We start from the raw sequence: 228,822 nt of genomic DNA, 5'->3' as shown, positions 1-228,822 counted from the left end.
TAGTTTTTTTAACAGATTTGAAAAAAAACTTTTTTTCTTCTCATTCTGACCATAAGCATAACCATATCCATATCCATACCCATAACCATACCCATAACCATATTCTTTAGAATTACGATAGTCAACTCCATTAAAAATAATATTTAAAGATTTGAATTTATTTCTTTCTTTAAAGTCTTTTAAAACTCTCAAATAAGATTTAGGAGTATGTTCATATCTCATTAAATAGAATACAGCATCAGCATATTCGGATAGTATAGTAGAATCTGTAACAAGACCTACTGGTGGTGTATCTAATACAACATAATCAAATTGTTTACGAAGCTCCTCTATTAAAATCCCCATTTTACCATTTGATAATAATTCAGATGGATTAGGAGGAATAGGTCCTGAAGGTAATACATACATATTGGGATTTAATGTACTTTGTTTAATGATATCTCCAAGCTTAGCCTGACCAATTAAATAGTTAGATATTCCTATTTCACGTGATACTCCTAAGTACTCCGATACTTTAGGTTTACGTAAATCTAATTCTAATACTACAACTTTTTTATCCAAAAGCGCAATACTTGCAGTTAAATTAATGCTAACAAAAGATTTACCTTCACCGCCTATCGAAGAAGTTAACAAGATAGCTTTACCCCTTCCATCTACATTAACTCCTCCAGCAGCGTATTGCAAATTGGTTCTTAATGTTCTAAATTGTTCAGCTAAAAAGCTAGTACTCTTCATATCAACAATATTATCCTTCATTTCTTTAGGCTTTTTACCAATCTCGCCAAATACAGAAATACCAGTAACATCCTCAATTTCTTTTCTAGACTGGATTTTATCGTTCAATAAATCTTTAAGATTAACTGTTACTGCTGGTAACACAAAACCTAAAATTAAAGCCATTATATATATAATACCTCCTTTGGGTTTTATAGGTTTAGGATCACTATACGGTTCATCTACTAAGCGGCTATCTGTGACTGTTGAAGCATAGGAAATAGCTGTTTCTTCTTTTTTCTGTAATAACATCAAGAATAAACTTTCTTTGATACCTTGCTGACGTTTAATATTAACAAATTCTCTTTCTTTTTTAGGAATCGTACGAATTGAAGATTCAAAACGATTATTTAAGCCTTTTAAACTATTTCGGGTAACCTGAAGACCTTGCTTTTGATTAGTAATACTTTCACGGATTGCAGCTTTTGTATTAGCAATTTGAGTATTGATTGTTCCTAACAGTGGGTTAGCTGCTTCTGTCGTTCTTGCATATTTTTCTCTTTGTATTTCTAATTCATTAAGCTTAGATAGTAAACTTATTAAAACAGGATCATTTACCATTAAAGTAGCAGGAGCAACACCGCTTTGACTACTTCTTAAATAGCTCTCGACTCCATCAAGAACTTTTAATTGGATATCAACCTCATTTAGTTTAGTATCATTTTCTTTAACTTTTTCTAAAAATAAATTAGCCTCAACACTTAAATCAGTAATCCCTTGAGAACTTTTATAGGTTTCTACATCTTTTTCTACATCTCCTAATTCTCCTGTTATTAGTCTAAGACGCTGGTCAATAAATTGCAATGTGGCTGTAGCCTCCATATTTTTATCAGCAAGAGCAGAGAAAGTGTAACTCTCTAACAATTTTGATAAAATAGCTTTACCTTTTATTGGTAAAGCATCTTCCAAAGTAAGTTTTAATACTGTACTTTTTAAATTTAAAAGTTCAACCTTAATATTTTTTTGATAATTTTCAATTACAGATTCTTTTTCGAAAAACTTAACCCGAATCAAATCATTATCATTTCGATAAAGAGAATCATTCAAAAAAACTCTAAAGGCACCTAATTTACTTCTAATATTTTGGCTATACGCAAACGTACCCATTATATCACCATTTTCACTTAATAACTCATATTTCTGTTTATTAATTAACTTAATAAAAATCGGTTCCTTGTAAGCCATATCATTAAGATCACCATGTTGAACCCAAATAGGAGATGTTCTGAAAATTTGGTCGTATGGTCTAATTTCACCTTTTTGATAATACGAAACTGTTAAGTTTAAATCATCAACAACTTTCTCAATTAAGCTTCTTGATTTTAAAACTTCCATTTCATTTTCTACAATTTTATTCCCCGAAAACATTTCGAGTTCTTTTAGCATATCATTTCCTCCGATACCTTTTTTCTCGTCTTTAATTAAAAGAACAGCGCTTACATTGTAGATTGGAGTTGTGTAACGAAGATATAAATTTGCACCAGTAACTGTAATACCAATTGATAGAACAAACCAATACCAATATCTAATATAAGAAAGAAAAATCTTTCTTATGTCAAAATTTTCTTCAGTATTATCAAGGAAATCAAATGAATTATCTGCCATAATTTAAAGTTATTTACTATATGTAATTTTTACTTTTAATTTTATTTAAATAAAAGATTTAGTAATAATACCAAAGAGGTGGTAACTCCTGTAGCAATAGGTATTAACTGTAATGTTCTATCTGAAGATGTAATTTTACCTTTAGTAGGCTCTACATAAATTACATCCCCATTTCTAATGTAATAATATGGTGTTTCAAAGACTTCTCTAGTATTAATATTTAATTTAACGATTTCTTTTTTACCATCAGTAGTTCGAATTAGCATTATATTATCTCTTCTACCATAAATTGTTAAATCTCCTGCAATACCTAATAATTCTGGTAAAGATGTATGATTATCAGTTAAATTATAAATACCAGGGCGATTGACTTCTCCTAAAATAGTAACTTTTTGATTAAGAAATCTGACATTAGCTGTAGGTTCTTTTAAATATTTAGCTAATTCTCTTTTTATTTTTATTTCTGCTTCCTCTAGTGTTAGATTAATAACTAAGATTTTGCCAATTAATGGTAATTCAATATTACCAGAAGGATCAACTAAGTAACCCAATGGTTGATTTCTTGCAATTCCATTACTTGATACACCTGGAAAATTGGTGGTAATTAAAGGTGTTACATTTTGAAAGTTAAAAACCTCGTTAGATTCTATGCTTAATGAACTTACAGTTACTGCTAAAATATCATCCGGTTGAATTTTAGGAATAAGTGGCGTTACAGTTTTTAATATTGAATATCGTACTGTATCTAAAGGGTCTGAACCCTGAAAATAAGTTACATTTTTTGTTGAAACACAAGATGTGAAAAAAGATAATGATAAAGCCATCATTAGCAATAGCTTTATATCTTTTGAAATACTTTTTTTACTAAATAAATTCTTCATACAATTTGATTTGAAGATGATTTTTGAGATTTACTTTATTATTATGAATTAAAAACTGTAATTAATTGCCATAGAAATATTTCTATTATTCTTGCTTACTCCTTTATTTTCTTCTTGATTATTTTGATAGCTTATTTTAAAAAATAAATCGTGAATAAATTCATACTGCAAAAGGGTCTGAAAATAGCTATACTTTTTTAAATCTCCCCATAAAAATGGATATTTATCTTTAAAGTCAGCTTGCTGTACTCCCGTACCTACAGTTCCTTTTCTTATGTAGTTATAAATTAGCTTAATGTCTAAACCTCTTAACACTCTATAATGTAACTGAGCAAATAGTTGGTCAGCATTTGGTCCAATCCAGTGACCTAAGTTGAAATTATTACTTTGAAAAGTCTGTACAGGAATAAAATGTACATAATTAAACGGCTGAATTTTAGAATATTCTAAAGTCAAGTGTAAATTGTTTATTGGAAAATCAGCAATACTTGCTCCAATTTGATAAGCCGTATGGTTTCTAGCATTTCTTTCATTGGCACTTCCACCTGTTAACGAAAACTCTAATTCGTCAATAAATAAACTAGCATATAAGTGTGTTTTAGGAATATGATTTCTGGAACTTAGTTGTAAAAATATTTGTGAGTTTGCTATTGTATTAGTTGCATTCTGGCTTGTACTTGCTTCACCTAAATAATGATTCAAGCCTGAAAACAATGCAATAGGAATCATATAGGCTATTTTAAGATTATCATTATAGATTACTGACTCCCCTACTGAAAAACTAAATCCTTTAAATGGCTTAAGAGTAAGAGCATGAAAAGCTAAATATTTCTCTCTGTAAGAAAATTGGTTTCTTCCAGGAACCGATGTGCTGTAGATGGATGTTGAATCAATAATATTAGAGTTAAGCCAGGCATGAGCGTAAGTAAACGATAGCCACTTTACTGGGTTAATATCTAAACGAACTTGAGGAAACCCTGGAGCTTTATCCGATAGAATAATCTTCCCACCAGCACCATAACCAAATGGAAAAGAGTTCTTCCCAAAAGTAGCATGACCCCATTTCCATTGAGCAGTAATTGTTGCATTAATCAAGCTGTAGTCAAACCTTTTTCCACTTAATAATAAATCTCCTATTCTCCCTTGATTTGGACTAAAATTTTGTTTGTAATCATAGTTCAGGTAAAGATTATTGAGTTGACTATTTCTAAAATCTACGCTGTAACCAATATTTTTACCTAAATAACCATAAATCCAAGCACCAATCCAACGTTGATTTATTGTCGCATTTTCACTGTTCTCTAACTGGTAACCAATAATTGGTTGAACATTAATAGCAAATTGCTTATCTTGATAAGCTGCAAATCTAACTCTATCATTAGGTTTGGCTTGTAAAATACTTTGGAATGGCTTTTCTGACGTTAGATCTTTTGCTAGGTTTTTCTCAATTGTATAATCTTTAAGATAAAAAGCTAGTTCTTCTTTTTCAAGAGACGTTAATAATTGAGTATGATTATTTAAAGTATCTAATTTTGATAGAATATAATTTCTTGATAATGGTAGCGTTACATCATTTAAATCAATAACACCTTTTTGTGCTAATCTGGATAAGTATGAATAAACTGTCTTATAGCTAGGCTCATAAACTACTTGCGCTTTTACTTGAAAAACGAGTAAGCTTAATGATGATAACACAAAGAAAGTTAATAGTTTAGTAAATTTTCTCATCAAATCAGATTGTTTAATAGAATTAAAAATCAAGATTAAAGATAGTGTAGCCTTACAAATAAACGATATTTTTCGTGACTTAAAGTAACAATATTTTCAATTCCCTACTTTCAATACCTCACTTACAATAATCTTTATTTTCTATATAAAAACGATAATTAACATTGCTAACAAGTGTATCTCTTTTATAAAATAACCATCCCTGTGCAGGATTAGGAGAAGCTCTAATTGAATAAGTACCTCCTACTTTTAATTTATAAGTACTCCCAGAGCGCTGAGTCCTTGTTAACTGCATCAAATCTCTCCAATCATTGGCTGCAGCACCTTTTGGTTGAAATTGAATATCAACTTTTGCTGGTACAGCTTGTTCATTAACAGTTTGTCCTTTAGCACACTCAATGATTAGTTCTACATTAACAGGTTGTGGTGAGGGCGCTACAATATTAATTGGTATATTTTTTTCATCACACAAGTCAAAAGTTTCACTCTGAAAAATTGGCTTTGATAAGTCTCCACCATACTGATTATTATAATTAAATACTTGCAAATAAACTGTGTTCTTTCTTCTACCTGCTAAAGAATATCTTGCCCCATTATTCAAACTCAAATATACATCTCCAACATTCTTTCCAGACGATTTTTCAATTAAACGACTGTAATGATAAATATCCAATCCTTTATATGCACTATTTACAATGAGTATTGGACCTTTCTCACAAACAGGAAACATTTCTCCTAAAGCATAATAACTAAGCGATGAAATACTTGTTGTAATTGACAATTTACCATTTGCATTTCTTTTTAAAACAGGGTTAGCTAACATTTTCCAAGTATTGTTAGCATATACCCAAAATGGAATACTATCTCCTTCTTTTAATTTTGTGCCATTCGTATGGTAACTTTCTTCATTAATTTCTATACTTACGGAACATGGTTTGGAAAGGTTGCTAGCTTCTTCAAATTTCTCATCTATTATTTTAAATGAAAAAAAGCCGTAAGATTGAAACTCAAAGGGTGGCAAAACTTTATTATCTAATCCAATTGCCTGATATACTGTATAATTTGAAGGAACGAATTCTCTTGCTTTATTTTCAAAATGACTCAAAAGTAATTCAAATTTTCCTGATAAGACAGTACCTGACTTGTCTATAACATTTGTACCAGTATTTGTAACCAAGCTAGCTTTTTCTTTCTGACCATTTGTAGTTAAACTTACTGTTTGCTCTACTATATCATTAGCATTTATTTTCTTTAAATCAACACTCATGCCAGACGGTAGATTGTTGATTTTAAACATTCTTATTGTTCTATTGATATTAGTTTTAGCTTGTATTGTCACAAGATTAATATCTGTCAAGTATCCTTCTAACTGTGCTACTACTTTAATGTTAGCTGGTCTTTTTGTGTAATCTGGAGCAATCGCAATTCCAAGTAATCCTTCTCTACTAATATTAATCTTTTTATTTCCAACTGAACTTACTATTCCTTCTGCATCTTCCCCTAAAAAAGTAAATTTAATATTTTTAGGAGTCATTGTTGTATCACTTGATACTGCATTTTTATAAGTTAGATTAATTGCCGATTCTGTAAGAGCATCCTTTATTTTAATAGAAACATTTTCTAAAGGATTGTTACAAGCATCAAATAAGCTTACAAAAAAAATCAATAATATGGAGTAACCAAGGTATTTCATTTTTTTTACTGATTGGACTAAAGTAAAAATTAGAGAAAACTTAACAATAGAAAATTAATCATTACGCATCACTCACCTCGCATTTAATATTAATTTCCAATTCTATATCTAACTTTAAAATTAATGAAAGGTAAATATGAGTAATCTTTGATATTTCTTTCAATAATCGGAATTAGTTCATCTGCATTCGTAGTGTCTAAAATACCAAAATATTCACTTATAATTTTAGGACTACCCATATAATAGCAACCAATCTCTCCGTTAAAACTTAGTCTTCTTTTAGGTATGACTCTACCAAATCCAAATCCAACAAAAGGAACAAATTTATTCCAATCAACTTTCACACTAATTTCTCCAAAATCCTCAGCGTTTACTTCTACTCCTTCAAAGCTTATTCCAGTATTTGTGTCAACAAATGCGGAAACATTGAAATTATATAAATAACTAACTCCACCTATTAAGTGAAAAGATACTTTCTTGAAAGGGTAAAATTGAGTCGCTAAAAAAATCTGGTTGAATTTTAAATCAGATTCAATATTGATGGTTGACTTAGTATTTAGATTGACATCAAACAATCTATGATACTGAAGGTAGGTAGTTCCTACTCGCCAAAATATTTTTTTGTAAGGGGATGTTTTAGCTAATTCTAAGCCTAATCCATTTGTTCCCAAAGAGACACCGATTGATACATTATGTTTATGAACGTTTGTTGAGTCGGCTGTCGCACAAACATCATTATTAGGGCATAAGTAAAATGCCATAATAAATAGTATGAAAGTTAGATAGCGTTTAGACTGCATAAAGAATTAAAATTTCAAGTACTATGATAAAACTTAGAATTTTTGCATTCTTCTAAGTCAAAAGTAAGAACAATTTTCGATTTTCAAATAAAAAAATTATTAAACGGTATATTTTATCTGAAATTTGTTATTCTTTATCAAAATAGTAATATTGCTTTATCCTTAGATTGGTTAAAAAACAATATTCGAAATAATATTTGCTAATTATAGGACAAAACAAAATTTATAATCCATCATTAAACATAAAACATTAATTTTAACTATCTATAAGTCTCTAAACAGTTCTTTTAATTCTGTACACAATTAAACTTTTCTTAGTACCATCGAAATTAACTTAACGATTATTCCCATTCATATTAACTCTTGAAAAGTAAGTACTAAAGCTATACTATTTTAAAATTGTATTTATTAAAGAATTATGAAGAAATCAAAAATTATTGAAATAATGGATTAATTGAAGAATTGAAAGTTAACATTTCATTAAATGCTATCTTAATTCAACCAAAATAATACAGAGAATATGCAATTATTCAAAGGTTAAGTTGGGTTGAAAGGAGGCTTAAAGTAGTCTAAAAGGGGTCTAATAGTGGGTTGATACAGGTGTTACTCATATCAGTAGCAAAAAAACAGGGATTAAAAAGGTCTTATCTTTTTAATCCCTGTTTACATTAAATCTTATCCCCATTCCTCCACTGCTCTACGGTTGGGAACCAAATGGATTGATATTCTGCATAGCGTTGAAGTTCGTAATGATCGTCAGCAAATTGATTAGCTCTTCTGGTAAAAGTAAAGTTTACTTCTGAATACTGGCTATTTCGGGTGTAAGTCCAAACTTCTTTATCTTTTGTTCTGGTGATTCTCGTCGGGTCACCCATAACGATGTAAACCATTCCTTTGTCTGTCTTCCACCCTTCTTTATACGTTGTAAATAATCTGTTTGCTTGCTCTACTCTTTGATAATATGATTTAATCGTCCTCTTAGCTGTACCTTGATTTCCTTGCATGATATTTAACCAATAATTATCTAAGGAGCGTTTCGGGTCTTTAGAATTATACAAATCGCTTGTTTCTGCATTTGTGCTTACATAAATCAATGGTCTCACTAATTTTTCAGGGCGAGTCATTTTAGGAAATCGCTTATCTGCAACTACCATTCCTATTCCATAAGATTCTGTTGTATCTCTCGTAAAATAATAAAGTGCATCACTTTTTAATACAAAAGGCTTATTACTTGTAACTGTAAAAGAAGAATCTACAAACAAACTTTTTGAAGCTGCTCTTGGCGTAGTTGACATTGGTGAAATAGCAGCCTCAAAATCATAACGATATTTGAAAACTTTAAACGTTTGTTGTTTATCAGAAAGACTTTTGAGAACAACAGTATCTTGAACCGTAAAATAGTTTCTAGCTAATGGTGTTTTTCCTGTTTTATCATAAAACATAAAGTAATCACCTACTTTTCCGGATTGAAATCTTAGAAAACAATCATTAAAAATTTTATTACCCGTTCTTAAATCTTTAATTTCTGTTAGTGCCAAACCTGTTAACAAATCTTTGGGTTTGGGAATATCAAACCAAACAGTTAATAATCCTCCTTCCTGGCTAGCATTTTCTGAATTAATACTAACATTACCTTGGCTCAAACTATTTTGCTTGGCATTATAATCAGGATAAAGATTATAGGCAATCACAAAATCTTTACTTGCTTCGGCTAAAGTAAAGGTTCTATCAATATCAATACTTAAAAAAACTCTTACGGAAGAACCATTATCTAAGAATCGACTTTTACTCAGAAATCTTTGTAAAAGCACTTTACTTTCGCCTTGTTCTTTGGCTTTTTTAGGTGAAGTTGAGCTACAACTTGCCAAAAACAAAATGATTGGAACGAATAGAAGTATTTTTTTCATCAGTTGAAAGAATAGCTGTAAGCCTCAAGCTCTAAGCGTTTATATTAGAAAATTAACAAATATAAATATGTCAATTATTGCAAATTCGACAAGATAATTTGAGATGATAACGAATTCAATTTAATAAGTATTTTCCTGATGTCAAGCAAATGCCCTAAATTTGGGATAAAATTAAAAATTATTTCCTTTTTTACCTGATATCATGTACAAAACAACCGAGATTGCTTCCTCAGAAATCATTTCAGATAATCCTGTTCATCAAAGATTACTATTCCCATATATTGAAGCTGCTAAAATCGTTTCTGGAAACTTGCTCGAAATTGGCTGTGGTACTGGGCGTGGTGTAGCCGTTTTAGCTCCTTCGGTTGCTAATTATACTGGTGTCGATAAAAATGAGCCTTTAATGACGCAACTAAGCGCACAATATCCTTCTTTCAAATTCATTGATATGTTTTTGCCACCTTTAAAAGGCTTGGCAGATAATACTTTTGATTGTATCGTTACTTTCCAAGTAATAGAACACATTGAAGATGATAATGAGTTTATTAAAGAAGCGCACAGAGTATTAAAACCTGGAGGAAAACTAATTTTAACAACTGTCAACAAGAAATATTCTCTTTCAAGAAACCCTTGGCATGTAAGAGAATATTTAGCAACAGAACTTAAAAATCTCATCTTAAAGCATTTTTCTTCAATCCAAACGCAAGGAGTTCATGGGAATGAAAAGGTGATGAATTACTATGAAGAAAATAAACGTTCGGTTGAAAAAATCACTCGTTTCGATATTTTTAATTTGCAATATCGTTTGCCAAGATGGATGTTACAAATTCCTTATGATATCGCAAACAGAATGAGCAGAAACATTATTCAACGTTCAGACAACAAATTGGTCACTGGAATTACTTATCAAGACTACTTCCTTTCAGACGATGCTGAAGAATGTTTTGATTTTTTTTACATTGCAAATAAGTAATAATTGTAAAAAAAATTATATATTGCAATGTGCTTAACCTATAAAAAGTTAAGCACATTCTTTTTTGTTAAGATTAACAAAAGGTTTCATCTTATCCGCCGCTGAGTTAAAATCAAAATCTAACAAAACATCACTAATGATAAAAACAGTATTTAATAACCAAGTAATAAGTATCTTATTGCTGGGTTTGGTATTTTTTGCATTTTCATCACAAAAACTTAACCGCTTTACTTTTAATGTTGAATATGCTGCTAAAGCGCAAGTAGGCGATGAAGTAAAATTTGTCTTTCACGTTGGTGATAATGTTCATAGAGTAAAAGTCTATTCTGACAATAGAAGTTTAGGTACTGCTTTCGTAGCATCTAACAAAGCTATTTTTCCTTTTCTGTTTAGCTATTCTGGTGTAAAACAATTAAAATTTATTGGTATTTCTTCCAACAACGATACTGTCAATGTATCTTATGGAGAAATAGTTATTACTGGAAAAATTTTTCAGAATGATGTCATTACTTATGAGCGAAAAAACGCTCAAAAATATAATAACGTAATGGCATATAATGATGGAAACTTGCCCAAAGATGCTCTTGGTGAGTATTTATTCCCCAACAGAGTCAATACTTCGCTTAGATTCCCTCCTACTCCCAACGAAGACCCTTTTGGAAAAAACCAAAATGTCTATGCTACAGCAATTGGTCATCCTACAGCCGATGAAGCTAAAGGTTTTATTGCAGACATTAGTCAAGATGCTCAGTTTTTGTCAAGAAAATATCAAATTCCAGCAAGTATTGTTATTGCAATGGCAGCCTTAGAAAGTGGCTATGGTTTTAGTAGAAATGCAGTTTATGCGAACAACTTTTTAGGAATTAAACAATGGAAAGGCAACAATTCAAATGCTTATCAACTAAAAGGTCAACCTGATGAACATGAAGGGAAAGTACAAATTCTGAAAATTACAGACGAAGGTCAATATATTTACGATGAAGATAACCGACCAGATAATTGGTACAAGCGTTTTAATTCTCGTGCAGATTGCATGACTTTTTTGGTAGAAGAAATTTTTTTACACAAAACAGGTTTGTGGAAACGTGATTACAGCGATATTCCAAGATTTTATCAAGGACAAATAGCTGAAGGAGTGGATAAATATTCTGCCGCTTATACATTTGTATATGCAATTGGAGAAAAAGGCTATTCACACAAAGGAGGCAAATATTATGCTGATAGAATTATGAAATTAGTAGATAAGTACAATCTGATTCAATATGATTAGTTCTAATGAGTAATGAGTAATGAGTAATGAGTAATGAGTAATGAGTAATGAGTAATGAGTAATGGAAAGTGATATTTCATGTGAATCAGTTCCCTAAAACTGATTTAATTTTGCCTTTTTATTCAATGAAATTATCTTGAAAATTGCTAATTCAACTTCATAGTTTATGTTTTATAAATCAGCGATATAAGCTTTTCCTCCTAATCCTCTCATTTGTCTCATGATGAAATTTGTTCTTTTTTGAACATATTTAGATGGATTGGCAATTGAAAATCTATTGGGACTTGGTAAAACGGCAGCAATTCTAGCAGCTTCTGCTCTGTTGATTAATTTGGCACTGTGTCCGTAATAACGCAAAGCGGCAGCTTCTACACCAAAGGTCATTTTCCCCATTTCTGCTACATTCAAATATACTTCTAGGATTCTTTCTTTACCCCAAATTACTTCAATCAAAAAAGTAAAATATACTTCTAATACTTTCCTAACATAGCTTCTTCCTTGCCAAAGAAATACGTTTTTGGCTACTTGCTGAGAAATAGTACTTGCTCCTTTTATTTTTTTTCCTTTTAAATTATGACGAAAAGCTCCCCACATGGCATTAAAATCAAAGCCCAAATGCTGAGGGAAAAGTTGGTCTTCTGAAGCAACAACTGCCAAAGCTGCCTCTTTTGAAATATTTTCGTAAGGTTCCCAATCAGAGTGAATTTCAGAATCTCTACCTTCAAAAATGGCTGTAACTTTACGGTCAATCATTGTTGGAGTAACCCAAATCGGTACAAATTTCAAAACCAATACCCAAGCTAATGAAATGGAAAAGAAGTAAATTAAAAACTTAATACAATAAGAAATAACAAGTTGTACTATTGGATGGCGTTTGTTGGATACGTCAATATCATCATTCAATGAAGATTGAACAGTACGCTTCTTGTTAGTTTTCTCTTCTTGTGGAGGAGTTCTGAATGTATTTTTAGCCATGTATAAGATGGTTATTGGTTAACATAAATACAAAAAAACGAAGAATTCACTGAAAAGAAAAGCACCTTTGAAATTCATAAATACATTTCAAGGCTAAAAAAACAAATCTGAGGCGATTCTATCTACAAATAATTTTCCTTTTTCGGTAATCAATAAAGTATCATTTTCAATCCATAAAAAACCTTCTGAAAACTGATTTTTCAAAATATCTTGGTTGAATTCAAGGAAATCATTTTCTAATAATTGATTGAGTTTTTTTAGCTCACAGCCCCATTTAGTTCTTAATCCAGTCAATAAGTACTCGTTTATTCTATCTTCTTTCGTCAGAATTTCTGTCGTTGCTGGAATTTGCTCCGTTGATAAAGCTTTTAAATACTGAGCATTATTAGCAACATTATATTGTCGGCTTAAATGGTTGAAACTATGCGCTGAAGGTCCGATACCTAAATACTCTTCTTGTTTCCAATAACTGGTATTGTGCCTAGCATATTGGTTGTTGCGAGCAAAATTCGAAATTTCATATTGTTCAAAACCATTTGAAGCTAAATGATTAACTAGCATTTCAAATTGTTGACTGGCAAATTCGTCATTAATTACTTCTATTTTACCTTGTTTCAGCCATTTCCCAAAAACAGTTTTGGGCTCAATCGTCAAACAATAGGCTGAAATATGATTCAAGTTTAAAGCGGTTGCTTTTGCCAAATCATTTTCAAAAATCGCATGACTATCCGACGGAATGGCGTAAATCAAATCAATCGTCAAATTATGAATTCCTACGTCTTGCGACAGTTTCACACAAGTTTCAGCCTCTTGAGCAGTATGAATTCTATTGATTTTTTTTAAATGATTCTCGTTAAAAGACTGAATTCCAATACTTAAACGATTGATTCCAAAACGTTTAAAAGAACGCAATTTTTCTAAATTCAAATCATCCGGATTAGCTTCTAAAGTAATTTCAGCGCCATCTATTACTTGATAATGCCGATGAATAGTTTCAAAAATCAGTGCTAAATCTTTTTCTTCTAATAAAGATGGTGTTCCTCCTCCAAAGTAAATGGTACTTAGGTTTTTATCTTGAAGATATTTTTTTTGAAGCTTAATTTCTTGGCAAATAGCATTTACCATTTCATCCTTTACTTTCAGAGAAGTACTAAAATGAAAATCGCAATAATGGCAAGCCTGTCGGCAAAAGGGAATGTGGATGTATAAATGCAAGTGAAAATAATTTGAAAATTTGAAAATAAGCTGATTTGAAAATGATATTAATTATTCCCAAGCTTTCATTTTCAAATTTTCAAATCGGTTTAAATTTTCAAATTAAAATTACTCTGGTAGGAATGTTAAATAACTTAAATCTTCTTCTTGAAACATTTCGTTGGCTAAATCTTGTAATTGTGTCGCCGAAACGTTTTTGATTTGCTCGAATAATTCATCCAAAGTATCAATTCTATCAATATCTAAAAGACTTTTCGCCATCATCAACATAAAACTCATATTACCTTCTTCCGACATCGCCATTTGTCCCATCAATTGCTCTTTGGTATTAATCAATTGCGTTTTAGTCAGCGAAATATCTCTTAGTTTTTTGAGTTCTTTTAAAATTAGCGTGTTTACTTTATTCAATCGCTTTGCTTCTGTGGCAAAATAAATTCCCCAATAACCTGTATCAATAAATGGAGTATAACCTGCATCAATGGCATAAACCAAGCCATTGCGTTCACGCACAGCAAGGTTTAATCTTGAATTCATCCCAAAACCGCCTAACAAATTAACCAACATAAAAAAAGGCAAACGTTTTTCATCAGCCAAAGCATAAGCATTTCTCCCAATAGCCACATGCGCTTGGGTAATACTTCTAGTAATGCTAATATTCTGGGGTTTGTAATCTACAGGTGCTACACGCACCAAATTAGAAGATTTAGCAGGAATATCTTTTAAAAATTTCTCTACATAATGAATTACTTTTTTGAAAGGAATATTACCAATGGATGAAAAAATTACTCTTCCTGTATCTAAATTTTCAGCGATAAAATCTAATAAATCTTGTCTGCTAAATCGAGAAACACTTTCTTGATTACCTAATGTGTTTTTCCCTAATTGATGATTTGCAAAAACGATTTCATCAAAATCATCTTGAATAGCATCTTCTGGCGAATCGTAGTACATCGCCATTTCCTCCAAAATCACACCTCTTTCACGCTCTACTTGCTTATCTGGAAAATTAGAATTGAAAGTAATATCAGCCAACAATTCCAAAGCACGTTCGTAATGTGGCGTAAGAACAGAAGCATGAAAACAGATTTTTTCTTTGGTAGTATAGGCGTTTAATTCTCCTCCAACAATTTCTAAACGATTGATAATCTGTAATGAAGTACGCTTTTTAGTTCCTTTAAAGGCCATGTGCTCCCAAAAATGAGCTAAACCTTGCTGGTGCGCTTTTTCATCACGACTACCCATATCTAACATGATTCCGATATGTGAAATAGCAGTATGTGTTACTTGACGATGCACTACTCTGATTCCATTCGGCAATCTATATTCTTGTATATCTAACATGCGGTATTAATTTGTATTCAATGCTGAAATTGATGAATTGAATACTTTATAAAAATTTAATCTAATTAAATACAAAGTTATTACTTTAAGGCTAGTATGCCATAAAACAAAAGAGTAATCACATTGAATCGCCTGCAAAAACAGGAAATCATTCTCTGAATTAACATTTATCATCAGGAAAGAAGGCTTACTCGTTTTTATTTAACCCAATTCAGGGTAATTTTGTGCAGTAATATTTGAAATTAATTTTCATATTACTGAAATCACCCATTATTTCACTCATTAATCAATAAAAATGAAAATCGGTTTTGACGCCAAAAGAGCTTTTAATAACAATACAGGCTTGGGAAATTATAGTCGGTTTATCATTGACGCATTGTTAAAGTACGCTCCAGAAAACAATTATTTTGCCTACACGCCAAAAATCAATAAAGCTCCTTTCACTGAAAAATACATAAACGAAGCCTTAGTCAACTTCAAGATTAAACTGCCTAAATCGAAAAAATTAAAATCTTTTTGGAGAAGTTTTTTAATCGGTAAGGATTTAAAAAGAGATGAAATTCAAATTTTTCATGGATTAAGTAATGAATTGCCCATTGGCTTGAAAAGAAAAAAAATCAAATCAATCGTCACCATTCATGATTTGATTTTTGAGCGTTATCCCAATTTATATCCAGCTTTCGACCGCTTCATTTATCAAATTAAATTTAAAAAAGCTTGTCAACATGCCGATGTAATTGTAGCCATTAGCGAACAAACCAAAAGAGATATTGTAAATTTCTATCAGATAAATCCCGAAAAAATTGAAGTTATTTATCAAGATTCAGATGATATTTTCAAAACAAAACTTGAGGAAGAACAAATAGATTCGATAAAAGTAAAGTACGATATTCATAAAAAATACTTGCTTTGTGTCGCCACCATCGCCGAACGAAAAAACCAATTAATGTTGGTAAAAGCCTTTCATAAATTACATTTGGCAGATTATGAATTGATATTAGTTGGTGGAAAATCCGATTATCAAAAACAAATTGAAAGTTATATTCAGGAACACTCACTTAGCAATATCAAAATATTCAACAAAGTGCCTTTTGCAGATTTACCAGCTTTGTATCAAGGTAGTTCTTTATTTGTGTATCCTTCATTTTTTGAAGGTTTTGGCATTCCTATTTTAGAAGCTTTGCATTCAGGTATTCCAGTGATTGCGGCTACAGGTTCATGTTTGGAAGAAGCTGGAGGAAAAGGCGCATTATACGCTAATCCTGACGATTTGAATGATTTATCAAGTAAAATCCTACAAGTTTTGTCGAATAAATCTTTACGAAAACAAATGGTTTTAGATGGTAAACAACATATCACACAATTTTCAGCCGAAAATATTGCCAAACAATTGGTCAATATTTATCAGAATACTTTAGCATCATCTCATTAAAATCTCAATATCAAAAATGGACTTTTTACCTCAAAATATCAACGATTATTCTGAAAACCATACTTCTCCAGAAAGTGATTTATTAGCAAAACTCAACAGAGAAACTCATGCTAAGATTTTACAATCAAGAATGCTTTCAGGACATTTGCAAGGAAGAGTATTGGCGATGTTCTCTCACATGATGCAGGCTAAAAGTATTTTGGAAATTGGTACTTATACAGGTTATTCTGCTTTATGTTTGGCAGAAGGATTGGTAGAAGGAGGAAAAATTATTACGATTGATGTCAACGAAGAATTAGAAAGTTTTACCAAACAATTCTTTGATGATTCTGAATATGCCGATAAAATTGATTATAAAATTGGCGATGCAGCCGAAATAATTCCGACTTTGGATGAAGTATTCGACATCGTTTTTATTGATGCAGATAAAATGAGTTATGCAAAATACTATGATTTAGTTTTTGATAAAGTAAGAAAAGGTGGTTACATTATTTCTGACAATGTACTTTGGAGTGGAAAAGTAGCCAATATTGAGCAAGGCAAAAAAATAGACAAAGACACACAAAACCTACTGAATTTCAATAAGATGTGTCACGAAGACCCAAGAACCGAAAATATTCTAATGCCTTTGAGAGATGGCTTGATGATTAGTAGAAAACTTTAGGAATAAGAGGTGAGAAGCAAGATTCAAGACACAAGACTTAAGATGAGATGCAGTACACAAGTAGCAAAATACATTAGTAAAATTCTTTCATCTTGTATCTTGAATCTTGCCTCTCACATCTTGAGTCTTGCTTCTCACTTCTTAATCAACAACTTTTGTCCAACACTTACTGAAAAATTCTTCAGATTATTCCATTTCACCACTTGGTCAACGGTAACACCATGAATTTTGGATACTCTGAAAACAGTTTCTCCAGCTTTTACAACATGATATACATTGTTGTCATTCGTTTGAACAGTTTCTTTAATTACTTTCGGAGCAACTTTTTCTGAATCTGGTTCTTCTACTAATTTCACTGAAGGCATAATTGTACTGTTCGATACCAGTAATTCTTGATCAATTTCTACAATATTGCTATTTAGTTTGTTCCATTTTCTGATTTCAGCCACTGTAATTCCATACATTTTTGAAATACTATAAAGCGTTTCTTTGGCTTTAACGGTATGCGTATTTTTTAAACTAGGTTTCGCTGTTTCTTCTTTGGCTATTACTTTAGACGCTTCTGGCTTAGGAATATCTTTCTCCTCTTTTGTGAATATTTTACTTGTACTAGGATTGCCTACAGATGGTTTTTCAACAGCATCTTTTATTTCTTTTGTCGAAACATTGGTTTTAGTACTCGGTTTTACTTCTGGAATTACCTTTACAACCTGCTCAGGTTTAGTGGTAATATTTTTATCTTTCGTTTTGCTTTCAACAATCTTTACTTCTGGAGTTTTTTCGCTTTCTCTCGCTCCAGAAACTAATGAAGTAGCTGGTTTATAGACCTTAATTACTTGACCGATTTGCAATTTTTCATCAAGCTTAATATTATTTAAACTCAATACTTCGCCTACTTTCATATCGTAAAGTTGGGCAATGCCAAAATAAGTATCTTTGGCAGAAACAACATGGGCTTTAGTTTCTCTGATTAATACTTTGTCTTCAACTTTAGGGATATTTGTGGGTTCAGGTGAAGCCGCTACCGTTACTGTTTTTATTTTATCGGCTGTAGGAATTGTTTCTTTAGGCTCTACCACAACAGGAATTACTGGCTTCAATTCCTTGGTGTCTATTTCAGCTTTCTTTTCCTCTTTTGGTTTTTCTGTAATAATAGCAGGTTTAGATTCTACTTCTTTTGGAACATTGGTAACAATCACTGTTTTTTCAATAGTACTACTTACTTTAGGAGTATCCTTTTTTGAATCTACAAATTGAATTGGCGTATCTGGTCTTGTTTCAATCAACCACAAAAGTCTTCCTTTCTGTAAACGTTGCATTTGAGGAATTCTATTTTTAGCCATTAAATCCTCTAAATGAATCCCATACATTTGAGAGATTGACCAAAGTGTTTCATTGCTTTCTACGGTATGATAAGCCACCACCGCACGGTGGTCTTTTTTCCTTAAATAATAAACTTCATTAGGAATGATTCTACTATCAGCATCCAAATCATTAAATTTCAAGAATTTACTCAGGCTAATATCGCCACGATTGGCAATGCTTGCAGGAGTATCGCCATCAATTGAAAGGATTCCTCTTTTTCCGTTTATTTCATAAAAAATTGGCTCAGTTTTACTGTTCCCTTGTGTAAGCCTCACGAGTACTGGAAACCCTAAATCTTGCACCTGAGTACTTGGATTAACTGTTGGCTTTGAACTTAAATTATTTTGGCTGAGGTCTCTATACTTTTGGTTACTCATCGGTACGTAAACCACATAGTCTTTATCTTTAGGAACAGTAGTTCCTTTCAGCCAAGCATTATTTTGAGCAATAAATGCTGGACTAACCGCTAATTCATTGGCAATTTCATTAACACTTTTGCCTTTGCTGTTGCTGTATTCATACAAGAAATCATTATTCGAGCTGTTTTTTGCTTTGTTGTATTCGCTTTCTAAAAAAAATCTATGTGCCAAAAAACGAAGTAAATACCAATCTGTAGTATTAGTGACGGTGATTTCTTTTTTACCAACCCAATCTGTAGCAGGATGATTTTTAATAGCACCTTGCCCGATACGATAGGAAAGCAGGGTTGTCATCCAATTTTTTAAAAGTTGATTATTCCTATTTAAATATATCGCAGCAGCTTTGGTAGATGCCGCCAAGTGTTTTCTTTCATCAACAAACCCATCGACTCTCAAACCTACTTCTCTGGCTGTTTCAGTTTTAAATTGCCAATAACCAACCGCTCCTGAAATAGAAATAGCCTCTGGGTCAAATACACTTTCTTGTACACATAAATACTTTATTTCGTCTGGAACGCCCGCATCGGCTAAAATTCGTTCAATCACTGGAAAGTGAATGACCATTTTGTCCACAAGTACATCTAAATATTTACGATTATTATTTAAACTTTGTATTTCTTTTTCAATGATGTTTCGTGCATAGCTATCATATTTTACATTAACAGAACCAACCTTGATACTACGAGGTAAAGACTGAGCTTGAGAGGAAACAAAAGGAGAAAATACAATAATCAATAACAAAATGTACTTGTTCATAATTTAGAAATTCTTAGGAATTAATATGAAAAGATACTCTCTTCATCGAAAAATAGTTTATCAGTACACTCAAATAAATACCTAAAGTACAATTAAAGCTTCAATAGTTAAATATCTTTATTGCGTAATTACCAAAAACCTTGCCTGAAATTTCAAAAAGACCAAAGTCAAATTATGATGATTGCAGGTATTCGATAAAATTTTAAGTAATTTTGCTTTCTCTTCTTGCTAAAAAAGCATGCCAAGATGTAAATAAAAATAAAAATTGAATATGATTTTGATAGAAGACACCGTCATCAGCGATGATATTATTGAGAAATTCTTCGTTTGTGACCTCATAAAATGTAAAGGTGCTTGTTGTGTGGAAGGCGATTTGGGTGCTCCATTGAACGATGACGAGCTTCCTATTATGGAACAAATCTATCAAGATGTAAAACCATATCTTTCACAAGAAGGTATCAAAGCGATTGAAGAAGAAGGCATTTATGTGAAAGATTGGGAAGGCGATTTTTCTACGCCAGTCATCAAAGGCAGAGAATGTGCTTATGCTATTTATGATGATAGAAACATTCTGAAATGTGGAATTGAACAGGCTTTCTTTGATGGTAAAATATCTTGGAGAAAACCTATTTCTTGCCACCTCTATCCTATCCGAATTACCAAGTACGAACATTATGAAGCCCTCAATTATGACCGCTGGCATATTTGTTCAGATGCTTGTACGCATGGAGAACAATTGGGTGTTGAACTGTATAAATTCTTGAAAGAACCTTTGATTAGAAAATACGGAGAGGCTTGGTATCAAGAATTATTGAACGAAGCCAGAGACAGAGAGCAATTATAAAATGAAAAATTCTTTTGATGATATTTACGAAGTAGTTCGATTGATTCCTCATGGAAGAGTGAGTTCTTATGGTGCAATTGCTGGGTATTTAGGTGGAAAAGGTGGCGCTAGAATGGTCGGTTGGGCAATGAATGCCTCACACAATGATGATACGATTCCTGCACATAGAGTAGTGAATCGTAATGGAGTACTAACTGGCAAAGCCTTTTTTGGTGGAAACAGAATGCAAGAATTACTTGAAAACGAAGGAATTATTGTTAAAAACGACAAGATTCAAAACTTTAAAGAGCTTTTCTGGTCGCCCACAAAAGAATTATTATAAAATCAAAAAGCCATTTGCCTCAACGACAAATGGCTTTTAATTTAAGTAGTCTATGTAAAAACAAACGACGTTACTGAGTGAATTAAATAACTATATAAATATTTTAAATTCACAACTCATCATTCATAATTCATAACTCTTATTTAGCTTCTTGGCATCATTCGATACGTCACATTTACTTTCTGGGTATCTTCATCTACAATTCCTGCATAAAAACCTGCAAAAACTACCGCAGTCGGTATATCAATGTGATTCAAATCATGAATATCCCATTTTACTTTTTTAGCATCAATAGCAAGATGTAAGTCTAAATGGTTTTTATCGGTATTAATAATATCCCATGTTATTTCTTGACCATCCTCAAAATCCATTAGTAATTTAGTATTATCTTCTTTCAAAGTCCATGTACCGTGATGGGTTTTCCCTGCTCCATCAGTATAATCAACACGCTCTTCAGTTGTCAGTCTAAAAGACTCCTTCGAATAATCATGCAAGTTGGCTGCTACGCCACGTTCGTACAAAACATTTTTACGAGTATCAGCTTGATAATTCACTACATTAATCACCCAATTTTTGGCTAACATTTCAGTAATCAAAGCATCACTTTTGTTGGGTAGTATAGCTTGTTTAATCTCGGAAGAAAGGTTAGTTTGTTGTTGTTTAACCTTACAAGCGTAAACTACAGAACCAAGTATAAGCATGGTTGCTGTCAATTTAATCAATTTTTTCATATCCTTGATTTGGGATTTAGGTAAACCTCTTTTGGTTTACGTGAACAATAATTAAAGAATCACTCGACAAGCAAGACGAAACCTTAACAGAAAAAAAACAATGTTTGAAAATTTAGTAATTAGGATTATTCTGTGGAATTTGTTTCCTGAGATTGTTCAGGAGAATGAAATAATAAAAAGTAAGCTACTGAAAAACAGTAATTAAAGAAAGGATTATATTAATGTGAATTCAAAGAACGATTTGTACATTTCCACAGAGTACGACACAAAGATAAAACATTTTTTTTGTAAAATACAACCGTTTAATAAATAAGCGGTGCTACTTCATGCCCCTAATCACTTGTAAACACCCATTTTTTCTTAATAAAACTTAAAATAATGACTTAAAAAACCTTCTTATTTACGTAAAAAAGACACTCTTATTGCCTTTCTTCATCAAAAATTAAAAACAGAGTAAAAAGTTTCCGAACTTTACAAAAATATTGCTTTGTCAATACTTTGAAGATGAATAAAATAATCAATTAAATACAACAACAATGGAAAACCATTCTGAAGGACCAAAGAAGCCTTTCAAATATTTTAACCAAGCAAAACCAGAAAATAAAGATATAGTATTTGGTATTCAATCAGTTTTAGAAACACTTCGCTCTGGCAAAGAAATCGACAAATTACTTGTTCAAAGAGAACTTGGCAGTTTAGAAGTTTTAGAATTTGCTCGTTTGAAAGGAGTACCAGTTCAAAAAGTACCTGTTGAAAAGTTAGATAGAATTACTCGTAAAAATCACCAAGGTGTTATTGCTTTCGTTTCGGCTATCAATTATGCCAAACTTGAAAACATTGTGGCTGATGTGTATGAAAAAGGTGAAGTTCCCTTAATTTTAGTATTAGATAGAATTACCGATGTACGTAATTTTGGTGCAATTGCTCGTACTGCCGAATGTACTGGTGTTCATGCGATTGTAATTCCAACAAAAGGAGCTGCACAAATCAATGCTGATGCCATGAAAACTTCTTCTGGAGCCTTAAACTTTTTACCAGTTTGTCGTGAAGAAAACTTATTTCATACTGTGAGGTTTTTACAAAACTCAGGTATTCAAGTGGTTGCTTGTTCTGAAAAAGTTTCTAAAAATATTTACGATGTTGATTTTTCAATTCCTACAGCCATTATCATGGGTTCTGAAGAAGACGGGATTTCGGATGATTTGATGCGTTCTGTTGATGAATTAGCGACAATTCCTTTAGTTGGTCGTGTTGGTTCATTAAACGTATCAGTAGCTACTGGAGTAATCCTTTATGAAGTCGTTCGTAAACGATTAGTTTAAATTAAGAGAGAATCATCGTTAGAAAGCCCTTCGTAATGGATACGGAGGGCTTTTTTATTTACTGCCAAAAAAAAGGACATAACCAATGGCTATGTCCTTTATTATCTTACCTCTAAACCTATTTAACTATGAAAAATAACTGCACCTTTTCTATTCAAAAATTAGAAGAATAAACTCAACTCTTTAACACATCCAGATTCTCTAATTGTTTTTAAAAAGAGGCGTCTCTAAAAGAAACGCCCTTTCCCGTCTTACCTCTAAACCTATTTAACTATGAAAAATAACTATTCAATTCAAGAAACTAAGTTTTTTCAACGCAATTCCAAATTCACAAAACTTAGCTTTAATTTTTAAAAAGTGGCGTCTCCAAAAGAAACGCCCTTTCCATCTTACCTCTAAACCTATTTAACTATGAAAATTCTTAAATTATATAAACAAATCGTCGCTGGTGGATGAATCTATTCAGACCTCATAAACGATGTATAATTTTCTACTTTATTAAACGACTATCAATTAATTCCTTCATCGTTCCTCTATGACAATACTACAATTTTTATTTGAAAAAAGTTTATTTTTTTAGTTATTTTTTAAAATTAATAAAAAAATAATTCGTGGTTTTGTACAAAGATTCATTTACATGATTAACGATGCAAAGTTGTGCAATATTATATAAATATGCAAATGATTTGTGTTAAGTCTTTCCAATTTTATAGTAGTAACTACCTAAAAATCAACAGAAAAACACTTAATTACGAAACAAAAACAATTACAATCGAAATATTATTCTGCTTGCATAACAAAAACATTGCAAATGTTTTGTTATAAATTATTTTTAATAATTTTAAAATTCTTCGAATAATCCAATTATTGATTAAAAGCATTCATTGTCTTATCGACACCTTGTAAACAAAAACTCAAAATAATGTCTATGGCACGATCAAGATGTTCTGGCAATTCATCTAATTGTGCTCCTTCAAAGTTTCCTAAAACGTATTCTACTTGTCTTCCTTTACCAAAATCATCCCCTACTCCAAATCTCAAACGAGGATAAGCTGAAGAACCCAATACTTCCTCAATATTTCGTAAACCATTGTGTCCCCCATGCGAACCTTTCACTTTGGTTCTAAGCTTGCCAAAAGGGAGTGCAATATCATCCGTAATGACTAAAGTATTCTCCTTTTCGATTTTCAATTCTTTCATCCAATAATTCACCGCCTTTCCACTCAAGTTCATGTAAGTGGTTGGTTTAATTAAATGAATTTGTTTTCCTTTATGCTTAATTTCTACATGATAAGCTAAACGACTCATTGAGAACTTCACTTCGAAATTACTCGCCAGACGATCCAACACCATAAAACCAACATTATGCCTAGTAAGCAAGTATTCTGGACCAATATTTCCAAGACCAACAATCAGGTATTTCATTTTGTATTAAATATTTGAAATTAACTTTGTATTCTTTTTTTCATGAATGAGTCGTCAAAATTAAGTAATTTTGTATAGTATTTATCCACCCATGAAAAACAAAGCTACTATTAAAATCAGCCCAGCCCTACTCGCATTAACGTTGTGCTTGATGAAGGAATCAGCCTTTTCAAAAAATCAAAGCACAACAGAAGCCCAATTTAATTGGGGTAATCTTACTGACCTCAACACTGTAGAGTTCAATAGTTTCAATTCAAAAAATGATTTACTTACTTCAATAAACTATAAAAATCGTGCCGAGTCTTTTGCTTCAGTGCCTTTTTCAGAAAAAAACATTCTTGATTCCCTAAAAAATACTTCAACAAAAGCAGGCAATACAATTGCTTCAACTACAAAATCGGGAGTTCAAAATAAGATTGTCACCGTCAATTTCACTGCCATTAATAAAGCCAATAATGAAAGTGTTTTAGCCGATTTTATAATTACGTCAGAAAGAACTGGAGAGATTTTCAAAGGAAGTACTTCTTCAAAAAATACTTTTTTTTCTATTCAATTATCACAACAAGATAATTTGAAAGTATCGGTCAAAGCAGATGGCTTTTCGGATGGCAATTCAATGATTTCCATCAAAGATTTTATCAATACTAATCATCATGAATTTGCCATTCCATTGGTTTTTGAACGCTATCCTTTATCAATTAAAGTATTAGATGCCGACACGAAAGAATCTATCAAAAATGCCCAAGTAAAAGTGGTTGATTTGAATGCTTCTGAAATTAAAAATGCGTCAAAAAAACCGAATTCTGATGGTTATAGTGCGAATTTGAAACTTTCAAGTAAATATGAATTCATCATCAATGCCGAAGATTATATAGAGCTCAAAGAAAAAGTACTGAAAGCACCGCAAGGAAATTCAGTCAATTTTATGCTCTACAAAAATAGTCTTCCAGTACATTTTGAAGTAATTGATGCTGAAACAGAAAAACCAATTAAAGCTTTTATTAATGTTAAATTGGAGCACCTGAAAAGAAATATCGTTTTTAAAAATGAAGTAAAAGCTAGTGTAAGAGTGAGCAGTCAAGAGATTTTTACAGTTGAAACTGCTGCAGAACATTATATTACCAAGCAAAGTACTTTTAATATGGCAGATTTTAATCCTACCAAAAAGTACGTTTATACTATCCGTCTTGAAAGAAACCTTCATCATTTAACAATAAAAACAAAAAATAAACTCAATGGTGAACCCATTATCGCCGATAAAATTGAGCTTGTCAATCTCAGTAATAAAGCCAATCAACCCAAAATCGAAAAACAAAAAAACGGTGATATTTTGATAAGTTTAATTCCTGAAGACAAGTATCATCTTGAAATCAACACCAATGGTTTTGAAAAGTATCAGCAAGAGTTTGTAAAGCTAAAACAAGCTGAATTAGATTGTTTTTTAACTCCAAAGCAAAAAATAAAAGGTTTGGTATTATCGGCGATTGATTCAACAAGTGGTAAAATTTTACCTGCTACATTTAAAATCACTGGAAATAAAACAAAAAAAGCCTTTACAGTAAATACTTCTAATGATGTAACGGAATATCATTTGGCTTTGACAGAAAAAGACAATTATCAAATAGAATCTTTTGCAAAAGATTACGAACTAAAAGTAGAACAAGTACAATATGCGTCTTCTAAAAAAGCTGTTTTTTATACCGTTTTGCTGAAAAGAAAACCTGCTGTAAACAGTAGCAAAAGTGTAGCTACTGTAGATGTTCCTAAGACAAAAGCACCCATCGAGAGCTCTAAAGTAAAAGATTTTGTTCAGATTGAACATGGACAATCTATTACACTTGATAATGTTTATTTTGAACAAAGTAGCTTTATATTGCAATCGGTTTCATACGAAGAACTAGATAAAATGGTAGAGCTTCTGAAAAATGCCCCACAGGTCAAGATTGAAATTAGCGGACATACAGATAATATTGGAGACACAAGACTAAATTTTGCTCTTTCGGAGAATAGAGCTAGAGTTGTTTTTAATTATTTCGTCAGCAAAGGAATCAATGAAAATAGATTACATTACAAAGGCTACGGAAGTAACAAACCACTTTTGCCAAATAATTCGGAAGAGAACAAAAAGAAAAACAGAAGAGTAGAATTGACTGTTTTATAAGTTTTGGATAAGTATTTCAAATAACAAAACAATTATTTTCACTGATTCAAAATCAATCATTTCCAAAAACCATGAAAAACCAAATCGTTGTCTTCCTTTTATGTTTATTGACAAGCTTTTCGATGCAAGCCAAAGCTGATGATGCCAATAGTCGTGTATATGAATTAAGAGTTTATTACGCTAGTGATGGCAAATTTGATGTGTTGATGAACCGTTTCAAAGAACATACTCTTCATTATTTCAAGAAACATAAAATGCGTTTAGAAGGATTTTGGTTGCCTTTAGATAACAAAGACAATAAAATGGTTTATGTGTTATCGTATCCTTCTCGTGAAGCTCGTGAAAAATCTTGGAAGTCATTTTCGGAAGATAAAGGTTGGATTAAAGTAACAAAAGAAACTACAGCAAATGGTGAAATTGTGGCTAAAGTAGAAAGTACTTTCTTGAAAACGACTGATTTTTCGCCTAATAATTTGAAAAGTGTTGGCGACAGAGTTTTTGAATTGAGAACTTATATTGCTACTCCCAATAATCTTTCTGGATTGTTAGCTCGTTTCAGAGATCATACCTTGAAATTGTTTGAAAGACATGGCATGAGTAATATTATTTATTGGACACCTACTGATAAAGAACAAGGCTCAGAAAATACTTTAATCTATTTCTTAGCGCACAAAACTAAAGAAGCAGGTTTGGCTTCATTCAAAACATTCGGCGCTGACCCAGAGTGGCAAGCTGTAAGAAAAGCTTCGGAAGAAAAAGCAGGAAGTTCATTAACAGTAAAAGTAACATCAGAATATATGTATCCAGTTGAATTTTCGCCTTTGAAATAATTCAACGCCTTACTTCATTAAAATAGAAAAAAATGCCCAAATTAGCTCTTATTACTGGTGCAAGCTCTGGAATCGGAAAAGCTACTGCTGAAGCCTTTGCAGATTTAGGAATCAATTTAATTTTGTGCGGAAGACGAATCGAAAAACTTGATGCTTTAAAAGAAAGTCTTTCTAAGAAAGTAAATGTGCAAATACTTACTTTTGATGTAAGAAATAAAGAACAAGTAGAAAATGCACTGAATTCGCTTTCTGATTCAGAAAAGAATATAGACATCTTAGTCAATAATGCTGGCAATGCGCATGGTATGGGTCCCATTCAAGATGGCTCAACCGACGATTGGGATGCTATGATTGATGGCAATGTAAAAGGATTACTTTATGTTTCAAAAGTAATTATGCCTTGGATGAAAGCTAGAAAGCAAGGACACATTGTTAATCTAAGTTCAATTGCTGGCAAAAGTACCTATCCAAATGGAAATGTATATTGCGCCTCGAAAGCAGCAGTTGAAGCAATTTCTGAAGGAATGCGTTTAGACTTAAATCCATTCGGCATTAAAGTAACCAACGTAGCTCCGGGAGCTGTTGAAACCGAATTTTCATTAGTCCGTTTCAAAGGAGACGAAGAAAAGGCAGATGCAATTTATAAAGGGTTTGAACCCTTAAAGGCAGAAGACATTGCAGAAATTATCGCTTTTGCAGTTAGTCGTCCTGCTCATGTTGTCATGGCAGATATTACCTTGTTTCCAGTGGCACAAGCATCAGCAACTGTCATCAATCGAGGGGCTTGAAAACAGAATTATCATTTTGATACATTAATAAATTGTTTACAAAATTTATAAAATATCTGTATGTACATCTATTTTCAAGTTTTATCACTTAAAATGCCATTTCGTCAAAAAATAGTAAAAATTCATGGGACATTTAATGTTTAAATAACCAGAATTTAGCTTATATTTGTATTAATTTTCATAGTTAAATAGGTTTAGAGGTTAAACAGATAAGGGCGGGGGTTTCTCCTGTCCTTATTTCATTTATAAGTATTTCTTAAATTTATTTAGATTTTAGTAGAATTTGATTGAGTATATTTCTCTATAGTTTTGCTATACTAGAACGACCTTCAAAAAATAAGCCCCGGTTCAAGAACCAAGGCTTTATTTTTATATTTAGGATTTTTTTGTTAAGCTACCGTTCCACCGTTCCAAACATTTTTACTTGGTTGAACAAAAGCTAAAGAACCATCTTTATCTTCTGCCATCAAAATCATTCCTTCAGATTCCATTCCCATCATTTTTCTTGGAGCAAGATTCGCTAAGAAACTTACTTGTTGTCCAATAATATTTTCAGGTTGAAAGTGTTCGCCGATACCGCTCAAAATTGTTCTTTGTTTAATACCGTCTTCAATTTTCAATTTCAATAACTTTTTACTTTTCGCTACTTTTTCCGCTTCGATAATTGTACCGATACGAATATCCATTTTTGCAAAATCATCATATTGAATTTCTTCTTTCAAAGCTGGGACTTCTTTCCCAGCCAAAAGGTTTTGCATTTTGGCATCTTCTAATTTTTGTACTTGAGCCGCAACAGTCGCATCTTCTACTTTTTCAAATAAAAGCCCGATGTTCGTTACAGTTTGTCCTTCTACCAACAAATCTGCACGACCAGCTTCACTCCAAGCAAAAGCTTCAATATTTAAAATTCGACGAATTTTCTCCGCTGTAAATGGCAAGAATGGTTCTGCCAAAATAGAAAGATTTGCCGCAATCTGTAAACCGATATTCAAAATTGTTGCTGTGCGTTCTCTGTCAGTTTTGATTACTTTCCACGGTTCAGTTTCTGCCAAATACTTATTGCCCAAACGAGCTACGTCCATCATCAAAGCCAAAGCTTCACGGAAACGATAATTGGCAATTGACTCTCCAATTTTAGCTGGCATTTCAGCCAAAGTAGCCAATACTTGTTTATCGTAATCATTCAGTTCGCCTAATTGAGGTACTTTACTTTCAAAATTCTTTTCTGTAAGAATTACTGCACGATTGACGAAATTTCCAAAAATCCCTACCAATTCAGAATTGTTACGCACTTGGAAATCACTCCAAGTAAAATCTGAATCTTTGGTTTCTGGAGCAGAAGCCGCCAATACATAACGTAAAATATCTTGTTTACCTTCAAATTCACGCAAGTACTCGTGCAGCCAAACTGCCCAGTTTCTTGAAGTAGAGATTTTGTCGCCTTCTAAATTCATAAATTCATTCGCTGGTACGTTGTCAGCTAAAATGAATCTACCGTCTGCCATACACATCGCAGGGAAAATCAAACAGTGAAAAACGATATTGTCTTTTCCGATGAAATGTACTAACCTAGTGTCTTCATCTTTCCAATATTTCTCCCAATCTTCTGTCAATTCTTTGGTCATAGAAATATAACCGATTGGAGCGTCGAACCAAACATACATTACTTTTCCTTCGGTATCTGGCAAAGGAACTTTGATTCCCCAATCCAAATCACGAGTCATTGCACGTGGTTTTAGTCCGTCGTTTAGCCAAGACTTTACTTGTCCCATTACGTTGGTTTTCCATTCTGGGTGACTTTCAACGTATTTTTCCAAAGCTGGCTGCATCGCATCTAAAGGTAAATACCAGTTTTTGGTTTCTTTCATTACAGGTTTTTCACCACTCAAAGCCGAACGTGGGTTGATTAACTCCGTTGGCGAAAGGGTTGAACCACAACGCTCACATTGGTCGCCATAAGCTCCTTCATTGCCACATTTCGGACAAGTACCAATAATATAACGGTCAGCTAAGAAAGTCTGAGCCTTTTCGTCATAATACTGCTCAGTAGTTTCTTCTACAAATTGACCTTTATCGTAGATATTTTTAAAAATATCCTGCGACATATCGTGGTGAACTTTGTTAGAAGTTCTTGAATAAATATCAAAGGAAATCCCAAATTCTTCAAAAGAGTCTTTGATGATTCCATAATACTTATCCACTACTTCTTGAGGCGTTACTCCTTCTTTTTTGGCTTTGATGGTAATAGGTACACCGTGTTCATCTGTTCCAGAAATAAATTTTACATCTTGTCCAGTAGCACGTAAATAACGCACATAAATATCAGCTGGCAGATAACAGCCTGCGATATGTCCGATATGAATAGGACCGTTGGCATAAATCAACGCTGCCGTAACGGTGGTTCTTTTGAATGGTTTGCTCATAAAATTTGTATCGATTGAACGAAAACGTTCATTATGTTTCCTTATATCTGCTGAAACTTATATTAAATACCAACAAGTCCGCAAAGTTATAAAAATAGGTCGGATTTTGGCTATTGGATTTCAGTCTTCGGCTATCGGGTTTCGGATTTTAGGATTAATATTTATGTAATGCTGACTTATTTAGCAAGTATTCAAAATTATCAGATATAAATTACATATTTACTTTCCATCAAGTTTGGACAACTTGTAATGGTAACTCTTTCATAGCGGAAAACTGTTGCTTTACCTTCGCTTGAATCTGATAAAGTATTAGTATAGGAAACGGCAACTGCAAGAGTTGCCGCTACACGTATTTTTTGATTGATAATATGTAGTGTCTTAATAGAATTTCACAAAAAACCGACTGCCAAAAGCATAGCCATTGACAGTCGGTTATATATTTCAAATTCTTAAAATCCGACATCCGAAACCCGATGTCCGAAATCCAAAAGCTATTTCGCACTCAAAAAGCCCTTCGCATAGTTTACTTTCAAATTTCCTAAACGCTCAACATGTGTTTTCAAACGTTTTGTGAAATCAGCATAATTTCTTGTTGAAATTGGCGACCAAGCTACTTCTGCAACGGCACAAGCTCTTGGGAAAACCATGTATTCTACGTAATCGCTAGTTTGCATATATTCCGTCCAAACGTTTGCTTGAAGTCCAAGAATAAATTTCTTTTGGTCTGTTGTTAATTCTTTTGGAGCAGGTTCGTAGCTATAAACTTTTTCTAAAGTTAAAAATCCACCAATTGCTAAAGGCTCAGTTTTTGGATCAGCTTGGTAATGGTCTAAGTACAAATGCGAACCCGGCGTCATAATTACATCATGTCCTTCTTTGGCAGCAGCAATTCCACCTTCTTCGCCTCTCCACGACATTACCGTTGCATTTGGCGATAAACCACCTTCCAAGATTTCATCCCAACCAATCATTTTTCTACCTTTTGAAGTAATAAATTTATCAATTCTACGGATAAAATAACTTTGCAATTCATGCTCATCTTTCAAGCCTTCACGCTTCATTAAATCCTGACAAAAACGACTTGATTTCCATTGAGTTTTAGGACATTCATCACCACCAATATGAATATACTGACCCGGAAATAAATCCATTACTTCTGTCAACACATTTTCTAAGAAAGTAAAAGTTTCTTCTCTCGGAGCAAAAACATCATCAGAAACACCCCAAGTAGTATAAACTTCATAAATTTTATCTGGATTACAACCTAATTCTGGATAAGCCGCCAAAGCCGCTTGTGCGTGACCGGGCATTTCAATTTCTGGAACAATCGTCACAAATTTCTTTTTCGCATACGCCACTACTTCTTTTACTTCTTCTTGTGTATAGAAACCGCCATAAGGTTTTCCATCGTATTTACCAGAACCGTAATGTCCAACTAAAGTTTGTTTTCTTACCGAACCAACTTCTGTTAATTTTGGATATTTTTTGATTTCAATTCTCCAACCTTGGTCTTCTGTTAAATGCCAGTGAAAAGTATTGAATTTGTGCAAAGCAATTAAATCAATGTATTTTTTCACGAAAGAAACAGGAAAGAAATGACGACCAACGTCTAAATGCAAACCACGATAAACATAACGTGGAGCGTCTTCAATCGTACAATTTGGCACTGATAATTTCAAGCCTTCTACTTTCGCTTCACTGAATACTTGTGTTGGCAATAATTGCAACAAAGTTTGAACACCATAAAACGCACCTTTAGCCGTTTTGGCAGCGATTACTACTTGTTTAGCACTTGCTTTCAAAGTATAAGCTTCGTCTCCTAAAGATTCATTTTTTACAAATTGGATAGAAGAATTTGCTAAACCTTTTTCTTTGATACTTACTTTTTTGCTTGAGCCAGTTACTAAATTCAATTGTTCATTCAAGAAATTAGCAACATCTTTAAATTCGGAAGTTGAAACAATAACAGTGTTTTTCCCTACCACAAATTCGCCCGATTGTGGCGTAAGTTTTTGAGGCAGAGGAATAATGTTGTATTGATTTTGGGCAAAACTAGCAAATGACCCAATCAACAACGATAAACAAACAAATAGTTTTTTCATGGTTTATTTATTATGGATAATAGTAAAGTATTACAGATGGGTCAAAAGTAAAGTAAAAAAAGTCAATCATAAAATTTTCTGTAGGGTAAAATCAAAATTATTTTTATGAAAATGTAATATATTTCCGATTAACCAAATTTTTAATGGTTTTTGATAGTATTTTACAAACTAATTTTAAAACTATGCAAACGATAGTTTTTGTAAATTTGTGTATGAAAGCTATCACAACACTCCTCAACTTCAAATTTCCAGCGATTTTCTGGACCATTCTGATTTTCGTGCTTTGCACCATTCCCAGCGAACATATTCCGCAAGGCGAAAAAATGAACGACAAAGCGAACCATTTCATCGCTTTCGCAGGTTTTACTTTTTTCTGGTTATTCCATACTTCACAAGCTTGGAAAATTATTTTAATCGGAATACTTTATGGTATTGCTATAGAATTCTGGCAAGGTTTTTTACCAGAAGATTTCCACCGAAGTTTTGATTGGTACGATACAGTAGCCGATGGAATTGGCGGAATTATTGGATATTTTATTTGGCTGATTTTCAGCAAATTAATTCCAAAAAAATAATTAATTTGCAAAATATTTACTTTTTCTTGAACTTAACTAAGGGTGCGAACCCTTTTTTTTGTCTATGCTCTTAATTGAATTATTTTAATAGTTAATTATACAATTAAAATACACTTCATCAACAATCTCAAGAATTTATCATTAAAAATTATGTTAGAAAATATATCATCTCAATCAACAAATAGCTTCCCTAAAACTCAGGCATTTCAAACGCCTGAGTCTGGAAAAGTTATGGATGATGAATTCTTTATCAAACAGGCTTTCACCGAAGACCCTAAAAAGGGATTTGAATTACTTTATAATCGTTATTACAAACCTCTTTGTAGCCATGCTGTAAGATTTGTTTATGCCAAAGATGTGGCTGAAGACATTATCGGAGAGATTTTCTATAACATCTGGAAAAACCAAGTTTATTTAAACATCAATACTTCTTTCCGAGCGTATTTATTTACTTCGGTTCGAAATCGTTGCTTTTTGTATTTGCAACAAGAACAAGGCAATCATAATCAATCTTTTGAAAATACTGATTTACAATTTCCTGAATCAAATGTTTCGCCCGACCAAATGTTGTTCTATGATGATTTGCAAAGACAAATTGAACAAGCCATCGCTCAATTACCTCCGCAATGCCAGAAAGTATTTTTAATGAACCGTTTTGAAGGGAAAAAGTACAAGGAAATTGCTGACGAATTACAATTGGCAACAAAAACCATTGAAGCACACATCAACAAAGCATTAGTGCATTTAAGAGACGTTGTTCTGAATAATCCTTCCTTGTTCAGTTTGGTTTTAACCTTATTTCTTTAACGGACTCTAAACACTATTTTAAAAATTATCGACATGACAACGCTTAGTAAAAATATTTTATTTGAACACTTCGCAGGAAGAACAAGTCCTTTGCAAAAGAAAATGATTGCAGATTGGCTTCAAAATCCTGAAAATAAAGAAGTGTATTATAAATGGTTGGAAGACTACGAAAATGAGTTTCCACAAATAATGGCTGATAAAGAAAGTGCCAAAGCGTTTTTTTTTCAAAAAATACATTCGGAAACCATCCCCGACTTTGACCTAATTGTGGAAGAAGAACTAACACCTGAAAAAAGTATTTGGCAATTAACTTGGTTTAAATGGACAAGCGCCGCTATAATTTTTATGGTTTCTGGCTTGACATTGTATTTGCAGAAAGACCAATTGATTTATCAAAATTATCATACTGCTTATGGAGAAACCCAATCTATTGATTTACCAGATGGAAGTAAAGTTACCTTAAACGCTAATTCAACCTTAAAACACAAGCGTTTCAATTTTGAAAAGGAAGCTACAAGAGAAGTATTTTTAGATGGAGAAGCAGAATTCTCAGTAAAACATAAAACTGACAATCAGCGATTTATCGTTAGAACTTCACAAAAATTAGAAGTAGAAGTATTAGGAACAGAATTCAGTGTTTTTGCTAGAAATCGTGGTTCAAAAGTGGTTTTAAGCAAAGGAAAAGTAAAAGTAAATTTCTTGAATGGTACTTCAAAACGCTCAGTAATGATGAAACCAGGCGATTTGGTTTCGTTAGATAAAACAGGCAAAACAGAAATCAAGGCTGTAAAAAATGTAAAATCTTACACCGCTTGGAAAGCACATCGCTTTGTTTTTGATGATACTTCGTTGGAAGAGATTTCTTATCAAATTGCTGAAACATTTGGTGTACAGATTAAAATTAATTCAGAAGAATTGGCGAATCGTACAGTCACTGGCACTTTCAGCGCTGATAAAGCAGATGATTTAATTTCTATTTTGCAAGAATTACTTGGCTTACAATATCAAAAAAATGAAGATGGAACACTGGTTCTTTCAGAAGTTTATGAGTAAGTTTTTTTGAGACTTTCTTAGGACTGGAAGACTTTAGGACTTTAAGACTGGAAGACAAAAGAGGCAAGATGGAAGACACAAGACAAAATGACTTTAGGACTTTAGGAATTGAGGAGTTTTGGACTAAAGAAGCAAGACGGAAGGTACAAGAATTGAGGATTTGTGGGTGAAAAATCACTAAATCACAATCACTAACTCACAAATAAAAATAATCACTAATTCACAATTCACTCAATCACAATTAGAAAAAAGTAATTTCCATTAACCAACATTTTTAAAAACACATGAAAAAACGATTATTTCGATTAGTGATAATCGGAGGAATGGTAACTACATTTAGTTACCTACCCCATCCGTTATCTGCGCAAGCTTTGGCTTATGCCCAAAACAAGCCAAAAGTTGAAAGAAGTACTGAAACCTCTTCAAGCATGAAATTGCGAGATGCCATTCTTTCACTGAAAAATCAATACAATGTTGATATTCTGTTTGAAGAAAAAACCTTATCAGGCATTTCTGTTTTGCAAGAAAATGTACGCACGAGTAAAAGTTTAGAGAAATCACTTGAAGTATTATTAGCACCCAATGGCTTAACATTCAAGAAAGTTCGCAAGAACACTTACTTGATTGTTGGAAAAAAGTCAGAAGGCAGTACGCAGTCAAAAGTTACTTCAAATGAAAAAAATCTGCCTTTTAGTTCAGAAGGAAATGATTTCAAAGAAAACAATTCAATTTCAGAAGTAAACGCATCTGCTACCGCCGAACAAACCATTACAGGTAAAGTAGTGGATGATAAAGGGAGTCCGCTTCCGGGTGCTTCTGTAGCCATTAAAGGCACTACAAAAGGCGTTACAACCAATACAAATGGAGAATTCACTATTAACGTTAGTGACGACAAAGCTGTTTTGGTAGTTACTTTTATTGGTTTTCTTCCACAAGAAATAACTGTTGGCAATAAAACTTCCATCAATATTACTTTGGCAGAAGACCTAAAAACCTTGACAGAAGTAGTGGTAGTTGGTTATGGTAGCCAGAAGAAAAAAGATTTGACGGGTGCCATCACAAGTATTACTTCGGCAGACTTTGTAAAGGGAAATATTGCTACGCCAGAACAATTAATTACGGGTAAATTGGCTGGTGTACAAATTACTTCAAACGGTGGTGCGCCAGGTTCTGCTAGTCAGATTCGTATTCGTGGAGGTTCGTCATTAAGTGCAAGTAACGACCCATTGATTGTAATTGATGGAGTACCTTTAGATAATGCCGAAGTAAAAGGTTCAGCCAATCCATTGAGTTTTATTAACCCAAATGATATTGAATCGTTTAACGTATTGAAAGATGCGTCAGCTACGGCTATTTATGGTTCTCGTGCTTCAAACGGTGTAATTATTATCACGACTAAAAAAGGAACTAAGAAAGATAAATTCAATGTGAATTTCAGTTCGATGTTCTCGGCTGGAGTAAAAACTAAAAATGTTGAAGTATTAACTGGCGACCAATTCAGAGAAGTTGTAAATGCAAGAGGAACAGAATCGCAAAAAGCTTTATTAGGCACAGCTAACACCAATTGGCAAGACCAAATTTTCCGTACAGCATTAAGCAACGATAATAATTTAAGTATTACTGGAGTGTTGAAAGACATCCCATATCGTGTTTCTGTTGGTCATACCAATCAAAATGGTATTTTATTGACATCAGGCTTAGAAAGAACTTCTGGTTCATTCGGAATCAGCCCGATGCTATTCAATAACAGTTTGAAAATTGATGTTAACGTAAAAGCATCATCAACAAAAAGTAATTTCGCTGACGAAGGTGCAATTGGTACAGCCATTGGCTTTGACCCAACACAGCCTGTTTACGTAGAAAATCAGAAATATGGCGGTTATTTCAATTGGCTAGAAAGTAGTGGGAACATTGTGTCATTGGCGCCATCAAACCCATTGGCTTTATTGAATTTAAAAAGTAATAAAGCCACAGTAAATCGTATCATTGCAAACGTTCAGTTTGATTACAAATTTCCATTCTTACCAGAATTAAAAGCGAATTGGAATCTTGGTCTCGACCGTTCGAGTACTGATGGTAAAGAATCAGCTTCAAACTTGATTTCAGCTAATTTATTTACTAATAATGGTTCAAATGGTTATTATACACAAACTAGAAACAATTTTACAAATCAGTTTTATTTGAATTATGTAAAAGAGTTTTCAAACCAAACCATCAATGTAATGGCTGGTGCTGAAAACCAAGGTTTTGTAAGAGAAGAAGAAAATGGAACAACTTTCGGAAATCCTTCGGTACCAAGTACAAAATCGTATTTTAAAACAGATTATGCTTTGTTATCATACTTTGGTCGTGTGAATTATTCATTAGCCAACAAATATTTAGCAACATTTACGCTTCGTCGTGATGGCTCTTCTCGTTTTGCAGAAAATAACCGTTGGGGAACATTTCCATCAGCTGCTTTGGCTTGGAAAATCAATAATGAATTCAAAGACAGTCAGACTTTTTCTGATTTAAAACTTCGTTTAGGTTGGGGTATTACTGGTCAGCAAGATATTTCTTCTGGCGACTATCCGTACTTAAATGCTTATACGCCAAGTCAAGGAATCAAATACCAAATTGGTAATACTTTTTATACGCTACTTCGTCCGAATGCTTACGACCCTAACATCAAATGGGAACAAACAGCTTCAACCAATATTGGTTTAGACTTTGGTTTGAAAAAATCTCGTATTTCAGGAAGTATCGATTTATACAGAAAACTTACTTCTGATTTGATTAACGAAATCGACGTAGCTGCTGGAACAAACTTTAGCAATAAAGTAGTAACCAACGTAGGTTCATTAGAAACAAAAGGGGTTGAAGTAATTGTAAACTACACTCCTGTTTTAACTGAAAACTTCAATTGGGATTTAAGCGCCAACTTTACTTATAATCAACGAAAAATTACAGCTTTAACCAAAGTTGATAATCCAACTTATGTAGGTGTACAAGTAGGTGGCATTGAAGGCGGAACTGGAAATAGTATCCAAGTACATTCTACTGGCTATGTTCCAAATGCTTTTTTTGTCTATAAACAAGTATATGATGCCAACGGAAAGCCATTAGAAGGCGTTTTTGAAGATTTGAATGGCGATGGAAAAATCACAGATTTAGACCGTTACCGTTATAAAGGAGCAGCACCAGATTATTTAATCGGTTTTACTTCACAAATGACTTACAAAAAAGCAAGCTTCGGTTTTGTGTTGCGTTCGAATGTTGGCAATTATGCTTATAACAACATTTTCTCGAACAGAGGAGTTTACTCTAACTTATTCAACTCAGGCTTCAACAGTAATTTATCTACGAATGTGTTAGAAACAGGTTTCAAAACTGGAACGGTAGAAACTCGTATGTCAGATTATTATGTACAAAACGCTTCATTCTTGAGAATGGATAATATCAATTTAGGTTATAACCTGAGCGATTTAATCAAAATCAAAAATGTAAGAGCACAATTATCATTTATCGTACAAAATGTATTTGTTATCACAAATTACAAAGGATTAGATCCAGAATTAAGAGATGGAATTGGCAACCAAGTGTATCCACGTCCACGTACTTATTCTTTGGGCTTAAATGTTAATTTTTAATCAGGAAATCACAATGAAACATATATTTAAAAACGTATTAACCGCAGCAATTCTTTGTTTTTCATTGAATTCATGCAAAGATTTAGATACCGTTCCTTATGTAGGCGAAGTATCAGAATTAGTCTATAAAGACCCCGCCAACTATAAACTTATCTTAGCCAAAATGTATGCAGGTTTGGCAGCATCTGGTTTGAAAAACGGCGATAATGATGTGGATTTAAAAGGATACGACGGTGGTTCGCAAAGTTATATGCGTGCTTATTGGTACTTGCAAGAATTCACAACTGACGAATTAGTTTGTAGATGGAATGACCCAGGCGTACCAGATTTACATGCTATGAACTGGACAGCTTCCAATTCATTTACGGCAGCTTTTTATTCACGTATTTTGTTCCAAGTAGCGGTTTCAAATGAATTTTTACGTGAAACAACTGATGCAAAATTGAGCAGTCGTGGTGTTACTAATTCTCAGGATATTAAAAACTATCGTGCAGAAGCTCGTTTTCTTCGTGCATTGGCTTATGCTCATGCGATTGATTTATACGGAAATGTACCATTAATTACCGAAAACGAACAAGTAGGTGCTACTTTGCCAAAACAGGCTACTCGTGCAGAACTATTTGCTTACGTAGAATCTGAATTATTGGCTTTAGATAGCGAATTGCCTGCCCCAAAAACTAACGAATATGGCAGAGCAGACAAAGCTGTAGCTTGGATGACTTTAGCGAAACTTTATTTGAATGCTGAAGTATATATCGGACAAAAGAAATACACAGAAGCAGCCGCAACTGCCAAAAAAGTAATTGATGCCGGTTATACTTTGGCGAGCAATTACAAAACTAATTTCTTGGCAGATAATAATACTTCTAAAGAAATCATTTTCAGTATCAATTTCGATGGAAATGAAACACAAACTTATGGAGTAACAACCTTGGCAATTAATGGCTCAATTGGCGGAGCAATGAATCCTGCTGATTATGGAACAGAACAAAAATGGGCTGGTTTCCGTACAACAAAACAATTGGTAAATCTTTTCGATGACAAAGCCGATAAAAGAGCATTATTCTATACAAATGGACAGCAAATCGAAATTGATGAGTTCAGTACTTTCGAAAACGGTTATGCCGTAACGAAGTTTTCTAACTTAACAAGTGCTGGCGTAAAAGGTAAAAATGCACAATTTGCTGATACAGATTTTCCATTATATCGTTTGGCTGATGCTTATTTAACTTATGCAGAAGCTGTTACTCGTGGCGGTTCGGGCGATAATACTTTGGCTTTAAACTTGGTTAATCAACTTCGTACTCGTGCTGGCGCAGGAAATTTATCAAACCTTACTTTGAATGATTTATTGAATGAAAGAGGTCGTGAATTATTCTGGGAAGGACATCGTCGTACAGATTTAATCCGTTTTGGCAAATTTACTTCTGGTTATAATTGGGCTTGGAAAGGTGGCGTAAAAGAAGGGAAAGATGTAGAAGCTTTCCGTACTTTATTCCCATTGGCATCTGGCGACATCATCGCTAACCCAACTTTAAAGCAAAATACTGGATATTAGTCAGTTTTTAGGAAACCGTTATCTGTTAATTGTTATCAGTAATCAATTGCAGATAACGGCAAAGCTTATTAAGTTTTTCTAAAATAACGGTTTGACGGATAACGAATAACCGTTAACAAATAACATTAATCTAACGATGAAAACAATACAAAAAATATTCCTATTAAGCCTTGTTTTCGTACTGGCTTTGGGATGCAAAAAAGATGAAGAAATAGCAATGCTAGACGGCAACGCTGTTCCTGTTGTTACTTTATCATCAAGCAACCTTGTCTTGGATAAAGAAAAAGCAAATACAGAAGTGCTTACTGTATCTTGGGAAAAACCAAATTATGGTTTCGCAGCGGCTCCTTCTTACACCATTTTAATTGATAAAAAAGGCGGAGACTTTACAAAAGCAGTGAATGTAGTTACTGGAACAGAACTCAAAAAAGTATTCAAAACATCTGAATTGAATGCCATTTTATTAGGCTTTGGTTTTTTGCCTGGAACTGCAAATGATTTAGATATTAAAGTACAGTCTTCTTTAGGAGCTTCAACGGTTTTAAGTTCTACAATGACTACTCTGAAAGCAACGCCATATTCTGCAAAATTAGACCTAAGTACTACTTGGGGCGTAGTAGGAAGCGCAGCCAATAACTGGGGTGCAACACCAGATTTGCCTTTCTATAAAACAGATGTCGTAAATGTTTTGGTAGCTTATGTTACTTTGATTGATGGAGAAATTAAATTCCGCCAAAATAACGATTGGACAGTAAATCTTGGTGGAGGTGACGGTACTTTAAGTAGCGGTGGAAACAATATTGCCGTAAAAGCAGGTACTTACAAAATTACTTTCAACCCTGTTACTTTGACTTATAAAATCGAAAAATATGCTTGGGGAATTGTAGGAAGTGCCGCTAACAATTGGGGGGCAACGCCAGATTTACCTTTAAATTATGACCCAACAGTTGACCTTTGGACAGGTGTTGTTGATTTAATTGACGGTGAAATTAAAATCCGTAAAGACAACGATTGGGGTACAAATTACGGTGGTTCTGGTGGAATTTTGAAAGATGGTGGCGACAATATTGCGGTAAAAAAAGGTAAATATCTTATCACAGTAGATTTCAAAAAGCTGACATATACCATCACAAAATATGCACCTTGGGGAATTGTTGGTGCGGCTACTGCGACAGGTTGGGGCGACAAGCCAGACCAAAAATTCACGTATGATTTAAGTACTGAAACATGGGTTTTAAAAGGTGTAGTGCTTAAAGCAGACCAATTCAAATTCCGTTTGAATGATGATTGGGGAACAAATTATGGCACTACTGCCGCCGCTGCACAAGCAATTGGTACAAGTGGCGCATTAAAATTAGGGGGTGAAAACTTTATCGCTACGGCTGGTACTTATGATTTCGAACTTAATTTAAAGGATGCTGCAAACCCAACTTATAAAGCAACCAAAGTAAAATAATTCATAATAAATTTATTTCTTAAATCTGCATAGCTTTGCTCATGCAGATTTTTTTTAACTATTGAATAGACAAATACTATGAAAAAGACATTTCAACTTTTAAGCTGTCTTTTCTTGATGCAAATTTCAGTTTTTGCTCAAGAAAAAATTCAACATATCGAACCTTTAAATTGGTGGGTAGGTATGAAAAATCCTGCATTACAATTATTAGTTCATGGAAAAAACATTGCAGAATTTACTCCAAAAATAAATTACAAAGGCATTTCAATCAAAAAAGTCAATAAGGTAGAAAATCCAAATTACTTATTTATCGACCTTTTGATTACTCCAGAAACACAAGCTGGAGAAGTAAAAATCATCTTTGAAAACAGTAAAAAAGAAACATTTACTTACAATTACGATTTACTAAAAAGACAAAATAATTCTGCTGAAAGAATCGGTTTTAACAGCAGCGATGTGTTGTATATGATTACTCCAGACCGTTTTGCCAATGGAAATCCTCAAAATGACAATGTGTCTTCTTTCAAAGATACACTCAATCGTAAAGATTTAACTGGCAGACATGGAGGCGATATTGAGGGAATTATTCAACATTTAGGCTATATCCAAAATCTGGGAATGACGGCTCTTTGGATAAATCCTTTGGTGGAAAACAATCAGCCCAAAACTTCGTATCATGGTTATGCCATTACCAATTTCAGTAAAATTGATGCTAGATTTGGGACGAATGAAGACTATCTTAGATTATCGAAAGAGGCAAAAAAACACGGAATCAAATTAGTGATGGACATGGTTCTGAACCATTGTGGTTCAGAACATTGGTGGATGAAAGATTTCCCCGCAAAAGATTGGGTAAATTTTCAGGACAGTCCAAAAACGATTTACTCTACTCACCGTCGAGAAAGCCTTCACGACCCTTACGCTGCTGAATATGATATTACTTCGCACAGCGACGGCTGGTTCGATTCTACCATGCCAGATTTGAATCAGAGAAATCCATTTATGGCAAATTATCTCATTCAGAATTCTATTTGGTGGGTGGAATATGCCGATTTAGGCGGAATCAGAATGGATACTTGGCCTTATCCAGACAAGAATTTCATGAGTGTTTGGAGTAAAAGAATGGAACAAGAGTATCCAAATTTTAATATTGTAGGCGAAGAATGGTCGTTAAATCCAAGTATTGTTTCTGCTTGGCAAAAAGGGAAAGTAAACAAAAATGGCTATGTTTCGTATTTAAGAACATTGATGGATTTCCCAGTAAATGCAGCTTTGATTGAAGCCTTGAACACCGATGAAAAAGTGTGGAATCAAGGTTTTACAAAATTGTATCAAACCGTTGCAAACGATTTTGTCTATGCTAATCCAAACGATTTAATGATTTTTCCTGATAATCATGATATGAGTCGTTTCTTCACCCAACTTCATGAAGATTATGGAAAATTCAAAAATGGCATGGCGTTTTTGTTAACAACCAGAGGAATTCCACAAATTTATTATGGTACAGAAATCTTAATGACAAATCCTAAAAGTGATGCTCACGGAGAAATCAGAAGTGACATGCCCGGCGGATGGATTGGCGACAGTAAAAATGTTTTTACCGAAACAAACATGACTTCGGCTGAAATGGAAGCCAAAAACTTTGTTAGTACTTTATTGAAATGGAGAAAAAACACTTCTGCAATTCATTCAGGAAAATTGAAACATTTTGCACCAGAAAATGGATTTTACGTACAATTCAGATATAATGACAAACAAAAAATCATGGTTATTCTGAATAAAAACAAAGAACCTAAAACTTTAGAAATGGGCAAATTCAAAGAAATTTTAAAGGCAAAATTCAGTGCAAAAGATATTATTAGCAATCAAACTTTTGAAGTAAATGGTAGCCTTAGTATCGCTCCCAACAATCCACTTGTTTTAGAAATTTTCGAAAAATAAATAATCTTTCTTAATACTTCTCTGTGTTTAAATGCTATAAATTCAGAGAAGTATTTATTTATCATTCTCCTCTCCTTTCTCCTCTTTTCTGCATTCATTTAGCTTAAATACTTTCAGGAAAAATCAGGCTAAAACACATTCAAAACATCTATCCGTTTTGACTTTTTTTCGCTTATCTTTGTAAAATCACAACCGATTCTTTCATCAAGAATTTATAATTAAAATAAAATTGTGATTGAATTTTGTTGATTTTCAATAAATTACATTTACACAATTAATAGTATCTTTCGTTACATTCTCTCCATTACCGTCAGAACAATTAACAAATGGTAAATTTCATTAATTAAATTTTCAATTAAAATGAACATCTTACTTTTGTTTTGTTTTCAAGTACTGATTATTATCTAAATGCGCTTTAATAAAAAGTTTAAATATTTCATTTTTATACTCTTTTCTATTGGCTTTCAATCGAAGGCACAAGTATTGCCTTTAAGTCGCTCAGATTCGGGTAGAGTATTACAATATCAATCACAATACGAAAATTACCTGAATGCCAACAATTTCACGGAAGCATCAAGAATGATGAATGAAATTGGTTATATATATTGGAACTATAATCAATATAAAAGAGCCATTTCATTTTATGAAAAGAGTTTGAAATTGAATGGAAATATCGAAAACAGTAATGGCATTGCCATGATTCATAATAATTTGGGTATGCTCTACGCTGATGCCGAAGAATATGATAAAGCGCTCAGTCATTTTACACAAACTTTAGCTGCTCGCAGAGCTCAAAAAGAACCATTCAGTATTATTTCTTCTTTAATCAATCGTTCTGTAGTTTATAACAATATCAAAAAATATAACCTGTCAATCAATGATTTACAGGAAGCTTTGAATTTAGCTCGTGAGTTGAATGATATCAAACAAATGGCAAGTACTTATGCCATGCTGAGTGAAACCTACGAAAAAGCTGGTAATGTTGACGAATCCTTGAAGTACTTTAGTTTGTATAAATCCTTTCATGACCAATTACAGAAAAAAGAGGTAAACAAACTCGCCAGTGATTTAGAAGCCGAAAGTTTGAAAAAACAATTGGCAGAATCTGTCGCTAAAACCAAAGAATTGGAGCTTGAAAAAAACGAAATCAAGCTAAAAGAAAGTGGTCAACAACTTCAAAATGCGAAACAAAAAAACATCAATCTTTATCAGGATTTAACCAACGCTGAAATGATTGTTGGCTTACAAAAACGTGATTTAATCATCGAAAAAGCTAATGCAGAAGTAGCTGAAGCTAAAAATTTAGTATTGGAAAAAGAGAAAAACTACGTTTATATCATTGCAGGAATCATTACTTTTTTTGTATTAATGGTGGCGGCAATTGTGTATTTGAATAGCCGAAAAATTAAAGCTCAAAATCAACAGCTACATCAACAAAACCTTGCAATTGCTGCTCAAAAAGAACAATTATCGGTTTCAAATGATGTGAAAAATAAAATTTTCTCAATCATTGCGCATGATTTACGTGGACCAATTGCTTCCTTACAAAGCTTTTTTGAAATTATTGAAGAAGATTACTACGAAGACATTCCAGAAGATTTAAGAGATATTATGAGTCAGCTTAAAAACGGAAATGCCCAAATCTCAACGATTTTAGACAATCTTTTGAACTGGGCAAAAACACAAATGGCTGAGTTAACACCTAAGATTCAGGAAGTAAATATTTTTGATTTGGTCGATGAAAACATTAAGTTGCTACAGCGTTTGGCAGAAGGTAAAGAAATCACACTTGTGAATGAAATACCTACAGATTTAACGGCATCATCTGACCTTGAAATGACTAAAATTGTTTTCAGAAACCTGATACAAAATGCCATTAAATTCACTAAGAAAAAGGGAATTATTAAAGTGCAAATCAATCCAAATGAAGATGATAAAAAAGTAGAAGTAGTTGTAATAGACAGTGGTGTAGGCATGAGCGAAGAAAAAGTAAATACTTTATTTAACTTAAAAAGTAATAAATCAACTTATGGAACGAACAATGAAAAAGGCACTGGATTAGGTTTGGTACTTTGCAACGATTTCATCAGAATATGCGGAGGAAAACTTAAAGTAACCAGTGAATTAAATATAGGAACCACTATTACCGTAACCTTGAATAAAAAAAATGATGCTTAAAAACATTTTTACAACAATGATTTTAGCTGTTTTGGCTTTCGCTACCACAGCACAAACCAGCAAACCTAAACATTATACCGACACTACTTCTGGTAAATTGTATTGGAACAAAAAATTGCCAGTTTATATTTGGGTTTCTACTACCCCTGACCATGCAGAGGAATTATTGAATAAATCACCTAACCAAAAGTATTCTGTGCCATTTTATTTAGATACAGAAGGGGTGAATTACATTCGTTCAAAAAACGCCGTTGACCCTGAAACTAAAGCAATGGTTGAACCTCCGCAAGAAGTAAAACTAGAGATTTATGCCGATGGCATTGCACCCGAAACAGGTGTTACTTTATTCAATGGTTCAAAAAAATATGTGAATGCTTCAGGAAAAGTATTCTTTGGTCCTTTTGTAAATTTCAATTTGTTGGCGAGCGATAAAACCAGTGGCGTTGAAACTGTTTTTTACACAATCAATAACAGTCCTTTTGAAGTATATAAATCTGAAAAAAGATTGTCAACTCAAGGCGACTATGTGTTGAAATATTATGCTACCGATAATGTAGGCAACGCTAGTCAGATGCAACAAGAAAGTTTTACTGTTGATAATACGCCTCCTTTCACCAATTTGAATGTGAATGGAATTACTGACGATAAAGCAATTTCTTATACCAGCAAATTGTATTTCAATACAGAAGATAGCATTTCGGGATTAAAAGGCACTTTTTATAAGTTTGATGACGGTGTTTTACAACCTTATGATGGTAAAAGTATTCCTTTTGTATTTCTTCCAGAAGGAAAACATACTTTATTTTACTATTCTACAGATAATGTAAATAATCAGGAAAAAGAAAAAAGATTTGATTTCTTCCTAGATAAAAGTTCACCTTTAATGGCAACTGATATACTTGGAGATAGATATATCGCTAATAATACGATTTATTTTTCTGGAAAAACAAAACTTAAATTAACAGCTATCGACAATAAAGTTGGTGTAAAAGAAGTAAAATACTCTATTGACAATCAACCTTTTGTGAGTTATACTAATCCTTTTTACCTACCAAGTATTTCGGGAAATCATAACATCAGATATTACTCTATTGATAACTTAAACAACCAAACTACCAGTTTAGCAGGTGTTGGTTATGAAGAATTTAAACATAATGTAAGTAAAGTTTATGTTGACTTAACAGGTCCAAATCTTCAACATGAAATCATTGGCGATATCGTGACAAGAAGAGATACAATGTTACTTGGACCAAATAACTTTATCCAATTAAAAGCAACTGATCCAGAATCTGGTTTACAAAAAATCACTTATAGTTTTGATGGAAAGCTAATTGAAAATGATTATTCGAAACCAATCAAAATGACAGAAAAAGGTATTCATAAATTTGAATACTTTGGTTATGATAATGTAAATAATAGAAATATTGCTTCGTTTGTATTCGTAAGTGATATTGAAGGACCTGAACTTTTCAACTTCTTTACTGTGGGAAGTATCAATACAACCAAACAAGGGGTAGAAATTTATCCGTCAAGTGTTGGATTTACTTTAGCTGGAACAGATGTGATGGCGGGCTTAAAATCAATTACTTATAGTATTAATGGACAAGCTCCAAAAATCTATCTGAATACAATTAATGGATTCAAAGCCAATACAAAGTACCATGTGAAAATTACCGGTACGGATTACTTGGGTAATCAATCATTCAAAGAAGTAACCTTTATGACTGGTAAATAATTGTAATTTATAAACAGAAAAGCCCTTTTCAATGACTGAAAAGGGCTTTTTTATATTTCAATTTATCATTTACTCCTTTACTTCTTCCTCGGCTGAATTAAACTGAATACCTTCATAAATATCTTCCAAAGTAATAAAAGTATCAAATAAAAGAAATTCGATTTTATCATTGTGTTCGTCGATAAAATTAAATTCAAAAGTTGAAGTAGCTTCTTTTCGTCGATAAAATTCTACCAAAGCTGTGTCCTGATGAACCATTAAATAGTATTGAAGCGATGGAAGAGCAGTATATTGCCGGAATTTCTTATTTCTATCAACCTCCTCTGTACTTTCAGAAAGTACTTCAACAATTAATACAGGTTCTGTTACATGACGAATATCTTTAATCGTGTCAGAAGCTGTAATAACTAAATCTGGATAGCGATAAATTCTTCTTTCATGCACAATTGTCCGTACATCATGAGTAAAGATACGAAAACCTTTTTTCCGTAATTCTTTACGCAAGGTTGCTGAAATATTACCAGCAATTTCATTAGCATCTAAAGTTTCTCCAGGCATAGGAATTAATATCCCGTCTTCAAATTCATGACGGATTTCTGAGTGATTTTCGATTTCGAAATACTCCTCAACGCTATATATTCGTGCTGAAACTTCTACTAAATCGCTCATCGTAGGTTGAAAATAAAATGGATTGAAAACAAAAAAGTTTATGAGTATAAGGTTAACGAGATAAAACACTCTAACCTTTAAACTCATAAACTAAATTAATGATTTATGCTGAAAATAACAAGACTAACCTAATACGACTGGTCCCGCTTGATTAATACCAGAAACATAACATTCAGAACCAATTCCTACTTTAGCAAAACCATCTTGCATAGCTTTTCCAACTCTATTGGCAGTAAATAAATCTTTCGACAAAGCAAACATCGAAGGACCTGAACCAGAAATAGAACAGCCTAAAGCACCGTTTTCTAAAGCTGCATTTTTTACATCATCAAACTGAGGAATCAAAATCGAACGAATTGGTTCGATGATAACATCAACCAAACTTCTTGAAATCAAATCATAGTCGGGCAACATAAAACCTGCTACTAAACCCGCTACATTTCCCATTTGAGTAATCGTATTTTTCAAAGAGATTTCTCTTTTTAAAATATTACGAGCGTCTTTAGTATTCACTTCAATGTGTGGATGAACGATAGTCGCATAAAGCTCTTTCGGAGTACGCAACTGAATAATATCCAATGGGTCATAAGAGCGAATTACCACAAAACCACCCATCAAACTTGGACCAACATTATCAGCATGAGCAGAACCACAAGCGATAAACTCGCCTTCCATGGCAAAAGGTAGTAAATCTTTTTGAGACAATGGTTTTCCCAATAATTCATTCGCAGCGAAAACCCCAGCCACCGCCGAAGCTGCCGAAGAACCTAAACCAGAGCCAAGTGGCATCAATTTTTTAAGTTCCATCTCAAAACCTTGACCAGTTTCACCAATAGCTTCTAAGAATTTAATAATGGCAATACCAGCAGTATTTTTCTCTGCTGCTAAAGGCAAACGACCTTCGTCACCTTCAATTTTTAAAATTTTAACACCTTTTGTGTCTGATTTTCTTAATATGATTTCGTCGCCCGGATTATCAACTGCAAAACCGAAAATATCAAAACCACAAGCCACATTAGCCACCGTAGCTGGGGCAAAAACTTTTATTGAATTTGTCATATAATCAAAGACCTGCTTGTTTCAAAAGCTGATCCAATTCATTATCGTTAATATTCTCTTGTTCACTTTTATCATAAATTGTCAAGAGATAAATAGTTTCATTTACAATTTTCACGCAAGTAATTACTCTTGCACCACCTGATTTACCTTTCCCTTTAGCTGCAATTGACATTCTAATTTTGTAGCAATCCTTTCCAATCGAAGTACCCACTAAAGGATTCTCCAAAAGTTGTTCTTTCAAATTCATTAAGTCTGATTTGAAAGAAACATATTTCTTAGAAAGCTTTTTGGCTTTTCTAAAGAAATTTGAAGTAGGAATAATGTTAAAGCTCATTCATCATCTCATCAAAAGTCTGCAACTCAATCTTTCCTTGTTGATGCAAATCTACTTGAGCCAATGCCTCTTTTAAGTCTTCAACAAACTCTTTTTGCTGAGTACTAAGTCTCTTTTTACTCTTCTTAATACTGTTATCTTCCTTTACTTGGAAGTGCAAACTCTTCGCTAATTCTTGAATTAACGAAATATGTTTGGGCTGAACATTTTCTAAAATAAGGTTCATAATCGTAAGGTTTTTAACTGAATCTAAGCCAAATAACTCCCCATCGCCACAATATCTGCAAATACGCCTGATGCTGTTACTTCTGCTCCTGCTCCAGGTCCTTTGATAACCAATGGGCGGTCATGATAGCGTTTTGTCGTGAATGAAATCACGTTGTCGGCTCCGTCCATCATATAGAATGGATGCGTTTTCCCGATACTTCTTACACCAATTGTAATTTTATTGTTTTCCAAAGTAGCAATAAATCTTAATACTTCACCTTTTGCTTCTGCTTCGTTGACCATCTCTTCAAAATAGCTGTTTGATACTTCTAATTCCTTGAAGAAATCTTCTACGGTTGGTGCTTTCTCGCAATTTTCTGGCAATAATTTTAAGATTTCTACATCTTCTGGTTCAAGACGTAAACCTATTTCACGTCCTAAAATCAAAATCTTTCTGGCAACATCCATTCCACTTAAATCTTCTCGTGGATCTGGTTCGGTATAACCTTTTACTTTGGCTTCACGAACGATGTCTGCAAATTTTACACCTGCTTTAAAATTATTGAAAATATAAGATAAAGTACCTGAAAGCACTCCTTCTATTTTCTCAAATCTATCTCCCGATGAAATCAAGCCTTGTAAAGTATTAATGACTGGTAAACCTGCACCAACGTTGGTTTCATACAAGAACTTCACTCCTTTTTTCAAAGCTGTTCTGTGTAATAAAGCATAATCTTCATAGCGACCTGAATTGGCTACTTTGTTTGGCGTAACTACCGAAATATTCGCTTCAAAAAGTCCTAAGTAATAATTATGAATTTCTTTATTCGCTGTACAATCTGCAAAAATTGAATTCGGTAAATTCAAACGTTTCGCTTCTTCTACAAATGCCCAAATTTCAGCGGGTTTTCCTTTTGCATCACGCTCTTCTTCCCAGTTTTCCATCGGAATTCCTTGCGCATCAATCAGCATTTTTTTAGAATTCATTACTCCTACCAAATTAATTTTCAAGGCTTTATACTTTGAAAGATAATTTTCTTGCCCTTGTAATTGCTCTAAAAGGGCTTTTCCTATCAAACCTGTTCCTACTAAGAAAAGGTTCAACGTTTTTGCTTGCGAGAAGAAGAAAGAGTCATGAATTACATTCAGTGCTTTTGAAATGTCTTTCTTTTCAATGACTACAGAAATATTCAACTCCGACGAACCTTGGGCTGTAGCAACGATATTAATACCATTTTTCCCTAAAACAGAAAACAATTTACCACTTACACCTGTGTGATGACGCATTCCTTCACCCACAACGGCAATTACTGAAAGGTTTTCTTGAATATCAATGCCTTCTACATCGCCATCGGCAATTTCAGCTTTGAATTCTTCTTCCAATAATGCTTTTACAGATGCTGAAGCTGATGGTTCAATTGCAAAACAAATAGAGTGTTCGGATGATGCTTGAGAAATCAAAATCACCGAAATTTTATGTTTGGCTAAAACCGTAAATAGCTTCGCTGAAACCCCAGCCACACCAATCATACCCGAACCCTGTAAATTGACCAAAGCCAAATTATCAATAGAACTGATACCAGTGATAATGTATTCGGATGTTTCGGCACTTCGATTTACGACTGTTCCTACAAAATCTGTATTAAATGTATTGAGAACCCTAATCGGGATATTTTTTGTAAAAGCTGGTTGTAATGATGGCGGATAAATTACTTTCGCCCCAAAGTGTGTCAATTCCATTGCCTCCGCATAAGTAATTGTCGGAATGGTAAAGGCATTTTTCACTTTACGTGGGTCGGCTGTCATCATGCCATCTACATCTGTCCAGATTTCAATTTCTTCGGCATCAAGTGCTGCTCCGAAAATCGAACCTGTATAATCAGAACCTCCACGACCCAATGTTGTTGTTTCTCCTTTTTCTGTTGAACCAATAAAGCCTGTAATCAATTGAAGCGATTTTGTTTTAGCAAAATGCTCTTGAATCTGGCGATTAGTCACTTCAAAATTCACGGCTGCCATCCCAAAGTTAGCATCAGTTCTGATTACTTTTCTAGCATCTAAAAACTGACAATCTACGCCTTGTGCATGCAGAATTTCATGAATTAATGTCGTTGAAAGTCGTTCTCCAAAACTTACAATTAAGTCGGATGTTCGAGCTGAGATTTCACGAATCAAAGAAACTCCTTTCAGTAAATCTTCTAATTCATTAATGATGGTACGAATGTTGGCAAATACTTTCGACTGGGCTTTAACGTCAATTAATGCACGTACAACTGTGAAATGACGGTTTTCAATCTCTTTAATTAAGTCAAAGTAAGTGGTATCTCCTACCGACGCTAAATCTCCTGCTTTCAATAATTGGTTGGTTACACCACCCATTGCTGAAAAAACTGCTGCAACTTGCTCACCTTTAGCTTGTTTGCCTTTGATGATACCTAACACCGCTTGGATACTTTCAATAGTACCACAAGAAGTTCCTCCGAATTTTAATACTTTCATTTTGTTTCTGAACAGGTTTCCCCTATTCTTGCTTGGATTATCTGCTTTACAACAGCAGGTTTTATTTATGATGTTTTATTGTATTATGTGCTAAATATACCTCTGGAGGGATTATTTTTTTGATTTATCTTCTACTTCTATTAAAAACCATTTATTGTCTATCTTCTTGAATTTATGTAAAACTCTTGCATCGATGTTTTTTACATTGAGTTCAAAAGTAACATTAACGCTATCTTGCTTTACATAATCTATTTTCAAAAACTCTTTAGAGTTATTTTTGGAATCTACAATCAGATTGTAATCGCCTAACTCTTTCCAATCTTGTTTAGTAATGTAATTAGTAGTTCCATTAGTTGAAATATTCTTCAACGGAAACTTTACATTATTCATTTGCATCGTTGAATCAACATAAAACTTATTGAAAAATGTATCAAAATCATCATTTACACTCAGATTTTTACTGTAGTAATGGAATACAGTAAACATTATGAGTCCCAAAATAATAACAACCCATTTTAGAGGTGTTTGAACGAATATCTCCAAAGGAGTATCCAAACCATTCTCTTTCAAATATCTATCACTTGGAAATCTCCACATAATCAAACTATTTCGAATTATTAAATTTCCAAAAAGCAAAGATACCAATTTCATCCCCTCAACCCAAAATACTACAAACAATCCTCCTCAACAATTACAATTTTATTGGAACATGAGAATGCTCTTACTAACTTTTTGAACATAAATTCACTGGACACTCCCCATCACATCGCTCGTTTTATAAATTACATTACTCGTTTTCTTAATTACATTACTCGTTTTATAATCTACATAAAAGAAAAAGCTTCGCATTGAATGCGAAGCTTTTCTAATAAACCTTTACTTTCTACGTACTACCATTTATACGCTACAGTCAAAGAAACCATTCTTGGTGCGATAGGATTTACAGAGTTATCGTCATGAACATTGTAGCTCATTTCGTTTAAAATGTTTGATACTTTTCCTCTCAATGAATACTTTCTGAAGTTGTATCCGATACTTGCATCAATTTGCGTGTAAGCATTTACAGGAATCAATTTGAAAGCATCGTTAGCAACTGTTAATCTTGTTGAGCGACCAGCAACTCTTTCGCCAAAATACATTGCAGTTAAACCAAGATTCAAGCCTTTTAATTTTGTGTCAGAGAAAGTATAATAGATACTTGCATTCGCTGTGTGATTTGGATTATATCTCAACAAACTTCCAACAATATAAATGTTACTAGCAGTATATTTTGTTTCGTTGTAGCTATAACCAGCCATTACTGAGAAACCTAAGAAAGGTTTACTTTTTAAGTCAACTTCAACACCTTGGCTTGTTACTTCGCCTGCTAATTCTTTGATGTTTGTGTTACTGTTTGCTTTACCGTCTTTATCAACCAAAGCAGTTTGAGCTAAATTACTGTTCTTAATTTGGTAAACTGTTACGTTTGCCGAAACTAAACCATTGAATAATTCATTTTTCATACCCAATTCTACTTGGTCAATCAATGATGGTTTCAAAGCTGTTCCGTAAATATCAACACCCGTATTCAAAGTAAACGAGTTTGAGTAACTACTGAAGAAAGCCATACGCTTGTTCGGTTGATACACCAAACCTAAACGTGGAGAAAGCGCATCATCATAAGCTGACGATTCTACAGTAGCATTTGTTTTTACTGTTAATACCGAGCTTTTTGTTTCTTGATAACTATAACGTAAACCAGCTAAGAATTTGAATTTATCTGAAATACTTACTAAATCTTGTGCATAAATACCTACACGATTTACTGGTGCAGTAGTGATTGTATTCACTGCTAAGTTTGGTCTATCGCTACGTTTGTCGATAATTTCTGAGTTGAAAACATTGATTGTATCATAAACAGCCGCAGTAAATGAAGTAGTTTTAGTATCGTAGCTATCAACATCAGTACCAATCAACACATTATGTCCAATTTTTCCAGTTTTGAATTGACCAGTCAAATCAATTTGCCCCATCAAATATTTCTCATCTACTTCCGAACGTTGGATACTTCTTACTAATCTACCATCAGCAGCAATCGTTGTTGGACGAGTAGTAGCAAATAATTCACTTTGGTAAGCTCTGTAAGCAGCCGTTCCAGAAATTTTCCAGTTATTACTGATTTGGTGATTAATGGTTACATTGGCAGTTTGTTGTTTGATGTCGAAATATGACCATTTAACACCAAGGAATTTTTCACGAGGTAAGTTTGTAATTACATAATTGATAGCACCAACTCCGAAATCAGCCGTTCTGCGGTCTTTCATATAATCACCTTCCAAAATGATTTCCGTTTTATCACTCAATTTGAACAATAAAGAAGGGTTTACATAAACTCTTTCAGAATTCACATCATCACGGAAACTATTTCCTTTTTCATAAGTACCATTGATACGATACGCTACTTTTTTACTTCCAAGTACAGCACCGTACAAGTCAACCGTAGGCTTATAAAAGTTATATGAACCTAAACGCATCGAAACAGAACCGCCTGATTCAAATTTTGGCTTTTTTGTTACCAAATTCAAAATACCACCAGCAGCAACGTTACCAAATAAGATTGCAGTACTTCCTTTCATGATTTCTACTTTTTCGATAGAAGACATTTCAGGTAAAGTACCGTTAAAATATCTAGCGCCATTTTTAAAAGTATTTGAACTACCAAAAGCAAAACCACGACCCGCAATTTCTTCTTGATAACCACCCGTGCTACCCATGATATACACACCGTTTGCATTCATTAAAGCATCGCTTAAACGTAAAACTTGTTGACGTTCCAACACTGTTCTATCAATTGTGGCAACCGCTTGTGGTAAATCCATTGGCTTGATGGCAATTTTACCAATAGTTACTGTTTTTTCATTAGCAGACTGTACACCCATCACAGTTACTTCTGATAATTCGTTTGAACCTTCTTCTAAAGAAAAATTAACTTCACTTACAGCACCAGCTTTAACATTTACTTTACTTTCTAGGGTTTTCAAACTTACAAATTGCATAATAAGTGTTGCTTCGCCTGTTTTAACATTTTTAAGCAAAAACTCTCCGTCTTCGTTTGAGATTGTTCCTTGCTTTGAATTCTTGATACTAATATTTACAAATTGAATAGCATCCCCACTTTTATCAGTTACTTTACCTTTAATACTTCCAGTCTGAGCAAAAGCAACGATACTTCCACTAATCATTAAAAAAATTATTAAGCAGAAATTTTGAATAGATTTTTTCATTTTATTGTTTTATTTGGACTAATTCTAATCACTTAATCAAAAAAATATATTTATAAATGGATTATTCGTGAAAAATAGTTTAGAGGTATTAAGAAAAGACATTGTCTCATTAAATCTTCAATACTTGGTCATTGATTTATTAATGGCACAAAATTATCGCCTATTTAGACTAATTACAAACAAATACGTAATTTTATTTAGACTGGATTTAAACAACAATCAATAAACATCTAATAATCAAAAGATTACTTCATTTATTTTTTCAATTACAGTATTTTAAAGAAAGTATTTCCTATCGCTATTTTGATTTTAGCGAGATAAATTAACCCAGAATTAACCCTCTGTTAACAAGCTTCTTTTATCTCGAACATAGTTTTGCAGAAAAAAAGAAATGAAAAAAACATTACTCTCCCTTTCCCTCTTACTAACATCCCTATTGTTGAGTTGCGATAAAAACGAAGAAGAATTTTTCGTGAATGAAGATGCTGCAACATTTGCAGAAATCGGAAGTATCGATATTGGTGATGTTGGTGCAGCCGAAATTTCGGCTTATGACCCACAAACAAAACGTTTATTTGTAGTAAATAATGGAACGGTCAACAAAATTGATGTCATTGATTTTGCAGACCCAACCAATATGAAGGTAATCGGCTCAATTAGCATGACGCCTTATGGTGGAGCTGTGAATAGCGTTGCCGTTTCAAACGGTAAAGTAGCAGCGGCTATTGAAGCATCAGATAAACAAGCAAATGGTAAAGTTGCGGTTTTCAATACTTCAGATTACAAAGAAGTAAAAGTAGTTACTGTTGGAGCTTTACCAGACATGATTACTTATTCTCCAGATGGTAATTTAATTCTTACAGCTAATGAAGGAGAACCCAATGCTACTTACACAAATGACCCTATAGGTTCTATTTCTATTATTGCTGTCAATAATAATTATGCTGTAACAACAATTGATTTCGCTGGTTTTGCTAGTCAACAAACGGCTTTAATGGCAAAAGGATTAAGAATTTTCGGATTAAACGCCACTTTTGCCAAAGATATTGAACCAGAATACATTGCGGTTTCTGATGATTCAAAAACTGCTTGGGTTACTCTACAAGAAAATAACGCCATTGCAAAATTAAATCTTGAAACAAAAACGATTACTTCTATCCTACCACTTGGTTTCAAAGATTATGATGTTGATGGAAACACTGTTGATATTAGTGACAGAGATAACGCCGTCGCATTAGGCAAATGGAAAGTAAAAGGAATGTATCAACCTGATGCCATTGCTTTTATACAACATGCTGGAATTCCTTACTTATTTACTGCTAACGAAGGTGATGCTAGAGAATATGATGCTTTCGCTGAAATTAAAAGAGTAAGTGCGTTGAAATTGGATGCATCAGCTTTCCCAAATGCAACAGACCTTATTAAAGCTGAAAAAGCAGGTAGATTAAATGTAACAACTACTTTAGGTGATACTGACGGTGATGGAGATTATGATTTTCTTTATTCATTAGGTGCACGTTCTTTTAGCGTTTGGAATGGAAACGACGGAGCTTTGGTATTCGATAGCAAAAATGAATTAGATACTAAAGTGATTGCTGCAAATCTGTATGACGATACAAGAAGCGACGATAAATCTATCGAACCAGAAGGCATCACAATTGGTACTGTTGGCAATAAAAAAGTAGCCTTTGTAGGAATGGAAAGAGTAGATGCAGTAGCTGTTTATGATGTAACAATCCCAACAAATCCTGTTTTCTTACAAATTTTAAAATGTGGTGATGCACCAGAAGGTGTTTTATTTATTCCTGCTAAAAATAGTCCAACACAAAAAAGTTTGTTGGTTGTAAGTAGCGAAAACGATGGAGTAATCAAGGTTTACAAGCCAAATACCCTATAATTTTACTGAGTCTCTAAATATCTTTCTTGAAATCCATACTTTTAGTGAAAGCTAATTGTATGGATTTTTTGCTTTGTTTTGATTAATTATCGTTCAGTTTTAAACCCATTCAACAAACTTTTTGTTTTATATTTATACTATGCGAAAAAAAATCGCAAAATAATACTCATCAATCCAAAATCAAATATGCTTGGCTATCGTTTTTCAGAATATATTCCACAGGAAACCGAAGACGGCAAAAAGGCCAAATTCGACCAGCTTTTAGATATTTTTAATCAATTAGTAACCATGACAGCGGGTAATGTTTCCGAAGCATTAACATGGTTAACATCTTTAGACAAACAATATAATCTTACTGACGAATCTTACGGAATTGCTGACTTCATCGAAGACTTAAAAGCCAAAGGCTATATTAAAGAAGAAAAAAACGAAGAAGGCGAAGAAGAACAAATACTTACTTCTAAAGGCGAACAAAGTATTAGGAAACAATCTTTAGATGAGATTTTCGGTAAATTAAAGAAAACAGGTTCAAACGGAAATCATAGAACGCCTTACCAAGGAACAGGCGATGAAAACAATACAGATAGAAGAGAGTTTCAATTTGGTGATGCAATGGACCAAATTGCGATGACAGAATCTATCAGAAATGCACAAATCAATAATGGTGTTGAAAATTTTATGCTTACTGAAAACGATTTAGAAATCGTTGACAAAGAGTACAAAGCACAAACTTCAACCGTTTTGATGATTGATATTTCACATTCTATGATTTTGTATGGTGAAGACAGAATTACGCCAGCTAAAAAAGTTGCGATGGCAATGGCAGAATTAATCATGACGAAGTATCCGAAAGATACTTTAGATGTGATTGTTTTTGGAAACGATGCTTGGCAAATACAAGTAAGAGATTTACCATACTTAGAAGTTGGACCATATCATACCAACACTGTTGCTGGTTTAGAATTGGCAATGGATTTATTAAGAAGAAGAAAAAATAAAAACAAACAGATTTTTATGATAACCGACGGCAAACCTACTTGTTTGAAAGAAGGTATTCGTTATTATAAAAACTCATTTGGATTAGATAAAAAAATATTAAATAAAACGTTAACCTTGGCGGCACAGTGTCGTCGTTTAAAAATCCCAGTAACAACTTTTATGATTGCTCGTGACCAATATCTAAAAGAATTTGTTCAAGAATTCACCAAGATAAATAACGGACGAGCATATTATTCTTCATTAAAAGGACTAGGCGAGTTCATTTTTGAAGATTATGAAAAAAACAGAAAGAAAGGTGTGAGGTAAATAAGAGTTATGAATTGTGAGTGATGAATGTTGAGTTTAAGACTCTAATATCCAATACTTTAATTTATAAACCACATCTTTAAACCCCAAAAATTTCAGAAATCATGAATTTAAAACCCATTTATATAGCCGCTGAAAAGCACGAAGCCTACTTACAGTGTATTGACCACGAAGCAAAGGCAAAAATTTCACCATACAGAGCCCAAGGTGAACCATTTTCAAGAGATTTGTTTGTAGCAAAATCTTATGATGACGAAAATTATGCAGAAGCATATTCAGAAGTGCTCAGATTAAAAATGAAAGGGCAAAATATACAAAATAGAGATGTTCTTGGTTTTATTGCTAACCGAAGTTACGGTTCGGCAAGCTTGAACAAAAAGAATCTTTCACACTTAAAATAAATCTCATTTTTCATAAGATAAAATAGCATAATGTCATACAAAACTATCGATTCAAAAGCTCTTTTAAACATTCATACGCTTGGTCAATTAAAAGCATCAGGTTATCAACCAAAATCAATTAAAGATGAATTAAGAGATAATTTAATTGTAAAAATCAAAAATAAAGAGAACGTTTTTGAAGGAATTTGGGGCTATGAAGACACCGTAATTCCTGATATTGAAAGAGCGATACTTTCTCAACATCATATCAATTTATTGGGTTTACGTGGACAAGCCAAAACTCGTATTGCCCGTTTGATGGTGAATTTATTAGACGAATACATTCCTGTGGTAAAAGGTTCTGAGTTGAATGATGACCCGATGCAGCCACTTTCTCGTTTTGCAAAAGATTTAATCGAAGAACATGGTGATTTAACACCCGTTACTTGGATGCACCGAAACGAACGTTATACCGAGAAATTAGCAACGCCAGACGTTTCTGTAGCCGATTTGATTGGAGATGCCGACCCAATTAAAGCTGCGACTTTACGTTTGCCTTATTCTGATGAAAGAGTAGTACATTTTGGACTGATTCCACGCTCGCATCGTTGTATTTTTGTGATTAACGAATTACCAGATTTGCAAGCTCGTATTCAGGTTTCATTATTCAATATTTTGCAGGAAGGTGATATTCAAATTCGTGGTTTCAAGATTCGTTTGCCTTTAGATTTGCAATTTGTTTTTACTGCCAATCCAGAAGATTATACCAATCGTGGCTCAATTGTAACGCCTTTGAAAGACCGAATCGACTCACAAATTGTTACGCATTATCCGAAAACTTTGGAAATCGGGAAAAAGATTACTTTACAAGAAGCAAAACTAAAAGGCGAACAAGAAGAATTAGTAACAACCAATCATATCATGGATGATTTGATTGAGCAAATTGCGATTGAAGCTCGTTCTTCCGAATTTGTAGATGCAAAATCAGGCGTTTCAGCCCGCATGACGATTTCAGCGTATGAAAATCTAATTTCTTCGGCTGAAAGAAGAGCATTAATCAACGGCGAAGACAAAACTTATGTACGTGTTGCCGATTTAATTGGTGTTATTCCTGCGGTTTGTGGCAAAGTAGAATTGGTTTATGAAGGTGAAGTAGAAGGACCAGTAATTGTTGCTCAGAATTTGGTTGGAAAAGCTATCAGAGCACAATTCTTGAATTTCTTCCCAGATCCAGAAAAAATCAAGAAAGCTGCTAAAGATAAAGCAGGTAAAAATCCTTACAAACCAATTATTGATTGGTTTATGGATGGAAACGTCATGGATATTTTAAATGATTGTTCAGACAGCGAGTACTCTGCTCGTTTAAGAACCATTGAAGGGTTAGATGATTTAATTGAAAAAGTTTATCCAGCGATTCAAGGAAGAGAAAAATTGTTTATGATGGAATTTGTTTTGCACGGTTTATCAGAATTCTCAATCATTTCTAAAAAGAACCTTGAAAAAGGACTTCAGTTCAAAGATTTAACAGATTCTCTTTTCGATTTGGATAAGTTCAAATTCGATGATGACGAAGAAGATTATAAGTAAGTAATAAAAAAGCGCTTGACAAATTAAAATTGTCAAGCGCTTTTTTATTTATGCCTTTGGATGTGCCTGTTCGTAAATTTTCTTAATCTTTTCCATTGAATTATGTGTATAAACTTGTGTTGCTGAAAGCGAAGCATGACCAAGTAAATCCTTAATGGCATTCAAATCTGCTCCATTATTTAGCAAATGCGTAGCATAAGAATGTCGTAAAATATGAGGTGATTTTTTAGATAATGTCGTTACTAAAGACAAGTATTTTTTGGTAATTCTTTGAATCAAAACGGGATAACTTTTCTCTCCTTTATCAGTAATAATCAAATATTCGTTCCCTAAATTTTCAGCATTTTTATAGGATTGATATGCCTGAATCAAATTGACCAATTGCTGATTGATTGGAATAATTCTTTGCTTATTGCGCTTTCCTAAAACAGTAAGCGTTCTGCTGTAAAAATCAATATCACTTTCTTTCAATTCAATCATTTCAGAAAGACGCATTCCTGTACCATACAGTAATTCTAACACCAATTTATCACGTACTCCCATAAAATCTTGTGTAAATTCTACATCATCCAGCAAAGTATCTAATTCAGTTTCACGCACAAAAGAAGGAATGGTTTTCTGGGTTTTCATGGCAGAAACCTTAAACATTGGGTCTTTTTCAATGATTTTTTTCCTGAGTAAAAACTTATAGAAAGTTCTGAGTGTAGCAATTTTACGATTGATAGAACGATTCTCTACTTTCGCTTCTGCCAAAGAAACAATCCATGAACGAATCATCTGAAAATCTGCTAATTGTGGATGTTCAAATTCATAAGATTTTACCAAATACTCAGTAAACTGCTTCATATCAGAACGATAAGCCGTAACAGTATGTTCGCTACTTCGCTTTTCAAATTGAATGTATTTGATAAAAAAATCGATAATTTCTGGCATTGAGTTCTTGGGATTTTACAAAATTGAGATGCTTAACACTCATAATTTACAACAAAGCTGCTAAAAACAAAAACGTCTGAACAAACTATGTTTATTCAGACGTTTCTTATGATGCTGACGGTTATCGGCTTAATTCACGATTAAATTGATAACAAAATACTTCTGTTATTTAAAAAAAATCAATCTATGAACTATGCTTCTTCGTTACCGTACATTCTTTGTTTGTATGACGCACGAATGATTTCAGTACGACGGCCAATTGATGGTTTCTCAAATGCCGCACGTTTACGAAGTTGCTTTACAACGCCAGTTTTTTCAAATTTTTTCTTGAATCTTTTTAACGCTTTGTCGATTGACTCGTTTTCTTTAATATTGATAATCAGCATATTATTTTGTTTGTTTAAAATCTTTTTTTGTAATAGAGGTGCAAAGATAAAACTTACTTCTTTAAATGTCAAGTAATTTAAGCAATAATTGCCTGATTGATGAGAGGTTGTAGCTACATTTAGCTCTTTTTTGGTCTCATAATTATATTTATATTAGCAACATCTTACTTTATTCTTATTTTTTAACCAATAAGTATCAATTGAAGACAAGTAAAGATTTTACTAAATCTTCTTATGGCTTTGAATTAGATTTTATTGAGTAAACATAGGGCATTTCCTATAAAATCAGTCTTATGTTTATACCTTGTTCTCTTGTAAAAATAATTGACGAAAATGTCTAAGACTGATTTTATTAAAATTATTTCAAAAAAGGATAAATCATACAGTCCAAATGTTTAGGTTTATCATATTATTTATCTTATCCAATTAATACAAACTATGACGTTATTTATTATTTTATTGTGTATTGGACTTTTAGTCCTGCTTATTACTTGGGGAAAACTTAATCCCTTTATAGCTTTCCTTATCGTTTCTATTGTTGCTGGTATCACTACAGGTATTCCTTTAAGCAGTATTGGAAAATCTCTACAAAAAGGCGTTGGTGATATGTTGGGTTCATTAGTAATTGTTATTGCCTTGGGTGCTATGCTTGGTAAAATTGTTGCTGAAAGCGGTGCTGCTCAGAAAATCGCTTCAGTAATGATGAAGATTTTCGGTGAAAAATACATCCAATGGGGTTTAGTTTGTACGGGTTTTATCATTGGTATTCCACTTTTTTATAATGTGGGTTTTGTTTTAATGATTCCGCTGATATTTTCTGTAGTTAATCAATATAAATTGCCTGCTGTTTTCATCGGACTACCGATGTTGGCATCATTATCAGTTGCTCACGGATTTTTACCTCCTCACCCCTCTCCTGCGGCTTTGGTTGCTCAATTTAACGCCGATATGGGACTTACTTTGGTTTATGGTATTATTATCGCCATTCCAACAATCGTTATCGCTGGGCCTATTTTTTCTTTGACACTCAAAAATATTCCTTCAAAACCATTAGAAACGTTTCAAAGTAAAACACTTCCTGAAGAGCAATTACCAAGTACTTTAAATAGCTTTTTGACTTCGCTTTTGCCCGTTATTTTATTGGCATCAACCACACTTTTAGCAACATTTTGGAAAGAAAATGAATCGCTAAAATCATTTGGTGTATTTGTGGCTGACCCTTCGATTGTAATGTTGATTTCTGTACTTGTAGCAACATTTACTTTAGGTAGAAACATGGGAACTTCTATGAAAACCATCATGTCGATTTATACAGAAGCCGTAAAAGATGTATCAATGATTATCTTAATCATTGGTGGTGCTGGTGCTTTAAAACAAATTCTGATGGATGGTGGTGTAAGCAATGAAATTGCAGTTATCCTAAAAACTTTACCTTTAGATCCTTTGATTTTAGGTTGGTTAGTAGCGGCTATTATCCGAGTTTGTTTAGGGTCTGCAACTGTAGCTGGACTAACAACTGCGGGAATTATGGCACCATTGGTGGCTCAATCTGGAGTGAATCCAAACTTGATGGTTTTGTCTATTGGTGTAGGAAGTTTGATGTTCTCGCACGTAAATGACCCTGGTTTTTGGTTATTTAAAGAGTACTTCAACCTTAGTATCAAAAATACTATTAAGTCTTGGTCGATGATGGAAAGTATTGTAGCAGTGGTAGGATTAATTGGTGTTCTGATTCTGGATGCCGTGATTTAATTATATTGATACTGGTGTTGGTGATTGCCTTCATCAACACCAGTAATTTTATTTCGGAAGAAAAATATCGTCATTATTACTAAAACTCTAATTCTTTAATCGAATTATCCGCCATTAATTTTTTCACTAATTTATCGTGCTTAGAAGAACGCCCACGAATAGACCAACTACTCACTAACAAATTATTTTTAATTATCTGTTTTTCTCTTTTAGCTACTAAATTACATTGCTCAAAAATTGTCTCTAATTTCTTAAAACAATCAGGACTGTACTCGCAAACAATTCGATAATTATGAGTACGACCATACCTTTCCATGATTACTTCAAGTTTTACAAAAAGCCCTAAAACAATATAAACAACGCTAGTTCCAAGGAAAGAAAGTAAAATATGCCCATCGCCAATTGCCATTCCTAAAGAAGCAGTAACCCAAATAATTGTAGCTGTTGTAAGTCCTTTTATTTTATCATCCGTTCTGAAAATTACTCCAGCACCCAAAAAACCAATTCCAGTAACCACATTGGCAGCAATACGATCAGGCGAAAGAGCAATACCCATTTTTTCCGATAAAATCGTAAAAATTGTACAGCCCACTGAAATCAACGTAAAAGTTCGCAAACCAGCAGATTTACTTCGATATTCACGTTCTAAACCAATCAAAGCACCCACAACTGTAGATGCTAAGATTTTCAAGAAATCATCATTATAAAAAATGTGATTAAATAGTATTTCTAAATCACTCATTTTTTGGTTAGTGCTTTATGAATTTTTCTTTTTTGAGATGTTTTATGTACATAATTATTGGACAAAACACTAATATTTCCGTCCACTTCCAATACTGCTAAATCAACCTTTTCGATACTTTCTACACCATGTTCACGAATAGCAGCATTCAATTCTTCTAATGAAAGTCCTGATTTTTGTAAAGCTTGCTCTTTAATTTTTCCTTGATACACCAACATCAAAGGCTCGCCTTGGATAATTTTACTGATGGCTTGATTGCTAAACATTACTTTTTTCAAGATAAAGTTCATGACAAACAAACTGCCCGCAGCAGCAAAACCTCCGAAAAGAGAAGTATTATCGCCAACCATTGCGTTCTGCACTGCATTTGAAATCAAGAGAATAAAAACTAAATCAATCACAGATAATTGAGATAATTCCTTTTTGCCAAACAAACGAATAGCCGCTACGATGAACACGTAAACGGCTATTGATTTAAAAGATATAATGAGGTAATCCATTGCTTAGTTGGTCATAGCGACGAGCTTTCAATTTATTCTCTACAACTACAATTTATCGGTTGCCATAACCATACCTAAATTCAATCGAGCAACAATGTCATGGATTTTGGTCAAATCTTGTACAGTTCTATCTTTCGCAATTCTTAGAATGACAGTTTCCGAACCTTTCTTTTTAGCTTCTTCACCAAGATATACTTCTAGTTCTTCGAAAGGAACAGGGTTATCATCAACGAAGTAATTATTGTTTTCATCAACGGTTAATCTAATATTCTCTTTAGTTGCCGTTTGTTGGGCAGTTGATGATTCTGGCAATAACAACTTTATAGCATCTGGACTAGCCAAGGTTGAAATCATCAAGAAGAACATCATCAAGAAAAAGAGTATATCCGCTAATGCACCAGTCTCAACTTCCGATTGTTCACGAGTACGTTTTCTTATATTCATATTTTTTCAACAATGAAGAATGAATGCCTTATTTCAGCAATCAGCCATTAAAAATTATTTAGTTGATGCTGGTTTATGCAAAATATCTAAGAAGTCGATAGCAGTAATTTCCATTTTGTTTACAGCACGGTCAATCATCGTAGTTAAAATGGTATAGAAAAAGTAAGCAATAATACCCACCATCAAACCTGTAGCCGAAGTAACCATTTTCTCATAAATACCACTTGCAATCGTACTAATATCAATTTTATTCGCCACCGAAATATTATGAAAAGTACGAATCATCCCTGAAACAGTACCTAAGAAACCAAACATCGGAGCAATTTTTGCAATGGCAGAAAGAAAACCAAGGTTTTTTTCCATGTTATAAATCTCAACTCTTGCAGTATTTTCAATCGCTGTTTCAATATCACGAATGGGCGAACCCAAACGATTCAATCCTTTTTCTAATAATCTAGCAATCGGGAATTGTGCGTTCTTGCAATATGCCACTGCACCTTGTACATTGCCTGCATAGAGCATTTCACGGATAGAAAACAGGAAATTATTATCAAGTTTAGCTGTTTTACGGATATAAAAATATCTTTCTAAAAATAAAAACAAGGCAATAAAAAACAATACAAAAATTGGAATCATTACCCAACCTCCTTTTTCTAAGAGGTTCAAAATATTCATTTCTTGATCAGCTTTAGTTACTCCATTTGCTACAGAAGTAGCCACAGAATCAGGAGAAATAACGTTAGTTTGCAATAGGATACTTTGAAAAATCTGCATAGCTTTTTACGGATTACGAAGAGTCAAGTTTAAAATTTGGGCTTGAATCGTTTAAAAAAAATGTTGAAGATTAATTAATTTTTAACAAGTTTAACGAAAAAAAATGACTTATGTGATATGCCTTATCTGAAAATTCTTGGTAATGCAATTGCTTACAAAAACTTAAAAATCTCAGTATTAAAACATTATGTGAATGTATTTTGGGCTAAATCTTAAAAAGAAAATTTACCTTTAAAATCAATTCAACGAGAGTTGCTTACTCAGAACACCCTCCTTTAACGCAAAGTTTGATACTTTTATTTGACGAATGTCGTATCGCTTCAAAACAAAATCAATCAAACAAACACCGACTACAATCATATCAACACGAAGTTCAATCATTCCAGCTAAAGCCATTCGTTGTTCACGATTGCTGGAAACAATTTTCAAGAATGAATCATAAAATTCGGCAATGGGTAATTCAAAAGAAACCTGTTCTATAGGTGGTAATTGACCAAAAGTTTTCATAAAGTAAAGGTCAATCAAGGTTTCAAAAGAACCAGCCGAACCAATGACACAAATTGGTGCATATTGATGCACAGCGTTGGTCAAAGGCAATAATTGTTCTTCTAAATAATCTTTTAATGATTGAACAGAGCGAGGAGAAATAGGGTCAGTATTCATGAATTTATCCATCAAACGTTGTCCGCCTATTTCAAAACTTTGTTTCCAAAAAATTCTATCCTGATTACAAATGATAAATTCAACAGAACCTCCACCAATATCAATGATTAAAGAAGTATCATTTCCAATAGGTGTGCCTAATTTTACTCCTTCATAAATCAATCCAGCTTCTTCTTCTCCAGAAATTACTTTAATTAAAATGCCTGTTCGTTGAAAAATTTCCTCACAGAAACCTTCGCCATTGCTAGCATTTCTAACAGCACTTGTTGCTGTGGCAAAAATATTTTCAGAAATCACTCCTTCTTCACTTAACTTTTCTTGAAAGTATTTTAAAGCAAATACGGCTCTTTCCACTCCTTCCTGAGTAATAATTCCCGAAGAAATACCTCCCAAACCAATTTTAGCTGCATAACTATCTTCATGTATTTTTTGGTAAGTATTACCTTCTTGTGCTACAATAAGTAGCTGAAAAGTATTTGTACCTAAATCTATAAACGCTTTCTTTATCACTTTATAATTGATTCTGATGATTTGGATTTACCTTTGTCAATGCAAATGTACGTGAATGTTTCTATGTTAAAATTATTGTGATTCAAGAACCTAAAAATATCCTAATCACTGGCATTACTGGCTTGGTGGGTAGTTTTGTAGCTAAGCGTTTCTTAGAAGCTGGCTATCAAGTAATTGGCTTAAAAAGAAATACAAGCGACTTGTCGTTGGTCAAAGACATTACCAATAAAATCACTTGGAAAGAAGGTGACATTTTAGATGTAATGTTCTTGGATGAATTGATGAAAGATATTGATTTGGTCGTTCATGCGGCTGCCATTGTCTCTTTTGCGCCAAAAGACCGTGACAGCATGTTTAAAACCAACATTGAAGGCACAGCTAATATTGTGAATAGTTGCTTGACAAATGGAGTAAAGAAAATTTGCTTTGTGAGTTCTGTTGCAGCTTTAGGGCGCAAAATTCCTGTAGATTCGAAAGCTGAATCCATTATATCAATTGATGAAAAATCAACTTGGGAAGAAAGTCCGCTCAATTCAAATTATGCTAAATCGAAATATTTAGCAGAAATGGAAATTTGGAGAGGTTTTTCTGAAGGATTAGCCTCAGTCATCGTCAATCCTTCATTAATATTAGGCGAAGCCGATTGGACGAAAAGCAGTACGCAATTATTCAAATATGCCAATGAAGAACATAATTTCTATCCGCAAGGCACTTTAAATTATGTAGATGTTCAGGATGTAGCTGAAAGTATTTTTCAATTGACGACCTCCGATATTTCTGGCGAAAGGTTCATTGTAAACAGTGGGCATATTACTTTCAAAGATTTTTTCGAGAAAGTAGCACAATTACTCAATAAAAAGCCCCCAAGAAAGTTAATAAGTAAATTTTTAACAGCCATTATTTGGCGTGTAGAGGCACTTAAAAGTTACTTAACTGGTAATGCCCCTTTAATTACAAAAGAAACTGTGTTATCATCGAGTCATCATTTCTATTATCCAAACGAAAAAATAAAAAAAACTTTGGCACTGAAATTCAAGGACTTGGATGAAACATTAAATCGAATTTGTAATAATTTAGCTATAAAGTACACAAATAAGCAGTAATCCTCTTAGAAAAATGCAAAAAAGCATCTAATCTTACTTGCTGATTTTGGTAAATTAAAAGTTTTTTTATTATCTTAGCAATAAGAGAATTTGGCAAAGTATAAAATGTTACATCATTATCTAATGATAAATATTTTTCCAGCCACTGATAAACATCACCTCACCCCCTGCAATCAAAATGATGGAACAAGATTTTGAAGACCGCCAAGAAGAGACACTGCATTCAGTGAGGCGTTTTGAGTCTATGCTCAAACGTAGGGAGAATTCTTTCTTCGACCTAGATACCTACGAACAAATCGTAGAGCATTATATGGAAGAAGGCAAGATAGAAGATGCCATGCAAGCCTGTGACATTGCCCTTGAACAATACCCGTATTCATTAGAATTAATGCTCTGTAAAGCAGAGTTGCTAGCTAATCAAGGCAAACATGATGAAGCCTTAGAAATAGTAACACAGGCAGAGATTTTTAACCCTTCTGATAGCGATACCATTTACCTTAAAAGCACCATTCATAATCTGAAAGGTGATTATCAAACTGCGATTGAACTCTTAACTGAGATTCTGGACATTGCCGAAGAACGTGATGAAGTTTATTTTCATATCGGTTTGGCATATCAAAGTTGGGGTAAACATCACAATGCCGTTGCCGCTTTTAAACAAGCGATTGAAGCTAATATAAAAAATGAAAATGCACTTTATGAATTAGCCAACAGTTTAGATGAAATTGGTAAATTAGAGGAATCTCTTCCTTATTACCAACAATTTATTGATACTGACCCTTTTTCAGAAAATGCTTGGTATAATATCGGAATTGCATATTCAAAACTAGCCAAGTTTGAAGAAGCTGCTGATGCTTATGAATATGCTATTGCGATTAATGATAAATTCTCGTCAGCTTATTTCAATTTAGGGAATTCATACATGAATTTGAGTAATTGGGCTAAAGCAGAAGAAAACTATCGTTATTGCCTTGAACACGAAGATATAAGTCCAGAAGTATATTGTTGTTTAGGTGCAAGTATTGAACGCCAAGAACGCTTTTCAGAAGCAATTCATTACTATAAATATGCCATTCAACTCGACCCTGAATGGGATGATGGTTATTTTGGTGTAGGCATTTGCCTTTGCGAAATGAAAAGATGGATGGAAGCAATCCATTTTATCAAAAAAGCCCTGAGTATTGATGATAAAAATGCTTATTATTGGTTAGCAATGGCTGATGCCGAGACAAATTTGGGAAACATTGCCACTGGTATAGAGGCTTATCAAAAATCGGCTGAATTAGAACCTATCAATCCAGAGGCGTGGATTAAATGGTCTGCCATTATTCATGAACAAGGTGATTTTAATCTAGCTTCAGAACTAATGGTTTCAGCGATTGACATCATGCCAGAAGAAGCTGAACTGTATTATCGTGCTTCAATCTATTTAATTAAAGCTGGTAAATTTCAAGAAGCATTTACGTATTTAGAAACAGCTTTGGTATTAAGTTATGAAGGGCACGAATTAATGTTTGAGTACTTTAAAAGCTTAGAAACGCAAAAAACTATCTTTAGAATTATTGAGCAATACAAAAAATAAAGATTCTTTAACCCATAAAAAAAGCGACTTCTTAAATCGAAAGTCGCTTTTTTTATTTTATCATTTTTAACAGAAAAATATCAAAATTATACAGCTTGTTCAGCAGTATCGTGATTTACCATCCATTGAATACCGAATTTATCAATAAACATTCCGAAGTAAGCACCCCAAAAAGTATCTTGTAATGGCATCGTTACTTGTCCGCCAGCCGAAAGTCCGTCAAATAAAGTCGTAGCTTCTTCTTTAGATTCAGCATTGATTGAAATTGAAAAATTACTACCAAAAGTTACTAAGCCATGTGCTTCAGAAGTATCGCTTCCCATTAAAACATAACCATTGCTGATAGGTAAAGTAACGTGCATGATTTTTTCACCATCACTTTCCGACAAAGGTTCTTGTGAAGGAGCATCTTTCATGCGTCCAATGTATGGAAACTCTCCTCCAAATACAGATTTGTAAAAATTAAAAGCTTCTTCGCAGTTGCCATTGAAGACTAAATAAGGGTTAATTGCTGCCATGATTATTTGTTATTAAAGGTTATTTTTCAAGAATTACTTTTAGGTTTGCTAAGCCTTTTTCTAAATCGCCGCCAATCATCGTTTCCATGTCAAAAAACAATAACATCAAATTCATTGGATAGGGAGTATGTCCTTCAAAAGCCCATTTTACTTTAGTTTGTCCAACATCAATAGAATCTGTCGTCATGTAAGAAGGTGCTATTGATTCAAATGGTTTAATAAATCTGATTTCTGTTTCAATTCTTTCGCCATCTATAATTTTTTTGATTTCTTGTTCACCTTGTCCTACGTCTGCACTATCACTTTCCCAAGCCGATACAAAACCTACGGTGGCATCAGTACCTTTAAATTCTTTTTTCATGGCTGGGTCCATTTTTGCCCAAACGCTGTATTCATTTTGATTTTTCAAATACTTAATGTAGTCAAATACTTCTTTTTTAGGTTTATTGATAGAGATTTCTCTTTCTACAACATAATCTTTTTGAGTGAATAATGCTACAAGTAAGAGTACAGCAATGAGGATTGCTAAAGAGAGCAGGATTTTCTTTGCTATTTTCATTTTAGTTAAATTTTGAAGTTTATTATTAAGACAAATTTAAGATAATGCTTTGATTTATAATGGAAAGATTACGGCAATTTCAGGGTGAATTCCGTCAAAATAACATTCTAATAATATTAATAAGGCATTGAAATGGTTAGAATTAGGTGATTAATAAATAGACTTGCTATTTAGCCTTAACATTGATACATTTTTGTAAATTTGTCGATAAATTTTCAAGAAAAGACAAGATGACACAACAAACAGAAAAAGTTTTTTCACCTTATCAGGTTTTTATGATTGCCATTTTGGCATTTATTCAGTTTACGGTGATTCTAGACTTTATGGTATTGTCGCCACTAGGAGCCATTTTAATGCCGACCTTAAAAATAACTACCTCACAATTTGGTTTTGTAGTTTCTGCTTATGCTTTTAGCGCTGGTGCTTCAGGGCTGTTGGCAGCAGGTTTTGCCGATAAATTTGATAGAAAAAAATTCTTATTGTTTTTTTATGTTGGTTTTATCATAGGAACTGCACTTTGTGCGATGGCGTCGAATTACCACTTCTTACTATTTGCGAGAATCTTTACAGGGATTTTCGGGGGAGTAATTGGTTCTGTAGGTTTTGCCATTATTTCCGATATTTTCAAATTAGAAGTACGTGGAAGAGTAATGGGTTTTGTACAAATGGCTTTTGCGGCGAGTCAAGTATTGGGTTTGCCGATTGGACTTTTATTAGCCAATAGCTTTGATTGGCATGCACCTTTTTGGATGATTGTTGGCGTGAGTATCATTGTTGGCATCGTTATTTTTCTTAAAATGAAACCTGTAACAGAGCATTTGAAAATACAAAGTGATTCTAATGCTTTTCAACATCTTGCTAAAACGATTTCAGAACCACATTATCTAAGAGCTTTTATTGGAACGATTTTACTTTCAACAGGTGGATTTATGTTAATGCCTTTTGGAAGTGCTTATGGAACAAATAACCTAGGTTTGAAATTAGAAGAATTACCCATTATGTATGGCGTAACGGGTATATTTTCAATCATTTTTGGACCAATGATTGGTAAATTGAGCGACAAATTGGGCAAATTCAATACTTTTTTCATTGGTTCAATCATCAGTATGATTTTAGTGGGAATCTATACACAATTAGGCATTACGCCACTTTGGGTAATTATTATTCTGAATGTGATACTTTTTACAGGTATTTCTGCTCGTATGATTTCATCTTCTGCTTTGATGACAGCCATTCCTTCGATGAAAGACAGAGGTGCTTTTATGAGTATCAACTCTTCTATTCAACAGATTTCGGGTGGAGTCGCTTCTTTTGTAGCGGGTTTGATTGTCGTACAAAGACCAGATGGTATTTTAGACCATTATGATATGTTGGGATATACCGTAATAGGTTCGATGTTAGTAGCAATTGGTTTAATTTATTGGGTAGATTTATATATCAAAAAACGTGAAGCTAGTAAAAGTTTGGAAGAGTTGAAAGTATAAATTCTCTTTAAAAAGGCAATAAAAAGGATTCACTGTTGGGTGAATCCTTTTTATTATTCAAATCGTAAATGTTTCACAGATTCGCCAGAATTAGCAAGTTCTACTAGTGAATCTATACCAATTTGTAAATGCTTTTCTACGAAATTGGTGGTTACTTTTTTATCACTTTCTTCCGTTTTTACACCTTCGGGTGTCATTGGATTATCCGAAACCAAGAGTAAAGCTCCATGAGGAATTTTATTGGCAAAGCCTGCTGTAAAAATCGTAGCAGTTTCCATATCAATCGCCATTGCTCTAATATCAGTTAAATATTGTTTGAAAGCCTCATCATGTTCCCAAACTCTTCTGTTGGTTGTATAAACTAGACCTGTCCAATAATCTAGTTCATGTTTTTTAATCATAGATGAAACCGAGCGTTGTAAACGGAATGAAGGCAAAGCTGGTACTTCTTTTGGCATATATTCGTCAGAAGTTCCTTCACCACGTACAGCAGCAATTGGTAAAATCAAATCGCCTAAACCAAGGTTTTTTTTCAAACCTCCGCATTTACCTAAGAACAAAACTGCTTTAGGTTCGATAGCCGAAAGTAAATCCATGACAGTAGCCGCCATTGGCGAACCCATTCCGAAATTGATGATTGAAATATTATTAGCAGTAGCACTTTGCATTGGGCGATCTTTCCCTTTAATTTCTACTTCAAATTGTTGGGCAAACATCACGACGTAATTGCTAAAATTTGTCAATAAAATGTATTGTCCGAATTCATTCAGTTGCATTCCCGTGTATCTTGGAAGCCAGTTCTCTACAATGTCTTGTTTTGTTTTCATAATTTTGATTTTAATTTGTGATTGGAAAATGGGCGATTTATATTTTATTTGTAGCTTGATTCTTATCCGAAATTCATCAAATCAAAACTTAATCAAGAGCCTTGGAAAATCTAAATCTCCCACCTTATGACTACAAATTAAGGAAAGTTGATGAAAAAATCTATATTTATGACATCCTTAGACGTAAATATATTGTACTTACTCCCGAAGAATGGGTCAGGCAACATTTTGTACATTTCTTGATAAACCAACATCAATATCCCAAAAGTTTAATAAAATTAGAGAGTTCATTAAAGTATAATACTTTGTTAAAACGCACTGATATTCAAGTTTATGGAAGAGATGGAAAGTTAATGATGATTGTAGAATGTAAAGCGCCTTACATCAAACTTACACAAAATGTTTTTAGCCAAGCTGCGGAATATAACCAAGTACTAAAGGCAGAGTATTTGACCATTACCAATGGAATGGTTTATCATTGTTGTAAAACCAATTGGGAAAATATGCACCTCGAATTTCTAAAAGATTTACCTTTATTTGTCTAAAATTTCATGTTTCAATAATTTCATTCAACCTTTGCATCATTACCTTTGTGAAAAAAATCTTCATCATGCTTCCAAAAATTTCCTTATCCATTTTATTTTTCTTCGTTCTGACGACAGCCTTTGCTCAGAAACCTAAAACCACAACAGCTCAGACAACTTTAGCAAAACCCAAATTAGTAGTTGGTATTGTAGTTGACCAAATGCGTTATGATTATTTGTATCGCTATTACGATAAATATACTTCTGGTGGTTTTAAAAGATTAATGAATGAAGGATTCAATTGTAGAAATAATCATTACGATTATGCTCCAACGGTAACTGCTGCTGGTCACGCAGCGATTTTTACTGGTTCTGTGCCAGCAGTTGATGGTATTATTGGTAACGAATGGTTCGACCAAAAATATAATCGTTCTGTATATTGTGTAGAAGATTCTACCGTAAAAACAGTAGGAGCAAATTCTAAAGCAGGATTGATGTCGCCTAAAAACTTATTAGTTTCAACGATTACAGACCAATTGAAAATTGCAAATGCACATCAATCAAAAACAATTGGAATTGCTTTGAAAGATAGAGGTGCAATTTTACCAGCAGGACATACTGCCAATGGTGCTTATTGGTTTGATTCTAAAGATGGTTCTTGGATTACTTCGTCTTTTTACATGAATGATTTACCACAATGGGTAAAAGATTTTAATGCTAAAAAGATGCCACAAAAATACATGGTTGAAGGTTGGAAAACGCTTTTGCCCATAGAACAATACACAGAAAGCTCAATAGATAATCAGCCTTATGAAAGTAAATTGGCTGGTGAAACAAATCCAGTTTTTCCGCACGAATTAGTGGCTAGAGCAGGCGTAAATTTATTAGAAGTAATCAGAACAACTCCTTTCGGAAATACTTTGACTAAAGATTTTGCTTTGGCAGCTTTAGAAAACGAAAACTTGGGAAAAGGAAGTAAAACAGATTTTTTAACCGTAAGTTTTTCTTCAACCGATTATGTTGGCCATTCGTTTGGACCAAACTCTATTGAAGTAGAAGATACTTATTTGAGATTGGACAAAGACATTGCTGAAATGTTAGCTACTTTGGATAAAACACTTGGTAAAAATAATTATGTAGTATTTTTAAGTGCTGATCATGGTGTAGCTGACATTCCGGGTTTTTGGCAAAATAATAAATTACCAGCAGGTATTTTTGATAGATCTAAAGCTTTAACTGAAATTAAAACAGCCTTGAAATCAGCTTTTGGAGAAGGCGAATTTGTAAGAGCTGAAGATAATTCTCAAATATATTTGAATCATGCTTTGTTAAATGAAAAGAAATTGTCATTTTCACAAGTATATGAAGTAGTCAGAGAGACTTTGTTGCAACACGATGAAGTGGCTGACGTGGTAGATTTACATAATTTAGGAAATACTACTTTACCGAATTATCAATTGAACTTTATCAAAAACGGTTACAATCCTAAAAGAAGTGGTGACATTTCTGTTGTGTTAAATCCAAGTTGGTTTAGTGGCTATAAAACGGGTACAACACATGGCTCACTTTACAGATATGATACTCATGTTCCTTTGTTATTTTTTGGATGGGGGGTAAAAGCTGGAGAAACAACATCAAGAACAAATATCTCTGATATTGCACCAACCGTTGCTGATTTATTGAATATCCTTGAGCCAAATGGTAGTGTTGGAGGAGTAATTTCGGGGGTGAAAAGATAAAAAAAGTTACTATACAAAAAAATGGCACACTTTTAGTTATTTTATTTGGTACAATGTTGATAAAAATAAATTTAATTAACTTAATTTACCATTCTAAATACAAAATACAAATTTTATGAAAATAGCAGTAGTCGGTACTGGATATGTAGGCTTAGTAACAGGAACTTGTTTTGCAGAGACTGGTAATCAAGTAGTTTGCGTTGATATTGATGCAAATAAAGTTGAGAAGATGAAAAATGGTGTCATACCTATTTATGAACCAGGTCTTGATGTTTTATTCAATAGAAATACGGCAGAAGGTCGTCTGAAATTCACGACAGATTTAGCTGAGGGGATTAAAGATGCAAAAGTGATTTTCTTAGCTTTACCAACCCCTCCCGGAGAGGATGGTTCAGCCGATTTAAAATATATTTTGAAGGTTGCCAATGATTTAGGCCCTATCTTAGATCAATATGTAGTAGTAATCGACAAGAGTACAGTACCAGTAGGCACTGCAGAGAAAGTTCATGCTGCCATTGCTAAGAATGCTTCAACAGAATTATTCGATGTAGTATCCAATCCAGAGTTTTTAAGAGAAGGCGTTGCTGTAGATGACTTCATGAAACCAGACCGAGTAGTAATCGGAACAAGTTCAGAGAAAGCAAAAGGAGTAATGACGAAATTATATGCACCATTGGTACGTCAAGGCAATCCAGTTATTTTCATGGACGAACGTTCAGCAGAAATGACTAAATATGCTGCGAATGCTTTCTTGGCAACTAAGATTACTTTCATGAACGAAATTGCTAACCTTTGTGAAATGGTTGGTGCGAATGTAGATGATATTCGTAGAGGGATTGGGACAGATTCACGTATTGGCAAGCGTTTCTTATTTGCAGGAATTGGTTACGGTGGCAGTTGTTTTCCAAAAGACGTTCAAGCATTAGAGAAGACTTCAAAAGATTCTGGCTATGAGTTTCAGATATTGAAAGCAGTAATGACTGTTAATGAAGACCAAAAGACCAAATTAATTCCTCATATCAAAGCCCATTTTGGTGGAGATTTGAAAGGTAAAGTATTTGGTATGTGGGGTTTGGCTTTCAAACCATACACAGATGATATTCGTGAGGCACCAGCTTTGTATAATATCAAAGAATTGTTGGCTGAAGGAGCTATCATCAAAGCTTTTGACCCAGAGGCGATGGAGAACGTTAAGGGAGTGATTGGAGATACAATTACTTATACCAAAGGCCCTTACGAAGCGATTAAAGATGTGGATGCGGTATTGATAATGACAGAATGGCCACAATTCCGTACACCAGAGTTTGAGGTGATGGAAGTATTGTTGAAGAATAAAGTAATCTTTGATGGTCGTAATTTGTATGAATTAGAACAAATGAAGGAATTAGGATATACTTATTATTCAATTGGTAGAGAAACGGTTAAATAATTGTGAGCTTTAAGCTATGAGCTTTGAGCTTTGAGATTAGGGAAATAAATAATAAAAAAGCTGATAGCTCATAGCTTAAAGCTTGCTGCTAAAAATATGAAACGAGTATTAATAACAGGTGGAGCGGGATTTTTAGGTTCTCACCTTTGTGACAGATTTATCAAAGAAGGCTATCATGTGATAGCGATGGATAATTTGATTACTGGTGATTTGAAGAATATCGAACACCTTTTCAAGTTACCCAACTTTGAATTTTATCATCATGATGTATCGAAGTTCATCCATGTACCTGGAGAATTAGATTATATCCTTCATTTTGCATCACCAGCTTCACCAATTGATTATTTGAAGATTCCAATCCAAACCTTAAAAGTTGGTTCATTAGGTATTCATAACTGTTTGGGACTAGCGAGAGTAAAGGGAGCGAGAGTTTTGATTGCATCAACCTCAGAAGTTTATGGAGACCCAACGGTTCATCCACAACCAGAAGAGTATTGGGGAAATGTAAATCCAGTAGGTCCAAGAGGAGTTTATGATGAAGCGAAACGTTTCCAAGAAGCGATGACGATGGCATATCATACTTTCCATGGTTTAGAGACTAGAATTGTACGTATTTTTAATACTTATGGTCCAAGAATGCGACTGAATGATGGTAGAGTATTGCCTGCATTCATCGGTCAAGCTTTAAGAGGCGAAGACTTAACGATGTTTGGTGATGGTTCACAGACAAGAGCATTCTGTTATGTGGATGACTTGGTAGAAGGAATTTATCGTTTATTATTAAGTGATTATGCGCAGCCAGTTAATATTGGTAACCCAGATGAGATAACGATTAAGGAATTTGGGGAAGAGATTATCAAATTGACAGGCACAGACCAAAAGTTGATTTCATTACCCTTACCAACAGATGACCCTAAGCAACGTAAACCAGATATTACGAAGGCGAAGGCGATATTAGGTTGGGAACCGAAAGTGAGTCGTTCAGAAGGCTTGAAGATTACTTATGAATACTTCAAATCCTTATCGAAGGATGAATTATTCAAGATGGCGAATCATAGAGAGTTTGAAAAGAAATAAGGTTTATTTTAGTGTTAAAGTGATTAACAAAATACCCCTGAGATTTGATAAATCTCAGGGGTATTTTGTTAATTCTACTAAAAAATAAAACGATTATGACCGAGAAAGCCTTCAAACAACTTAGTCTATCATTTTATTATTCACTTTTACATTTTTCAAAGTAAAGCCTTTCACTACGCTTTTGTCTATCGAAGCATTTTTACTTTCAACAGTAAAGTTTTCAAAACTGAAGTTTGATAACTTATCATATTCTGAAATAGCTACATCATAGAAAATATCACATTTTACTTCAATGTTTTTAAGGCTCACGTGGTCTGAATACGAAAGTGGCACATCTGTACGTCCTTGTAAATCAAAGAATTGTTTCCAAGGTTTTACATACAATAAACTATGGGCTTGTCCTTTAATATTCTCTAAAGCAATATACTCATAAAGTTGTGGAGTATCTGGTCTCATTTTCAACCACAATATTCTAGTTGCCTCATTAACATTGCAATTACGCATAATAATATTACGATTATGAATAGCCTCGCTACCACAAGTAAGTGCAGAGTGACAAAAGCCAAACTCGCAATCTTCGATGATGATATTAGTGTTGGCACCATTATTGGGAACACGGTCAGCCCAAGGTCCCTTGCCACCTTTCAATGCAATAGCATCATCATTGACCGACATATAACAGCCTTTAATAAGTACATTACTACAAACATCTATATCAATGGCATCTGTACTAGGCGCTTTTACGGGCTTGTATGGTGAGTAAATATGAACATCCAATACTTTCACATTTTTACATTGATAATAATGGCTAGTCCAAAAACCTGAGTTGTGCAACTTTACATCTTGTACTTGTACATTGTTACATTGCCAAATAAATACCAGACGAGGACGAGAAACTTCTAAGTTGGTACAATTAGGATTTTCTTTACGCCTAGCCCAAAATGCTTCCCAATAATGTAATCCGTTGCCATCAATCGTTCCTTTTCCTGAAATCGTAAAACCATCTACTCGGTAGGCATTCACCAAAGCTGTGAAATAATCTAAACTTTGTCCTTCCATACGTGAAGGCATTTTAGGATAGTCCGCAATATTATCTGAACCTTTTAATACTGCTCCTTCAGAAACATACAAATGCGTTTTTGGTTTAAAAAACAAAGCCCCGCTCATAAACTTCCCTTTTGGAATTACGATTACGCCTCCACCCTTTTCAGCCGCTACATCAATAGTTTTTTGGATAAGCGCAGTCTGTACCAACGTGCTGTCTTGTTTAACGCCAAAGTCAGTAATCACGTATGCTTTACCAAGCTGTGCAAGACTTACTTTTTTATTAGTCGTAAACCAGCTAGTTATTGGACTACCATCTGGAAAAGTAGCTTTAGTCGTTTTTTGTGCTACCAATTGGAAACACCCCAAAAGCGAGCATACAAAAATTAGAATCAGTTTTTTCATTTTAAATATTTTGAGAATGAAGATGCAACATGAAATGATTTACTGATTCTTCCTTCCTGTTCTTTAGGGTGTATGGAGAGAAAATTAGTTATTATGAAATCAACTTCAAGAAGTGTAAAGGTTAACGGTGTCTAAAAAAAACTTTTAATAATCCTAAAACAGGTATTTATACGCTAAAAAATGCGGAATAAATTTCTCAAAATTGTTGTATAAAATATTTATTAAACCCTATTAATACTATGCTTACTACCCTTATCAAATTAGGTTCGCAACTCAGCCACAACCGTGGCGAATGGGATGATATTATTGATTATCCAGAACATAATCTATTGAATTTCAAAAATATACATTCATAATGAAGGAAATTACATTTAAGAGGACATCGAATGTATTCCTCAATACAGGAATTATAGCACTGCATGACTATTTAGAACGTTGCGCATCGGGAGAACTTTCACTGAACGGCTATACATTAGAAAATAACGATTTTATTTTAACCAAAGACTCTCTTTCAATTAAACATAATAATCTCTTTCAATTATTGGAGGATGTCTATTATTTGATGGGGAAAGAAGTGTATGATACAAGTGGTAAAAAAGCATTAGAGGTAGTTGATAAATTCTATTTTATCAAAGAACCTTTTGAAGCTATTCCTTTTGCAAAAATGAAAACGTATGGATTGGGTGAACTTATCACAAATGACCCAGCACCTGTAGCAAGTAAAAACGGTATAAAAATAAAATTTGATAAATTATTGACTCAAGATAGGCTTTTTGCTGAACAGATAGCCTTATTTCTTAACCGAAAGGGAAAGAAATTAAAATTTTATTCTGTAATAGATTCTGCAATACAAGAAAATAAAATTATTGATGGTAAAAGAGTAGAAAATTCAGGTGGGGAATCCGAAATATTCATTAATGCTGGTTATACCAAAACACCTGATATAGCTTTTCGGGAAGAGTATTTTAATAGTGGGAATGAATTTTGCTATTTGACAGGTGAAAGTTTTGAACAATTGATAGATGTTCAAAATACATCTCCATTTTTCTCTGGATTATTAAACTTTAATTCCTTTTTAAAAGGGAACGATAAAAAAATTAGCTGGAAAGCAATGTATTTGAGTCGGTTTTCTCCCAAGTATTGCCTTTATATGTATGTTAGCGGACTTGATAGTCTTATTTGTTACCTTTTTGAATCAGGTAGTTTAAAACAACTAAAACAACTACTTAGTGAAAATAGAAGTGTTTTTAAGACAACATTGGAATTATTGGAAGCTAATTATATGTCTAATTTCAAGCTTCATAACTTTAATTTCAAAAAAGATAATGAAAGTCGATTAGCTACAAAAAATGATTTCACGGAACAATCTGAGATTTCTTTTATGCTCATTTATACACTTTATCGCCAAATTTTATTTAACCAAAATATTGAAGATATTAAAGATGAAGATGATGATTTTGATCCTATGGCTGAGTCTTCATTTGAAAAAATACCAGTTTCTCTTTACTCTTTTAAAGCTGATAAATTTGCATCAACTCTTCGCCCTAATTCTTTTGAGCAATTTAACAACTTCAAATACTCTATTAGATTAATCTCTTTTTTGGAAAAGCAAGGAGTGAATTTTCAGCAAGTTCTTGGCAGTCTCAAACTTTTAAAACCATCAGAAAAAAGCTCTAAAAATAGTTACCGTCTTGAACGAAAAATCAGAAATACGGTTCTAAACAAAATATTAAATAAAAAGGCAATTATTGAAGATATTGAAAACTTATTTTACCAGTGTTTTACTCTAACCCTTTCAGGAGAAAATATAGGTTATAAAAATTACAATGCACTTCAAAAGTTAGTAGAATTATACGAACCAATTATTCATTCAAAAGGTAATGCTCAAATGAAAGAAGAAAAAGACAAAATTCAAGAAAAAGCCATCAAGTTTGGTTCGAGTATTGGTATTAGTATCATTAATTATGAAGACGCTAACACAATCTCAGAGAAGCAATCTAATGCAAAGAATGGTCGTGCCTACATTATAGGTTTGCACAAAGCCAGAACATTAGCTCAGTTTACTGAAGCAATTATTAGATTTCAAAAAAAATATGGATTAGTTTTTAGTAGCGAACTACTCAACAATATTGATGATGATAACTTTGAAACAGTTAGACAATTTGCAATTATAAGTGCCTTAAATCAAATAAATTCGATATTAAACTATAAATCTGAATAATAATGAAACCAAATAGCATCACCATTACCTATCTATCTAAAGTATCATTTGCAAGTCTTAATGGTGCTGATAAAGAAGTAGATAATATTAATCCTATTAAAAAAATAACATTAGCGAACGGAGAAGAACTTCCTTATGTTTCGTCACAAGCTTTAAGAAGAGCATTAAGAGATGGTTTGGAAAGCTTAGGTTTCCAATTATCCCCAATACAAGAAGCAAGTGCTAAAAAAGGAGCACCCAAAACAATGATAAAGCCAGTTGAATACATTGATGATGATTTATTTGGCTATATGGATGCTTCTCCATCTAAAGAAGAAAAAGGAAAAGGTACATCAGTCGTAAGAACATCTCCAATTAGAGTAGAGGCTTTGGTAGCCTTGACAGAATACAAAGGAGGATTAGATTATGCTACTAACTTTATGGGGAAAGGATTGAAAACTGAGAAAGGAGATGATATTCAACCTAACATTTTTGAAACAGAAATTCATTCAGGGATTTATAGGGGTTCAATACTAATTGAATTGGATAGAATAGGCTCAGGTCAAGGTTTTGAAAAAGGAGAAATTTCTTTAGAAGAAAAACAAAAGAGAGTTCTTGCTTTCCTTGATACTTTTCGTAACCTCTGGAGTAGTGGAAGACAAAGCCGTTTTTTAGCAGATATTTCTCCGAAATTTATTGCAGCAGCATACATGAAGGTAAAAAATCCAATATTCTTAGAAGCTGTCAATGTTGATAAAAATGGAAAGGTCAATGTTGATACTTTAGAATCCGTTATTACAGATTATGATAAGTATATTGAATCACACGTATTTGCTGGACAAAAAGCAGTTTTTACATTAGCAGATGAAACGGAAAGTTTAAAGCAAGGATTTGAAAAGATTGAATCTTGGGTAAAAGATTACTATAAAGAATCATAAAACTATGGCATATTATTGCATTGTTGAAATTCAAACACAAACGGCAACTTTAAGAAATCCTGAGTTTCAGAACTTTCATAAATCCTTTCATCTACCACCACCAACTACAATGATTGGTCTTGCAGGTGCAGCTTTAGGGCTAAGTCCTAAAGCTGCTCAAGATTTTTTTGAAACTGGCTTTTCATTTGGCGTATTTGGTACAAGTAAAGGTTATACAAAAGACTTATGGAAATACAATACTCTTGATGGTCAAGGAAGTATTATTCTAAAAGAAATTTTATTTGGGAATAGGTTTATATTGGTTTATGGGCATGAAGACATAGATAAAATCCAAAAATTGTATGAAAGCTTTTTGAATCCCCAATATGCCCTAACATTAGGTAATAATGATTCTTTAGCTAATATTATAGATGTTTGTATAGAAACAGAAACCACAAAATCGGCTGAAATAGCTCATTGTTTAGTCGAAGGGGATATTATTGAAGAGGTTTTTGAAAATGCTTCAAATGGTGTTTCTTTTTCAATATATTCTACTTCTGAACCGATTGCTTATGACCTTCCAACCAAGTTTTTATACGAAACAGACTACGGCTTTAGAAGAGTAATCAATCGAAAGACTCTTTCTTTTGTAGGTGAAAAAATGAAATTAAATATTACGAAAGAAGGCATTTTGTACAAAAATACCTTTATCCCTATTTTCAACCTGTACTAAGATGGCTATTAAAATTCTCGCTAAGTCTAAACCATTTGAAGAATCATTGATTATTCATACTGAAAATGCTTTATCTGTATGGTCTGATTTAAAGAACCGTTACCAGTCAGTTTTAGGGGAAGATGAAACTTTTTGGAAAAAATCTTTTGTATCAGTTCTTTTTCATGATTTTGGTAAAGTAACTCAGAATTTTCAATGGGTTATTCAAAAAAAAAGAAAGTATAATCAAAATGAATACATTCGACACGAATTCGTGTCGGGTGTATTTTTATACTACTCTAATGTAAAAGTATTTGAACAAGCTCCTTATTGTATTTTTGCTGTGTTTAGTCATCACCAACCTCTGACAGATACTTTATTCCAAGATGATGGTTTTGTTGACATAACAGCAAAAGAAGAGGATATGCTTTATATTTTGGAAGATTTTAATTCTAAGCTTCAAAATCAAGGGATTGAAACATTAAACCAAAAATTAATACTATACCTTACAAAGAGGTTTCAAAAAGACAACGGAATATCAAAACTCTATGGTGATTTTCAAAGGTTTCTCAAGGTCTATCTGGGAAAACAAGATTTATCTCAAAGTGTCAGAAAAGAATATATTCTTTACAAAGCCATTTTGAACATAGCAGACTGGACAGCTTCTGGACATGATAAATTACCAGACTCATTTAACTTTAGCTTAGAGTATCTCAAAAATAAAATTATTGAAAAATTAAGAGACGAAGGCAAAAAAGAAATAGCTAACAATTTTACTTTTAGAACATTTCAATTAGATAGCCTTCAACAAGGAAATGTTTTGGCTATTGCACCAACAGGAAGTGGTAAAACAGAAGCTTCATTAATTTGGGCTAGTCAAAAGCCAGAACATAGTAAAATATTATATTTATTACCTACAAGAGTTACATCAAATGCCATCTATAAAAGGCTAACCAGCTATTTTGACAAAGAAAATACGGCTGTTGTACATTCTTCTGCACTGCTATATAGGAAAGAAATAGAAGATAATTTTGAAAAAACAGAGTACTTAAAAGACAAAACCTTCTTCAAAAATATCACTGTATGTACAATTGATCAAATTCTCACACAAGGATTTAACTTAGGCTATTGGGAAATAAAAACCTTTCATTTACTAAAATCAAAAATTATAATAGATGAAATTCATCTTTATCATCCATATACATTAGGATTAATTATTTCGACTATTGAATATCTTAAAAATGAGTTTGGAGCAGAGTTCTTTATTATGACTGCGACTATGCCATATAAACTTAAACAATTATTACAAAAAACGCTTGAAATTTCAGATAGTAGCCTAATTCAAGACATTGAATTATTAAATGAGGCAAGAAATACCTTTGAGGTAAGAGATAAGTTAATAGATGATTTAGATGATGAAATCAAGAAAGCTATTAAGAAATATAAAAAAGTATTAATTGTTGTAAATACAATTGATGAAGCGATTCGTCTTTACAAGAAATATAAATCTAAAGTTGATTATCCAATATGTTTTCATTCTCGATTTATACAAAAAGATAGATTTGAAAAAGAACAAGATATATTGGAAAGGGAAAAGCAAGGAATGTCAATGTTACTTATTGCGACCCAAGTAGTTGAAGTTTCTTTAGATATTGATTTTGATATTTTGTTTACTGAAAATGCACCAATTGATGCAATTATTCAACGTGCTGGAAGGGTCAACCGCAAAAGAGATAAAGCAAAAAAGACTAAAGTAATTGTATTTAAACACCAACCAGTATCCGAAGAACATATTTATGTAACAGTGCCAGAGATTTTAGATAAAACGTTTGAACAGTTAAAAAATAACCACAAGAAAAAGCTAACAGAGAAAGAATTAAATAATCTGGTAGATATTGTGTATAAAGACTTTGATGTTGAAACACATAATAGTTACATAGAAGGGAAAAAGAAATATTTTGAAGTTCAAAAAAATCATCACTTTATCAAAGATAATCTCGAAATAGATAAAGTCTTTACTCGTGAAGGTATAGACTCAACTAATGTAATTCCTTCATGTTTTGAGGAAGAACTTTACAAAGAAAGTCCTGAGTACAAATCTAAATACGAGCTTTCAATTTCTTATAAAAAGACAAAATATATAAGAACCTACCAAGATAAAACACATAATTGGTTTAAATACATCAATACCAGTTATGATTCTGAAATAGGTTTAACTTTTGACAAAAAAAGCAGTGCCGAATTAGGGCTTTTCTAACCCATTAACCATGCAAACCATCCATCAAACCATCATCCGTTTTCCTGAAATACAATTGGCTACTCGTGATGCTCATAAATTACGGGGCTATTTTGGGAATATTTTTCAAGAGTATTCGCCTTTGTTGCATAACCATTTGGAGTCGGGCGAGTCGGCGTACCGTTATCCCTTGGTGCAGTATAAAGTCATTAATCGCATTCCTACCTTGGTTGGGCTAAACGAAGGAGCAGATTTGTTGATTAACCTCTTTTTGAAAATTAAAACCCTCCAAATTGAGGATAAAACTTACCAAATCAACCAAAAAAATATTGAATCAAAAACGCTTGAAATTGGGTTATCGAACGAACTCCACTCCTATCGTTTCCAAACACTCTGGATGGCTCTGAATCAAGAAAACCATCAAAAATACCTCCGTAATACTACTGCTGAACAGCAAAAACAGTTGAATATTTTACTCCAAAATAATATTTTGAGCTATTTCAAAGCGATGAATTATTGGGTAAATGGTCAGGTAATGGGCATGCTACAAAATGTGTATGAAAAAGAAACCAAATTTAAAGATAAATCAATGATTGCCTTTCAAGCTGATTTTGTCAGTAATGCTGTATTGCCTTCGTTTATTGGGATTGGGAAATCGGTGGCAAGGGGTTTTGGAACGTTGGAGGCTATCTAAGTAGTTAATTTTATCAAAACAGAAATAACAACTATGACTATTCAAACAATTCAAACCGAAGAAGAATACGAGTTGCTGCTGGCTTGGATTGATAAGCAGTTTGACAAATCTCCCACTCCAGATAGTCCAGAGGATGAACAGTTAAAACTGGCTTTATCTTTCGTAAAAGCTTTTGAAGATATTCATTATCCGATACCATCTATTCAATCATAAACTATGCAAGTATATCTAAATACTTTTGGAACATATCTCCATATCAAAGATGATATGTTTGAGGTGAAAATTCCTGTAAAAGATGGAGAACCTAAAAAAATACCTTTGGCAGCCCACAAAGTTAGTTCGTTTGTGCTGGCTACTTCGGCATCTTTGAGTACCGAGGCTGTGAGATTGGCTTTGTACAACAATATTGATATTATTTTTGCTCGTTCAGACGGCTATCCTTTAGGAAGAGTTTGGCATTCAAAGTTGGGAAGTACTACTAAAATCCGTAAACAACAACTGCAAGCCAGTATCAACGAAGAAGGTGTAAAGGCTACCAAAAATTGGATTTCGGAGAAAATGACGCATCAGTTAGAGTTTATCAAAGATTTGAAAAAACATCGTCCACAAATGGCTGATTATCTGGACGATAAAATTGAGCGAATCCAAAACCTTGTTATTTCAGTTGGTAAATTAGAAGGTAAAACTGTACAAGACTTTGCAGAAACCATCCGAGGTTTAGAAGGCACAGCCGGACGCTTGTATTTTGAAACCATCAATTACGTATTGCCACAGCCGTATCAGTTTAATGGCAGAAGTAGCCGACCAGCCAAAGATTCATTTAATGCTTTTCTGAATTATGCTTACGGTGTTCTTTATACGAGAATAGAAAAAGCCTTGATTCTGGCAGGCTTAGACCCTTACGTAGGCTATTTGCACCGAGACGATTATAACCAGAAATCCATGGTTTTTGATTTTATAGAGCCATTCAGAATATTTGTAGAAGTACCAGTTTTTAGATTATTTACGGCAAAAAAAGTAAATAAAGCTCATATAGATGAAATCACCAATGGTGTTACGTTGAATAAAGAAGGCAAGGAATTGTTAATAAAGGCATTGAACGATTACTTGGAAGAAGACAGCATTCGCTACAAAAATCGCAACCAGACAAGGGCAAACATCATTCAGCAAGAGGCTCACACTTATGCTAATCAGTTGATTGAAAAAACGAAAGATACATCTGAAACGATGTATTTATAAGAAAGTGTTTGGCAATGTATATTCAACAAAGCATAGAAAATGATAGCATGGGTATTATATGATATTAAAAACGATAAAGCTCGTACCAAAGTTGCCAAAATCTGTAAGCAATCGGGCTTATACAGAGTACAATTTTCTGTATTTCTGGGTACAATAGACCGCAATATGAAAGACAGTTTGCAATTACAAATTGAGGACTTGATAGACGAAAAAACAGATTCAGTCTATATCTTCCCAATGTCAAAAAACGAATTACAAGAAACCGTTTTATTGGGACAAGCCTTCGACAAGAAATTAGTTTCAGATGAAGTAATGGCATTTTTTTTATAAGAATCTATTTTCAAATTTCAATTAAATGCCTGTACGTATGTCAATTTTTTAGTATTCGGACAATAAATTCACAATTCAAAACTCACAATTCATCACCGACACAATGACTCTTACCCCCTCACACATCATAGAATATTTATATTGCCCAAGGTTTACGTATTTTGAATACGTTATCGCCATTCCACAGTATGAAGATAGACATTTCAAAGTCCAAAAAGGTCGAGAAATACATAACCAGAAATTAGAACAAAACAAAGAATACCTACGCAGACGTATAGGAGCAATAGAACGATACAACGACCAGTACTTAACCAACAAATTTCTAAGAGGACGTATCGACGAAGTATTGAAATTAGAAGACGGTACGATGACACCTTTAGACTATAAATTTGCGGCTTATGATGACAAAGTTTTTGAGACTTACAAAACCCAATTGTACTGTTATGCTTGTCTGATAGAAGAGAATTTTCATTGCAAAGTAAACAAAGGTTACTTGGTATATACACGGAGTAATAATAAATTAGTAGAAGTAGAAATAAAAGACAGCGACAAGCATTTAGTAAAAGAAGCAAGCCGAGAAATTTATCAGATTATAGAGAACAATTATTATCCCAAAGCTACAAAATCTAAAATGAGATGTGTAACTTGCACTTATAGAAATATTTGCACAAAGTAATCAATTTCCGTGTAGCAATTTATTTTCAATGGCGAAAAACAAAGCACTAAGACTCTAAAAATCAATTAGTTATGTTTACGGAAAAAATCAAAAAACAAACTAAAAAACGTACTTTGACCTACTGTTTAAAGAAGAAAAGGCAGATAGAAAACAACATACAAGTAATTATGTTACAAGGAATTAACCAATCAGACGACTTCCAGAGTAACTTCCAATAGAATAAGGATTGAAACAAAAGCATCATTTAAACCTGCTGCCATGGTAATATTCTTCTTCCAGAGTAACTTCCAATAGAATAAGGATTGAAACAGGATGCCCTGCACGACGTAGCAGCTTTCTATAACTTCTTCCAGAGTAACTTCCAATAGAATAAGGATTGAAACGTATTATCATTAGCTGTTGATGCCTACCAATTTTGGCTTCCAGAGTAACTTCCAATAGAATAAGGATTGAAACTTGAAAGCATCTACTTCAAGCTTTTTCTTAGCCTTCTCTTCCAGAGTAACTTCCAATAGAATAAGGATTGAAACGGGCATAATAGTTATATATTTTCTCCCACTTCTGAGCTTCCAGAGTAACTTCCAATAGAATAAGGATTGAAACGAGAATCAAGCGTGATATATTTTTCTTGAGTAGCTTTCAACTTCCAGAGTAACTTCCAATAGAATAAGGATTGAAACCACCCACATAATATGCGTAAATTCCCGCTTTTGATAAACTTCCAGAGTAACTTCCAATAGAATAAGGATTGAAACGTATTCGTAGCGTTAAGCAAATCTACCGTGTACGTGTCTTCCAGAGTAACTTCCAATAGAATAAGGATTGAAACGACAGTGTGTGCGAGTACTCCCCTAATACGCTATCGCTTCCAGAGTAACTTCCAATAGAATAAGGATTGAAACTAGCGAGTTAGATTTATGATTTTGAATGTTGGTTCGTCTTCCAGAGTAACTTCCAATAGAATAAGGATTGAAACATACTAAGATATTCCTTATGTTGCTTGTATTGATGAACTTCCAGAGTAACTTCCAATAGAATAAGGATTGAAACCTGATATTTCATAGATTTCGGCTATTTGTGATTTGCCCTTCCAGAGTAACTTCCAATAGAATAAGGATTGAAACCTAAGAAAATTTGTTAAAACAAACGAATTGGCAACCTTCCAGAGTAACTTCCAATAGAATAAGGATTGAAACTTGATGCAATCTCGCAACCTAAAAAAGCCGCAGCGGCTCTTCCAGAGTAACTTCCAATAGAATAAGGATTGAAACAATATTAATCGTGTAGAATACAAGGCTATTAACCTTCTTCCAGAGTAACTTCCAATAGAATAAGGATTGAAACCAAATAGAAAGTTACTTATTGATGCGTAAATATGAACTTCCAGAGTAACTTCCAATAGAATAAGGATTGAAACGCGGAGTTTATCAAGGTTTTGGCTTCTTTTTGAGTTCTTCCAGAGTAACTTCCAATAGAATAAGGATTGAAACTGAGTATTACCAGATTAATGAATTCAATGAAAATTCTGCTTCCAGAGTAACTTCCAATAGAATAAGGATTGAAACTGATTCCTTCCGGGAGCTGGTCAGTATCTTGAAGGAACTTCCAGAGTAACTTCCAATAGAATAAGGATTGAAACATACTTTGTGGAATGCCAATCGACAACGTAACCAAACTTCCAGAGTAACTTCCAATAGAATAAGGATTGAAACTCAGTTGGGCTTGTGTCTCAATTGTCCTCTCTTTTTCTTCCAGAGTAACTTCCAATAGAATAAGGATTGAAACAAATGCGGTAAAGTTGTCAAAGAAAAGTACAATAAGTCTTCCAGAGTAACTTCCAATAGAATAAGGATTGAAACCTAAATTTTTCCTTTTTAAAATACTAACACATTTTACTTCCAGAGTAACTTCCAATAGAATAAGGATTGAAACAAAAAGCTTCTAAAGATGATTTCAACCCTAACAATGTCTTCCAGAGTAACTTCCAATAGAATAAGGATTGAAACTAGAATAATTGTGCTTAGTAAGTCACAATCGTATAGAACTTCCAGAGTAACTTCCAATAGAATAAGGATTGAAACAGAGGGAATGAAGATGCAGAATGGTCATGGAAATCTCTTCCAGAGTAACTTCCAATAGAATAAGGATTGAAACATAGTTACCCATTCCTCAAAATCCAAAGTTTGCCCACTTCCAGAGTAACTTCCAATAGAATAAGGATTGAAACAGTTTTTCGATGATTTGCATGCCTTCATAAATTTTGCTTCCAGAGTAACTTCCAATAGAATAAGGATTGAAACTGTTTTCAGGGGGAACTATTCCCCTTGCTATCCAATTTGTCTTCCAGAGTAACTTCCAATAGAATAAGGATTGAAACAATTCTATTTCAGCTTCATCGTGCTTATTGGTAGCATCTTCCAGAGTAACTTCCAATAGAATAAGGATTGAAACTGGTAAACTTTGGCTTGAACCGTGGCTTTGGGCTTTCGACTTCCAGAGTAACTTCCAATAGAATAAGGATTGAAACATAGACTTGGAGAGGTAAGAGGATTTTTTTCTTTTGCTTCCAGAGTAACTTCCAATAGAATAAGGATTGAAACTGGCGGATACCCGTTCTTGAATCTACAACTGCACCGGCTTCCAGAGTAACTTCCAATAGAATAAGGATTGAAACTCGGCTCAGACGCTCTCAGTGTTGGGATTGAGCCACACTTCCAGAGTAACTTCCAATAGAATAAGGATTGAAACATGTCTATCCCTCCAAAGTGGGCGGAAGGCTTGCCCCTTCCAGAGTAACTTCCAATAGAATAAGGATTGAAACTGGTTAATAAGACCAGTTTCGCAAAAAATGAAAGGTTCTTCCAGAGTAACTTCCAATAGAATAAGGATTGAAACTTCATTTACATCTGGGCGAACAAATTCGAGCAGGGAACTTCCAGAGTAACTTCCAGTAGAATAAGGATTGAAACAAAAGAGAAACTCTAACTTCATCGAAAAACGCTTTTCTACTTCCAGAGTAACTTCCAATAGAATAAGGATTGAAACAATAATTAACAAATCGTAAAACTTAAATACATAAAACTTCCAGAGTAACTTCCAATAGAATAAGGATTGAAACACCTGATAATTTGCATGAAAAAAACATTCAGAAGGTTCTTCCAGAGTAACTTCCAATAGAATAAGGATTGAAACTATTCAACAAAAGCAAACTGAATACCAAGAAGTTCAACTTCCAGAGTAACTTCCAATAGAATAAGGATTGAAACAAGGTAGGCTTCCTGTTTCTCAGATACCATCAAACTCTTCCAGAGTAACTTCCAATAGAATAAGGATTGAAACTGACTATAGAGGAATACAAGAAAGAGTTAAAGACTAACTTCCAGAGTAACTTCCATTAGAATAAGGATTGAAACCAAAATATCCTCCTTCTAGTTTGTAGCTTTTGAAAATCTTCCAGAGTAACTTCCATTAGAATAAGGATTGAAACATCAATTAACAAAATGAATGCAGAAATAAATTCAAAACTTCCAGAGTAACTTCCATTAGAATAAGGATTGAAACTTAGAAATAATATGAATGAAAAAATAGTTGAGTGCCACTTCCAGAGTAACTTCCATTAGAATAAGGATTGAAACAATGATGACAGAGTAGTATCAGTTACTTTTGATTCAGACTTCCAGAGTAACTTCCATTAGAATAAGGATTGAAACCATATAAAGTAGTTTGACCAATGCTAAAACTTTTCGGCTTCCAGAGTAACTTCCATTAGAATAAGGATTGAAACTAAAAGCAATTTGGAGAATAATATAATTGATGTAATTCTTCCAGAGTAACTTCCATTAGAATAAGGATTGAAACAATTACTCAGAAGGTTTTGTATTGATAGTTGTTGCTCTTCCAGAGTAACTTCCAATAGAATAAGGATTGAAACCTCAATCGTAATAACGAAGTTGCGTATTGGGGAATGCTTCCAGAGTAACTTCCAATAGAATAAGGATTGAAACACACGACTTTTCAAGGCAGGGCGAAACTTGTCATTCTTCCAGAGTAACTTCCAATAGAATAAGGATTGAAACATGGTATCCCATTGAAATTCTCCAGTAGCAGCATTCTTCCAGAGTAACTTCCAGTAGAATAAGGATTGAAAACCTTTGCCCTCCCATCTATTATCTTCCAATATCCGATACAATGCCTATATTCTTCAAGTAGGTGCTTACATTCTCCGATATAATGCCTATATTCTCCGAGTAGGTACTTACATTCTCCGATACAATGCCTATATTCTCCAAGTGGGTACTTACATTCTCCGATACAATGCCTATATTCTTCGAGCTGGTACTTACATTCTCCGATACAGTGCCTATATTCTCCGAGTGGGTGCTTACATTCTCCGATACAGTGCCTATATTCTCCGAGTGGGTGCTTACATTCTCCGATACAGTGCCTATATTCTTCGAGTGGGTGCTTACATTCTCCGATACAATGACTATATTCTTCTAGTGGGTGCTAACATTCTCCGATACAATGCTCTAATACTTCTGGTTATACCCTAAAGTCTATATTCACTTGGTTAGTTCTTCGATATAGCACATAATCACAACTATAAAACACTAAGCTTTAAAACAAAAATGGTTGACAAATCTAGCTATTTGTCAACCATTTTTTATGTCAATTGATTCATTATCAGTACAATACCCACGTATCTTTAGAACCTCCACCTTGTGATGAGTTTACTACTAAAGAGCCTTTGCGTAATGCTACACGGGTTAATCCGCCCGGAATTACTTTTACGCCATCTCCATAAAGTATGTATGGACGTAAGTCAACGTGTCTGCCTTCTGAATGGTCGTCAATCAAACATGGAACTCTTGAAAGTGAAATCGTAGGTTGAGCAATATAGTTTCTTGGATTTGCTTTAATACGTGCTTTAAAAATTTCTTGTTCTGCTTTAGTTGATTTTGGACCAATCAACATACCGTATCCACCCGCTTCATTGGCTTCTTTTACTACCAATTTCTCAATATTTTCTAATACATATTTACAATCAGCTTCCTCACCACAAATAAAAGTTTCAACATTTGGAATGATAGGGTCTTCGCCTAAATAGTATTTGATGATTCTTGGTACATAAGCGTAAATTACTTTATCATCAGCAACGCCTGTTCCCGGTGCATTCGCTAAAGCAATTCTACCTTTTTTATAGACATCAAAAATTCCTGGAATACCAATCAAAGAATCTGGTCTGAATGCCTTAGGATCTAAGAATGTATCGTCAATTCTACGATAAATTACATCTACAATCTGGAAACCTTTAGTAGTACGCATTTTTACATAACCATCATGCACGACTAAATCTCTTGAATCAACCAATTCAACACCCATTTGTTGTGCTAAATACGAGTGTTCAAAGTAAGCTGAATTATAAATTCCCGGAGTTAATACACAAACCGTAGGATTTGGGCGGTCGCTGATGTGTTGTAACATCTGCAACAACTTATTAGGATAATCGGAGATAGACTGTACTCTGGTTTTAGCCAAAACTTCAGGGAAAGTACGTTTGAGGAGTTCTCTGTTTTCAAGCATGTAAGAAACACCCGACGGACAACGTAGGTTATCTTCCAAAACCATAAACTTACCGTCGTCTCCACGGATTAAATCCGTACCAGTAATGTGAATATAAATGCCTTTTGGAGGGCGAATACCAATGCAAGGACGTAAAAAGTCTTTAGAAGTTTCAATTAATTCACGGGGAACGATACCGTCTTTCAATATTTTTTGGTCGTGATAAATATCATCCAAAAACATGTTCAAAGCCGTGATACGTTGTATCAAGCCTTTTTCGGTTTTTTTCCAGTCTTCAGCTTCAATTACTCGGGGAATAATATCAACAGGCATAATGCGTTCTGTTCCTTCATTTTCCGAATAAACATTGAAAGTAATACCCATTGCCATTAACGAACGTTCGGCTGCTTGGTGGCGACGAATAAACTCATCAATCTTTAACTGTTCTACCCGTTCCTTAAATGCCTCATAACCCAATCGCACATTGCCTTGTGCATCAAACATTTCATCGAAGAAGCCTTCGGTTTGGTAGTTCTCAAAACTAAAATTCATAGGCTTTGGATATTTTATTAGTTGTTATTACCCTAATTTAAAAAAATAATGCTGTGCTTCAAAATTGTTTTCCCAAAGAAAATTCTGAAAATGGTAATAATTACAAAATATGTTGAAAAATGAGTAAAATTACTTACCTATTTTCATGCTAAGATACTCTTTGAACTTACTAATCAACCAATCCGTTGCATAAAATATAGTATTTTAGAGAAATGAATCGAAAAACATTTATAAAAGCCTCCGCAGGAGTATTAGCCATGTCAGCATTAGGAACATTAAAAGTATTTTCTGAGCAATTATCACAACAAGAACAGAAGACTCCTTTACTCTTTATCGGGCATGGTTCGCCCATGAATGGTATCGAAAATAATCAATTTAGTCAACAATGGTCGTCTTTAGCCAAAGATTTTCCTGAACCCACTGCGGTAATTGTTATTTCGGCACATTGGCTTACAAGAGGTACTTTTGTAACGGCAATGGAAAAACCTAGAACGATTCATGATTTTGGCGGTTTCCCTAAAGCATTATTCGATGTACAATATCCAGCAATTGGTAGCCCAGCTATTGCAGAAGAAACTCAAAAACTCATTACAAAAACTGATGTACATTTAGACCATGATTGGGGTTTAGATCATGGAACGTGGACAATCATTCGTCATATCTATCCAAAAGCCAATATCCCGATTTTACAATTGAGTATCGATTATCATCAATCGCCACAATATCATTATGAATTAGCACAAGAATTAGCCACATTGCGTAGAAAAGGAGTATTGATTATTGGAAGTGGAAACATGGTGCATAATTTAAGAATGGTAGATTTTCAGCGAATCAATGGGGCTTATGGCTATGATTGGGCGATTGAAATGAATGAAAAATTCAAAAAGAATATTACTGAAAGAAATCATAAAGACTTAATCAATTACGAAAGTATGGGACAAGCCGCTAAATTGGCAATTCCTACACCCGACCACTACTATCCTTTATTATATATTTTAGGAATGCAAGAGAAAAACGAAGAAGAAAGCTTTTTCAACGACGTGCCAGTAGGTGGTTCTCTGACGATGACTTCAGTAAAAATTGCTTAAGTACTTTCGTACGTTTATCAGTTATCTGAAATCTGTTAATCGTTTGTCTTTCAAAAAATTGACAAAATGAAGATGCCAGAAAACTTTTGAAAAAAACACTTAAATGTTAAATCATTCAAAAAATACTTTCTTAATCAAGCAAAAAGCCAAAGAGTTGGGCTTTGATTTTTGTGGTATTTCAGAAGCTGGCTTTTTGGAAGAAGAAGCACCAAGGTTAGAAAATTGGCTAAAAGCGAATCATCATGGAAAAATGCAGTACATGGAAAACCATTTCGACAAACGCCTCGACCCACGATTATTAGTGGACGATGCCAAGTCGGTGGTTTCTTTACTTTTTAATTATTATCCTTCACAGAGATTACCCGAAGGCGTAAACGATTTAAAACTTTCAAAATATGCTTATGGAACTGATTATCATTTTGTGGTAAAAGAAAAACTAAAAGCTTTTTTGGAATATATTCAAGAAGAAATCGGAGAAGTTGGAGGACGAGTTTTTGTAGATTCTGCACCAGTAATGGATAAAGCTTGGGCAAAAAAAGGAGGCTTGGGTTGGATTGGCAAAAACAGTAATCTTATCAATAAAAAGCAAGGCAGTTTCTTTTTTATTGCAGAATTGATTTTGGATTTAACTTTAGAACCCGACGGTCCCGTAAAAGATTATTGTGGTACTTGTACTCGTTGTGTTGAAGCTTGCCCGACAGATGCCATCATTGAACCTTATGTAGTTGATGGCTCTAAATGTATTAGTTATTATACGATTGAATTGAAAGAAGCCATTCCCGTAGAAGTACAAAATAAGTTTGAAAACTGGTTTTTCGGTTGTGATATTTGTCAGGATGTTTGTCCTTGGAATCGTTTTTCAAAACCACATCAAGAACCACAGTTTAATCTCCATCCCGATTTAGCGAATTTTACTAAGAATGATTGGGAAGAAATCACCGAAGAAGTGTTCCAAACCATCTTTAGAAAATCACCTTTGAAACGCACAAAATACGTTGGTCTAAAAAGGAACATAGAATTTTTAAAGTAATTGTAATTATATTAGATTTGGTATTGGCTTTCGGACGTCGGCTTTCGGACTTCAGTCATCGGATTTGACTTTTAGATTTGATGTTAACACAAAAACTAAAGCCCGAAATCCGACGACCGAAAGCTGAAATCCAATAAAACAACCTTCAAATAATATTTACTATGAATCAAGAAATTATTAACCTTTTCGATGAATATACTCATAAACCTTTGAGCCGTGAAGATTTCATCAAACGTCTTGTTAAACTAACAGGAAGTACCGTTGCGGCACTTTCGGTTTTGCCATTACTAGAAGTAAATTACGCCAATGCCGCAACGATTCAAGAAAATGATGAAGATATAGAAACATCAGACATTACTTATGAAGGTGATGGCAGTACGATGAAAGCTTATTTGGCTCAACCTAAAAAAATCAAAGGAAAAATTGGGGCAGTAATTATCATTCACGAAAACCGTGGCTTGAATCCGCATACCAAAGACGTAGCTCGAAGAGTAGCGAAAGCAGGTTATTATGCCTTGGCTGTAGATGCACTTTCGCCTTTTGGTGGAACACCAGAAAACGAAGATGAAGCAAGAGCTTTGTTTAGTAAAATAGATGCCACAAAAAATACCAACAACTTCTTGAAAGGATTTGATTACTTAAAATCTTTACCAAAAAGTAATGGTAAAACCAGTTGTGTTGGTTTTTGTTGGGGCGGAGGTTTGGCAAACCAATTGGCTGTCAATTCACCAACGCTTAATTCGGCAGTAGCTTATTATGGTCGCCAACCAGAAGCGGCAGATGTACCAAAAATCAAAGCAAAAGTTTTATTACATTACGGAGGCTTAGACGAACGTATCAATGCAGGCATTCCAGCTTACGAGGCAGCACTAAAAGCGGCTGGTACAAAATACGAACTTTATGTATATGAAGGTGCTCAACACGCTTTCAACAACGATACCGCTCCTACTCGTTATAATGCGGAAGTAGCCAAAAAAGCTTGGGACGCTACTTTAAGAGTATTTAAGGAAACGATTTCTTAGTAGCTGTCAGCTTTCAGTCATCAGCTTTCAGCTTTTTTTTAATATAATCTCAGCAACATGACTTTTGAAGAATTAACACAAAAAATTACCGCTTTGGCGGCTGCCAAAGGTGGTTTGGGCTCATCTATTAAATTTGCGACTGATGCAGGAAGTATCTTAATTGGAGCAGACGGAAGCGTAAGTAATGCCGACGATGCCGCAGATTGTACCATTGGCGTAAGCTTAAAAGATTTACAAGGCTTGATGTCGGGCGATTTGAATCCGATGACAGCTTTTATGTTTGGCAAACTAAAAATTACTGGCGATATGGGTGTTGCCATGAAATTGAAGGAATTGTTTTAAATTTGTAGCACGATTTGGTACGATGCGGCGTCTCGCTATCGTTACCGAACTCATTCAACCCACGATTGCGAGACGTCGCAAATATCAAATCGTGTTACAAATTCATGTTTAATCAAGATACAATTTGTGCCTTAGCGACAGCCCAAGGCATTGGAGCAATCGGTGTAATTCGTGTTTCTGGGCCAGAAACTTTTCCGATTGTCAATAGAATTTTCAAAGGTAAAAACCTTGAAAAACAACTTTCGCATACCATTCATTTCGGTACGATTAGAGATAACCAAACTATTATTGATGAAGTATTGGTTTCACTTTTCAAAGCTCCTTCTTCTTATACTCGTGAAGATACCATCGAAATTTCTTGTCACGGTTCGGATTTTATCATTCAAAAAATCTTGAAATTAATCCTTCGTGAAGGAGCAAGATTGGCAAATCCTGGGGAATTTACCCAACGTGCTTTTTTAAACGGACAATTAGACCTTGCCCAAGCAGAAGCCGTTGCTGATTTAATTGCTTCCGACTCAGAAGCTTCGCACCAAACTGCTATTAATCAAATCAGAGGAGGATTTTCTAAGCAAATCGCACAACTTCGTGAAGCCTTGATTCATTTTGCCTCTTTGATAGAATTGGAATTAGACTTTGGCGAAGAAGATGTAGAATTTGCCGACCGTGATGATTTGCGTCAATTAATCTTTAAAATTCAGAAAGTACTCATTCCATTGATTGATAGTTTTGAAATGGGTAATGTTATCAAAAATGGCGTGCCGACTGTCATTGCTGGAAAACCCAATGCAGGAAAATCAACTTTATTGAATCGTTTATTAAATGAAGAAAAAGCCATCGTTTCAGACATCGCAGGCACAACTCGTGATGTAATTGAAGATGAATTATTTATTGAAGGCATCCGTTTTAGATTGATTGATACCGCAGGTTTACGCAAAACTACCGATACTATCGAAGCCATTGGCGTAGAACGTACTTTACAACAAATGGACAAAGCCAGTTTGATTGTCTATTTGTTTGATGCTTCCGAAATTCAACTTACTGAAATTGCCCAACAAATTACGGAATTTAATGCACCGTATATTTTAGTCGGTAACAAAGTAGATAAATTATCGGCTGATAAAAAATCAGCTTTTGATACTACTTATCCTGATATTCTTTGGATTTCTGCTTCTGAAAATAAAAATATTGATACGCTAAAAGATACTTTAGTCAGAAAAGTAAAAACCAGAGAAATTAAATCAGGTGATACTGTGGTGACAAACCTTCGTCATTATCAACATTTATTACAGACGAATGGAGCTTTAGAAAATGTTTTAGAAGGTTTAGCCCAAAGCGTCACAGGCGATTTCCTTGCTCAAGATATTCGTTTTGCTCTCCATCACTTAGGCGAAATCACTGGACAAATCACTACTGATGATTTATTGGCTAATATATTTTCTAAGTTTTGTATTGGTAAATAGAGAATTAGCAAAACTCATGGCATGACTGAAAGCCTTATGCCATGAGTACACAAGGCTATTCTTTTGCTAAAGCTTCATTACAAGCCTCCACTGGTCAATATCACTTTACTACTGCATTATACCTATTCACTACTGCGTTCTACCTATTCACTACTGCATTATACCTGTTCACTACTGCATAATACCTATTCACTACTGCATTATACCTATTAACTACTGCGTTCTACCTGTTCACTACTGCATTATACCTATTAACTACCGCATTATACCTATTAACTACTGCGTTCTACCTGTTCACTACTGCATTATACCTATTAACTACTGCGTTCTACCTGTTCACTACCGCATTATACCTATTAACTACTGCGTTCTACCTGTTCACTACCGCATTATACCTGTTAACTACTGGGTTTCACCTATTAACTACCGCATAATATCATTTTGCAACTGCTCATACACACTTCACAACTGCCTATGCACACGTTGCAACTGCTCATGCACACGTTACAACTGCTCATGCACACGTTACAACTGTCTATGCACATGTTGCAACTGCTCATGCACGCTTTGCAACTGGCTATGCACACTTCGCAACTGCCTATGCACACGTTACAACTGCCTATGCACACGTAGCAATTGCTCATGCACAAAACGCTTTTAGCAATAATCAATTTACTACTCCTATAGTTTGTATTATACCAAGAAAACTTACCGTATAATAAGTTTTTTGTGATTAGTGGATTTAATATTTTTGATTGTATTTGGGAATGGGTAGATTGATGTTTTAATTTATTGAGCAGTCGAAGACTGCTTTTTATATAACGTTCCAAGTCTGAAGACTTCGAGCAGCGAGGGTGACGAAAAATAGAAATAACACTAAACAATACAAAAGAACTACAAAACTTTTGCGTATTAGCGAATTAGGCGAAATGTAGTAAAAAAGTACGACAAATCTTTCGCAAAAACACTTCGTCTAACTTGTATTGGCGAAATAAACAGCGATGCCAACTACTTTGCCAATACGAACATTATGGGCAAGCTTAAAAAACAGACAGTAATATGGAACTAACATTAACGACAGCAGCGATAGCCACAATTATTTCAGCCACTACTTCAGCGACCGTCACTTTGTACATTAACAGGAGTAATAAACTGAAATATTTAGACGACCAATTAGACACATTACTAAAAACTGCTTTACAGTATCCTTACTTAGAAAACCCAACTTTCATAAAAACTTGGAATGACAATAAGAATTCTGAAAAGGATGAATATTTGCGATATGACATTTATTGCACACTTCTCTTTAATTTTTTTTCAAGAGTGGCAAAACATTTCAATTATAACAAAGAAAAAATTGACAATTATGTTGCGGCTAAGGACTGGATAAGGCTTCACAAAGACTACTGGTTAAATCCTATAGACACTTTTGAAAACATAGATTCTTACGACAAAGAATTCAAAAAATTAATAACCGACTATTTAAACTAATATGAAAAAGAAAATATTACTAATTGGCAACAACGATGGTTTACCTGGTGTTAAAATTGACCTTGCTAACTACAAAAAGTATTTTAAAAGCAATACTGGCGGACAATGGAATGATGATGAAATAATCGAATTGCTAAATCCTAAAAAAGATGACCTCATTGCTCGGATTGATGGTTTAAAAAAGCAGAATTTGGATTATGTAATTGTTGTATTCAGTGGACACGGTGGAATGAAAAGAAATACTATTTTGGAATTGAATCCTGATGGAGAGTTGTTTTCTGAATCTAGATTCGAGAATATTTCAACAAGACAAGTGACTATTTTAGATTGTTGTAGGGCTTATATGCAAAATTTATCAGAAAGCTTAGAAGAAGTCAGACTTATTAAATCATTTAGTGCATATGTAGGTACAAGGGCAAGATTTGAAAAGAGAATTTCAGAATCTTTACCACAACAAATTAAAATTTACTCCTGTGCTGAAGGTGAATATTCACACGACACACCAAAAGGTGGTGCATATTCCAAAAACCTAATTGAGACTGCATACACGGACGATTCAGAGTTTATCTATTTTGGCAGAACTCACGTAGTTGCTTCAGAAAAAACAACAAAAGAATTTAAAGACCAACACCCAGAAATAATTCAGCCTAAATTTTTGACAACTCAACAATTAATACTTGGAATCAACTAGAAAGTCAGCCCAGAACCGTTGTGCGTCACTTTAGACAGACCTAAAATGATTAGAAAGAAACAAAGAGTTCTTCAGCATGTAATGGAGGACGAATCATATGAAATTATTAAAAGTCAAATACCTAAGCATTGGGTAATACGAGAATTTAATCGACCCGATTACGGAATTGATTTAGTTATAGAACTTTTCGAAGTAATTGACGAAAACGTAGCAGAGACGCTTGGTGAATTCATTTATGTGCAAGTAAAATCAGTTAAAGAGGTAACAACGAAACAAGAAACAATTTACGCAGTTGGTAATGTTGCTAAAGTAGTTTGGACTGAGGATAGAAAGTCATATACTAGCCTTGAAGTAATTAAATATCCATTTGACACAACTTCAATATTTACAATTCAATCTCTTGGAGGTAGTGTTCCTGTTTTATTGTTTGTTGTTGATATAAAAAGTAAGGATGTATATTTTATCTGCGTAAATGACTACATTGAAAAAATAATTTTACCTCAAAATCCAAAGTACACAGAGCAAGGTTCTGTAACATTTACTATACCTGCTTTGAACAAACTTTCAAATCAAGATATTTCAAACAATGCATTAAAGTTTTATGGGAAACGAGCTAAACTTCTCGCTGCTTTCTCAAAATTCTCTTTCCAAAAAAATGAAATCGCTCATATGCTTGGATACAGGGATTATCCAATTTGGACATATAGAGACGAAATGGAAAAAGGAAAATCATATGAACTTGATGAAATCAAGACACAGCTTTTATACTTCATTTCACAAATAATTGATTTAGATATTTGGCAACACAATGAATGGTTGGTATTGCCGCAAGCTAGGGAGGATTTAGTGACTGTGAAAATGCTTTTGGAAACAAAAGATGTGGATTGGTCAATAGTTAAAGTTAAAGTTATTATTTTGTGGCATCAATTAACAAATTTGGGAACTATGTATGAGGACATTTGTCGGGAATGGTTTTTACCGAAAATCATTAGTTTATTGACATCTTATTCAATAATACCAGAAATAACTACCAAAGAATAAAAGCGAATGCAAAACATTGCATTGGCATTATGGCGGCTGACGAGTATAGGCACCTACTAGTGCAAGTATCAACCAAAGCATCACTTGTACCCCTCGCTGTTCCAAGTTTAACAAATGGAACAATAATAAAATGTAATCTCTGCTTGCAAGAATAGTGTACATTTCTGATAATACGGAATGTATGAAAGAAATTGAAAAACTGTTACGAGAAAAAATTAGTAAAGATTACTATCAAGTTACCGATACAACACAAATTCCAATTAAGACAACACAAAACTATATACTTATGAACGAATCTGTTTTTTGGGAAATCATTGAATCCTCTTGGGCTGACTCGCCAAGTTTAAATAAGAAAAGAGCGAAAGCTCTAATAAGTAATGATGAAGAATTACTTGCAGAACTAAGTGAGGAACTTTCAGAAACAATCCTTGAAAATTATGATAAAAGACTTCTAAAACTAAGCAAAGAAGACTTGACTGCATTTATACACATTTTAGAAGAAAAGCTTTACAATATTGATAGGGAGGACATTCATGAATATACAGACGGTTCGGATGATGGTTTTTTATATTGCAGATGTTTTATACTTGGAATGGGTAAGGAATATTATGATATGATTGACAAAGAACCTTCCAAAGCAACCATGGACTTAGAAGCTGAATTATTTGGATTTTCAGCATATCAACAATATGAAGAAAAATTCGGAGAAGAGTTTGAACGAAACTCAATTCATTGTATAGAAACGTGTTCAAACGGAAATGGTTGGTCATAAGAATAAAAAAGGTCGCCAATAAATAAACTGCAACTGTTTTTAGGTTTTATTTCCGTCGTTGTAGGTGTTTTCTCAGGGTCGCCAAGACCAACAACACGAGCGTAAGCAACTCGTTACTTTGCATTTTACTACATTTGTTTGTTGCTAACGCTCAATTCGTTGGAGAAAACTCCAACGAAGGCTAATCTACTATTTTTAGAAAAAATGCAAAAATGACTATATCTATGAGTTGGGCATAATACTACCGATACTCTGCAAATTGACACTTCATAAAAATATTATGGGACTATTCGACAAATTATTTAATAAAAAGACATCTGACCCACCAAAGTCATTTGAAGAATTAACGATAAATGAACCTGAAACAAATTTTGACAAACTTGTTGAACAGGCTAGAATATCAGGCAACAGTACCGACCTTGAGATTCTATATAAATCATTCCTCAATCTTGAACAATGGGTTTTTATCATATCAAAAAATTACGACATTGAAGATGCAAAACCATTTATTGGAGTATTTGAAGAGCAACCGTGGTTGTACGTTTTTACTGATAGTTTTAAAGCAGACTATTATGCAAAATTATTTGGAAACTTTCATAGCAAAGACGGCAACACATTAGTTTTAAAAATGACAAGAACTGGCTCGTTAAATATGGCGAAAGAATTAAGTAAACTTGGAGTTTATGGAATTAGAATAAACGAAGGTGAGAATGGTTGGTTTTGCACCATTGAAGGATTGTTTGAAATTATTAATCACTATCAAATTGACATAAATTAAACTCCACTCGCACAAGTATCAAGCGAACCATCACTCATACCTAAAATTAGCTCAGTTTGTAAAGAGAATAAAAGACACAATTGGTTTCAGTTCAAAACTGAAAAACTATTGGTACAAGTGATGCTTCGCTTGACAATGCACCAGTAATAGAAAAGGAGGAGAGTAAAAACGCTCAATTTACAGACGGTAATTCAACAAAAAACTCCGTTCCTTTATCAGGTTCGCTTTTTAACCAAATCTTACCATGATGTGCTTCTATGATTTGTTTACTGATGTATAAACCTAAGCCAAAAGGTTGTTCTCCATCAGTGCCTTGTCGCTTAGCCGAAGTGAAAGGATCAAAAACTTTATCCTGCATTTTTAAGGGGATGCCTATCCCTGCATCTTTTACTGTAGTAATTATTTTATGATTAGATGCTTGAGTATTAATATAAATGTTAGTGCCTACAGGGCTAAATTTTATGGCATTTACTACTAGGTTATTGATTACTCTCGAGATTTTCTCTCTGTCAATATTCATTTTAATGTTAGTATCAGTATTTAAAATCAATTGCTGATTTTTGTCTTTTGCCTTAAAGCGTAGCAATTGTACACATTCAGTTAGTAATGTATCAAAAGATGTTTCTTCTTTATGGATGTCATGCTTTTGCTCAAAGTCAGTTTTTAGTAGGTCATTAATTAAGTTTAGGCTATTGTTGATAGATGTCTGTATCAGCTCTATTAGTTCGCTATCGTCTTCATCCATTTCTTTTTCTGCCAACATAGATGCCATTGCACCTACCGCTCCAATCGGATTTCGGAGGTCGTGTGCTACAATTTTAATAAGGCGTGCATAGTTTTTATTCATCGTCTCTAAATCACGCATTGTTACTTCTGCATGCTGAAACTGTAATCTGAGTGCCTCTCTTGATTTCTGTGTACTCTTCCAACTACGCCACAAAATAATTATCATTACGATAGCCATCACAGTGATTAGGATAGCCAATATCAATAGCCTAGATTGATACTTAGCCAATAGATTTGATGATTCTAACTGTTGTTCTTTCGCTGCAAAATCTTGATAATCAATACCGAATAGATTTTCTTGTTCATCTATTTTGTCGTTAATGGTTTGGTATTGCTTGCTGAATAAATAGGCATTGTAATAATCTTTTAGTTCAGCATAGATAGAAGCTAATTTTCTTGTTAGTCCTTCACTTTCAACTAAGTAACCTTTTGGAATAGCAATGGAAAGTCCTTGTTTATAATATTGAATAGCTGTTAACTTATCCCGTTGATACATTTGATCACCCATATCAGTCAAGATAATGACGGAGACATTCGAGAGGTTATTTTTTAAAGCATTTTCATTGGCTTGTTTTAATAAAGCCATGCCTTTATCAAATTGGTTATTTTTGATATAATTATCAGCAGCTAATTGGTCATAAGCTAACAAAATACGCTTGTCTTTGTATTTTTCGGCAATGTTTCTACCTTTTTGAAGGTAATAGTTTAGTGAGTCTTTACTAAACTTATGGGGGGGAGACTTGATAAGGTAGTTATAAATAACCAAGGAAAAGATAGAGTCACGACGTAGTTTCTTCCCTAGTTCCAGAGCCAGATTATAATTAATAGATGACTTTTTCTCTCGTCCCATTACTTCATAAAGAATGGCGATATTCATTAACGTTTGAACTACGTTTGCAGAGTCACGAAGTCTTTTGTATTGAATATTACCTTCATTAAAGTAGCGTAAGCCCAGTTGTATATTGCCTTTTATGAAATAAACGATTCCTAGATTGTTCAAAACATCAGCTTGCCCTTTTGCATACTTTAGCCTGTTGGCTACTTCACTAGCCTGTTTGGTATAATAAAAAGTACTATCAATGTTTATTTCGTACAAAAGGGTCGCTATCCTATTCAATGTATTTACATATACCAGACTGTCTTGTATAGTAGGTAGCGATTTTTGTAGTTTTTGGAGTTCATTAGATTGCCCATGGCAAAGTTGACTAATGGAAAAGGCTAACACAAAGAGTGTTACAATTGTTTTTAGCTTGAAAAAATATTTTAAGAGCATAATTTTTCATAGGATTTATACGCTGAGACAAGGTTTAAAGATTTTTATAAATATTTGATAAATGCAATTTTCACAGAAATACTGTCAAATAATATGAATTTTCTGTTAAATTGAATATACGATTACCATACTCAAATATATTGTTTTTCAAGATTCAAACTAACATTCGGTAGAAATAATTGATAAATACTCCCCTCGCTAATGCAAGTGACGCTTCGCTTGATACTTGCACCAGTATCAGAAAAAATATAATCAGTAAATCGAATGTTTTAGCCTCCAATGATGCAAGTGTCAAGCATAGCGTCACTTGTAACAGTAATAGAATATATCTATTTTTTAATTTTTTTGTACCTCATTTGTACTTGTTAACCCATAAAAAAAGCGACTTCCTAAATCGAAAGTCGCTTTTTTTATGGAAAAAATTTGTGACTAAGCACAGAATTCTTCAAATACCATTTCTAAGTGTCCAGCAATCATTTCTGCCGAACGACCTTCAATGTGATGACGCTCTACAAAATGAACCAATTCACCATCTTTAAACAATGCTACTGAAGGCGAAGACGGAGGATATGGCAAATGATATTCACGAACTTTTTGAGTTGCCTCTTGGTCAACACCAGCGAAAACCGTTACTAAATGTTCTGGTTTTTTAGCAGAATTCCAAACGGCTTCTTTCACACCTGGACGAGCAGTACGAGCAGAACAACCACAAACAGAGTTGATAAACACTAAAGTTGTTCCTTTTTCAGCTAATACTTGATCAACTTCTGAAGCTGATTTTAATTCTTTGAATCCTCCTTCTACGATGTCAGCACGCATCGGAGCTACTAAATGTTCTGGGTACATGATATAAAGTTTGAAAATTTGAAAAATAGTCAATTTGAAAATTGTTCTTCAAAGAAACACTTCAAATATGATTTTGTCTTGTAATAAAAAGCTAGCGTAAAAACGCTAAAGCACAACTTGATTCAAAACACAATTACATAAAACCGAGTTCCAATTTGGCTGCCTCAGACATCATGTCTTGCGAATAAGGTGGGTCGAAAGTTAATTCTACACTCACTTCGCTTACACCTTCTATTTCACGTATTTTTTGTTCAACTTCAACAGGAATTGCTTCAGCAGATGGGCATGAAGGCGAAGTTAAAGTCATCAATACGTAAACATTATTTACAGGGAAAATTTTAATATCGTAAATCAAGCCAAGTTCATACACATCCACAGGAATTTCTGGGTCATATACGCCTTTTAGTGCTTTGATTACTTCTTCTTTTAATTCAACTTCCGACATGATTTCTATCAATAATAATGAATTTCTAGGATTATATTTAGTAAATAATTAAGCTTTCAAGCCATAAGCGATAGCATAATTTTTCATTTGCTTTACCATCGAAGCCAAACCATTAGAACGAGTTTGAGCCAAATGTGAAGTCATTCCAATTTTATCAATGAAATACAAATCAGCAGCAGTAATTTCTTCGGGAGTATGTCCAGATAATACTCTGATTAACATATTCACCAATCCTTTTACGATAATCGCTTCTGAATCTGCATCAAAAAGTAGTTTGCCATTTTCAAAACGAGCATTCAGCCAAACCCTACTTTGACAACCCTTAATGATATTATCTTCCGTTTTTTGCTCTTCTGGCAAGCCTTTTAATTTTTTACCTAAATCAATGATGTACTCATATTTATCTGCCCAATCGTCAAAAAGTGCAAACTCATCAATGATTTCATCTTGTGTTTCGTTGATAGTCATAAATTCTTTTGAATAGTTTTGAAAATAGTGTTACACTGTTTTCAAACTACAATAACATTTTCTTTACTCGATGAATACCCGCCACTAATCTATCTACTTCCTCAATTGTGTTATAAACGGCAAAAGAAGCTCTTGAAGTTCCAAGTAAATTAAATCTTTGCATCAAAGGCTGCGTACAGTGATGTCCCGTTCTTACAGCAATTCCTTGATTATCAAGCAAAACTCCAATATCTTGATGATGAATTCCATCAATTACGAAACTCAATACTGATACTTTTTTCTTGGCTTGACCAATAATTCTTAGTCCTTCAATTTCAGATAATTGTTCAGTAGCATAGCTCAAAAGCATATCTTCATGGGCTGCGATATTCTCTCTTCCAAGTGCATTCGCATATTCTAAAGCTGTTTTTAACGCTACAACATCAGCAATATTTGGCGTACCTGCTTCAAACTTGTATGGCAATTCATTATAAGTAGTTTTCTCGAAAGTAACATCCTTAATCATTTCACCACCACCCATATACGGAGGCATGGCATTCAAAAGCTCTTTTTTGCCATACAAAGCACCCATACCCGTTGGTCCATATAATTTATGAGCCGAAAAAGCATAGAAATCAGCATCTAAATCTTGCACATCAATATTAAAATGTGAAGTTGCCTGAGCACCATCAATCAATACCTTTGCGCCATATTCATGTGCTAAAGCTATGATTTCTTTTACTGGGTTAATTGTACCCAATGAATTTGAAACATGGTTTACAGCCACTAATTTCACTTTTTCAGAAAGTAAATTTTCGTAGGCTTCCATGTCTAATTCACCTTGTTCAGTTACTGGAATTACTTTTAAAGTAATTCCTTTTTCTTCACAAAGCATTTGCCAAGGCACAATGTTGGAATGGTGTTCCATCCCCGACACGATGATTTCATCTCCTTCTTTGATGAATTTTCTACCAAAAGTACTTGCTACCAAGTTAATCCCTTGTGTTGTACCAGAAGTAAAAATGATTTCTTCAATAGAAGATGCACCCAAAAATTCACGAACGGCTTCTCTCGAAGCTTCAAAATCACGAGTAGCTCTTTCAGCTAATGTGTGAATTCCTCTGTGAATATTGGCATTATCGAAATTATAATAATGAGCAATGGCATTGATAACAGCAGTCGGTTTTTGTGTCGTTGCAGCGTTATCAAAATAGACCAATTTTTTCCCATTGATTTCTTGATTAAGAATAGGGAAATCTGCTCTTATTTTTTGTATGTCTAAAATATCGGTCGTTATCATGGTTTCAATGGTGCTTTTTTACTGTGAGCAATTATCCCTGATAAATCTTATCAACAACTAACTCCTGTAAATATTCTTTAATCGCAGGAATTTTCATCTTGTCAATTACTTCTTGTGCGAAGGCCAACATCAATAATGCTCTTGCTGATTCTTTTGAAATACCACGAGCTTGCATATAAAACAAAGCATCTTCGTTCAATTGTCCAGTGGTTGTACCGTGCGAACACTTAACATCATCTGCCCAAATTTCCAATTGTGGTTTGGTATTCATAGAAGCATTTTCAGACATCAATACGTTTTTACAAGATTGAAAAGCGTTTGTTTTCTGAGCATCTTCACGAACAAAGATTTTACCATTGAATACTCCAACAGAATTATCTTTCAAAATACCTTTATATAATTCGTTAGATTCTGAATTTGGCTTGGCGTGGTCAACAGCTGTATGGTTATCAATATGCTGTTTTTTGTTTGGAATATATAAGCCAAACATATTCGCTTCTGCGTACTCGCCATCAATTTTAATATTGAGGTTATTACGTACAAAACCTCCATTAGCGGTTACAGTATTGGCTGTAAAAACTGATTTCCCAGCTTGTAGCACCGATGTTGTACCAATATGGTAAGCTTTGTCTGATTCGTTCTGAACTTTGTAATAATGTACGTTTGCTTCTTCTTCAATAAAGAATTCCGTTACTGCATTGGTAAATGAAGCGTTTTCTCCTAAAGAACGGAAAGCCTCTGCAATTTGTACTTCTGAACGTTTTCCAACTACAATTAAGTTTCTTGGCTGAGATGCTACATTTACTTTACGAGCATCAGCAATGAATCTTAAAATAACTGGCTGAGTAACTACTTTATTCGCTGGCACATGAACAAAAATTCCATTATGTGCGAATGCAGTATTTAATGCAGTAAAAGCATTGTTTTTTGAATCAGCATATTGATTAAAATACTTCTCAACTAAAGCTGGTTCTTGCTTGATAGCATCAGAAAAAGTTAAAATTTGAAGTTCTGAAGCTGGACTTACGATAGAAGAAAGTTCTGCATTGTAAACGCCATTCACATAGTAAAGGATATTTCCTTCAAGGTTTGGAATTGACGATTCCGCTACGTCTTGTGCTGAAAAATCAGAAGCTGCATTAAATTCAAAAGCTTGATTAACCAAGTTTTTGACATTAGAATACTTCCACTCCTCGTGTTTTATCGTCGGAAAGCCCAAAGTTTCGAATGTTTTCAACGCTTCTTGACGAACTTGGTGAACAGCAGATTTTGCTGCACCATTCATACGTCCTTCAATCGTTTGAAAATCTGAAATTAATTGAGCCTTTAATGAATCTTTATTATCCATGTTAATAATTGATATTGCTGTGTTATCAGAATGACCAATACACAATAAAACTCTAAATTGAATTAAGCGATTGTTTCGCCCAATTCTTCAGCATCTACTTCTGCTTTAATCCAGTCGTAACCTCTTTCTTCTAATTCTAAGGCTAATTCTTTAGTACCAGATTTTACGATACGTCCTTTGTATAAAACGTGAACAAAATCAGGTACGATATAATCCAATAAACGTTGATAGTGAGTAACCACAATCACAGCATTATCAGGAGATTTCAGTTTATTTACGCCTTCCGCTACAATACGAAGTGCATCAATATCAAGTCCTGAATCCGTTTCATCCAAAATGGCTAATTTAGGTTCAAGTACCGCCATTTGGAAAATCTCATTTTTCTTTTTCTCACCACCCGAAAAACCTTCGTTCAAAGCACGGTTCAAAAGAGATTGGTCGATATTCACATAAGCCATTTTCTGTTTGAACATTTTCAAGAACTGAACAGCATCCATTGGCTCTTCGCCACGATATTTACGGATTTCGTTTACAGCAGTTTTCAAAAAGTTGGTTGTTGAAACTCCTGGAATTTCAACTGGATATTGAAACGCTAAGAAAATACCTTCAGCAGCACGTTCTTCAGCAGCTAATTCTAATAAATCTGTTCCGTTAAAATCTACGCTTCCACCAGTTACTTCATAGTCTTCACGTCCTGCTAATACGGAAGCTAGAGTACTTTTCCCAGAACCGTTTGGTCCCATGATTGCGTGTACTTCACCCGCCTTAACTTCAAGATTAATTCCTCTGAGGATTTGCTTCTCCCCAATCTTCGCCTGTAAATTGTCTATTTTGAGCATTTTATCTATTAATTTCTAAACCTTGATTGATGGAGATTAACATTTACCTATTGATGTATTTCAAAATGATTACTCAATTGTAAACTTCCCAATCATGATACAAAATTAAATATTGTATTTTTTAAATACTATACTTTATTTAGAACAACTCTAAGTAAATGAAAAAAGTTTGGTCATTACTATATTTTTAGGGCTTGTTAAGAATAAAATAACTGGATTAAAGTCAAATCAATTAAAAATTTGTGGGGCAAAATTATTTTCTCAAAAAATTATTACTCGAAAACATAGTTTAAATTCAATAGGCAATGTTTTCAAAATTACCTTTCAAAACAGGCTTGACAATGCTAAAAAATTATGAGTACTTGCGAGAAATCAGATTTCATCAATCATTTTTATGGAAAATCTCATCCAAGTTTCTTCAGAAGTTGGCACGCTTAGGCGATTGCTCATTCATAGTCCCGATAGTGGTTTAGGCAAAGTTGTCCCTTCAAAAGCACAAGATTGGCTTTTTGAAGACATCGTTCATTTAGATACAATGCGCCGTCAAGAATATGATTTTTACGTAAAAACATTACTTTACTTTCTCGACCCAGATAAGATAAAAGGGAAATTGGCAACGATTAATGCCGATAATGAACGTAATTTTTTCAAGCCAGATCATCCTGAATATTTCAATTCAGATAAAGTAATTGAACTTCAGAAATTACTTTCTGATATTTTGGAGAATGATTTAGTGAGGATGAAACTCGTTGCGGCAGCTTGTGCTATTGAAAAAGAGTGGTACACTACGCATGACGAACTTTTCAATCTCCCTCCTATCGAATTAGCTAAAACGTTGATTTCTGGAAGTACTCCTTCTGGCGAAATGCTTTTCCCTCCTATTCCAAATTTTATTTTTACTCGTGATATTGGGATTACTATTAACGACCATATTTTACTGAATCGTCCGAAAAAGCAGGCTCGTACTCGTGAAGCCTTATTGGTACAATATATTTTCTTTAATCACCCGATTTTTGATGAGGTTCGTAAAAATTTAATTGAAATTCCAGACAATGAAACGCTTTTCTTGTTGCCAGAATACGAAGCCAACGAAGCACAAACTACATTAGAAGGTGGCGATGTAATGATGGTCGCAAAAAACCATTTACTGATTGGTATTTCGGAAAGAACAACGGTAAATGCGGCAAAACAAGTAATTAAAATCTTGTTTGAAAAGAAAATTGTGGATAAAATCACTCTAGTAAAAATTCCGAACAAACGTGATTATATGCACATTGACACGGTTTTTACGCAAGTAAAACGCAATGTTTGGGTATTGCTAGGTTCTTTGGCAAAACCACAATTGAAGGCAGAAGATGAAGTATTAATTAAAGCAGGTTTGCTCCCTTCTAAAAAAGCGGAACAAGTACATATTGTTCAGTTTCGTCGTGGACAAGCACATGAACCTCGTGAAATTGCTAGTTTGGAAGAATTATTAACCGAAATTTCTATTTACGACCTTGGTTGTCAACCTTTGGATGTAAAGTTTATTTACTCAGGAAATAATGAATTTCCTTATGGAGCCAGAGAACAATGGACGGATTCTTGTAATTTATTAGCAGTGAAAGAAGGTGTAGTTATCGGTTATGATAGAAACGATAAAACACTTGAGGCTTTCAAAGAAGTAGGATTTGAAACCATTAAGATGGAGGATTTATTAAATGATTTTGAATCAGGAAAACGTTCGCCCGAAACCATTCAAAACACTTTTATTATGCTTCCCTCGGCAGAGCTTTCAAGAGCAAGAGGTGGCTCGCACTGTATGTCGATGCCCATTTTAAGAAGTGAACTATAATCAAAACAAGCATCAATTAACAATTTCAAAAGCCATGCAAAATCAAACTACTGCTCATATTTTAATGATTCGTCCAGTTCGTTTTGGTTTCAATGAACAAACTGCTACTTCGAATGCTTTTCAAAATCAAGCTTTTGGTAAAGAAACGCAAGCTAGTTCACAAGAAATTGCTTTAAAGGAATTCGATGAAATGGTGGCTCAACTCCGCAAAGCGGGCGTTGATATTATCGTTATTGAGGATACGCCAAATCCACATACTCCTGATTCTATTTTTCCGAACAACTGGATTTCGTTTCATAACGATGGCACAGTAATTCTGTACCCAATGCAGGCAGAAAATAGACGATTGGAACGTAGAGAAGATATTGTAAATGGTCTTCAAGAGAAATTTTATGTCAATAAAATCATTGATTTGTCGTCTTTTGAACAAGAAGAGAAATTCTTGGAAGGTACAGGTTCAATGGTTTTAGACCGTAAAAATAAAATTGCTTACGCCTGTATTTCACCAAGAACGCATCAAGAAGTATTGGCTGAATTTGCTTTGCAAACGAATTATCAAATAGTAGCTTTTGAAGCAGTAGATGGAAATGGCAAGCAAATTTACCACACCAATGTATTGATGTGTGTTGGCGGTATGTTTTCTGTAGTTTGCTTAGAAGCCGTTTCAGATTTAGATGAACGCTTGCAATTGAGAAATTCTTTAGAATCAAATGGCAAAAGAATTATTGAAATTACACTGGCACAAATGAATCAATTCGCTGGCAACATGCTAGAAGTAAGAAGCGAAAAAGGTGATAAAATGTTAGTGATGTCTAATACAGCCTATTATTCATTAACTTCTTCACAAATAAAAATTCTTGAAGATTACTGCACAATTCATCATTTCGACCTTTCGATGATAGAAGGAAATGGTGGCGGTTCTGCTCGTTGTATGATGGCAGAAGTACATTTACCCCTGAAATAATTTCAAATTGAATTCCACAAGAATGTTTTCAATGAACTTTCAGATTAACTTTGTCGTTTGAAAAACAACAACAGGATATAAATTTTAATAACGATATGGTAACGATCACAGAAATAGCAGCCAATAAAATCATAGAACTACGTCAAAAAGAAGGACTTACTAGCGACTTTAATGTTAGAGTAGCCGTTGAAGGAGGAGGATGTTCGGGCTTGATGTATAATCTTGATTTTGCTTCTCAACCGCAAGCAACTGACATGGTTTTTGAAGATAAAGGCGTAAAGATTATGGTTGACAAAAAATCAATTCTATATTTAGCTGGTACTGAACTTGATTTTTCAGACGGTTTAAATGGAAAAGGCTTTCAATTCAAAAATCCAAATGCTACACGTACTTGTGGATGTGGCGAAAGTTTTTCGGTTTAGAAATCATTACGATTTATAAAGGAGTGTCATTTAAGCAAAGCTTAGATGACACTTTTTTTTTGCGCTACAAGTCATTTCACACAAGTCACTTCTACTTCTAATAAAGAGGCAAGTCAATAAATTTGATTACTACAATCTTTATCACTTTTTCGAATAAAGAATATCAGTCACATCCAATTAAAAATTGGTCAGTCATGAACAAAAAATGGTGGCACATCAATAAAAACTGGTCAATCATGAATAAAAAATAGTGGCATATTAATGAAAACTGGTCAGGCATAAACAAAAAATGATGGAATCTCAATAAAAATTAGTCAAGCATAAACAAAAAATGGTGACATCTCAATAAAAATTAGACAAGCATGAACAAAAAATAATAGTATCTCAGTAAAAATTAGTCAATGATGAACAAAAAATAGTGTCATTTCAATCAATTTTCAACAAGCTCCAAAATCATCTTAGCAAGCTCCACCTCTTTATTTTATTAATATAATCTAATATTTTCACGAATATTCATAATTTTGACCCGTATTTAAACATTCAATTATGCTTTACTCAAGAATTGCAGGTATCGGACATTACGTACCTGAAAACATCATCAGCAATCAACATTTAGAAACATTAATGGATACTTCGGATGCTTGGATAACTGAACGAACGGGTATCAAAGAGAGAAGATACTTTACTTTGGGTAAAGACACCAATGCTTCAATGGCTACCGAAGCTGCCAAAATAGCGATTGAAAGAGCTGGAATTAGTGCAGAAGACATTGACTTTATTGTTTATGCCACCATTACTCCTGATTATTACTTCCCCGGACCGGGTTTTGTGATGCAAAGAAATTTAGGGATTCAAAATGCTGGAGTACTTGATATTCGAGACCAATGTTCTGGATTTATTTATGCTTTATCCACAGCAGACCAATTTATTCGTTCTGGAATGTATAAAAACATTTTAGTAGTTGGTGCTGAAATACAATCAACTTTCCTCAATCCAAGTAATGAAGGGCGAGGCGTTGCTGTAATTTTTGGAGATGGAGCTGGCGCTGTGGTCGTTCAAGCAACGGAAGATGAAAAACACAGAATACTTTCAACACATTTACACGCAGATGGCAGATACGCAGAAGATCTTTATGTAAAAGAGCCAAGCAGTAGTAGCAGTGCTGGTAGATTTTATGATAATTTAGTTAATGACAAAACAAGCGGAGATGTAATTATGAATGGAAATGCTGTTTTTAAACATGCTGTAGTACGTTTTCCAGAAGTAATCCGTGAAGCTTTAGATAAAAATGATTTACAAGCTGAGGATATAGATTTATTAGTACCTCATCAAGCTAACTTGCGAATCTCAGAATATGTTCGCCAACAAATGGGATTACCAGAAGAAAAAGTCATGAATAATATTCAAAAGTATGGCAACACAACGGCAGCTTCAATTCCAATAGCACTTTGCGAAGCATGGGAAACCGGAAGAATAAAAGACGGTGATTTAGTCTGTTTAGCCGCTTTTGGTAGCGGATTTACTTGGGGCTCTGCTTTGATTCGATGGTAAATACTTCTCAATTTATCGCTATTGTAAAAACGATAACAAAGCATTAAAATCTTATTCAAAAAATAAAAAACCTGCAAGAAAATAAATCCTTGCAGGTTTTTATTTATAGAAAAATCTCAAAGCTCATCACTCAAGACTTAAAGCTATCAACTACCAAATAAAGCGAGTAGAAAGGAATGTTGATTCTTGGTTTTCTACAATTTGGTTAACGATGGCTTTGTTCTCGGCAGTTTCTTTAGTAGCCACTACTGTTCTGATTGAGAACGAACGCAATGCCGCTGTTACTGAGAGTGTTCCTTCTGCCGAATCTTTACGACCAGTGAAAGGAAAACCGTCTGGTCCACGCTGACATTGTGAGTTAATATTTACACGAGAAACTTGGTGAACGGCAACATCCATTAATTCAGAAATTTGGTGAACATCTTTACTGAAAATAGATACTTGTTGTCCATGAGATGATTCAATTAAATAATTAATTGGCTCTTGTATATCGCTAAATGATACAACTGGAACTAATGGGCCAAATTGCTCTTCATGCCATACTTTCATTTCTCTCGTCACAGGATATACCAATGCTGGGTAAACAATTGATTTGAACGATTCGCCACCACCTTCGTTGACTACTTTTGCACCGTGTGCAATGGCATCTTCAATCAATTCTTTTAAATATGCTGGTTTGTTTGGTTCAGGAAGTGGCGTGATGTTTACTCCTTTTTCCCACATCATACCCAATTTCAACTTACCAATTTCTTCAGACATACGCTTGTTGAAAGCATCAACCAACGATTCGTGAACCCACATCATTTTCAAAGCTGTACAACGCTGACCGTTGAACGACAATGAACCTAACATACATTCTTTCACGGCTAATTCTAAATCTGCACTTTCAGTAACGATGGCTGCATTTTTAGCATCTAGTCCTAAAATTGCTCTCAAACGGTTTACTTTCGGGTGCATTTTTTTCAATTTATCCGCTACTTTCGACGAACCAATCAAAGTCAAAGCATCAATTCTACCTGATTCCATCAATTGTGGAACTACCGAATTTCCACGACCATAAATCGTATTAATTACACCTGCTGGAAACGAAGTACGGAAAGCTTCTAACAATGGATAATGCAATAAAGTACCATGTTTTGGTGGCTTGAACATCACGATATTTCCCATAATCAACGCAGGAATTAAAGTCGTAAATGTTTCATTCAATGGATAATTGAATGGCCCCATACACAAAACAATACCAAGTGGCGAACGACGAACCTGTCCGATGATTCCTTCTTCAATCATAAATCTTGAAGAATTACGGTCGATGTCTTTCAAAGCACCAATTGTATCATAAATGTATTGAACGGTACGGTCGAATTCTTTTTGTGAATCACCTAAAGATTTACCGATTTCCCACATCAATAATTTCACAACTTCATCACGTTTCGTAATCATTTGTTGCGTGAATTTCTCAACGCATTCAATACGATGAGCTACCGACATTGAAGGCCACTCGCCACGACCGTGGTCGAAAGCTTTTACGGCAGCGTCCAAAATCTCCATCGCATCTTCTGGATTGGTGATAGGGTACGAACCGATTCTTTTTTGTTCCAAACCGCTTGATGTTTGAACATAAATCGGAGACCAAACGTCTTGGGTTTTTCCAGCCCATTGACGCATCTCACCGTTTACTAAATACTCTCTTTGCTCAATCGGCTCAGTGAGGTTATATTCCGCTGGAATCTGAGCTTCGGTTGGAAATAATGTTTCTAAGTTTTTTACAGATGACATGAATTTTTCTTCTTAAAAAAGTACAATGATTTAGATTTTCGTCTTGGCAAAGTTTAAAAGAAAGGAATTTCAACAAGTAGAATACTACCGTTTTATTTTAATAATTATAAATATACTAAAAATAGTCATAATTATTGTTTTGCAGTTAAAAGTGCTTGTTACTTCTTTAAGATAAAAAAAATGACTCGTCAAAAGGTTTTCAACTGATATTTTCGACGAAGTTTGTTAATTAAAAACTTCTTTTGCGCTGTAAAACTCTCAGGATTTACCTGATTAAAAATCACTTTAAGGTCTTGAAATTCCTCTGGATTATCCCAAAGAAATTTTTCTGAATCTATATTTTTTTGTTCGAGATACTGTTCAAAAACCATGATGATTGATTGAATATTTGTGAAAAATTGATTCATCGAATACTAAGATTCAAGTAAAACAACTCCTCTTTTTTGTTTGAAAAATAAATATACCAAAGAAGTAAATGCAAAAAAAGCTGCAAGAAAATATGGGATAATAATATTCTCTACTTTCCCTTGATAAATTTGCCCTGCAAATAATGCTCCTAAACCAATGCCTGCCTCCAGCGCAATATACGTTGTAGCGACTGCCCTTCCTCTATAAAATTCGTCAGATAAATCTACAGTCCAAGCCATTAATGTTGGCGTATTGAATCCCCATGAGAACCCAAACAAGATTGACGCTAACATAAATACCCAAAAAGAGCTAGTCAAAGCGCAAAGTACCATTGAAAATACCAAAATGGCTGATGAAATCATTAAAATTGGAATTCTTCCGTATTTATCTGATGATTTTGCAAAAAACAATCTGACCGTCAGCGAAGAAATTGTATAAATTGTAAAGAAAAGTCCTTTGTTGGTAATGCCCAATAGTTTGGTTTGGTCTGGCACAAGTGTCAGTAGTACACCAGAAGAAAAAGATACCAAAAGCATGACCGTAAAAGCTGGAATTACTCTAGGTTCAAAAACGTCTTTCCAACCAATTTTAAATAATTTAAGCGAAAAAGCTTCTTTCTGAGTTATAGGAAGTGTTTCTCGCATGTTGAGCAATATTAAAATTGATAGCAATGCGAAAGCCGAAGAAGTAAAAAACATCACATTGATAGAGGTCCAATCGGTTAAATAACTTCCAATACTTGGTCCGATTGACATTCCCGTTGCTGTAAAAATCCCTAACATTCCTTGTGCTTCTCCCCTTCTATCTTCAGGAATAATATCGGCAACATAAGCCGAAGTTGCCGTAGGTTTTGTACCAGTAGAAAAGCCATGTAAAAATCGAAGTAACAAAAAACCCGCAATTGTATGCACAAAAGGATACAAACCGCCACAAACAAAACAAACGATTGAACCAAACGCCATAACGGGTACTCTACCGATAGTGTCCGTCAATTTTCCAGAAAAAGGACGAGCAAAACCTGCGGTAAGTGTAAATAAAGCAATGATGTAGCCAATGTATTCCTTTCCTCCCATCGAACCCAAATAATCGGGCAATTCTGGAATCATCATTTGAAAACTAGCAGAAAAAAGAAAATTACTGAGACAAAGTAACCAAAACTGAGTAGTATATATTGAAGGTTGTTTTTCCATTCGCAAAGATAATTAGTAGCTACAAGCATTAAGCTTTAGCCACTAACCAAATTAAAATCTCATAATTCATATTTAATAACTCTTCATTATTGAAGAAGTTTTTTACTTTCACGCTTATTGAGCGTCATCAAGAAAGCGGGAAGTAATACCAAATTGCAAATCATCGCCATCAACAATGTGATAGAAATTAGTATTCCCAAAGATTGTGTTCCTTTAAAAGTTGAGGCTGTAAAGATGAAAAAGCCTGTAAACAAGACGATTGCTGTATAAAACATCGAAACTCCAGTATTTAAAATGGTTTCTGTAATGGCTTCTTTAACCGTTCTGTTTTTATTCAATAATTCGTCTTTATAGCGAGTCAAAAAGTAAATAGTACCATCTGATGAAATCCCGAAAGCGATTGAAAAAATCAAAATGGTAGAGTATTTCAAATGAATATTAAAGAAACCCATTAAACCAGCTGTAATTAAAAGAGGAATTAAACTTGGCAAAGTAGAGATAAAAACCATTTTCCAAGAACGGAACAACAATGCCATAATGATACAAATCAAGAAAATAGCTTGTAGCGTACTTTCTACTAAATTGCCTTGTAAGTAATCATTTTGCCAAGCATAAATTACGCTGTTTCCAGTAATTTCAGCATCATAACCACGTTTATCGCCTTTCTTATAAAACTCATTTGTTTCAGCATTATAGTTGAAAATCGTATCAATTTTCGGTTGTAATTCTTTAATGATTTCATTGGTACGAACTGTTCCACAATCGGCAATTTGAAAACTGACACGAGTATAGCGTTTGGTAGAATCAATAAATCCTTTAGCTAAATTTTGCTTCCCAGAAAGGCTTGAATTATACTCTTTCAGTTTTGCGAGTTCGTCGATACCCGGCAAAACAAAGTATTTTGGATCTCCACCACGGTAAGCCTGATAAATAAATTTAGCGGCTGTCACTAATGAAACAGGCTTTGTAAATTCTGGATACTTGGCAAATTCCTTTTCCATTCTTTTTATTTTGGTAAAAAGTTCTGGTGAATTCATTACTCTTCCAGCTTCATAAGTATCAATAGCAACTTCAAAAGGCATAATTCCTTTGAAGTTCTTCTCAATAAATTTTAAATCTGTGTAAATCGGATTGTCTTTCGTTAAATCATCAACGATAAATCCGATTGATTTTATTTTAGTAGTTCCATAAACCGAAACACCAATAATACTTAGTATGACTAAATAAATAACCGTTCTACGATTATTCACCCAGCGGTCAACTGCCACTAATATTTTTGCAATTCTACCAGATTCTAAACGAGCAGTATGTTTACTTGATGGCGGCGCTAAATAGCTAAACATAATCGGAATCAAAATCAAAGAAACCGCATAAGTCAACATAACATTGATGGCGGCAACGATGCCAAATTCCATTAAAAATATACTTCCTGTAAAAGCAAAAACGCCAAAACCAATTGAAGTAGTAAGATTAGAAAGGACTAAGGTCTGACCAATTTTTTCGATAGTTACTTTTAAAGCTAATTGCTGGTCGCCATGTAAAGCGTATTCTTCGTGATATTTATTGACAATAAAAATGGCATTGGGTACACCAATCACTACCACCAAAGGTGGAATTAATCCTGAAATAATCGAAATCTTAAAACCGAAAAGTACAATAATGCCCAAAGCTGAAACAATGCCAATCAACACAACCGCCAACGCTACCAACATCACCTTGATGTTTTTGAAAAACACCAATAAAATCAATGAAGTAACAACAATGGCTAAGATTAGAAAAATGCCTAATTCATTGGTAATCTGAGCCGTCATTTCTGTACGAATAAAAGGCATTCCAGAAAGATGCAACTCGGTTTTTTCTTTTTCTTCAAAATATTGAGCAATTGATTTTATCTTTTTTACAGCTTCTACCCTACTTTTATCATTGATGGCACTTTGGTCAAAAGTAATCATCATCAAATGCACATTCCCTGCTTCGTTAATGATAAATCCTTTGTAAAATGGCAATTTATCTAATTTCGTTTTGACAGAATCTACTTCAATTTGTGACGTCGCTCTTTGAGTAATAAGATTCTTCGTGATAAAACGTTTTAAAGAATCATCTTTTTCAACTCTTGGAATATTACCCGCAAAAACTACTGTTTTTATTCCCTTTACTGCTTTGATTTCTGTCGCTAAATCTTGCCACTGCTGGAAAAAAGCCAGTTGAAACATTTTATCCGTTTCAACGCCAATTACCATTACAGAGCCATCTTCACCAAATCTATTTTTGAAAGATTCATACAACTGAAAACGCTCGTCCGACTTAGGAAGGATTTTGGGTAATTCGCTAGAAACTTGTGTTTTAGCAGCCATAATCGTCATTAAAATTGCAAGAGCAATAACAGCTGATAAATAAGAAAGTCGATATTTAAGAATTGAAAGGGCTAAATTATGCCAAAAGTTTTTCATTTTTTATGTTTGATAAAATAGATTCAACATTTCAATGGCAGCATTGATGGGCAACTTTTTACCTTCACTTACTTCTTGTTGAATATCTTTGAGATGATGGCTAACATTTGGATGTTGATAAAATTTTTCTTCTAAGGATTGTTTTATAAAATCATACATCCAAGCAAGATTTTGCTCGCTACGTTTCTGTTGAAAAAATCCTTTTTCAGTAAATAGTAGACGATGTTTTTCGATGGATTGCCAAATTTCACTAATCCCTTTTTCTGTAAGTGCCGAGCAAGTGAGTACTTCTGGATACCAACCTGTTTGATTGGGCGGAAATAAATGTAAAGCACTTTGATAAGCTACTTTTGCCAAACCAGCTTGTAATTCATTGCCTGAATCTGTTTTGGTGATGGCTATCAAATCAGCCATTTCCATAATTCCTTTTTTGATGCCTTGCAATTCATCTCCCGCACCTGCCAACATTAATAACAAAAAGAAATCGACCATGCCATGAACCAGTGTTTCTGACTGACCAACACCAACTGTTTCAATAATAATTACTTCAAAACCTGCGGCTTCACAAAGTAACATGGCTTCACGAGTTTTATTGGCTACTCCGCCTAAACCTCCACTCGTTGGCGAAGGGCGAATATAAGCCAGTGGCTCGTTGACCAATTTTTCCATTCTGGTTTTATCACCAAGAATACTTCCTTTACTAATTTGTGAGCTTGGGTCGATGGCTAAAACGGCAACTTTTTTTCCTTGTTTAGTTAAAAATTGACCAAAAGCTTCGATAAAAGTACTTTTGCCAACACCAGGCACACCAGTAATCCCAATTCTAATTGAATTTCCTGTTTTGGTTAAAACTGCATTTAGCACTTCACGAGCCAATATTTTATCTGCGGGCAAATTGCTTTCTGTCAGCGTGATTGCTCTGCTGAGAATCATTCTGTTCGCTGCCAAAATGCCGTCGATATATTCTTTGGTTGTTAAGCGTTTAAGCATTTCGCTTTAAAATAATTTCTGCCCATTCTAAATCTTCTGGTGTGGTAATTTTGATGTTTTCGTAAGAACCTTCAATTAGATTAATATCAAAATCTGCAAATTCTACCACACTAGCATCGTCGGTAAAAGTACTTAATTCTTCCGTTTCAAATGCCTTTTTAATGATTGAAACCTGAAAAGTTTGTGGGGTTTGTATCAAACGAACTGTTTGTCTGTCAATTGCTTGTCCGTTTACTCGTACAGAATCTTTAGATGCCACACTTACCACAGCCGTTCCTTTTGCTTGTGCTACTTCAAAACTTTCACGGATAATATCTTTACTTACAAATGGGCGAACACCATCGTGAACAGCTACAATTCCATCTGTTTCTATGACAGCCAATCCATTTTTCCCAGATTGAAATCTTGAATTTCCACCTTTTACTAATTGATGTGCTACAGTAAAATGATGCTTTTGACATAATTCTTTCCAAAAATCAAATTGACTTTCGGGTAAAACTAAAATTAAATCGATGTCTGCAAAAGCTTCTTTAAAACGGATTAAAGTGTGCATCAAAACGGGTAATCTGCCAATTTCAATAAATTGCTTGGGCAAATTACTCCTCATTCGGCTTCCACTTCCGCCCGCTACGATGATGGCATATTTTTTCATGAATACTTAGAAAGAATCGGTAAAATCCTATAAAACAATTAGGCGAAAGACCTAAGCCGTATTGATGCTTAATGTCTTTCGCCTGATTCTTAGAGATTATTCATCTTAAATAATCAACATGGCATCGCCATAACTAAAGAATTTATATTTTTCTTTGATAGCGATTTGGTATGCTTCCTTAATCAAATCATAACCACCAAAAGCAGAAGTCATCATCAATAAAATAGATTCTGGCAAGTGCATATTGGTTAATAATGCGTTAGGAATTCTGAAATCGTAAGGAGGGAAAATAAATTTATCCGTCCAACCTTCAATTGGTTTTAAGTGACCATCTGCTGAAACTGACGATTCCAAAGCTTTCAAAACAGTTGTTCCGATTGCACAGATTTTCTTTTTACCATCAATTCCTTCATTTACTACATCACAAGTTCTTTCTGTGATATTGAAATTTTCAGAATCAGTTTTATGTTTTGTCAAATCTTCAACATCTACCTGACGGAAAGTTCCTAAACCAACATGTAATGTTAATGGAGTAAAGTTAATTCCTTTTAATTCCAAACGCTTCATGATGATTTTCGAGAAGTGTAAACCAGCAGTTGGAGCAGCCACAGCACCTACGTGTTCAGCATAAATTGTTTGATAACGTTCCTCATCGGCAGGCTCTACTTTACGTTTGAAACGAATTTCATCTGGTAGTGGCGTTTCACCTAATTGGTGAATAGCTTTCATTAAAGCTTTGTGGTCACCATCATACAAGAAACGGATAGTACGCCCACGTGAAGTAGTATTGTCAATTACTTCAGCTACTAAATCGCTATCACCAAAATATAATTTATTACCAACTCTGATTTTACGAGCAGGATCTACTAATACATCCCAAAGGCGGTGTTCCCTATTTAATTCACGCAATAAAAATACTTCAATTTTTGCACCAGTTTTTTCTTTTTGTCCAAACAAACGAGCAGGAAAAACTTTAGTATCATTGGTAACCATTACATCGCCATCGTCAAAATATTCTAATATGTCCGAAAACATACGGTGCTCAATTGTTTTGGTTTTTCTATTTACGACCATTAATCGTGATTCACCTCTGTTCTCTGGTGGGTACAAGGCAATGAGGTTATTAGGGAGGTCGAATCTGAACTCAGATAGTTTCATTCTAATAATGTTTGCGGTTTTTTCGCCTGGAGTCATTTCTTACGGTTTTTAAACTTGGATTTTGTTTGATAAAATGATTGGTCTATGGGTTTTTATCGTATAAAACCAAAACATCTATCCTGATTTTATACCAAAGTCTCACGCCCTATAGCTAAATGACTTCAATACGATTCTTGCAAATATACAATTTCGAGATAGGGCTTGTCAATACAAAATGATAATAAATTAGTCTTTTAGTTGATTATTCGAAATTATTTAGCGATTATACACAGAAGCCTAAAGCGAACAAGCTCATTATTAGGCAATTGTATTTATCTCAAAAAATTGAAATAAAAAAAATATTTTATTGGATAACTTTAAAATTGCTGATTTTCAGAAGGTTTTCAGTTTAGTTAATCATTTTCACTAAAATATTTTCAAGAACCAAAACCTCAAATCGAACAAAAAGAGTAATAAATGGTTAAATGAAAGTATCTAAGTATATTATTATTTTTAACAATCGTCAAATGTCTAAAATTTCAATTTTCTGGTTCCGCCGTGACCTCCGTTTACATGATAATGCAGGTTTGTATCATGCACTCAAAAAAGGTATGCCAGTATTACCAATCTTTATTTTCGACAAAAATATTTTAGATAAATTAGCAGACAAACGTGACCGTAGAGTTGAATTTATTCACCAAGCTTTAACTGAAATCCAAGCATCTTTGAAAGAATTAGGTTCTTCATTATTAGTAAAATACGGAACACCCGAAGAAGTATTTCCTGAATTACTCAATCAATATGATATAGCAAGTATTTTCACCAATCACGATTACGAATTGTATGCCAATGAAAGAGATGAGAGCGTTCGAGAATTCGTAACAAGCGAAAACATAGATTTTAATACTTATAAAGACCAAGTAATTTTTGAAAAGAAAGAAGTCCTCTCCGGCACAGGCACTCCTTACACAGTTTTTACGCCTTACAGCAGAAAATGGAAAGAAAAACTCAATGACTTTTATTTAAAATCATATCCTACTGAAAAGTACTTTAAGCACTTTTTTCAGACACAACCTTTTGAATTTCCGACTTTGGCGTCAATGGGTTTTGAAGCAATTGGTACAAATTTCCCAACTAAAGTATTAAGAGATTCTATCGTAAAAAATTATGCTGAAAAACGAGATTTTCCAGCGATTGTCGGTACTTCAAGATTATCCGTACATCTTCGTTTTGGTACGCTAAGTATTCGTGAATTAGCCCGAAAAGCAAAAACGCTTTCTGAAACTTGGCTCAATGAATTAATCTGGCGAGATTTTTACTTCAATATTTTATACAATTTCCCCCATATTTCTCAAGGTCATGCTTTTAGGAAAGACTATGATAAAATCATCTGGCGAAATAACGAAACAGAATTTAAAGCTTGGTGCGAAGGCAAAACTGGCTACCCGATTGTAGATGCGGGAATGCGGGAATTGAATGCTACGGGTTTTATGCACAACCGTGTTAGAATGATTGTTGCGAGTTTTTTAACTAAGCATTTGTTGATTAACTGGCGTTGGGGTGAAGCTTATTTCGCTCAAAAATTATTAGATTTTGATTTTGCGGCTAATAATGGTGGCTGGCAATGGGCATCTGGAAGTGGTTGCGATGCGGCTCCGTACTTTAGAGTATTCAATCCAACATTACAAACTCAGAAGTTTGATAAAAACCTTGAATACATTAAAAAATGGGTTCCAGAATTGAATAGTTTTGATTATCCTCAGCCAATCGTTAATCATGATGTGGCAAGGAAAAGAGTTTTGCCAGTTTATCAGAAAGCGTTGAAGGAGATTTAAGAGGCAAGAGACAAGAAGCAAGACAAAAGAATTGGTTCTAAGATTTTTATGTCTTGCTTTTCTATTCTTCTTGTCTCTTGCTTCTTGTCTCTTAAATCTCCTCAAAACTAATCCTTCAAAATATAATCCTTCAATTTTACTTCTAAATCTTGAACAGACATATTTCTGAAAATCCCTCCGTGGTTTACGAATGAAATTTCTGCTTTCTCTTCCGACACTACGATGATGGCGGCATCTGTTTGTTCGCTCATTCCAAAGGCAGCACGGTGTCTGAAACCTAATGCTGGTGAAATTGTACCACTTTCTGAAACGGGAAGCATACAACGAGCCGCAGCAAGCCTTCCGCCTTTAATGATAACAGCGCCGTCGTGCAAAGGACTATTTTTATGAAAGATTGTCAGCAATAATCTTTTTGATACTTCTGCATCCAACACATCGCCCGATTCGATAAATTTCTTTAAATCATCTTCTTTTTCAATCACAATCAAAGCCCCTGTGTAAGTGGTTGCCATTACTTTTACAGCTTCTACGATAGATTGTAAGGTAGAAAGATTCTCTTTTGATACTTTAGGAGTATAAAATCTTTTGAGCAAAGCATTTTCACGAAAAGAAGTAGAGCGACCAAGCATCATTAAAAAACGACGAATTTCTTGCTGGAAAATAATCAACAAAGCCAATACGCCCATGTTCATAAACTGTCCTAAAATAGAAGACAGAAATTCCATTCCTAATGCTTTTGACACCAAGAAAACACCATAAATAAGTATATAGCCAAAGAAAATCTTGTTAGCAATACTTCCTTGTATCAGTTTATAAATCTGATACAACATATATGCTACCAATAAAATATCTAAAATATCAATCCAATCAATTGTTAAAAAGCCTATTCGCATAGTATATTTTTTGTTTTAAAAAGAGGTTGTAAATATTTAGCAAAGCACGATTCATAAACTATCTGGTAATACCCAATATTGTTGCTCCGTCCAAACATATTTTCGCATACGTTTCTAATTTTGAAGGTTGGCAAACTCCAGCAAAATCGCCCTTACATCCCAACATATCAGTAATTACTTGAAAATGTAAATGTGGAGGCCAATCTCCATTAATAGGAAAGTCACCAAACTCAGCAATTTGTTCTCCTGCATCAAAGACTTTTCCTTCAAAAAGATTTACAAGGCATTCTTCATTCAAATGTCCGTACAAAGTATAAAAAGTCTTTCCTTCTAATTGATGTTCAAGAATTATGGTTGGTCCATAGTCACCAAAACCTTTGTTATTTTGAAAACTATGCACTTTTCCAGTAAGAGGAGCAAATACTGGTGTTCCCGCAGGAGCCCAAATGTCGATACCTAAATGAATGGAACGAACTTCATCATTTTGCTGAAAATGTTCACTTCTACGATAAATATAGCGATTTTCGAGGTAACCACCAATCGCACAAACGGCATTGGCTTGCTCAATTTTTCTCATAACGTACTCATTAAATAAAGCGGTATCCGACAAATTTAATTCCGACAATTCGGAATTATTTTCAGTTAGATCAATTTCGTAAACGATATCATGTTGAAAGTCAAAAGGAACAACAGCTTGAAATTTATATTTTTTTATGGTTTCTAACATTTCAAATCTATAGTTTTAGGGCACCGTATTAAAGTAATTCCATCGCTTCAAAACAAAAACACTTTTACAAAAATCGTCGGCATTTTTCAACCTAAATCTCTTGTAAAAGTGTGTTTGTGATGAAAATTTATTTTGCTAATAAATTTCTATTTTTTTCAAAATTACAGTTTTTTAAGCAAAAAATGACCTATTTTTCATTAATTACGTCAAAAAAAACGATTTTATGAAGTGTTTTTGAAAGTTTTCTTTTTTAGTGAAATAAAACAAAAAAGAATAAACAAGTATTTTAGCACGCCATTCAACGCAAAATCGACTTAGAAATTCTCCTCCTTTTTTAGTAACTTGATATTTCAAAAAACCAACCAATCATCAATGCAACTAATCCTTCACTCTTTTAATTTACAATTGCGTCACACTTTTACGATTACGCATGAATCACGTGATGTGCAACCTACTTTGATTGTTGAACTTCGAGATGGCGAATTCAGCGGTTTTGGCGAAGCTACCGAAACCCCTTATTATGGCGTGACAATGGCAAAAATGTCAGCTCAATTAGAAGGCGTTCGCTCTCTGATTGAAAATTATGATTTACAAAGTCCAGAACAATTCTGGAGTGATTTATATCCTTATCTCAAAGACGAGCATCCTTTTGCTTTATGTGCTTTAGACATTGCCGCAAACGACCTTTGGGCAAAGAAAAAAGGACAACCTTTGTACAAACTTTGGGGCTTAGATACTGCTAAAAATCCAATTACTGATTATACAATTGGCATTGACACCATTGAAAAAATGGTCGAAAAAATGCAAGAAGTACCTTTTCCATTGTATAAAATCAAATTAGGAACGAAAGATGACATTAAAATTGTACAAGAACTTAGAAAACATACTGATGCCGTTTTCAGAGTAGATGCCAATACTGCTTGGGAGGTAGAAGAAACAATTAAAAATTCTTTTGCCTTAAAAGAATTAGGCGTAGAATTCATCGAACAACCGATGAAAGCCGACAATTGGGAAGGTATGAAAAAAGTATTTGCTGAGTCGGCATTGCCCATCATTGCTGATGAAAGTTGCATTGTGGAAGAAGATGTGGCTCGTTGTTTTGGCTTTTTTCATGGCGTAAATGTAAAATTGATGAAGTGTGGAGGACTTACTCCTGCCCGAAGAATGATTGCACAAGCTCATACACTTGGTTTAAAAGTAATGGTGGGTTGTATGACGGAATCAAACGTGGGTTGTTCTGCCATCGCACAACTTTTACCACTTTTGGACTATGTAGATATGGATGGAATCTTGTTAGTAGATGATAAAATCTCAACGGGTGTAACCATCGACTACGGAAAAGTAATTTACGCCAACGAAAACGGAACTGGAGCGAAGTTGATTTAGTCTTCAGCTCTCAGCATTGAGCTTTGAGCTTTTTAATACTAGACAATTTTAAAAAACAGTATTAAAATTTCTCATGGCTCATAGCTCAATTCTCAATGCTATAACCATGAAATACCTTACCAATCAACTCCCAAGTAATACTTTAGTCAGCGATAAACAGACTTATCTTTGGTTTAGCGGCACTTCGTATTTGGGCATTCCACATCATCCTGTTTTTAAGGAAAATTTTATCAAAGCTGTTGCCGATTATAGTACTTCTTGGGGAAGTTCAAGAAATAATACGGTTCAATTAAGTATTTACGAAAAGGCTGAAAAAGCATTGGCAGATTTTGCACAAATGCCAGCGGCTCTAACGGTTTCATCGGGAATGTGGGCGGGGCAATTGGTCGTAAATTTCTTAAAACACGAAGGAGCTACTTTCTTTTTTGCTCCGAAAACACATCCTGCTTTGTGGAATGGAACGATTCTTTTTTCACCAGAAAGTTATCAGGAATGGACATTATCAATTGCCGAAAAAGTACAAAATAGTTTAGCTGACAAGATTGTCATCTGTGCCGACTCTGTGGGTTCTCCTTATGTTGAACACTTTGATTTTGAATGGATTAATACGCTTCCTTCCGATAAAAACATTACCGTCGTTATCGATGCTTCGCATAGTTTTGGGATTGATTTACCTAAAATTTCGGCTAAAAACATTCGCCTAATTATTACTTCTTCGCTCAACAAAGCAATGGGTATGACAGGAGGAGTAATTTTTGCAGAAAAAGATTTTATCGAAAAGCTCAGACATTTTCCAATGTTCTCTGGAGCATCGCCAATGATGCCTGCTTTGTTGGAAGCTTTTGTCAATTCAACTGATATTTTTCAAGAGCAAAGAGTAAAACTCTTGAACAATATTCAATACTTCAATCAACAGATTCCCAATTCAAATTTAGATTGTATTGACAAATATCCTGCTTATTGTACGCATCAAGTAGGTTTGCATGAACACCTCAAAAGTCACGGTATCATGACTGCCTGCTTCCCTTATCCTACCGTCACCGATTTGCCCGTTACTCGTCTGGTAATTAGCGCCTTGCATACAAAAGAAGATTTAGATAAATTGGCTGAGGTTTTGAATATTTGGTTTTGAGTTTTAAATCCTACGACTGTTATGAACTTTGACTTATTAACAAACACTATCCTTGAAACTCATACAACACTACAACAAAGTGCTGTAAAAGCGATAAATACACATCTGACTATTCGGAATTGGCTAATTGGTTTTTATATCGTAGAATATGAGCAAAAAGGTGAAGACAGAGCCAAGTATGGTTTAAAATTGCTAAGTTCCTTAGCGTCACGATTAAACCATAAAAGTTTATCAGAAGGAAATTTAAAGGTATTCCGTCAGTTTTACTTTACGTATCCGCAATTAGGAAAGTTTATTGCTGAAAACTTAAATCATTCAAATATATTCCTTTCTTCAATTCGCCAATCGGTGATTGGCGAATTGAAGATTTCTGAAACTTTATCTCTTAGTGAAAGTACAGTAGTATATCCACTGGTTTCTCCTGAAAATTTAATTTCAAAACTTTCTTATACACATTTAGTACAATTATTCCCCATTGACAATCCCATCAAACGCACATTCTATGAAATTGAAGCCATCAAAGGAACGTGGAGTGTTAGCGAATTGAAACGACAAATTGCAACCTTGTATTTTGAAAGAAGTGGTATGAGTTTAAACCCTGAAAAACTTAGCCAACTTACATTTGAAAAAGCTGAAAAAACAGACAATTACGAATTGATAAAATCACCTTTTGTTTTTGAATTTCTTGGACTAAAAAGTCATGAAGCTATTCTTGAGAATGATATTGAAGCCGCTCTTGTAGAAAATTTGCAAGAATTTATGCTTGAATTAGGACATGAATTTTGTTATGAGGCTCGGCAAAAACGTATTTTGATAGATGATGAGTACTACTTTATTGACTTAGTTTTTTATCACAGAATCCTCAAATGCCATGTCTTGGTGGAACTAAAAGCTGATGTTTTCAAGCCTGAATTTGCCTCTCAACTCAATACTTATGTGGCATATTATAATAATGAAGTAAAACGTCAAGATGATAACCCTACGATTGGGATTTTACTCTGTACACAAAAAGGGAAAAAATTAGTAGAATATGCTTTGGCTGGTATGGATAAAAACCTTTTTGTAACAAAATACTTGGTTGAATTACCAACAGAACAACAGTTTATTGACTTTATTAACCAAGAAACCAAGAAGCTTTAGGGGCTTAGCATATTTTACTTTATGGCAATTCCATTAAACAAAATGTCTATTTCATTTTACTAGATGGTAATTTTATTAAACAAGATGATCATTACATTTTACTTTATGACAATTTCATCAAACAAGATGACCATTACATTTTACTAGATGGCAATTTCATTAAACAAGATAACTATTTCATTTTACTAGATGGCAATTCCTTTAAACAAGATGACCATTACATTTTACTAGATGGCAATTTCATTAAACAAGATGATTATTCTATTTTACTAGATGGCACTTGCATTAAACATGAGGTCGATTTTAGTCAAATTATGAGTATTTTAACTGATACCGAATAGTAGCACGAGTTTCCAACTCGTAAAGCAATTGTTATACGAGTTGGAAGCTCGTGCTACGGAAATATATCAACAAATAGCCCAATGAATAAACAAAAAACAAAAAGAACCTTAAAGCTAATCGCTTTACTGCTGATAACTTCTATTATGACTCAAGCTCAAAATCTTGATACTGATTTCCTTCCCAAATTAATGGCTACAAAGCCTGAACAGTTCAAGGACATTTTGGATAATGCCGATAAGTATCGGGTACAAATTCTTTATACTCAGATTAATAGAGATAAAAAGAACCGTCCGACTTTTAAAAGTTATGGTTTCAGAATCAACAATTCAGAGTATTTTTATCCAGCCAGTACAGTGAAGTTTCCAGCCAGCGTGATGGCTTTGGAGAAAATTAATCAGCTTCATATCAAAGGCTTAACAAAAGAAACTCCCATGTTTACTGGCGCAGAGTATGAACGACATACACCTGTAACGAAAGACTCTACGGCAGAAAATGGTTTGCCTTCAGTAGCACATTATATCAAAAAAATCTTGATGGTTTCAGATAACGATGCTTTTAATCGTCTGTATGAATTCTTAGGACAAGAAGCTTTTAATGAGACGCTTCATCAGAAAGGCTATGAACATAGTCGTATTTATCATCGCTTACAAGTGGGCATGAACCGTGAACAAAACCGAAGAACGAATCCTATTCAGTTCAAAGAAGGCAACAAGGTTTTATACGAACAACCTATGGTAATTTCTGAGAAAAATTACGCTTCTCCTACACCAATTTTGGTAGGCAAAGGCTATATGAAAGGAGATTCTCTGGTGAAAGAACCATTTGCTTTTACTGATAAAAACTTTTTTCCATTATTAGAGCAGCAAGGTATTCTGAAAGCTGTACTTTTCCCAGAAGCAATTCCTACTAAACAACGCTTTCAATTGACGGATTCCGACTATCAGTTTTTGTACAAATATATGTCGCAAATGCCTACAGAAAGTACTTATCCCAAGTATGAAGCTCCTGATTTCTACCCGACCTATTGCAAGTTTTTGATGTACGGAAGTCACAAAGACGATGTAGTAAATCCTAATATTAGAATCTTTAACAAAGTAGGCGATGCTTATGGTTTTTTGTTGGATAATGCCTATATCGTTGATTTTTCGACAGGTGTAGAGTTTATGCTGACGACAGTTTTACTTTGTAATAATGACGAAATTTTCAACGACGACCATTACGATTACGAAACCGTAGGCTTTCCGTTTATGAAGAATTTAGGACAATTGATTTATGATTTTGAAAGTACTCGTCCTCGAAAATACAAAGCAGATTTGAGTAAATTTAAGATGAGTTATGATAAGTAAATATTACTATCTTTGAGCTACACAAATTTCAATTAATATCGTTCACATTTTTACAAACCTTTCTATGAAAAAAATTATTCTAACAACCATTTTTTTACTTTTTTCATTTCTTCACCTCAACGCACAGCAAGTTCCTACGATTACTACAGGACAAATCTCTGGAGTTGTATGTAAAGGAGATACAATTTCCGTTCCATTTACAAGTACTGGCTCATTTGATGCAGATAACACCTTTAAGGTGCAGATTAGGGGTAGTCAACAATGGATTGATTTGGCCACAGAAGGAACTTCTAGCCCCTTAAAAGCAATAATCCCGTTAAGTTATTTTACTCGTGAAAACAGTAATGATAATCAACAATCTATTAGAGTTATTGCGACTAAACCAAATATCATTGGTCGAGAATCTGGTTTCAACACAATTTATTCAAAACCTAACATTACACTCTCTGGAGCTTCAATTCTTGATATTAGCCCTTACACCAGTACAGTATTAAAATTTAAAGGGTCAGGGAGTACGCCTATAACAATAGTGCTTATAGACAGCACAAAACTTTCTATCAATTATTTAGAATCTAATTTTGAATCAAATGATCCTTTTAATGCCTCAATCTATCCAACAAAATCAACGAACTACAAAATAGCATATACAGAAAATATATGTGGTAGGTCTAATGGTTCTGGTAATGTTAGCATCACTGTTAATGAAATAGGGCTAAAAGCTTTAGAGCCAAATGTCACTAAGATATGTGTAGGTAACGTTTTAAAAATCCCCTATTCTGCTTCTGGTAAAATCAATTCAGATAATCAATTCAAAATTAAACTTAGTAGTAGCAACGATAAAACAGAAATCTATGAAATTGATGCTGTAGCTAAAGACAATATCATAGAAGCTATCATTCCAGAAAAGATTCCTCAAGGCACATATTATTCCTTACAAATTATTAGTAGTAGTCCAAAAGCCAGTTCAATATGGTATGACTTTAACATACTTATCACAGAAAAGGCTAATGTAGAAATTGCTCAAGAAAATATTGACGTTATTTGGGGGGATAAAGTAAATCTTAATTTTACTGTAAAAGGATTAGGTCCATGGATTGTAAAAATGAATGATGGCACGAATATTCCTCTAAGAATGTTCGATTATACCTCACCAAATTCCACTCTTAAACAGAATTTCCAAATCAAACCTGATAAATCACAAAACTATTCTATTACATCCTTTATAAGTGGTTGCGGTTCAGGAATTGGCGGACAAAATATTACAAGTCTGACTGTAAAACCGGGAGTAGTACTTGATTCAATACAACAATTTAAAGAAATATGTGTAGGAGAAACTATTTCTGCCAAATTTCGTATTAATAGTTCATTATTGAACCCCAATTCCTTCAAGGCAGTTTTAAATGATTTTAACAATCATACAGTTATTCTTCCTGCTTCTTTTAATGATGGTTTATTAAAATTAGTCATTCCTAAAACGCTACTTGATATTAATGACTTTAATCTTACTTATCGTTTAGGCATATCATTCAACAATGACAAAAATATAGCTTACAGTCCTAATTCTATTCAAATAAAAAATAAGCCTAAAGCTACCTTACTTGACGCCGACCCTTTTGAATTAGAAGAACCTGGAATTGTGTATATTCCTGTAAAAGCTACAGGAAGTGGTATCATGACCTTTGTATTTAATGATTCTATTAACATTGAGGACAGAAGTTATCCAGGATATGCGTTAAATAGCGACATTCCAGTGATTGATGTTAACGTTATAAAAAATACAACATTCAAACTTACTTCAGTTAGTAATTTATGTGGAACAACTTACATAAATGAGAATAAGAAGATTGATGTAATCATAAAGAATCCAAAGAAAAATGATATAACAATAAAGTATGTAAACAATCAAATCTGTGCTGGAGATAAGATCAAAGTACTAATTGATACTTTAGGTAAATTTCAAGATAATAATGAATTTAAGGTTTTATTTTATGTTGGGATGTATAATAGAAATTTTACTGTTATTGGAACAGGGAAAGGAAAGTCTGTAGAAGCAACAATCCCAAGTAATTTAGCAGGTAGTACAAGTGCATATTACATTGAAGTAGTATCAACAAATCCAGTATTGGCTAGTCGTAAGCGAAATATAATGATTAATGCCAAACCCAACGCTAAACTTCTTAGCTATTCTACTTTACAAAATAATGAAGCCGTATTGTTAGCAGGAGAATCTATTAATACCTACTTGAGTGTTGACAACAGTATTCTTCATGATGGTACTTATAGCAATTATGGGTATAGTTTTTCAGATGGCACCAACGGTTACGGACGAGGTAAATCATTTTATCCAACTTTTACAAAAAGTAATACTTACTCCCTACTATCAATATCAAATGAATGTGGTAACGGTACAGTTAGTAATGATATAAAAATAAAAATTGTTCCTTTTAAAATAATCAGAAATTCTAATTCACTTCAAAGCCCCACTCCTCCTTTATCTATTTGCTCAGGAGCTAATTTAACCTATTCTTATTCTATTTTAGGAGGTGTAGAAAATGGCACAACTTATAATTTACAAATTGCATCGGCTAAAGACTCCGTCTTTACCGATTTAGTAAGTAAAACAAGCGAAAATCCTATCAATGTTAAAATTCCTAGTCAAACTAAAGAGGGTATTTATTTTATTCGATTAGTTAGCAATACAAACGAACCTCAATCTTCATCTTGGACAAAATACAATATCTATGTTTTGAACAACGTAAATTTGACAACAGTATTAAGCCATGATACAATAACTGAATATGGTGGGAATGAAGTTAAATTTAAATATCAAAGTAAAACGGCAACACCAACAAACATTATCATTGCAGATAATTTTGGTAAAGTATATTCTTATAACAGCCAATCACTTGAAAACACAATAAGCATTATTCCTCAAAAAAGCGCTACCTTTTCTATAAAATCAGTTGAAAATGTTTGTGGCTATGGAACAGCTAGTGGTTCCGTAAAAGTTACTATTATACCAGCATTAGTCATTCAATCAACTGGTTCATTAAATGGTTGTAACGGAAAAGAAATAGAAATAAAATATTCTCCAGTAGGTGAATATGAGGCTGGTAATACTTTCAAATTTTCTTTTGTAAATAAATCAAAGCCTAATATTAAGTATGAAGCAGGGCAAACGAGTAATGCTTCAGGAAATATAAAGTTAAAAATACCAAGTGATGCTCTTTTTGGAAGTTATCAATTAGAAGTAATTTCTTCAAAACCAGCACTAACAAAGACTTATACAGACAACATCTTCAATATTTTCACCACATCTGATATTACCATTACTGGAAATACAATCATCAATGCTGGGCAAACTGCCTATTTCAAGCTTACAAATAATTCTCTTAAATCAAGTGCACTATCAAGTTTAGATGCTGGAAATTATGAACTTTCAGATGGTACGAAAGGTGATTTTTATTATTACGAAAATATAGTTGCTGTTAGACCTAGTCAAACAACAACTTATACACTTACTTCTGCTAACAATACTTGTGGTTTAAGTAAAATATCAGGTAATGTTACCATAACAGTTAATCCTATTTCAAGTAAAAGCATTAGTACGGAGTTCTATTCAAATTATGGCAACCCATATATATGTCCTGGGGCTAATTATAATTTATATTATTATACCAATGGGAACTTTGCATCGGGTACTAAATTTTCAGCACAAATTTCTGATAAAAATGGTGAAAACTTTGTGGACTTAAAAATGCAAGGAACAAGTAGCCCATTACTTGTTACCATTCCTGTTGATTTACCTACGGGAAATAATTATCGTTTTAGAGTAGTATCAACAGAAAAGGATGTAAGTAGTTCTGCTAACTCATCACCTTTAAATGTGATGATAAGCCCTACAGTAAGTTTTGATTCTTTAGTTTATATGAGTGATAGTAAACCAATAAATTTAAAGTTTGATTTTAATGGTACCCCCCCATGGTTTTTTAGATTTGGCATGAATCAATCAACAACACAATCTTATAGAATAGAGACTTCGCCATTTATGATAACTGTAACTCCTCAAACTTCTGTTTCTTACAAAATATATGACTTAAACGATGCCTATTGCTTTGGCAAAGTCTTAGGAACTGGAATTGTTCGCATAGAACTTATCACTGCCAATGAAGACCCTAAAGATTTGAATATTACGTTGTTCCCCAATCCAACACCAAACTTTGTAACGATTAGAAGTGATTATTTTAAAAATACAAGGTTGAAAATTGTTGACTCTTTAGGAAAAGATATTTTAGAACAAGATTTGGTCAAATCCGAAACGGTTTTGGATTTCAGTGGCTTTACAACTGGCTTATATTTTCTGCAATTCAATAGAGATAATAAACGGGTAGTATATAAAATACAAAAACTTTAATTTTATAAATACTAAACTCCTTTCAACTGTTAAATTTGAAAGGAGTTATTTTTTAAAACATGCTATACATAGAAGCATTTAATTCCCTAACAGACAACAACTTTCATCATCAACATTATGAAAAAACATTTCCTTATTTTATTTCTCACTAGTTTTGTAGCTTTTGCAAAGCCAATCAAAAATACTTTGCCAAAACGAGGTGTTGTTGATTCTTCTGTCACTCAAATCATTGATAGTTTCACACAACGATTTGCTCCAGATAAACGCACGGCTATTTTTCAGATTGATGCTTTTAGGAAAGAAAATCAATTGGTTTTAACAGGAAAAACAAATTTAATTGAAGCCAAAAATGCTTTAATTAATCGGCTAAAAATTAATAATACAATTGTTATAGATGAAATCAAAACACTTCCAGAAGCTGAATTGGAAGATAAAATCTACGGTTTGATTGATGTATCAGTATGTAATATTCGTTACTCGCCACGTCATAGTGGTGAATTGGCTTCACAAGCTTTGATGGGGACACCTGTAAAGATTTTAGAAAGAGAAGACAATGGTTGGTTGTTGATTCAAACGCCAGATAATTATATCGCTTGGGTGGACAGAGGTGCTATTACCACCATTAAAAAAGAACAATTAAAGCAATGGCAAAACTCGCCTAAACTTATTTATACTCGTTCGTATGGTTCGGCTTATTCTGAAGCGAATATTAATTCAGAAACTATTTCTGATTTGGTAGCAGGTTGTATTATTGAATTGAAATCTGAAAAAGACGGCTTCTATGAAGTACTTTTCCCTGATAATAGAAAAGGCTTTGTCGCTAAAAACGAAGCTAATCTTTATAATAAATGGCTCTCAGGAATTAATGCTACAGAAGAAAATCTTGCTAAAACTTCAAAACGTTTAATGGGCGTTCCATACTTATGGGGCGGTACTTCTTTCAAAGGTGTAGATTGTAGCGGTTTTACCAAAACCATTTATTTTTTGAATGGCATCATGCTTCCTCGTGATGCTTCACAGCAAGTAATGGTTGGCGAGACTGTTGATAAAACAGGCAATTGGTCAAATTTAAAAACTGGCGATTTATTATTCTTCGGAGAAAAACGTGAAGATGGCTCTGAAAGAGTAGTCCACGTAGCGATGTGGTTGGGAAATGGAGAATTTATTCACGCTTCGGATAAAGTAAGTATCAATAGTATGAATTCTTCTGCTCCGAATTATGATGCCTACAATTTCAAAAGATATTTACGAGCAAAACGTATTTTAAAAACAGGTATGGAAGGAATTGGTAAGTTGAAAGCAGATAAGGTTTATTAGTAAATTATGAATTATGAGATATTAATTATCAAATGTAGCTTGATTGACTATTAAGTTCTCTCTTTCCATTCTGATTTTTAAAATCTCATAATTCATAACTCAAAATTAGACTATTAAGCCCCAAAAACTCCTTTTATTTTGCCCCAAAGCCCTTTAGATGCTTCTTTGGCTTCTTCTATTTTTTCTGTGGCAACTTCTTTTAAGTCTTCAATTCCTGCACTTACTTCTTCTTTTAAATCATTAAATTCTTCAGTAGCTTCGGCTTTCAACTCTTCTGCTTTGGCAGCAATATCTATGTTTTTTAATTCCGCTATTTTTTCATTGACGGCTTCTTTCACATCTTCTAATTTTTCAGTCGCTTCTGCTTTCAGCTCAGTAATTTTCGCTGTTGCTACTACTTTAGCTTCTTCAAATTTTTCGGTAGCTTCGGCTTTTATTTCTTCAAATTTTGCTGTTGCTTCAACTTTCAACTCTTCCGCTTTTCCTGAAATATCAATACTTTTTAATTCAGTGATTTTTTCATTTAATGCTTCTTTTACTGCATCAAATTTTTCAGTAGCCTCAGCTTTTAGCTCAGTAACTTCTTCTGCGGTAGCTGCTTTCACTTCTTCAAGTTTCTCAGCTGCTTCTGCTTTCAATTCAGCAGTTTCTGCGACAACATCAATACTTTCCAATTCAGTAATTTTTTCAGTTACTGCTGTTTTAACTTCTTCAAGTTTTTCGCTGGCTTCTGCTTTTAATTCCTGAGCTTTCGCAACAACATCAGTACCCGTAACTTCACTGATTTTATCCGTTGCTGTTTCTGTTAAATCCTCAAGTTTATCAACAAGTGTTGGTTTCTTATCTTCTAATTGTTCGTCGGTTTGAGTTTCTTTATTTTCCATTATTATTGTTGTTAAAGTGATATTACACAAATATGAATAATTTTAACAAAACTCCCTAATAATCAATAGAATAAGTTATCATTAAATAAACTTATTTAAGTTCTTTTTTAGGATTACGAAAAGCATATACTAAAATCCCGATTGCAAAAAGAATTACAGGAACGCTTAGCCATTGCCCCATATTGAACGTCATTTGGTCTTCAAAAGATACTTGATTTTCTTTGAGGAATTCGTAGAAAAAGCGAAGGATGAATACAAACAATAAAAAGAAGGCTGTCATAAAACCATTGGTCGTATTTTGCTTTTTTCTTGACCAAAACCACATCAAGATGACAAAAAGCACCAAACAAGAAAGACATTCGTACAATTGTGATGGGTGACGAGGCACTACTTCAAAATAATCATGACCGAGTGATGGGTCATTAAAAAAGTTAAACGCCCAAGGCACATCTGTTTGTTTTCCTACAATTTCAGAATTCATCAAGTTTCCAAAACGAATAAACGCTCCGCCCAAAGCTGCTGTTGGTACTACTCTATCAGTTACATACAAATAAGGAACATTTCTCTTTTTTGAGTACAAATAAAAGGCAATTAACATCCCAATTACCGCTCCATGCGATGCTAAACCTGCATAAGGAGGTTTAATCATGGATATAAAAAATTTAACTGGGTCGCTTAATAATAACGGATATTCATAAAAAAAGTAATGCCCCATTCTAGCACCTACAACGGTGGCAATCATGGCATAAAGTAATAATTCGTCAGCTTCTTCAAGCGAACGACTTTCTTTTTTAAATATATAGCTAAGTACTTGATAACCCGCTAAAAAAGCCATTGCAAACATTAATCCGTACCAACGAATCGGGAAACCGAAAACTTCAAAAATTTCTGGAGAAGTATGCCAATCAATATATGTTAACATTAGGGTATGTAAGAGTTATGAATTGTGAGTGATTAATTGTGAGCGTTAAGGTTTTGATATACAGACATTTAATCTACACTGCAAATTCGTTGATTTCTTTGTCAAAAATATTTTTCAAAAATACTGTTTTTCTATCGAAAGATTTTCTTTTACTTTATTAAAATGCCATGAAAATCATTCTAAATTTTCTTTACAAATTTAAATAGGCTTCTAAACCTCCTTCTAAATTCCTTAAATATTGAAAGCCTTTTTTGGCTAAAATTTTTCTGGCTATTTCGCTTTGCAAACCAGAATAACAAACAATGATAATTTCTTCTTGTTGCAAATGTGCTATTTTTTCAACGGAAAGCAAGAGTTCATCTAAAGGAATTTGCATGCCTCCAATATCAAAATCTTCAATTTCATAAGGCGTTCGGATGTCTAAAATACGAAGTGTTGCCAAACGCTCTTTAAACTCTGTAGGAGTAATACTGGATGAATTCATGTTAAATAAAAGTGGTCTGCCTTCCGACAGACCACCCAAAATTATTTTGAAGCGAAACCCAATTAGTCTAATTCATTATAAGCTAAAATACCGCCTAATACATTACGTACATTGGCGTATCCTTGTGCCGTTAAAAATGCTTTCGCTTTACCTGAACGTGCTCCTGAACGACAGTGAACAATTACTTCTTCCTCTTTCCAAGCTTCAATTTCATCCAAACGGTCTGGTAATTCACCCAACGGAATCAACTTTGCACCAAGATTTTGTTCATCAAATTCATATTCTTCTCTTACATCAAGAAAATTAAAATTTTCACCTTTGTCAATTCTTTCTTTAAGTTCTTCTACAGTAATATCCATTGTGTTGGTATTTTATTGATTGTTAATATTAATGACTAATCCATATTTTTCTGACAAATGTATTACGTTCATTTGAAAGTCGCAAAAGATACATTCCTGAATTTAGGTGCTGTAAATTAATCGACTGACTGTCAGTATTTTCTTTCAAAATACTTCTACCGTAAACATCTAATACTTCTACGTTTTTCAAAGAACTATCGTTCCAATGAATTATATCTGGGCTTGGATTTGGCGAAACTATCAGGTTTTCATCTTGAATTTCAGTCTCATTTTCCAAAACAACATCCAAAGGCTTCCCTCCCATCACTGGGCGAATCATCATACTTCCTCGGATAGCTTTATAAATACTTGTATCAGCATTGGCTACGTTCGTCCACGAATTACTGATATTGAAAAAATGCTTATTAGTGAATTGAGGCGAATTTTTATCTAAACCAACAATGATTGGTTCATCGTCTGTCAATTGTAAATAACCCACATAAAAAGTATCTGTAACAGCAACTGGGTCAATTGCGTATTCAATAAAACCATTCTGAACATCTGAATACTGAACTTTTGTATAAAGTCCTCTCAAGATTTGTCCCGGTTTTCCGTGGTCATTTCCCATTACTTGTAAGGTAATGGCATTGCCAACGATATTTGTTAATGAAGGTTGAAGATTGATACGAATTGCCTTTACAACATCGGCTTTATTATTGACAAATTGTACCGCTACTCTGCCAAAACCTTTTTTCAGATAAGCTCCCGTTTCAGCTGTTCCGTCGTCGTAAGCATAAAAGTTATCTAAAGCTACTGTTGTTGAAATCGTATCGTTTTGCGCAAGAATACTGTTTTTGAAAGAAATATTACTAGCATCTTGTGTTCCCAACAGGAATTTAAAATTTAAGTAAGCTTTGTCGCCAGTAATTTTACTTGCAAAATTATTTTTGAATTTGAACACTTTTGAAGCACCAACCGACAAAGCATCTCGCCCTACTCTTTGGTCTTTTTGCAAAGTATCGTTTCCAGCCGAAAGATTGGTATTTCTGACAGAATAATAAATGTTAACGTCGTTATTATTACTGTACAAATTGTTCACTTTCACGCCCGTAGAATCATTGATTTCTGCTGATGGCGAAGGTTTTCCTGCTAAAAACTGCACCAATGGCATCGAACGGTAACGTTTTAATACTGGTTCAATATTATCGCTACAGGCAATGTCTTTCAAATAAGAAACTCTTTCAAATTTATTCGTTTGGTTATTCAGAACACTTCCTAAAATATAACCATTCACAGAATTATCACTCTTTTTTGCCAAACAAACATAATCTAAATTCCAAACATCAAACTGCCCAGATTTTCTACCAAAGCTCTGAAAACGAAATTGAAAATTTCCATGAAAATACAAACTAGCACGAATTAGCAAAATTACTTGACTAAAATTTACGGGAAGATTTACGCCTTTCTGAACCCAAACGGTATTCCAAATATTACCGTTAGTTAAAAATTGTAATTGAAGCGAATCGGATAAATCTGGCTGTTCGCCCAAACCTTTTCCTTGCCAAAAAAAACTAAAATATAATGAATCGGCAGGAGTATGAACTGATAAATTGATGGGAAGTGACGTTAAAGTATCCGTTGCTCCTTGCGTCAATTGATTGGTAAAATCATAAGGAAAACCATTGGCTTGCAGTCCATCAAAAGTTGCCACATTCACCGTTGGTTGATTAACGGCTAAAGTATTGTTCACAAAAACGCCTCCATTTGTTTGCCAAAGTGAAGGTATCGCTTGTCCATTTTTTGCTGTTGAAAAATCATCAAAAAAAGGAAGTGTCAAAGCATTTATTCTACTACTTGCTTGACTTTTCTGTAAAGACGTTGATTGATTTTGCGGTACAGGAATTGTTAAAAACTGCGCATAGGAAACCTGATGAATAAGTAGGAAGAGTAGAAAAATAAAGAAGTGTTGCGTGAAACCACACAACACTATATTTTTTGATTTGATTAAATCAGAGGATATTTTTTTCATGAAATCGTTTAAAAGTAAAATATCAATTCGGTGGATTACCCGCAACCCAAAGGTCTATCATATCTCCAGAACGAACTTTATTTCCGTTTTCGCATTCAGGATTTTGTTTGATAATTGTTCCTGCTGGTTCGGTAGAAGTTGGGTCATAAATAACTGTACCAATTTGTAAACTAGAACCTTTGATAACGATTTGCGCTTCATCATACAATTGCCCAACTACACAAGGTACATCTATTTCAACAGAATCAGTTCCATTACCAACAACCAAAGTAACTTTAGAGCCTTTTGCAATTAACGCTCCCGCTTCGATTTTCGTACCTCCGAACTTCACTTCTAATACTTCATTTTGTCGGCTATCGTTTTGATACTCCAAATCTGGTTTCAATAAACCCGAAACCAATAATTGTTGTTCAGCGCTTCTTACAGACATTTCCGTAAGTTTAGGCAACTTAATCATCGGAGCGGTTTCGGTATTGATGGTCAAATAAATTTTTCTTCCTTGTTTTACTTTAGAATTCTCTAAAGGATATTGTGAAAGTACCGTAAGTGGTTTTAAGCCAGCCGTGAAAGTGCTATCTGTTACTTCAAAATCAAGATTTCTTTCGTCCAAAAGGTCTTCAGCTTCTTCCATTGTTAATCCTTTTAAATTAGGAACAGTGATAGCATCGCCATGATTGGTACTCCAAGGCAAATACACGAAGAAAAAACCAAAAAATAACACCATTAACAAAAGTGTAATGATGGCAGCATGGAGATAAACGTCTTTTTTTGAATTGGTGGAAATTTTCATCATTAATTTTTTAGGGAAATATTAACACTTATCGGTTGGTATTTTTCAATTTTATGGAATAAAATGGCTAATCTTTCAAAGATTAAAGATATTTACCAACGGACAAAGCATATTTATGTTGCAATTTACAAGATATTCATTTGGGAAGAATAGATTTCGTAATATTTTAACATATTGCATCATATTTAAGGATTCAAGATTTTACGATGGAAAACAATATTATTTTACTAACCGATAGTTACAAAGTAAGTCATTACAAACAATATCCCGAAGGCACAACGCAAATTTACAGCTACTTCGAAAGTCGTGGAGGAAAATTTGAGGAAATTACTTTCTTCGGATTACAATATTTATTGAAGGAATTTTTAGTCGGACAAGTAATTACTCAAAGAAAAATTGACCAAGCTGCCAAATTGTATGAAGCTCATTTTGGTAATGCTACTTTATTCAACAAAGCAGGTTGGGAATATATTCTGAACAATCATGCTGGGAAATTACCTATCCGTATCAAAGCAGTTCCCGAAGGAAAAGTAATTCCGACGCACAATGTAATGATGACGGTAGAAAATACCGACCCTAATTGTTTTTGGCTGACAAACTTTCTGGAAACATTATTATTACAATTGTGGTATCCAAGTACTGTCGCAACCATTAGTAGAGAAGTAAAAAAACTTATCAATCTATACCTTGAAGAAACTGGTGACCCAAGTACAATTGATTTTAAATTACATGATTTTGGTTTCAGAGGTGTAAGTAGTGTTGATAGCGCAAGTATTGGCGGGGCTGCACATTTAATCAATTTTATGGGAACGGATACAGTAGCAGCTTTAACTTTCATTCAAACCTATTACGGAAATGAGGATGATATGTTTGGCTTTAGCATTCCTGCGGCAGAACATAGTACCATCACCAGTTGGGGAAAAGACCATGAAGTAGATGCTTACGAAAATATGTTGGCACAATATCCAGAAGGTTTGGTAGCAGTTGTAAGTGATAGTTATGATATTTATAATGCTTGCGAAAAACTGTGGGGAGGATTATTAAAAGAACAAATTTTAGCCAGAAAAGGCACTTTAGTGGTTCGACCAGATAGTGGAGAACCGAAAGATGTGGTACTGAAAGTTGCTGAAATTTTAGGCGAAAAGATTGGTTTTAGCATCAACCAAAAGGGCTATAAAGTATTGCATCCAAATATCAGAATCATTCAAGGCGATGGTGTGAATTATGAAAGCATCGGCGAAATTTTAGCCCATTTAAAAAATCATGGCTGGAGTGCAGACAATGTAGCTTTTGGCATGGGTGGTGCTTTGTTACAAAAAGTAAATCGTGATACACAAAAGTTTGCTTTTAAATGTAGTTCAGCGACCATTAATGGAAAAGAACAAGAAGTTTTTAAAGACCCCATCACCGACCACGGTAAATTAAGTAAAAAAGGAAGAATGAAATTAGTCTTTGAAAACAATACTTATCAAACCAAAAGTCTTGATGAAAGTGGAGAAGATATTTTGGAAACAGTATTTGAAAATGGGGAGATTTTGAAAGAGATTGGCTTCAACCAAATCAAACTGTACAGTAAATAATTATTCTTTTCTCTTTTTTAATCCATAAATTCAGAATCTACAATTAGCAAATCCAAAATAAACATACACAACAATCATGAAAAAAAACTTAATTACCCTTTTCGCTTTATTGTTTTTTGCATTTTCTACCTTAGCTCAATCAGACACACTTTCTAGAGTTTCCGCACTTCAAAAAGCAGAGTACTCATTTAGAGGCGGAAAAGTCTATTTTATCCCTGCAATTGGTATTGAAAAAGGTTTTGTTCCTTACAGTTTAGGAATGGAAATTGGTTTAAGCAAGTATCTTGGTTTGGGATTAGGAATTGGTCGTTCACGAGTAGCGTATTATTATAATTATTCGTACACAAAAACACTTAGTCATTATGAAACAGTAGCCAATACTGCCATTAGTCTAAACTTCCATTTCTCACAGATTTTTCAATCTAAAATGATTGATATTGTTCCAGGAATAGGCTGGGTTCACAGTTTTGCTTCGCCAGAAGAATTTAATATTTTAGCAGGTTCTGTTGAATTTAGATTATATCCTGGTCCACACGTAGGCATTGTTGCAGGGCCTTCATTTGGAATCAGTTCAGCCACTGATTTAGGTTGGGGCATCGGTTTGATTTTCAAGTAAACAAGCATAAATCATCACCGACTATTAAAATCAAAAAGCGGTCGAAAATCTAATTTCGACCGCTTCATACTAATCTCTCCTACCCTTATTATTCCCTCTAAAAGGTTTCCACTCTTTATTTTCGGGCTTAGTGTAAGGTTTTTTCTTTTTGTTTTTAACTAAACTTCCAGCATTATTTGGAATAGATTCATTCACTATAATTTTTCTTTCGTCAATTTCTGCACCATTCAATGACTCAATCGCTAATTTAGCTTCTGCATCATTGGGCATTTGTACAAAAGCAAAACCTTTGTTTTGACGAGTAATTTTATCAATCACAATTTTGGCAGAACTTACTTCACCATATACTTCAAAAATCTCTTTCAGTCTTGCATCCTTCCACTTGAAAGGAATACTTCCTACATAAATATCCATTGTTTGTTATTTTATTTCAATACAAAGGTAAAACATTCTATTGCTTTTTGGGCTGAATCCCGATAAAGCTTTTATACCGTTCGTAAATATTCTACTGAAATACCTTCTATTTTCTCTAATTTCCCCAAAATCTGATTCGTCAACGATTTACGAAAATCTATTTCAATAGTACATTGATTATCAAATTGTTGATTCTTGATTTTTAAATCAAAATCCTTTACCACTTTCATTACATCATTCATCTGAATGTATTCAAACTGTACTTGATAAACTTCATTCACAGTTTTTTCAATGACCTCAGCCTCCACCAAAGCTTCTTCTGTGGCAGATTTATAAGCATTGATTAAACCCGGAACACCCAACAATGTACCGCCCCAATAACGCACGACTACCACCAAAATATTAGTAATATCTTTCGACAAAAGTACATTCAATATCGGGCGACCAGCCGAACCTGAAGGCTCGCCATCGTCGTTTACTCTGAAATTTGTTCTATCCAAACCCAAACGAAAAGCATAACAAAAATGCACCGCCTTGAAATGTTCTTTCCGAAGCGGTTCTATCAAAGCCTTCACCTCCGATTCTTGTTCTATCGGATAAGCAAAGGCAAAAAATTTACTCCCTTTATCTTTAAAAAGCCCTTCTGAGGGTGTTTTTATGGTTTTATATGTATCTTCCAATTAATTTGAAAATTTGGTGATTTGAAAATATGTAAATTGAAGATAATTTTATTTTTAGTTTGAAGATTTGAAAAATTAAAACTCATTTTCAAATCTTCAAATTTTCAAATTATAACACTTATTCCCTTCTCCCGATAAACCAATATATCTTTTTCCAAAGCATTAGTCACCAACACATCTACCAACGTAATGGGAGCGAAAGTTAAGTACTTGTCTTTCCCCAATTTTGAGGCATCACAAAGAAAATAGTTTTTTGCCGAAGCTTTTGCCATTGCTAAAGTAATACTGGCTTCGTTTTCGCCAAAAGCACTTAAACCATTTTCGGGCGAAATGCCATCTACACCCAAAAAAGCCTTATCAACTTTGTATCGAGCAATATGTTCCTCCGCAATTCTGCCGTGTACTGCTTGGCGTTCTTGGTCGATTTCTCCTCCAATCAGGTTGATAGATACTTGGCTGTTCATCAATTCATAGACCACGGGCAAAGAATTAGTAATTACTTTTATCCGCTTGTTTTTGATAAACTGGCACATCCTAAACACCGTACTACCACAGTCCATCAAAATAATATCGCCCTCTTGTATCTGTTGTGCCGCCAACTGACAAATCTTATCTTTCTCTTTAGCATTCACCGCCGTTTTGTTGGCAAAAGTAAAAGGCATTTGTGCCAAAGACAATTTCATCGCTCCGCCATGCGTGCGAAACAACAAGCCATCCGTCGCCATTTGTTGCAAATCTCTGCGGATGGTAATCTCTGAAATCTCTAAAGCTTGAGCAAAATCTTTTACTTCGGCTTCGCCCCTTTCTTCTAAAATTTTTAGAATTATCTGCTTTCTATTTTGAAAACTCATAAAAACATGATTAATTTGTTCAAAAATAATCAATAATTATCAAATATAATCATAAAATGACGCCAAGCATCAAAATTAACAAAACCGAAGTACTTTCTAACAATTGGTACACTTTGCGAAAAATCACTTTCGACATCCAACAAAAAGATGGTTCTTGGATTACGCAATCTCGTGAAGCATACGACCGTGGCAATGGTGCGGTGATTTTATTGTATAATGTTGCCAACAAAACCGTGATACTGACAGAGCAATTTAGAATGCCGACCTATCATAATGGAAATCCGACAGGCATGCTGATTGAGGCTTGTGCAGGTTTACTCGACCAAGACAACGCCGAAGATTGCATCAAAAGAGAAACCGAAGAAGAAACAGGCTTTAGAATTACCGAAGTAAAGAAAATTTATGAAGCGTATATGTCGCCCGGTTCGGTGACAGAGATATTATACTTCTTTGTAGCCGAGTACAACAAAAGCCAACAAGTAAGTGAAGGTGGCGGAGTAGAAGGCGAACACGAAAACATTGAAGTATTAGAATTACCTTTTGAAAAAGCCCTCGACATGATAGAAACAGGCGAAATAAGAGACGCTAAAACAATTATGCTTTTGCAGTATGTTCAGCTTAAAGGTTTATTAAATGATTAGAAAAGAGGCTCTTACACAGCTTCTTTTCTTTTTTAGGAAGGAAGATTTCTCAGTCGGGAAACGAAATATCTAAATCAGGAAGCAAAATCTCTCAGTCGGAATACAAAATCCCTAAATCAGAAAGCAAAATCTCTCAGTCAGGATACAAAATCCCTAAATCAGGAAGCAAGATTTCTTAGGTGGGTTAGAAGTTTTCTTTTCCAAGTAGCAATATTTCTTTCCCAAGTAAGCATTTCTCTTTTATGAGTAGCAATATTTCTTTCCCAAGTAAGCATTTCCCTTTCCTGAGTAGCAACATTTCTTTTCCAAGTAAACATTTCTCTTTTCTGAGTAGCAATATTTCTTTCCCAAGTAAGCTTTTTCCTTTCCTTAGTAGTAATATTTCTTTTCCAAGTAAGCATTTCTCTTTTATGAGTAGCAATATTTCTTTTCCAAGTAAGCATTTCCCTTTTATGAGTAGTTTTATTTCTTTTCTATCAAATAAGTATCCTCAAATGTTTTGCATTATACCAAGAAAACTTACCGTATAATAAGTTTTATGGAATAAGTTGTTGGAATGTTTTTGATTGGTTTTTGGAATTGGTAGCTTGGGGTTTGGAATCAGTAACAATAAAAACAATTCAAAACTTTTGCATATTAGCGAGTTGTGCATAATTACAAAACCAAAACATAATAAAATAAATTGAAAACAAAATGGCTTTAGATTTTTCAGAAATATTAGTAGTGGGCGTCTCATCTAGAGCCTTATTTAACCTTGAAAAAGAGAATGAAATTTTCGAGAAAGAAAATATTGTTGGATTTAGAAAATATCAACTTGAACATGAAGATGAGCTATTAGAAAAGGGGACTGCTTTCCCATTAATCCAAGCTCTTTTAAAACTAAATGATTATGTTGACCCTAAAAAACCACTAGTTGAAGTAGTTGTAATGTCCAGGAATAGTCCTGAAACAGGAGTTAGAGTTTTAAAATCAATAAAGCATTATAAATTACCTGTGACAAGATGGGCATTTTCTGGTGGAGAACCTTTATCACCTTTTTTAGATGCTTTCGATATTGATTTATTTCTTTCTAAAGATGAAAAGGAAGTACAGAAAGTAATTGATAATTCAAACTGTGCAACTGCATTAATTTACGACCCTCCGGCAGACTATAATCCTGAAACAGAACGTGTAAAATTTGCATTTGACGCAGATGCTGTAGTTTTTTCGGAAGAATCCGAATTGATTTACAAAACACAGGATTTACAAGCATTTCATAAACACGAAGAAGAAAATGAAGATGTGCCTTTAAATGATGGACCATTTGCAGAATTACTAAAAAAGCTCTCAAAAATTCAAGAAAAGCTACCAATGACAATTGAATTAACTCCATTGAGAATTGCAATTGTTACTGCTAGAAATGCACCAAGTCATATGAGAGTAATTAAAACTTTACGCCACTGGGGTGTTTATGTTGATGAAGCATATTTTATGGGAGGATTATCAAAAGACAAAGTGCTAAAAGCATTTGGAGCTCACATATTTTTTGATGACCAAGAAATTCATTTAGATGGTTCTAGCAAAGTTGTTCCTTGTGGTAAAGTTTTGTATAAATCAGATTCTCCTATGAAGAAGTTTGACCAAAAAATAGCCGTTAAAAATATGTCAGAAGACAATATTGCAGAAAACATTGAAACAGATAAACCTAATGAAGATTAGAGCAACGAACCCTCGCTATTCCAAGCTTAACAAATGGAACAAAAAATAAAATGCAGTCTCAGACTGCAAAACACAGTAATAACCTAAATACACAAAAGCTCTGGCTAGAAATCCTGAAAGGATTCAATGTTTATAGGAAATAATAAAGTGGAAAATACGACTCCTTCGGAGTCAAACAATTGTTGCGAGAACTTCTTCTCTATCTATAAACATTCAAATCCTTCGGATTTTTTATTTACTTGCACCAGTAATAGTAATTAATCATAAACTTTTATAGAATGTCGAAACTCCTATTTAGAATTGTTCTGCTAACAATAATGGCTTCTTCCTGTAAAAAAAAAGATACTATAGAAACTATTTTAACAAATGGAAATGAAGGTAAATTTTGGGATGTAGTTTATCGAACAGATATAGATGGTAATCTACAGGAAACATATTATACTCCAAAAAATTCGAAAGATTCCATTCCAGGTAGTTCATTATTTTTCGGGAAGAATAATATCTTAGAAAGGTATAGTCATTTCTCTGCTGATTCAATTTGTATCACCCCTGAATCAGATGTAATTCATTCAAAGGAGTACACAGTTTTAGATAATAAGATAAAAATGGATTCTCATTTTTATCTCGTAAAATCTATTTCAGAGGACTCGATTATACTTCAAAGAGATAGTTTGACTAGTAAAGCATTTATCATTTTGAAGGCTTTTAAGATTAAATAATTTAGCCCCTCGCTGTTCCAAGTTTAACAAATGGAACAATAAATAAAATGCAGTCTCAGACTGCAAAACACAATAATAACCTAAATACACAGAAGCTTTGGCTCAAAATCCTGAAAGGATTCAATGTTTATAGCAAATAATAAAGTGGAGAATACGACTCCTTCGGAGTCAAACAATTGTTACTAAAACTTCTTCTCTATCTATAAACATTCAAATCCTTCGGATTTTTTATTTACTTGCACCAGTAATAGTAATTAATCATAAACTTTTATAGAATGTCAAAACTCCTATTTAGAATTGTTCTGCTAACAATAATAGCTTCTTCCTGTAAAAAAAAGGATACTATAGAAACTATTTTAACAAATGGAAATGAAGGTAAATTTTGGGATGTAGTTTATCGAACGGATATAGATGGCAATTTACAGGAAACATATTATACTCCAAAAAATTCGAAAGATTCCATTCCAGGTAGTTCATTATTTTTCGGGAAGAATAATATCTTAGAAAGGTATAGTCATTTCTCTGCTGATTCAATTTATATCACCCCTGAATCAGATGTAATTCATTCAAAGGAGTACACAGTTTTAGATAATAAGATTAAAATGGATGCTCAATTTTATCTCGTAAAATCTATTTCAGAGGACTCTATTATACTTCAAAGAGATAGTTTGACTAGTAAAGCATTTATCATTTTGAAGGCTTTTAAGATTAAATAATTTAGCCCTCCCACTGTTCCAAGTTTAACAAATGGAACAAAAAATAAAATGCAGTCTCAGACTGCACAACAAACAAAACAAATACTACAATGGGTTTTGCCTATAAAATAAACAACCCAAGAGGAACATATTTTATCACCTTTGCTACAGTTCAATGGGTTGATGCTTTTACCAGAAAACGTTATGTTGATATTGTTTTAGAAAGTATTAAGTATTGCCAAAAAGAAAAAGGGTTAAGGATTCATGCTTGGTGTATTATGTCTAATCATGTCCATTTGATTGCTTCTACACTTTACCCAAAACCTACTTTATCCGATATTTTGCGAGACCTTAAAAAATTTACTTCCAATAAAATCTTAGAAGCTATTCAAGATGAACAAGAAGTAGAAAGCAGAAAAGGTTGGATGTTATGGTTATTTAAAAGTGCAGGAGAGCGTAATCCAAACAATACATTTTTCCAATTCTGGCGACAAGACAATCATCCAGAAGAGATTTTCTCAGCAAAATTTATGGAATTAAATTAGATTATATTCATAATAATCCTGTAAAAGCTGGCTTAGTAGAAGAACCTTGGGAATATTTACTTTCGTCTGCAAGAGACTATATGACTAATAGAAAAGGATTATTGGAAATTGATTTTGTTTAAAATATGGTTGCAGTCGGAGACTGCATTTTATTGAGGGTTCCAAGTTTTTAAACTTGGAACAGCAAAGGGTTCTAAGTTTAAAAACTTGGAATAGCAAAAGTTTAGGCTTATGAATATTTTTGCCAAGAACATAATTAACTTTCTAAATCAATGCAAACACAAAACGCTGTATATATCGCTCAAAGTCTTGATGGTTATATTGCCGACAAAAATGGTGGCATCGCTTGGTTAGATTCAATCCCTAATCCTGACGGTGATGATATGGGTTATTATGCTTTTCTAAATCGCATGGATGCCCTTGTGATGGGTCGCATTACTTTTGAAACTGTCTGTGGTTTTGATTGCGAATGGCCTTACCAAAAACCTGTTTTTGTATTGAGTAATACGCTCAACGAAATTCCTGAAAGTCATCAAGGCAAAGCTTTTCTTGTGAAAGGAACATTGCCTGAAATTCTTTCACAAATTCATCAAAAAGGCTATACTCGCTTGTACATTGATGGTGGAAAAACCATTCAGGCGTTTCTGAAAGCTGATTTAATAGACGAGATGATTATTACTACTTTCCCACTTTTACTTGGTGGAGGCTTCCCACTTTTTAGTGAATTAATTCAACCCTTGGCTTTCGAAGTACAAACGTCCAAAATCTTTTTAGGCAATTTGGTACAAACACATTTTGTCAGAAAAAGATAACATTTTTCATTGATGGAACTGTCAGGCAAGGCTTCCCTCTGCCTGACAGTTTCTTACACCTCACTACCGCAAAATCTTTAAAACAGTATTGCTGGCAAAAGATATTCCTTTACTATTTTATCTACTTGTGGATGTGCATAAGGTTTATTGTAAGCTTTGCCCGTTATGATGATTACCAGAGGTAAATCTTTAAAGATTAAAAATTCATTTCCGCCGTTTCCAGCACAATAAAATACTTCATAATTTTTGCCTTCAATACTGTAAGTTTTATTCCAAAACAAATAACCATAATGTTCATTCTCTCTTTCAGGAATCTGTATTTGTTTGGTTAATGTTTTGGCAACCCAGTCAGTCGGAATAATTTGCTTGCCCTTCCATTTCCCCTTGTTTTTATATAGCTGTGCATATTTTGCATAGTCTATGGCTCTCATTTGGAGACTTCCTGCGGTGTTTACTACCTTTTGTGGCGTATATTGCCATTGATATTGAGTGATATTTAAAGGCTTGAATAGTTTTTGGTCACTATACTTTTCTAAACTTTCTGGTACAGACTTATTCAAAATATCGCCCAGCAGCACCACTCCAGCAGTAAAATAGTCCCATTGAGCCCCATTCTTTTTATGATTGTTCATCGGTAAGTCTAGTGTAAACTTCACCCAATTATCCGTTGGATACATATTCTCTTCATTCCCTGGCGAATCACCATCCGAATCTGAGCCTTCAAAAGCTGAACTCATGGTTAATAAGTTTTTGATGGTTACTTCTGATTTGTTGTCAGCATAATTAGCATACTTTTTTAAGTCATAAAAGTTCTTTAGTGGCTGATTTTCATTGTTGATATAACCGTCTTTTATAGCAATTCCCATCATGGTCGAAGCAAATGATTTCCCTGCCGAACGTGGGTCATGAAGTGTATTTCTATTAGCATCGTTAAAATACTCTTCCAACAATAATTTATTGTCTTTGATAACCACGATACTAGTAATTTGCTTTAGCTCATATTTAGCAATAGCCGTATTCAACGCTTCTATTTTTTGAGTATCGTATCTATCTTTTGATACTTCCCAACCACTATTTGGGGCAATGGCTTGTACGGCTATTTGTTCCTTAGTAATTACAGGTGATTTTATCAGTAATTCAACTTCTCCTTTGGCTATCATCTCTCCTACTCTTAAGTCAGAATCATTGAGTTTTAGATAAGGTCTGAGTTCTATTTTTAAATAATGTTTACCTTCTGATAGGGCTTTTTCACCGCCATTTACTTTAAATCTGTCCCACATATACATCGCCCACCAATCTTCTCCAGTGGTACTTGTTAAGGGAACTCTAAAGGTTGTTGCAGTATTTTTATTTACACTAGAACCAAAATTACAACCATGATGGATGTTTTCTTTGTAGATAAGATTTCCGTCAACAAAAAATGAGAATTGTAGATTTCCACTTTTTACGAGTTCTTCAAGTGACAGTTCAGGTGCTAATTGATGAAGATAATTAGTAACCGAATTTGCCATAAACACTCTGACATTTAGGCTTGATTTGTGAGACAATTCAAAAGTGCTGAGAAAATCCTCCTTCTTATAAACATTCAGAGGAATGTTGCTAGCCATAAAAGTAATTCTACCTATGTTGGCTTGGTGGAGTGGATTGGTAATGATTTCGGGCGTAATAATATCTTTTATTTGCCCAACAGTTTTCAGCGACATTAATGCACTGAAAAGTATGATTAAAATCTGTTTCATGATAATGAGTTATTTCAGATGCGAAGTTATGCTGAACTGCTTGCCCAAAATAGAACAGAATTAACGTTGAAGCATTAATGAAAAAGTATTTTTCGATAGTTAGAAGGACTCATGCCATTTATTTCTTTAAAGCATCTTGTAAAATGGCTCTGGTCGGCAAAACCACATTCAAACGCAATTTCAGTCAGGAGCTTTCTTTTATCTGAGAGTAAGGAGAGTGATTTTTCAACTTTTAACTTTCGGATATATTCTCCAAAGCTGCAATTAAAGTATTTAGAGAAATCTCTGGAAAGATGTACAGGATGAATACTTAAGGTTTCGGATAGAAAACCTAAGGTCAGATTATCAGTAAACTGGTCGTTCAGAATCTCATTGATTTTAGCTACCCAAGAAGGATTCTTATCCCCTACAGATTTATCACCTTCTGCCATTTGCGACAGCATATTAAGCAATACTCCTTGAATAGATAAAGATGAGGTTTGGTCTTGTATTTTGGTTTCTGTAAAAACCTTATACATCAAAAGTTTGAGGGCAGGGTTTAAAAGGTTTATATTTCCTTGTAGCTTATCGCCCTTTAAGAACAAATCATCAAACCAAGGCTTTTCTATTTCTACATGAAAACCTCTGGTAAAGCCGTCGGGTTTAATATTATAATGGGCATCCTGCCAATGATGAAATAATAGAGTACCAGCAGGACAATGATAAACCTCTTTTTTGTTGCCTTCTATTACTAAACCTTCAAGGATAAAAGTAAAATAAGCGTGTTCATGATAGTGCCAATCGACCTTTGGTTGTGTATAAACGGTATCCGTCAAAGTAAGACCATCCAGATGAATAGTTTGATTAGTCTGCCCGTAAAATTCCCCTTTCTTTAAATGATTCATCTTAAATAGATTAGATAGCATAACTTGAACTGTAATTCGGAAAGCAATTTACCAGAAAGTTAAAGAAATAGATTTTATTTGGGATGAACAAGCTGATAGATGGGATGAGGAAAGTGACTGACTTCTTACTGGTCTGATACAATATAGGAATGATGTAAAATAATCAATAATTTTGATTGAATAGAAAACAAAACCACGCAAAAATATGGACGCATCTTGGACAGACAGATGGAATGATAGATACAGTAAAGAGGAATTTGCTTATGGCGAACAACCTAATAATTATTTAAAAGAACAATTAGAAAAACTAAGTGTTGGTTCTATTCTTTTTCCAGCAGAAGGCGAAGGTAGAAATGCAGTTTTTGCGGCAAAAATGGGTTGGAATGTTTCAGCATTTGATATAAGTATTGAAGGGAAAAACAAAGCCTTGCAATTGGCAGAGGCGAATCAAGTAAGTATAGATTATCAGGTTGGGGAATTGCAAACTTTGAATTTTCAAGCAGCACAATTTGATGCCATTGCCTTGATTTATGCACATTTTCCTGCCAAAATTAAATCATCAATTCACCAGACATTGGATAAGTATTTGCGCAAAGATGGAGTGATTATTTTTGAAGCCTTTAGTAAAAATCATCTTGATTATATCGCTAAAAATGAAAAAGTGGGAGGACCAAAAGAACTCGCAATGTTATTCTCGATTGAAGAATTACAAGCTGATTTTAAGAACTATGAAATCATTGAATTAGGAGAAACTGTAATCGAATTGAACGAAGGAGTATTTCATAATGGACAAGGTTCTGTGATTAGATTTGTGGGAAAGAAAAATTAAAATTTAATCTTTAATTTTCATTAGAGTGCGACTTAAGTCGCATCTGAATAAAAGATTTGATTGTCTCTTTAAGCAATTTACTCAAGAAGTAAAAACTAAAAAGCCTACCAGAAACAATGCTCTGGTAGGCTTTTATATCCAACAATAATATCAATACTAGTATTTGAATACTTTTCCTCCTGCTAATACTTCTTGTGTTTTCTCATCGAAAGTAACTTTCAAGCCTGTTCTGTAAGCAGCATTCGACATGATTGTTGCAATTGAATGCGAGTAACCAGCTTCAATTGGTGCATGACTTTGCTTACGTGAACGTACACATTCCATCCAATTTTTAATGTGACTGAACGTCAATGGATCTCCACCAGTGTTTGCATCTGAAGCAACTTTTTGACCTTCTAGCTTCATTGGTGCTAATAGGTTTGCTTTCAAGCCCATTGTTTTGGCATGACCTTCTGTTAAACCTCCTGTTGAAGAAATTTCGTTAGTATCTAAGTTAATCATACCACCATTTGAGTAATACAATTCTTTTGTTTCACCCGCTGAGTTAGAGAAACGAGAAGTAAATTGTACTTGGAAACCAGATTTAGGATCATCTAATGGACCGTAATCAAATACAACTGTTAAAGTATCTGCATTTGAACGACCATCTTTCCATTGATAAATTCCACCGTTAGCTACTACGCTTCTTGGGTGTGGCAAACCAGTAAACCAGTGAACTGTATCAATTTGGTGAGACATCCATTGTCCCGGAATTCCTGAAGAATATGGCCAGAATAAACGATATTCTAAGTATTTACGTGGATCGAATGCTTCGTAAGGACGATTCATCAAATAACGCTTCCAATCTACATCGGTTTCTTTTAAGTTTTTCACCAATTCAGGTCTTCTCCAACGTTCTGGTTGGTTTACGTTCCACATCAATTCTACCATTACGATAGGACCAAATTTACCTGATTTGATAAAATCTTCTGCCGCAAAATAGTTTTCACCACTTCTACGTTGCGAACCAATTTGAACGATTTGCTTTGAATTTTTAACGGCTTTCAATACTGCACGAGCATCTTCCATTGTTTCTGCCAATGGTTTTTCTGTATAAGTATCGCAACCAGCTTTTACTGCCTCAACAGTATGCAAAGCGTGTTGAAAATCTGCTGTTGAAATAAACACAGCATCTACCATTTTAGAATCGTAAAGTTCTTCGTTATTTCTAAAAACTTTTACATCACTTCCCAATTGCTTATCTAAAAATGCTTTTCCTTCTTCTCTACGACGATTCCATAAATCCGAAAGAGCTGTCATTTCAAAGTTCATTTCTTTTTGTAAAGCTTTGAAAGGACCCACATGAGATGCTCTGTGACGGTCAGAAAAACCTACGCAACCTACTCTTACACGGTCGTTTGCACCGATAATTTTAGCGTAAGATTTAGCACTAAATGTCAATGCTCCTAACGAAGCAAAGGTTGTTTTTTGGATAAATTCTCTTCTTTCCATAGTTTATTTGTAAATGAATTTAATTTTAAGTGATGGGTGATTAGTAAATAGTGATTGGTGATTAGTTTAATGTTTTACAAGAATTAAAAATCTAATTACCAATCACTAATCACAAAAAATCACAACGTTTTAATCTTGATATTTTTAAATGAAACATTATTACCGTGGTCTTGGATTAAGATATTTCCTTTTTCTCCTGCACCGAAACCATTGTATTTTTCATATTTACTTCTTGCCACTAAAGCTTTGAAAATATTACTGTTACGTTCATATTCTACTACTTTAAAGCCATTCAACCAATGTTGAACGATGTTGTTTGGATACACAATTACTCTTGCTTGATTCCATTCGCCAATTTTGCGTTGGAAACGTTTGTCTAATTTATATGAAGGAATTAAATCATATAAACTGCTCATGGTTCGGTTACCGATAGAACCCATTTTTGCATCTGGATGACGTTCATCATCTAACACTTGATACTCTAAACCAATCCCAGATTTTCCATTCGAATCAAAGGCCTCATTCACAAAGTATTTAACACCAGAGTTTGCACCTTCCGTCAATTTAAACTCAAAAGTTAATTCAAATGCCCCGTACTGTTCGGTACTTACAATATCATTACCTGTTTCAGAACCATCAGATGGACTTACATTAATTGTTCCATCCACTACTTTCCAGTGAATTGTTGGCATTGCATCTTGGTGAACGCCTCTCCAACCTGTAAAATCGTTACCGTTAAATAACAATTTTACGCCTTGTGCTTTTTCTTGTGCTGATAAAGTATTCAAGGTTAAATTGATTACTGGCGTATTGTCTGTCGGACGAGGAGTTAGATTTTCTGTTTGGATTTTGATATTTCTCCAACGAATTTCCATGCCTTCTGTCATATTAGCATAAATAGAATGTACTTGCAAAGCAATAAATCCTTTGGCAGTAACATCATCTACTAAATTTGAAACAGGCACATCGTTTACCCAAGTACGAATTACATTTCCAATCGCTTCGATACGATACTTATTCCATTGTCCGTGTAATTTGAAAGCCTTTTTTGCTTCTGGATTAATGTTTGGAATATACAACCAATCACGACGAGCTTCGTCATAAATACCACCAGACCAAGCACGTTCTGAAGGATCTACTTCTGCTTGATAACCATGTACTCTACCATTTTGGTAATCAGGACTTGAAAGACTTCTGAATTGAATACCTGAGTTCATGCCATCAGCTACATTTAGCTCAAGTTCCAAGATAAAATCACCGTAATCTTTTTCAGTAGCTAAAAATGAATTAGGAGTATCCTTTACAGTAGTTCCTACAATTTCACCATTTCTTACGCTATACTTAGCTTTTCCGCCTAATTGTTTGAATCCTTTTAGGGTTTTTCCATCAAATAAATTTGTCCATTTTTCTTTCTGAGCGAAAGTTGAAAAAGATAAAATACTGATAATAAAGAAAATACTTAAAAACTTTTGTTTCATCGTTTTATTATAAAATTAGATTTATTGACAAAAGAATCTAAGATAATTTTTATACTGGATTTTATAAAAGAATCTTGGGGGGTCTATAGGGGTTGAACCTTTTTGCAGATGTTGTATCACAATAAAAATAAAAAGCGTAATGAATTTTAACATCCAATACGCCTTTCAAATTTAAGAATACTATTAATCACTCCACTCCTTTTACTTGCATCTGCAAAGTATAAATGGATTCGGAAGCGGTAATGAATAAGGTTTTGCGGTCTTTCCCTCCAAAACAAATATTGCCTACCCAATTAGATGGCACAGGAATATTGCCCAATTTTACGCCTTCTTTATTATAAATCGTCACGCCTCTACCCGTCAAATATAAATTTCCTTGATTATCCAACGTCATTCCATCTGAACCCATCGGAGCAAAAAGCTGACGATTTGCCAAAGTTCCATCTGCTTGAATTTCGTATCTGTACGTTTTGCTATCACGAATATCGGCTACAAATAAATACTTTCCATCCGACGTACCCACAATACCGTTAGGCTGTTTGAGGTCACCATCAACGAGCATTACTTCTTTTGAACCTTTGGCTAAATAATACACATTTTGTTTGTCGATTTCGGGCTTTTTTCTTGTCCAATAATCACGCTGATAATATGGGTCGGTGAAGTAAATGCCACCTTTAGGGTCAATCCATAAATCATTGGGACCATTGGCTTTTAGTCCTTTGATGTTATCTAACAAAACCGAAACTTTCCCTTTGTCAATTGCCCAAAGCTCATTTTTTTCGTCGGCACAAGCAATTAGTCTTCCTTTTTTATCAAAATATAATCCGTTTGAACGACCTGTTTTATCCATAAAAAGGCTTAGTTTTCCATCCGCACTGTATTTCCAGATTTTATCATTAGGCTGGTCGGTAAAGAAAATATTTCCTTTTTTATCCACCGCAGGGCCTTCGGTAAAAGTAAATTGCTTAGATACTTGCACCAAGGAAGCCCCTTTTTGAACAAGATTCAAGGCAGCAATATCATCATTCGACTGTGCCAACAATAATTGATTCGACAACAAGAGTACGGCAAGCACACGGCTAAACTTTATCATATTTATTAGGATTGTTTAAACTAAAAAAGCAAGTTACAGCTTTGTACCTTGCTTTCTGGAAAGATTTGTGGGGTTTGGAATGATTTTGGATTGAGTTTGTATTTTATTGAGTGTTTCGAGTTATAAGGATTATAATGGCAAAGGATTATTTTTTATCAAGATTTTCTCTACCAGCAAAGCTATCTCTTCCATATACAAGAATAAATCCTCGATTTGTTCTGTTTCAATTTGTAAGAAATATGATAATTCAAGAGCCTTAATATCTTTACTCTTATTTCCAAAAAGACGTTTCGTCTTGTCAGTGTAATAGGTTTCAAGGTCTCCTTTTGACCAAATAAATATGTTTTTTTCTCTTAATTTTAAATGTGTATTATCATAAAGTTCTTGTCCAATTGCATTAACAATAGCCAATTCTTTGTTACCTTTTGTATATCTTGACTTCATGTATTCTACAATGGTTTGTAGGTCTTCATTGTCAGCATCAATTTGTTTATTGGCTAATTGTTCAAACAGATTTTGTAATTTTTGAGTATCATAATTTTTATCTACATTTTTAACTCTTTCACTAATAGCTTCATAATTTACTGGTAAATCTGACAATGCTTTTCTGATTATATCAGTATTATCCTTTATGTCCAATATATTTAAGTACTTTACTAATTTTGGAACTTCATCTTTGAAACAGTCCAAATCTCCCAAAAGTAGAAATGGAATATCAAAGCATTGAAGCATTTTAATATAAATCAGAAAACTTCCTTTTCCATTTACCCTTGAAACTGTAATATTTTCATAATCAAGTAATTGTTTAGAATTTTTCAATTTATCAACGATTGATGGAATTAAATAAACCTCACCACCTTCGACTAATATAACTTTGTCTGCGAAAAATAATTCTGTATTGTTTGACCAAAGAAAACGTTTTAACTCAATAGTAATTTCTTTTGATATTTCTGAGTCAAGCTGTTTGACGACTGAGCAATTCTTGTCGATGTCTTTATAAACTCTAACTACATTATATGGTTCTACATTTTTCAAATATTCAATTGAATGTGTACTAATTATTAGCTGTCTTGGTTGCTTATCGTTACTTTTTAGAAATTTATCAAGTTCAGCTGAAATAAGTCTTCTCGCTTGTGGATGTAAAAATAATTCAGGTTCTTCTGCAATCAATAATGAACTATTGTTGTGAAAATTATTACAATACAATGAAAAAAGTGAGATTATGATTGCACTTTGAATTCCAGTACCTTTCTCATGAAGAGGTCTATCAATGCCATCATTTACAAATAATTGAATATTTTTGTATAATTCATTGTTCATATCATTCATAAATCTGAATGATATTGTTTTATGAGCAATTGCCCCTTCTAATAGTTTTCTTATCTGAGCTGTATCATCGTGAAATACTGTATCAACTAAACCTTTGATATCAACTGATTTTTCTTTTATAAGCTCTTCGTATGTTTTTTCTTCATCTTGGTTTATATTTTTTTTATTTTTTTCCCATAAACCCATTATTAGTTTTCCAAACCAAGTGTAATGTATAATTCTCAAATCTTCTTTTTGACTACGCAAAGCACTTATTACAATTGTTGTAATTAAAGAATCACGTAGTTTTTTTGAAAGAAAATGCGAAACCCAAATTGATTTTGCGGAATCAACACAAATTAGTCCAAATCCAGCTTTTTCATCATCAATTCTTGATTTGCAAAAGAAAATTTTTATTTTTTCAAGTGATTTTAGAAATAAAATGAGTTCATCTGGCTTTTTCCATTCTGTTTTTTTCGATTTACCGTTATTAAATGTATCTAATACAACTGTTTCAGGTCTGTTTTCAATTTCATCAAGGCTTTGAAAAAAATCAAAATTTACAGTTATTTCTCCTGTTTCAGCTCTATGAAATAATTCAGAAGAACTTTTGATTTTTGAAAAAGCTGTTTGTTTTTTTATAGTTCTTATAATTTCTTCATTAAAATCTCTACCTTCTAATTCAACATCTAAATAAAGATTATCTGAAATAATTTCTTTTATTTCGCCCGTTTCGGGGTCAATATGTTCATAAGTATAATAATCATTGTCAGTAAAGTTGACATAGGTTGGAAATTTTTCGCCTATCAGAACCTCAATTCCTTTAATTATGTTTGATTTGCCTGAATTGTTTTTTCCAACAATTACATTCTTCCCATTTTCGAGTCTGACAAAAACTTGTTTTAAACTTCTAAAATTGAAGGCTGAAAATTTTGATATATACATTTGTTTGTAGTTTTTGGGAATTTCACTCAACTCTCTAACCTGAAAAGTCAGGTAGTACTCATTATATCATTAGTGTATGTACTCTCCTACTGTATAGTATAACTATTTATTTTCTCTCCCCAAGCTCTACACTTATTTTAAATTTTATAGATTTCAAACAAAGCAAATGATTTTGTCATATTCTCAATACTGTTTACTTTATGACCATTCCATTTAACAAGATGCCAATTACTTTTTACTTTATGACCATTCCATCTAACAAGATGCCAATTACTTTTTACTTTATGACCATTCCATCTAACAAGATGCCAACTACTTTTTACTTTATGACCATTCCATCTAACAAGATGCCAATTACTTTTTACTAGATGAACATTCTATTTAACAAGATGCCGATTACTTTTTACTAGATAACCATTCTATTTAACAAGATGCTCATTGATTTTTACTTTATTACTGTTTTATCTCCCATTTTATCAATCCTACCAAGGGCCTTTCTGTTTTACTTGATAAAACTGAGTGCCGTTGAATCTAAAAAGTCCGCTTCCTGCACCCCACCACATATTTCCTGATTTATCTTGAAACATACTTTGCACACAACAATTTAGCCCGTCGGTAGGGGTAAATACCATAAATGCTTTGGGATTTGGCAATGGAATAGATGGGTCAAATCTGGTAGTGCTACCTCTTGCTGTAATCCATATAATACCCGACTGTTCAATAATTATCCCCCAAAACTCAGTACCGCCTAAGCCATCTTTGGGCGTGTATTCGGTAAAAGTTTTGCCGTCAAATTTACAGATACCATTTTTCATGGTAAACCACATATTACCCAATTTGTCTTGTGCGATGCCTCCTGCATAGTTCTCGCCCAAACCTTCTTTTTCGTTGAAATTGACAATCGTTTTGCCATCGTAACGAAACACACCTTTATTAGATGAAGCAAACCAAATATTCCCATCCTTATCTTCCATAATACCAGCAACATTGATAGGCGGAAGCAAAGTAAATAAGGAAAAAGATGGATTACCCAAACTATCGGCTAATGGATTATACTGATAAACTCCGCCATGCGTACCTACCCAAACCGTACCCGATTTATCAACAAGAATACTTTTTCGACTGATGTCGATATGATTTAGCCCATCTTTTTGAGTATAATTTCTAAACCTTTTACCTACTGCCAATTTGGAATCATACTTATATACTCCTTGGTCGGTGCCAAACCACATATTGCCCTTTTTATCTTCATTAATGGAAAAAACAGACTTGCTTTCAAAACCATCAGGATTAGAAAAATAGGTTAAAGTTTTTTTGTCGTACCTCACTACGCCTTCGCCAATAGTGCCAAACCATAAATTTCCTTTGGAGTCCTCAAAAATACTTCGGATGTATTGGCTCACTAGAGTAGTGTCAAAATCAGGAGCTAATCCCACTGATTTAAAGTTTTTGATTACTGTTGGGCTTGGCTTGGAAGCAAATGGCACTTTAAGCGAGCTATTCTTTTCTTGTCCATGGCAAGCAGTAACAATCATCAAAAAGCTAAAGAGTAATATTTTGTTCAGTGTCATAATGATGTTTTTTACTGTTTTAGTATTTTGATAAAAATGCGAAAAGAAAAATTGCCCGTGTTGACACGGGCAACGGCAAAAGAGTTTCCATTTTCAATATTGGTGTCCGTCAGCTAAGCAAGGCTCTGCATAACCAATTGTCTCTTGCATTTCTAACTCATCTAATTTCTTTTTGATATTTTTATAGTCAACAGTTGAGGGGACTTCCATTGTAAAATATCCTTCATTAACTTTTTCCGAAACACAACCAAGTTCATTGAATATATCACGGATTTGATTTATGTCTTGTGACTTGTCCATTAGAACAATTTGAATAGTTGAGTTACCTGAATACTCAACTGTCTTACGGTAAGTCAGCATTCCTTCATGTTTATCAAACTCTGCAAAAATAATATCGTCTGAGGCAACAAGCGGAGCATAGTATGGAATACTGTCGAGCTTGTAAAGCCCTTTTTCTTTGTCAACAATTGTCGCCCACATTGTCTCCACAGTATCTTCTTCTAAGATATCACTATAAAAACTAAATAATATTTTAACATAAATATCGTCTGGTATTTTCATCTTGTTTTGAAAAATTTGTTCTCCTTCCGTGGTCTTTGGCACACAGACCACGGAAGGAAAGACAGCTTTATTATTAATTTATTACTCCTTAATGCCCGTATTCTCCGCAGGTTTTTCAAATTCCCATTCGCTTCTAATCAGTTTGTTTTGGCTTGGATATACTTCGTTTAAGGTATTGGCATCATAGATTCTGCCGTTTTTCATGACCATTTTCAAAGTATTTGAATTGCGAATGTTTTCTAAAGGGTTTTTATCCATGATTAATAAATCGGCTAATTTTCCTTTTTCGATACTTCCCAAATCTTTATCTAAACCTAAAGCGGTTGCTCCGAGAATGGTTGATACTTTTAGGGCATCAAGGTTTTTCATGCCTCCGCTTTGCATCGACCATAATTCCCAATGATAACCCAAACCTTGGAATTCTCCGTGACTACCAATACCTGCCAATGAACCATTTTCTACCATTGATTTCATCGACTTGGCGTGTTTCTGAAAAACGTGTTCTTCTGGCAAGAACCAACCTGTTACTCTACGAGTTTTTTCTGCTAATTCTTCATAAGGCATAAAGTATTGCATCTTTTTGTCGTGATAGGGATTCTCTGTTTCAAAGTAAAAAATCTCAGCAAAAGGTCCGCCATAAGCAACCAACAAAGTAGGCGTTACTGCCATTTTAGAGTAAGCGATAGACTTCACCACATCGTTGTACAATGGATAAACTGGAATAGCGTGTTCATGTCCGGGATAGCCATCCAACATATTGGTCATGTTCAATTTGTAGTTCAAACCGCCTTCGGTGGTTGGCATTAGTTTTTGGTCTTTTGCCGCTTTGATAATCCATTGACGAGTTTGTCGATTGCCCGTCAAATACATTTTGATGTACTTGGTATTATAATATTTGCTGTACTGCTTCAAGGCATTGATTGCTCCTGTTGAATCTTTGATATTGTATGACCAAAAACCAACCCCCGGTCCAGTTGAATATACTCTTGGTCCAGCCATTTTACCTGCGTCCACCATATCGCTGTAAGTAAGTACGTCGGTTGTGGCTGTTTGTGGGTCACGGGTAGTCGTTACTCCATAAGCTAAATTGGTGGCATAAATCCATACTTGGTTTTTCTGAATGCCCCATTGTGGCCACATGTGCGAATGTGTATCTACAAAGCCCGGTGTGATGGTTTTGCCTTTTACGTCGATTACTTTGGCATTACCAACGCCTTTCAGGCTTCCACTTTTCCCTACCGCTTTTATTCGGTTGTTTTCTATCAAAACATCCCCATTTTCTATCACTTCATTGCCATTCATCGTGATGATTCTTCCGCCTTTCAACAATACATTTCCTGTCGGAATATCTTTTGTGAAGTACAGTTTTATCTCGGTTTCTTCTGGCTTGTAAGTAGTTTCAGCTTTTTTAACTGCTACTTTTTTAGTGACCGAATCTGCTTTGGCTTTTACATCTACTTTAATTTTCAAAGTATCGGTTTTTACTTTGTTCAAAGAATCCGCCTTTGCTTTCTCTTGTACTTTTTTGGCTGTTTTTACACTGTCTTCAAAAGCTTTTGATTTGTCTAAATCATACACAAAATGAAAGCGACCTAATGACCAATGTACTTTCTTGGCATCGCTCGACCAAGCTGGAAACTCCCCTCCTATCTCCGTCAATTTTTGTGCAGGGAACTGTGCTGAACTTGGGTCTGAAACAGAAATATTAACGGTTTTCCCTGTTTTAGGAATCGTCATTACATAAATATCATTGTTGATTTGTGCCAAAGCTTTATCTCCATCGGGCGACATCAATACTTGCGAAGCATTTGAAGCTCTGTTTACTTCCATTGCCTCCGCCATTTTTTCTCCCAACATACAATTATGCACATAATCTTCACCTTCGATACTCATACCATAAGTAGTGATTCCCGTAATTTTAGCATGAACTTTTTCGTCTGTTCCATCCCATTTAATCGACTGCAAAGAACCATCGCCTCCGCTTAAATAGATTCTATCAGAATTTTTCACGAAATGAGGTGTACTTCTGCCTTGTGCTTTATCAATCACAGTAATTGCCCCGCCTTTGGCATCAATCCAACAAATTTCATCTTCTGAACTGTTAGCAACTGGCCCAACCGATTCTTTGAAAGTACGCATTTTGCTACGAATGAAAACGATTTTATCGTCTTTCTGCGTAAAGACTGGTTGTGAATATAAGGCTGGAACAGTCGTTAGTTTCTGTATGTTTGGCGTTCCGTTGGTATTTACTTTATAAAGATTTCCGCCCTCGGCTGTCCAAGTAATAAAGGCAATCTGCGTTCCATCGTTCGACCAAATAGGATTTGCTTCGGTAAATTCATGATTAGTAATTCTGCGTGGCGTCCCGTTTGGATAATCTGCCACATACAAACGATTTAAAGAAGTAAAAGCTAATTGCTTGCCATTTGGCGAAGGAACGGCATCACGAATTTGTGAAATTAAGGTTTGAGTAGTATCTGAAATAGGATACTTAAACTCTAATCTTGGTCCCATTTCTAAATCCATATCAACACTAAATGGAATCTGAACTGGGTTTCCGCCATTGATAGCAATTTTATAAATCTTTCCGCCATAAGAAGCAATTAAAGCTTGATTATCAGGCGTGAAAGACATTGAAGGCAACACACCCATCGTTGCGATTGACTCCTGTTCGTCTCTTTGTACTGGGTACGCCAACCATTTTTCATCGCCACTTTCCAGATTTCTCAATACCAAACCTGTTTTTTCTTCAAAGCGAGAACCATACACCAACCATTTACCGTCGCCTGATAAAGTAGGCGAAAATGCCGAACCGTATCTTGAAGTAATAGTAGTGCGTTTGGCATTGTCACGGTCGTAAACGCCAATTTGGTACTGTGGCATCATGGCATTATAATTCCACGCTCCCGAACGTTGCGAGAAGTAAATGTATCTTCCATCGGGACTTACGGCTGGGTCGATGGTTTTTAAATTGGCAGGTTGGTCAATTAATTGAACGCCTCCGCCTCCATCTTTATGCACCATCCACATTTGTACATTCATGCGACCTTTGGCAAAAATGATGTAATTACCATCGGGAGTCCATTCAGCAGCTTCATAGTTTTGGTCACGGTCTTTCGTTACTTGAATGGTATCTTTTTTCTCGAAATCAATCATCCAAACATTATCCGAACCGCTACGGTCTGAAATAAAAATCAACTTTTTTCCGTCTGGGCTATAACGTGGATGCGTATCAAAAGCCAAACCTTTGGTGATATTGATCGCTTTTCCGCCAGTAAAGGGAATACTGTATAAATCGCCCATCAAGTCAAAAACGATGTTTTTAGCATCAGGACTCACATCCAATGAAAGCCAAGTGCCTTCGTCGGTATTGAGTTTGAACTTACGAGTAGCTTTAAGCGGTAAATCTTTGTAACGAACAAATTTCGTTGTGTCTTTTTTAAGAGAATCGCCCGAAGATAGATGCCTTGGCGATAAATGATTAAAGGAATTTGCCATGCCGACAATCGCAAAAGCGCCGACAAACAAGCCTATCAATAGATTTTTAGGATTAGTTTGAGGAAAAGTGATTTTCATTTTGTTGATTAATTTGTTGAATTGAATTACTAAAATAGTGATTATTATTTAGGATATTACTTTTGTGGAGGTTTTTAAAGAATAGTAAATAATGAAGCCACAAACAATTCCGAAGGAATGACATATTTATAGAAAAGCAACCAAACGACACCGTTCGACTCCTTCGGAGTCATATATCTTCCTCATTTTACTTTTAGTTATTCATGTTTAATCCCTTCAGGATAGAGAGCTTAGCCATTCCAGAGATATGAAAACATTTCAAATTCGTTATATTTGTAAAAACGAATATGGCAATGAGAAATTCCTTAAAAACTCCCTTGACCCAAGCTCAGTTATTGGTTTTACAAGTAGTAAAAGAACAATACAATGAGCAAGATTTAGATGAATTAAAACAATTATTAGTTGATTTTAATCATCGAAAGATGCAAAAACATTTAGACAAAACCGTTGCTGAGAAAGGACTTACTGATAAAGATTTTGAGAATATATTGAAGGAAAATAAACTAAACTAACAATTCCGAAGGAATGACATATTTATAGAAAAGCAATAAAACAATCCCCCCATTCGACCCCTTTGGGGTCATATATCTTCCTCATTTTACTTTTGGTTATTCATATTTAATCCTTTCAGGATTGGGACACGAATTATTTTTAATTTTTACAAAATATTTCCCCTTCCTCCTCTCCATTTTCTAAAATCAATTCATTAATTTTAAAGTATAAGCATTCTACAACTACCTATTGTATAATGCTTTAGCCTACCACTCAATACGTTCAATTACTTATTAATCGCTTTCGCCTTGGGGCGGTTAAATGCAATTTCTATAGGTTGTATTTTTTAACTTAAACAATATATATTATGAACACCTCACAAGATTCTGGCAATGCTACGAACATTGCTAATTTCAAAAACCTGATTAATTTTTGCATTGGCTTTGGTGCTGGCTACAACCCTACAAAAGATGCCTTGAAAGTCCCCAATCTGCAAAGTCAACTCAATACCGCAAACACTTTATTACAGCAAAGTATCACTAACGAAACCGTGTATATCCAAGCCACTGATACCCGTCGGGATTTATTTGCACAGCTCAAGCCTTTGGCTACTAAAATTCTCAATGCTTTTTCTGTTTCGGGTGTACCAGATAGTGCCGTGGCAGAGGTTAAAACCATTAATCGAAAGATTCAGGGGAAAAGGGCTTCATCTAGTGAGAAGAGTGCAAGTATTGCTGTTGAAGGAGAAACGCCACAGCCTAAAACCATATCTAGCTCGCAACAGAGTTATGAGTATTTGGTTGAACATTTTTATACGTTGATAGAATTGATTCGCTCGCATGCAGTGTATAACCCTAATGAAGATGCCCTGAAAGTAAGTACTTTGCAAGCTTATTTAACGGATTTACAAAATGCCAACAGCAATGTGATGGTCGCCAATACGGCTTGGACGATTAGCCGAGCGAATAGAAATAAGTGCTTATACTCACCAGAAACAGGCTTGGTAGATACGGCTTTGGACGTGAAAAATTATATCAAAGCGGTTTTCGGTACGAGTAGCATGGAGTATGGGATGGTGAAGGGACTTAATTTTAAGAATTTAAAGTAGAATATTTTATTAAAAAAGAAAACCTCCCCTCTTTATCCCTAGGGCTAGACTTAAGTCCAGCCCTAGGGATAGGAAATCAAATTTAACCACTCTGCTTAGAAGAAAGAGAAAGGCATTTGGGATGAGATTTTAAAGAATATGACGACCTTCTCGGAGAATATAAGCAACCACTCGAAGAATATGACCACCTTCTCGGAGAATAAAGGCAACCACTCGAAGAATATGACCACCCTCTCGGAGAATGTAAGCAATCACTCGAAGAATATGACCCCCCTCTCGGAGAATGTAGGCAACCACTCGAAGAATATGACCACCTTCTTGGAGAATAAAGGCAACCTCTCGAAGAATATGACCACCTCCTCGGAGAATATAGGCACCCTCTCGAAGAATATAGGCACCCTCTCGAAGAATATGACCACTCTCTCGGAGAATGTAAGCTACCGCAATCAGTTTTTTGATTTGACAACTTGATTTAAAGTTGTCAAATCTTACCAATCGCTCCTACGCATACAAAATTCCCTTATCCACTTTTGCAGGCAAAGGTCCTTTCGTTACTAATTTTAGAGCTGCTAAGTTGGCACCTGCATTCGCACAGGTTTCTGGAGAAGCACCTTCTGTATAAGCCGTTAGGAATCCTGCCCAATAAGCATCTCCTGCTCCAGTAGCATCAATTACTTCAAGGGGTTTTACACCTAATGTGATTTGTTTTGCTCCTTTTTCAGTAGAAATGATAGAACCATCTCCGCCTTTGGTTAAACAAATGAGGTCTGCACCCATCGCATGAAAATCATGCAAGATTTGTGCTTCGGAAACTTTATGTCCATAGATTCTTTCGGCATCATCTTCACTTAATTTCACCAAAGCATCGTGTGAACAATAAGCTGAAATCGTTTCCCAAGCCTGTTTTCTGTCGCGCCAAATCTGAATAGCGTAATTAGCATCTAAACTTACTCGGCAATTCAAGGCGTTAGCACGTTTGGCGGCATCAACGATGGTACTTTGGGCTGGGTCTTGGCTCAAAGCGAAACAAGTGGTATGAAAAATGGCTGATTCCGCCAATAAACTATCAGGAATATGCTGTGGTTGAAGCATACGGTCGGCGGTACGATAAGCAATAAAATCGGGAGTGCCTTTGGTACGAGAAACCACTACAATACTGGTTGGTTGAAAATCATCTACGGCTATGTGACTAACATCTATACCTGTTTTAGCTACTTCTCTTTTTAAATAAATACCGATATTATCGTTGCCAATGCAAGAAACTAAGGCGGTATTCATGCCCAAACGAGCCATATTAGCAGCCATATTGGCGGGACTTCCTCCTTGAAAACGTTCAAAAGTGGAGGTTTCAAGAATACTTTCTTGTATTTCTGTTCCAATAAAGTCAGCCAAAAGTTCGCCAACCGAAAGTAATGCGTATTTTTTCATGTTTATAAAAATGGATTGTTCTTGGGAAGTAAAACGTTTGAAAGCGATTAACAATCAAGCATTTCCAACACATTGTTTTTGCAAATTAATGATAATTCTGTAAAAAATTGTTGGGAATAGTCATAAAACCTTTGTGATGGTGTTGAAGGGGAAATGTGATTTTCTTTCGACAGACTATCTTTAAAAATATTTACATCTGCTATTTAAAATTACCTTACAAATAAATCAAGGTATTCCAGAAAACTTGCATCTTTGATGATTCAAAATACTCGAAAAGAAAAACCTAAAAACGAAAGAACAATGTCTAACATTAAATTAATCATCGAAGAAAGACCAAGTAATATTGGAAATTTTATGGTGGGTCGATTATTACCTTTTAGAGAAAAAAGAATGGTGGGTCCATTTTGTTTTATAGACCACATGGGGCCAGCAAAATTAAGCGACCACGAGAATTTAGACGTTGGTCCACATCCTCATATCGGGCTTTCTACGCTGACTTATCTTTTTGAAGGAAGTGTTATGCACAAAGATAGTCTAGGAACAGCCATAGAAATAAAACCCAATGAAGTAAACTGGATGACGGCAGGCAATGGCATCGTTCACTCTGAAAGAACGCCAGAGTATTTGCGTCATTCTGATAAAAATTTACATGGTTTACAAATTTGGGTGGCTTTGCCCAAAGAACTTGAAGAAATGTCACCAAGTTTTGCGCATATTACTGAGGAAGAAATTCCTACTTGGGAAAACGATGGCGTTTCTTTTAAATTAATTGCTGGCGAAGCTTTTGGTAAAAAATCGGCAGTTCCTGTTTATAGTCCTTTGTATTTTTTAGAGATAAAAAATACAAACGCTACGACAATCAATATTGGTGATGATTTATTCGGGGAAAGTGCATTGTATATTTTAGAAGGAAGTATCAGCAGCGAAGGACATAGCTATGAACCCAAACATATTTTAATAGCGAACGACAGTAAATTATGCAGTTTTGAAATGGCTGAAAATACTACGGTTTATATTTTTGGTGGAGAGCCATTTCCAGAAGAAAGATATATTTATTGGAATTTTGTTGCCTCAACAAAAGAATTAATTGAAGATGCCAAAACCAGATGGATTGAACAAAGCTTCCCTAAAGTTCCTGGCGAAACTACCTTCGTTCCACTTCCACAAGCTCACCCTTTAAAAAACAAATAAATGGAAAAAGTACACGCACAAATCGGCAAAGAACTTTATAAAACTACCATTCAGTCTGCTACAAATACCTTGATTGCTGATGAACCTGTTGAAGTAGGCGGAAAAGGTTTAGGATTTAACCCTAAAGAACTTTTGGCGGCAGCATTAGCGGCTTGTACTTCGGCAACCTTAAGAATGTATGCCGACAGAAAAGCTTGGGATTTAACAGAAGTGAAAGTTGATGTAACTTTTGATAGAGATGCAGTTGCCAATAAATCCTCATTTACTAGAAAAATAGAATTGATTGGTAATTTAGATGAAGAGCAAAAAGCAAGGTTACTCACCGTTGCTAATAGCTGTCCTGTTCATAAAATATTAACGAATCCGATAGAAGTTAGCACTGAATTAGCATCATAATTCAATAGTTTTGATATTTCTAACTGAAATAGGATGGTATTTTGTGGTATTTTTCTATTTTTATAGTATCATCCAATCCATTACCTTTATTAATATCAACAAATGAAAAAACAAATCCTTACACTTGCAGGACTCTGCCTGCTAAGTACAGCTTCTTTTGCACAAAAAACCCTTGTTCACTGTGGTACGCTTATCGACGGCATTCAAAATGAAGCACAAAGCCAAGTAACCATCGTTGTTGAAGGCAAAAAGATTATTGCTGTTCAAAAGGGCTTTACTGCTCCTACTGGAACAGATAAAGTTATCAATCTAAAAAACCAAACAGTCATGCCGGGTCTTACCGATATGCACGTGCATTTGGAAGAAGAAACCAGTAAAGGTGGGGCGATAAAACGCTATCAACAAAATGATGCCGATATTGCTTTCGATGCAGCGAAGTATGCTAAAACAACATTGATGGCTGGTTTTACTACGGTAAGAGATTTAGGAGGTTCAGGCGTAAATCTTGCCTTGAGAAATGCCATCAATAAAGGTACGACGATTGGACCAAGAGTTTATACTGTGGGCAGAATTATTGCAACAACAGGCGGACATGGCGACCCTTCAAACGCTTTAGCGGATAAATTATCGCTAGAGCCAAGATATTTAACAGGCGTTGTAAATGGAGTAGATGAATGTCGTCAAGCAGTGCGCCAACGTTATAAAGAAGGTTCTGATTGTATTAAAATTACAGCTACTGGTGGCGTATTAAGTTTGGCAAAAAGCGGAAAAGCTCCACAGTTTACCGAAGAAGAAATCAGAGCAATTGTTGAAACTGCTAAAGATTACGGTTTCCATGTGGCAGCTCATGCACATGGAACTGAAGGTATGAAAAGAGCTGTAAAAGCTGGTGTAACAACCATTGAACACGGTACTTATATGGACGACGAAGTAATCGAATTGATGAAAAAGAACGGTACTTATTATGTTCCAACCATTATTGCAGGTAAAACTGTTGGTGATTCTGCTAAAATCCCTGGTTACTTTCATCCATTAGTCGCTCCGAAAGCTTTGGAAATTGGGCCTTTGATTCAAGCTACTTTCGCTAAAGCTTACAAAGCAGGTGTTAAAATTGCTTTTGGAACAGATTCTGGCGTTTCTATTCATGGTTATAATGCTTATGAATTTCAATACATGGTTGAAGCAGGAATGCCAGCGATGGAAGCGATTAAGGCTGCAACGATGACGCCTGCCATTATTTTAGGTACTCAAAAAGAAACGGGTTCTATTGAAACTGGTAAAATTGCAGACATTATTGCTACCGACGGAAACCCATTACAAGACATTAAAGTAATGAGAAAAGTATCGTTTGTGATGAAAGATGGAGTTGTTTACAAAAGTCTTTAAGCATAAATAAGGATTGAATAATTCACTAAAATGCTTAATTTAGACGCCAATTAAACAATACTATTATTTCAATTAATGAACATGAAAAATCTATTTGTTATCATTACTTTGTTGTTCGCTTCTTTATCAGCAATTGCTCAGAAGCCTAACACCTTGACAGCCAAAGAAAAAAAACAAGGCTGGAAACTCCTTTTTGATGGTAAAACATTAAATGGCTGGAGAAATTTCAATAAAAAAGACCTTGGTCCTGCTTGGAAAATCTCTGATGATGCCATTATGTTAGACAACAGTCAAATGGATGGTTGGAATACTAAAGGTGGCGGGGAACTGACTACAGATGGAATTTACGAAAACTTTATTTTAGCTTGCGACTGGAAAATTTCTGAAGGCGGTAACTCTGGAATTATCTTTAATGCACAAGAAGACGATGCTACAAAACATCCATATTCTTGGTTTACTGGTCCTGAATTCCAAGTGTTAGATAACGATGGTCATGCAGATGGTAAAATCGACAAGCACAGAGCAGGTAATTTATACGATTTAATCAAATATGAACCTGAAAACGTAAAACCAGTTGGCGAGTGGAATAAAGTAATGATTGAGCAAAAAAGCGGTCATGTAAAATTATTCGTAAACGGTAGAATGGTTATTGAATATACAATTGGTAGCGAAGAGTATAAAAAATTAGTAGCCGCAAGTAAATTCAAAGGCATGGAAAATTGGGGTACTTTCACAAAAGGACACATCGTTTTCCAAGATCACGGAAACAAAGTTTGGTTTAGAAACATCAAAATCAAAGAATTATAGTCTTAGTTTATACTAGACTAAATGCAAAAAACTGTAAGTACATGAAAGCATGTCACTTACAGTTTTTTTGCTTTATAACACTTTTATTTTCTGTATATTGCACCCTAATTCATACAAAGATATCCACGTTTTCTAAATTATTATATAATGTTAAAATCAATGACAGGTTTTGGCAAATCGGTGATAGAAGCAAAATCTTTAACCGTTACTGCTGAAGTAAAAACGCTGAACTCTAAGTTTACAGATATTTATTGCAGAATCCCTAAAAGTCTGTCTTTCAGAGAAATAGAAGTAAGAAATTTACTTACTCAATCCTTAGAACGTGGTAAAATTGAGTTTAATCTTTCTATTAATTACACTGATGTTGCCAGTTCTGGAACAAGTATCAATCGTCCATTGGTTGAGGCTTACATGAAAGATTTACAAGAATCTGCCAACGTTTATGGTGTAGCAGATATTACAGAATTATTCAAAATAGCCCTTACTTTACCAAATGCTTATAATACTGAAACAGTTTCGGAAGAACAAGCAGAAGAAGAATGGAAAACTATTTTATCTGCTGTGAATCAAGCAATTGCAGAATGCACAAAGTTCCGTTTGCGTGAAGGAGAAATCGTAAAAAATAAATTCATCGAATACATTGATAAAATTGGTGAACTATTAAAAGAAGTAGAAGAGCAAGATAAATTGCGTATTCCTGCTGTTCGTGAACGTCTTAGAAAATCAGTTACTGATTTATTAGAAGCAGATGATTTTGATAAAAATCGTTTCGAACAAGAATTAATTTATTATATCGAGAAGTACGATATTTCAGAAGAAAAAGTACGTTTAGGAACGCATTTGGTCTATTTCAAAGAAGTATTGAAAGAAGGAAATGGTAAAAAACTAAATTTCCTTTGCCAAGAAATCGGTCGTGAGATCAACACAATTGGTTCAAAAGCAAACGATGTTGTGATTCAAAGAATGGTCATCAATATGAAAGATGAACTTGAAAAAATCAAAGAACAGACTTCTAACGTTTTATAGATATGAGATATTAGATATGAATTATGAGATAGTGCTTTAAAACCTAATAACTCATAATTCATATTTCATATCTAAACAACTTACTTCATACTCACCAAAGTAACCCCTGCTCCTCCTCTATCGGCATGTTCGTCCTGTGTTCCAGCTACTTGCTTATAACCTCTGAGATGCTGACGAATAAGATTTCTCAAAATCCCATCGCCTTTTCCGTGTACAATTCTGAGTTCATCATAACCAACCATGATGGCATCGTTCATAAATTTATCTACTTCCACCAAAGCTTCTTCGCCACGTTTTCCACGCAAATCAAGATTGAATGAAAAATTCATCATTTTATCATTCATATCAACGCCAACAATCTTGGTACTTGATGAGATTTTCTGTTTGTATTCTTTACGAGAAATCTTTTCTAAACGATTGATTTTGACCGTCGTTTTCAAATCGCCAATGGCAATTTCAGCATCTTTTCCACGTAAACTTAATACTTCACCCAAAGCTTCTTGACCTTTGATTCTGACTAAAGAACCCACAGAAATTTCACCTAAAATCACTTCAATTTCTTCCCGTTCTTCTTTTTCTTTCTCTTCTTTTGGCGTTGGCTTTTTCGTATTTTGATTTACTTTATCAAGCACCAAGCTTTGCTGAAAATCAACTAAATCTTGTCTGATTTCTTTGGTTGCCAATTTCTCCGCTCCTTGCTCACGAATTTCCTTAATCGTCGCTTCAATTTTCTGGTTCGTGTTCTTGATTAATTCTTTCGCCTGAATTTTGGCAGTATTTAAAATCGTTTTCTTTTCTGTTTCCAAATACGATTTTAGTGAATTGTATTGCTCTAATAATTGATCAAGTTTGCGTTGCTTTTGGGCATTTTCAACGTTTTTATCAGCAAATACTTTCTTTTCAATTTCTAATTCTTTGATTAGCTTTTCAAAACTTACTTGCTGATTACCAATTTTTTGCTTCGATTTATCAATAATCGCTTTTGGTAAACCAATTTTATAAGCAATTTCTATCGCAAAAGAACTTCCCGGCTTTCCGATTTCTAATTCATACAAAGGCTCAAGATGTTCGGCATCATAACGCATCGCTCCATTGACCAATCCTTTTGTTTTATCTGCAAAAGTTTTGAGGTTTGTGTAGTGCGTATTGATTGCTCCATAAGCCCCAGAACGATTCAAATCTTCCAGAATACTTTCGGCAATGGCTCCACCCAAAGTTGGTTCTGTACCTGTTCCAAATTCATCAATCAAAAACAGCGTTTTTCTATCTGAATTAATCAAAAAGTACTTCATGTTCGTCAGGTGTGACGAATAAGTACTTAAATCGTTTTCCAAACTTTGCTCATCGCCAATGTCAATGAATACACTTCTGAAAATTCCAATCGTAGAATACTCCGACATCGGCACTAACAAACCGCATTGATACATATATTGCACCAATCCCAAAGTCTTTAAAGTAACTGACTTCCCTCCTGCATTTGGACCAGAAATCAATAAAATTCTTTCTTCAGAATCCAATTTTATCGTCAGTGGCTGTACTTTTTTGCCTTGTTTTTTGAAAGAAAGAAAGAGTAAAGGATGAACCGCATTTTTCCAATCTACAATTTGGCTATTCAAACTCAAAGGCGCAATTCCATTGATTTCGATTGCCAAACGTGCTTTGGCCCTGATAAAATCTATGATGCCCAAAAAAGTATAAGCTTTTCGCAAAACGGGAACATGAGGACGAACTCTCGTCGTGAGTTCCATCAAAATCCTGATGATTTCCCGTCTTTCGGCTGATTCTAATTCACGGATTTCATTATTGGCTTCCAGTACTTCGGTCGGTTCCATAAATACTGTTTTTCCAGTATCAGATTCATCGTGAACGAAGCCTTTAATTTTACGTTTGTGTTCGGCAGCGATGGGAATCACCATTCTTCCGCCACGTAAAGTCAAAGAAAAATCATCTGAAATCCAGCCATTTGCACGAGCATTTTTCAGAATACTTTCTAATTTTTTACGTAAATCTATTTCTTGACTTTGAATTCTACGACGAATACTTTGTAGCTCTGGACTGGCATTGTCTTTCAATTTACCACGGTCGTCAATTACTTTATCTAAAGAATCCAAGATTTGACGAAGGTTCAAATCTGCCGAAAAAGCCGTTCCGACTAATTCTCTTAATTGCGGATACGCTTCTGGTTCTTTATTATCGAAAAAACGCAAACATTCTTGAATGGTTCTTAACGAAAGTTTAAGGTCGAAAAATTCTTCTTCCGTCAGGAAAGCACCTTCAATAGCTGCCTTTGAAAGTTGAAGATTTACATCAAGATAATTCTGTGAAGGAAAAGCTTGAGGCTCAAAAGCCAAAATATCTTTCATTTCGGCTACTTGCCGAATCATTTTTTGAATTAAATCGTAATTATCTGCAAATCGGATTTTGTTGACAAAGGCTCTTCCCAGCGAACTCACACATAATTCACTTAAGTGTTCTCTGATGCGGTCGAATCCTAATTTTTGTTCTATATTTTGTGGGTATAACATGCTCTTTTAAAATAATTGCTTTTCATAAAACCATCAAACATTACACAAAGTTCTCAGGTTTAAATACTAAAGAAACCCCGTGAAGTAAAAATTACCTACGGGGTTTCTGAAATTTCAATTTCTATATTGTGCTATTCAGCAGGAAAAGTAAATGTTCCGTCTGGATTTGGAAGCAAATCTTCAACTTTTGTGATGGCACTTTTGTTCAGTTTTCCGTATAAATGTGGAAAAGTTCCGCCATGAGGAACGTCTTCAAAACGAGTTTCAGCCGTTAAAGCATCAATGTCAAGATGCAATAACAACAAATGAGGCTTGCCTACAAAATAATTATTGAGCGTTCCTTGTACTTGTTCGAAAGTAGAAAGATGTATAAATTTTTCTACTGAAAACGTTTCTGATTCATAATCATCTAAATCCGAAAACTCAGCCCACCATTCTGGACTCACGATATGATAAAGTCTTGGTTTCATAGCCTAAATTTACTACATTGTTCTGAGCTAATTGGTAAAAAATAAAATTTATGTACGACATCATCATCGTTGGCGGCGGTTTAGCTGGATTAGTCAACAGTATTTTACTTTCAAAAGCAGGTAAAAAGGTTTTACTGATTGAAAGAAAAAGCTATCCTTTTCATCGTGTTTGTGGCGAATACATTTCCAACGAAACTCGACCATTCTTGACATCGCTTGGGGTCGATTTTAGCTTGCTAAATTATAAAGAAATTTCACGTTTTCAATTTACTTCACCTTCGGGAAAAATACTTAAAACCAATCTTGATCTGGGCGGTTTTGGCATCAGTCGTTATACTTTTGATGAAGTATTATATCAATTAGCCTTAAAATCTGGTGTTGAATTTTTATTAGAAAAAAGCGTTGAAAACGTTGAATTTCATAATAACCATTTTATAGTAAGTACCAATACTGAAAATTTTGAAGCTCGCTACGTCATCGGTTCTTATGGAAAAAGAACGAAATTGGATGCTACTTTAAAAAGAGGTTTTTTCGGAAAAAGAAGTCCTTACATTGGCGTAAAGTATCATATAAAAACTGATTTTCCGAAAGATTTAATTGCCCTTCATAATTTCAAAGATGGCTATTGTGGCATTTCTGCCATTGAAAATGACAAGTATTGTCTTTGTTATTTAACGACTCGTGAAAATCTCCGTCAATACGGAACGATTGCTGAAATGGAGAAAAATATTCTTTGGAAGAATCCACATCTCAAAAAAATATTTACTGAATCCGAATTTCTTTACGACAAGCCAGAAGTAATTAATGAAATTTCTTTTGCCCCAAAAACGACTATCGAAAATCATATTTTAATGGTCGGCGATTCAGCGGGCTTGATTACTCCTTTATGTGGAAACGGAATGGCGATGGCGATTCATGGAGCAAAAATTTTATCCGAACATCTTTTAAAGTACTTTGATGACCGAAAGCAATTAGAAGAAAACTATCAAAAAGCATGGCAAAAAACCTTTGCTCAAAGACTTTGGGTTGGGAGAATCGTACAAAAATTATTCGGAAACGAAGTACTTTCTGAAGTTGCTTTACTGAGTTTAAAGAATTTTAAACCAGCTTTAGGAATGATTATTAGAGCTACGCATGGGAAAGTAATTTGATTTTGGATGTGGGATTTCGGATGTTGGTCTTCGGCTTTCGGATGTCAGATTTATTTATTGTACTTAGTAAAAAGAGCTTATTGGCTATCAATAAAAATGAAAGCCGACATCCGAAATCCCAAATCACAAAGGTAGCACCGTCGTATTCTTTACTTCCGACATCACAAATGAGCTACTGATGTGGGCTACGCTTTCTAAGGCGGTTAATTTCTTTTGATAAAATTCATTATAAGCTTCCATATCTTTGGCGATGATTTTTACCAAATAATCATAGCTTCCAGAAACTACACTGCATTCTATTACTTCAGGGAATTGCTTGATGGCTTCTTCAAATTCTTCAAAATGGTTTTTTTGCTGTTTGTCCAAAGTAATGCTACAGTAAACTACGAGCGGATTTCCCAGTTTTTTTTTGTTCAAAATGGTCACATACTTCTCGATAATTTCCTCTTGTTCCAACCTTTTGATGCGGTCGTGAGTAGGAGTCATTGAAAGATTAATCTGCTTTGAGATTTCTTTTATGGTAAGTTGGGCATTCTCTTGTAACAATTGGAGAATCCGCAAATCAGTCGCATCTAAAGTCATAAAGAAAAATTTACTTTACAGAAAGGTAATATTTACTTAATACAGGATTTTTTTCGCTTGAAAATATAAAAATAAATGCTTTTTCCTTATTTATTCAGCAAATGTAAAACTATTTCCTGTTTTCTTAACTTTGCATACACTTCATTTCCAAACACCTCTGCGGTTCTGTTATTGGTGGCATTGATTTAACCAATAACAGAAAAGCAGACATAAAACCCACAATTCCATGATTATCGGTGTACCAAGAGAAATTAAAAACAATGAAAACCGAGTTGCTCTGACTCCTGCTGGCGTTGCAGAATTCAAAAAGAACGGCCATACAGTTTACATCCAAACACAAGCTGGTTTAGGAAGCGGATTTTCGGATGAAGAATATGTAAAAGCTGGAGCAAGTATTTTAAGTACAATCGAAGAAGTATATGCGATTGCCGAGATGATTTGCAAAGTAAAAGAGCCGATTGCTTCTGAATATAACTTAATCAAAGAAAATCAATTACTTTTTACTTACTTCCACTTTGCTTCTTCTGAGCCGTTGACTCATGCGATGATTGAACGCAAAGCAATTTGTTTAGCTTACGAAACTGTTGAAAAAACTGACCGTTCGTTACCCTTATTAGTACCAATGTCGGAAGTAGCAGGTAGAATGGCGATTCAAGAAGGAGCAAAATACTTAGAGAAACCTATGGGCGGAAGAGGTATTTTATTAGGCGGTGTAGCAGGCGTAAAACCAGCCAATGTATTGGTTTTAGGCGGTGGAATCGTAGGAACACAAGCGGCAAAAATGGCAGCAGGTTTAGGAGCAAATGTAACAATTATGGATATTAGCTTGCCACGTTTACGTTATTTGGAAGACGTGATGCCAGCCAATGTTGATACTGTTATGTCGAACGAATATAATGTTCGTGAAGCAATCAAAGTTTCAGATTTAATTATTGGAGCAGTATTGATTCCCGGGGCAAAAGCACCACATTTGATTACTCGTGAAATGTTGAAAGAAATGCGTCAAGGAACAGTATTAGTTGACGTTGCTGTTGACCAAGGTGGTTGTATAGAAACTTGTCATCCAACTACTCACGAAAATCCAACTTTTGAAATTGATGGCGTAGTACATTATTGCGTAGCCAATATGCCGGGTGCTGTACCTTATACTTCAACTTTAGCATTGACAAACGCTACTTTACCTTACGCACTTCAATTAGCCAACAAAGGTTGGAAAAAAGCTTGTACTGATAACGAGGAATTGAAAAAAGGATTAAACGTTGTAGCTGGAAAAATCGTTTATAAAGGCGTTTCAGATGCTTGGGGCTTAGCGCTTTCAAGTCTTGAAAGTGTATTGTAATTTTTAGCTATGAGGTGTGAGCCTTGAGCTATCAGCCTTCGGCTTTCGGAATAAGATTGATAGAAATAAAATACAAATCCCTTTAGCTTTTTGATGCTAAAGGGATTTTTTATTGAAATTGAATCAGAAAGTAATCGTATTAACTGTGCTTGAACTCGACGTGGTAGTTGTTGATTTTAGGGTTGCTCCTGTGTTGGAGTATGTTCCGCCCGTATATAAGCCCCAGCCAGAAGAATTCCCAACAAAACTGCCTCCTGTGTAACTTCCTCCAAAATAGATTTTATACTGAGAACCTTTCGCCATACTTGGATGAGAGAAATGGAAGTAGCTAGAAGACATTTTAGGCATAAATGTTCCAAGATCTTTTCCTGTGGCATCTTCAATATGAAATAAAGAAGAGGTTGACACAGATGCACTTGATTTAATAAAAAAGCCTACTTGAGTAGAAGAAGTACTCATCGCTTTTGTCATGTTATTCGCTGGTTCTGCGCCAATCAATGTACCTCCATTAACCAAGAAATTACCGTTTATATCAATATTTTCATTACCATTACTAATCACAACTCCGCCACTTATGGTAAAATTACCATTACTATCAATCGCATCAGACCCCGTTACAATTAACACGCCACCTGTTACTTTTAAGTGACTATTATCGTTCGACTCTGTTCCTCCAGACACTGTTCCATAAGAAGTATTAATAGCATCATTCGTTGCTGTTAGATTGCACACACCTCCTGCAATTGTAATGAAAATAGACTCCATGCCTTCATAAGACTTTGTTACATTGATTGTTCCATCGTTTATTGTAATAGAAGTACCAGATTTGAGTCCGTCATTGGATGCAGCAATGTTGAGTTCTCCTTTGTTCATGACAAAAGCGCCATCACTTTTAAAGCCTTTTGCTTCGCTAGTATTAGCCGAATTGTAAGTATAAGTAGCTCCAGTTGTGATAATATTGATAGTCCCTCCGTTGATAGTTGAAGTACCATCTACTGTAATGCCTTTCCCTGCAATTCCAGTACTATTAATTGTTACAGTTCCTTGTTGCATCACAAAATTTGCATCACAATTAATACCAGCTGCCGAAGCAATATCTGCATCAGAAGTATCATAGAAAGCATTTCCAGATGTTGTAATATTAGCATTTGCATTGGTAATCGTTAAATTACCCGTCGTTTTAAAACCTTTTGATGCTCTACCAGATACTTTTAAGGTAATTGCGTCGCTACTATTAACGGTTGTGTAACTTTCGCTTTTAATAGCATTTCCTTTATCTCCTGTGGTTGTTACATTGATTGTTCCACCTGTAATTGCCACATAAGGAGTAATGGCTGTGTCTGTACCATCATAAGATGCCGTGATTCCATCATCTACGCTATTTACAGTAATATTTCCTCCAGAAATAGCAACATATCCTTCTTCACAATCTATTCCATCACCAGCGGCAGTAATATTCAGTGTACCACCACTCATTTTAAAATAATCATTGGCGTGAATCCCATCTGATACCGTTTTGGTAATCGTAATAGTTCCATCTGTAATGGCAATATAATCGTCGCTACAAATACCATGTTTGTAATTTGCCATCACTGTTAAAGCGCCCGTTCCTGCAAAATTCAATTGTCCTTCGCTAAAGAAAGCTCCTTTTTGATCTTCTGAACTGGTTGCATAAGTACTGCCATCAACCACACGATTATTTGTACCACTTAATAAATTGACAGATACTTTTTTACCAGATTGGATATTAATTGCTGGACCACTACTATTAACAATACTTGCTCCGTTCAATACAAGATTGAATTTGTAATCACTGTAAATTTTAAAACTACCATTCGTAGCTGAACCCGACAAAACATAATTTACTTCGGTAGTTGTAGTCGTAGAAGTAACCACAACGTTTCCGTTACTTACACTTACTTTTACACCCGAACTTTCTAAGGAATTGGTTACTGTGGCGGTAGTTCCTGAGTATTTTATTACTACGGCATTGGCAAGAGTGGTGTCTTTGGTTTTTGTATCAAAGTCACCATCAACAATTACTTCTTCACCAGTTTCAATTACTTCATCTTCTGAAGCAGTTTTACAAGAAATTATTCCTGAAGTAAAAAGAACGGCACTCATTAGAAAAAGAGCGTAAAATAATTTTGATTTAGTCATAAGAAAGAAGGTTTTATATTGGTGTTTCAGTGAAAAGTTTTTCTGGTTTTTCCAAAATATCTGTACATTAAAATGGTTAGGTTCGGTACATCAATCAATGAAAAAGCTTTATCACTCAAAATCGTTTAAACATTATGACCGACAAAAGAAAAGAAGCGTTGCAGGAAACATTAAAATAATTTTTATTTAGATTAAATAACTTAATGGCTATTTCTTTAAATATTGGGGCTTGTGATGTAAATAATTTCAGTAAATCTGGCTGATGAAATTACTCTTTCATAAAGTTTCTCTCCTTGGTTTATTATCTTCTCACATTGCTAAAAATCCTTAATTACTTTCGTTCAACGGTAGCAATAAAATAAAAGAGTTTTTTGTCTTTTATTATTTCGTCACTATATTTGCAGAAATATTTTTTTATGTTTTCAAAAACTTGTGAGTACGCCATTAAAGCGAGCATTTATATCGCTTCCCAATCTCTTGAGAATAAAAGAGTTGGGATAAAAGAAATTGCTCATGAAATCTCTTCGCCAGAGGCTTTTACGGCTAAAATTTTACAAGTACTTTCAAAAAATCATTTGGTAGATTCTATCAAAGGGCCAAACGGAGGTTTTGAAATTCAACCAGAAAAAATGCGTTCTACAAATCTTTCAGCCATCGTGAAAGCTGTTGATGGCGATAATATTTTTATCAGTTGCGGACTCGGACTTAAAAATTGTTCGGCTAAAAACCCTTGTCCGCTTCATAACCAATTCGCTAAAATCAGAAATGATATTACAAAATTGCTAGAAAGTACAAGCTTAGAAGAATTAGCAACTGGGCTTACTTCTGGACTTACTTTTTTAACATCAATACAAAATCAAGCTTAATATTTCATGAATTTTAAACCTTATTTCAATTTTTTCATTTTCAAATAAAAGATATAAAGGTCTTTTATTCCTTATATAATGTAATTTAAAATTAACTCAAACCATCATGGCAAGTCAAAAAACAATTGAAATCGTAAAATCAACAGCACCAGTATTAGCTATTCATGGAGAAAACATCACTAAGGTGTTTTATCAGCTTTTATTTCAAAATCATCCAGAATTAAAAAATGTCTTCAACATGACGCATCAAACACATGGCACACAGTCGAAAGCCTTAGCCAATGCCGTTTATGCCTATGCTGCAAACATTGACAATTTAGCTGTTTTAAGTGCTGCTGTAGAGCAAATCACTCAAAAACACAGTAGTTTAAGCATCACGCCAGCGATGTATCAGCTTGTTGGAACAAACTTATTGGCAGCCATTAAAGAAGTATTACAAGATGCCGCAACACCAGAAATTATGGACGCTTGGGCAGAAGCTTATGGAGATTTGGCCTCACTTTTTATCACGAAAGAAGAACAATTGTACCAGAATGCGGAAGCTAAAAAAGGTGGTTTTAGAGGACAAAAAGAATTTGTAATCACCAAAAAAGAAGCTGAAAGTAGCATTATTACTTCGTTTTATTTCAAACCTGTTGATGGTTCAGCAATACCGAGTTTCAAAGGCGGACAGTACGTAGCTGTAAGTGTACAAATTCCAGATTTGGAACATTTACACACCAGAAATTATAGTTTGTCGGGTTGTCCTACGCAAAATACTTTGAGAATTTCAGTAAAAAGAGAAACTGGAAGTCCTGATGGAGTAGTTTCAAACTTCCTTCATGACCATTTAAACGTTGGCGATACTGTAAAATTGGGTATTCCTGCGGGTGAATTTATATTGACAAAAACGGAAAAGCCAATCGTATTAATTGCTGGTGGAGTAGGCATTACGCCATTAATGAGTATGTATATGGAGCTTTTCCATTTTGCTGATAATGAAGTACTTTTTGTACAATGTGCTAAAAATTCGTCGGTGCATGCTTTTAAAGCAAAAAGCCAGAAACTGGCAAAACAAAAACCTTCTTTACAAACAATCAGTTTGTATGACGAACCTTTGAGTACAGACATTACTGATGGAATTCAAGAATTTTCAGGTTTGCTTACGATTGATATTTTGAAAGAAAAATTATCAACTTTAGATGCTGAATATTACTTCTGTGGACCAGTTGGTTTTATGAAAAGTGTAAAACAAATGTTAGAAAGTGCCGAAATTCCATCTTCGCAATTACATTATGAATTCTTTGGACCAAGTGAAGCTTTGGCTTAAATAAAGTGAATTATTGATGTTATTTCATTTTAGTTCTATGAGATTTCTAATCTTGTAGAACTAAAATTGCATTCACAACTCTTACTTAAAATGCCTCCGCAATAAAGAAATATAAATTCTGCTGTCCGTTTCCAAAACCATAATCAACCCGAACATTTACATTCTCTTTTCGATTAATTTTGAAACGAAGTCCTGCACCATAACTTGGTAAAATATTGTTCATATTCATGTCTTTTACTTGCTCGTTTACCCAACCTAAACCACCAAAACCAACTACTCCCCAACGGTTTAATACTTGCCAACGATATTCTGTTTGAAAAGCCAGCAAACTTTTGTCTCTTTTTGAACCCACATAATAGCCCCGCATAATCATATCGCCGCCCAACAAACCAAGTTCGTGAAAAGGTACATTTCCGTTTGTCAAATAAGCGTAACCTTGAAAAGCCAACACATCTTTTCGATGCGAAAAAGGCATCAAAAACTTTCTAGCATCTAATTGCCAACGATGAAAAGATTGCGTACTTCCCATCCAACGTTCATGGGCTGAATATTCTAATTGCAAAAAAGAGCCTTTTGAAGTCGTCAAAACATTATCACGATTATCAAATTGTATAGAAGCATTTAAACCAGAAACGACTGAACCGTTTCTTCCAAGTACATTATTGCCATTTTCTAAAATACCATTAACTTTTCCACGAACATTGTACATATTGAAGTATCGCCAACCCAAACCTGCAAAAGTATGCTTGGCAATTTTTCGGTAAGTCAAATTATCAAAACGGATTAAATCATAAGTAATGGCTTCTTCATTTTCGGGTTTCGCCTCCGCTCCTACTCCGTAAAAAAGTACTGGAAAACGGCTAAAACCATAATAACCAACGATATAGTACTTTTCTTTATTCGTGAAGATTTGATAATTATGCTCGAACATGATTTGATTGTTCAAGGAGTATTGTAAAAAAACCGCTGTATTTGACACACGAGTAAGCGAATCGCCTTCGCCTCCACCATTAAAAAAGCGTTTTACTCCTCCACCAATCACCCAACTGGTTTCTGGCATATAGAAAACAAAAGGAGAAGTAAGGTATTTATGACCCGTAAGAAATTTGACGATTTTGAGTTGAGAATGCTTTGTAGAATCCGTTTCAGAGGCTTTTGCCTGAAAGTATGCGGAGAGAAAGAGGTAAAAAAGTAGTTTTTTCTTCATTGAATTTGAGACTGACTAAACAAGATAGTCAGTCTCAAGTTATTTACCAAAATTTGATTCCCGTCAAACGATTAAGTTCTAATTGAGCAATCGACATTTGATACTGATATTGTAACTGTGTAAGTTGCGCTTCTCTTAAAGCCGTTTGCGAAGCTTCAATTTCCACATTGGTAATTACTCCATTTTTAAAACGAGCGTTGGCTAATTTCAAGGCATATTGTGCTTGAAAAACGTTACGTTCAGATAAATCTAATTTGTTTTTTGCAGTGTTATAATCGTTCTGAGCCGCTTCTAAATCACGCTTCAAATTCTGATTCGTTACTTCTGCGGTGTATTTCAACATTTCACGATTCAATCTCGCAATTTCAGTTTGATGAGCCGTTTTATTTCCTGAATAGACAGGAATTGTCAATTTCACACCTACAGTACTTCCAAATTTAAAATCATCAGAAATTGGAGGAATTTCTCCGTTAATTCTTGGTAAATATCCATTTCTCAAGCCCAAAGAAGCATTCGCAGCGATATAAGGTGCGGAACCCATTTTGGCAATTTTTACTTCACGCTCAGCAATCAAATCTCTGTCTTTCAAGGTTTTTAAATCAAAATTACTGTTTTGAGCTTGATTCAAAGCTTCTTCAGTGCTAAGTGATGCTAGTCCCAAACTGAAATCAGCATTGTTTGGAATTACTCCATGAGCATCTTTTCCGATGAGTGAAGAAAGATAAATATACTGGCGTTCTAATTGACTTTGTAAATCCGACAAACGAGTTTCAGCATTTTTATATCTTACCTGAATCGTTACTTGGTCGTAATCCAAAGCATCGCCTTGTTTCAATCGGTCACCGATAATTTTACCATTATCTTCTACCAATTTCAATTGCTCTTTTTGTACTTCAATCGCTTTTTGCGTGTAAATAATCCCGTAGTACAAATTGGCTACTTGATAAGCGTAAATGTTCTTTAAGCCTTCAACACCCGTTTTAGAAAGCTCAGTTTCTAATTTAGATTTCTCGATATTGATAGCTTGTTTTCCCCAATCGTACAATACATAGTTTGCACCAATATTTGCATTGTAATTCATATTGGGTTGAAACTGCAAACTGGTCGTGCCAAAAGTAGCTTTGGCAACTGGGTCAATTCGGGTTACTCCAATTTCAGATTGAATCTGTGGTTTCAAAGCTGATTCTTGTACTTTGGTACGATAATCACCAATAGAAACCATTTGTTGCTGTTCCTTGATTTTCGGAGCATACTCAATGGCTGAACGCACCAATTGTTTGAGTGTCTCATCGGTTTTTTCTTGCGCCGATACTTCTTGTCCTACCAATACTTCGGCAAAAAGTAAAAACGAAGCGATATAATTATTGTTGATTTTCATTGTTTGAAAAATTAATCAAGTTCATGAATTAAAAATTGAGAAGATGATTCCACAACCCGAAACCTCAACTCCAAAATATTAATGACTTTCCGCAGCAGCTTTTGCCATAGCAGCGGCTTCTTCTGGCGACAACTTCTTGGTTCTTAGTAAAAACACAAAAGGAAGTAAGCAAATAAAGAAGATGGAAATCAATCTAAAAGTATCTAAATAAGCCAAGTAATACGCCTGACGAGCTACCGCAACTTCTAATTGTTTATATGCCATTGCGGCAGCATTGAAAGTATCGCCTGTTGATGCTATCATATTTTTGGTGGCATTGGCTACTCTTTCATTGAAAAGTGGGTTATCGGTACTCATATTTGCCATTAAATCTGAACGGTGTTGCGCCGCACGATTCGTAGCAAAGTTGTTAGCCAAAGCAATTCCAAAAGCACCACCTAGTTGACGAATCATGTTCGAAAGTGCAATGCCTGCTGGATATTCCTTCGGCTTTAAACCTGCTACAGCTTGATTGATGAGTGGTAATTGTAATAATGAAATACCGATGGTTCTACAAATTTGCATCGGGAAAAAATCCCATTTGCCCATGTCTGGCGTAGCTGTTCCACTGTAAAAACCGAAGAAGACAAAAAAGCAAATTCCTGCAATCATAAAAGGAATTGGCGAAGCGCCTGCTCCCATTCTTTTACCAATTATTGGAAAAAGAATTACGGCTGCCATCGTTGGTGCGACTAATGAAATCCCAGCTTCAAGTGGCGTAAAACCGTTTACTCTTTGTACCAAAACTGGATACACAAAAGCAGAAGTAAACAAACCTAAACCTGAAACCAAATTGAACATCGTAGAAAAAGCAAAAATTCTATATTTAAAAATGCCTAAATTCACTACTGGATGTTCGGTGTGGAGTTCATGCCAAACAAAACCGATGATACCAACAGCTGCCATCAAACTAACGGTAACAATCATTCTTGATTCAAACCAGTCTTCCGATTCTCCTTTTTCTAATACAAATTGTAATGCACCAATACCGATAATGAGCAGTAAAATTCCGATATAATCAATTTTAATTTCTTGTTTCCGCTCGCCTTCTCCTTCTTTTCTATCAATATAAATCAGTGTTAAAACCGTAGCAAGCGCACAAATCGGAATATTTACATAAAAAATTTGTGACCAGTTATACGTTTCAAGAATATAACCGCCTAAAGCTGGTCCTAATGTTGGTCCAAGTACAATCCCCATCCCAAAAAGTCCAGAAGCTATTCCTCTATCTTTTGGGTCGAAGGCATCAAATAAAATTGCTTGCGACGTAGAAAGTAATGCTCCGCCACCAATTCCTTGAATAAAACGCCAGAAAACTAATTCCCATAAACCATCAGAAGCACCACAAAAATAGGAAGCTACTCCAAAAAGTACCATTGAAGTAAGGTAATAGGTTTTTCTACCGAAATACTCTCCTAAAAATCCCGTCATGGGAATGATGATTACGTTGGCAATGGCGTAAGAAGTAATCACCCAAGCAACATCTTCAATCGTTGAGCCCAAAGAACCCGCCATTTGATTGAGTGCCACGTTCACGATGGTGGTATCGAGCAATTCCATGATTGCTGCCGTAACCGTCGTGATAACGATTATATATTTTGCAAATCCTGTTTTAGCAGCCATGTCTCTTTTTTTATTTGTGAGTCAGTTAGTTGTGAGTTAGTGAATGAGTGATTTAGTGATTATTTCAGCTTTGATTGAATTAGTTTAGATAAATTAAAATCACTAATTCACAATTCACTAACTCACTCATTCACTCCATCACTATTATTTTACATCAACACTTACTTCCAATGAAAGACCAGCTCTTAGAATATCCTTGTTTTTTTCTAAATCATGAATTTCAATTTTCACTGGTACACGTTGCGTTACTTTTACAAAGTTTCCAGAAGCATTATCAGGAGGTAATAAAGATGTTTTTGCACCTGTAGATTCTGCAATTGAAATAATTTTTCCCTTTAAAATTCTGTTTGGATAAGCATCTAATTTTAATTCTGCTTCACCACCAATTTTCAAACGACTTACTTGTGTTTCTTTGAAATTTGCTACTACCCAGAAAGTAGTGTCTTGTACGATGGTCATCAAAGGTTGTCCAGCTTGAATAAATTGACCTGCTTCTACGCTTTTCTTTCCGATTCTTCCAGAAGTTGGAGCATATACTTTTGAATAAGTAAGTTTCAATTTTTGTTGTTCAATTTTCACTTTTTTCACTGCCAAAGTAGCTTCAGCTTTGTGTAATGCCGCTTGAAGAATTGGCATTCTTGATTTCACCGCAGAAATATCCGCCAAACCCGCTTCGTACTGTGCAGACAAGACTTCATAAGCAGATTTACTATCATCGCCTTGTTTACGAGTAATGGCATTTTCCGAAACCAAAGCTGCATCTCGGTCTGCATCTTTTCTAGCTTTTTCTTTGCGTAAATAATTAGCTTTCAGATTCGCTTCGTTTGATTTAACCGTCATCGACAAATTTGAAATGTTTGCTTTCGCATTTTCAACATCTGTTTGTGCTTGCAATAAATCAGCTTCCATTTCGTCTAAAGCTAGTTTTGCTTCGTCTGAATCAATCTCTAAGATTAACTCGTCTTTTTTCACTACATCATAATCTTTTACATTGACAGCCTTTACATAACCTGCCATTCTTGGTAATACTGGCACAAAATAAGTTTCTACTTGTGCATTGTCTGTATCCTCATGCGCTTGTGCATATTGGTATTTACTATAACCTAAATATAAACCTACTGCTAAAACACAAAATAGTATTATTCGAGGAAGATAAGTTTTAATTGGATTTTGATTTTCCATCCTTTTAATAATTTTTAAGGTAATAATGATTGATTAAGTCGTTGAATAAAATGATTTTCTTGAGTAAAAAGCCCGTGAGAATCAGGCAATAAAATCTTTTGACGACACAAAGGTAAACTAAGTTTACTAAATTAGTCAAGTATATTGACAATTATTTTTTTTATGTTATCTTTGTATAAAATTTAGTAGATTCAATTCTCCTAAATCCATACAAACAATATTAAAGACTTATAAAAATCAACAACACGTTGAAATCGTGTTGCATAAAAAGCCATGAATGAGGATAAATTATCGGAACTTTATCTTTTTAAACAAGATAAAGACCGCCATATCGGTCGCTTAGTTTCTAAAACACAAAGATTTGTTCGTGAAATTGCCAGTGAATTTTTACAGGCAAAAGGATATACTAATTTTAGAGTAGGACACATGGTTGCCCTAATTCATATTGATTTAGAAGGTTCTAACATCAATAATTTAGCTCATTTGGCAGGTGTTACGAAACAAGCAATGAGTAAGCTAGTAAAAGAATTACAAGATGAAGGTTATGTAACCATCGAAAAACATCCAAACGATGCCAGAACACTGATTGTAAAACTCAGTGATAAAGGCGTGAATACGATGCTCGACTGGAAAGAATGTACCCAAAAAATAGAAATGACTTTTACGGATGTAATTGGTCGAGAACAACTTGAACAATTGATTGACCTTTTATCTAAAATTACGACTTATTATGAATTGAATAGCACTTGTATCAGCGATAAAGCAGTGCTAAATCTTAATCTTGCAAAACCGACTCCTGCTAAGTATTAATATTATAAGGTAAAAAAGTATCAATATTGGTTCCGTAACGGTACAAATCACGAATAATAGTTGAACTAATGGGTGCTAAATGTGGAGAAGTAATTAGAAAAACGGTTTCTAAACCATCCACCAAAAAGCGATTTACTTGTGCAATAGAGTTTTCGTATTCAAAATCTGTTGTATTTCTGAGTCCTCTTAACAAGAAATTAGCACCCATTTCTACCGCCACATTCGCCGTAAGATTATTATAAGCAACAACTTTTACGGGTTTTCCTTCAAAAGTTTCTTCTATCCAAGTAATCATTTTTTCGATTGGAAAATAGCGAGCTTTACTGCTATTATGCCCAATTCCGATGATAATTTCATCAAACAACGACAATGCTCTTACAACAATATCTTCATGCCCTTTCGTGAAAGGGTCAAATGAACCAGGGAAGAATGCGATTTTTTTCTGCACGATCTTGTTTGTTTTTATTTTTCTAATTACAAATGCTGAATTGTTAATACTTAAAACTCAACACTAAATATTCCAATATAACGATGTTCTTCTATTTGATTTTCTAACAGATTTTCATGAATTATATCTCCAATTTTCACTTTAGGCAAGTACTGATTTAGCAATAAATAATCAACCGATTCAGCATCAACATTTCCATACAATCTAATAAATATTTCGTCTGGCTCAATTTCTAGTTCACTCATTACAAAAAGTACGTAGTAAACTAAATCTTCTGATGTTTTATAATGAAAACGATTACAAAACTTCAATGTCCCATTAATCGAAATGACCATCGTAAAACTATCTTTTCCAAAATGTAGAAAAGCCGTTTGTGCTTTACTAGAACGTACTGCAAAATCAATCAACTGGCTAGCAAAATGCTGATATTCTATGTCTAAAAGTGGATAAACTTCTTCAAACCAATTGAACAATTGTCGCTCGCTACTGTAAATATTAATAATACCTAAATCAGCATGTGTTTTTACTCTTACTTCTTCGTCTGTTTCAATTATTTTCCCTTTTGCCAATTGTAAATACTTATTCGTGTATTCTTTTCTAAACAATGACAAAGGCAACAATGTGAACGAATGATTATCAATTGAAATATAAACGTTTTTCCATTTCAAAGATTTCAAATAATCGTGTTCTGCAAAAATGATTTCTAAATTGGCAACTATCGAATGGCAATGTGGTTCAACGGGCAATTGATAACTTTCTAAAGCAAGCAGTGAATTATCAAGCGAATCTTTTACCCAATAATGAAAATACGTCTCCGACAACGCTATACTAAGTTGATACTGAGTGATTTTCTTAGCATCAAAATATGGAGAAATGAATTTCACTTTCGGTAAAATATGTAAAGTATCTGTTTTCAAAAGGAATTAATTAAAATATGTTTACAAAAATACGATTCTATCTTCATTAATTAAAGATTATCCTCAGAAGCCATTCATTTTAATGTTGACAAGTTTTAATAAGTATTTTTTTATAAATTTCTACTTCTCAATTAAGAGTATGTTTTAAAATTTAACTTAGTTTAATGATTACTCATCAAAACTAATATTTCCTTTCGAAAGACTTTACTTTTCTTTTCTTGACAAAAGAAAAGTAACAAAAGAAAGTCAAGAAATTCCGAAACTCGCTCCGCTCAAACAGCGGAATTTCGTAAAATGCTTACGCCAGAGAAATGTATTAATCATAATTGTTAAGCTTTTTTAATATTTAGAATACTCTTTGTCAATTATCCACAAGTATCAATTTTAAAATACTTCAATCCAATTTAAAATGAATCGTATCATTCTTTTACTTCTTTGTCTTTGTTCGCTTAGCAAAGTATTTGCGCAAGCACAAGTCAATATTATTCCATTACCAAAGCATCTTAGCCTAGAGCAAGGTTTCTTCCGAATCAACAAAGAAACAAAAATTATCAACCTTACGAACAATGCTGAAACAAAAAATGCTTTAAAACCTCTCCAAGAGAAATTACAAAAATCAGCAGGTATTAATCTTAGTTTTCAAACAAAAATCAGCAAAGCAAATTGCATTGTGATTGAATTGGATAAAAATCTTACAAATCCAGAAGCTTATCTCTTAAAGATTTCTCCTTCAAAAGTTAGTATCAAAGCAGCCAATCCTTCTGGTGTATTTTATGCCGTACAAAGTATTTTACAATTAATGCCTCCTGAAATTGAAAAGAGTACTTTCTCTTCAAAAATAGACTGTAAACTTCAAGCTCTGACGATTGAAGATGCTCCAAGATTTCCTTACAGAGGTATCATGTTGGATGTTTCTCGTCATTTTATGCCAGTAGATTTTATAAAAAAGTACTTGGATGAACTGGCAGCTTTAAAACTCAACCGTTTTCATTGGCATCTTACCGACGGACAAGCTTTTCGTTTTGAAAGTAAAAAATATCCTTTATTACATACTGCAAAATCACCTCAATGGCCAACCAATGAAGGTTTTTATTCACAAGCTGAAATGCGAGACATCGTAAAATATGCTGCTGAAAGATTCATTACGATTATCCCAGAAATTGATGTTCCTGCACATTCAAACGCTGCTTTGGTGGCTTATCCGCAATATGCCTGTTTAGATAGCACAGGAAAACAATTGTTGTTTCAAGGAGAACTTTGTCCGAAAGATGAATCTATTGCTTTTGTCAATGATATTTTGGATGAAGTAATGGAGATTTTCCCAAGTAAATACATTCATATCGGCGGTGATGAAGCCTCAAAAACTGCTTGGCATAAATGCCCGAATTGTCAGAAAAGAATTCAAGAAAAAGGCTTGAAAAGTATTGATGAGCTACAAAGTGATTTTATCAAAAGTATCGAACAACACGTCAATCAAAAAGGCAGACAAATTATTGGTTGGGATGAAATTCTGGATGGAGGTTTAGCACCCAACGCAACCGTAATGGCTTGGAGAAGTATTGAAAGTGGCGGAACGGCTGCCAAATTAAAACATCAAGCTATCATTTCTCCTACTTCGCATTGCTACTTAGATTATTATCAATCCGAAGACCCAAACGAACCTTTGGCTTTTAGTGGTTTTATTAATTTGCCTAAAATTTATAGTTTTGAACCTATTCCAGAAGGATTAACAAAGGAAGAAGAAAAGTATATTTTAGGTGGACAAGCAAATCTGTGGACAGAACAAGTACCTGTGGGTTCACATGTGGAATACATGACTTTTCCTAGAGCAGTCGCTTTAGCAGAAGTAGATTGGTCAACGAAAGAATCAAGAAATTATGACCATTTCTTAAACCGTTTGAGCAGTTATTTGAATCGTATGGATTATCGACAAGTAAATTATGCCAAACATTTTTATGAAATAAAAACGAGCATGTCAACCACGGCAGATAATGCCATTCAATTAGCTTTCAATTGTGACAATGGCAACGCTCCTATTTATTATACTTTAGATGGAACAAGTCCGACTTTAGCATCTGCTCAATACAAAAGCCCAATTGCTATTCGTGAAAGTAGTACGGTAAAGGCTTCTACCGTAATGAAAGGAAAATTAGTCGATGAAATCACAAGAAGAATAACTTATAATAAAGCCACAGGAAAAGTAATTAATTTAGATACTCCTGCCGACCAACGCTATAATCGTGGCGGAGCAAAAGCTTTAACCAACGGTATGTTTGGCGGAGAAAGCAGATTTGGCGACGAAGAATGGTTGGGTTGGAATGGTTTAGACTTTGGAGGCACTTTAGATTTTGGCAAAGAAATTTCCATTCAAAAAGCAACATTCCGTTTCTTTCATAAACCATCAAGTTGGATTTGGATACCTTCTGAAGTAGAAATTTTAGGTTCAAAAGATGGCGTAAATTTCACAAAGATAACTTCTCAAAAAGTAAGCGTTCCTCAACAAGAAGGTGTTGTTACATTACCAGTAACGTTCAATCAACAATCATTAAGATTTATCAAAATCATTGCCCATTCATTCGGTACAATTCCAGCCAATACAACAGGTGCAGGCGATAAACCTTGGTTGTTTGTGGATGAGATTGTGGTGGAGTAAGATATTTAGAAGATGATACTCATTACAGAAAGTAAACCAACAGATTTACCAGCTTTAAGAACATTATTTCTTCAAGAAAGAATAAACACTTTTACTTGGCTAAATACTTCTTTATTTTCCATTGCTGATTTTGACAAAGAAACAGCAGGAGAGTTTGTACTTGTAGCTAAAGAAGATAACAAAATCGTTGGATTTATTACTGTTTGGGAAGAAGATAACTTTATTCATCATTTATTTATTGACGAAAAACACCAAAATCAAGGAATTGGAACAGTATTAATAAAAGCTGTCATTGATAAATTTGGCTTACCTATCAAATTGAAATGTTTGTCCAATAATACCAAAGCAGTAGAATTCTATCAAAGAAAAGGATTTGAAGAAAAAGGAAAAGGGGCAACAACCAATGGCACTTTTATTCTTTTTGAGCTTAGGGAAGGTGTATAGAAGTTGTTCGTCAAACACATTACTTTTGAAACGTCCAAAGCAAATTTGAGACCTTTAGTATTTCCTCATCAAATAAAACAAAAAATCCACTCAGAATATGAGTGGATTTTTTAAACTGCTTTCAAAAAACAAAAATTTACTTTTTCTTATCAACATTAGTAAGCTTTACCTGAGAAGTCGCTGGATTCAACATAATGAAATCTGTTAAAATTCTCTCGCTTTCTTTTAGATAAGTATCTTTACTTCTTCTGTCTTTCAAAATTTTCAATTTAGCTTGAGCTATACTCGTCGAATCTGTTGGTGCTTTTTCAGGTTCTTTTTCTGTAGCACTTGTCAACTCATCTCCTAAATCAGCTAAATTTTTCTTCTTTTGATCTTCTATTTCTTTACGTCGTTTATCTTCCTGTAAAGAGATTGTTTTCTTTTCTTTAGCCTTTTTGATATAATTAATATCAGCTACTAATTTTTTCAAATCAGCATCTGTTTTTAATCTATCTTGATACAAAGCTTTCAATTTAACAACCGCTTGTTCATTTACATCAGTCGTTGGGGAATATTTGGTAGAAGCAATCATATCCCAAGGCAAAGCACTTGGCTGAGAGCTTTCTCCAAATTCAGAAGCACTGAAAGACGAAGGAAATTCAATATCAGGCGTTACTCCTTTGTGTTGTGTACTGCTCCCTGTAACACGATAGAATTTCTCCATCGTAATTTTCAATTGCCCTACTCCTTCTGGTTCGCCTTTCAAGAAACGGTCTAAATCAACTAAACTTTGAACTGTGCCTTTTCCGTAAGTCTGTTCTCCAATTACTAAACCACGTTTGTAATCTTGGATAGCACCTGCGAAAATCTCAGAAGCAGAAGCAGAAAAACGGTTAACCAATACAGTAACAGGACCATCATAAGTTACAGAAGGATCTCTGTCATTTTCAACACTAATTTCTCCATCTGACTGGCGACGTTGAACAACTGGACCTTGCGAAATAAACAAACCTGTTAGACTAACAGCTTCGTTCAAGAAACCTCCACCGTTATTTCTAAGGTCAACAATTACTCCGTCCACTTTTTCAGCTTTCAATTCATTCAAGTATTTTTTAACATCAGCAGTGGTACTCTTATAGCCTTGTTCGCCATTTCTAGCGCCTTCTGCATCACGATAAAAAAGTGGAATCGTAATCAATCCTAATTTGAATTCTCTACCATCACGGTTAAAATTCAATACTTCTTTTTTAGCCGTTCCGTCTTCAAGTTTAATTTTCTCACGAACTAAACGTACTTCTTTTGGTACTGAACCAATTGGCGCATCACTTGAAAGAATTTTCAAACGAACCACAGTGTTTTTAGGTCCTTTAATTAACTTAACAGCATCATCAGTAAACCAACCTACAATATCTTGATAAGGTTTATCGTCGCCCTGAGCTACAGCAACAATTCTATCTTTCGGATTCAGTAATTTACTTCTGAAAGCTGGTCCACCTACGATACAATCTACAATCATTACATAATCGCCTTCGTTTCTGAGCGTAGCACCAATTCCTTCAAAAGATTGTGCCATTTCTTGATTGAAACTTGAAGCCGTTTTAGGAATAAAATAAGTCGTATGTGGATCAACACTTTCAGTGAAGGAATTCATAAATTGCTGAAATACATCCTCACTCTTGGTTTTATCAAAGTACTTTTCGGTACGCTTATAACGCTCTCTTAAATCTTTGATGGCAGAAGTATCTGCTTTTCCGCTAATTTTCCAATCGAGTAAAGTGCTTTTTACGGCTTTTCTCCAAATGTTATCTAATTCTTCTTTAGATTTTGCCCATGCAGCTTTTTCACGGTCTGGAGTGTAGGTTTCATCAACCTTAAAATCTACTGGTTTAGATAACACAGAAGCTACAAAAGCAAAACGCTCTTTGGCTCTGTTTCTGAATACATTATAGATTTGGTAAGCGGCAGTCAATTCTCCATTTCTTAATTGGTCATCCAATTGAAAACGAAACTTCTCAAATTCTGTAATATCAGCAGCCGTGAAATTCATTTTATTGAAATCCAATTCTTTGATATAATTATCGAAGATTTTAGAAGAAAGAGAGTCATTCAAAGGCACACGGCGATAATGATAATTACTTAGTATCTCTGTCACTAAGTTTTCGACTTTCTTTTGAGTAGCAGTCGGTTGTAAATCATCGGCCGCAAATTTATAATCTGCTCCAGAAAGAGCACTATTATTGTGCGAGAAGGACTGTAAGCCAAAAAACGCAAGCAGCGAAATTGGCACAAGAGCAAGAAAGTATTTCATCATCTTATTTTTCATTAGTCTATTTTTCAATACCCAACAATTCTACTTCAAAAACTAAAGTAGAATATGGTTTGATTGTTGGGCCACTTCCACGAGTACCATACGCTAATTCATAAGGAACAAACAATTTCCATTTAGAACCTACTGGCATTAATTGAAGCGCTTCTACCCAGCCTTGAATTACACCTGTAACTGGAAATGAAATTGGTTCACCTCTATCTACTGAACTATCAAACACGGTTCCATCAATCAATGTTCCGTGATAATGAGTTTTTACTTTATCATTCGCTGTTGGGATTGGTCCATCACCTTTTTTCAAAATCTGATACTGTAAACCGCTCGCCAAAGTAACAACGCCTTCTTTCTTTTTATTTTCTGCCAAGAACTTCTCGCCTGCTAATCTGTTTGGTTCAAATTGTTTAGACTGTTCTTTTTGCATATACTTTTGAAGTAACTGATTCGCTTGCATATCTGTAATTGGCGTGGTAGCTCCTTTCATCACTTCATTGAAACCCTTTTGCAAAAGTTCTGCATTGATTTCAATGTTTTGCATCTTAAAATTCTGTGCCACTAAAATTCCTAGTCCATAACTAGCAGAATCTTTTAAAGAAGCCAAAGCAATTGATTGTGTTGAGGTGTTAGCTGGTTTAACGGCAGTTGTTTTAGGTTTTACAGCTACTTTTTTAGCAGTTGGTTTAGTTTGTGCATTTACAAAAAATGGAGTCAAAACTACGCTTGAGCAAAGTAAGATATTCTTTAATTTCATCTGTTTTAGGAACGAATCAATCTTAAAATTTTAAAATACTCCCGAACGATTCGCCCTTAATTCAGAAGATATTTTGTTTGAATTAGAAATTATATAAATAAACTTATTTTTATATTTCTTAAAGTTAATAACGAAAATTGATGCAACAAAATTATTTCACTTTGGGAAATAGAAATCAAAGAAAAGCATCCAATCTTCCATTGTCCTTTACTTTAAAGCCTTTTTCTGTCATTTTAATACTGGCACATTCAACTGTTGGGTCATGGTCGAAAAACAAAATCCAGTCATTTTCAACAGCTTGGTTCAACAAAACACTTTTTTCTTTCATCGTTTGTAGCGGTCGAACATCATAGCCCATTACATAAGGAATAGGAATATGTGATTGTGAAGGAACAGTATCAGCGATAAAAAGTATTTTTTTTTCTTGATAAGTAATCAGTGGCATTAACATTTTTTCTGTATGTCCGTCAGCCGTCAATATTTCAATATTACTAAATGGTTTTTCTGTTACTTTATCCGTAAAAAACAATTGTCCTGCTTCTTGAATCGGCAAGATATTCTCTTTAAAGAAAGTAGATTTTTCTCTTTGGTTAGGATGAATCGCAGACTCAAAATGCGCTGAATGAGTCCAATAGCGAGCATTGGGGAAAGTCATTTCAAAATGGGTTCCATCAGCATTCCATTTCACGGCACCACCGCAATGGTCAAAATGCAAATGACTCAAAATAACATCCGTCACCTCATTTTCAGCATATCCTTTTGCTCGAATAGATTTCACCAAATCGCCTTCCCCGTGTCGATAATAATAACTTTGCCATTTGGCATCTTGTTTATCGCCCATCCCAGTATCAATCAAAATCAGTTGATTTCCATCCTCAATTAATAAACACCTCATTGCCCATGAACAAAGGTTATTTTCATCCGCAGGATTAGTTTTCTGCCAAAAAGATTTAGGAACTACTCCAAACATTGCTCCACCATCTAATTTAAAATTCCCCGCATCAATGCTATGTAATTTCATTCTTAATATGATTTTGTTTCAATAAGCTTTGCAATTTATAAGAAGTTGCTTACTTTGAGAAGTATTTTACACGAACGGATTACAAAGAGTATCAAGCAAAAACAATCTAAAACTATGAAAATCGGTCTAGTTCTTTCGGGTGGCGGCGCCAGAGGTATTGCTCACCTTGGTGTATTAAAAGCTTTACAAGAAAAAAACGTAGCAATTTCGGCGATTTCGGGTTGTAGCGCTGGTGCTATTGCTGGAGCAATGTTTTCTGCGGGGTACTCGCCCGATAAAATCTTTGAAATAGTAGTTTCAACCAATACATTGCGAGCTTTAAGACCTGCTTGGAGCAGAGTGGGATTGCTTAATATGAAAAAAGCAGAAGAAGCTTATCTAAAATACATTCCTCATAATTCATTTGAGCATTTAAAAATTCCGCTTACCATTAACGCTACCAACCTGTATGCGGGTGAAAGTATTTATTTTTCTAGTGGCGAATTACTCAAACCAGTAATGGCTTCATGTTGTATTCCAGGACTTTTTGAGCCTATCATCATGAACAATCAGACTTTATTGGATGGAGGAATTTTAAACAATATGCCCATAGAACCGTTAAAGGGAAAATACGATTTCATTATTGGTAGCCATTGTAACCCTTATGGAATGAACCAATTACCAAAATCAATGGCTTCGATGGTTCAAAAATCTCTTTTTTTAGCGATTAATAATAACTCAAAAAGTCGCCTAGCCCTGTGCGATTTATTGATAGAACCGCCTCTTCTTAAAAAATTTGACCCTCAGGATATTCGTAAAGCACATGATATTTTCAAAGTTGGTTATGAATATGCCAAGTCATTATCTTTGCCAGAAAATATACTTTAAGATAATTTAATCTAAAAAAAATGCAAAAAATATTTTTTTATTAGATTTTATATTGACAATATCCAAAAGTGTTTTTAACTTAGCATAACTCTCCTCGCTGCTACTTAATTACAACACAAAAAACATAAAATTTCATTTTTATCAAAAAATGAAGCAAATTAGCATCCTTAATTTTCATTTTTTCACAAAAAGTGTATTTACAAAACACATTTTGCAATCCTTTTTTCAGGAATTTTACAAAATCAGATTTTCCATTCAAAACGTCAATCTGTAACAAATCAAGAAACCCAAAACTAAATACATAGAAAAGTACAATTCACAAACTATTTTTTTAATCAATTAACCCCAATATTTCATGAACAAACGTTTATTATTTATCAATCTACTTCTGTTTTTGGGATGTTCTTTGAGCATGATTGCTCAGGATCGTCGCATTTCAGGAAAGGTAACTTCAGCAAGCGATGGCTCTGCTTTACCTGGTGTAACAGTTCAAATAAAAGGGATTTCTAAAGGCACTCAAACGGATGCTAGTGGTAGCTATTCATTGAGCGTTTCGAGCAATCAAAAAACAGTAATTTTTAGTTTTGTTGGTTTTACTTCACAAGAAATTGAAATAGGTAGTAAATCAGTGATTAATGTTTCATTAAAAGAAAATGTTAAATCTTTAGAAGAAGTTTTGGTAGTTGGTTATGGTACTCAAATCAAACGAGACATGACTGGTAATGTAGCTAAAATAAAATCTTCTGATATTGCAGATATGCCAGTCCCAACATTCGACCAAGCTCTTCAAGGAAAAGCAGCGGGTGTACTTGTTAATGCCGGTAGTGGTAAACTAGGACAAGGTATTCGTATCAACGTCCGTGGACAATCTTCTATTTCTGCAAACACACAGCCATTATTTGTGATTGACGGTATTCCATTAACAACGAATAACCTTTCTTTCCAATTTGGTTCAACAAACCCATTAGCAGATATTAACCCTCAAGATATTGAGTCAATGGATATATTGAAAGATGCTGCTGCTTCTGCAATATATGGTGCTCGTGGAGCTAATGGTGTTATCATAATCACTACAAAAAAGGGTAAAGTTGGACAGACTAGAGTTAACTTCGGATACCAAGTTGGTTCAAGTACACCAACCAAAAAATTGCAATTCCTTAATACAGAACAGTATGTTAAATTCTATAGACAAGCAGCAGCAAATTCTGATAGAATTGATGGCTTAGATCAAGCTGACCCTGATTCATATACTTCTTACATGGAAAATTTCTATGTAACACAAAGTCTAGGTACTTTTGGTACTCCTCAACAAACTTCAACTACTTGGGGTGATTTAGCTTATCAAGATGCTCCTATGAACCAATATGATATGAATATCACTAGTGGTTCTGAAAAGACTTCTATCTTTATGTCTGGTCAATATTTAGACCAAAAAGGTATTCTAGTTGGAAACGCCTTGACAAGAGCAACTGGTCGTATGAACTTAGAACATGCCTTGACAGATAGATTCAAAGTAGGTATTAATATGTCGATGTCGAGAACATTGAACAAACGTTTGTCTGGTGACCGTCAGTTTGATAACCCAATGCAAATGGTGGCATTACCGCCAATGACTCCTTCAACAGACCCTGCTACTGGCTTACCAACGGGATCGCTTCCTGGCGATGCAAGTATTCCTTATTACTATAATCCTCTTGTTAATATTGGTAATGCTTTTTATAATACAACTGTAAATCGTACAATTAGTAGTGTGTATGGACAGTTAAAAATTACAAAAGATTTATTCTTGCGTTCAGAGTATGGTGTTGATGTCTTGAGCCAATTAGAAGAACAATTTTATAATTCATTAACCGCTAGAAATACTGGTGTTCCAGGTGGCTTAGGTCGTTCAAGAACTGTACGTGTCGAAAACTTCAATACAAACAATTTCCTTGGTTATACCAAAGCATTTGATAAGCATATCTTTGATGCAACGCTTGGATTCTCTTTCCAAAAATCTGAAACAAAACGTCATTTCATCGAAGGGCAAGATTTCCCTTCAGATTCATATCAAACAATCTTTGCGGCAGCACGTAAAACAGATGGTAATTCATCCGAAACAGCTTTCAGTTTCTTATCATATTTTGCAAGGGCAAACTATAAATTTAACGATCGTTATTTGTTAGGTGTTAGTGCACGTATTGATGGTTCTTCAAGATTTGGTACGAACCAACGATATGGCTTCTTCCCTGCTGCTTCATTAGGCTGGGTAGTATCTGAAGAAGAATTCTTAAAAAACAATAAAAGCATTAGTTTCTTAAAAGTACGTACAAGTTTTGGTAGAACAGGTAACGCTGAAATCGGTGCAGATGGTAGTGGTGCTTCTACGAATACTATCAACTTCCCACAGAGAGGTTTATATGCAGGTGATGCAGGATATGGAACTATTCCCGGACAAAGACCTATTCAATTAGCTAATCCAGATTTAAGTTGGGAAACTACAGACCAATTTGACTTAGGTGTTGATTTCGGTTTTTTCAATAATCGTTTATCTGGTGAAGTTGATATTTATCAAAAAAACACTTCAAATCTTTTATTAAATGTTAACGTACCGGGTTCATCAGGCTTTGCGACTCAAACTAGAAACATCGGTAAATTACAAAACAAAGGGATAGAATTTGTAATTAATTCAGATAATCTAGTTGGACAATTCAAATGGAAAACAAGCATTAACATTGCCAAAAATGCCAATAAGGTGACAAACATTCAAGGACAAATTATTGAAGGTGGATTAAACAACATGAGCCGTGCTGTAGAAGGTGAACCTATTGGTACATTCTTTACTGCTGAATACGCTGGTGTAGACCCAGCCAACGGAAATGCGTTGTGGTATAAAAACACTAAAAATGCAGACGGTTCTATTGATCGTTCTACTACAAATGTTTACACACAAGCGCAAAGAGTAGTAGTAGGAAAAGCATTACCAGATTGGACTGGTGGTATGACAAATACATTTAGTTACAAAGGTTTTGATTTAAGTATTTTTATCAATGGTCAATTAGGTAATGAAATCAACTTCTATGGTGTAGGTAGATATTCTTCAGCAAATGGTCGTTTTGAAGATAATCAAACTGTAGATCAATTAAATGCTTGGACAGTTGATAATAGAAATACCAATATTCCTGAAGCACGCTTATTCTATAATAATGGTGCCCAACCTTCTAGCAGATTTATTCAAGATGGTTCTTTCTTGCGTTTGAGAACTGTTACATTCGCTTATAATCTTCCAAAAAGTGTGTTAAGTAAAGCTAAAATCAATAATATGCGAGTGTACGTTTCAGCTCAGAACTTAGCAACATTAACTAAATACACTGGTTGGGATCCTGAAGTAAATGCAGATGACGTAGTTTCAAATATTGCTCAAGGTTATGACTTTTACACAGCACCTCAGGCTCGTACTATTACGTTTGGTATTAATCTTGGTTTTTAATCTTAATTGAAGAAAATAATATGAATAAGATAATAAAAAATATATTGATTGCAAGCATAGCTTTAAACACTTTTACAGCTTGTGACAAAGAGCTTGATATTGAACCCAAAGTTAGTATCGATGAATTAGCAGCCCTTAATACATCAAAAGATGTGCAAGTAACCTTAGTGGGTGCTTATGATGGCTTGAGTGATGGAAATGTACTTGGTGGTGGTAACCAGTATATTAAAGAATTATTAGTAGATGACAGAGACGTTGTCTTCGGTGGCACTTTCACTACTTTAGATGAAATTTGGAGAAAAACAATCAGCACGACTAATGCCGATGTGACAAACTTATGGATGGATAGTTATAATACTATCAACAGAGTGAACAATGTTATGTCTGCAATCGATAAAGTTGATCAAGCTGAACGTGCTTCTGTAGAAGGGCAAGCAAGATTTATTAGAGGAATGTTGTACTTTGAACTGGTAAATTTATATGGTAAATTTTGGGGAGATGGTGATAATAATACCAACTTAGCAGTTCCTTTAGTATTAACGCCTACTCGTGGTATTACTGCCGAAGATAACCGTACTCGTGCTACTGTAGCTCAGATTTATACACAAGTATTAGAAGACTTGACTAAAGCTGAACAGCTACTACCTTCTTCATTAACAAATACTGGATTTGCTACAAAAAATGCAGCAGCAGCAATATTGTCAAGAGTATATTTAGCTCAAGGAAACTACGCTTTAGCTCGTGATGCTGCTAACAGAGTAATTACTTCAGGAAAACATAGCCTAGCTCCTACTTTTGAAGATGCCTTCAACGATGATGCTAATGCTGAAGAATTAATTTTCAGAATTATTGTTACGGATCAAGACGGCGTTAATGATTTAAATACATTCTATGCTTCATCCTCTAACCAAGGACGTGGAGACATTCGTGTTCAATCAAAGCATCTAGCGCTATATTCTCCTGAAGACACTAGAGGTCAATTCTTCAATGTTCTTAATAGAAATGTATTTACTTTGAAGTTTGCAGATAGATATGCAGACTTACCGATTATTCGTTTATCAGAAATGTATTTAACCAGAGCAGAATGTAACTTTCGCTTAGGTACTTCAGTAGGTGCAACAGCTTTATCTGATATTAATTTAATTAGAACACGTGCAGAAGCAAATATTCTCTCAAGTCTGACACTCTCGGATATTATCAAAGAAAGAAGGCTTGAATTAGCATTTGAAGGAAGTAATTATCTTGACATCAAAAGAAATAAACTAAAAGTAGGTACTGTTGACTATAATGCCAATTCATTGGTACTCCCAGTTCCACAAAGAGAAATAGATACAAATAAGTCATTAATACAGAATTCTGGCTATTGAGTATTAGTTAATCATTACAACTTACCCAAAACCACCCTAAATTCAGGGTGGTTTTTTTGTTTATATTCTAAATCTACTCAGCTTGATTCTATAAATGCCTAATATTACATTTATTAAAAAAGTACAAATTGAGTATTCACGATCAAATTACAATCCTTGTTTAAGTATTTTTAGGGAATTTAAACTAAGTATTTATTACAATTTCAAAAAACTCCATTTATCTGTATAAAAATGACGTATATCGCAATAATATTACCGTTAGTCTAATAAATACAATAAATGCAATCTCTCCAAATCTCTAACATCAGTTCTTTATTACAAAACACAAGCCATTTACGATAGATATTATAAAAAAATTTAATATTTACTTGATTGGTAAAGTACAATTTTTTAAATTGAATAATAATGTATTTCATTATACAAATTTCAACCAAAACTAAATTATTAAATGAAGAAAAAATTACTAACGATTTTCCTCGTTATGATGACTTGTTGTGCAAGTATTTTTGCGCAAGACAGAAAAATATCAGGAAAAGTGACCGCTGCCGAAGATGGCTCAGGTCTTCCAGGAGTCTCTGTTCAATTAAAAGGAACAGCTAAGGGTACTCAAACAGACAACAATGGAAACTATTCAATACCTGTTCCAGCAACGGGTACTCTTGTATTTTCTTTTGTTGGAATGACCTCACAGGAGATTGCTATTAGCACAAAATCAACAATTGATGTAAAACTTGTAGTAGATGCCAGACAACTATCTGAAGTTGTTGTAACAGGTACTGGATCTGCTGTTGATAAGCGGAAGCTTGCTATTGATGTACAATCAGTAAGTTCAAAAAATTTACCTTCAGTTCCTTCTGCTTCTATTGACCAAGCGTTAGTAGGTAAAATTGCAGGTGCACAAATTTCAAGTGGTAATGGAATGCCAGGACAGCCTGTAAATATCGTTCTGAGAGGTATCAACACGATTAACCGTGGTACAGGCCCAATGATTTTGATGGATGGTATCCAATTAGGAACAACAGATCTTAACTCTATTGACCTTAACACTATTGACAGAGTTGAGGTTATCCAAGGTGCAGCGGCAGCAACTATTTATGGTGCACAAGGTGCTAATGGTGTAATTCAACTATTTACCAAGAAAGGTAAAAATGGGCAATTGAGTATTGATGTTTCTTCAAGTGTTATTCGAAGTGAATATTTGAACATTGGTGGAGTTAAAAAAGCAAATTTACATGGCTTTGTGACCAACGCTAATAATGAAGTAGTGGGAGGTTCTGGAAAGCCATTAGTTTTAGACCCTACGTATGGTTCGTATAGTGAGAACGTTATATGGAATAGTACTGACCCAACTTTGTTGATCAATAAACCTTACGACAAAAATTTGCAGTATTACGATCACTTTAATATGTTTTTCAAGCCATCTACTAACTATAATAATTCAATCTCAATTTCGGGTGGAAATGGCAAAAGTGACTTTGGACTTTCATTATCACACAATCAGCAAGAAACTAATTTCAAAAACTTGGGGGGGCTAGGAAGAACTAACTTTACCTTGAATGTTGGTGCTGAATTAGCAAAAGGTTTGAAACTTCGTTCTATTACGCAAATGATTTACACTAAAAATACAATAAATGATGCATCAGGTAGAAGTATTATTTATTCTGTATTTAACTCAAGACCATTTGCTAATTATGATTTCAAAGATGCTGATGGAAATTATCCAGTATATTTTGGAGATGCTGTAGGGGTAAACGGAGCCAACCCTAACTTTGTTAATCAATATACTCAGTCTTTGATTCATAAAGTTGACCTTGTTCAGAATTTAAACTTGAACTATCAATTTCCTCGTTTTATTGAATTAGATGCTAAATATGGTATCAACTACCAACACCAAGAAGATACTTATACTTATTTGAATCAAGAAGGTAACAAAAATGCAGTTGACCAACAGTATTTTTACACTAACTATGGTTCTGATGGAACTGGTGAATTAGATCAATATAATTACAATACCACTTTCCAAAACTTTATGGGGTCTTTATTCTTGAAAACAGATTTCCAAAAAGATTTCAATCTGAATATTCCAATCCGTACTTCAACGCAGGTTTCGTTCGACTGGAGAGATAAATTCTATAAACAATATTATACTTATGGTTTAGGATTGCCTACTTATACTCCATTCAATGCTTCGCAAACACCAACTAATCGTATTGCAAGTGATTACAAAGAGCCATTTGTAACGTATGGTTACCTAGTAAATCAACGTATTGACTTTGGTGATTTTGCAGGTATTTCTGGTGGTTTCCGTACTGATTATTCATCAGCGTTTGGTGCTGCATCTACTCCATTTACTTTCCCTCGTGGTGATGGTTATGTTAGATTATCTGCTATGAATTTCTGGAAAGATTCAAGGGTTTCAAACGTGCTTGAAGAGTTCAAAATTAGAGCAGCTTATGGAGAAGCAGGTATTCAACCTAAACCATTCGACCGCTACGTTACTTTGAATACCAAAACGATTGGCTCTAGTAATAGTTTCTACTTCCCATTAGGGCAATCAAATCCAGATTTGAATGTGGAAGTATCTAAAGAATTAGAAATTGGTACAGATATAGGTTTAGCCTTAGCAAAAGGAACACCTTGGTTGAATGATGTAGCGATTTCAGGTAGTTATTGGAAAAGAACAACAGACAACGCTATCTATAAAGTTGATGCTGCGCCTTCTACTGGTGTAGGTACTTTGTTAGATAATGCTTTCTCATTGGCCTCACATGGTTTCCAGTTCTCTGTTAATGCTAATGTTTATAAAAACACTCAATTCTCTTGGAATTTTACAACAAACTTTGGCAAGCAAACTTCTGAGATTACTTCCGTAAGAGGTGGTGCCGAAGTAGTTGTTACTTCAGCTGCTGGTAGTACTGGTTATGTACTTAGAGCAGGTGAGAAAATTGGGCAATTGTATGGCTTTTATGGTGTACATAGTTTAGATGCATTATTGCCAGATGGTACAGAAGCAATACCTGCAGATAAACGTGCTAATTACGAAGTAGCAAGTAATGGATGGGTAGTTAATAAAACTACTAAAGCACCATATTTTTCTACGAAACAATACAGCTTTGGTGATCCAAATCCCAAATTTAATATGTCATTTATCAATGATTTTTCTTGGAAAAACATAGTAAATGTAAGTTTTCAAATTGACTGGGTAAATGGAGCGCATTTATACAACCAAACAAAAGAATGGATGTATCGTGATGGTATTCATTATGACTACCAAGTACCAATTACTATCGGTGGACAAACTGGTGCTTGGTCCGCTTTCTATCGTGGTGTTTATGCAGAAGTTTCACGTAATGGTACTAAAAATTATTTTTATGAAGATGCTTCTTTCGCTCGTTTACGTAACCTTTCAATTGCAGTTGACTTAGTTAAAGCAACTGGTCTAAAAGGTTTTAGAAAACTTCAGTTAGTATTAACAGGACGTAACTTAGCTACCATTACAAATTACACAGGTTTGGATCCAGAAATTTCATCAGGTTCAAATAACTCTGCTTGGGATAGAGGAACTGATCATAACACAATGCCAAACTTACGATCATATCAAATTGGCTTGAATGTTGGTTTCTAATTCTTAAACATAATTTATATCTAAAAGGAAAAATCATTTCCAAGAAAAGAAATAATTATTCAGTTAAAAAGATTCGACGAATGAAAAAGATAAAAATAACCGCACTGTCATTGCTACTAATAAGTAGTGTATTAACATCGTGCAAAGATCAACTCGATATTCAAAACCCAAATCAGCCGACGCCTGCTAGTGCTGCAACAGAAACTGGTGTCATTGGTTTAGCGCAGGGCGCAATATATGTTAACGGTTTTACTTCATCTGGAAATAAGTATTACGACGGTGTTGTTGGTGCTTTTTACAACGGTGTTGTTGGCTTTCATGAAATGATGGGTGATGTAGTCGCTGCGGAAGCAGCTAACACTTACATGAATAACCTTTCAGCGCCCAATGAAGTAATTTTAGATGATGGCACCAAAGTTGCTAATCCTAATTCGCCAAGTGCACAGATTACCTTACTAAGAGCTATAAATGTAAACTCTCAACAAGGTGGCAACCCCGGTTTTCATGAATGGTCAATGATGTATGGCTTAAACAATGCAGCAAATTCAGTATTAGAAGTAGTTGAAAAAACTACATTTTCAGGAGATGCCGCAACCAAAAAGAGTACAATCAAAGCTTGGGCTTATTTCTGGAAAGGTTTTGCATATTCTCGTATTGGTTCAATGTATTATGCTGGTCTAATTAATAATACTTCAAGCTCAACGAATGGCAACTATGTAACAAAAGAAAAGATAATAGAAGAAGCAAATGCCAATTTTGACAAAGCTGCAAGTACTTTAACTGCTATTACCAATGCCGCTGATTATACAAGTGTAATGACCTTGTTGGTTCCAAGCTTTTTTCAAGGAGGTAAAGGTGCTGTACCAACTATAGCACAATGGGTGAAAAACTTGAACACCATGAAAGCTCGTAATATCTTGGTTAATACACCAACTTCATCAGTGACTGCTGCACAATGGGGAAATATTTTAACCTTAACAAATGCAGGTATTGGTACAGCTGACCCAGTTTTTGCTGGCAATACAAATGCTACAGGTGATATTTTTGCTCCATTATCTTACAGTGTAGCGGCAAGAAGTGTTGGTGCTAATGCTTCTGGAGGTACCTATAAAATTTCAGAACGTTTAATTCAAGATTTTAATACCGGAGATAAGCGTTTAGCCAATAACTTTAATCAATATCCTGTTTGGGTTGGAAACTCCGATCGTGGTAATGCGTTCAATACTCGTTGGGCTATTAAAGACGGAGGAAATGGCTTACCTGGTGTAATGGTTTACACAAACCGTGCAGCTGGTGCTGCCGAATTATATATGGTTGGTAGTTATGAAGAAAATGAGTTAATGAAAGCCGAAGCTAAACTTTATACAGGAGACATTGCTGGTGCAGTAACAAGCATCAATGCTGTAAGAAGTTACCAAGGTGCTGGTTTAGCACCAATATCTTCAGCTGATTTAGCAACTGTTAAAGAAGAATTACGCAAGGAAAGAAGAGTGGCTTTAGCTTTTAGAGGACTTTCATTTTATGATGCCCGTCGTTGGGGTATATTAGATAGTGGTCGTAAAAATGCAGTAGTCATATCAAAAGATGGAAAAACAATTAACACTAAGGCAACAATCAATTATGGTTATCTTGATTATTGGGATGTTCCAAATAATGAATTAGCTTATAACCCTGCTGCTACTGGTAGTGCTCCAGTAAAAAATCCAAAATAATATTACAAAAGTATGTATTTTTAAAAGACCTCCTTTTTAAGGAGGTTTTTTTATGGCTTTCGCTCAAGCAGATTGTTTTTAGTTCTTATTTCAATCATTAAAGCTATAATCGCCTCTAATATAGTATAAGTGAAACCTCTTATTGCATACCATTTTTGATATCATCATGTCATAAACTTAATAATTCCCTTAGCTTCTCTATATTGGAAAAGTTCAAAATAAGTATTCATCATTAATTGCTCTTTTTATTATTAAGTATTTTACACCACATTGTATTAAGTAATTTATACATATTTCAAATATTGATTTTATATCAATAAAACAGCTATTAATCATTAAAAAAAAACATTTTGTCGCACAATTTTGCTTATTTAAAAACCATAAAAATCATCCAGTCTATAAAAAAATCGAAAATACATTTACCAACCAAGTAATTATTAAATATTTTTAATAATTACTTGGTTGGTAAAGTACAATTTTTTAAATTAGATATTGTTAGAAATAACACAATATCATTAAACTAAATTAAACCAAAACTAAATTATTAAATGAACAAAAAATTACTAACGATTTTCCTCGTTATGATGACTTGTTGTGTAAGTATTTATGCGCAAGACAGAAAAGTAACAGGGAAAGTGACCGCAGCCGAGGATGGCTCAGGTCTTCCAGGAGTGTCTGTTCAATTGAAAGGTAGTACCAAAGGAACAACCACTGATGCTAATGGAAATTACTCTCTCCCAGTAAATTCGAGTGGCACAATCCGATTCACATTTGTTGGCTTCGCTCCTAAAGAAGTCGCAGTAGGTAGTCAAGCTGTTATTAATGTTCAGCTTACTAGTGACAATCAACAATTATCTGAAGTAGTAGTAACAGCACAAGGAATTGTCAGAGAAAAACGAGCACTTGGCTATTCTGTTACTTCATTAGACAAAAAGGTTATTGAAGACAAACCTCAATCAGATATCGGTCGTGTACTTCAAGGTAAAATTCCAGGTGTAAACATCACTTCAACTTCAGGGGTTACTGGTACAGGTACAAACATTACGATTCGTGGTTATTCTTCGATTACGGGTTCTGTACAGCCTTTGTTTGTTGTTGATGGTGTACCTTTCAACTCAAATACCAATACTCGTGGTGGTTTTACAGGTGGTGGACAGTCGTCTTCAAGCCGTTTTCTTGATATTGACCCCAACAATATCGAAAACGTAACAGTATTGAAAGGGTTGGCAGCTACAGTTACTTATGGAGACCAAGGTAGAAATGGAGTAATTTTAATTACTACTAAAAACGGCACTAAAAAGGCTAGAAAAACAGAATATTCTATTACTCAGTCTGTTTTTACCAATACGGCTCACTTGCCTAGATACCAAAATTCTTATGTGGGTGGTTTTCAACAAAACTTAGGATACTTCTTTAGTAACTGGGGACCTTCATTAGAAGAAGCTAAAAATTATGCTTCACAGAATACCAACACAGCATTAACAACTCACCCTTACGCATTTTTAACTAACGCTGCTGCTAGAGATGCAATGGCTTCGTATGTAGCATCCGTTACTCCATATACCATGCAATTCTTCCCTAACAACGTTAGTGATTTTTTCCGTACTGGTATTATTGCAAATACTTCTATGAACATTTCTGGAGGTGGCGAAAAGGTTAGTTATAACATATCGGCGGGTTATAACAATGAACAGGGTTATATTCCGAACAATGGTTTGAAAAGATTGAATTTAGGGCTAGGATTAAACGCTCAATTATCGAAAAAATTGACGGTTAACACTTCGTTTAACTTCTCTAATACAGACCAAACATCTCCTCCATTAAGTGCTGGACAAGGTAATAATGCCAATGATTTCCCTTCAGTTTTGGCAAACGTAATGTTTACACCACGCCAAGTAGATTTAATGGGCTGGCCTTACGAAAACCCAGTAGATGGTAGCTCTGTATATTTTAGAAGTGGTAACGATATTCCTAACCCAAGATGGATATTGAATAATTATAAAACCACTGGTGTTGTAAACCGATTCTTTTCTGCAACATCATTCAATTTAGATATCACTAAAGAACTTGCTTTGATTTATAAAATCGGTTTAGATACTTATGATGAAACGCAAGAGTTTTTACTAAACAAAGGTGGGGTGTCTTTTGTAAATGGTTTTTACAATACACTAAACTTCAAGAACACAATTTGGGATAACTCAATGATTCTTTCGTACAATAAAACGGTATCTGATAAATTAAGCTTATCAGCTAAATTAGGGGGTAACATGAGAAATGATAGATTCTCTCTCTATAATATCTCAAGCCAGAACCAATTAGCACGTAATTTATTTCGCCACTCAAACTTTATTGATAACGTAGCATCAAACTTTACTTCAGAACAAACTCGTTATGGTATTTTCGGTGAAATTACTGCTGACTATAACAACTATTTGTTCTTGAATTTAGCTGGAAGAAATGACTGGACATCTACAGTAGAGGCTGAAAATCGTAGAATTTTTTATCCATCTGCCAGCCTTTCATTTGTTCCTACGTCTGCTTTTGAAGATCTAAGTAGCAATACGCTTAATTTCTTAAAACTTAGAGTTGGCGTTGGTACATCTGCTGGTTTCCCTAACCCATATCAAACAAGAAATATCTTAAATCAAAATGCAAGAGGTTGGTTAACATCTTCTCCAATTCAAACACATTCAGTTGATAATAGTTTAGGTAACCCAAATCTAAAACCTGAATTACATACTGAAACTGAATTAGGTTTAGAAGGTAAATTATTCAATAATAAAATTGGCTTCGACCTTACTGTGTATCGTAGAGATACTAGAAACTTGATTACAAGCGCTCCTTTGGATGCTTCTACAGGTTATACAAGTACTACAATTAACGTTGGTAAAATCAGAAACCAAGGGATTGAGTTTAGTTTAACAGGAACACCTGTAACAAAAGGCCCATTCTCGTGGGATGTAACTTTGACTTACTCACGCAATACTCCAGAAGTATTAGATTTAGGTGGAACTATCCAAGAAGTACAAGTAACAGGTTTTGGTTCATCATTGGGTAATTACGCTATCGTAGGTCAGCCATTCAACGTAATTAAAGGAACTGGTTTCCGTAGAAATGCTGAAGGTAAATTATTGATTGATGGTTCTGGAAACTTACAGGCAACTACTTCTCCAGTGATTTTAGGTGATCCTAACCCAGCCTTTGTTTCAAGTATGATTAATGGATTCAATTATAAAGGCTTGAGCTTAAATGTAATGGTTTCTTATCGTCATGGTGGAGCATTGTATTCATCTACTGCGGGTGCTTTGTTAGGTCGTGGTTTAACGATTGAATCAGGTAGTGAAACTGGTTATGACAGAGCTCAAACTTTTATCTTCCCAGGTGTTAAAGCAGACGGTTCAGCAAACGACATCCAAGTTACTGGTTCTGATATTAACTTCAACAACGTTTATTTCTTTGGTGATGAAGGTAGAATCTACGATGGTTCAACCATCCGTCTGCAAGAAGTATCATTGTCTTATAGCTTGCCTAAAAAGTTTTTGGGTAAATTAGGTATTAAAGGAGCAAGTATTGGTTTGTCGGGTAATAACTTATGGTATAAAGCTTTACACATTCCAAAAGGCTTGAATCTTGATACAGACAATTTAGGCTTAGGTGTAGGTAATGGTTTAGGTTTTGAATTCTTGACCGGACCAAGCTCTAGAAGACTAGGAGGAACATTGAAATTGACTTTCTAAACAACGACAAACATTGCTTAGGGAATTCTAATTAATGATATTTTCATTATAATTCATAAAAAGATGATAAATAAATTCATAAAATATTTGTTTGTTTTGTCAGCCATACTGGTAAGCTCGTGTAAACTCGACTTACTTGACAATCCAAACGCAGTAACAACTGGAAATACCGATATAAACTACTTAGCGAGCCAAATCCAGATTAGTTACTCAGGTCATTTTAACCAATTAAGTGACCCAGGAATGCGATTAACCAGAATGTTGAATGCTGGAGCTGCCATTTATGATAATGCTGTTACCCCAGGCGGGCTTGATGGAACTTGGAATACTGCTTATGCTGGTATTTTGAATGATATAAAAACGCTCATTCCTTTAGCTGAAAAAGGCGAGTTTTTTGTTCATTCAGGTATGGCTCGTTTCCTTAGAGCATCTGTAATGGTAAACTTAGTTGATGCTTTTGGTGATGTACCTTACTCAGAAGCTTTGGATGCAAGTAATTTCAACCCTAAAACTGATGGTGGTGCTTCTATATATACCGCTGCTTTAGCGGATGTTGATAAAGCTATTGAGAACTTCGGAGCTAAATCTAAATCAGGTTTAACAACAGACCTTTATTATTCTGGAAATGTTGATAACTGGATTCGTGCAGCAAATACTTTGAAATTGAAAATTTTATTGAACAAAAGATTGATTGATGCAGCTGGTTCAAGAACAGCAATCAATAGCTTAATAGCTGGTGGAAAATTAATTTCATCTACTTCACAGAATTTTACTTTCAAATTTGGTATTAACCAAGTAAACCCAGATAATAGACATCCTAGATATGCTGGTCAATATTCGTCAACAGGTGGTGGAGATTATCAGTCTAATGCCTACATGGGTAGTATGTATGATAAAAAAGACCCAAGAATTCGTTCATATTTTTATCGTCAAGTTATTGTGAATTCTAAGGATGTCAACGAAATCCGTTGTATTACGAATCAAAAACCTAACCACTACGCTGCAACAGATTACTACTGTTTACCAACTAACGTAGGGTATTGGGGACGTGACCATTTGAGTAACGAAGGTATTCCACCAGATGGATTAAGAAGAACAGCTTGGGGATTATACCCTGCTGGAGGGCAATACGACAATGATAATGGTAAACCAGTAGCATTAGTAACAGGTGCGGCTGGTGCTGGAATTCACCCAATTTTAATGTCTTCATTTACAGACTTTATGTTGGCTGAATCTGCCATTACATTGGGTACAACTGGCGATGCTAAAACGCTTTTGGAATCTGCTGTTCGTAAATCAATGACTGATGTTCGTACTTTTATCTTAGCTTCTGCTGAAGGAGGAAAAATAGCAACTTTCGAAGCCGCTAATAATATAGTATGGGCTAACGAGGTAAACAATTATGTTACAGCTGTATTAAGTGCTTATTCATCTGCGACTTCAGATGCAGACAGACTTAACATCGTAGCGACTGAATATTACTTTGCTTTATATGGTAATGGTATTGAGTCTTATAACTTATACAGAAGAACGGGAATGCCTAAAAACCTACAGCCAGCTTTAGACCCAAATCCTGGAGCATTTATTCGTTCTTTCTATTATCCTACTTCATTTGTTAGTAGAAACGCAAATGCTAAACAAAAGGCGAATATGACTTCTCCGGTATTCTGGGATAATAATCCTGCAACTTTATTCAAATAATATTAGCTTTTGAATTTCCTTAAAATTAAAATATCATGAAAAACATTTTAAAATATTCAATTTTAATGATTTGCGGGCTAGTAATATTAGCTTGCAAAACCGAAATAGTTGAACCAATTGATTTAGATGCTCTTGAAACTGGTGGATATGTCCGTACTGTAAGTCCATACCCTGTTTCTTCATCTACTTTCAACTATAAAATTACAGACATGGGTGGTACAAAAATGGAGATTGTTGCTGAGGCTGTAACGCCAAATAAAGGAGCAGACTTTGCATCTTATGAATTGTTTGTAAAGTTTGTGGATGCTACTGCTTCAAATGGCACAAAAACTACGTCAATACTCCCTCTTAAAACAATTCTTGCATCAGCATTTACTAAAGATGCTATTACAGGATATCCTAGAGCAACAATTACGGTAACAGGAATAGAAGCTTTAGCGGCATCTAAACTTGTTATAGGAGATATTGCAGCAGGTGATCGCTTTGAAATTACTGGCACGATGAAACTTACTAACGGTAAGACTTACAATGCTGCTAACACTGGTGCAAACATTACTGGTGGAGCCTTTTATAGCTCACCATTCTTTTACAGAGTAAACGTTTTGCAATAGTATTAAAAAGGCATCATCCGAAACATTTGTTTTGGGTGATGCCTTTAATAAAAAAACCTGCCACTAAAGTAAAAACTTTATTAGCAGGCAAAGAATCCAGAAAACTAGATTCTACTTTGGGTGTGTTAGGTTTTTGAGAGACAATGACATTACTTATTAGAATGTCTTTATGTGTTTAACTTTATCTTGACTTCTTCTTCAATAAAATTGCCTTAGGCGTTTTCCTAATAGCTTCTCTGAACTCACTTATTCTTCTTCTTGATACAATTAATTCTTGACCATCTTCCAGAATTATCACTAACTTTTTATCTTCCTTTCTCCATCCATTCATAAAGGCAATATTCACTACATGATTGTTGCTTATGCGTATAAACGTGAATTCATCATTTATCCTTTCTTGCATCACTCTTAAAGTACGAGCCACAAGCAAACGTTCTTGATTTGTGGTATGGACAGTCGTGTAGTTTTCATCACTCTTTAAATATAAAATTTCGTTTAGAGCGATTTGACTACTTTTTGTTAGGTATAATTTTTTCATAATCTTGGCAAGTATTACTATTACAAAAATGCAATTTTTAGTTCTTAGGTTATTAGCTCGAAATCGACAAAAATTAGCTCATTTAGTACATTTTACCAAAAAAAATACTATTTTGAATAAACAATACTAGGTAAAGTACTATTAATGCGTTTTCAACCAATCAGAGGGTGATTTTCCATAAAATTCTTGAAAAACCTTTGTGAAATATGAAAGACTTTCAAAACCTACTTGAAAGGCAACATCTGAGATATTTCCATTACGATTTTTTAATAATTCGGCAGCTTTTTTTAATCGATAATTTCTGATGTATTCTACTGTTGTTTGATTAGTCTGTATCTTTAATTTTCTTCTTAATTGAACCGCACTCAGGTTCAAAGCATCTGCTAAATCAACAATATTGAAAGTGCTATCTGAAAGTTTATTTTCAATTATTTCATCTATTCTTTGTAAAAAAACATCATCTGGTGGACTCAAAACATGCTCCCTTTTTGTTGTTTTTAAGGCTTTATTTAACTTATTTTTTTTGTTTTGTTCTTTATCAACATTACTTGTTTCAATCAATTCTTCTTCTGAAAAATCAGCAATTGTATTTACCAAAACTGGTGTATTAGCTTCTACTTTTTCAGGTTGAATACGCTTAAAAAAATGAAAGACTAAAAATATGAAAAATACAATTTTTGACATTTCTGCAAGAAAAATAATATGATGAATCCAATCGAAATCAATGACTTGCAATAACCTTAATTGTAGAAATAAAAAACCTAAAAAACTAAATAAAAAAGAGCAGACAAAGTATCCTTCAAGTTTGATTTTTTTGTAGTAAGCATAAACAAAGAGTAAAAGAATTGTGATTTCTGCAAGCACAGAATTCCAAACATTCATTTTTATCCACTTCCAATTATAATCTACACATATTGCAAATAACAAGGTAAAAGTGGCAAGAATAATGAAATATAAATACCATTTTATCCATCTTGGAAATTGAGTAGTGATTGGCAAAATATAAAATGTTAAAACGATTTCAGGGACAACTAAAAGTCGATAAGGAAAAGTATTAATAAGCGATGAAAGGATTGGATTACTGGTAAATAAATCTCCAAGTGACTCATGATATCCTAACACAGTGATAGAAATGCAAAAGGAATAAAAGGCAAAAACGCTATAGGCATTGGTTTTTAGTAAGAAAAAAGCAATGATTCCAATCAATAGATTTCCAAAAAGTTGAACCCCATCGAAAAACCAATTTCTACGGTCGTCTGAACGGCTTTTAATTTCTTGAGCCTTTTCGGGCATTACTAAAAATTTTGTATAAAAACCTCTTTGGCTAGTAATTTTTATATAAAGTGTCTTGGGTTGGTTAGCTAATAGAGGAAAAAGAACAATTGGGTGATTTGAGCTATAATTTCTTTTTTCTTTAGCCACAAAACAACCTCCTCGTATAATATCAAAATTATTGTTTCCATTTGGGATGAAAACATCAAAATACTCAATTAATGGATTTCCACATTCAAATGACCAATTAGTAGTTTTTGAAGAATATAAAGTAACTTTAAACCAACGAGTAACGTCAGAAAAACCAAAATGAATTGCTTTTTGGGGATGAGCAATAAACTGTCGATGTTGAATATCACGAAGTGTTAACTTAACATTATTCGTTTCATAATACTCTACAAAAGACGAAATATCTATCGGAGAAGTAGTTTTTGATAAATCTATGCCTTTCGCTGATACACTTAACCCATTAAAATAAAAGCATACAATTAACAGAACAATTCTTTTGAGAAATTGAGAAATTAACATTTATTACTTAGTTCGGATTCAAATTACATAGTATTGATTCACAGTAATTAAATTACAAGACCTCAATACCCAACGTTGGGTAAACAAAATCTCATATTTAACAAAAATGAACCTTAATAGTATGATATATATTTTAGTGTGTTGTTACAACAAAGATAATAAAGATGAACGCTTAAACAATTATTTAATCGAAAAAAAATCCCTTTCAATCAAGAATTTATTTTTATGCTATTTTACAGTTTATATATAGCTAACAATTCTTTCTCTTAAACATGATATAATAAAATCAACAAACTCAAAGACAATGTTTTATGATAAATAATAGTTAGTCAACAAATTATTTATCATAAATTTGAATTCATCTGCTTAATCTAAACTAATTTTTCATGAATCGTATTGATAGACTCTTTGGCATTTTCACTTTTTTACAATCTAAAAAATATACTTCAGCCGAAAAAATTGCGGAGAAATTTCAAATCAGTGTTCGTACTGTTTACAGAGATTTAAAAGCTTTAAATGAGTCGGGAATTCCGTTAGGTTTTGAACCGAACAAAGGATATTTTATCGTACAAGGTTTTTTTCTTCCGCCTATTTCTTTGACGAGCGACGAAGCAAATGCTTTACTTTTAATGGAATCAATCGTTTATCGTTTTACTGATAAATCCATTCAAAAACATTACTCAAATGCTTTGAATAAAGTAAAATCTGTATTGCCGAATGCTCAAAAAGATAAAATTGATTTACTTTCAGATAATATCAAATACCAAATTTCTCCTTGTATTGAGCAGAACTATGAATATTTATCTGATTTACAACAATCTATCTCTGCTAAAACAATCATTGATTTTGATTATAAAAATAACAAAGACGAAATTAGTCATCGTCGAGCAGAACCTATCGGCTTGGTTTTTTATGCCTTTAATTGGCATTTAATTGCTTGGTGCTATAAGCGAAATACTTATCGTGATTTTAGAGTATCCAGAATTTTAGATGTTAAAAATACCCAAATACCTTTTCAAAAAAACGACCACATTCCTTTGTCTGACTATATGAAACTACTTCCAGTAAACTATTAAATTATATTTAAAATTCTTGAAAAATCACTGACATAGGGTTGTCAGTAGCGTCTGTTTTATTTGCATTATCAACCAAAAAACAAACAACATGACGATGATTGCAATGTTCTTAAAAGAGTTAGACCAAGAAGCGGTTAGTACTCGTAAAATGTTATCAATAGTACCAAATGAAAAATTCAACTGGCAACCTCACCCTAGAAGTATGAATGTTCTAACACTTGCAACGCACATTGCAGAGTTACCTTCATGGGTTGGACTTGCTTTAACTACTAGCGAATTAGATTTTGCAGCGGCTCCTTATGAACCCTTGAAAGTTAATTCAACCGTTGAACTTTTAGAGGTTTTTGAAAAAAATATTGAAGATGCTAAAGCTCATTTATTAGCTGCCAGTGAAGAACAGCTAAATGATAATTGGACATTAAGAAACGGCGACACTATTTATAGTACTACTCCAAAAAGCGAAACAATTCGCCATGCTTATTGTCAAATTGTACATCATAGAGCTCAATTAGGTGTTTTTCTCCGCTTACTTGATATTCCAATTCCTGGCTGTTATGGACCAAGTGCAGATGAAATGGGCTTATATTAATTGCTAAAGACCCTACTCAAACCTCATCTCAAAAAGAGATGAGGTTTTTTTTCACCAAAAGTTCTCATGTTGCCATGAGAGATTGGGGCAGCCGCCACTGCAAGTAAGGTAATTATTAGATAATTATTATTTGATGAATGCTAGCTCAATCAATATCTTTGTTGAAATAAAAACATAAGAATATGTTAGCCATCAACAAAATCCATCACATTGCTATTATTTGTGCTGATTATACAATCTCTAAAAAGTTTTATACAGAAATACTTGGTTTCAAAATAGAAAACGAAGTGTTCAGAAGCGAAAGAAATTCCTATAAATTAGATTTATCGGTAAATGGAATCTATCAAATAGAGTTATTCTCATTTCCAAACCCTCCTGCTCGTGCTTCTCGCCCCGAATCTTGTGGTTTAAGACATTTAGCTTTTGAAGTAAATGATGTCCAAGAAACACATAATTATTTAACAGGATTCAATATCGACTGCGAGAGTATCAGAATTGATGAATTCACTGATAAACAATTCTTTTTTATAAGTGACCCAGATGGACTACCCATTGAGTTTTATGAGAAATAATGGATTTCAAGCTTAAAAAAGTGGTACTACTTTCTTTTGAAAAATAGCACCACAACACTTTAAGGGATAGAGGTAATTGTGTAATTGAACTAAAAATCTGCAAGGGTTAGTCGTTATTAATACTGAAAATAGGTATTGTAATTTCATAAAAAATCCTCAGGCGGATAGTAAATATTATGGTAATCTAACCATTCTTGGAGTATGCTTTTTTTTCTTTTAGGTACTCCAATTTGTACGATTTCACTAAAATTATTTTTTAACTTTACGTAGAGAATATTAAGTACTTGTGAATACAATACAAATGATACATCATCTGGCTTGAACACATCTCCTGATTCGTCCTTCAACTGAAAAGATACATTTTCATTCATAGCTTTTAAAGATTGATAGAAGTAAAAAAAATGTATAAAATGTACTTATTAAATGATGAAAAACATACAGAGTGTAGGTGTAGCATCTAATTTTTCAATGTTTAGATGTATTTCTTCAACAAAATAAGGGAGTTTTCATTGAAGATTTTAGCGTAAAAATACCTGTTTTACGAAAAAGGAAATTTACCTAATCAAATTAATCTATGATAAATAACACCAATAACGAGGCTATTTCTTGGGAAGATTTTGAAAAAGTGAAACTTCAAGTCGGGACAATTTTAGAAGCAAAAGATTTCCCAAAAGCCAAAAAGCCAGCATATCAATTAACCATTGATTTTGGTGATGAACTAGGTATTAAAAAATCATCAGCCCAACTTACAAAGCTTTACAGTAAAGAAGATTTGATTGGTCGCCAAGTAATTTGTGTAACGAATTTTCCGCCAAGACAAATCGCTAATTTTTTCTCAGAAGTATTAGTAACAGGAATTGTTTTGCCAGATGGTGAAGTAGTTTTGGCTTCTGTTGAAAGAAAAGTGCCTAATGGAACTAGACTTGCCTAAACATCTTTCAAAAAGTTTCAGACACTTCAAAGCATTAAACTTCATCAAATTATATAACAATTTTAAAACCTTTAGTAAATTGCAGTATTATTGAACCTCAACATCTTAAATCAAATGAAAACCATATTTATCTTCATATTTTCTTTAATGGTTTTTTCCGAAGCTTCTGGTTTTGGATTGATTGAATATTCTACAGTGATGCATACCAAACATCGTAATAAACAAGATACATTACGAAACAATAGTCAACATTTTGAAGTTATTCAAGCAAACCAAGTGCTAAAAAAAGAGCCTGAAAAACCTGCTGATAATCACTTTACTAAATCCCTGATTCAATGGATTGCGAATGGAGTAAAGTCAACTGTAGAATTTATTACTAGTGCTTTTGTAAGTGTTGTAAAAGCTATTGTTGCCGCTATCGTTAGTTTATTTACTTCTAAAGCTTGGTAAATCATTGATAACAAAACATCATAAACAGCTTGGAATAGCATAGCTACTTAAGCTAAAATTCCATGAAAATAGAAATTAAAACTAAAGTAAATCAAAGCCTTTTTAATGTTTGGAAAGGTTTTAATCTATCTTTATTCAAAGCACTCTCCCCTCCTTTTCCTCCTGTTATTGTCCGACAATTTGATGGTTGTCTCGAAGGTGATATTGTTCATTTAGAATTAAATTTTATTCTTTTTAAACAAGATTGGATTTCTTCAATTATTGAACAAAAAACGACAGAATCTAGCATTTACTTTATTGACAAAGGAACGAAACTCCCATTTTTCCTAAAATATTGGCATCATCAACATACAATGCTAAGTGAAGAATCGGGTACGGTAATTATTGATGAGATAACATTCAACACTCCTTTTATTTTGACGGATTATCTAATGTATCCCTTACTTTATCTTCAATTTTTATACAGAAAACCCATTTATAAACGATATTTTCAATAAAGCAAAATCCACTCTAATTTGCAAAGAGTGGATTTTTTGTGTTAATTCGTTTTGACAAAATACATTTCATTGAAATCAACGAGTAAAATCTCATCATTTCGACCCAAACAAACTTAATCTTAAATGAAGCTAAACATTACCACTAAAATTATCATCGGTTTTATTATCGGAATAATTGTAGGACAAATCATGCACACTCAACTAAGTGTTGAGCAAATTGCTGATGTTAGTAAGAACATTAAACTATTAGGAGATATTTTTTTAAGAAGCATTCACTTAATTGTTGGTCCGCTTATTTTTTGTACTTTATCTGTAGGCGTTGCCAAATTAGGTGATTTCCGTTTGGTAGGCAGAATCGGATTAAAAACATTAGCTTATTTCTACTTCGCTACTATTCTTTCTTTACTAGTTGGCTTAGTTTTCGTAAATATTACTCGTCCCGGAGAATTTGGCACTTGGAAATTACCAGCTTCTGGTATTGAAACTGGAGTAACCGCAAAACCTCTAAAAACCTTCAGAGATTTCCTTTTCGAAATTTTTCCAGATAATATCTTTCAAGTTTTTGCAGAAAATAAAACTTTAGGAATCATTATGGTTTCAATCGTTTTTGGAATTGCTTTAGCAACAATGGGCGAACATGGCAAAAAAATCTCAAAAGGCATTGATTGGATTGGCGAAGCCATCTTCAAAATCGTAGGCTATATTATGTTATTAGCTCCTTTTGCCGTTTTTGCATCCATGACCAATGTAATTGCACAAAATGGTTTAGGCGTTTTAGTATCTTATGCTTACTTAATTATTTGCTTCTTCGCTGCTTTACTCTTCTTTATTTTTGTGGTACTTTGGTTGATTTGCTATTTATTGAAAATCCCTTACTGGCGTTTAATGGCAACGATGAAAGATGCTATTTTACTTTCATTCAGTACTGCGAGTTCAGAAGCATCAATGCCAAAGCAAATTGAGTCTTTGAAAAGTTTAGGCATCAGCGAAAGAATCATCGGTTTTGTTTTGCCTTTGGGTTATAGTTTTAATTTGGATGGCTCGATGATGTATATGACTTTCGCAACGGGTTTTATTGCGCAAGCTTATGGAATGCCTTTAAACTTAGACCAACAAATCACAATGCTTCTAACGCTGTTATTAGCGAGCAAAGGTATTGCTGGTGTGCCACGTGCTAGTTTGGTGGTAATTATGGGAACAATGACCCTCTTTGGACTTCCACAAGAAGGTTTGGTATTACTTCTTGGCGTAGATCCTTTCTTAGATATGGGTCGTTCGGCAACATCGGTTGTTGGAAACGCCGTTGCCACAGTAGTTGTCAGTAAATGGGAAGGCGAAACACTTAGTGAAGCATAAACTAAAATTTTACTCATAAACATGAGTCATCCCGAATTCTCTCCTAAAATAGCGAGTTTTAGAAGATTTAAAAGTTTTTTGGATTTGTTCTCGTCCTTACTTTTTGTCTCGTATGTTTGTCTTACTAAAAATCATGTTCGAATAGATTAAATTCCGAAATTAGCATTTGTGTGATGAGAGGAGATTCTTGTCTAAACAATCCATTTGGATATGTACATTTCAAGGGATTCCCCATCACTCATTGCTAAGAGTCACAACAGCACCTTAAGCATCACCAAAATGGTGGTAAACTTGTATAGGACGAGAAAAGACAATTTAATCTATCTAAGACCATGAGCAAAAAAGTAATCAACAATCAAGCTATTTTACGTCAATGTGTGGGAATAGACATCAGTAAGGATAGTTTTGTTGCTTGTATTAGTCACAAGACTTCGACCGATGAAATCATTGTAAAAAGTACTAAAAAGATTCCCAACTCTCTTAGTGGTTATCATACCTTACAAGAGTGGGTTTCAAAGTTCACTAACTCTGAGTTTCCATTAATTTATGTAATGGAAGCTACTGGAATTTATTACGAAGCTCTTGCATTCGATTTACTAGAAAGAGGTAAATCTGTGAGTGTTCAATTAGCAAAGAATGTCAAGTTCTTTATGCAAAGCCATAATATTAAGTCTAAAACAGATGACATTGATGCCCAGGCTATCGCTCAAATGGGTCTTGAAAGAAAACTTAAACTATGGCAACCGGGAAGTATTCAAATGCGACTCTTGAAACATCTATGTCGGGAAAGAATAATGCTTCAAGCAGAACAGACTAGTGTTAAAAATCAATCTCATGC

The 228,822-nt window shown here is 34.2% G+C and carries 185 protein-coding genes and 1 CRISPR repeat array; of the genes, 101 read left to right on the top strand and 84 right to left on the bottom strand.

Annotated features, from left to right (window positions below; translation table 11 throughout):
* The 6 genes from VB798_RS20470 to VB798_RS20445 all read right to left on the bottom strand — a co-directional run.
* A partial coding sequence (locus VB798_RS20470; RefSeq protein WP_323689102.1) for a GumC family protein occupies positions 1–2,379 on the bottom strand: 2,379 nt, incomplete at its 3' end.
* Positions 2,380–2,420: 41 nt separating this feature from the next.
* Positions 2,421–3,260 carry a polysaccharide biosynthesis/export family protein gene (locus VB798_RS20465; protein WP_323689101.1) on the bottom strand — a complete coding sequence of 280 codons (840 nt, stop codon included), beginning with the start codon at positions 3,258–3,260 and terminating at the stop codon, positions 2,421–2,423.
* Positions 3,261–3,308: 48 nt separating this feature from the next.
* Positions 3,309–4,988, bottom strand: coding sequence for a capsule assembly Wzi family protein (locus tag VB798_RS20460; protein ID WP_323689100.1), 1,680 nt, complete (start codon positions 4,986–4,988; stop codon positions 3,309–3,311).
* A gap of 118 nt (positions 4,989–5,106) precedes the next feature.
* Positions 5,107–6,681, bottom strand: coding sequence for a hypothetical protein (locus tag VB798_RS20455; protein WP_323689099.1), 1,575 nt, complete (start codon positions 6,679–6,681; stop codon positions 5,107–5,109).
* A gap of 89 nt (positions 6,682–6,770) precedes the next feature.
* Positions 6,771–7,442: a hypothetical protein gene (locus VB798_RS20450; protein WP_323689098.1), complete on the bottom strand. Its 672-nt coding sequence runs from the start codon at positions 7,440–7,442 to the stop codon at positions 6,771–6,773.
* A gap of 707 nt (positions 7,443–8,149) precedes the next feature.
* On the bottom strand, positions 8,150–9,388 hold the full coding sequence (locus VB798_RS20445; RefSeq protein ID WP_323689097.1) for a GWxTD domain-containing protein: 1,239 nt from the start codon (positions 9,386–9,388) through the stop codon (positions 8,150–8,152).
* A gap of 202 nt (positions 9,389–9,590) precedes the next feature.
* Here VB798_RS20445 and VB798_RS20440 point away from each other — a divergent pair, with 202 nt between their 5' ends.
* Both VB798_RS20440 and VB798_RS20435 read left to right on the top strand, forming a co-directional pair.
* The gene (locus VB798_RS20440) at positions 9,591–10,361 is read left to right on the top strand and encodes a class I SAM-dependent methyltransferase (RefSeq protein ID WP_323689096.1); all 771 of its coding nucleotides are present in this window, start codon (positions 9,591–9,593) and stop codon (positions 10,359–10,361) included.
* A 136-nt stretch (positions 10,362–10,497) separates the two neighbouring features.
* A complete protein-coding gene (locus VB798_RS20435) occupies positions 10,498–11,631 on the top strand; it encodes a glucosaminidase domain-containing protein (protein WP_323689095.1) in 1,134 nt (377 codons plus the stop codon).
* A 171-nt stretch (positions 11,632–11,802) separates the two neighbouring features.
* Here VB798_RS20435 and mtgA read toward each other — a convergent pair whose 3' ends face one another.
* The 3 genes from mtgA to VB798_RS20420 form a co-directional block, all read right to left on the bottom strand.
* A complete protein-coding gene (mtgA, locus tag VB798_RS20430) occupies positions 11,803–12,606 on the bottom strand; it encodes a monofunctional biosynthetic peptidoglycan transglycosylase (protein WP_323689094.1) in 804 nt (267 codons plus the stop codon).
* Between the two features lie 93 nt (positions 12,607–12,699).
* Positions 12,700–13,821, bottom strand: coding sequence for a radical SAM family heme chaperone HemW (hemW, locus tag VB798_RS20425; protein WP_323689093.1), 1,122 nt, complete (start codon positions 13,819–13,821; stop codon positions 12,700–12,702).
* Positions 13,822–13,929: 108 nt separating this feature from the next.
* The gene (locus tag VB798_RS20420) at positions 13,930–15,162 is read right to left on the bottom strand and encodes a M16 family metallopeptidase (RefSeq protein WP_323689092.1); all 1,233 of its coding nucleotides are present in this window, start codon (positions 15,160–15,162) and stop codon (positions 13,930–13,932) included.
* A gap of 295 nt (positions 15,163–15,457) precedes the next feature.
* Between VB798_RS20420 and VB798_RS20415 the strand changes: the two genes are divergently transcribed.
* Together VB798_RS20415 and VB798_RS20410 are read left to right on the top strand one after the other, a co-directional pair.
* Positions 15,458–16,594 (top strand): glycosyltransferase family 4 protein, encoded by a 1,137-nt coding sequence (locus VB798_RS20415; RefSeq protein WP_323689091.1) that lies wholly within the window; start codon positions 15,458–15,460, stop codon positions 16,592–16,594.
* Between the two features lie 16 nt (positions 16,595–16,610).
* Positions 16,611–17,258: an O-methyltransferase gene (locus VB798_RS20410; RefSeq protein ID WP_323689090.1), complete on the top strand. Its 648-nt coding sequence runs from the start codon at positions 16,611–16,613 to the stop codon at positions 17,256–17,258.
* 134 nt (positions 17,259–17,392) lie between these two features.
* On the opposite strand, the gene VB798_RS20405 is transcribed toward VB798_RS20410, so the two are convergent.
* Positions 17,393–19,798, bottom strand: coding sequence for a LysM peptidoglycan-binding domain-containing protein (locus VB798_RS20405; RefSeq protein ID WP_323689089.1), 2,406 nt, complete (start codon positions 19,796–19,798; stop codon positions 17,393–17,395).
* A gap of 271 nt (positions 19,799–20,069) precedes the next feature.
* On the opposite strand from VB798_RS20405, the gene VB798_RS20400 reads away from it, so the two are divergent.
* Both VB798_RS20400 and VB798_RS20395 read left to right on the top strand, forming a co-directional pair.
* Positions 20,070–20,642 (top strand): DUF3109 family protein, encoded by a 573-nt coding sequence (locus VB798_RS20400; protein ID WP_323689088.1) that lies wholly within the window; start codon positions 20,070–20,072, stop codon positions 20,640–20,642.
* A 1-nt stretch (position 20,643) separates the two neighbouring features.
* The gene (locus VB798_RS20395) at positions 20,644–20,964 is read left to right on the top strand and encodes an MGMT family protein (RefSeq protein ID WP_323689087.1); all 321 of its coding nucleotides are present in this window, start codon (positions 20,644–20,646) and stop codon (positions 20,962–20,964) included.
* Between the two features lie 143 nt (positions 20,965–21,107).
* Here the strand turns inward: VB798_RS20395 and VB798_RS20390 are convergent, their stop codons facing one another.
* Positions 21,108–21,695 carry a lipocalin family protein gene (locus VB798_RS20390; RefSeq protein ID WP_323689086.1) on the bottom strand — a complete coding sequence of 196 codons (588 nt, stop codon included), beginning with the start codon at positions 21,693–21,695 and terminating at the stop codon, positions 21,108–21,110.
* A 536-nt stretch (positions 21,696–22,231) separates the two neighbouring features.
* On the opposite strand from VB798_RS20390, the gene rlmB reads away from it, so the two are divergent.
* Positions 22,232–23,017: a 23S rRNA (guanosine(2251)-2'-O)-methyltransferase RlmB gene (gene rlmB, locus VB798_RS20385; RefSeq protein ID WP_323689085.1), complete on the top strand. Its 786-nt coding sequence runs from the start codon at positions 22,232–22,234 to the stop codon at positions 23,015–23,017.
* Between the two features lie 864 nt (positions 23,018–23,881).
* Here the strand turns inward: rlmB and pth are convergent.
* A complete protein-coding gene (gene pth, locus VB798_RS20380) occupies positions 23,882–24,442 on the bottom strand; it encodes an aminoacyl-tRNA hydrolase (RefSeq protein ID WP_323689084.1) in 561 nt (186 codons plus the stop codon).
* 91 nt (positions 24,443–24,533) lie between these two features.
* Here pth and VB798_RS20375 point away from each other — a divergent pair, with 91 nt between their 5' ends.
* The 3 genes from VB798_RS20375 to VB798_RS20365 all read left to right on the top strand — a co-directional run bounded on the left by VB798_RS20375 (position 24,534) and on the right by VB798_RS20365 (position 28,221).
* Positions 24,534–26,603, top strand: coding sequence for an OmpA family protein (locus VB798_RS20375; protein WP_323689083.1), 2,070 nt, complete (start codon positions 24,534–24,536; stop codon positions 26,601–26,603).
* 71 nt (positions 26,604–26,674) lie between these two features.
* A complete protein-coding gene (locus VB798_RS20370; protein ID WP_323689082.1) occupies positions 26,675–27,433 on the top strand; it encodes an NIPSNAP family protein in 759 nt (252 codons plus the stop codon).
* Positions 27,434–27,465: 32 nt separating this feature from the next.
* Entirely contained in the window at positions 27,466–28,221 is a 756-nt protein-coding gene (locus VB798_RS20365; RefSeq protein WP_323689081.1) for an SDR family NAD(P)-dependent oxidoreductase, read from the top strand.
* A gap of 389 nt (positions 28,222–28,610) precedes the next feature.
* On the opposite strand, the gene metG is transcribed toward VB798_RS20365, so the two are convergent.
* Together metG and VB798_RS20355 are read right to left on the bottom strand one after the other, a co-directional pair.
* Positions 28,611–30,644: a methionine--tRNA ligase gene (gene metG / locus VB798_RS20360; RefSeq protein ID WP_323689080.1), complete on the bottom strand. Its 2,034-nt coding sequence runs from the start codon at positions 30,642–30,644 to the stop codon at positions 28,611–28,613.
* Between the two features lie 491 nt (positions 30,645–31,135).
* On the bottom strand, positions 31,136–32,746 hold the full coding sequence (locus VB798_RS20355; RefSeq protein ID WP_323689079.1) for a beta-N-acetylhexosaminidase: 1,611 nt from the start codon (positions 32,744–32,746) through the stop codon (positions 31,136–31,138).
* A gap of 182 nt (positions 32,747–32,928) precedes the next feature.
* Between VB798_RS20355 and VB798_RS20350 the strand changes: the two genes are divergently transcribed.
* The 9 genes from VB798_RS20350 to VB798_RS20310 all read left to right on the top strand — a co-directional run bounded on the left by VB798_RS20350 (position 32,929) and on the right by VB798_RS20310 (position 47,678).
* A complete protein-coding gene (locus VB798_RS20350) occupies positions 32,929–33,321 on the top strand; it encodes a VanZ family protein (RefSeq protein WP_323689078.1) in 393 nt (130 codons plus the stop codon).
* A gap of 150 nt (positions 33,322–33,471) precedes the next feature.
* Complete coding sequence (locus VB798_RS20345; RefSeq protein ID WP_323689077.1) at positions 33,472–34,128, top strand: RNA polymerase sigma-70 factor; 657 nt, start codon at positions 33,472–33,474, stop codon at positions 34,126–34,128.
* Positions 34,129–34,161: 33 nt separating this feature from the next.
* Positions 34,162–35,181 carry a FecR family protein gene (locus VB798_RS20340; RefSeq protein ID WP_323689076.1) on the top strand — a complete coding sequence of 340 codons (1,020 nt, stop codon included), beginning with the start codon at positions 34,162–34,164 and terminating at the stop codon, positions 35,179–35,181.
* A 284-nt stretch (positions 35,182–35,465) separates the two neighbouring features.
* Complete coding sequence (locus VB798_RS20335; RefSeq protein ID WP_323689075.1) at positions 35,466–38,810, top strand: SusC/RagA family TonB-linked outer membrane protein; 3,345 nt, start codon at positions 35,466–35,468, stop codon at positions 38,808–38,810.
* A 13-nt stretch (positions 38,811–38,823) separates the two neighbouring features.
* Complete coding sequence (locus tag VB798_RS20330) at positions 38,824–40,368, top strand: RagB/SusD family nutrient uptake outer membrane protein (RefSeq protein ID WP_323689074.1); 1,545 nt, start codon at positions 38,824–38,826, stop codon at positions 40,366–40,368.
* A gap of 136 nt (positions 40,369–40,504) precedes the next feature.
* Positions 40,505–41,824, top strand: a complete 1,320-nt coding sequence (locus VB798_RS20325) for a SusE domain-containing protein (protein WP_323689073.1) — start codon at positions 40,505–40,507, stop codon at positions 41,822–41,824.
* 78 nt (positions 41,825–41,902) lie between these two features.
* Positions 41,903–43,765: a glycoside hydrolase family 13 protein gene (locus VB798_RS20320; RefSeq protein ID WP_323689072.1), complete on the top strand. Its 1,863-nt coding sequence runs from the start codon at positions 41,903–41,905 to the stop codon at positions 43,763–43,765.
* Positions 43,766–44,173: 408 nt separating this feature from the next.
* Entirely contained in the window at positions 44,174–45,943 is a 1,770-nt protein-coding gene (locus VB798_RS20315; protein WP_323689071.1) for a tetratricopeptide repeat-containing sensor histidine kinase, read from the top strand.
* Positions 45,933–47,678 carry an OmpL47-type beta-barrel domain-containing protein gene (locus tag VB798_RS20310; protein WP_323689070.1) on the top strand — a complete coding sequence of 582 codons (1,746 nt, stop codon included), beginning with the start codon at positions 45,933–45,935 and terminating at the stop codon, positions 47,676–47,678. The genes VB798_RS20315 and VB798_RS20310 overlap by 11 nt, the downstream gene beginning before the upstream one ends.
* Positions 47,679–47,747: 69 nt before the next feature.
* On the opposite strand, the gene VB798_RS20305 is transcribed toward VB798_RS20310, so the two are convergent.
* The 7 genes from VB798_RS20305 to VB798_RS20275 all read right to left on the bottom strand — a co-directional run bounded on the left by VB798_RS20305 (position 47,748) and on the right by VB798_RS20275 (position 55,709).
* On the bottom strand, positions 47,748–48,347 hold the full coding sequence (locus VB798_RS20305) for a Uma2 family endonuclease (RefSeq protein WP_323689069.1): 600 nt from the start codon (positions 48,345–48,347) through the stop codon (positions 47,748–47,750).
* A gap of 123 nt (positions 48,348–48,470) precedes the next feature.
* Positions 48,471–49,406, bottom strand: a complete 936-nt coding sequence (locus tag VB798_RS20300; RefSeq protein WP_323689068.1) for a homoserine kinase — start codon at positions 49,404–49,406, stop codon at positions 48,471–48,473.
* 4 nt (positions 49,407–49,410) lie between these two features.
* Entirely contained in the window at positions 49,411–49,740 is a 330-nt protein-coding gene (locus VB798_RS20295) for a type II toxin-antitoxin system RelE/ParE family toxin (RefSeq protein ID WP_323689067.1), read from the bottom strand.
* Entirely contained in the window at positions 49,730–49,966 is a 237-nt protein-coding gene (locus VB798_RS20290; protein WP_323689066.1) for a hypothetical protein, read from the bottom strand. Before VB798_RS20290 ends, VB798_RS20295 begins: the two co-directional genes overlap by 11 nt.
* Positions 49,967–49,989: 23 nt before the next feature.
* Positions 49,990–52,446, bottom strand: coding sequence for a bifunctional aspartate kinase/homoserine dehydrogenase I (gene thrA / locus VB798_RS20285; RefSeq protein ID WP_323689065.1), 2,457 nt, complete (start codon positions 52,444–52,446; stop codon positions 49,990–49,992).
* Positions 52,447–52,557: 111 nt separating this feature from the next.
* Positions 52,558–53,043: a DUF4348 domain-containing protein gene (locus VB798_RS20280; protein WP_323689064.1), complete on the bottom strand. Its 486-nt coding sequence runs from the start codon at positions 53,041–53,043 to the stop codon at positions 52,558–52,560.
* A gap of 293 nt (positions 53,044–53,336) precedes the next feature.
* Positions 53,337–55,709, bottom strand: coding sequence for a TonB-dependent receptor (locus VB798_RS20275; protein WP_323689063.1), 2,373 nt, complete (start codon positions 55,707–55,709; stop codon positions 53,337–53,339).
* Between the two features lie 391 nt (positions 55,710–56,100).
* Between VB798_RS20275 and VB798_RS20270 the strand changes: the two genes are divergently transcribed.
* The 4 genes from VB798_RS20270 to VB798_RS20255 all read left to right on the top strand — a co-directional run bounded on the left by VB798_RS20270 (position 56,101) and on the right by VB798_RS20255 (position 60,878).
* Positions 56,101–57,606 (top strand): choice-of-anchor I family protein, encoded by a 1,506-nt coding sequence (locus VB798_RS20270; RefSeq protein WP_323689062.1) that lies wholly within the window; start codon positions 56,101–56,103, stop codon positions 57,604–57,606.
* 186 nt (positions 57,607–57,792) lie between these two features.
* The gene (locus VB798_RS20265) at positions 57,793–58,911 is read left to right on the top strand and encodes a vWA domain-containing protein (protein WP_323689061.1); all 1,119 of its coding nucleotides are present in this window, start codon (positions 57,793–57,795) and stop codon (positions 58,909–58,911) included.
* A 104-nt stretch (positions 58,912–59,015) separates the two neighbouring features.
* The gene (locus VB798_RS20260) at positions 59,016–59,312 is read left to right on the top strand and encodes a hypothetical protein (RefSeq protein WP_323689060.1); all 297 of its coding nucleotides are present in this window, start codon (positions 59,016–59,018) and stop codon (positions 59,310–59,312) included.
* Positions 59,313–59,342: 30 nt separating this feature from the next.
* Entirely contained in the window at positions 59,343–60,878 is a 1,536-nt protein-coding gene (locus VB798_RS20255) for a P-loop NTPase family protein (protein ID WP_323689059.1), read from the top strand.
* A gap of 48 nt (positions 60,879–60,926) precedes the next feature.
* On the opposite strand, the gene VB798_RS20250 is transcribed toward VB798_RS20255, so the two are convergent.
* Both VB798_RS20250 and rpsU read right to left on the bottom strand, forming a co-directional pair.
* Entirely contained in the window at positions 60,927–61,811 is an 885-nt protein-coding gene (locus VB798_RS20250) for a tyrosine-type recombinase/integrase (RefSeq protein ID WP_323689058.1), read from the bottom strand.
* A gap of 191 nt (positions 61,812–62,002) precedes the next feature.
* Positions 62,003–62,197: a 30S ribosomal protein S21 gene (gene rpsU, locus VB798_RS20245; protein WP_184131554.1), complete on the bottom strand. Its 195-nt coding sequence runs from the start codon at positions 62,195–62,197 to the stop codon at positions 62,003–62,005.
* Between the two features lie 438 nt (positions 62,198–62,635).
* On the opposite strand from rpsU, the gene VB798_RS20240 reads away from it, so the two are divergent.
* The gene (locus tag VB798_RS20240) at positions 62,636–63,949 is read left to right on the top strand and encodes a gluconate:H+ symporter (RefSeq protein ID WP_323689057.1); all 1,314 of its coding nucleotides are present in this window, start codon (positions 62,636–62,638) and stop codon (positions 63,947–63,949) included.
* A gap of 79 nt (positions 63,950–64,028) precedes the next feature.
* On the opposite strand, the gene VB798_RS20235 is transcribed toward VB798_RS20240, so the two are convergent.
* The 5 genes from VB798_RS20235 to VB798_RS20215 form a co-directional block, all read right to left on the bottom strand.
* Positions 64,029–64,691, bottom strand: coding sequence for an MgtC/SapB family protein (locus tag VB798_RS20235; protein ID WP_323689056.1), 663 nt, complete (start codon positions 64,689–64,691; stop codon positions 64,029–64,031).
* Positions 64,688–65,191, bottom strand: coding sequence for a DUF421 domain-containing protein (locus VB798_RS20230; protein WP_323689055.1), 504 nt, complete (start codon positions 65,189–65,191; stop codon positions 64,688–64,690). Before VB798_RS20230 ends, VB798_RS20235 begins: the two co-directional genes overlap by 4 nt.
* A 45-nt stretch (positions 65,192–65,236) precedes the next feature.
* Complete coding sequence (locus VB798_RS20225; protein WP_184131188.1) at positions 65,237–65,635, bottom strand: ExbD/TolR family protein; 399 nt, start codon at positions 65,633–65,635, stop codon at positions 65,237–65,239.
* Positions 65,636–65,689: 54 nt separating this feature from the next.
* Positions 65,690–66,409, bottom strand: a complete 720-nt coding sequence (locus tag VB798_RS20220; protein WP_323689054.1) for a MotA/TolQ/ExbB proton channel family protein — start codon at positions 66,407–66,409, stop codon at positions 65,690–65,692.
* A gap of 237 nt (positions 66,410–66,646) precedes the next feature.
* The gene (locus tag VB798_RS20215; RefSeq protein ID WP_323689053.1) at positions 66,647–67,582 is read right to left on the bottom strand and encodes a Ppx/GppA phosphatase family protein; all 936 of its coding nucleotides are present in this window, start codon (positions 67,580–67,582) and stop codon (positions 66,647–66,649) included.
* Between the two features lie 77 nt (positions 67,583–67,659).
* Here VB798_RS20215 and VB798_RS20210 point away from each other — a divergent pair, with 77 nt between their 5' ends.
* On the top strand, positions 67,660–68,685 hold the full coding sequence (locus tag VB798_RS20210) for an SDR family NAD(P)-dependent oxidoreductase (protein ID WP_323689052.1): 1,026 nt from the start codon (positions 67,660–67,662) through the stop codon (positions 68,683–68,685).
* A 178-nt stretch (positions 68,686–68,863) separates the two neighbouring features.
* Complete coding sequence (locus VB798_RS20205) at positions 68,864–70,267, top strand: tetratricopeptide repeat protein (protein WP_323689051.1); 1,404 nt, start codon at positions 68,864–68,866, stop codon at positions 70,265–70,267.
* An 86-nt stretch (positions 70,268–70,353) separates the two neighbouring features.
* Here the strand turns inward: VB798_RS20205 and VB798_RS20200 are convergent, their stop codons facing one another.
* Together VB798_RS20200 and VB798_RS20195 are read right to left on the bottom strand one after the other, a co-directional pair.
* Positions 70,354–70,785, bottom strand: coding sequence for a VOC family protein (locus tag VB798_RS20200; protein ID WP_323689050.1), 432 nt, complete (start codon positions 70,783–70,785; stop codon positions 70,354–70,356).
* A 19-nt stretch (positions 70,786–70,804) separates the two neighbouring features.
* The gene (locus VB798_RS20195) at positions 70,805–71,344 is read right to left on the bottom strand and encodes an SRPBCC family protein (protein WP_323689049.1); all 540 of its coding nucleotides are present in this window, start codon (positions 71,342–71,344) and stop codon (positions 70,805–70,807) included.
* A 230-nt stretch (positions 71,345–71,574) separates the two neighbouring features.
* On the opposite strand from VB798_RS20195, the gene VB798_RS20190 reads away from it, so the two are divergent.
* Positions 71,575–72,828: an MFS transporter gene (locus VB798_RS20190; RefSeq protein ID WP_323689048.1), complete on the top strand. Its 1,254-nt coding sequence runs from the start codon at positions 71,575–71,577 to the stop codon at positions 72,826–72,828.
* Between the two features lie 53 nt (positions 72,829–72,881).
* Here VB798_RS20190 and VB798_RS20185 read toward each other — a convergent pair whose 3' ends face one another.
* Positions 72,882–73,655, bottom strand: coding sequence for an AMP nucleosidase (locus VB798_RS20185; protein WP_323689047.1), 774 nt, complete (start codon positions 73,653–73,655; stop codon positions 72,882–72,884).
* Between the two features lie 101 nt (positions 73,656–73,756).
* On the opposite strand from VB798_RS20185, the gene VB798_RS20180 reads away from it, so the two are divergent.
* From VB798_RS20180 to VB798_RS20165, 4 genes are all read left to right on the top strand, one after another.
* A complete protein-coding gene (locus VB798_RS20180) occupies positions 73,757–74,200 on the top strand; it encodes a type I restriction enzyme HsdR N-terminal domain-containing protein (protein ID WP_323689046.1) in 444 nt (147 codons plus the stop codon).
* Positions 74,201–74,265: 65 nt separating this feature from the next.
* Positions 74,266–75,918: an alkaline phosphatase PafA gene (gene pafA / locus VB798_RS20175; RefSeq protein WP_323689045.1), complete on the top strand. Its 1,653-nt coding sequence runs from the start codon at positions 74,266–74,268 to the stop codon at positions 75,916–75,918.
* Between the two features lie 115 nt (positions 75,919–76,033).
* Positions 76,034–77,347 (top strand): UDP-glucose dehydrogenase family protein, encoded by a 1,314-nt coding sequence (locus VB798_RS20170; protein ID WP_323689044.1) that lies wholly within the window; start codon positions 76,034–76,036, stop codon positions 77,345–77,347.
* Positions 77,348–77,443: 96 nt separating this feature from the next.
* Positions 77,444–78,424, top strand: coding sequence for a UDP-glucuronic acid decarboxylase family protein (locus VB798_RS20165; RefSeq protein WP_323689043.1), 981 nt, complete (start codon positions 77,444–77,446; stop codon positions 78,422–78,424).
* Between the two features lie 120 nt (positions 78,425–78,544).
* Here the strand turns inward: VB798_RS20165 and VB798_RS20160 are convergent, their stop codons facing one another.
* Entirely contained in the window at positions 78,545–79,873 is a 1,329-nt protein-coding gene (locus VB798_RS20160) for a rhamnogalacturonidase (RefSeq protein ID WP_323689042.1), read from the bottom strand.
* A gap of 355 nt (positions 79,874–80,228) precedes the next feature.
* On the opposite strand from VB798_RS20160, the gene VB798_RS20155 reads away from it, so the two are divergent.
* The 9 genes from VB798_RS20155 to cas4 all read left to right on the top strand — a co-directional run bounded on the left by VB798_RS20155 (position 80,229) and on the right by cas4 (position 88,877).
* Entirely contained in the window at positions 80,229–82,094 is a 1,866-nt protein-coding gene (locus VB798_RS20155) for a hypothetical protein (protein ID WP_323689041.1), read from the top strand.
* A 2-nt stretch (positions 82,095–82,096) separates the two neighbouring features.
* The gene (cas7i, locus tag VB798_RS20150) at positions 82,097–83,011 is read left to right on the top strand and encodes a type I-B CRISPR-associated protein Cas7/Cst2/DevR (protein WP_323689040.1); all 915 of its coding nucleotides are present in this window, start codon (positions 82,097–82,099) and stop codon (positions 83,009–83,011) included.
* Between the two features lie 4 nt (positions 83,012–83,015).
* Positions 83,016–83,723, top strand: coding sequence for a CRISPR-associated protein Cas5 (cas5, locus tag VB798_RS20145; RefSeq protein WP_323689039.1), 708 nt, complete (start codon positions 83,016–83,018; stop codon positions 83,721–83,723).
* A 1-nt stretch (position 83,724) separates the two neighbouring features.
* On the top strand, positions 83,725–85,959 hold the full coding sequence (cas3, locus tag VB798_RS20140) for a CRISPR-associated helicase Cas3' (RefSeq protein ID WP_323689038.1): 2,235 nt from the start codon (positions 83,725–83,727) through the stop codon (positions 85,957–85,959).
* 10 nt (positions 85,960–85,969) lie between these two features.
* The gene (locus VB798_RS20135; RefSeq protein WP_323689037.1) at positions 85,970–86,632 is read left to right on the top strand and encodes a CRISPR-associated endonuclease Cas6; all 663 of its coding nucleotides are present in this window, start codon (positions 85,970–85,972) and stop codon (positions 86,630–86,632) included.
* Positions 86,633–86,665: 33 nt separating this feature from the next.
* The gene (locus VB798_RS20130) at positions 86,666–86,845 is read left to right on the top strand and encodes a hypothetical protein (protein ID WP_323689036.1); all 180 of its coding nucleotides are present in this window, start codon (positions 86,666–86,668) and stop codon (positions 86,843–86,845) included.
* 3 nt (positions 86,846–86,848) lie between these two features.
* Complete coding sequence (gene cas1, locus VB798_RS20125) at positions 86,849–87,871, top strand: CRISPR-associated endonuclease Cas1 (protein ID WP_323689035.1); 1,023 nt, start codon at positions 86,849–86,851, stop codon at positions 87,869–87,871.
* A gap of 39 nt (positions 87,872–87,910) precedes the next feature.
* Positions 87,911–88,201, top strand: a complete 291-nt coding sequence (cas2, locus tag VB798_RS20120; protein ID WP_323689034.1) for a CRISPR-associated endonuclease Cas2 — start codon at positions 87,911–87,913, stop codon at positions 88,199–88,201.
* 103 nt (positions 88,202–88,304) lie between these two features.
* The gene (cas4, locus tag VB798_RS20115) at positions 88,305–88,877 is read left to right on the top strand and encodes a CRISPR-associated protein Cas4 (protein ID WP_323689033.1); all 573 of its coding nucleotides are present in this window, start codon (positions 88,305–88,307) and stop codon (positions 88,875–88,877) included.
* A 196-nt stretch (positions 88,878–89,073) separates the two neighbouring features.
* A CRISPR array of direct repeats spans positions 89,074–93,025; the repeat unit is 37 nt; unit sequence CTTCCAGAGTAACTTCCAATAGAATAAGGATTGAAAC.
* 535 nt (positions 93,026–93,560) lie between these two features.
* Here the strand turns inward: cas4 and VB798_RS20110 are convergent.
* A complete protein-coding gene (locus VB798_RS20110; RefSeq protein WP_323689032.1) occupies positions 93,561–94,991 on the bottom strand; it encodes a circularly permuted type 2 ATP-grasp protein in 1,431 nt (476 codons plus the stop codon).
* A 257-nt stretch (positions 94,992–95,248) separates the two neighbouring features.
* Between VB798_RS20110 and ygiD the strand changes: the two genes are divergently transcribed.
* The 10 genes from ygiD to VB798_RS20060 all read left to right on the top strand — a co-directional run bounded on the left by ygiD (position 95,249) and on the right by VB798_RS20060 (position 104,709).
* Positions 95,249–96,079, top strand: a complete 831-nt coding sequence (gene ygiD / locus VB798_RS20105) for a 4,5-DOPA-extradiol-dioxygenase (protein ID WP_456319152.1) — start codon at positions 95,249–95,251, stop codon at positions 96,077–96,079.
* Between the two features lie 103 nt (positions 96,080–96,182).
* Positions 96,183–97,109, top strand: a complete 927-nt coding sequence (gene queG / locus VB798_RS20100) for a tRNA epoxyqueuosine(34) reductase QueG (RefSeq protein ID WP_323689030.1) — start codon at positions 96,183–96,185, stop codon at positions 97,107–97,109.
* A gap of 161 nt (positions 97,110–97,270) precedes the next feature.
* Positions 97,271–98,131, top strand: coding sequence for a dienelactone hydrolase family protein (locus tag VB798_RS20095; protein WP_323689029.1), 861 nt, complete (start codon positions 97,271–97,273; stop codon positions 98,129–98,131).
* A gap of 57 nt (positions 98,132–98,188) precedes the next feature.
* Positions 98,189–98,473 carry an SCP2 sterol-binding domain-containing protein gene (locus VB798_RS20090; protein ID WP_323689028.1) on the top strand — a complete coding sequence of 95 codons (285 nt, stop codon included), beginning with the start codon at positions 98,189–98,191 and terminating at the stop codon, positions 98,471–98,473.
* Positions 98,474–98,577: 104 nt separating this feature from the next.
* Positions 98,578–99,936 carry a tRNA uridine-5-carboxymethylaminomethyl(34) synthesis GTPase MnmE gene (mnmE, locus tag VB798_RS20085; RefSeq protein ID WP_323689027.1) on the top strand — a complete coding sequence of 453 codons (1,359 nt, stop codon included), beginning with the start codon at positions 98,578–98,580 and terminating at the stop codon, positions 99,934–99,936.
* A 1,059-nt stretch (positions 99,937–100,995) separates the two neighbouring features.
* Complete coding sequence (locus VB798_RS20080; RefSeq protein ID WP_323689026.1) at positions 100,996–101,427, top strand: hypothetical protein; 432 nt, start codon at positions 100,996–100,998, stop codon at positions 101,425–101,427.
* Position 101,428: 1 nt separating this feature from the next.
* Positions 101,429–102,118 carry a caspase family protein gene (locus VB798_RS20075; RefSeq protein ID WP_323689025.1) on the top strand — a complete coding sequence of 230 codons (690 nt, stop codon included), beginning with the start codon at positions 101,429–101,431 and terminating at the stop codon, positions 102,116–102,118.
* Positions 102,119–102,163: 45 nt separating this feature from the next.
* Positions 102,164–103,159: a DUF4365 domain-containing protein gene (locus tag VB798_RS20070; protein WP_323689024.1), complete on the top strand. Its 996-nt coding sequence runs from the start codon at positions 102,164–102,166 to the stop codon at positions 103,157–103,159.
* Between the two features lie 181 nt (positions 103,160–103,340).
* Positions 103,341–103,931 carry a DUF4240 domain-containing protein gene (locus VB798_RS20065; RefSeq protein WP_323689023.1) on the top strand — a complete coding sequence of 197 codons (591 nt, stop codon included), beginning with the start codon at positions 103,341–103,343 and terminating at the stop codon, positions 103,929–103,931.
* A gap of 259 nt (positions 103,932–104,190) precedes the next feature.
* Entirely contained in the window at positions 104,191–104,709 is a 519-nt protein-coding gene (locus VB798_RS20060; protein ID WP_323689022.1) for a hypothetical protein, read from the top strand.
* Between the two features lie 172 nt (positions 104,710–104,881).
* Here VB798_RS20060 and VB798_RS20055 read toward each other — a convergent pair whose 3' ends face one another.
* The 7 genes from VB798_RS20055 to sufC all read right to left on the bottom strand — a co-directional run bounded on the left by VB798_RS20055 (position 104,882) and on the right by sufC (position 111,993).
* Positions 104,882–106,768, bottom strand: coding sequence for an ATP-binding protein (locus tag VB798_RS20055; protein ID WP_323689021.1), 1,887 nt, complete (start codon positions 106,766–106,768; stop codon positions 104,882–104,884).
* A 429-nt stretch (positions 106,769–107,197) separates the two neighbouring features.
* A complete protein-coding gene (locus VB798_RS20050) occupies positions 107,198–107,614 on the bottom strand; it encodes a BrxA/BrxB family bacilliredoxin (protein ID WP_323689020.1) in 417 nt (138 codons plus the stop codon).
* Between the two features lie 133 nt (positions 107,615–107,747).
* The gene (locus VB798_RS20045; RefSeq protein ID WP_323689019.1) at positions 107,748–108,059 is read right to left on the bottom strand and encodes an SUF system Fe-S cluster assembly protein; all 312 of its coding nucleotides are present in this window, start codon (positions 108,057–108,059) and stop codon (positions 107,748–107,750) included.
* Positions 108,060–108,107: 48 nt separating this feature from the next.
* Complete coding sequence (locus tag VB798_RS20040; RefSeq protein WP_323689018.1) at positions 108,108–108,527, bottom strand: SufE family protein; 420 nt, start codon at positions 108,525–108,527, stop codon at positions 108,108–108,110.
* Between the two features lie 46 nt (positions 108,528–108,573).
* Positions 108,574–109,806: a cysteine desulfurase gene (locus tag VB798_RS20035; protein WP_323689017.1), complete on the bottom strand. Its 1,233-nt coding sequence runs from the start codon at positions 109,804–109,806 to the stop codon at positions 108,574–108,576.
* Between the two features lie 31 nt (positions 109,807–109,837).
* On the bottom strand, positions 109,838–111,154 hold the full coding sequence (sufD, locus tag VB798_RS20030; RefSeq protein ID WP_323689016.1) for a Fe-S cluster assembly protein SufD: 1,317 nt from the start codon (positions 111,152–111,154) through the stop codon (positions 109,838–109,840).
* A 62-nt stretch (positions 111,155–111,216) separates the two neighbouring features.
* Positions 111,217–111,993, bottom strand: a complete 777-nt coding sequence (gene sufC / locus VB798_RS20025; RefSeq protein WP_184131087.1) for a Fe-S cluster assembly ATPase SufC — start codon at positions 111,991–111,993, stop codon at positions 111,217–111,219.
* 394 nt (positions 111,994–112,387) lie between these two features.
* On the opposite strand from sufC, the gene VB798_RS20020 reads away from it, so the two are divergent.
* The 4 genes from VB798_RS20020 (at position 112,388) to VB798_RS20005 (ending at position 116,764) form a co-directional block, all read left to right on the top strand.
* Complete coding sequence (locus tag VB798_RS20020) at positions 112,388–113,827, top strand: arginine deiminase family protein (protein WP_323689015.1); 1,440 nt, start codon at positions 112,388–112,390, stop codon at positions 113,825–113,827.
* A 34-nt stretch (positions 113,828–113,861) separates the two neighbouring features.
* Entirely contained in the window at positions 113,862–114,791 is a 930-nt protein-coding gene (gene ctlX, locus VB798_RS20015; protein WP_323689014.1) for a citrulline utilization hydrolase CtlX, read from the top strand.
* Between the two features lie 95 nt (positions 114,792–114,886).
* Positions 114,887–115,213, top strand: coding sequence for a HesB/IscA family protein (locus tag VB798_RS20010; RefSeq protein ID WP_323689013.1), 327 nt, complete (start codon positions 114,887–114,889; stop codon positions 115,211–115,213).
* A 546-nt stretch (positions 115,214–115,759) separates the two neighbouring features.
* On the top strand, positions 115,760–116,764 hold the full coding sequence (locus tag VB798_RS20005; protein ID WP_323689012.1) for a beta-ketoacyl-ACP synthase III: 1,005 nt from the start codon (positions 115,760–115,762) through the stop codon (positions 116,762–116,764).
* A gap of 150 nt (positions 116,765–116,914) precedes the next feature.
* On the opposite strand, the gene VB798_RS20000 is transcribed toward VB798_RS20005, so the two are convergent.
* From VB798_RS20000 to queA, 7 genes are all read right to left on the bottom strand, one after another.
* Positions 116,915–118,540 (bottom strand): NADP-dependent glyceraldehyde-3-phosphate dehydrogenase, encoded by a 1,626-nt coding sequence (locus VB798_RS20000; protein WP_323689011.1) that lies wholly within the window; start codon positions 118,538–118,540, stop codon positions 116,915–116,917.
* 188 nt (positions 118,541–118,728) lie between these two features.
* Entirely contained in the window at positions 118,729–118,947 is a 219-nt protein-coding gene (locus VB798_RS19995; protein ID WP_323689010.1) for a hypothetical protein, read from the bottom strand.
* A 6-nt stretch (positions 118,948–118,953) separates the two neighbouring features.
* Positions 118,954–120,138, bottom strand: a complete 1,185-nt coding sequence (locus VB798_RS19990; RefSeq protein WP_323689009.1) for an MFS transporter — start codon at positions 120,136–120,138, stop codon at positions 118,954–118,956.
* An 86-nt stretch (positions 120,139–120,224) separates the two neighbouring features.
* Entirely contained in the window at positions 120,225–122,588 is a 2,364-nt protein-coding gene (locus VB798_RS19985; RefSeq protein ID WP_323689008.1) for an efflux RND transporter permease subunit, read from the bottom strand.
* A 3-nt stretch (positions 122,589–122,591) separates the two neighbouring features.
* On the bottom strand, positions 122,592–123,578 hold the full coding sequence (gene meaB / locus VB798_RS19980; protein WP_323689007.1) for a methylmalonyl Co-A mutase-associated GTPase MeaB: 987 nt from the start codon (positions 123,576–123,578) through the stop codon (positions 122,592–122,594).
* Positions 123,571–124,230: a 2-C-methyl-D-erythritol 4-phosphate cytidylyltransferase gene (locus VB798_RS19975; protein ID WP_323689006.1), complete on the bottom strand. Its 660-nt coding sequence runs from the start codon at positions 124,228–124,230 to the stop codon at positions 123,571–123,573. Before VB798_RS19975 ends, meaB begins: the two co-directional genes overlap by 8 nt.
* A gap of 105 nt (positions 124,231–124,335) precedes the next feature.
* On the bottom strand, positions 124,336–125,388 hold the full coding sequence (queA, locus tag VB798_RS19970; protein WP_323689103.1) for a tRNA preQ1(34) S-adenosylmethionine ribosyltransferase-isomerase QueA: 1,053 nt from the start codon (positions 125,386–125,388) through the stop codon (positions 124,336–124,338).
* A gap of 506 nt (positions 125,389–125,894) precedes the next feature.
* Between queA and VB798_RS19965 the strand changes: the two genes are divergently transcribed.
* Positions 125,895–127,202, top strand: a complete 1,308-nt coding sequence (locus VB798_RS19965; RefSeq protein WP_323689005.1) for a cryptochrome/photolyase family protein — start codon at positions 125,895–125,897, stop codon at positions 127,200–127,202.
* A gap of 107 nt (positions 127,203–127,309) precedes the next feature.
* On the opposite strand, the gene cdaA is transcribed toward VB798_RS19965, so the two are convergent.
* Positions 127,310–128,095, bottom strand: a complete 786-nt coding sequence (gene cdaA / locus VB798_RS19960) for a diadenylate cyclase CdaA (RefSeq protein WP_323689004.1) — start codon at positions 128,093–128,095, stop codon at positions 127,310–127,312.
* Between the two features lie 58 nt (positions 128,096–128,153).
* On the bottom strand, positions 128,154–128,822 hold the full coding sequence (locus VB798_RS19955) for a peptidoglycan DD-metalloendopeptidase family protein (protein WP_323689003.1): 669 nt from the start codon (positions 128,820–128,822) through the stop codon (positions 128,154–128,156).
* A 372-nt stretch (positions 128,823–129,194) separates the two neighbouring features.
* Here VB798_RS19955 and VB798_RS19950 point away from each other — a divergent pair, with 372 nt between their 5' ends.
* The 6 genes from VB798_RS19950 to VB798_RS19925 all read left to right on the top strand — a co-directional run bounded on the left by VB798_RS19950 (position 129,195) and on the right by VB798_RS19925 (position 139,899).
* The gene (locus VB798_RS19950) at positions 129,195–130,208 is read left to right on the top strand and encodes a dipeptide epimerase (RefSeq protein ID WP_323689002.1); all 1,014 of its coding nucleotides are present in this window, start codon (positions 129,195–129,197) and stop codon (positions 130,206–130,208) included.
* Positions 130,209–130,314: 106 nt separating this feature from the next.
* Positions 130,315–131,340, top strand: a complete 1,026-nt coding sequence (locus VB798_RS19945) for an aminotransferase class I/II-fold pyridoxal phosphate-dependent enzyme (RefSeq protein WP_323689001.1) — start codon at positions 130,315–130,317, stop codon at positions 131,338–131,340.
* Between the two features lie 21 nt (positions 131,341–131,361).
* Positions 131,362–132,480, top strand: coding sequence for a PDDEXK nuclease domain-containing protein (locus VB798_RS19940; protein ID WP_323689000.1), 1,119 nt, complete (start codon positions 131,362–131,364; stop codon positions 132,478–132,480).
* 422 nt (positions 132,481–132,902) lie between these two features.
* The gene (locus tag VB798_RS19935) at positions 132,903–134,168 is read left to right on the top strand and encodes a serine hydrolase (RefSeq protein WP_323688999.1); all 1,266 of its coding nucleotides are present in this window, start codon (positions 132,903–132,905) and stop codon (positions 134,166–134,168) included.
* Positions 134,169–134,232: 64 nt separating this feature from the next.
* A complete protein-coding gene (locus tag VB798_RS19930) occupies positions 134,233–138,582 on the top strand; it encodes a T9SS type A sorting domain-containing protein (RefSeq protein ID WP_323688998.1) in 4,350 nt (1,449 codons plus the stop codon).
* Between the two features lie 117 nt (positions 138,583–138,699).
* The gene (locus VB798_RS19925; protein ID WP_323688997.1) at positions 138,700–139,899 is read left to right on the top strand and encodes a C40 family peptidase; all 1,200 of its coding nucleotides are present in this window, start codon (positions 138,700–138,702) and stop codon (positions 139,897–139,899) included.
* Between the two features lie 113 nt (positions 139,900–140,012).
* Here VB798_RS19925 and VB798_RS19920 read toward each other — a convergent pair whose 3' ends face one another.
* From VB798_RS19920 to VB798_RS19895, 6 genes are all read right to left on the bottom strand, one after another.
* Positions 140,013–140,783, bottom strand: coding sequence for a hypothetical protein (locus VB798_RS19920; protein ID WP_323688996.1), 771 nt, complete (start codon positions 140,781–140,783; stop codon positions 140,013–140,015).
* A gap of 91 nt (positions 140,784–140,874) precedes the next feature.
* Complete coding sequence (gene lgt / locus VB798_RS19915; RefSeq protein ID WP_323688995.1) at positions 140,875–141,705, bottom strand: prolipoprotein diacylglyceryl transferase; 831 nt, start codon at positions 141,703–141,705, stop codon at positions 140,875–140,877.
* A 190-nt stretch (positions 141,706–141,895) separates the two neighbouring features.
* Positions 141,896–142,189: a rhodanese-like domain-containing protein gene (locus VB798_RS19910; RefSeq protein ID WP_323688994.1), complete on the bottom strand. Its 294-nt coding sequence runs from the start codon at positions 142,187–142,189 to the stop codon at positions 141,896–141,898.
* A 62-nt stretch (positions 142,190–142,251) separates the two neighbouring features.
* A complete protein-coding gene (locus VB798_RS19905) occupies positions 142,252–142,548 on the bottom strand; it encodes a rhodanese-like domain-containing protein (RefSeq protein ID WP_323688993.1) in 297 nt (98 codons plus the stop codon).
* Positions 142,549–142,576: 28 nt separating this feature from the next.
* Positions 142,577–144,556: a T9SS type A sorting domain-containing protein gene (locus VB798_RS19900; RefSeq protein ID WP_323688992.1), complete on the bottom strand. Its 1,980-nt coding sequence runs from the start codon at positions 144,554–144,556 to the stop codon at positions 142,577–142,579.
* A gap of 22 nt (positions 144,557–144,578) precedes the next feature.
* A complete protein-coding gene (locus VB798_RS19895; RefSeq protein WP_323688991.1) occupies positions 144,579–145,349 on the bottom strand; it encodes a PASTA domain-containing protein in 771 nt (256 codons plus the stop codon).
* Between the two features lie 203 nt (positions 145,350–145,552).
* Between VB798_RS19895 and VB798_RS19890 the strand changes: the two genes are divergently transcribed.
* Both VB798_RS19890 and VB798_RS19885 read left to right on the top strand, forming a co-directional pair.
* The gene (locus tag VB798_RS19890; RefSeq protein ID WP_323688990.1) at positions 145,553–146,926 is read left to right on the top strand and encodes a nicotinate phosphoribosyltransferase; all 1,374 of its coding nucleotides are present in this window, start codon (positions 145,553–145,555) and stop codon (positions 146,924–146,926) included.
* Between the two features lie 76 nt (positions 146,927–147,002).
* Positions 147,003–147,542, top strand: a complete 540-nt coding sequence (locus VB798_RS19885) for a hypothetical protein (RefSeq protein WP_323688989.1) — start codon at positions 147,003–147,005, stop codon at positions 147,540–147,542.
* A gap of 69 nt (positions 147,543–147,611) precedes the next feature.
* Here the strand turns inward: VB798_RS19885 and VB798_RS19880 are convergent, their stop codons facing one another.
* The 3 genes from VB798_RS19880 to VB798_RS19870 all read right to left on the bottom strand — a co-directional run bounded on the left by VB798_RS19880 (position 147,612) and on the right by VB798_RS19870 (position 149,487).
* Entirely contained in the window at positions 147,612–147,956 is a 345-nt protein-coding gene (locus tag VB798_RS19880) for an RNA recognition motif domain-containing protein (protein ID WP_323688988.1), read from the bottom strand.
* A 71-nt stretch (positions 147,957–148,027) separates the two neighbouring features.
* Positions 148,028–148,636, bottom strand: a complete 609-nt coding sequence (locus VB798_RS19875; RefSeq protein ID WP_323688987.1) for an IMPACT family protein — start codon at positions 148,634–148,636, stop codon at positions 148,028–148,030.
* Positions 148,637–148,740: 104 nt separating this feature from the next.
* Positions 148,741–149,487 carry a DeoR/GlpR family DNA-binding transcription regulator gene (locus VB798_RS19870; protein WP_323688986.1) on the bottom strand — a complete coding sequence of 249 codons (747 nt, stop codon included), beginning with the start codon at positions 149,485–149,487 and terminating at the stop codon, positions 148,741–148,743.
* A gap of 56 nt (positions 149,488–149,543) precedes the next feature.
* On the opposite strand from VB798_RS19870, the gene nudK reads away from it, so the two are divergent.
* A complete protein-coding gene (gene nudK, locus VB798_RS19865) occupies positions 149,544–150,128 on the top strand; it encodes a GDP-mannose pyrophosphatase NudK (RefSeq protein WP_323688985.1) in 585 nt (194 codons plus the stop codon).
* 158 nt (positions 150,129–150,286) lie between these two features.
* Here the strand turns inward: nudK and VB798_RS19860 are convergent, their stop codons facing one another.
* On the bottom strand, positions 150,287–150,571 hold the full coding sequence (locus VB798_RS19860) for a hypothetical protein (protein ID WP_323688984.1): 285 nt from the start codon (positions 150,569–150,571) through the stop codon (positions 150,287–150,289).
* Positions 150,572–150,821: 250 nt separating this feature from the next.
* Between VB798_RS19860 and VB798_RS19855 the strand changes: the two genes are divergently transcribed.
* The 5 genes from VB798_RS19855 to VB798_RS19835 all read left to right on the top strand — a co-directional run bounded on the left by VB798_RS19855 (position 150,822) and on the right by VB798_RS19835 (position 154,597).
* Positions 150,822–151,826, top strand: a complete 1,005-nt coding sequence (locus VB798_RS19855; RefSeq protein ID WP_323688983.1) for a 5'-nucleotidase — start codon at positions 150,822–150,824, stop codon at positions 151,824–151,826.
* A 278-nt stretch (positions 151,827–152,104) separates the two neighbouring features.
* Entirely contained in the window at positions 152,105–152,545 is a 441-nt protein-coding gene (locus tag VB798_RS19850; RefSeq protein WP_323688982.1) for a hypothetical protein, read from the top strand.
* Positions 152,546–152,820: 275 nt separating this feature from the next.
* Positions 152,821–153,261, top strand: coding sequence for a hypothetical protein (locus tag VB798_RS19845; RefSeq protein WP_323688981.1), 441 nt, complete (start codon positions 152,821–152,823; stop codon positions 153,259–153,261).
* Between the two features lie 89 nt (positions 153,262–153,350).
* Positions 153,351–153,785, top strand: a complete 435-nt coding sequence (locus tag VB798_RS19840; RefSeq protein WP_323688980.1) for a transposase — start codon at positions 153,351–153,353, stop codon at positions 153,783–153,785.
* Positions 153,786–154,057: 272 nt separating this feature from the next.
* Positions 154,058–154,597 (top strand): dihydrofolate reductase family protein, encoded by a 540-nt coding sequence (locus tag VB798_RS19835; RefSeq protein WP_323688979.1) that lies wholly within the window; start codon positions 154,058–154,060, stop codon positions 154,595–154,597.
* 77 nt (positions 154,598–154,674) lie between these two features.
* On the opposite strand, the gene VB798_RS19830 is transcribed toward VB798_RS19835, so the two are convergent.
* Complete coding sequence (locus VB798_RS19830) at positions 154,675–156,336, bottom strand: serine hydrolase domain-containing protein (protein ID WP_323688978.1); 1,662 nt, start codon at positions 156,334–156,336, stop codon at positions 154,675–154,677.
* A 74-nt stretch (positions 156,337–156,410) separates the two neighbouring features.
* Positions 156,411–157,220, bottom strand: a complete 810-nt coding sequence (locus VB798_RS19825; RefSeq protein ID WP_323688977.1) for an AraC family transcriptional regulator — start codon at positions 157,218–157,220, stop codon at positions 156,411–156,413.
* A 205-nt stretch (positions 157,221–157,425) separates the two neighbouring features.
* Between VB798_RS19825 and VB798_RS19820 the strand changes: the two genes are divergently transcribed.
* Positions 157,426–158,049, top strand: coding sequence for a class I SAM-dependent methyltransferase (locus VB798_RS19820; protein ID WP_323688976.1), 624 nt, complete (start codon positions 157,426–157,428; stop codon positions 158,047–158,049).
* 156 nt (positions 158,050–158,205) lie between these two features.
* Here the strand turns inward: VB798_RS19820 and VB798_RS19815 are convergent, their stop codons facing one another.
* From VB798_RS19815 to VB798_RS19800, 4 genes are all read right to left on the bottom strand, one after another.
* Positions 158,206–159,540, bottom strand: a complete 1,335-nt coding sequence (locus tag VB798_RS19815; protein ID WP_323688975.1) for a Gfo/Idh/MocA family protein — start codon at positions 159,538–159,540, stop codon at positions 158,206–158,208.
* Positions 159,541–159,659: 119 nt separating this feature from the next.
* On the bottom strand, positions 159,660–161,018 hold the full coding sequence (locus VB798_RS19810) for a 3-keto-disaccharide hydrolase (RefSeq protein WP_323688974.1): 1,359 nt from the start codon (positions 161,016–161,018) through the stop codon (positions 159,660–159,662).
* 187 nt (positions 161,019–161,205) lie between these two features.
* Positions 161,206–162,111 carry an SMP-30/gluconolactonase/LRE family protein gene (locus VB798_RS19805; protein WP_323688973.1) on the bottom strand — a complete coding sequence of 302 codons (906 nt, stop codon included), beginning with the start codon at positions 162,109–162,111 and terminating at the stop codon, positions 161,206–161,208.
* 129 nt (positions 162,112–162,240) lie between these two features.
* The gene (locus VB798_RS19800) at positions 162,241–164,364 is read right to left on the bottom strand and encodes an AAA family ATPase (RefSeq protein ID WP_323688972.1); all 2,124 of its coding nucleotides are present in this window, start codon (positions 164,362–164,364) and stop codon (positions 162,241–162,243) included.
* Between the two features lie 200 nt (positions 164,365–164,564).
* Between VB798_RS19800 and VB798_RS19795 the strand changes: the two genes are divergently transcribed.
* Entirely contained in the window at positions 164,565–164,732 is a 168-nt protein-coding gene (locus VB798_RS19795; RefSeq protein ID WP_323688971.1) for a hypothetical protein, read from the top strand.
* Between the two features lie 114 nt (positions 164,733–164,846).
* Here the strand turns inward: VB798_RS19795 and VB798_RS19790 are convergent, their stop codons facing one another.
* From VB798_RS19790 to VB798_RS19780, 3 genes are all read right to left on the bottom strand, one after another.
* Positions 164,847–165,935, bottom strand: coding sequence for a ligand-binding sensor domain-containing protein (locus tag VB798_RS19790; RefSeq protein WP_323688970.1), 1,089 nt, complete (start codon positions 165,933–165,935; stop codon positions 164,847–164,849).
* Positions 165,936–166,028: 93 nt separating this feature from the next.
* Positions 166,029–166,496, bottom strand: coding sequence for a DUF4265 domain-containing protein (locus tag VB798_RS19785; protein ID WP_323688969.1), 468 nt, complete (start codon positions 166,494–166,496; stop codon positions 166,029–166,031).
* An 81-nt stretch (positions 166,497–166,577) separates the two neighbouring features.
* Positions 166,578–170,072: an amidohydrolase family protein gene (locus VB798_RS19780; protein WP_323688968.1), complete on the bottom strand. Its 3,495-nt coding sequence runs from the start codon at positions 170,070–170,072 to the stop codon at positions 166,578–166,580.
* Between the two features lie 293 nt (positions 170,073–170,365).
* Between VB798_RS19780 and VB798_RS19775 the strand changes: the two genes are divergently transcribed.
* Positions 170,366–170,584: a hypothetical protein gene (locus tag VB798_RS19775; RefSeq protein WP_323688967.1), complete on the top strand. Its 219-nt coding sequence runs from the start codon at positions 170,366–170,368 to the stop codon at positions 170,582–170,584.
* Positions 170,585–170,931: 347 nt separating this feature from the next.
* Positions 170,932–171,672 (top strand): hypothetical protein, encoded by a 741-nt coding sequence (locus tag VB798_RS19770; RefSeq protein WP_323688966.1) that lies wholly within the window; start codon positions 170,932–170,934, stop codon positions 171,670–171,672.
* Positions 171,673–172,173: 501 nt separating this feature from the next.
* Here the strand turns inward: VB798_RS19770 and VB798_RS19765 are convergent.
* Entirely contained in the window at positions 172,174–173,100 is a 927-nt protein-coding gene (locus VB798_RS19765; protein ID WP_323688965.1) for a carbohydrate kinase family protein, read from the bottom strand.
* A 300-nt stretch (positions 173,101–173,400) separates the two neighbouring features.
* On the opposite strand from VB798_RS19765, the gene VB798_RS19760 reads away from it, so the two are divergent.
* The 5 genes from VB798_RS19760 (at position 173,401) to VB798_RS19740 (ending at position 177,906) form a co-directional block, all read left to right on the top strand.
* The gene (locus VB798_RS19760; protein ID WP_323688964.1) at positions 173,401–174,291 is read left to right on the top strand and encodes a pirin family protein; all 891 of its coding nucleotides are present in this window, start codon (positions 173,401–173,403) and stop codon (positions 174,289–174,291) included.
* Positions 174,292–174,687, top strand: coding sequence for an OsmC family protein (locus VB798_RS19755; protein ID WP_323688963.1), 396 nt, complete (start codon positions 174,292–174,294; stop codon positions 174,685–174,687). It abuts the gene before it with no gap.
* A 102-nt stretch (positions 174,688–174,789) separates the two neighbouring features.
* Entirely contained in the window at positions 174,790–176,073 is a 1,284-nt protein-coding gene (locus VB798_RS19750; RefSeq protein ID WP_323688962.1) for a metal-dependent hydrolase family protein, read from the top strand.
* A gap of 81 nt (positions 176,074–176,154) precedes the next feature.
* Positions 176,155–176,880 carry a 3-keto-disaccharide hydrolase gene (locus VB798_RS19745; protein ID WP_323688961.1) on the top strand — a complete coding sequence of 242 codons (726 nt, stop codon included), beginning with the start codon at positions 176,155–176,157 and terminating at the stop codon, positions 176,878–176,880.
* A gap of 147 nt (positions 176,881–177,027) precedes the next feature.
* Positions 177,028–177,906, top strand: a complete 879-nt coding sequence (locus tag VB798_RS19740) for a YicC/YloC family endoribonuclease (RefSeq protein WP_323688960.1) — start codon at positions 177,028–177,030, stop codon at positions 177,904–177,906.
* Between the two features lie 80 nt (positions 177,907–177,986).
* Here the strand turns inward: VB798_RS19740 and VB798_RS19735 are convergent, their stop codons facing one another.
* Together VB798_RS19735 and VB798_RS19730 are read right to left on the bottom strand one after the other, a co-directional pair.
* Positions 177,987–180,431 (bottom strand): endonuclease MutS2, encoded by a 2,445-nt coding sequence (locus VB798_RS19735; protein ID WP_323688959.1) that lies wholly within the window; start codon positions 180,429–180,431, stop codon positions 177,987–177,989.
* Positions 180,432–180,562: 131 nt separating this feature from the next.
* Entirely contained in the window at positions 180,563–180,901 is a 339-nt protein-coding gene (locus VB798_RS19730; protein ID WP_323688958.1) for a DUF952 domain-containing protein, read from the bottom strand.
* Positions 180,902–180,951: 50 nt separating this feature from the next.
* Between VB798_RS19730 and VB798_RS19725 the strand changes: the two genes are divergently transcribed.
* Positions 180,952–182,052 carry an NAD(P)/FAD-dependent oxidoreductase gene (locus VB798_RS19725; RefSeq protein WP_323688957.1) on the top strand — a complete coding sequence of 367 codons (1,101 nt, stop codon included), beginning with the start codon at positions 180,952–180,954 and terminating at the stop codon, positions 182,050–182,052.
* Between the two features lie 123 nt (positions 182,053–182,175).
* Here the strand turns inward: VB798_RS19725 and VB798_RS19720 are convergent, their stop codons facing one another.
* Entirely contained in the window at positions 182,176–182,634 is a 459-nt protein-coding gene (locus VB798_RS19720; RefSeq protein ID WP_323688956.1) for an Lrp/AsnC family transcriptional regulator, read from the bottom strand.
* A 226-nt stretch (positions 182,635–182,860) separates the two neighbouring features.
* Between VB798_RS19720 and ald the strand changes: the two genes are divergently transcribed.
* Entirely contained in the window at positions 182,861–183,973 is a 1,113-nt protein-coding gene (gene ald / locus VB798_RS19715; RefSeq protein WP_323688955.1) for an alanine dehydrogenase, read from the top strand.
* A 123-nt stretch (positions 183,974–184,096) separates the two neighbouring features.
* Here the strand turns inward: ald and VB798_RS19710 are convergent, their stop codons facing one another.
* Positions 184,097–186,133 carry a carbohydrate-binding domain-containing protein gene (locus tag VB798_RS19710; protein ID WP_323688954.1) on the bottom strand — a complete coding sequence of 679 codons (2,037 nt, stop codon included), beginning with the start codon at positions 186,131–186,133 and terminating at the stop codon, positions 184,097–184,099.
* A gap of 416 nt (positions 186,134–186,549) precedes the next feature.
* On the opposite strand from VB798_RS19710, the gene VB798_RS19705 reads away from it, so the two are divergent.
* Together VB798_RS19705 and hmpA are read left to right on the top strand one after the other, a co-directional pair.
* Positions 186,550–186,999: an RrF2 family transcriptional regulator gene (locus VB798_RS19705; RefSeq protein ID WP_323688953.1), complete on the top strand. Its 450-nt coding sequence runs from the start codon at positions 186,550–186,552 to the stop codon at positions 186,997–186,999.
* Positions 187,000–187,105: 106 nt separating this feature from the next.
* Complete coding sequence (hmpA, locus tag VB798_RS19700; RefSeq protein WP_323688952.1) at positions 187,106–188,308, top strand: NO-inducible flavohemoprotein; 1,203 nt, start codon at positions 187,106–187,108, stop codon at positions 188,306–188,308.
* 85 nt (positions 188,309–188,393) lie between these two features.
* On the opposite strand, the gene VB798_RS19695 is transcribed toward hmpA, so the two are convergent.
* The 4 genes from VB798_RS19695 to VB798_RS19680 all read right to left on the bottom strand — a co-directional run bounded on the left by VB798_RS19695 (position 188,394) and on the right by VB798_RS19680 (position 193,737).
* Complete coding sequence (locus VB798_RS19695; RefSeq protein WP_323688951.1) at positions 188,394–189,515, bottom strand: BamA/TamA family outer membrane protein; 1,122 nt, start codon at positions 189,513–189,515, stop codon at positions 188,394–188,396.
* 43 nt (positions 189,516–189,558) lie between these two features.
* Complete coding sequence (locus VB798_RS19690; protein ID WP_323688950.1) at positions 189,559–190,893, bottom strand: TolC family protein; 1,335 nt, start codon at positions 190,891–190,893, stop codon at positions 189,559–189,561.
* Positions 190,894–190,971: 78 nt separating this feature from the next.
* Positions 190,972–192,555 (bottom strand): DHA2 family efflux MFS transporter permease subunit, encoded by a 1,584-nt coding sequence (locus VB798_RS19685; protein WP_323688949.1) that lies wholly within the window; start codon positions 192,553–192,555, stop codon positions 190,972–190,974.
* A gap of 144 nt (positions 192,556–192,699) precedes the next feature.
* Complete coding sequence (locus tag VB798_RS19680) at positions 192,700–193,737, bottom strand: HlyD family secretion protein (RefSeq protein ID WP_323688948.1); 1,038 nt, start codon at positions 193,735–193,737, stop codon at positions 192,700–192,702.
* Between the two features lie 273 nt (positions 193,738–194,010).
* Between VB798_RS19680 and VB798_RS19675 the strand changes: the two genes are divergently transcribed.
* Positions 194,011–194,547: a MarR family winged helix-turn-helix transcriptional regulator gene (locus VB798_RS19675; RefSeq protein ID WP_323688947.1), complete on the top strand. Its 537-nt coding sequence runs from the start codon at positions 194,011–194,013 to the stop codon at positions 194,545–194,547.
* Here the strand turns inward: VB798_RS19675 and coaD are convergent.
* Positions 194,537–194,995 carry a pantetheine-phosphate adenylyltransferase gene (gene coaD / locus VB798_RS19670; protein ID WP_323688946.1) on the bottom strand — a complete coding sequence of 153 codons (459 nt, stop codon included), beginning with the start codon at positions 194,993–194,995 and terminating at the stop codon, positions 194,537–194,539. The genes VB798_RS19675 and coaD overlap by 11 nt on opposite strands.
* Positions 194,996–195,045: 50 nt before the next feature.
* Positions 195,046–195,912 (bottom strand): DUF3822 family protein, encoded by an 867-nt coding sequence (locus VB798_RS19665; RefSeq protein ID WP_323688945.1) that lies wholly within the window; start codon positions 195,910–195,912, stop codon positions 195,046–195,048.
* 409 nt (positions 195,913–196,321) lie between these two features.
* Between VB798_RS19665 and VB798_RS19660 the strand changes: the two genes are divergently transcribed.
* A complete protein-coding gene (locus VB798_RS19660) occupies positions 196,322–198,565 on the top strand; it encodes a beta-N-acetylhexosaminidase (protein WP_323688944.1) in 2,244 nt (747 codons plus the stop codon).
* A gap of 12 nt (positions 198,566–198,577) precedes the next feature.
* A complete protein-coding gene (locus tag VB798_RS19655) occupies positions 198,578–199,009 on the top strand; it encodes a GNAT family N-acetyltransferase (protein WP_323688943.1) in 432 nt (143 codons plus the stop codon).
* A gap of 136 nt (positions 199,010–199,145) precedes the next feature.
* Here the strand turns inward: VB798_RS19655 and VB798_RS19650 are convergent, their stop codons facing one another.
* The 3 genes from VB798_RS19650 to VB798_RS19640 all read right to left on the bottom strand — a co-directional run bounded on the left by VB798_RS19650 (position 199,146) and on the right by VB798_RS19640 (position 203,086).
* Positions 199,146–201,314, bottom strand: a complete 2,169-nt coding sequence (locus VB798_RS19650; RefSeq protein ID WP_323688942.1) for a carboxy terminal-processing peptidase — start codon at positions 201,312–201,314, stop codon at positions 199,146–199,148.
* Between the two features lie 4 nt (positions 201,315–201,318).
* The gene (locus VB798_RS19645) at positions 201,319–202,065 is read right to left on the bottom strand and encodes an FKBP-type peptidyl-prolyl cis-trans isomerase (RefSeq protein ID WP_323688941.1); all 747 of its coding nucleotides are present in this window, start codon (positions 202,063–202,065) and stop codon (positions 201,319–201,321) included.
* 175 nt (positions 202,066–202,240) lie between these two features.
* Entirely contained in the window at positions 202,241–203,086 is an 846-nt protein-coding gene (locus VB798_RS19640) for an MBL fold metallo-hydrolase (RefSeq protein ID WP_323688940.1), read from the bottom strand.
* 114 nt (positions 203,087–203,200) lie between these two features.
* Here VB798_RS19640 and VB798_RS19635 point away from each other — a divergent pair, with 114 nt between their 5' ends.
* The 8 genes from VB798_RS19635 to VB798_RS19600 all read left to right on the top strand — a co-directional run bounded on the left by VB798_RS19635 (position 203,201) and on the right by VB798_RS19600 (position 220,175).
* A complete protein-coding gene (locus VB798_RS19635) occupies positions 203,201–203,953 on the top strand; it encodes a patatin-like phospholipase family protein (protein ID WP_323688939.1) in 753 nt (250 codons plus the stop codon).
* A 355-nt stretch (positions 203,954–204,308) separates the two neighbouring features.
* On the top strand, positions 204,309–207,422 hold the full coding sequence (locus VB798_RS19630; RefSeq protein WP_323688938.1) for a SusC/RagA family TonB-linked outer membrane protein: 3,114 nt from the start codon (positions 204,309–204,311) through the stop codon (positions 207,420–207,422).
* A gap of 20 nt (positions 207,423–207,442) precedes the next feature.
* Complete coding sequence (locus VB798_RS19625; RefSeq protein WP_323688937.1) at positions 207,443–208,789, top strand: RagB/SusD family nutrient uptake outer membrane protein; 1,347 nt, start codon at positions 207,443–207,445, stop codon at positions 208,787–208,789.
* Positions 208,790–209,237: 448 nt separating this feature from the next.
* On the top strand, positions 209,238–212,414 hold the full coding sequence (locus VB798_RS19620; protein WP_323688936.1) for a SusC/RagA family TonB-linked outer membrane protein: 3,177 nt from the start codon (positions 209,238–209,240) through the stop codon (positions 212,412–212,414).
* Positions 212,415–212,494: 80 nt separating this feature from the next.
* Positions 212,495–214,126 (top strand): RagB/SusD family nutrient uptake outer membrane protein, encoded by a 1,632-nt coding sequence (locus tag VB798_RS19615; protein WP_323688935.1) that lies wholly within the window; start codon positions 212,495–212,497, stop codon positions 214,124–214,126.
* 548 nt (positions 214,127–214,674) lie between these two features.
* The gene (locus VB798_RS19610; RefSeq protein WP_323688934.1) at positions 214,675–217,863 is read left to right on the top strand and encodes a SusC/RagA family TonB-linked outer membrane protein; all 3,189 of its coding nucleotides are present in this window, start codon (positions 214,675–214,677) and stop codon (positions 217,861–217,863) included.
* 63 nt (positions 217,864–217,926) lie between these two features.
* Positions 217,927–219,564, top strand: coding sequence for a SusD/RagB family nutrient-binding outer membrane lipoprotein (locus tag VB798_RS19605; protein ID WP_323688933.1), 1,638 nt, complete (start codon positions 217,927–217,929; stop codon positions 219,562–219,564).
* A 35-nt stretch (positions 219,565–219,599) separates the two neighbouring features.
* A complete protein-coding gene (locus tag VB798_RS19600) occupies positions 219,600–220,175 on the top strand; it encodes a hypothetical protein (RefSeq protein WP_323688932.1) in 576 nt (191 codons plus the stop codon).
* Positions 220,176–220,356: 181 nt separating this feature from the next.
* Here VB798_RS19600 and VB798_RS19595 read toward each other — a convergent pair whose 3' ends face one another.
* Entirely contained in the window at positions 220,357–220,713 is a 357-nt protein-coding gene (locus VB798_RS19595) for a LytR/AlgR family response regulator transcription factor (RefSeq protein ID WP_323688931.1), read from the bottom strand.
* A gap of 141 nt (positions 220,714–220,854) precedes the next feature.
* On the bottom strand, positions 220,855–222,513 hold the full coding sequence (locus VB798_RS19590; RefSeq protein ID WP_323688930.1) for a 7TM-DISM domain-containing protein: 1,659 nt from the start codon (positions 222,511–222,513) through the stop codon (positions 220,855–220,857).
* A 386-nt stretch (positions 222,514–222,899) separates the two neighbouring features.
* Between VB798_RS19590 and VB798_RS19585 the strand changes: the two genes are divergently transcribed.
* From VB798_RS19585 to VB798_RS19550, 8 genes are all read left to right on the top strand, one after another.
* Positions 222,900–223,589 carry a helix-turn-helix transcriptional regulator gene (locus VB798_RS19585; protein ID WP_323688929.1) on the top strand — a complete coding sequence of 230 codons (690 nt, stop codon included), beginning with the start codon at positions 222,900–222,902 and terminating at the stop codon, positions 223,587–223,589.
* Positions 223,590–223,677: 88 nt separating this feature from the next.
* Positions 223,678–224,178, top strand: a complete 501-nt coding sequence (locus VB798_RS19580) for a DinB family protein (RefSeq protein ID WP_323688928.1) — start codon at positions 223,678–223,680, stop codon at positions 224,176–224,178.
* A 182-nt stretch (positions 224,179–224,360) separates the two neighbouring features.
* The gene (gene gloA2 / locus VB798_RS19575) at positions 224,361–224,750 is read left to right on the top strand and encodes an SMU1112c/YaeR family gloxylase I-like metalloprotein (RefSeq protein WP_323688927.1); all 390 of its coding nucleotides are present in this window, start codon (positions 224,361–224,363) and stop codon (positions 224,748–224,750) included.
* Positions 224,751–225,324: 574 nt separating this feature from the next.
* Entirely contained in the window at positions 225,325–225,681 is a 357-nt protein-coding gene (locus VB798_RS19570; RefSeq protein ID WP_323688926.1) for a tRNA-binding protein, read from the top strand.
* Between the two features lie 114 nt (positions 225,682–225,795).
* Positions 225,796–226,131 carry a hypothetical protein gene (locus VB798_RS19565; RefSeq protein WP_323688925.1) on the top strand — a complete coding sequence of 112 codons (336 nt, stop codon included), beginning with the start codon at positions 225,796–225,798 and terminating at the stop codon, positions 226,129–226,131.
* Between the two features lie 62 nt (positions 226,132–226,193).
* Positions 226,194–226,628 carry an SRPBCC family protein gene (locus VB798_RS19560; RefSeq protein WP_323688924.1) on the top strand — a complete coding sequence of 145 codons (435 nt, stop codon included), beginning with the start codon at positions 226,194–226,196 and terminating at the stop codon, positions 226,626–226,628.
* 123 nt (positions 226,629–226,751) lie between these two features.
* Positions 226,752–227,984, top strand: a complete 1,233-nt coding sequence (locus VB798_RS19555; protein WP_323688923.1) for a dicarboxylate/amino acid:cation symporter — start codon at positions 226,752–226,754, stop codon at positions 227,982–227,984.
* 332 nt (positions 227,985–228,316) lie between these two features.
* Positions 228,317–228,822, top strand: a 506-nt coding sequence (locus VB798_RS19550; RefSeq protein ID WP_323688922.1) for an IS110 family transposase, incomplete at its 3' end; no start/stop codon positions are given.

Origin of the sequence: Arcicella lustrica, assembly GCF_034930985.1 — a bacterium.
GTDB classification, from domain to species: Bacteria; Bacteroidota; Bacteroidia; order Cytophagales; family Spirosomataceae; genus Arcicella; species Arcicella lustrica.
This window is presented reverse-complemented; position numbering and strand designations above follow the sequence as displayed.

Bases quoted from the DNA above. Each gene is read 5' to 3' on its own strand.
- VB798_RS20465 (WP_323689101.1), bottom strand. From the start codon at position 3,260: ATGAAGAATTTATTTAGTAAAAAAAGTATTTCAAAAGATATAAAGCTA.
- VB798_RS20460 (WP_323689100.1), bottom strand. From the start codon at position 4,988: ATGAGAAAATTTACTAAACTATTAACTTTCTTTGTGTTATCATCATTA.
- VB798_RS20455 (WP_323689099.1), bottom strand. From the start codon at position 6,681: ATGAAATACCTTGGTTACTCCATATTATTGATTTTTTTTGTAAGCTTA.
- VB798_RS20450 (WP_323689098.1), bottom strand. From the start codon at position 7,442: ATGGCATTTTACTTATGCCCTAATAATGATGTTTGTGCGACAGCCGAC.
- VB798_RS20445 (WP_323689097.1), bottom strand. From the start codon at position 9,388: ATGAAAAAAATACTTCTATTCGTTCCAATCATTTTGTTTTTGGCAAGT.
- VB798_RS20440 (WP_323689096.1), top strand. From the start codon at position 9,591: ATGTACAAAACAACCGAGATTGCTTCCTCAGAAATCATTTCAGATAAT.
- VB798_RS20435 (WP_323689095.1), top strand. From the start codon at position 10,498: ATGATAAAAACAGTATTTAATAACCAAGTAATAAGTATCTTATTGCTG.
- mtgA (WP_323689094.1), bottom strand. From the start codon at position 12,606: ATGGCTAAAAATACATTCAGAACTCCTCCACAAGAAGAGAAAACTAAC.
- VB798_RS20420 (WP_323689092.1), bottom strand. From the start codon at position 15,162: ATGTTAGATATACAAGAATATAGATTGCCGAATGGAATCAGAGTAGTG.
- VB798_RS20415 (WP_323689091.1), top strand. From the start codon at position 15,458: ATGAAAATCGGTTTTGACGCCAAAAGAGCTTTTAATAACAATACAGGC.
- VB798_RS20410 (WP_323689090.1), top strand. From the start codon at position 16,611: ATGGACTTTTTACCTCAAAATATCAACGATTATTCTGAAAACCATACT.
- VB798_RS20405 (WP_323689089.1), bottom strand. From the start codon at position 19,798: ATGAACAAGTACATTTTGTTATTGATTATTGTATTTTCTCCTTTTGTT.
- VB798_RS20400 (WP_323689088.1), top strand. From the start codon at position 20,070: ATGATTTTGATAGAAGACACCGTCATCAGCGATGATATTATTGAGAAA.
- VB798_RS20395 (WP_323689087.1), top strand. From the start codon at position 20,644: ATGAAAAATTCTTTTGATGATATTTACGAAGTAGTTCGATTGATTCCT.
- VB798_RS20390 (WP_323689086.1), bottom strand. From the start codon at position 21,695: ATGAAAAAATTGATTAAATTGACAGCAACCATGCTTATACTTGGTTCT.
- rlmB (WP_323689085.1), top strand. From the start codon at position 22,232: ATGGAAAACCATTCTGAAGGACCAAAGAAGCCTTTCAAATATTTTAAC.
- pth (WP_323689084.1), bottom strand. From the start codon at position 24,442: ATGAAATACCTGATTGTTGGTCTTGGAAATATTGGTCCAGAATACTTG.
- VB798_RS20375 (WP_323689083.1), top strand. From the start codon at position 24,534: ATGAAAAACAAAGCTACTATTAAAATCAGCCCAGCCCTACTCGCATTA.
- VB798_RS20370 (WP_323689082.1), top strand. From the start codon at position 26,675: ATGAAAAACCAAATCGTTGTCTTCCTTTTATGTTTATTGACAAGCTTT.
- VB798_RS20365 (WP_323689081.1), top strand. From the start codon at position 27,466: ATGCCCAAATTAGCTCTTATTACTGGTGCAAGCTCTGGAATCGGAAAA.
- metG (WP_323689080.1), bottom strand. From the start codon at position 30,644: ATGAGCAAACCATTCAAAAGAACCACCGTTACGGCAGCGTTGATTTAT.
- VB798_RS20355 (WP_323689079.1), bottom strand. From the start codon at position 32,746: ATGAAAAAACTATTTGTTTGTTTATCGTTGTTGATTGGGTCATTTGCT.
- VB798_RS20350 (WP_323689078.1), top strand. From the start codon at position 32,929: ATGCAAACGATAGTTTTTGTAAATTTGTGTATGAAAGCTATCACAACA.
- VB798_RS20345 (WP_323689077.1), top strand. From the start codon at position 33,472: ATGTTAGAAAATATATCATCTCAATCAACAAATAGCTTCCCTAAAACT.
- VB798_RS20340 (WP_323689076.1), top strand. From the start codon at position 34,162: ATGACAACGCTTAGTAAAAATATTTTATTTGAACACTTCGCAGGAAGA.
- VB798_RS20335 (WP_323689075.1), top strand. From the start codon at position 35,466: ATGAAAAAACGATTATTTCGATTAGTGATAATCGGAGGAATGGTAACT.
- VB798_RS20330 (WP_323689074.1), top strand. From the start codon at position 38,824: ATGAAACATATATTTAAAAACGTATTAACCGCAGCAATTCTTTGTTTT.
- VB798_RS20325 (WP_323689073.1), top strand. From the start codon at position 40,505: ATGAAAACAATACAAAAAATATTCCTATTAAGCCTTGTTTTCGTACTG.
- VB798_RS20320 (WP_323689072.1), top strand. From the start codon at position 41,903: ATGAAAAAGACATTTCAACTTTTAAGCTGTCTTTTCTTGATGCAAATT.
- VB798_RS20315 (WP_323689071.1), top strand. From the start codon at position 44,174: ATGCGCTTTAATAAAAAGTTTAAATATTTCATTTTTATACTCTTTTCT.
- VB798_RS20310 (WP_323689070.1), top strand. From the start codon at position 45,933: ATGATGCTTAAAAACATTTTTACAACAATGATTTTAGCTGTTTTGGCT.
- VB798_RS20305 (WP_323689069.1), bottom strand. From the start codon at position 48,347: ATGAGCGATTTAGTAGAAGTTTCAGCACGAATATATAGCGTTGAGGAG.
- VB798_RS20300 (WP_323689068.1), bottom strand. From the start codon at position 49,406: ATGACAAATTCAATAAAAGTTTTTGCCCCAGCTACGGTGGCTAATGTG.
- VB798_RS20295 (WP_323689067.1), bottom strand. From the start codon at position 49,740: ATGAGCTTTAACATTATTCCTACTTCAAATTTCTTTAGAAAAGCCAAA.
- VB798_RS20290 (WP_323689066.1), bottom strand. From the start codon at position 49,966: ATGAACCTTATTTTAGAAAATGTTCAGCCCAAACATATTTCGTTAATT.
- thrA (WP_323689065.1), bottom strand. From the start codon at position 52,446: ATGAAAGTATTAAAATTCGGAGGAACTTCTTGTGGTACTATTGAAAGT.
- VB798_RS20280 (WP_323689064.1), bottom strand. From the start codon at position 53,043: ATGTGGAGATTTCCAAGTGATAGATATTTGAAAGAGAATGGTTTGGAT.
- VB798_RS20275 (WP_323689063.1), bottom strand. From the start codon at position 55,709: ATGAAAAAATCTATTCAAAATTTCTGCTTAATAATTTTTTTAATGATT.
- VB798_RS20270 (WP_323689062.1), top strand. From the start codon at position 56,101: ATGAAAAAAACATTACTCTCCCTTTCCCTCTTACTAACATCCCTATTG.
- VB798_RS20265 (WP_323689061.1), top strand. From the start codon at position 57,793: ATGCTTGGCTATCGTTTTTCAGAATATATTCCACAGGAAACCGAAGAC.
- VB798_RS20260 (WP_323689060.1), top strand. From the start codon at position 59,016: ATGAATTTAAAACCCATTTATATAGCCGCTGAAAAGCACGAAGCCTAC.
- VB798_RS20255 (WP_323689059.1), top strand. From the start codon at position 59,343: ATGTCATACAAAACTATCGATTCAAAAGCTCTTTTAAACATTCATACG.
- VB798_RS20250 (WP_323689058.1), bottom strand. From the start codon at position 61,811: ATGCCAGAAATTATCGATTTTTTTATCAAATACATTCAATTTGAAAAG.
- rpsU (WP_184131554.1), bottom strand. From the start codon at position 62,197: ATGCTGATTATCAATATTAAAGAAAACGAGTCAATCGACAAAGCGTTA.
- VB798_RS20240 (WP_323689057.1), top strand. From the start codon at position 62,636: ATGACGTTATTTATTATTTTATTGTGTATTGGACTTTTAGTCCTGCTT.
- VB798_RS20235 (WP_323689056.1), bottom strand. From the start codon at position 64,691: ATGAGTGATTTAGAAATACTATTTAATCACATTTTTTATAATGATGAT.
- VB798_RS20230 (WP_323689055.1), bottom strand. From the start codon at position 65,191: ATGGATTACCTCATTATATCTTTTAAATCAATAGCCGTTTACGTGTTC.
- VB798_RS20225 (WP_184131188.1), bottom strand. From the start codon at position 65,635: ATGAATATAAGAAAACGTACTCGTGAACAATCGGAAGTTGAGACTGGT.
- VB798_RS20220 (WP_323689054.1), bottom strand. From the start codon at position 66,409: ATGCAGATTTTTCAAAGTATCCTATTGCAAACTAACGTTATTTCTCCT.
- VB798_RS20205 (WP_323689051.1), top strand. From the start codon at position 68,864: ATGATGGAACAAGATTTTGAAGACCGCCAAGAAGAGACACTGCATTCA.
- VB798_RS20200 (WP_323689050.1), bottom strand. From the start codon at position 70,785: ATGGCAGCAATTAACCCTTATTTAGTCTTCAATGGCAACTGCGAAGAA.
- VB798_RS20195 (WP_323689049.1), bottom strand. From the start codon at position 71,344: ATGAAAATAGCAAAGAAAATCCTGCTCTCTTTAGCAATCCTCATTGCT.
- VB798_RS20190 (WP_323689048.1), top strand. From the start codon at position 71,575: ATGACACAACAAACAGAAAAAGTTTTTTCACCTTATCAGGTTTTTATG.
- VB798_RS20185 (WP_323689047.1), bottom strand. From the start codon at position 73,655: ATGAAAACAAAACAAGACATTGTAGAGAACTGGCTTCCAAGATACACG.
- pafA (WP_323689045.1), top strand. From the start codon at position 74,266: ATGCTTCCAAAAATTTCCTTATCCATTTTATTTTTCTTCGTTCTGACG.
- VB798_RS20170 (WP_323689044.1), top strand. From the start codon at position 76,034: ATGAAAATAGCAGTAGTCGGTACTGGATATGTAGGCTTAGTAACAGGA.
- VB798_RS20165 (WP_323689043.1), top strand. From the start codon at position 77,444: ATGAAACGAGTATTAATAACAGGTGGAGCGGGATTTTTAGGTTCTCAC.
- VB798_RS20160 (WP_323689042.1), bottom strand. From the start codon at position 79,873: ATGAAAAAACTGATTCTAATTTTTGTATGCTCGCTTTTGGGGTGTTTC.
- VB798_RS20155 (WP_323689041.1), top strand. From the start codon at position 80,229: ATGAAGGAAATTACATTTAAGAGGACATCGAATGTATTCCTCAATACA.
- cas7i (WP_323689040.1), top strand. From the start codon at position 82,097: ATGAAACCAAATAGCATCACCATTACCTATCTATCTAAAGTATCATTT.
- cas5 (WP_323689039.1), top strand. From the start codon at position 83,016: ATGGCATATTATTGCATTGTTGAAATTCAAACACAAACGGCAACTTTA.
- cas3 (WP_323689038.1), top strand. From the start codon at position 83,725: ATGGCTATTAAAATTCTCGCTAAGTCTAAACCATTTGAAGAATCATTG.
- VB798_RS20135 (WP_323689037.1), top strand. From the start codon at position 85,970: ATGCAAACCATCCATCAAACCATCATCCGTTTTCCTGAAATACAATTG.
- VB798_RS20130 (WP_323689036.1), top strand. From the start codon at position 86,666: ATGACTATTCAAACAATTCAAACCGAAGAAGAATACGAGTTGCTGCTG.
- cas1 (WP_323689035.1), top strand. From the start codon at position 86,849: ATGCAAGTATATCTAAATACTTTTGGAACATATCTCCATATCAAAGAT.
- cas2 (WP_323689034.1), top strand. From the start codon at position 87,911: ATGATAGCATGGGTATTATATGATATTAAAAACGATAAAGCTCGTACC.
- cas4 (WP_323689033.1), top strand. From the start codon at position 88,305: ATGACTCTTACCCCCTCACACATCATAGAATATTTATATTGCCCAAGG.
- VB798_RS20110 (WP_323689032.1), bottom strand. From the start codon at position 94,991: ATGAATTTTAGTTTTGAGAACTACCAAACCGAAGGCTTCTTCGATGAA.
- ygiD (WP_456319152.1), top strand. From the start codon at position 95,249: ATGTCAGCATTAGGAACATTAAAAGTATTTTCTGAGCAATTATCACAA.
- queG (WP_323689030.1), top strand. From the start codon at position 96,183: ATGTTAAATCATTCAAAAAATACTTTCTTAATCAAGCAAAAAGCCAAA.
- VB798_RS20095 (WP_323689029.1), top strand. From the start codon at position 97,271: ATGAATCAAGAAATTATTAACCTTTTCGATGAATATACTCATAAACCT.
- VB798_RS20090 (WP_323689028.1), top strand. From the start codon at position 98,189: ATGACTTTTGAAGAATTAACACAAAAAATTACCGCTTTGGCGGCTGCC.
- mnmE (WP_323689027.1), top strand. From the start codon at position 98,578: ATGTTTAATCAAGATACAATTTGTGCCTTAGCGACAGCCCAAGGCATT.
- VB798_RS20080 (WP_323689026.1), top strand. From the start codon at position 100,996: ATGGAACTAACATTAACGACAGCAGCGATAGCCACAATTATTTCAGCC.
- VB798_RS20075 (WP_323689025.1), top strand. From the start codon at position 101,429: ATGAAAAAGAAAATATTACTAATTGGCAACAACGATGGTTTACCTGGT.
- VB798_RS20070 (WP_323689024.1), top strand. From the start codon at position 102,164: ATGATTAGAAAGAAACAAAGAGTTCTTCAGCATGTAATGGAGGACGAA.
- VB798_RS20065 (WP_323689023.1), top strand. From the start codon at position 103,341: ATGAAAGAAATTGAAAAACTGTTACGAGAAAAAATTAGTAAAGATTAC.
- VB798_RS20055 (WP_323689021.1), bottom strand. From the start codon at position 106,768: ATGCTCTTAAAATATTTTTTCAAGCTAAAAACAATTGTAACACTCTTT.
- VB798_RS20050 (WP_323689020.1), bottom strand. From the start codon at position 107,614: ATGTACCCAGAACATTTAGTAGCTCCGATGCGTGCTGACATCGTAGAA.
- VB798_RS20045 (WP_323689019.1), bottom strand. From the start codon at position 108,059: ATGTCGGAAGTTGAATTAAAAGAAGAAGTAATCAAAGCACTAAAAGGC.
- VB798_RS20040 (WP_323689018.1), bottom strand. From the start codon at position 108,527: ATGACTATCAACGAAACACAAGATGAAATCATTGATGAGTTTGCACTT.
- VB798_RS20035 (WP_323689017.1), bottom strand. From the start codon at position 109,806: ATGATAACGACCGATATTTTAGACATACAAAAAATAAGAGCAGATTTC.
- sufD (WP_323689016.1), bottom strand. From the start codon at position 111,154: ATGGATAATAAAGATTCATTAAAGGCTCAATTAATTTCAGATTTTCAA.
- sufC (WP_184131087.1), bottom strand. From the start codon at position 111,993: ATGCTCAAAATAGACAATTTACAGGCGAAGATTGGGGAGAAGCAAATC.
- VB798_RS20020 (WP_323689015.1), top strand. From the start codon at position 112,388: ATGGAAAATCTCATCCAAGTTTCTTCAGAAGTTGGCACGCTTAGGCGA.
- ctlX (WP_323689014.1), top strand. From the start codon at position 113,862: ATGCAAAATCAAACTACTGCTCATATTTTAATGATTCGTCCAGTTCGT.
- VB798_RS20010 (WP_323689013.1), top strand. From the start codon at position 114,887: ATGGTAACGATCACAGAAATAGCAGCCAATAAAATCATAGAACTACGT.
- VB798_RS20005 (WP_323689012.1), top strand. From the start codon at position 115,760: ATGCTTTACTCAAGAATTGCAGGTATCGGACATTACGTACCTGAAAAC.
- VB798_RS20000 (WP_323689011.1), bottom strand. From the start codon at position 118,540: ATGTCATCTGTAAAAAACTTAGAAACATTATTTCCAACCGAAGCTCAG.
- VB798_RS19995 (WP_323689010.1), bottom strand. From the start codon at position 118,947: ATGAATCAATTTTTCACAAATATTCAATCAATCATCATGGTTTTTGAA.
- VB798_RS19990 (WP_323689009.1), bottom strand. From the start codon at position 120,138: ATGGAAAAACAACCTTCAATATATACTACTCAGTTTTGGTTACTTTGT.
- VB798_RS19985 (WP_323689008.1), bottom strand. From the start codon at position 122,588: ATGAAAAACTTTTGGCATAATTTAGCCCTTTCAATTCTTAAATATCGA.
- meaB (WP_323689007.1), bottom strand. From the start codon at position 123,578: ATGCTTAAACGCTTAACAACCAAAGAATATATCGACGGCATTTTGGCA.
- VB798_RS19975 (WP_323689006.1), bottom strand. From the start codon at position 124,230: ATGAAAAAATATGCCATCATCGTAGCGGGCGGAAGTGGAAGCCGAATG.
- queA (WP_323689103.1), bottom strand. From the start codon at position 125,388: ATGAAACTATCTGAGTTCAGATTCGACCTCCCTAATAACCTCATTGCC.
- VB798_RS19965 (WP_323689005.1), top strand. From the start codon at position 125,895: ATGTCTAAAATTTCAATTTTCTGGTTCCGCCGTGACCTCCGTTTACAT.
- cdaA (WP_323689004.1), bottom strand. From the start codon at position 128,095: ATGCGAATAGGCTTTTTAACAATTGATTGGATTGATATTTTAGATATT.
- VB798_RS19955 (WP_323689003.1), bottom strand. From the start codon at position 128,822: ATGTTAGAAACCATAAAAAAATATAAATTTCAAGCTGTTGTTCCTTTT.
- VB798_RS19950 (WP_323689002.1), top strand. From the start codon at position 129,195: ATGCAACTAATCCTTCACTCTTTTAATTTACAATTGCGTCACACTTTT.
- VB798_RS19945 (WP_323689001.1), top strand. From the start codon at position 130,315: ATGAAATACCTTACCAATCAACTCCCAAGTAATACTTTAGTCAGCGAT.
- VB798_RS19940 (WP_323689000.1), top strand. From the start codon at position 131,362: ATGAACTTTGACTTATTAACAAACACTATCCTTGAAACTCATACAACA.
- VB798_RS19935 (WP_323688999.1), top strand. From the start codon at position 132,903: ATGAATAAACAAAAAACAAAAAGAACCTTAAAGCTAATCGCTTTACTG.
- VB798_RS19930 (WP_323688998.1), top strand. From the start codon at position 134,233: ATGAAAAAAATTATTCTAACAACCATTTTTTTACTTTTTTCATTTCTT.
- VB798_RS19925 (WP_323688997.1), top strand. From the start codon at position 138,700: ATGAAAAAACATTTCCTTATTTTATTTCTCACTAGTTTTGTAGCTTTT.
- VB798_RS19920 (WP_323688996.1), bottom strand. From the start codon at position 140,783: ATGGAAAATAAAGAAACTCAAACCGACGAACAATTAGAAGATAAGAAA.
- lgt (WP_323688995.1), bottom strand. From the start codon at position 141,705: ATGTTAACATATATTGATTGGCATACTTCTCCAGAAATTTTTGAAGTT.
- VB798_RS19910 (WP_323688994.1), bottom strand. From the start codon at position 142,189: ATGAATTCATCCAGTATTACTCCTACAGAGTTTAAAGAGCGTTTGGCA.
- VB798_RS19905 (WP_323688993.1), bottom strand. From the start codon at position 142,548: ATGGATATTACTGTAGAAGAACTTAAAGAAAGAATTGACAAAGGTGAA.
- VB798_RS19900 (WP_323688992.1), bottom strand. From the start codon at position 144,556: ATGAAAAAAATATCCTCTGATTTAATCAAATCAAAAAATATAGTGTTG.
- VB798_RS19895 (WP_323688991.1), bottom strand. From the start codon at position 145,349: ATGATGAAAATTTCCACCAATTCAAAAAAAGACGTTTATCTCCATGCT.
- VB798_RS19890 (WP_323688990.1), top strand. From the start codon at position 145,553: ATGGAAAACAATATTATTTTACTAACCGATAGTTACAAAGTAAGTCAT.
- VB798_RS19885 (WP_323688989.1), top strand. From the start codon at position 147,003: ATGAAAAAAAACTTAATTACCCTTTTCGCTTTATTGTTTTTTGCATTT.
- VB798_RS19880 (WP_323688988.1), bottom strand. From the start codon at position 147,956: ATGGATATTTATGTAGGAAGTATTCCTTTCAAGTGGAAGGATGCAAGA.
- VB798_RS19870 (WP_323688986.1), bottom strand. From the start codon at position 149,487: ATGAGTTTTCAAAATAGAAAGCAGATAATTCTAAAAATTTTAGAAGAA.
- nudK (WP_323688985.1), top strand. From the start codon at position 149,544: ATGACGCCAAGCATCAAAATTAACAAAACCGAAGTACTTTCTAACAAT.
- VB798_RS19860 (WP_323688984.1), bottom strand. From the start codon at position 150,571: ATGCTTACTTGGAAAAGAAATATTGCTACTCATAAAAGAGAAATGCTT.
- VB798_RS19855 (WP_323688983.1), top strand. From the start codon at position 150,822: ATGGCTTTAGATTTTTCAGAAATATTAGTAGTGGGCGTCTCATCTAGA.
- VB798_RS19850 (WP_323688982.1), top strand. From the start codon at position 152,105: ATGTCGAAACTCCTATTTAGAATTGTTCTGCTAACAATAATGGCTTCT.
- VB798_RS19845 (WP_323688981.1), top strand. From the start codon at position 152,821: ATGTCAAAACTCCTATTTAGAATTGTTCTGCTAACAATAATAGCTTCT.
- VB798_RS19840 (WP_323688980.1), top strand. From the start codon at position 153,351: ATGGGTTTTGCCTATAAAATAAACAACCCAAGAGGAACATATTTTATC.
- VB798_RS19835 (WP_323688979.1), top strand. From the start codon at position 154,058: ATGCAAACACAAAACGCTGTATATATCGCTCAAAGTCTTGATGGTTAT.
- VB798_RS19830 (WP_323688978.1), bottom strand. From the start codon at position 156,336: ATGAAACAGATTTTAATCATACTTTTCAGTGCATTAATGTCGCTGAAA.
- VB798_RS19825 (WP_323688977.1), bottom strand. From the start codon at position 157,220: ATGAATCATTTAAAGAAAGGGGAATTTTACGGGCAGACTAATCAAACT.
- VB798_RS19820 (WP_323688976.1), top strand. From the start codon at position 157,426: ATGGACGCATCTTGGACAGACAGATGGAATGATAGATACAGTAAAGAG.
- VB798_RS19815 (WP_323688975.1), bottom strand. From the start codon at position 159,540: ATGGAAAGAAGAGAATTTATCCAAAAAACAACCTTTGCTTCGTTAGGA.
- VB798_RS19810 (WP_323688974.1), bottom strand. From the start codon at position 161,018: ATGAAACAAAAGTTTTTAAGTATTTTCTTTATTATCAGTATTTTATCT.
- VB798_RS19805 (WP_323688973.1), bottom strand. From the start codon at position 162,111: ATGATAAAGTTTAGCCGTGTGCTTGCCGTACTCTTGTTGTCGAATCAA.
- VB798_RS19800 (WP_323688972.1), bottom strand. From the start codon at position 164,364: ATGTATATATCAAAATTTTCAGCCTTCAATTTTAGAAGTTTAAAACAA.
- VB798_RS19795 (WP_323688971.1), top strand. From the start codon at position 164,565: ATGACCATTCCATTTAACAAGATGCCAATTACTTTTTACTTTATGACC.
- VB798_RS19790 (WP_323688970.1), bottom strand. From the start codon at position 165,935: ATGACACTGAACAAAATATTACTCTTTAGCTTTTTGATGATTGTTACT.
- VB798_RS19785 (WP_323688969.1), bottom strand. From the start codon at position 166,496: ATGAAAATACCAGACGATATTTATGTTAAAATATTATTTAGTTTTTAT.
- VB798_RS19780 (WP_323688968.1), bottom strand. From the start codon at position 170,072: ATGAAAATCACTTTTCCTCAAACTAATCCTAAAAATCTATTGATAGGC.
- VB798_RS19775 (WP_323688967.1), top strand. From the start codon at position 170,366: ATGAGAAATTCCTTAAAAACTCCCTTGACCCAAGCTCAGTTATTGGTT.
- VB798_RS19770 (WP_323688966.1), top strand. From the start codon at position 170,932: ATGAACACCTCACAAGATTCTGGCAATGCTACGAACATTGCTAATTTC.
- VB798_RS19765 (WP_323688965.1), bottom strand. From the start codon at position 173,100: ATGAAAAAATACGCATTACTTTCGGTTGGCGAACTTTTGGCTGACTTT.
- VB798_RS19760 (WP_323688964.1), top strand. From the start codon at position 173,401: ATGTCTAACATTAAATTAATCATCGAAGAAAGACCAAGTAATATTGGA.
- VB798_RS19755 (WP_323688963.1), top strand. From the start codon at position 174,292: ATGGAAAAAGTACACGCACAAATCGGCAAAGAACTTTATAAAACTACC.
- VB798_RS19750 (WP_323688962.1), top strand. From the start codon at position 174,790: ATGAAAAAACAAATCCTTACACTTGCAGGACTCTGCCTGCTAAGTACA.
- VB798_RS19745 (WP_323688961.1), top strand. From the start codon at position 176,155: ATGAAAAATCTATTTGTTATCATTACTTTGTTGTTCGCTTCTTTATCA.
- VB798_RS19740 (WP_323688960.1), top strand. From the start codon at position 177,028: ATGTTAAAATCAATGACAGGTTTTGGCAAATCGGTGATAGAAGCAAAA.
- VB798_RS19735 (WP_323688959.1), bottom strand. From the start codon at position 180,431: ATGTTATACCCACAAAATATAGAACAAAAATTAGGATTCGACCGCATC.
- VB798_RS19730 (WP_323688958.1), bottom strand. From the start codon at position 180,901: ATGAAACCAAGACTTTATCATATCGTGAGTCCAGAATGGTGGGCTGAG.
- VB798_RS19725 (WP_323688957.1), top strand. From the start codon at position 180,952: ATGTACGACATCATCATCGTTGGCGGCGGTTTAGCTGGATTAGTCAAC.
- VB798_RS19720 (WP_323688956.1), bottom strand. From the start codon at position 182,634: ATGACTTTAGATGCGACTGATTTGCGGATTCTCCAATTGTTACAAGAG.
- ald (WP_323688955.1), top strand. From the start codon at position 182,861: ATGATTATCGGTGTACCAAGAGAAATTAAAAACAATGAAAACCGAGTT.
- VB798_RS19710 (WP_323688954.1), bottom strand. From the start codon at position 186,133: ATGACTAAATCAAAATTATTTTACGCTCTTTTTCTAATGAGTGCCGTT.
- VB798_RS19705 (WP_323688953.1), top strand. From the start codon at position 186,550: ATGTTTTCAAAAACTTGTGAGTACGCCATTAAAGCGAGCATTTATATC.
- hmpA (WP_323688952.1), top strand. From the start codon at position 187,106: ATGGCAAGTCAAAAAACAATTGAAATCGTAAAATCAACAGCACCAGTA.
- VB798_RS19695 (WP_323688951.1), bottom strand. From the start codon at position 189,515: ATGAAGAAAAAACTACTTTTTTACCTCTTTCTCTCCGCATACTTTCAG.
- VB798_RS19690 (WP_323688950.1), bottom strand. From the start codon at position 190,893: ATGAAAATCAACAATAATTATATCGCTTCGTTTTTACTTTTTGCCGAA.
- VB798_RS19685 (WP_323688949.1), bottom strand. From the start codon at position 192,555: ATGGCTGCTAAAACAGGATTTGCAAAATATATAATCGTTATCACGACG.
- VB798_RS19680 (WP_323688948.1), bottom strand. From the start codon at position 193,737: ATGGAAAATCAAAATCCAATTAAAACTTATCTTCCTCGAATAATACTA.
- VB798_RS19675 (WP_323688947.1), top strand. From the start codon at position 194,011: ATGAATGAGGATAAATTATCGGAACTTTATCTTTTTAAACAAGATAAA.
- VB798_RS19660 (WP_323688944.1), top strand. From the start codon at position 196,322: ATGAATCGTATCATTCTTTTACTTCTTTGTCTTTGTTCGCTTAGCAAA.
- VB798_RS19655 (WP_323688943.1), top strand. From the start codon at position 198,578: ATGATACTCATTACAGAAAGTAAACCAACAGATTTACCAGCTTTAAGA.
- VB798_RS19650 (WP_323688942.1), bottom strand. From the start codon at position 201,314: ATGAAAAATAAGATGATGAAATACTTTCTTGCTCTTGTGCCAATTTCG.
- VB798_RS19645 (WP_323688941.1), bottom strand. From the start codon at position 202,065: ATGAAATTAAAGAATATCTTACTTTGCTCAAGCGTAGTTTTGACTCCA.
- VB798_RS19640 (WP_323688940.1), bottom strand. From the start codon at position 203,086: ATGAAATTACATAGCATTGATGCGGGGAATTTTAAATTAGATGGTGGA.
- VB798_RS19635 (WP_323688939.1), top strand. From the start codon at position 203,201: ATGAAAATCGGTCTAGTTCTTTCGGGTGGCGGCGCCAGAGGTATTGCT.
- VB798_RS19630 (WP_323688938.1), top strand. From the start codon at position 204,309: ATGAACAAACGTTTATTATTTATCAATCTACTTCTGTTTTTGGGATGT.
- VB798_RS19625 (WP_323688937.1), top strand. From the start codon at position 207,443: ATGAATAAGATAATAAAAAATATATTGATTGCAAGCATAGCTTTAAAC.
- VB798_RS19620 (WP_323688936.1), top strand. From the start codon at position 209,238: ATGAAGAAAAAATTACTAACGATTTTCCTCGTTATGATGACTTGTTGT.
- VB798_RS19615 (WP_323688935.1), top strand. From the start codon at position 212,495: ATGAAAAAGATAAAAATAACCGCACTGTCATTGCTACTAATAAGTAGT.
- VB798_RS19610 (WP_323688934.1), top strand. From the start codon at position 214,675: ATGAACAAAAAATTACTAACGATTTTCCTCGTTATGATGACTTGTTGT.
- VB798_RS19605 (WP_323688933.1), top strand. From the start codon at position 217,927: ATGATAAATAAATTCATAAAATATTTGTTTGTTTTGTCAGCCATACTG.
- VB798_RS19600 (WP_323688932.1), top strand. From the start codon at position 219,600: ATGAAAAACATTTTAAAATATTCAATTTTAATGATTTGCGGGCTAGTA.
- VB798_RS19595 (WP_323688931.1), bottom strand. From the start codon at position 220,713: ATGAAAAAATTATACCTAACAAAAAGTAGTCAAATCGCTCTAAACGAA.
- VB798_RS19590 (WP_323688930.1), bottom strand. From the start codon at position 222,513: ATGTTAATTTCTCAATTTCTCAAAAGAATTGTTCTGTTAATTGTATGC.
- VB798_RS19585 (WP_323688929.1), top strand. From the start codon at position 222,900: ATGAATCGTATTGATAGACTCTTTGGCATTTTCACTTTTTTACAATCT.
- VB798_RS19580 (WP_323688928.1), top strand. From the start codon at position 223,678: ATGACGATGATTGCAATGTTCTTAAAAGAGTTAGACCAAGAAGCGGTT.
- gloA2 (WP_323688927.1), top strand. From the start codon at position 224,361: ATGTTAGCCATCAACAAAATCCATCACATTGCTATTATTTGTGCTGAT.
- VB798_RS19570 (WP_323688926.1), top strand. From the start codon at position 225,325: ATGATAAATAACACCAATAACGAGGCTATTTCTTGGGAAGATTTTGAA.
- VB798_RS19565 (WP_323688925.1), top strand. From the start codon at position 225,796: ATGAAAACCATATTTATCTTCATATTTTCTTTAATGGTTTTTTCCGAA.
- VB798_RS19560 (WP_323688924.1), top strand. From the start codon at position 226,194: ATGAAAATAGAAATTAAAACTAAAGTAAATCAAAGCCTTTTTAATGTT.
- VB798_RS19555 (WP_323688923.1), top strand. From the start codon at position 226,752: ATGAAGCTAAACATTACCACTAAAATTATCATCGGTTTTATTATCGGA.